Source organism: Polynucleobacter sp. MWH-CaK5 (assembly GCF_018687615.1).
Classification (GTDB): Bacteria; Pseudomonadota; Gammaproteobacteria; order Burkholderiales; family Burkholderiaceae; genus Polynucleobacter.
Genome location: NZ_CP061299.1, coordinates 1,202,749 through 1,433,434 on the forward strand (window position 1 = coordinate 1,202,749; position 230,686 = coordinate 1,433,434).

Here is a 230,686-nt window from a genome sequence, read left to right on the forward strand (position 1 = left end):
AGGCCGTGGTAGAACTTGCCAATATGTTGGAGCAAAAGCTCAAGCCTGCCGGCTTAGCTGTGGTGATGGAAGCTGATCACTTCTGCATGCAATGGCGCGGTGTTAAGGACAATGATTCGAAGATGATCAATAGTGTGATGCGTGGTCAGTTTTTAGAGAACTCTAATTTGCGCAGAGAGTTTCTATCTTTGATTGAGAAAAGATAAGTTTGCTTTGTTCAGCTTTTAGCGAGAGTTGGCCTTGATGAAGCTCAGCACATCATCGTAAAACTGCCTGATCTTTTTTGGCAAATAACCGAGTATTTTTAAGAAAATCAACTTTCACCCTTCAAAAAAATATAAGCTTGCAATTTAGCTTCTAGCAGAACTCTAACCGATAAGATCGCTGAAGTTCCGTATTTTTTTGGAGGCGGCTTTTTCAATTTAAATAGCTGATTGCGCAAATATTTCTAACATGTCTTGCGCCAGGGCGTATATCCCCAAGAGACCTAATGGCAACTGGCCCCTCTTGCACATCAAGATATTTACCATCTTGCTTAGTGATCAGTAAAACTTGAGAGCCCGTTGGGTTGTTGAAAATCTCTCCCCAACTAAAAGTAGCCTTATAACCATCTTTAGCAACAATCTCGATACGAGTGTTTCTCAAAGGGCGGGACGGAACATTTTCAAGGCCATACTTAAGCAAGAAGTCTCTGAGCAATACCCCTGACCACGCAGTACCCTGAGATTCAGAAGCATTAACAGAGCCAGAAACTTGCAAGCGCCTCTCAGCAGTGATGGTTGTTTGAGGCAACTGACTCAAAGAGTTGAGTGTGACCATGGCTGGTTTGATAGCAAAAAGACGAAATGCAAAAGCATCATTCTTACCAAAAATGATATTGCTATCAACCGGACATTCTTGAGAGAACGCCGGTCTAGCAACTATTAACAATAATAAGCAAATGAGTAATCTCATTGCGCCAATTATTTAGCAACAATCACATCTGAAGCCTTGATGATTCCCCAGGCGTCATCACCAATTTTCAATGCCAACTCATCAACCGCTTCATTGGTGATTGAGGCAGTCAAAATTTGGCTATTACCGATATCAATCTTGATGTGACTGGTTGTTTGACCTTTTTTAATGTCAACAACTTTTCCTTTAAGAGTATTACGTGCACTTAGTGAAACATTTAATTTCATAAAACCTCCTTAGTAAACATACTGTTTTGCATAAACTGCATCGTTGTAAAGCGCTTCTTTGTACTTATCCTTGCCATAGTCTCTGATAATTTTTTGCCCAACATCAGAGGCCACAAAGTTTACAAACTTGAGAGCAGTGTCACGCCCTGGCGTAGCGCCTTTAGGGGCCACCAATGCATCATAGGTATTCACTAGAAACTTATCGCCTCTGTATAAGATTTCTAAATCTGGAGCAACTGTTTTTTCTGCAACCCATGTACTGCTATCAGTCATGAAGTAAGCTTTTTCTTGATTGGCCCGCTTTAAAGATGCCGTCATAAAATCATTGGTAGAGATATACCAAGCACCAGATGGCGCAACACCAGCCGCCTTCCATATATCCATTTCTTTGACATGCGTACCTGATTTATCGCCTCGGGTGATGAAATTTGATTGTGCGGATGCAATTTTTTTATAGGCATCAGCTCCACTGCTAGCAGATTTAATCTTTGCAGGATCAGACTTTGGTCCAACAATATAAAACTCATTGGAACCAATCAGTGTGCTGTTAACAGCCCATCCATCGGCCAAAGCTTGTTTGACGGCAGCAGGTGCGTGCACCATGATCATGTCAACCTGCTTTGTTTTCAAAAGATTGAGTGAGGCACCACTGCCTGCTTTAATCCAAATCATTTTGGCATTTTCTTTTTTGCCAAACTCTTCACCCAGAAGCTTTAAAAGCCCAAGTTCCCCAGGACTTCCTGTTGCCAAACTAAATTCATTGGAACCAGTCCCATAAATTGCCTCAACTTTAGGTTTGTTTTGAGCTTGAGCAGTTGAAAACGTTAATGCCATGAGTCCCACCAAGATAAATTTCACAATTATTTGCCTTATTAAGTATTAATGAATACATCAGACAGAATCTTGGAATTCAGATAAACAATCAATATGAAGCAATCTTCATATATGGTCTAAGAACGAGAGGAAAAAAGGCTTTCAGTCGACGAGCGTCAAACTTGGCCTGCCCAGCACGATTCAAACGTACGGCCTATATCTTAGAGACGTTTTATAAGAATTTCTCAACAACTTACTCTTCCAACATACTGCGCAACATCCAGGCTGTCTTCTCATGAATATCAATTCGTTGAGTCAATAAATCAGCAGAGGGTTGATCATTGGCTTTTTCAATGATTGGGAAAAGACTTCTTGCTGTTTTGGCTGTTGCCTCTTGAGCGCGAACCAAATGACGCACCATTTCCAATGCCTTTGATTTACCTTCAACTTCTTTGATTGATGAAAGTTTTACAAATTCTTTATAAGTGCCAGGTGCAGGATGACCCAAGGCGCGAATTCTTTCTGCAATCATATCTAGCGCAGCCCACTGCTCTGTGTACTGAGTCATGAACATCGTATGCAAAGTATTGAACTGTGGGCCAGTAACGTTCCAATGGAAGTTATGAGTCATCAAATAAAGGGTGTAGCTATCAGCTAAAAATTTAGACAAACCGTCCGCAATTTTCTTTCGGTCAGCTTCGCTGATACCAATGTTAATGGTCATTGATTTTGCATCTTTACTAGAGCTTACTTTTTTCATATCAATTCCTTTATTTAGTTTGTATTACTTATTTCAGTATGCGCTTTTATCCAAGGGTTGTATCAAGAATCATCATCAATGAAAATCCTATCATCAACCCAATCGTTGCTGTCGTTTGATGACCGTTGCGATGAGTCTCAGGAATCACTTCATGAGAAACAACAAACAACATCGCTCCCGCTGACAAACCCAACCCTACTGGGTAAGCCCACGCCATACCACTGGCAATGCTGACCCCTAATAGAGCTCCAATCGGCTCCAATAACCCACTGGCAATCGCAATTAAAAGAGCGAGCTTTGGTTTAATGCCTGCGCTTCTCAAACTCATCGCAACAGCTAATCCTTCTGGGATATCTTGAATCGCGATGGCCATCGATAAAGGAATGCCCACAGATAAATCACCGGCAGACATACTGACACCCATGGCCATGCCTTCAGGTAAGTTATGTAATGCAATGGCCATAACAAACAGCATGACCTTGCCACATCGCTCGTAACCAGCGCCACAAGGACCTGTTTGATGATGTTCATGCGGCGTGAATTGATCTAAACCCAACATCAAAAAAACACCCAAGCCTATCCCGATAACAACCAAGCCAGCCCCCAAGAACTTGTTGTCAAAAATAGCATTTCCAGCTTCAATGCCTGGGATGATGAGTGAGAATGCACTGGCAGCTAACATCATTCCAGCCGCAAAACCTAACATGCTGTCTTCAAGCTTTGTGGGCAAGGACTTGATGAATAAGATGGGGATAGCGCCCAAAGCGGTAGCAGCAAAACCAATGAGACCGGCCGCTAGGGCGTAGCTGAGTGCCATGGACTGTTGGCCAGAAATAATTTCATAGGCGCTTTGGGCAATCAAGGCAACAACACCCAATACAGCAATTAGCAAAGCAATGGCAGTTAATGGGTGCTGTTTCGCATGCATTTCTGCTGCATTGAACCAGCTTGGACTGTCTAACAATTTGGTACTCATGTGAACCTCCGATGAATAAATTCATTCTACAGAGAAATAAGGGCTATTATTAATCTAATAAATCGATAATTAATATTAATTTAATTGGTTTTACAAATTAATGACTTGAGCCTAAAGTTCATCCATCGAAACGTTATGCATGGAGGTCACTATGTCTCAATTAGTCGTTAATCAAATCAAACATCACCCACTACAAAAAGGTATGGGTTTTGCCCTATTCAGCGCAGGTCTTGTGACATTGCTTGCAGACTTAGCTCATTCTTTCTAATTCACCACAACACAAAGGAGTTCAACATGGAACAAAAGAAACATTCTTCAGGGGGCCAATGCCCAGTGATGCACGGTGGCAATACAGCTACTGGTACTTCAAACATGGATTGGTGGCCCAACGCTCTCAATCTAGACATCCTGCATCAGCACGACACCAAAACCAACCCATTGGGTGAAGATTTTGATTACGCTAAAGAGTTCAAGTCTCTAGATCTTGAAGCAGTTAAAAAAGACTTGAAAGCTCTTATGACAGATAGCCAAGAATGGTGGCCAGCCGACTGGGGTCACTATGGTGGCCTTATGATTCGTATGGCTTGGCATGCTGCTGGCTCATACCGTATTGCTGATGGTCGCGGCGGTGCAGGCACAGGCAATCAACGTTTTGCGCCCTTGAACTCTTGGCCGGACAATGCCAACCTAGACAAGGCACGTCGCTTGTTATGGCCAATCAAGAAAAAGTATGGCAACAAGATTTCATGGGCTGACCTCATGATCTTGGCCGGCAATGTGGCCTATGAATCTATGGGCTTAAAAGTCTACGGCTTCGCAGGTGGTCGCGCTGATATCTGGAACCCAGAAAAAGACATTTATTGGGGTTCAGAAAAAGAATGGTTGGCTAAGAATTCTGAACGTCAAGGCTCTGATGAGGCAACTGCTTTAGACAATCCTCTTGCTGCCGTTCAAATGGGTCTTATCTACGTCAACCCAGAAGGCGTGGATGGCAAGCCTGATCCATTAAAAACAGCACGTGATGTACGTTTGACCTTTGCACGCATGGCCATGAATGATGAAGAGACTGTGGCATTGACTGCCGGTGGTCACACCGTGGGTAAATGTCACGGCAATGGCAGCGCTAAAAATCTAGGCCCTAATCCAGAAGCAGAAGACGTTGATGCACAAGGTCTTGGTTGGTTGAACAAAACCGGTCGTGGCGTGGGTCGAGATACTGTTACAAGCGGTATTGAAGGCGCATGGACCACACATCCTACAAAATGGGATAACGGATACTTTTACCTTCTCTTTACTTACGATTGGGAATTAAAGAAGAGCCCAGCTGGAGCTTGGCAGTGGGAACCAATCAACATCAAGGAAGAAGATAAACCAGTGGATGTTGAAGATCCTTCTATTCGCTATAACCCAATCATGACTGATGCAGACATGGCGATGGTGAAAGATCCGATTTATCGTGAAATTTCTGAGCGCTTTTACAAAGACCCAGACTACTTCTCAGAAGTGTTCGCGCGCGCTTGGTTCAAATTGACACACCGTGATTTGGGACCTAAGACTCGCTATTTGGGCGCAGATGTGCCTAAAGAAGATCTTATTTGGCAAGATCCAGTGCCAAAGGCCACTCATCAATTAAGTGATGCAGAAATCTCTGAATTGAAAGCCAAGATTTTAAGCAGTGGCTTGAGTATCTCTGAGTTGGTTGCAACAGCGTGGGACAGCGCCAGAACTTTCAGAGGCTCAGACATGCGTGGCGGTGCCAATGGTGCTCGCATCCGTTTGGCTCCTCAAAAGGATTGGGAAGGCAACGAACCTGCCAGACTCCAAAAAGTTCTTGCTGTACTTGAGAAAGTACAAAAGGAATTTGGTAAGCCTGTCAGCATGGCTGATTTAGTTGTTCTTGCTGGTACTGCTGCGGTTGAGAAATCAGCCCAAGCTGCAGGTGTTCAGATCACCGTGCCATTCAGCCCAGGACGTGGGGATGCCACTCAAGAAATGACAGATGCAGAGTCATTTGCAGTGCTTGAGCCAATCCATGACGGCTATCGCAATTGGGTGAAGAAGGACTATGTTGTATCTGCTGAAGAACTCATGTTGGATCGTACGCAGTTAATGGGTTTAACCGCACACGAAATGACTGTTTTGGTAGGCGGCATGCGCGTCTTAGGCACTAACCATGGTGGTTCAAAACATGGGGTGTTCACAGACAAAGTAGGCGTTCTTAGTAATGACTTTTTTGTTCATTTAACAGATATGAAATACACATGGAAACCAGTAAGTAAAAATGTGTATGAAATCCGTGATCGCAAATCAGGCGAAGTTAAGTGGACAGCAAGTCGAGTCGATCTTGTTTTTGGCTCTAACTCGATTCTTCGCTCTTATGCAGAAGTTTATGCACAAGACGATGCTAAAGAGAAATTTGTCAAAGACTTCGTCAAGGCTTGGGTCAAAGTTATGAATGCTGATCGCTTTGATTTAGCTTAACACTTATCTGAAATGAAATAAGGGTTGGAATAGTTATTCCAACCCTTATTTTTTACAAAATCGATAGGGAATTATTTTGAAGTCTTATGCAAAGACTTTGCTTTACTAGAACGACGCTTACCCACCTGCAAATGCTGTGTGGTGATGATTTCAGCAATGGCCATGAACTCATCAATTCTGGCCGTTGTTTGACGAGCCACCAAACAAATACGGCGCTTAGGCGCAGGAGGCGCTAGAGGCCTTGCCAATAAAGTTGTTCCATCTAGGATGCCACTTTTTATTGCCATTTCCGGTAGCAAAGCAACGCCCAATCCAGCCTCAACCATCTGAACTAAAGTTAATAGGCTCGTTGCTTCAACACCATAATTATTTGCAACCTCCTTTTGACGACAAGCCTTCAAACTATGATCTCTTAGGCAATGCCCTTCTTCCAACAATAGAACCTTCTCTGATAATGCAGCAGGAACTTTCACTTCAGACATCTTGAGTGCAGGTTCATCAGCATGAGCCACCAACCAAAACTCATCCGAGAATAATTCTTTGACCAGCAGACCTTCAGTTGGATAAGGCAAAGCGATCAAAGCAAAATCAAGCTGATGACTCACCACTCGTTGCAATAAGTTCGCTGTCAAATCCTCTCTTAAGGTAATTTGTAGATTTTCATATTGAAGGCGTATGGCAGGCAAAACCTTGGGTAATAAGAAAGGTGCAATGGTTGGAATGATTCCAAGCCTAATGGTTCCGGTCATAGCAAGACCTGAATTCTGACTGTATTGAACTAAATCTTCAGCACCCGCCAATAACTTGATGGCACGCTCTACCACCTCTTTGCCAATTGGAGTAACAGAAACATTCTGCCGATCGCGCTCAATCAATTGAGCACCCAATGATTGCTCAAGCTCCTTTAGGCCTGTACTAAGGGTTGATTGACTCACAAAACATAATTCAGCTGCTTTTGTGAAATTAAGATGCTGAGCAATGGCAGTTAAATATTTCAATTGTCGCAACGAAGGAAGGTTCGCCATATTTAATTTATCTCGATGACTTGAAGTCTCAAATGATAAATCAATATATTCATACAACTGATTAACACCAGGGATTTAATCAGTTATTTTGAATTAACAAACTTGAATTAGTTAGTTGAGTTGGCCTGCCCAGCACGATTCGAACGTGCGACCTACGCCTTAGAAGGGCGGTGCTCTATCCAGCTGAGCTATGGGCAGTCTTTGATAAGAGCTAGATTATAGCGGAGGTCTAAAAGACCTGGCTCATATACGATAATCATGAGAATTCATCTACTTATAAGAGTTTGGCCATGATCACCCTGTACCACAACACAAAGTGCAAAACCTCTCGTAATGCCCTAGAAATCCTTGAGAACTCTGGCGAGCCCCATCAAGTAGTTTTGTATTTGACCACTCCTCCCTCAGAAGCTGAATTGCGTCACATCGTCAAAGCCACAGGTGGCTCTGTTAGAGACATCTTGCGCCAAAAGGGAACCCCTTTTGAAGAATTAGACTTGGGTAATCCAAAGTGGAGTGATGAAGATCTCATTGGGTTCATGCTGCAACACCCGATTTTGATGAACCGCCCTATTGCTATCAATGGCAATCAAGGGGCTTTGTGCCGTCCACCTGAGAAAATTTTAGATTTTTTGAGTGAAATTGATTCAGTTAGACTCAATCGAATCAAGAATTTCCTTGATTGATTTAGCTAGATGGCTTGATCTTGATTTTTGGCATCATCAGTTTGATTGCTGACTGATCTCATCAAGGTGAGTAACTCACTTGGCAAAGTCGCAGAACCATCTTTTAAACCCATTTTTAGCTCTGGCACGTACTGGCTGATTTCTTCTGAGCCATAGAACTTCATTGACCAATTAGTGAAGCGTCGCTTTTGCAATGGATTGATATCTAGCACTTGAAGTTCTTTGTGGCGAGGGTCTGCAGAAATAGCTTTCCAGATTAGTTCAACGTGCTGAGGATAGCCTTCAATGATTTGACCAAAGATGCGGTTGTCATAGAACAGAACACCTGTGATGCCATTGCGTTTGTTTTTATGAACAGCATCTTCAAGCAAGTTCATCAAACCGAGAATACCCATGTCATTGGTAGACTGACTGACATAACTCAACTCAATAAGCTGATCAGTCGGAAAGCTGGCAAAGTTAATCTGTGAATCTTCTACAAATGACATATTTAATTATTGAAATCTTTATAAAAAATATTAGACAAAACTAATCTGTTATTAGCCTTACGTCTAGGTCAATTATTAGACAATTTTTGATTAAAGTCTTTATATAACTGTGCTGCTACGCAGCAAATCAAGCGAAGAGACATCAAACATTGATGACAATATCTAAAAGATGCTTTGAAGAATTTTTTGAGGATGGTGCATCGAGTGATGCGAATTGAAAGTGGTCGGAGTACAAGGATTCGAACCTTGGACCCCCTGGTCCCAAACCAGGTGCGCTACCAGACTGCGCCACACTCCGACTAAGACCAATATTGTAACCCATGGGCAGTTTGTTGGCAAATTCTGAGGGTTGGTTGAGCTTTAAAATTCGGCCCAAGCCATCGCAAAAACACCCCACACCCTCGCATTATCAAGGGTTTGGGGTTCAACCCTGATTGATTCAATCTATACGATTCTTTGTTTTGGGAATACCAAGCTGAACTGACTGCCTACACCAACCGTGGATTGAATCTTGAGCTCACCCTGATGGCGGATGATCACGTGGTTCACAATCGCCATGCCCAATCCAGTTCCACCAGTATCTCTGGACCTGCTGCGATCAACTCGATAAAAACGCTCCGTTAATCGAGGAATATGCTCAGCTGCAATACCTTGACCAGTATCACTGACCATCAACTCTGCATCATCGCCAACATCTTTCCAAGTGACTGTGATTGTTCCACCTTCAGGCGTGTAACGAACCGCATTAGAAAGAAGGTTGCCAAACGCTGAGTGCAACTCAAGCTCATCACCTGTGATGTTTTTGGTAGAAGAATGCTCAAATTTAAAGGTGTGTTTGCCTTTAGAAAGACCTTCAGCTTCCAACTTCAATTGCGCCATCATGTCTGACATATTGACGACCTGAGACACAGGCGGCTCTGGATTACCTTCCAACTTTGCCAAGGTCAATAAATCTTCTACGAGGGTTTTCATTTGACCGGATTGCATGGCCATCAAATCTAAGTAACGTCGTTGATCTTCTTTGCTTAAATCAAGCTCTGTTAATGTCTCTAAAAACCCCATCAAAACTGTCAGCGGGGTTTTGAGCTCATGAGAGACGTTAGCGACAAAGTCTCGGCGCATAGCATCAGTTTTCTCTAACTGAGAAACATCTTGAGAGAGGATTAACTTTTGTTTGTCGCCGTAGGGAAAAATCTGAACATCCAAGGTGAATTGCTCAAACATGCCCATGCTTGTGAGTCTGACTGGGTCACGATAATTCTGCCTGACGATGTATTGCACAAATGTTGGCTTTCTGAGGATATGAGTGATTCTTTGCATCGAATCACGATTTGCACTTAAACCAAAGTGCTCCTCTGCAATCGCGTTACACCATTCAATTTGATCATCCTCATTGAGCATCACCACACCATTAGGTGAGGCTTGAATAGCCTGAATAAATCGCTGATGTTGCTGACCAACTTCTACGACCTGATCACGCCAACCTTTGACCAATTTATGTAAACGATAGTAAATCTCACCCCAAATACCTAAAGCACCAGGGACTTCACCATAACTGGGTGACAGCAAAAGTTCAGATAATTTAGAGGCGTGCCACAACTGATGGACCAAAACCAAGACCAAACAAACAACTGCCGTGATCCAGCCTGCCCGCTCAGAAAATGCTGAACCTATGACCCCAGAAAAGGTCAAAATAATGACAGCCAAAGTGATTAAACGGGTGCGCAAAGAAAGCATGAGGTGAATCTTAACAAGCCTTGAGTGATTAGACTATTGAATGATAAAGAAAAAGATACTTTTAGCAGCCCAGGTAGTGAGACTAACTGACTGGGCTCTTGGTCAATCGATAGCCACTGCCCCGCACTGTTTCAATGAAGTTTTGACAGTTAGCAGGCGCTAAGGCCGCACGTAAACGTTTAATGTGTACGTCGACAGTTCTTTCTTCAACAAACACATGATCACCCCAAACTTTATCGAGCAATTGACCTCGAGAATGAACCCGCTCAGGATGCGTCATTAAAAAGTGAAGCAATTTGAATTCGGTTGGACCCAAATCAATCGATACTTCATCACCACCTTGAGTGGCCATGACTCGACGAGAGGATGGATCTAATTTGAGTTGATTGATTTGCACAAGATCATCAGCCAACTGCGGAGAACGTCTTCTTAATACAGCACGGACACGTGCCACCAACTCTTTTGGTGAGAATGGCTTGGTGACATAGTCATCAGCACCCGCCTCTAGACCAGCAATCTTATCCATCTCATCACTGCGCGCAGTTAACAAAATGATAGGAATGTCTTTGGTGCGTTCATTACTGCGCAATTCTTTTGCGAACTGAACTCCCGATTGTCCTGGCAACATCCAATCAAGAATCACCAAATCCGGCAAAACCTCTTTCATTAATTGAGAGGCATGCTCTGTTTGAAAAGCTCTGACTGGCAAGAAGCCAGCGTGGCTCAAGTTAACCGCAATCAACTCGGCAATCGAGGGTTCGTCTTCTACGATAAGAATGCTGCTAGACATGAATTAGCTATTGGCTTCTTTAGTTAACTCTTCATGAGGAATATGCCTCACATCAGTGCCCTTCACAATGTAGATCACAAATTCAGCGATATTTTTAGCGTGATCTCCAATGCGCTCAACTGCCTTGGCAATTGACAACATGTCTAAACCAACAGAAATGGTTCTTGGGTCTTCAGCCATATAGCTGGTGAGCTTGCGCACAAATGCACGAAACTCTTCATCAATTTGCTTGTCTTCACTGACTACCTCAGCAGCCACTTTGGTATCTAGGCGCGCAAAACAATCCAAGCTACGACGCAATAGAGAAACAGCCATCTGACCAGCCAGTCTGATCTCAGCAGTATTGATACCGTGAGAAGCGCTGTCTTCCATGATGTGCTTGGTTCTTCTAGCAATGCGGTCTGCCTCATCTCCAGCACGCTCTAAATTTGTGATGGCTTTCGAAATAGCCATGACCAAACGTAAATCGCGGGCAGTTGGTTGGCGACGAGCAATCAACTCTGTACAAGCTGAGTCAATCATGATTTCAAAATCATTGACCTCTCGCTCGCGCGAAATCACTTGATTAGCTAAGTCAGCATCTAGCTGAGCAAATGCTTTCATGGCCATTGAAACTTGTGACTCAACCAAGCCACCCATTTCAAGAAGTTTTCCAGACACTGAATTCAAATCAGCATCAAATTGTGAGGATAAATGTTTATCTGGCATATAAGTCTCCTAATTCTGTTTTAACCAAAACGACCGGTGATGTAATCTTCAGTTTCTTTGCGTTTTGGCTTGATGAATAGCTCATCCGTCTTGCCAAACTCCATCATTTCACCCAAGTACATATAGGCCGTGAAATCAGAAACACGCGCAGCTTGTTGCATATTGTGAGTCACAATTGCAATCGTATAGTCTTTTTTAAGTTCATGAACCAATTCCTCTACTTTCGCTGTGGATATTGGGTCCAAAGCTGAGGTTGGCTCATCAAGCAAAAGTATGGAAGGTTTAACGGCCACGCCTCTAGCAATACATAAACGCTGCTGCTGTCCGCCTGACAAAGATAAGCCGCTTTGAGTGAGCTTATCTTTGACTTCATTCCACAAGGCAGCCTTGGTGAGAGACCATTCAACACGCTCATCCATCTCGGCGCGCGATAAAGATTCATACAGCTTCACACCAAAAGCAATATTGTCATAAATAGACATTGGGAATGGTGTTGGCTTTTGGAAAATCATGCCGATGCGTGAACGCAACAAGTTCAAGTCTTGCTTTGGATCAAGGATGTTTTTTCCGTAGAAGTTAATTTCACCTTCAGCACGTTGACCAGGGTACAAGTCATACATGCGATTCAAAGTTCTGAGTAAGGTTGATTTACCGCAACCTGATGGCCCAATAAATGCTGTGACATGCTTTTCAGCAATATTCAAATTGATGTTCTTCAAGCCCTGAAATGAACCATAGAAGAAATCAAGGTTTTTAATTTCGAGGGCGTACTTCAATTCCACCGGGTTTGTATTAATTGCTTCAATCATTTTGCTTCCTTTGATACTTTCATCAAATATATTTATCTTTAGCCTTTGGCTTTTGCTCTAAAGACCACACGGGTCAAGATGTTCAAACCTAAAACAACAAACGTGATGAGCAATGCACCGCCCCACGCCAAATCAACCCAATTGTCATAAGGGCTCATCGCAAACTGGAAAATAACCACTGGTAAATTCGCCATTGGCGCATTCATATTGGTCGAGAAGAACTGGTTGTTTAAGGCCGTGAAGAGCAACGGTGCTGTTTCTCCACTGACGCGAGCCAACGCCAACAAGATGCCGGTGATCACACCGCTCTTAGCAGCTGCTAACGTGACTGAGAATGCGACCTTCCATTTTGGAGCACCCAATGCATAGGCTGCTTCCCTTAAATTACCAGGCACTAGCTGCAGCATATTTTCTGTGGTTCTGACCACCACAGGAATCGCAATCAAAGCCAAAGCAATCGTACCAGCCCATCCTGAGAAGTGTTTGACCTGAGCCACTAAAACAGCATAAACAAACAATCCAATCACAATCGATGGTGCAGACAACATGATGTCATTCACAAAACGAGTGATTGAAGCAATCTTACTTTTGCCACCGTATTCTGAAAGATAAATGCCTGCCATTACACCAATTGGGGTGCTGATCAAGGTACAACTGATCACGATCAACAAACTACCCACAATTGCGTTGGCAAGACCACCGCCCTCAGAACCTGGGGCTGGCGTGCTTTGAGTGAACATATTCAAGTCGATGGCCGAGAATCCCTTGATGAAGAGAACGCTCAAGATCCATAACAAGAAAATCATGCCAAGCGCCATAGCAACCATTGACAAGGTCAAGCCAAGCCAATTAGAACGGCGGCGCTTGTTATAAATAGCTTGATTAAAGTTAGAGTTATTGTTCATGTCTTTTTACCTTGAGCAGCTTCCATGCGAGCCAACATGATTTTGGCAATCGCTAGAACAACAAAAGTAATCGCAAATAAGGCGAGACCTAAAGCAAATAATGATGAGTAATGAAGTCCTGGTTCCGCTTCACCAAATTCATTGGCCAATGTTGAAGCAATCGAGTTACCAGGAGAGAACAATGAAGCACTTAATTTATGCGCATTACCAATCACGAATGTCACCGCCATGGTCTCACCCAAAGCGCGACCAAGACCCAACATGATGCCGCCAATCACACCTGTCTTTGTGTAAGGCAAAACAATCTTATTCACAACTTCCCAAGTGGTGCAACCAATGCCATACGCAGATTCCTTTAATACTGGCGGAACGATTTCAAACACGTCACGCATCACAGATGCAATAAATGGCAAAACCATCATGGCAAGAATCAATCCTGCGCAGAGAACACCAATGCCATTGAAGGCGCCTGAGAACAAATAACCTAAGACTGGAATTTGGCCAACAGTTCCCGCTAATGCAGGCTGAACATAATCTGCAAATAATGGCGCAAAGATAAATAGACCAAACATGCCATAAATGATTGAAGGCACAGCAGCTAATAACTCAACGGCTGTTCCGAGCGGCCTTCTCAGTGGCGCTGGGCATGTTTCAGTCAAGAAAACAGCCACACCAAAACTAAGAGGTACAGCGATGATCAAAGCAATCAATGCAGTAACGACCGTGCCAAAAACTGCAATCAGTCCACCGAATTGACCATTGATGATGTCCCATTCAACCGTAAAGAAAAATCCAAGGCCAAATGTGCTGAGTGCCGGCCAAGCATTCACGATCAAAGAAATGATGATGCCCACCAATGCAAAAAGCACTGATAGAGCAAAAAATAATGTCGACTTATGAAAGACAAAATCCTGAATTTTTTGTATTTTCAGAATTTTTTCTGCTTGCGGCGTCAACATGTCAGAAGACTGACTGGTTTTCATAGGCTATCCAATTAATGATTAAAGCCCGGCATCGAGATACCGGGCTTTAACTTTATAACAATTACTTGGTATTGATTTTTGTCCAAACATTCTTACGAATGAAGTCTGTTGTAGCGTCTGGCATTGGCACGTAGTCCAAGTCAGCAGCCATCTTTTTACCTTCTTTGAAAGCAAAGTCAAAGAACTTCAATACTTCTGCAGCATTTGCTTTATTGCCAGGCTCTTTGTACATCAAGATGAATGATGCACCAGTGATTGGCCATGATTTGGCACCAGGAGCATTGGTGATGAATGTACCCATGCCTGGAACCTTAGACCAATCTGTGCCAGCTGCGGCGGCGGCAAATGTTTCATCATCAGGCTTGACCGTTTGACCAGCTTGGTTCACCAAATTCAAATAAGGCATATTGTTTTTCTTGGTGTATGCATACTCAACATAACCAATTGAATTTTTAACACGGTTAACGTTTGCAGCAACACCTTCGTTACCTTTGCCACCGATTGAAGAAGCTGCTGGCCATTTAACGGCAGCACCTGCACCAACGGTCTTTTTCCAGTCAGCATTCACCTTTGCCAAATAATCAGTGAAGATCGCTGTTGTACCTGAACCATCGGCACGATGAACCACGGTGATGTTAGCATCTGGCAACTTAACGCCTGGGTTCAATGCGGCAATCTTGGCATCGCTCCATTTAGAGATGGTGCCCATGAAGATCTGAGCCAATACATCACCAGTCACTTTAATTTGACCTGGCTTGATGCCTTCAACGTTGATCACTGGAACAACACCACCAATGATCGCTGGGAATTGAACCAAACCGTCTTTTTCTAGATCTTCAAACTTAACCGGTGCATCAGATGCGCCAAAGTCCACTGTTTTTGCTTTGATCTGTTTGATACCGCCTGAAGAACCAATCGATTGATAGTTCAAACCATTTTTAGTTTTAGCTTTGTAAGCCTCAGCCCATTTTGCATAAATTGGGTAAGGGAATGTAGCGCCGGCACCAGTGATATCTGCTGCAAGAGCTGTAGTAACTGTTGATAAAGTGATTGCGCCTGCAACCAATGATTTTGTTAGTAATGCTTTCATATATATTTTCCTCATTCAATGACGCACAGCGCGTCATGAGGAACAATACCGATTAATTATGAAAGTTTTGTGACAATAAAAATATTTTTAACTTAAACCAGTCATTGATTTTTATCTATAAAAATCAATGACTTAAATATGTCTATTTTGTAGGGTTCCAGCGGTTCACCAAGGCCACCAGGCTCAACATCACGGGCACCTCAACCAAAACCCCCACTACGGTGGCTAAAGCAGCGCCAGAGTTCAAGCCAAAGAGCGATATGGCCACAGCCACAGCCAATTCAAAGAAATTAGAGGTGCCAATCAAACAGGCAGGACCAGCCACTTGATGGGGTAACTTTAGTAATTTGGCACCCCAATATGCAATAAAGAAAATGCCATAAGTTTGAATGATCAAAGGAATCGCAATCAAAATGATCACAGTGGGTTTATCAATAATGGTCTGCGCCTGAAAAGCAAATAACAAAACCACTGTAGAAATCAAACCAATGATGGAAGCAGGCTTGATACCAGCCACAAATGCAGTAATTGCATCAGATGATTTTTTTTGCAAGACACTGCGCGTGATCATGCCAGCGATTAAAGGTAAGACCACATAAAGAATCGTTGATAGAACCAAGGTTTCCCAAGGAACGGTGACATTGGTCACACCTAATAAGAACGCGGCAATCGGTGCAAAGGCCACAACCATGATCAAGTCATTGACTGAAACTTGTACCAAGGTGTAATTAGGATCCCCTTTGACCAACTGACTCCACACAAACACCATGGCCGTACAAGGGGCCACACCCAATAGAATCATTCCTGCGATGTATTCAGAAGCATCTTGCGGGCTGACCCAGCCAGAAAAAATGTATTCAAAGAAAAGAACGCCCAGAGCAGCCATCGTGAATGGTTTGATCAACCAGTTCACCACAATTGTCAACATCAAGCCTGCTGGCTTTTTGCCTACATCCTTCACTGCTGACCAATCAATCTGAACCATCATTGGATAAATCATGACCCAAATTAATACGGCCACCACCAAATTAACGCTGGCAAATTCAATCGCAGCAATGGCTTGGAATACACCCGGCATCATCACACCAAGGATCACTCCTAAAACAATGGCTAAGGCCACCCAGACTGTTAAGTAACGCTCAAATAAACCCATGGTGTTTCTTTCTTTTTAATTTAGTTCTTTTTGTTGTTTATTAATTATTTTTTGTATTTTTTATTTGTGTTGTTATTGCTTACTTAACTTCAGCAAGTTTTTTAAGTTCAGACTGAATGGTCATCGCATCCAGTTTCTCTAGAGGCATTGCTGCCAAGATATCCATGCGCTTTCTTAGACCAACCATGACTTCTTTGAATGCACGTCTCTTCTCATCATCAGTACCCTGCACTTGTGATGGGTCTGGATAGCCCCAGTGAGCTGTGGCTGGCTTACCTGGCCAGAATGGGCAAACTTCACCGGCTGCGTTATCGCACACCGTGATGATGAAATCCATTTGAGGAGCGTCTTCTTTGCCATAAACATCCCAGCTCTTTGAAGATAATTTTTCTTCTGGGTAACCCATTTCTTTGGCTAGCTCAGCTGCAAAAGGATTGACCTTGGTGCCAGGTGTTGAGCCTGCAGAGAAGCCTACAAAGCGACCACTGGCATGAGTAGAAGCAATCGCCTCACCCAGAACTGATCGAGCTGAATTGTGCGTGCACAAAAATAGGATGTTGTATTTTTTCATGATGTTTTGAGTCATTGAAGAATGCAGTTGTATTAATTGATACTTTTATCTTTTTTAGTGGGCGCGCAAACTTTTCCACCGCAGCAGTTGAATAAAAGGAAATCCATGAGACTGGCCACCTGCTCTGCATGAGGTCGGTAGATTAAATTTCTACTTTGACGCTCAACCAAAATAAGATTGGCTTGATAGAGTTCTTTGAGATGAAAGGACAAAGTAGCCGCCGGAATACCCAAGCTCTCTTTGATTTCTGAAGGAGTAACACCCTCAGCGCCCTTTTGGACAATTAGGCGGAAGATATTGAGCCTTGATTCTTGACCAAGAGCTAGGAAGGATTGAACTGCGTCTATATTTTTCATAATTCCATCATAATGGAATTATGTGACAAATTGATGACAGCAAATCCTTGAGTATCTTTGCTGCAGGGGTTTTAGCTATTAAACCGGGATGGTTTGAGCAATGCTCTTGGCCTGCTCTTGGGCTTGGTGAGCATCTTGTGCTTCGACCATCACCCTGAGTAGAGGCTCAGTGCCAGATGGGCGAATCAACACTCTGCCGCTGCCATTGAGATTCTTTTCTGCTTGAGTGATTGCCTCTTGCATCTTGGCATCAGTCTTCCAGTCATAGCCTTGTTTGTATTTCACATTGATCAAGCTTTGCGGGAACAAAGTCACCTTCTCTAAGAGTTGTGCCAAGGTTTTTTGATTTTGCTTCATGGCTGATAGCACTTGCAGTGCTGCCACAATGCCATCACCTGTGGTGTGCTTGTCTAGACAAATCAGATGCCCAGAGCCTTCACCACCTAATTGCCAATTATTTTCTTTTAGCTTCTCAAGCACGTAGCGATCACCTACTTTGGCGCGCTCGAATTGAATGCCTTCAGCCTGAATAGCTTTTTCAACGGCCATATTCGTCATCAAAGTACCAACCACGCCTTTGACTGACTCACCAGCATCTTTTCTGGCTTTGGCAATCAGATAAAGCAACTCATCACCATTGAATAATCTGCCATGAGCATCAACCAATTGCAGACGATCAGCATCACCATCCAAAGCAATGCCTAGATCTGCTTTTTCTTCTTTAACTTTTTCAATCAAGGCCTTCGGTGCAGTAGCACCGACACCATCATTGATGTTTTTACCGTTAGGATGAATACCAATCGAAACAACTTCAGCGCCTAACTCGTGGAACACGTGCGGAGCGATGTGATACGCGGCACCGTGGGCACAGTCGACCACCAACTTAAGGCCATGAAGACTCAAATGATTAGGAAATGTGCTCTTACAAAATTCAATATAACGACCAGTTGCATCGTCCAAACGTTTTGCTTTACCTAAGTGAGCTGAATCAACACAGTTCATTGCTTCATTGAGAGCAGCTTCAATTTGCAGTTCAACAGCATCATCTAATTTGTCACCATTGGCAGAAAAGAATTTAATTCCGTTGTCGTGATACGGATTGTGTGAAGCAGAGATCACAACACCTGCAGACAAACGCAAGGTGCGTGTTAAGTATGCAACCGCTGGTGTTGGCATCGGACCACACAACATCACATCCACACCAGCTGCAGAGAATCCTGCTTCTAAAGCAGCTTCCAATAAATATCCAGAAACACGGGTGTCTTTACCAATCAATACAGTGGGCTTGCCATGAGTGCCGGCATTTTTAGCCAATACTTGACCAGCCGCGTAACCCAAGCGCATCACAAAGTCAGGGACGATCGGAAACTTGCCGACTTCCCCACGAATACCATCTGTACCAAAATATTGACGTGTCATATATGCATTTTATAAGTATTCTTGGGCGACCACCCAAATTTTGACGGCATCCATGGTTTGATCAACATCATGCACCCTCAATACCTTGGCACCACGCTCTAAAGCCATCAGAGCTGCCGCCACACTCGCGGTTTGACGATGAGCCATGTCTTTGCCTGTGATGGCACCCAAACTGGATTTTCTGGAAATCCCAGCAACCACCGGTAAGCCATGTTGGCAGAATGCTTGGAAGTGAGCCAACATGGTCATGTTGTGCTCCAAGGTTTTACCAAAACCAAATCCTGGGTCAATCGCTAAACGATCGCGATCAACACCTTCATCTTCTAAAGCCACGCATCGCTCCATCAAGAAGCCATTCACCTCGGCCACCACATCTTTATAGTGTGGATCGAATTGCATGGTGCTCGGATCTTTTTGCATGTGCATGAGCATCACACCACATGAGCTCTTAGCAATTGCTTCAATCGCATGAGGTTGTCTGAATGCCCAAATATCATTAATGCAATCAATGCCAAGATTAATCGCTGCTGCCATCACCTTTGCTTTATAGGTGTCCACTGAAATCGCCACAGGCGCGTCTTTAAGAACTTCTAAGACAGGCATGACACGGTCTAATTCTTCTTGCAAAGATAAAGGTTCAGAACCAGGACGACTCGACTCACCGCCCACATCAATCATTTCTGCACCTTCAGCAATCAATCGTTCTGCTTGCTTGAGTGCTGTATCACGATTAGCAAACAACCCACCATCAGAAAAAGAGTCTGGTGTGACATTGAGGATGCCCATCACCACTGGAGCAGTGCGTTTGCGCCAGTCAAAAAGAAAACGCCCGCAGCGCCATGCCACGGGCGTTAAGTCATGCTTTGCCATTAAGCCGCCGCTGGGGCGCCCCCTTCGGCAACCACTGTTGAACCACCCGTGCCGCCGCCATTATTTGGCGCGCTTGGTGGGTACTTTGGTGGACGTGGATCTTTACCAGCCATGATGTCATTGACTTGATCTGCATCGATGGTTTCCCATTCGAGCAAAGCCTTGACCATGACTTCTACTTTGTCACGATTGTCTTCAAGAATCTTCTTGGCCACAGCGTATTGCTTGTCAAGAATCGCACGGATCTCAACGTCTACTTTTTGCTGGGTCGCTTCAGACACAGATTTAGAGCTCACCGGACCAAACATACCTTGCTGATCAGGATCCACATAAACCATCGTACCGAGTACTTCACTCATGCCGTAACGAGTGACCATGTCACGCGCCATTTTGGTGGCACGCTCAAAGTCATTCGATGCACCAGTGCTGCTGGAGTTCAAGAAAATTTCTTCAGCCAAACGACCGCCGAACAAAATTGAAATCTCTTCCAACATCTTGTCTTTGTACATGTTCACACGATCATGCTCAGGCAACTGCCAAGTCACACCCAATGCCCAACCGCGCGGCATGATGCTGACCTTATGAACAGGGTCTGCCTTTGGCAATACTTTTGCCACAACCGCATGGCCTGATTCGTGATAAGCCGTGTTACGACGCTCTTCTTCACGCATCACTGCAGACTTGCGCTCAGGACCCATGAAGATTTTGTCTTTCGCATCTTCGAAGTCTTGCATGTCAACCGTGCGCTTATTGCGACGCGCTGCAAACAAGGCTGATTCGTTCACCAAGTTGGCCAAGTCAGCACCTGAGAATCCTGGTGTGCCACGCGCTAATACTGCTGCATCAACGTCGGTGCTGATAGGCACCTTGCGCATATGCACTTTAAGAATCTGTTCGCGACCACGAATGTCAGGCAAGCCAACATACACTTGACGGTCAAAACGACCTGGACGCAATAAAGCTTTATCAAGCACGTCTGAACGGTTGGTTGCAGCAATCACGATCACGCCGCTGTTCGGCTCGAAACCATCCATCTCAACCAACATTTGGTTCAAGGTTTGTTCGCGCTCATCATTACCGCCGCCCATACCAGCACCACGATGGCGACCAACAGCGTCGATCTCATCGATGAAGACGATACAAGGGGCTTGTTTCTTAGCGTTCTCAAACATGTCGCGCACACGAGCGGCACCAACACCCACAAACATCTCAACGAAGTCTGAACCTGAGATTGCAAAGAACGGCACCTTGGCTTCACCGGCGATGGCTTTTGCTAATAATGTTTTACCTGTTCCTGGAGGACCTACCAAGAGCACGCCTCTTGGAATATGGCCACCCAGCTTTTGGAATTTAGTCGGATCTTTTAAGAAATCAACGAGCTCAAAGACTTCTTCTTTGGCTTCATCACATCCAGCCACATCAGCAAATGTGACAGCATTTGTATTTTCATCAATCAAGCGAGCTTTTGATTTACCAAATGAGAATGCTCCGCCTTTGCCACCACCTTGCATTTGGCGCATCATCAAAAACCAAAAACCAATGATCAACAATGTTGGGCCCAAGTAGTACAAAGCAGATACCAAAAGACTTTGCTCTTCTTCTGCTTTACCGGTTACTTGAACGCCGTATTTCATCAAGTCGCCAACCATCCAGATGTCTCCTGGGCTGACAACAGAATATTTCTGGCCATCCATTGGAACCACTTGGATGTTGCGACCCTGAACATCCACTCTCTTCACTTTGCCATTTTTGGCATCTTCCATGAATTGAGAATAGGTGATGTTTTCTTGAGCGCGCGGCTTATCGAATTGCTTGAAGACAGTGAACAGCACGAGGCCCACGATGAGCCACACACCAACTTTCTGCATCAAATTATTGTTCACAAAGCCTCCTTAAGGCGGATATATCTATACACAATATGATTCTACTCCCTCCCCTTTTCAAGTGCTTAATTAAAAAAGTCGCTAAATCCCATAGATTTGTTATGGTTTTAGCCTTTTTCGGGGGCTTTTTCAGGGGTTTTCTTTCAGAGGTCAAACACTCACTTAAGGTGTTTTCCTAAGAGAAACGTTTCAGCTGATTTATCTCTAGAAGCTTTGGGCTTTCTAGGGCTGACTATTTTGAAGACTTTTTTAAAGGATTCAACAATTTGACTGTAGCCACTGCCATGGAAACACTTGATCAATAAAGCCCCATTGGGTTTTAAGTGGGCTTGAGAGAACTCCAAGGCCAAATCAGCCAAATGACCCATGCGGGCAGCATCAGCCGTTGAAACGCCGGATAAATTGGGAGCCATATCGGATAAAACCAAGTCCACCCTTGGGCCATCAGCAGGATTGCCTGGCAATAAGGCTTCAAACTCCCGCAAAACTGTCTCCTCACGGAAGTCACCTTGTAAAAAGGTCACATCAGCAATGTCATCCATCGGCAGGATATCAATCGCGATGATCTTCCCAAAAGGTTTCCCATCCGGGGTGTCTGCATTCTTTTTGCCGAACTCAACCAAACGATTACGGGCGTATTGAGACCAACTGCCAGGGGTACTGCCCAAGTCCACCACCACCATGCCAGGACCAATCAAACGGTCTTGCTCATCAATTTCTTTTAACTTATAGGCTGCGCGCGCACGATACCCTTCCCTTTGCGCCATTTTGACGTAGGGGTCGTTCAGATGATCGTTCAACCAGTCTTTATTGAATTTGTTCTTTGCCACTCTGTTCCACTTCTATGTTCAATGAGTGATTCACTCATTTTTTATCATTAGCTCGCTATTTTCCGCTCTTTTTCGTCTGGCAGCCCATACTTTGCAATTTAATGCCTTATCATTGAGGTCTTCCAAAGAAATTTCTATGCCAATACTTGAATTATCCTCTGCCGAACGTTCGGCACACCGCTCAGACGCTCATGCGTTAAAACCCATTGTTTTAATTGGTGCTGATGGCTTAACGCCAGCAGTTGTCAAAGAAGTGAACAATGGCCTAAATTTCCATGGCTTGATCAAAGTTCGCGTTTTTGGCGATGATCGCGAAGCCCGTGTGGCCATCTACAACCAACTGTGTGATGAATTAAATGCAGCACCGATTCAACACATCGGTAAGTTATTGGTTCTTTTTAGACCCAAGGTAGAAAAAGAAGTCACTGAAAAGCGCCGCGGTAAATCTGGTGGCCCTAAAGTGGTGATGGTGAAAAAATTCACACGCAACCCACAACGTCGTCCAAAACCAGTGGCCACCACTGTGCTCGGCAATGAACGTGTGGCTGCCGGTGGTCAAGTGAAGCGTGCCAAGCCACGTCAGACCAGCGCTAAAAAGAAACAGCTCAGCCGTTAATTTTTAACTCTAAGCCTCCAAGCTACTAATGAATAAGCCGCTGTTATCAGCGGCTTATTTTTTACTTTGTTTTCTTACTTTGCTCTTAGTCTATCGGCTTGCTCAAGCGCCACAAGAGCACCAAGCCAATCAAAGACTGCAGCAGATACACAATGCTTGCAAAAGTATGAAGCCTGCTAAATGCTTGAGCCAATGGTGACAGCATCACCGGAAAACCATGACTCAAGGCTTCCTCACGCAAGGAGTCCATCATCGGCTCCAAAACAAATGCTGAGATGACTGAACAAACCAACATGGCCAATAAATACCAGCGGATATTTTTATAACGCCCACAACCACGCTTGACCAACAAATTAGCAAACACAATCAAGCCCACGCTGAGGATCATGCTGATAATTCCCTCAACACGGAACAAGGCACCTGCGACCATGCCAGCCACTTGAGAATCTGAGAGGGTTGCAAACAAAGTGGGAGTAACGATATAACCCACTGTGATGATGCTACCCACCCACAGAGTCAATATAAAAACAAAGACACGTTGGGCGGTGATGTGCATCTGAATGTCGCCTGAAGTTTATTTGAGATTGTCTGAGTTAAATGTATTTAACGTTCAGAATTTCAACCTCACGGCTGCCGCCTGGAGATGAGAAGGTCGCCACATCACCCTCTTCTTTACCAATCAGTGCTCTGGCAATTGGTGAGCTGATAGAAATCTTATTGGCTTCTAAATCCGCCTCGTCATCACCAACAATTTGGTAAGTGGCTTTTTTGCCATTTTCTAAATCTTCGATTTCAACAGTAGCGCCAAAAACAATGCGACCCTCAACATCCAATGTTGATGGATCAATGATCTGTGCTGCTGCTAACTTGCCTTCCAACTCTTGAATACGGCCTTCGATGAAAGCTTGCTTTTCTTTCGCAGCATCGTATTCAGCGTTTTCAGATAAATCACCCTGGGCACGAGCCTCAGAGATTGAATTGATCACAGACGGACGCTCAACGTGCTTCAAGTTTTGCAACTCTTGCTTTAATAATTCAGCGCCATGTTTTGTAATGGGAATGGTACTCATCAATCTACTTCCAAAATCTAGTTAATCTAATAACAAATGACTGGTAGTTCTCTACCAGTCATTGTTGTTTTTTGTATTTATTTTTAGTTTACTTCTAATTTATAAGATATCTTAGCCGATATCTTATAAAGAGGCGTGCAAGCCCTGCAAGTCGTAAACCTCAAGCTGATCAATCGCTTTGATACCAGCAACCGCTGCCTTAGCACCACTGATGGTGGTGTAATAAGTGATGCGATTTGCTTGCGCAGTTGTTCTGATTGATCTTGAATCAGCAATCGCTGTTCTGGTCTCATCAACTGTGGTGAACACCAACTCAATTTCACCATTTTTGATCATGTCCACAATGTGTGGACGACCATCTTTGACTTTGTTCACGCGCTTGACTGGCACACCGGCCTTTTCAATCGCATCAGCAGTGCCTTGTGTTGCCACAATTGAATAACCCATGTCGTGAAGCATTTGCGCTACTTCAACGGCCTTGGCTTTATCACTGTCTTTGACTGTCAACAACACTGTGCCTGATTTAGGCAAAGTGGTACTTGCGGCCAACTGTGACTTAAACAAGGCTTCACCAAATGTTTTACCCACACCCATGACTTCACCAGTTGAACGCATTTCTGGTCCAAGAATTGGGTCAACGCCTGGGAATTTATTGAATGGGAAAACTGCTTCCTTGACTGAGAAGTATGGAGGGATGACTTCTTCACCAATGCCCTGCTGATCCAAACTTTGACCAGCCATACAACGAGCAGCAATCTTTGCCAATTGCAAACCTGTTGCTTTTGATACATATGGCACTGTTCTAGAAGCACGTGGATTCACTTCAAGAACATAAACGATGTCTTTACCATCCACTTGCTGAATCGCGAACTGCACGTTCATCAAGCCAATCACATTGAGGCCTTTGGCCATCGCCGCAGTTTGGCGACGCATCTCATCAACGGTTTCTTTTGAGAGTGAATACGGCGGCAATGAACATGCTGAGTCACCTGAGTGAACACCGGCTTGCTCGATGTGTTCCATCACACCTCCGATGAAGACTCTCTTACCATCAGAGATACAGTCCACATCACACTCAATCGCATCGTTCAAGAATCTATCTAACAACACTGGAGAGTCATGAGAAACCTTCACGGCTTCACGCATGTAGCGCTCTAGATCACGACCATCGTGAACGATTTCCATGGCACGACCACCCAAAACATACGATGGACGAACCACCAATGGGTAACCAATCTCTTCAGCCAATTTCAAAGCCTCTGGCTCTGTGCGAGCTGTTCTATTTGGCGGTTGACGTAGACCCAAGTCTTGCAATAATTTCTGGAAACGCTCACGGTCTTCAGCAGCGTCGATCATGTCTGGGCTGGTACCGATGATAGGCACGCCATTGGCTTCCAAATCAAGCGCTAGTTTCAATGGGGTTTGACCACCATACTGAACAATCACGCCCTTTGGTTTTTCAATCGCAACGATTTCCAATACATCTTCAAGTGTCAATGGCTCAAAGTACAAGCGATCAGACGTGTCATAGTCGGTAGAAACTGTTTCTGGATTGCAGTTGACCATGATGGTTTCATAACCATCATCACGCATCGCCAAAGCGGCGTGCACGCAACAATAATCAAATTCAATACCTTGACCAATGCGGTTAGGACCACCGCCCAAAACCATGATCTTCTCTTTGGTCGTCGGCTGTGACTCACATTCACCGTGCTCTGCTTCGTAGCAAGAGTACATGTAGGCCGTGTTGGTTGAGAACTCTGCCGCACACGTATCAACGCGCTTATAAACAGGTCTTACCTTCAAGGCATGACGTGCTTCACGAACTGCTTTGGCATCTGTCTTTAAGAGTTTGGCCAAACGACGGTCTGAGAAACCTTTTTGTTTGACGAAGCGCAATTCTTGCGCGCTCAAATCTTTTAATTGGCGATCTTCTAATTTCTTTTCAATCTCGATCAACTCTGAGATTTGCGCCAAGAACCAAGGGTCAATCGCCGTGTGCATGAATGCATCATCTTTGCTCATGCCCATGCGGAATGCATCACCCAAATACCAAATACGGTCTGGGCCTGGTTCACGAATTTCTTGAGTGATCTCATCCAAGTCTGTTGATTTCTCATCCAAACCATCAACGCCAACTTCAAGACCACGCAAAGCTTTTTGGAAGGATTCTTGGAATGTTCTACCAATCGCCATCACCTCACCCACAGACTTCATCTGAGTGGTCAAGCGCTTGTCAGCGGCTGGGAATTTTTCAAAGGCAAAGCGAGGAATCTTCGTCACAACGTAATCGATTGATGGCTCAAACGATGCTGGTGTTTTGCCACCAGTGATGTCGTTTTGCAATTCATCCAATGTGAAGCCGACAGCTAATTTAGCCGCAATCTTAGCGATTGGGAAACCCGTGGCTTTTGATGCCAAAGCTGATGAGCGAGACACACGTGGGTTCATCTCAATCACGATCATGCGACCATCAACTGGGTTGATCGAGAACTGAACGTTTGAGCCACCAGTATCCACACCGATCTCACGCAACACAGCCAATGAGGCATTACGCAAAATTTGGTATTCGCGATCGGTCAATGTTTGAGCAGGTGCCACCGTGATTGAATCACCTGTGTGCACGCCCATAGGGTCTAAGTTTTCAATCGAACAAACGATGATGCAGTTGTCTTTGCGGTCACGCACCACTTCCATCTCATACTCTTTCCAACCTAAGAGTGACTCTTCAATCAAAAGTTCACGCGTTGGAGAAAGATCTAGACCACGTTTGCAAATCTCTTCAAATTCTTCGCGGTTATAAGCGATACCACCGCCTGAACCACCCATCGTGAAAGATGGACGAATGATCACAGGGTAACCAGAACTGCCAGTCTCAGCCATGATCTGTTGTTGAACAGCGTTCGCTTCTTCTAATGAATGTGCGATGCCAGACTTGGCTGAACCAAGACCAATCTTGGTCATGGCTTCTTTGAACTTTTGACGATCTTCAGCTTTATCGATGGCTTCTGGTGAAGCGCCGATGAGCTCACAACCATATTTCTTTAAAACGCCATGTCTGTGCAAATCCAAAGCACAGTTCAAAGCTGTTTGACCACCCATGGTCGGCAAAATCGCGTCTGGCTTTTCTTTAGCGATGATGCGCTCAACCACTTCCCAAGTGATCGGCTCAATGTATGTCACATCAGCCATCTCTGGATCCGTCATGATGGTCGCAGGGTTGCTGTTCACCAAAATGACTTTATAACCTTCAGAACGCAATGCTTTACAAGCTTGCGCGCCTGAGTAGTCAAACTCACACGCTTGTCCAATCACAATTGGACCTGCGCCAATAATGAGGATACTTTTTATGTCGGTACGCTTAGGCATTCGTCAATCTCACATCAATTTAATAAAGCGATCAAACAAGTACGCAATGTCATGCGGACCAGGTGATGCCTCTGGGTGACCTTGGAAACAAAAAGCTGGCTTATCAGTCCAAGCCAATCCTTGTAATGAACCATCAAACAAAGACACGTGAGTCGGTCTTACATTTGCTGGCAATGTTGCTGCATCCACAGCGAAGCCGTGGTTTTGTGACGTGATCACCACACGACCTTCATCCAAATCTTTAACAGGATGGTTGGCGCCATGATGACCGAATTTCATTTTGAGAGTTTTGGCACCTGCAGCCAAGCCCATGATTTGATGACCCAAGCAAATACCAAATGTTGGAACGCCTTTGTCAATGATGGTTTTAGCTGCTGCGATAGCGTAGTCACATGGCTCAGGATCTCCTGGACCGTTTGAGAAAAACACACCATCCGGATTCATCGCCAATACATCAGCGGCTGAAGTCTTGGCAGGCACCACGGTGATTTTGCAGCCACGCTCTGTGAGCATGCGCAAGATGTTGCGCTTCACACCAAAGTCATAAGCCACCACATGCTTGAGTGGTTTTTCTAATTTCTTAAAGCCTGGTTTACCGTGATCTGCGTTCAGACCCCACTCGCCTTCAGTCCACTCGTAGGTCGAAGGTGTGGTCACCACTTGCGCCAAATCCAAACCAGCCATTCCTGGAAAGCTCTTGGCTGCGGCCAATGCTTTTTCAGTCAAGGCTGCAATCGTGTCACCCACTTTGCCCGTCACAATGGCGCCCGGTTGAGCACCCTTGTCGCGCAGAATGCGTGTCAATTTACGCGTATCAATGCCAGCGATACCCACAACGTTTTCGCCAGCCAAATAATCACTCAAGGTTTTTTCAGAGCGGAAGTTTGAAGCGATCATTGAAAGATCTTTGATGATCAAACCAGCTGCATAGATTTTGCTAGATTCGCAATCTTGTTGATTCACACCCACGTTACCAATGTGTGGATAGGTCAAGGTCACGATTTGACGTGTGTAACTAGGATCAGTGAGGATTTCTTGATAACCAGTCAAAGCTGTATTGAAAACAACCTCACCAGCGGATTGCCCAACGGCGCCAAAGCTGTAACCTGGAAAAACGGTTCCATCGGCAAGAGCCAAAACTGCTGGGGGTAAAGAAGGAATTAGTGGCAGCAAAGGTATTCTCCAAAGCCCTGCTGCCATCCGACACATCCCTCATCCGGAAAAGACACCTCCGGTCTGAGAATTTTCGGGAGGTATATGTGTCTTTAAGCGCTAGGGCAAGTATCTAATAATTTAACTAAGAAATTATACCTTACCGGGGGTGTTTGACCCCATTTGTCGCATCTGCCACAAATGAAAATAGGGGATAAATCCCCTATTTTTCAACAACTTATATTGATTTAAGGCTTGTCTTCTCAGTAGCCCTAACAACTGTTTTAAAAGGTCTTTCTCAAGCCTATCAAGCAGCTGTGAACAATGCTTTGATATTAGCCAAAACACTTTGATCATCCAAAGTGCTCAAGTCGCCTGGATCACGGCCTTCAGCCACGGCCTGGAGAGCGCGACGCACAATCTTGCCAGAACGTGTTTTTGGCAAAGCCGCCACCACATACACGCGTGCAGGTCTTGCAACCGCACCCAACTGAGAATCCACTGTTTTCAGAATCTCAGCTTCCAAAGTGGCAGTGTTGTTTGAGTCTTTAGCAATAGCAAAGCCAATCGCTACCTGACCTTTGAGTTTGTCAGCGATACCCACCACAGCTACTTCAGCCACGTTCGGATGACTTGAAATACTTTCTTCGATCTCACGGGTTCCAAGACGATGGCCGGCCACGTTGATCACGTCATCGGTACGTCCCAAGATAAAGAAGTAACCGTCTTTGTCTTTGATGCCCCAGTCAAAGGTGGAGTAAACCATCTTGCCTGGCACAGTTTCCCAATAAGTCTTGATGAAGCGCTGATCATCACCCCAAACAGTTTGCATACATCCTGGAGGCAATGGTCCTTCGATCGCGATCACACCCTTTTGATCGGCGCCAAGTTCAGCACCTGTTGCGTCATCCAAAAGTTTCATGTTGTAACCGTAAACAGGAACGCCTGGTGAACCAAACTTGTGTGGCATCACTTCAATGCCACGCTGCAAGGCAAGCATTGGCCAACCAGTTTCAGTTTGCCAATAGTTATCAACGATTGGCTTATTGATCGCACCATGCAACCATGAAGCAGTTGGCTCATCCAATGGCTCACCTGCCAAGAACACAGAGCGCAAAGTTGATAGATCATATTTTGATAAAAATGCTGGATCTTGTTTTTTCAATACACGTGCTGCTGTTGGCGCAGAGAACATCACTGATACTTTGTACTTCTCAACCAAGTTCCACCAGATACCAGCATCAGGACGCAATGGCGTGCCTTCATACATGATGGTTGCCATGCCGTTGAGCAATGGGCCATAAATAATGTAGCTGTGTCCAACCACCCAACCAATGTCAGAAGTTGTGAACATCGCTTCACCCGGTTGACCACCATAGATGTGGCGCATCGATGAAGCCAAAGCAACTGCGTAACCACCGGTGTCACGTTGCACACCTTTAGGTTTACCAGTAGTTCCTGATGTGTACAAAATATAAGAAGGATCAGTAGCATCAACCCATTCGCATGGCACCTGAGCATCCATCACCTTGGCGCGCTCAGTCGCGTAATCCAAATCGCGGCCTGCCACTTTGTTGTATTCCACTAACTTGCGGTCAATCAATAAAACTTTTTCCGGCTTATGTGTCGACAAAGTAATCGCTTCATCCAACAATGGCTTGTATGGCACAGGCTTGCCACCACGAGCACCCGCATCAGCCAAGATCACCATCTTTGGTTTGGCATCATCTATTCTTGAAGCCAAGCTGTGAGAAGCAAAGCCACCGAACACCACAGAGTGAATGGCGCCAAGACGCGCACAAGCCAACATCGCAAAGGCAGCTTCGGCAACCATTGGCATGTAAATTAAAACGCGATCACCTTTAACCACACCATTCGCTTTAAGAATCGCAGCCATGCGATTCACTTCAGTGTGAAGCTCTTTGAATGTGTAAGTTTTTTCTTGATCTGTTTCTGTTGATACAGAAATCAAAGCTTGTTGATCGCCACGATCTTTTAGGTGACGGTCAACGGCGTTGTGGCAAAGATTGATTTTGCCGCCGACATACCACTTAGCAAATGGAGGATTGTTGTAATCCAACACTTTTTCAAAAGGCTTGTGCCATTCAACTAATTTAGCTTGTTCTGCCCAAAATCCTTCTGGGTCTTTAATTGAACGCTCGTGAAATGCCTTGTAAGCAGACATGTATCTCTCCCTGATATTTAGTCATTAATACTTTAACTGCATGAATGTGCGACTTCATGCTGACTAGCATCTGACACATCAGGGTTCACCCTAGGGAATGCCACTTCAATCAGCCCAAATGAGCCTGAGAATGCCTAGTGGGCTTTTTTCTCATTAGCAGCCACTTTGGTGTCTGCTTGAGACTTGGGCTTTGGTTTAGGCTTATTGGCGTTGCTTGCTGTTTGCTTGTTAGCCGGCTTTTTAGCTTTTGAAGTATTGGCATTCTTAGCTGTGGTTTTTGGCTTAGGTTTAGGTGCAACCTCGCGCTCCAACATCAACTTGCCAACGTTGTTTGCCAAATGCTCAGCCACATCACCCACCTTGCCGCCTCGCGGTATCAATACTGTCGAACCTGCTTTGATTCTCATTCCTTTAGGAATGTTATTGATTTGTCTCACCTGATTGGCGTCCACATCCAAACGAGTGGCCAACTGATCAACCGTCTCACGGCTGTTCACTCTGATAGCAGTCCAAGAGGATAAGCGTCCTTTGTACTGCAATAAGTTCTCTTGGAAAGATTCAGCACGTCCAAAAGGCAATAAGATTTGTGGCTCACTGGCCCCCAAAATCACTGGCTTATTGAATGATGGGTTCATGGCCTTGAACTCTTCCACCGTCATACGAGCAAACTGAGCAGCCAAATCCACATCAATGTCTTTTTCAGTTGTAACAATCACAAAGTACGGGTGATTTTCTAGAGTCGGCAGTGTCAAACCATAAGACTTAGGATTTAAGACGATGTTTTTAACTGCGAGTAATTTAGGGACGTAATTGCGCGTCTCATCCGGCATTTTTAAACTGGCGTAATCAGTTGGCAATTTTTTTGCTTGATTGCGTTTGATGGCTTTTGAAACATTACCCTCACCCCAGTTGTAAGCGGCTAAAGCCAACTCCCAGTCGCCAAACATTTTGTACAAACGTTGCAAGTAATCTAAGGCCGCATCGGTGGACTGAATCACATCGCGACGCTCATCACGAAAGATATTCTGAGTTAACTTAAAGTCTTTACCAGTGGCAGGCATGAACTGCCACATACCTGAGGCCTTTGCCCTTGAGAAAGCCTCAGGGTTGAAAGCACTTTCAATAAAGGGTAAGAGGGCCAACTCCATCGGCATGTTGCGACGCTCGACTTCTTCAACGATGTAAAAAAGATAACGTGATGATCGTGACATCATGCGATCAACATAGTCAGGACGATCGGCATACCAACGCACATGTTTGATCACCAAAGGACTGTCTGAATCTTCTAGCTCAAAGCCATCACGAATACGATCCCAAAGATCGTTATAGGGCGCATCCAATGCGCCCACAGAATCTTTATCAATATTGACTCTTGGGGCTTTGCCAGATTTGCTGTACTTGCCAGTCTTGGCAGTTTTTTTAGTTGAAGTTGAGTCACTCCACTCTTCATTCATGGTGGCGCATGCACTGAGGGCTGATGCCACCATCACGACAGCGATAAGTCGAAATAGTCGCGACAGTGAGAATGAAGTTGAGAATCTTTGCATCATGCTTTGAAGGTGTCTTTCCAAGAACGCAAATGAGCAAACACCGTCACTGGATGAGTGTCTTTGATTGCTCGATGTTGTTTCACTGATTCAATCACGCTGGATTCTTCACACCTTAAAAATGGGTTCACGCTTTTTTCATGAGCGATGGTTGTTGGCACCGTGGGCACACCTTGTTGTCGCAAGGTCTGCGCTGTTTGCTGCCAAGCTAATAGCTCTTGGTTCTTAGGCTCAACAGCCAGAGCGAATTTTATATTAGATAAGGTGTACTCGTGAGCACAATGCACCAATGTTTGATCAGGTAAGTTTTTTAACTTATTCAATGAATCCACCATTTGCGCGGGAGTTCCCTCAAACAGGCGCCCACAGCCCGTTGCAAACAATGTGTCACCACAAAAAACGTGTGGCTGTTGCCCTTCATTTAAATAAAAAGCGATATGCCCTGAGGTGTGTCCTGGCACATCTAGGACTGTGAATTCAGACGCAGGTCTTGAAATAGAAACAATATCTGACTCAATCAAATGCTCAGCGACCACTGCGATGTTTTCATGAGCTGGTCCATAAACCACTGGTTTTTCTTGACCAAGAGATTCACACCAAGTCAATAAATCAGCCACGCCACCGATGTGATCGGCGTGATGGTGGGTGATTAAAATGGCAGTCAGGGTCAAGTGATGTTCCGTGAGGTATTTAATCACCGGCGCAGCATCACCTGGATCAACAATTACGGCACAATACTTATCTGAAATCAACCAAATATAGTTATCGTCATAAGCTGCAATTGAACGCACTTGCAATAAATTGTCATCAGGCATAGAAATAACCACTTATGAGTCAACCAACTGATACTGATCATCAACAAGCCCCATGGACATCATGGGATGCTTGGCTTGGCTCGCCTCCAGGGAAATATGTCCTGAAGTGGGAACAAACTCAATTTGACCACATTGTGAGCGACATTTTTGGTTATCACGCCTTGCAAATTGGATTACCGCAATTACCTGCTTTGACTGAAAATCGGATGCCTTTGCAAATGATCTTGCGCGCACCGCACGATAAGCCCAACGATGAATCTGGTGGGCAATGGCACACGATTGAAGGCATCCCAGAAGAACTACCATTTGCCAGCCAGAGTCTTGATTTGGTGGTGCTGCCTCACGTGCTTGAGTTCGCCACCGATCCTCATGCCGTGTTACGAGAGGTTGAGCGCGTCTTGATGCCCGAAGGTCGGGTGGTGATTTCTGGTTTTAATCCAGCGAGCCTTTGGGGCTTGCGCCAATACTGCAGTCATTTGGTTGGTCAACCTTACCTTCCTAGAGAAGGACAGTTCCTCGCATTATTGAGATTGAAAGACTGGTTAAAGTTGCTTAATTTCTCAGTTGATCGCGGACGCTTTGGTTGCTACCGACTGCCCTTGAGAAGTGAATCCGGCATGCAAAAAATGGCTTTCCTTGAAAAAGCAGGTGACCGCTGGTGGCCTGTCTTAGGCTCTGTGTTCATGGTGTCAGCGATCAAACGGGTATCAACATTGACCTTGGTTGGCAGAATTGAGAAAGGTGTTGCGGCCAATCAAGCACAATTGAATCCTGTCACCCAATTAAATACATCTTCACAAAAGAATCAGTTGAAAGATCAGGCATGAGCACTCCCGCACAAAGCAAGGTTGTGATTTACACCGATGGCGCTTGCAAAGGCAATCCAGGTCCTGGCGGCTGGGGGGTGGTTTTGCGCTCAGGCGATAAAGAAAAACACCTTCATGGTGGTGAACTGATGACTACTAACAATCGCATGGAAATGACCGCGGTGATAGAGGCTTTAAAAGCCCTCAAGATGGACTGCCATGTGAGCTTGTACACGGATTCCAGGTACGTCATGCAAGGGGTCACTGAATGGATGGGTGGTTGGAAAGCCAGGGGCTGGAAAACTGCTGGAAAAGATCCGGTTAAAAATGTCGACCTATGGCAAGAGATTGATGAGTTGCTGGGAAAACACCAAATTGATTGGCATTGGGTCAAAGGCCATGCAGGACATCCTGGAAATGAGCTGGCAGATGCACTGGCCAATAAAGGCGTCGAAGAAATCCTCAAAAAAACTGCGTTCTGAATTTAAATCTGCCCGAAGACACCAAATTGAATTAACCCCTGATTAATGCGGGGCCCCCTCTTTGGGTTTTACACACAGAATGATCTCTTGACAAAACGTACGCTTTTGCGTACCATAATTAAAAGGAGTGAAATGATGACTACATTAACCGCAAGTGAAGCTCGTGCAGGCCTCTACCGTTTGATTGATCAGACGGCAGAGACACATAAGCCAGTGGTTATCTCTGGCAAGCGGGCAAATGCCGTTTTGGTTTCCGAGGAAGACTGGAGCGCTATTCAGGAGACGCTTTACTTATTGGCAATTCCGGGGATGCGTGAGTCGATTAAAGAATCAATGGCCGAGCCTATTACTAAAAGTAAAAGGGCATTGAAATGGTGACTTGGAATTTAGCCTATTCCAAGTTTGCCCTCAAAGATGCTAAAAAACTCTCTGCCGCCGGACTAAGAGATAAAGCGCAGGCTTTGCTGGGCATATTAGAGCTTGATCCTTTTCAAAATCCGCCTCCCTATGAAAAATTAGTGGGGGACTTAAAGGGTGCCTATTCACGCAGAATCAATATTCAACATCGTTTAGTTTATGAGGTTTTCCGCAAAGAAAAAACGGTTCGCGTTTTAAGAATGTGGACTCACTACGAATAAGGTGGGCATTCACTTAAAAGGGGATTGGGCATCTTTGGCCATGGTCGATTTGACCATCGGCCACGTTAAGCCTAAATGAGTGCTAATTGAGGCTGAATGTGCGAGAATTAAGCTAGAACAAATAAGGAGATAGCGGCTTTAAGTCAAAGCCCCTCAGCCATGCAGTTAATCACCAAAATTAAAGACAAAGTCATGCAGCTAGGCTGCCGTGTTGTGACTTACGCCATGAACCTCATCAAGAAGTTTGATTGGGCTAAAACATATGCGTTTGTGATCAAACATAAAAAAAGAATCATCATCATTTTGATTGTGCTTTTTGCAGCCAACTACGCTTACGACAAGTGGATGCCTAAGTCAGCGAAAAAAGCACCGCCTCAATTGGTGACCACCACTGTGGTTGAAACAGCAGACACCCCGGTGATCATCGAAGCTACCGGCACAATCATTGCAGCCAACATCGTGGACATCCGTCCCCAAACAACCAATGTGGTGAGCAAGATACACATCAAAGAAGGCCAAGCAGTAAAAGCTGGCGACTTGCTATTCACTTTGGATGACAGAGCCAGTCGTGCCAATTACGAAAAAGCCAAAGCCTTGGCGGATGACGCAAGCCGTCAATACAAACGTTCTCTAGAGTTGATTGAGAAGAAGTTCATTTCTCAAGCAGCGGCTGATACCTCCAAAGCGAACATGCAATCAGCCGTGGCAAATGCCAAAGCAGCTGAAGTGGCATTGAGCTTTGATCACATTCGCGCACCGATTGCTGGTCGTGCTGGCGTGATCAATGTCTTCCCTGGCAGTCTTGTGCAAGCTGGTACCAATATTTCAACTACCAGCAGTGCAACATCAACCACCACCACGGGTGCGATGGTGACAATCACTCAACTAGACCCTATCAATGTTCAGTTCACCATCCCTGAAAAAGAAATTCCTTTGGTCCTAGCTAGTCGCGAGGCTGGAGATGAGCTAACAGTGAGCGTGGATGTGAATGGTTCAGACAAACCAGTCGATGGCACTGTGTTTGTGGTCGACAATCAAGTAGATCCCGCCATCGGCGCCGTGAGAGTAAAAGCTCAGTTAAGCAATAAAGATGGCAGCATGATTCAAGGGCAATTTGTCAGAATCAAATTAAAAGCCAAAACATTAAAAGACTCTTTGGTCATCCCAACTCAAGCTGTGGTGACTAACACCAAGGGTGATCATTTGTACGTGGTTGAAAAAGCCAATACTGTTTCTCTTAAGCCAATCAAGGTCATTTACCAGTACCAAGGTAAGACAGTGGTCACGGGTGTGAATGCCGGCGACAAGATTGTGGTGGAAGGCAAACAAAACTTAAGACCTAATGGCGTGATCAGAGAATTATCTGGCGCTGGGAAGTAATCACTCATGAACATCTCAGAGTTATGTATACGCCGCCCGGTCATGACGGTATTGCTGTCATTGGCCACCGTTGCCGCTGGTACCGTTGCTTATTTAAAAATACCGGTCGCTGCCCTACCAAGCTTTAATACACCAGTCATTCAGGTCAGCGCCACCTTACCAGGTGCCAGCCCTGAGAACATGGCATCAGCAGTTGCCCTGCCTCTAGAAAAAGAATTCTCAACCATTGACGGTATTACCGTCATCAGCTCAACCAACACATTGGGCAGCACCAACGTCACGCTTGAGTTCAACAATAACCGTGACATTGATAAAGCAGCAGTGGATGTACAAGCTGCCCTCTTGCGTGCACAAAAGCGTTTACCGATCGAGATGACCAACCCTCCGTCGTATCGCAAGGTCAACCCTGCTGATGCACCGGTCTTGATCATGACGATGACATCTCCTTCGATGGATTTATCACAAATCAACGATTACGCAGAGAACTTGATTTCTCCAACGTTGTCGACCATTGATGGTGTTGCACAAGTCTTGGTCTACGGACAAAAAAGATATGCCGTCAGAGTTCAAGTCAATCCATCTGTATTAGCTGCCAAAAATCTCACCATTGATGACGTTGCCAAAGCCATCAACAATGCCAACTCAAATACCCCAATTGGTGTTTTAGATGGCCCTCGTCAACTACTGACCATCTACGCCAATGAACAATTGGTGAAGGCCAGTGAGTACGCTAATTTGGTGATTGCACAACGCAATGGTTTGCCGGTGCGCTTGAAAGATGTTGCACTGGTTGAAGAAAGTTATGAATCTGTCAAAACAGTCGCTGCTTATAACGGCGAGCGCTCGATTGCATTGGCGATCTTGCGTCAACCAACGGCTAACTCTGTAGAAGTAGTCGATGCGGTGCGCAAGATGGTGCCTAAGTTTGAAGCCCAGATGCCAGCCTCAATCAAAGTTAATTTATTGATTGATCGTTCAAAATCAATCAGAGAAGCCATCCATGATGTGAACCTCACTTTATTACTCACCATCGGTTTGGTGGTGATGGTGATTTTCTTATTCTTAAAGCATGCGGCTGCCACCATCATTCCAGCGCTGAGCTTACCAATTTCATTGATCGGCGCTTTCTCCATCATGTATTGGATGGGTTATAGCCTAGATAACATCTCTTTGCTGGGCATCACCATTGCCGTTGGTCTGGTGGTTGATGATGCGATCGTGGTTCTTGAAAACATCATGCGTCACATTGAAAACGGCATGCATCCTTTGAAAGCTTCTTTGCTTGGAAGCCGTGAAGTGAGCTTTACGATTCTGTCGATCTCAATCTCATTGGTCGCCGTATTCATTCCGATTTTCTTTCTACCAGGACCCCTAGGATTACTGTTCAGAGAATTCGCAGTGGTTGTGTCCTTGTCAATTTTGGTTTCAGCTGTGGTGTCATTGACTTTGGTGCCAATGCTTTGCAGTCGCTTTTTACCAAAGCATGGTCAAGAAGTCAAAGAGCGCCCTATCACCATCAAGTTTGATCACTACTTCAATCAAGTGTTGGCGATTTATGAAAAATCACTTGATTGGGCACTCACCAATCAGAAGAAAGTTTTACAAGGCGCCTTGGCGACTTTCATCGTCACCATTGGTTTATTTATCCTAAGCCCTAAAGGCTTCTTCCCAGAAGAAGACACGGGTCAGTTGTTTGTGACCACTGAAGCAACGGATGATATTTCCTTCAACGCCATGGTTGAGTTGCAAAACAAAGCCGCTGAAATTGTTCGTAACAATGAAAATATCGAAGGCCTGGTATCTATCATCGGTGGCGGCGCCAACACAGGCACTAACACGGGCAGGATGTTCGTTAACTTGAAGCCTCGTGGCGACAGAGCCCCGATGAAGAAAGTTTTAGAGAGTCTGCGCAAAGACTTGAAAGACATTCCAGGACTTGCGATTTATTTGCGCCCTATTCAGAACTTGCAATTAGGCGGCAAAGTCACGAAGAGTCGTTATCAATATATTTTGCAAAGCGTGGGCTTTGAAGGCATCAACGAGTGGTCGAACAAGGTCACTGAAAAGATGCGCTCAGATCCAGGCATCTTCCGCGACATCACAACTGATTCTCAACTAAAAGGTTTGCAAGCTCAAATTGATATTGATCGCGATAAAGCCGCAAGCGCTGGCGTGACCGTTGCTGATATTCGTAACGCTTTGTATTCAGCGTATGGTGAGAGACAGGTATCAACCATCTATACCAGCGTGAACACCTATCAAGTGATTCTGCAAGCAGCGAATGAATACAAGCAATACGAAACTGATTTAAATGGCATTTATGTGAGAGGTAGAACCAGCGATAAATTGGTTCCGCTGTCTAGTATTGCTTCATTCAGAAGAACCATTGGACCAACGGCTGTGAACCACCAAGGACAAGTGCCTGCGGTGACGATTTCATTTAACTTGGCTCCTGATGTTGCCTTGGGTGATGCCACTAAGAAGCTAGAGCAATACGTCAAAGAACTTCAATTACCGCCATCAATCATCACCAGCTACGGTGGCGATGCGGCGGTGTTCCAAAGCGGCCAATCCAGTCAGATCATTTTATTGTTAGCGGCCGTACTGGTGATTTACGTTCTCTTGGGTGTTTTGTATGAGAGCTACATCCATCCTTTGACGATTTTGGCAGGTCTACCATCTGCAGCGATCGGTGCTTTGATCTTCCTAAGAATTTTTGATTTGGAATTAACCATCATTGCGACCATTGGTATCTTGCTCTTGATTGGTCTAGTGAAAAAAAATGCGATTTTGATGATTGACTTTGCCTTGGATGCACAACGCACTCAAAACATGTCACCACGTGAAGCGATTCGCACCGCCTGTTTGTTGAGATTCAGACCTATCACCATGACCACTCTTACAGCGGTGGTAGGTGCACTACCAATCGCTCTGGGCTTAGGTGCAGGTGCTGAATTAAGACAGCCTTTGGGTATTGCGGTGGTGGGTGGCTTGATTGTGTCGCAAGCAGTGACGCTGATCATCACGCCCGTCATTTATCTTTACTTAGATAAGTACAGCGGCACGGGTCCTATGGATATCCCTGCTGAAATGCTAAAAGATTAAGTTTGAATTTTTAGGGTTTTAAATTAGAAAGAATTTATGCGTCAAATCATTCTTGATACGGAAACAACTGGTCTTAATCCACTCACTGGTGATCGAGTGATTGAGATTGGCTGCCTAGAAATGATCGATCGACGCTTGACCGGTAATAAGCTGCATCATTACATCAATCCTCAAAGAGACATTGATCCAGGTGCTGTGGCTGTTCACGGTTTAACGGTTCAGTTCTTATCAGACAAGCCAGTCTTTGCTGATGTGGCCGATGAAATCATTGCTTTCTTAAAAGATTCTGAAGTGATCATTCATAACGCCCCCTTTGACGTGGGCTTTTTGGATGCCGAATTTGGACTCTTGAAACGTGGCAAAGTAGACGATCATGTGGCAGCAGTGATTGATACCCTCAAGAATGCCCGAGAGATGTTCCCTGGCAAAAGAAATTCTTTAGATGCTCTGTGCGAACGCTTTGCTATTAGCAACGAACACCGCACCCTGCACGGCGCTCTTCTAGATGCCGAGCTATTGGCTGAGGTGTATTTGGCCATGACCCGTGGTCAAGAAGATTTGATGATTGATTTGCACGGCATGGACAGTGATGCGGCCAATGCGAAACGCAAGCCTTTGCCTACCAAGTTGGTGGTTCAGTTGGCTTCAATTGAAGAACAAGAAGCTCATCAGGCTTACCTAGAAGGTGTAGCGAAAGCAGCTAAGAAGCCGCCTGTTTGGAGTTAAATACCCACAACCAGAGCATAGTTTGAGATAGATAGATAGATAGATAGATAGATGGATGGATGGATAATAAAAAAGATCGCTGCAGCGATCTTTTTTTGTACTTTTCTTATGTGTTTTTTTATTGACTTGTTACAAAGTAATTTATATATCTACCGACTGATTACCCCATCTTAGGTGGGAAGAACTTGTACCAAAAGCCATAAGCCCAGCAAGCAACACAGAATGAAAATGCCCATTCAAGGGTAGAGAAAACCACCAACACAATTGCTGGCACTTTCCATAGATCATTGCCTGAATAAAACAAGATGGAAGCAACGGTCGCAGCAATAAACAAAAGCTTATTGGCAAACATCTTGGCACCAGCATTCTCTTTTTTGCCCGCAAGGTTCATACCCGTCATGATCTTGGTGAACAAGCGATGTGATGGACATTTATTGTGACCAAAAAAACCTCGAATAAAACCCATTAAAGCCAAGATAGGTAAAAGATATGGGAAACCCAATAAAGCTACAAGGCAAACCACAAATGTAATAAAGGCTTCAAGCCTCACAACGTTGGCGTTCACTGGTGGGATATCAAAACGTAACATGCTCACTCCTTTGATGAGATTTCATCTCATTCATTAATTTTATATTTTATATAAAGACAATGAAGTTTAAGCTTAAATAAGCTCATGGTCACTTATTTAAAATTTCTAGGTGACCATGTGCTTTTGAGATGAATTTGAGATGTTTTAGTTTGAAGCCTTGATTTGAAGCTTTGGTTTGAAGCTTGGTTTGATCTCTTACTGCAAAGCTTTTGTGATCTCTTCTTCTTTGGTCACAAAATTAATTTCAGTCACTTTTCCAGCCTTCAGTTTGATGATGGTGATTGCATCATCTTTTTGCGGAAATAGTTTTGATTGTGCTTCGTCTTTCAAGATAGCGATTGTGTAAGGTCTTTTTTGCATCTTTGGAATGGCCACCATTTTGGTGATGAAGCCAGGCATGCCACTGATATCGGCCACGTAGATGGCTTTTTTATCCGCCAGGGTTGTTGGCGGCAAAGCCTCAAGAGTTTTACTCATCAGAGCACTGGTGGATTTACCAGCAGCAAATAGAACCAAATTGGTTTGCTCATTGATCGCAACAGATTTGTCGTGCTGATCTTTCATCTCAAGAGTCAAACTATCCCCAACACGTGCTCCGCCTGCTGCTTGATTGGCCGAGGCAATCAAAGCAAATCCGCATAAAACCAAGGCCAACGCCACTAATTTTTTCAAAATAACACCTATTTTCTATTTAATAAATTTATATAAATCAATGACTTGTGTATTTAATGCCTTGACTTAAGAATCCTTAATTTAGCCTTAATTTTCGACCTCTATTGTTTGACCTATACCAAACAAAAGGATCAGACATGGCTCTTACATTAAGAACATATCATGACGCAAAGCATACCTTAATCTGCCCAGAATTTAATTCTGAGGAAGATCTTTACAAGTTCGAATGGGTAAGCAAACAACATCCAGACAGAGAAAGTCTTCAGTCTTTCATTGCAACGACCTTCTATAAAACATATGGTGCTGATGTTCATCACTTCAGCGACATCTTGGTCGGTTGTAAAGATGCTCAAGGTCAATGGTTAGCAGCTTTAGGCTTTTCAGCGATCACGGATAAAAAATGTTTTCTTGAGCAATACCTAGATGCTCCTCTAGAAATCAACATTGAAGCCCAAGTCAAAGAACACACCACTCGCCAGCAAATTGTTGAGGTTGGTAATTTGGCCGCGATCCATGCAGGCGCTGGCAGAACCTTGATCATCAACATGACCCGCTTTTTGCATGAGCAGGGATACAAGTGGGTGACATTTACGGCCACTCGCAATCTCTTGAACTCATTCAAGCGCTTAGGCATCAAGTTATTCCAATTGGCAGAAGCTGATCCAAGCCGCTTAGAAGATGGCGGTAAAAATTGGGGTACTTATTACAACACTCAACCACAAGTGATGTTTGGTGATATTGCTTCAGGCTATGAGAAGCTGGCTTAACTCAATCTCAGAAAATCAAATCATCCTGTCTTCCGGGACAGAGTCTTGGGATAAGGCCGCCCTTTTAAAGAAAGTTTCTGAAGTATCAGAAGCTCTTTTAAATAGAAAAAATCCCAAAGCACCGGCAGGAATCATTGCTGACAATTCCATGGAGTGGATTGCGATTGATTTAGCCACCCAAGAAATTGGCGTGACCTTGGTTCCGCTTCCAAGCTTCTTCACACCTAGCCAATGGCTACACGCGATTAAATCAAGTGGCATGCAGGCAATTTTTTGCCCTCAAGAAGATGTGGCAAGAAATCTTGGCTTCGTGTTTCAGAATGGCTATGTTGGCGAATTAAAGTTATTTGAAAGCATGAGCGTTCTATCAGGCATGGTAGATCAGCCAAATCTAGTGGAAGTACAAAAGATAACCTACACCTCTGGCACCACCTCAGAGCCAAAAGGTGTTTGCTTGAGCACAGACCAACAATGGTCTGTGGCCCAATCACTAGAAGAGGCGCTCCGCACCCTTGAAATTAAAAAGCATCTCAATGTCCTACCCTTATCAGTTCTTTTAGAAAATATTGCTGGCGTATACACAGCCCTGTCTTGTGGCGCTGAAAATATATGCGTGCCATTGAGCGAGGTTGGCTTGCATGGCTCAAGTAACTTCGATGCAGATGCTTGTATGGCAGCCATTGAAAAATACCAAGCAGAAAGCATCATTCTTCTGCCTCAAATGCTTCAAGCGATCGTTGCTCGCAGCACAAAGCAGGATCCTCGCTTGAAAAGCTTGAAGTTTGTGGCTGTTGGTGGCGGTAAAACGCCTGTGGCATTGATCAAGGCTGCTAAGTCGATGGGTATACCAGTTTATGAAGGTTATGGTCTATCAGAATGCGCATCAGTCCTTGCTTTAAATACACCCAAGGATGAACGTATCGGCAGTGTTGGCAAGGTTCTATCAAATCGAACCATTCGAGTTTCAAAAGATGGCGAGATTGAGGTCAAGAATTTAAACCTACCTCATTATTTAGAAAAAATGGACATGCTTGCAGCAAGCAGTGGTGAATGGTTAGCCACTGGCGACTTGGGTCATCTTGATGACGATGGCTTCTTGTATTTAGACGGTCGTAAAAAGAATGTACTGATCACCAGCTTTGGCAGAAACATATCGCCAGAATGGCCTGAGTCCTTACTATTGGGCAGTGGCTTATTTAGACAAGCGATGGTCATAGGTGATGGTCAAGCGCAACTGGGTGCTTTATTGGTCAAAGCCAAAGATGATTTATCTGATGAAGCTATTCAGACGGCAATCACATCAGTCAATCAATCTCTTCCCGACTACGCACAAATCAAACATTGGTATTCAGTTGGCGAACCGTTCACACCCGGCAACGGCCTTGCCACTGCTAATGGCAGACTGAAACGAGATCTTATCAAACACAAATTCAACAATCAAATTGAATTGTTGTACGCAAATACTTAAATACGGAGAATCAATGAAATTCTTTCATCAATTGCAAAGCTCTACAGAACAAGAAAAACAAGTTCTTTTTTCTGCCCCCATCATTGGACTTGCCTTGAAGGGTGAAATTCATAAGGAGCAGTATGTCGCTTTTTTAACTCAGGCTTATCACCACGTTAAACACACGGTGCCATTGTTGATGGCCTGCGGTTCAAGATTGGGAAATCAGCATGAGTGGCTAAGAACTGCGATTGCAGAGTACATTGAAGAAGAGCTGGGTCATGAAGAGTGGATCTTGTCTGATATTGCTGCATGCGGCGGTGATGCAGAAAAAGTGAGGCACTCTCGCCCACACATCAGCACTGAGATGATGGTGGCCTACGCTTATCACCAAATCGATCGCGGCAATCCAATTGGATTTTTTGGCATGGTGCACGTCCTTGAAGGCACTAGCACTGCCTTGGCAACCAACGCAGCCAGCTCTATCAAAGATAGCCTTGGTTTACCTCCCAATGCCTTTAGCTACCTCAACTCTCATGGCAGCTTGGACTTAGAGCACGTCAAATTCTTTGAAAGCTTGATGGATCAAGTCACAGATTCAAAAGACCAAGAAACCATCATTCATTGCGCCAAGAACTTTTACAAGCTTTATGGCGATATTTTTAGAAGTATCAACACTGCTAATACAGAAGAACTCATTTTTGATTGATGAACATGACAAATAAACCATACAAGGCAGTTTTAACAGGAGCCACTGGGGGCATCGGCAGAGCCATTGCCCTGCAATTGGCGCCGAAGTGCTCATCTTTGATTTTGATGGGCCGCGATACTGAAAAGCTAGAGGCTTTGAAGAATGAATTAGCAAATATTGCTGTGAACGTTCAAATCATTTCTGGTGATTTGTGCGATGACAGCACATCCGTTCGATTGATGGACGCCATCTCGGCTCAACAAGGGATTAATCTGTTGATCAACAATGCAGGCATCAGCCTATTTAAAAGTTTTGAGCAGCAATCAGATAAAGACATCACACAGCTGATGTTAACCAATTTGATTTCTCCGATGCTCTTGTGCAAACAGCTGCTGCCGCATTTGAAATTAGAGCCGTCACAGATCATCAATATCGGATCTATCTTCGGGTATTTAGGCTTCCCTGGTTTTTCTAGTTACTGTGCCAGCAAGTTTGGCCTGCGAGGCTTCTCCCAGTCTCTACGTCGAGAGCTATCAGACACATCTGTATCGGTCAGATATTTCGCTCCACGCGCGACCAAAACAAGTATCAATTCAGATCAAGTGATGCAAATGAACGCAGAACTTAAAACTGATTCAGATACCCCAGAGTTTGTGGCAAAGGAATTCATGAAATTCTTGGATGGCAAGGCCTGGGAAAAGAAATTAGGTTTCAAAGAATCATTTTTTGTCTTTATGAATCACTTATTTCCAGGCGCACCAGACAAAGCTATTCAAGGTCAGCTTCCAATCATCAACAAATATCTTAAAAAGTAATCATGAGGTTTATATGAACATTATTAAAAAAATACCAGCTACTCTTTTGATCAGCTTATCGCTCATCAGTTCTTTTGCCATTGCGAGCGTAGAAGAAGATGTCAGCACATTGCAAAAAGGATGGGAAAAGGTGAAGTACCAAAGCCCTGAATCAGCCCATGAGAAAGGTTTCGAGTCTTTGATCAAAGAAGCCAATCAATTGGTGGTACAGAACCCTAATCGCGCCGAGATATTGATTTGGCAAGGCATCATTGAATCTAGTTATGCTGGGGCAAAAGGTGGATTAGGTGCATTGGCTCATGTTAAAAATGCCAAGAAGACTTTTGAAAAAGCACTAGAAATTAATCCAATGGCTTTGGATGGTTCTGCTTATACAAGTTTGGGCTCTCTTTACTATCAGGTTCCAGGATGGCCGATTGGCTTTGGCGATGATAAAAAAGCTGCTGAATACCTAAAGAAAGGTTTGAGCATCAATCCCGATGGCATCGACCCTAATTACTTTTATGCTGACTTCTTGTTCAGAAGTGGCGACTATCCAGGCGCCGAGAAATCTTTGCGCAAAGCCTTACAGGCACCCGCTAGAAATGGTCGCAAAGTAGCGGATGATGGTCGTCGCAAAGAAATCAATCAATTACTTGAAAAAGTGGCTGAAAAACGAAAATAATGCGCTGGGTTAATCGATTAAACTATTCAAATTGACAGTTAATCTTTGATTAAAGGGCTTGGGCGGTGAGAATTTTATTGGTAGAAGACGATGAATTACTCGCATCAGGCTTGACCACTGCATTGACTCGCGCCAATCATCATGTAGACCATGTCATGGATGGCCAAAAAGCCATCCACGCATTGGCTGATGGTGAGTTCGATATTGCCATCCTAGATTTGGGCTTGCCAAAGATTGATGGCACAGAGGTACTCAGAACCATTCGCCAAAAAGGCAATCACATCCCTGTTCTGATCTTGTCCGCCAGAGATGCCACAAAAGATCGTATCCTGGGTTTGGATTTGGGTGCTGATGATTACCTCACCAAACCATTTGAATTGGATGAGCTACTCGCAAGACTTCGGGTTTTAGAAAGACGTCGCAGTGGCAATACAGTCAATCAAATAAAGATAGGTGATTTGATCATCGACCTCACTTCCCTATCCGTCACTTGGAAAGGCGCCTCTCTAGATTTACAGCGCCGTGAATTTGCCCTTCTAAAGAAATTAGCAGAAAGCCCACATCAGGTTTTTAACCGTTCTCAACTTGAAGAATCTCTGTACGGTTGGAATGATGGGGTTGAGAGCAACACAATTGATGTGCACATCCATAATTTACGTAAAAAGATCAGTCCGAATATCGTCAAGACACTTCGAGGCGTTGGTTACAGAATTGGCGACATAGAGGAATCATGATTTATTTTTCAATCAGAAAACGCTTACTACTTGGAATATTTTTATCCATGATCCTGATTTTGGGTGGCATGGGTCTTGCCGCTCATTTTGTGACTGAGCATGAATCAGAAGAGATTTTCAGTGCACGACTGGCCACTTCTGCCAGAGTGCTAGAGGTATTAGCTGCCAAGCAACTGGAGCACGCCACCATCACCAACCCAATCATCATTGAATTACCTAAAGAGTTAGAGCACCAGCATTCATCGATTGAAGAAATCAGTGGGCATCCTTACGAAAGTAAGATTTCTTTTCAGATTTGGCACAGCAATGGAAAGTTATTAGCCAAATCAGCCACAGCCCCTGACAAACCATTAGGCCCGTTAACTGAAGGCTTCAGTAAAAATCTGATTGGCGATGATCTATGGCAAGTATTCAATCTTAAATCGGGTGATGTATGGGTGATGGTCGCTGAAATGGATGCGGTGAGAGGTGAAATGGCTGGTGACCTGGGTGTGGCCATCATGACGCCATTGATCATTGGCTCATTGATTCTATTGATTGTGATTAATTTAATTGCCTACAGAAGTCTTCAGCCTTTGCAATCCTTGGCCAATGTGATTGCTGCTCGTGACCCGCAGTCAATCAAACCAATCAAACTATCCAAGACTCCTCTTGAATTAAAGCCCGTGATTGATGAGCTGAACCATTTGCTTGATAGGGTTCAAAAAGCCTTTAAACGTGAACAACAGTTCATTGATGCAGCTGCTCACGAAATCAGAACACCGATTGCAGCACTTCAACTTCACATTGAAAATGCCGTTAAAGCCAAGAATGATGCTGATCGAGATCAGTCCTTGCAAGAAGCTTTAAATGGTTTAAGAAGAACCACGCGCCTAACAGAGCAACTCTTGACGATGAGTCGTGTCAGTGGTGCCACCGACAAAGAGCAACTGCAAACATTGTCTCTTGATGGCATTTGTAAAGAAGTTGTTAAAAACACTAAACCACTCATCACTCAACGCGGCCAAACCATTGAGTTACAGGTTGCTGAAGATTGTTTGATACATGGTGAGCAACACAAGATTGAGCGTGTGATACAAAATCTGATTGATAACGCGTCTCAATATGGAGCAGCACAGGGACTGATTGCTGTTTCTTTAGATAAAGCAGCAGACACAGTCCGGTTGATTGTTAGCAATGATGGTGACACCATCCCTCAATCTGAGAAAACCAAAGTGTTTGATCCTTATTACAGGATCTTGGGCAGCAAATCATTTGGCAGCGGCTTAGGCCTTGCGATTGTCAAAGAAATTGTTCAGCAGCACAAAGGATCCATACGGATTGAAGATAAATCTGCAGGCAATGGTGTCCAAGTGATCATTGAATTCAAAAGCGCGATTTAATCAAACCACTTTTGAGTACCTGGCTTGTGTTTGCGCATCTCTTAAGTGTCTATCAAACACCATGGCAACGCGCCTAACCAGTAAGCGACCTTTGGTAGGCACATAGATCTTTTTACCCCGCCACTCCAAGAGCCCTGCCTCTTCAAGCTCCTTGAGCTCTGACAACTCTCTTGAGAAGTAAGTATCAAAATCAATCTGGTGATTTTTTGCAAACAATTCTGTGTCCAGCTCAAATTGGCACATCAATTCACCAATCAACTCGCGTCTGAGTAAATCATCTTGATTCAATCTCATCCCACGCAGGGTGGGCAGTTGATGATGATCCAGAGCGTGGTAATAATCCTCGAGTGTTTTGACGTTTTGTGGATAGGTGTCATCCACCTTGCCAATCGATGAAATACCAAAGGCCAATAGATCACATTCAGCTTGAGTTGAGTAGCCCTGGAAATTGCGATGTAAACGCCCTTCTTTTTGAGCAATCGCCAACTCATCATTTGGCTTTGAAAAATGATCCATGCCAATGAAAACAAATCCAGCCCCGTTGAGTTGTTCAATGGTGTTGGCCAAGATGTCTAATTTATCCTTAGCCACTGGCAATTGGTCCTCTGCAATACGGCGTTGAGGCTTGAAGATGGTGGGCAGATGCGCATAACTATAAACAGATAAGCGATCAGGACTCATCTCAATCACCGCATTGACTGTGTCCTTGAATGTCACTGGGGTTTGCTTGGGCAAACCATAAATCAAATCAACGCTGACAGAGTTAAAGCCATACTTTCTGGCCCAATCAATCACATCTTTTGTTTCTTTTATTGTTTGCACCCGATGAACCGCTTGCTGAACCTCCAAATTGAAGTCTTGCACACCCAAACTGATACGGTTAAATCCCAACTTCGCCAAGAGCTCAATGTCAGCCTCACTGACACGGCGTGGATCAATCTCAATTGAATACTCACCATCCTCTTGTAATTCAAAATGCTCTTTGGTGTGATGCATCAACTCAGTCATTTCTTCATGAGATAAAAAGGTCGGAGTTCCACCGCCCCAATGAAGTTGAGTCACTGGAATTTTTTCACTCACACCCATGGCTTGGGTGACGAGATTCATTTCTTTGGTCAAGTACTTGATGTATTTCGCACTTCGACCATGATCTTTGGTGATGATTTTGTTGCATCCACAGTAGTAGCAAATGTTCGGACAAAACGGCAAATGGAAATACAAAGAAATTGGCTTTTGATGCGTGGCACATCGTTTCAATGCATCGATATAGTCAGTCTGATTGAACTGGCCATTAAATCGATCAGCGCTTGGGTAGGATGTGTAGCGTGGCCCATTGATGTCAAAGCGTTTCAACAATTCAGGCTGAAACAGCGGCTCAGAGCCAGCTTGGGCTAAGACAGAGGGTTGCTCTAAAAAAGTCATGGGGGCTATTTTAAGCCCCCATGTTTTAGCTCCAATTGATGAAAATCAAATGGATTGGTTAAAGTTAGTTAAATTAACTAAGGATTTAATCCTTTAACCATTCACTGGCATGCTAAAGCTCGGACCTTGAGCGATGGTTTCTGGCCAACGCTGAGTCACAGCCTTCATACGAGTATAGAAACGCACACCTTCTGGACCATGCACGTGATGATCGCCGAATAGACTGCGCTTCCAACCACCGAATGAATGGAATGCCATTGGTACTGGAATAGGTACGTTCACACCCACCATACCCACCTGAATGCGGCTCACAAATTCACGAGCAGTGTTACCGTCTCTGGTGAAGATCGCTGTGCCATTACCGTATTCGTGATCATTGATCAACTGAATCGCTGTGGCAACATCATCAACACGCATCACGCTCAATACTGGGCCAAAGATTTCTTCTTTATAGATGCTCATATTAGGCTTCACGTTGTCGAATAAACAACCGCCCAAGAAGAAGCCGTTTTCACAACCAGCTACTTTTAAGTTACGGCCATCAACCACTAACTTAGCACCTTCTTTAACACCCGCGTCTACATAACCTGTGACTTTATCCAAATGAACTTTCGTCACCAATGGGCCCATTTCAGCGCCAGGAGTTAAACCATTATCAACTTTGAGTTTCTTGATACGAGTGGATAGTTTTTCAATCAAAGCATCAGCCACATTACCAACAGCCACTGCTACTGAAATCGCCATACAACGCTCACCAGCAGAACCGTAAGCAGCGCCCATCAAAGCATCCACCGCTTGATCTAAGTCAGCATCAGGCATTACCACCATGTGATTCTTGGCTCCACCCAAAGCTTGAACGCGCTTGCCATTTTTAGCAGCCGTTTCATAAATATAAGAAGCGATTGGAGTTGATCCAACAAAGCTGATGGCTTTGACATCAGGATGGTTCAACAATGCGTCTACAGCCGTTTTATCGCCCTGCACAACGTTGAATACACCTTTTGGTAAACCAGCCTCTTCCAACCACTTAGCAGCCAATAATGTGGCTGAAGGATCTCTTTCTGAAGGCTTCAGTACAAATGTGTTGCCAGCGGCGATTGCTACTGGGTACATCCACATTGGCACCATCGCTGGGAAGTTGAAAGGCGTGATACCTGCACACACACCCAATGCTTGACGCATAGTCCATGCGTCCATGCCTTTGGCGATTTGCTCGGTGTATTCACCTTTGAGAAGCTGAGGGATGCCACAAGCAAAATCCACCACTTCTAATCCACGCTGAATCTCACCTTTGGCATCATCAAATGTTTTACCGTGTTCACGAGTGATCACTTCTGCCATCTCATCGATACGAGCTTCAATGATGGCCTTGAAATTGAACATGACCTTGGCGCGACGCGTCACAGGTGTGGTTGACCAGGCTGGGAAAGCGGCTTTGGCTGCAGCCACAGCTTTGGCTACGCCATCGACTGAGGCCAACTCAACATTGGCACGAACTTGACCTGTTGCAGGCTCATACACTGGGGCAGTATTGCCACCAAAACGAATGACCTCACCATTGATATGGTGTCCGATAGTTTCTGACATTTTGTCTCCTACTTCATTTATATTCTTAGAATTACAACTTTACCAATATTCTACCCAATTGACGGTTTTTCGACTTTTTCTCAAGATTTTTGCAGCGGTATTGGCCTTAGGGCAATTATCAGCGTGCGCCATGGTGGCAGCCTATCCTTTGACGGCTGCCAGTGTTGGCACCACAGTCACCACCGGAAAGAGTTTGACGGACCATGCCGCATCTGAGGGTACAGGGCATGATTGTTCGGTGATGCGGGTATTTGAGGGTAAAAATGTCTGTGAAAAGCGCCTAAAACCCAGCGAAGTGCCAGTTCAAGACTTCAGCCGCCAACAAAGAGTAGTACCCAAGTAATTATTGAAGAGTGTCTTTTAAAGCCGGGAATACCGGCAAAGAAACTACCTCAATGCCCTCTTCGCGAAGCTCAGCAGTTTCATCCACAGTCGCATGACCACGAATACTCCTCTCAGGAGCCTCTTGGTAATGTATTTTTCTGGCCTCTTCAGCAAAGTCATGGCCAACATCTTCTGTTTTATTGATGAGCTCTCTCATCGCCTTCATGACAGTGGCCTGAACTTGAGCCTGTAAGTGGGCTTGCTCTGAGCCAGTCAAAACCATGGATTGGCCAGCAGCGCCACTCACTGCAGCTGAGTTATTGGTTTGAGATGTCGATTGATCAGCAGGCACCAACTCACGGCTGCTGCGCTTAGCGATTCGCGGGGCTGAAGGTAAACGAACAATCTCATTGCTATCGCAAACAGGGCAACTGAGTAAACCAGTTTCTTGCTGAGAAACATAATCAGCCTCAGAAGCGAACCACCCTTCAAAGTGGTGATCTAGATGGCAAGCGAGGTTATAAACTTTCATGGGATAAAGCAGACTTATGACTTATTAATATATTTGCTATTTTAATTACTTAATTGATTTCTGATTTATTTTGGATCAGCTCAGATCTCTTTGAGACGTCTGGCCAAGTGGTAAACAGAAATAATGGTTTTAACATCGGTGATTTTGCCGCTAGCGATCCACGCATGCATTTCATTCAAAGTTGCTGCAAACACATCTAAGAATTCGCCGTCATCTAAAGAGCGCTCACCCAAGGTCAAATCTTTGGCAAGATAAATATCAATGGTTTCTGTTGCATAAGAAATCACCGGATGAATTCTGCCAAGAAATTCCCAAGATTTAGCCGAGTATCCAGTTTCTTCTAAGAGTTCACGCTGGGCGCACAACAATGGATCCTCGCCAATCTCTAACTTGCCAGCAGGAATCTCAATCATTGCAGCATCCACCGGGTAACGGAACTGTCTCTCTAGCAAGATCCGTCCATCATTCAAGATAGGCATGATCGCCACTGCCCCAGGATGAATCAAATATTCGCGATAGGTTGAGTTGCCATCTGGCAGCTTAACAATGTCTTTTTTTAAGTGCAGGAATTTTCCTGAGTACACCTCTTCAGAAGAGATGCGATGCTCACGCAAGTGATCATCAGTTTCAGGTAAATCAGAGAAACTTTTTTCTGGCTTAGAGTTTGACTTAGCGCTTGAATCAGATGAGCTCATAAAACAAATGAGATAAGGTGGCGTTAGCCACGAGCATCATTGCGATGCTTCATCAGAAAACGCCAGGTGAAGCCTGGGAAAGCCGCCACAAAGAACAAGCACAAGCTGACAGCAAAGAATTCCCAACGCTTTGGAAAGGCATTACCAATCATGCTTTCCAATGAATACCCAATCAAACCAATCAGAGCGTACCAAACACCCATCTCTAATAAGCACCAGCCCACGTGTTTATCTTCAAGCGTTTTGAAAAATAAAAACTTACGGCTCACGAATGCAGCATTGGCAGCCACCAAGGCCGCCAAAATCAAGATCCAAGATTCAATGCTTAAGCTAGCAGGTGCCATGATTAACTCAATAAAGTGGTTGACATGGCACTCAAGCAAAGCGCCATCAATGTTGCTGGGAAAATACCGCACAACAGAACAAACAAGCCATTCAAAGTGAAGACTGTTTTAACAACTAAGCCGCCTTCGATTGGTGCTGTTTGAATTGGCTCATCAAAGTACATGCACTTAACAACACGCAAGTAATAAAACGCACCCACTAATGAAGCCATCACAGCGATGATCGCAAGATACAAATGCTCGCTATCAATCAAAGCTTCAAGAATCGATAACTTAGCAGCAAAGCCTACTGTTGGAGGAATGCCTGCCAAGGAGAACATCAACACCAAAGCGATGAAGGCCATCCATGGGTGACGACGGTTCAAGCCCTTGAGATCATCCAAAGTCTCGCACTCATAACCTTTGCGAGATAGCATCATCAATAGACCGAATGAACCTAAGGTGGTCAAGACATAGGTCACTGCATAGAACAAAGCAGCGCTATAAGCGTGCTCATCAAAAATCGACAACATACCTAAAATCATGAAGCCCATGTGAGAAATCGTTGAGTAAGCCAACATTCTCTTGAGATTGGCTTGTGCAATCGCAGTCAAGTTACCAATCACCAAAGACATCACAGCCAAAATCATGATCATTGGCTGCCAATCATTGGTCAATGGCAATAAGCCACCCACCAATAAGCGGAATAACAATGCGAAGGCGGCAACTTTTGGTGCGCCTGCAATCATCAATGTCACAGCTGTTGGTGCACCTTGGTACACATCAGGCACCCACATATGGAACGGTGCAACGCCTAACTTAAACGCCAAACCTGAAACAATGAATACCACTGCAAAAGCCAATACCAAACGGTTGATGCGTTGGTCACCCACTGCTTTTAAGATTTCATCAAGATCAAGGCTGCCGGTTGCGCCGTAAAGCATTGACATGCCGTATAACAAGAAACCAGATGCCAGAGCACCCAAGATAAAGTACTTCATCGCAGCTTCAGTACCCAAGGCTGAATCACGTTTCATCGCAACCAAAGCGTACGTTGGCAAAGCCAATAACTCTAGACCTAAGTAAAGGGTCAACAAGTTAGAACCTGAAATCATCACGCACTGACCCAATAAGGCTAAAAGGGTAAGAACAATGAAATCAACTCTGAATAAGCCACGATCAATCAAGTACTGTTTTGAATAAATCAAAGTCGCAAAAACAGCCAAACAAGCCACTGATTTGAGGATGCTTGATAAAGCATCCACCACGAACAAATTATTGAAGGCGTGCACAGGTTGATCAACCGCTTGCAAACCAAACGCAAAGCTCAAGCCTAGCAACAAGGCCAAACTGATTTTGTAGGCCAATTCAGTGCCACGTGGGGCATGAAAAATATCTTCGTCTGATGCCTGTGGCTCATTCATGAACACAGTCATTAATAGCAAACATGCCACCGTCAGGAGCACTAGCTCCGGCAACATCGCAATGAGATCAATCGATTGCATAAATATCTCTTTCCTCTTTCAGGATTAAAGTTTGCTAACTGCCACGTGCTTCAAAAGCTCGATAACAGAAACGTGCATCACATCAGTGAATGGTTTTGGATAAACGCCCATGCCAATTGTGAAAATGGCCAAGACACTCATGATCAAAAATTCACGCGCATTAATATCAGTCAACTCTGCAACATGTTGATTACCCACATCGCCAAAGAACACTCGCTTGGTCATCCACAATGAATAAGCAGCACCGAGGATCAAGGCAGTCGCCGCCAAGATACCAATCAAGAAGTCGTAATCAACGGCAGCCAAAATGACCATGAACTCACCCACGAAACCTGAGGTTGCTGGTAGTCCGCAGTTAGCCATGGCAAACAAAACGGCAAAGGCTGTGAACTTAGGCATGGTGTTGACCACACCACCATAATCAGCAATTTGGCGTGAGTGCATGCGGTCATAAAGAACGCCGATGCTCAAGAACATGGCAGCAGAAATAAAGCCATGAGAGATCATCTGCACAATCGCACCCTCAACACCCATTGGGTTGAAGATGAAGAATCCCAAAGTAACGAAGCCCATGTGTGCAATTGATGAATAAGCCACAAGTTTTTTCATGTCAGCCTGAACCAAGGCCACCAAACCAATATAGATAACCGCCACCAATGACAGTGCAATCACGGCAGGCGCAAGATATTGGCTTGCATCAGGTGCAATCGGTAATGAGAATCTTAAGAAGCCGTAGGCACCAAGTTTCAACATGATCGCAGCCAATACCACTGAACCACCCGTTGGTGCTTCTACGTGAGCATCTGGCAACCAAGTGTGAACTGGCCACATCGGCACCTTGACCGCAAAGGCCATGAAGAATGCGCCAAAGATCAGCACTTGCTCAACGATGTCTAGCTTGGCTTTGTGCCAAGTCAAGATATTGAATGTATCTGTCACGTTGTACAAATACAAAATGGCCACCAACGTTAAAAGTGAACCAAGCAAGGTATACAAGAAGAACTTGAAGGCTGCATAAACACGATTTGGACCGCCCCACACACCAATGATGATGTACATCGGAATCAAAGTAGCTTCAAAGAAAACATAGAACAACAAGCCGTCCAATGAGGCAAATACGCCAATCATCAAACCAGACAAAATCAAAAATGCTGCCATGTACTGTGACACGTTGACCGTGATCACTTCCCATGCAGCCACAACCACAATCACCGTGATGAAGGCTGTTAAAACAACGAACCACATTGAAATACCATCAACCCCTAAGAAGTAGTTGATGTCATAGCGTGGCACCCAAGATACTTGCTCCACAAACTGCATGGCTGCCGTGCTGGTGTCAAAGCCTGTGACCAATGGCAAGGTTGCAGCAAAGCTGATCAAAGAAGCGATCAAAGCCATGATACGAACATAGCCCTTGCTGTTGTCCGAACCAGTGAACAAAATAATCAAACCGAAAATGATCGGTAACCAGATTGAGTAAGAAAGAATCATATTGGGGCGCTCTATCTATTGTTTTATTTAATGGAGCCCAAGTGGGTATATAAAATCCAGCCGATCAAAGCAATCAAGCCAAGAATCATCGCAAAAGCATAGTGATACAAATAACCTGATTGCACCTGACGCACGTTTGCTGAGAACCAAGCAATCACTCGTGTGCTGCCATTCACTAGCAAACCGTCAATCAATCCCTGATCAGCACGCTTCCACAAACCAGTGCCCAAGAGTCTTGCACCCTTAGCAAACACCGCTTGGTTGAAGTCATCCATGTAGTACTTGTTATCAAGGATCGTTTTAACTGGCGCCAAAACACGCGCAAAGAAAGCCGGTATCTGTGGCAACCAAAGATAAAAGACCGCCGCTGAAATAACACCACCCAATGCTAAATAAAGCACTGGTGTGTGCAATGAGTGAGCCACCATGCCCAAAGGACCAGTGAAGGCAGCCGCCAATTCTTTCATGGCCACGTGTTTGGTCACATCAACAAAAATGGCATTACCAAAGAAGTCGCCAAACAACATTGGGCCAATTGTGAAGTAACCCACGATCACTGATGGGATCGCCAAGAGAACCAATGGCAATGTCACCACCCATGGAGATTCATGAGGCTTTTGACCTGGGGCTAAACCGTGATGATGACCGCCATCGTGACCATCATGATCACCATGACCATGATCGTGATGAGCTTGACCAAAACGCTCTTTACCATGGAACACCAAGAAGTACATTCTGAATGAATAGAAGGCTGTGATGAACACACCTGCCATCACAGCAAAGAAGGCGAAGTCAGAACCAGTGATGGTGCTCTTAGCAACAGCTTCAATGATTGAGTCTTTTGAGTAGAAGCCTGAGAAGAAAGGTGTACCAATCAAGGCCAATGAACCTAGTAATGACGTGAGCCAAGTGATTGGCATGTACTTCCACAAGCCACCCATGTTGCGCATGTCTTGATCGTGGTGCATGCCCATAATCACACTACCCGCTCCCAAGAACAACAAGGCTTTAAAGAAAGCATGAGTCATCAAATGAAATACAGCGATTGGGTAAGCAGACACGCCCAAGGCCACGGTCATGTAACCGAGTTGTGACAAAGTTGAATAAGCCACCACGCGCTTAATGTCGTTTTGCACAATGCCCAAGAAACCCATGAACAAAGCAGTGATTGATCCAATAATCAACACAAATGACAAAGCGGCATCAGATAGCTCAAACAATGGTGACATACGGCTCACCATGAAAATACCTGCTGTCACCATCGTGGCCGCGTGAATCAAAGCAGAAATCGGTGTCGGACCTTCCATTGAGTCTGGCAACCAAACGTGTAATGGGAATTGTGCAGACTTACCCATCGCGCCAATAAATAAACAGACGCAGGCCACCGTGACCAAATTCCAATCAGTGCCAGGTAAAACCTGTTGAACCAACAAATCCTTCTGAGCAAATACACCGTCATAACTCATGCTGCCGGTGTAAGCCAATAAAAGACCAATACCAAGAATGAAACCAAAGTCACCCACACGGTTGACCAAGAAGGCTTTCATATTGGCGAAGATCGCGGTTGGTCGCTTGTACCAGAAACCAATCAACAAATAAGAGACCAAGCCAACAGCTTCCCAGCCAAAGAACAACTGCAAGAAGTTATTGCTCATCACCAACATCAACATGGAGAAGGTGAACAAAGAAATATATGAGAAGAAACGCGCGTAACCCTCGTCTTCAGCCATGTAACCAATGGTGTAAATGTGCACCATCAATGAAACAAAGGTCACCACCACCATCATCATGGCAGTCAATGGGTCGACCAAGAAGCCAACTTCAAGACTCAACTCACCCAATTGCATCCAGGTGTAGATGGTCTCGTTGAATCGAGCACCTGCCATCACATCATTCAAGACCATGAATGAAAGGATGCATGAGATAGCCACACCCAGAATAGTCACGGTATGCGCAGCTGAGCGACCAATGAGATTGCCCAAGAATTTAGTACCAAATAAACCGGCAATCACCGCACCCACCAATGGGGCTAATGGAATGGCCAGCAATACAAGAGGGTTCAAGATTGGAGTAGTCATATGATCTGTCTTAACCCTTCAGTTGTCCGAGGTCTTCAGCATGGATTGTGTCCAGCTTACGGAACATCGTGACCAAAATTGCCAAGCCAATGGCTGCTTCAGCAGCTGCCACTGTCAAAATAAAGAATACGAATACTTGACCAGCCATATCTCCAAGATAGTGAGAGAAGGCAATGAAGTTCAAATTAACAGCCAACAACATCAATTCCAAAGACATCAACAAAACAATGATGTTCTTGCGATTCAAGAAAATGCCAACCACGCCAATGGCAAACAAAATGGCAGCCAACACTAAGTAATGAGCTAAGGTGATTGTCATGAATAAATCCTTTTTCCGAAATGTCTCATCATCACTGTCCTAAGATTCTTTATTGGCTGATGAATCAGCATTCATAGAGGTGACTATGCGCACACGATCTTCTTTTCTTGTGCGAATTTGATCAGGAATATTTTGTGTTTTGGTGTCTTTGCGACGACGCAAAGTCAAAGCCACTGAAGAAATGATCGCCACCAACAAAATAATGCCGGCGACTTCAAAACTGAATAAGTATTCGGTGTAAAGCAAGATGCCCAAAGCTTTGGTGTTATTGGCTGCCACTTCAGGATCCATGTTTCTGATTGGCTGGCTGGTACCGATAAAGCCACGAATCAACACAATCGCCATCTCAGCCACAATCACCGCACCCACCAAAGAAGCCACTGGCATGTATTGCTTGAAGCCTTTGCGCAAATGATCCAAGTCGAGGTCTAGCATCATGACCACGAATAAGAACAAGACCATCACCGCACCCACATAGACCAAGACCAACAAGATAGCTAAAAACTCAGCGTGCAAGAGCATCCAGATCGCAGCGGCTGTAAAAAAAGATAAAACCAAGAACAATGCAGCATGAACTGGATTGCGAGCAGTGATCACGCGCAAAGCAGCCATCACCAAAATGGCGGCAAAGATATAAAAGAGGATTGATTTAGGTTCTAGCATCATTTGTATTTAGCATCCGCTGTTTTATTTGCAGCGATTTCGTTTTCGTAACGATCGCCAACGGCCAACAACATGTCTTTCGTGAAATACAAGTCACCACGCTTTTCGCCGTGATACTCATGAATATGTGTTTCAACAATCGCATCCACTGGGCAAGCCTCTTCGCAAAAGCCACAGAAAATACACTTGGTTAAATCGATGTCATAACGCGTGGTTCTGCGAGTGCCATCATCACGCTGATCTGATTCAATCGTGATGGCCATGGCTGGGCACACTGCTTCACATAGTTTGCAAGCAATGCAACGCTCTTCACCATTCGGGTAGCGACGCAAAGCGTGCAAACCACGAAAACGTGGAGACATTGGAGTTTTTTCTTCAGGGTATTGCACAGTGATCTTTGGCTTGAACAAATATTTACCAGTCAAAGCCATACCTTGCAATAACTCTCTTAAGAGCAGACTGCCGAAGAATTCGCGGATACGTTGGAACATTTTTAAATCCTCGCCTTATTTCCAAATATTCCAGGGTGACAAGACCCAAGCACCGACCAACAAGATCCAGAAGATCGAGATGGGAATAAATACTTTCCAACCCAAACGCATGAGCTGGTCATAACGATAACGTGGGAATGACGCACGCAACCAAATAAAACAAGATAAGAAGAAGAATGTCTTAGCAACCAACCAGAAAATACCTGGGATGTCGCGCAGAATTGGCAAGTCAACAATCGGAGCCCAACCACCAAAGAACAAAATAGAAGTCAAAGCAGCGATCAAAATCATGTTGGCGTATTCCGCCAAGAAGAACATCGCAAAGGCCATGCCTGAGTATTCAATCATGTGACCAGCAACAATCTCAGACTCACCCTCAACAACGTCAAATGGGTGGCGGTTCAATTCAGCAACGCCTGAAATAAAGTAAATCAAGAACATTGGCAACAACGGCAACCAGTTCCAAGATAAGAAGTTCAAGCCCATGCTAGCAAAGTAACCTGTTTGCTGAGACTTCACGATGTCGCTTAAATTCAAAGTGCCAGAAACAACTAAAACAGCAGCAAGCGCAAAACCCATCGCGATTTCATATGAAACCATTTGCGCCGAGGCACGCATCGCGCCCAAGAATGCATATTTAGAGTTGGATGCCCAACCAGCCAAGATCACGCCATAAACACCAACAGATGTAATGGCCATCACGTACAACAAACCAGCGTTCACATTGGCTAACACCATGTCTGCCTGGAACGGCACCACAGCCCAAGCAGCAAATGCAGGAGCAATCACCATCACGGGAGCGACGATGTACAAGACCTTGCTGGCCTTGCTTGGAATAATCACTTCTTTGAGCAATAACTTCAGTGCATCAGCGATTGGTTGCAATAAACCCAAAGGACCCACACGATTAGGGCCTAAACGAACGTGCATCCAACCAATTAATTTACGTTCCCACAAAGTCAAATAAGCCACGCAACCAAACATCGGAAGAACGATGGTCACAATTTTGATCAAAGTCCAAACGATGGGCCAAGCCATCTCACCGAACAGAGCTAAACCGTGTGTATTGATTGTTTGAATAAAGTCGGTCATACACGCTCCACAGATAATTGACCAAACATTCCGCCCAATTGAGCACTGAATGCTGTGCCTGCAGAAAGTCTGACAACACCGCTGGTCAATGCACGCTCTTCTGTCACTGGCATATTCACTGAAGATCCAGCTTGAGTAACACGCACAACATCACCCTCTTTGAGCTGCAGTTGCATCATGAGATCAGTTGGTACACCCAACTTCAAAGCCTTCTTCGCATCTTGCGTCAACTGCAAAGCAGGCGCACGGCGCACAATCGCATCACTTGAATGAATCGTCACATCCGCCAAGCGCTCGATCGCTGGGGTGAATGTGCTTGTAATTGCAGGAGCAGCAGCTGTCTTGTTATTTAACTGTTCAGCAAAGTTTTTAGGAACCGCTTCGTCCAACACCTCATCAGAACTATTGAAATAGAAACCATCGATGTTCATCAAGTTACCTAGAACACGAAGCACCTTCCAAGCAGGACGTGCTGAACCTAAAGGCTTGACCACCGCTTGTGTGGTTTGCAAGCTACCTTCTAAATTGATGAAGCTACCAGAAGTTTCTGTGTATGGCGTGATAGGCAATAGAACATCGGCCACTTCACGAAGTTCAGCACTATCAAAAGCAGTCATGGCAATCACAGTGCCCGCTTTTGCAAGAGCTTGCTTGGCCAATTGCGGGTCAATCAAATCTGCACCTGGCTCAATATTCATGAGCAAGACTGCTTTAAGATTTTTTGCCATCAAGCCATTGATGCCTGACGCAGAAACAGCCTTAACAATGTGTGCACCCACAGCGTTACCACCCTCAGGCAAGCATCCCAAAGTAGCTTCTGTTTGGTTTGCAATGAACTGTGCGTAAGCATGCAATTGTGCGAACTGTGGATGAGCCATCGCTGCTGCGCCCAAGAACACTGCCTTACGCTCGCCACTTAATAAGCTATCTGCAATGGCTTTTGCTTGTGCACTGATGGCAGCATTACTTGGAGCACTCACGCCCTTCGCTTGTGCAACCGCTGCAGCAACACCCGCCAATTCAGCTGGCCAATTGGCCGGTGAAACTTGAGCGCTGGCAGCCACTGGCATCAACCAGTCTTCGGTGCTGGCACCTAAACGAGTGACTTTTAAGCCACGCTTGGTAGCAGCACGAACTCTAACTGCCAACAAAGGTTGATCTTTACGCAAGAAACTGCCGATGAAGAAAGCTCTTTGTAATTGGCTCACTTCAGCAATCTTCATGCCCAACCATGGCGCAGTCGGTGCACCACTCACATCTTGCGCGCGCAAACGTGTTTCAGTATTGTCAGATCCCAAACCAGTCATGAGCGTCTTTAGAAGATACAACTCTTCAACACTTGAGATTGGGTGGGCCAAAGCAGCGATGGCATCAGAGCCATGATCTTGCTTGATCGATGACAAAGAACGTGCCACATAATCTAAAGCAGACTCCCAGTCTGTTTCAATCCATTGATTATTTTGCTTGACCATTGGATTTTTCAAACGGTCTTTGCTGTTCAAGCCTTCATAGGCAAAGCGATCTTTATCGCTGATCCAGCATTCATTAATGGCTTCGTTTTCCAAAGGCACTGTGCGCAATACTTGATTGGCTTTGGTTTGCATCACCACGTTAGAACCCAAAGAATCATGCGGGCTCACAGAACGCTTACGACCTAACTCCCAAGTACGTGCTGAATAACGGAATGGCTTGCTGGTCAATGCACCCACTGGGCAAAGATCAATCATGTTGCCAGACAACTCTGAGTCAACAGTCTTACCAACGAATGAAGTGATTTCTGAATGCTCGCCGCGGTTGAGCATGCCCAACTCCATCACACCAGCAATCTCTTGACCAAAACGAACGCAACGAGTGCAGTGAATACAACGGCTCATTTCTTCCATTGAAATCAATGGGCCAACATTCTTGTGGAAGACCACGCGCTTCTCTTCATCGTAGCGCGATGTGGTTTTACCGTAACCCACTGCCAAGTCTTGCAATTGACACTCACCACCTTGATCGCAAATCGGGCAATCCAAAGGATGGTTGATCAACAAAAATTCCATCACTGATTTTTGTGCCTGCACTGCTTTTTCTGAATGCGTGAACACTTTCATGCCAGGTGTTACTGGAGTTGCGCAAGCAGGCAATGGCTTAGGAGCTTTCTCAACTTCAACCAAACACATGCGACAGTTAGCCGCGATTGACAATTTCTTGTGATAACAAAAATGAGGGATGTGCGTGCCAATTTTCTTAGCCGCATCCATCACCATAGAACCCTGTTGGATTTCTACTGTTTTGCCATCAATTTCGATTTCAACCATCTTATTTTCCTGTCGATCTCTTCGAATGCTTAAACGTATGCCGGCACAATGCAGCGCTTGTGCTCAACGTGATACGCAAACTCATCCATGTAATGCTTCAACATGCCCCGCACAGGCATTGCCGCAGCATCACCCAATGCACAAATTGTTCTACCTTGAATATTCGCAGCAACGTCATTCAAAAGATCCAAGTCTTCTGGACGACCTTCTCCATGCTCAATGCGATTAACAATGCGCCACAACCAACCGGTACCTTCACGGCATGGTGTGCACTGGCCACAAGATTCTTCGTGATAGAAATAAGATAAACGCAACAAAGACTTCACCATGCAACGCGTTTCGTCCATCACAATCACCGCACCAGAACCAAGCATTGAGCCAGCCTTAGCAATGCTGTCGTAATCCATGTCCGTTTCCATCATCATTGCGCCTGGAATAACAGGGGCTGATGAACCACCAGGGATCACTGCTTTGATTTTTTTACCGCCGCGCATACCGCCCGCCAACTCTAAAAGAGTGGCAAAGGATGTGCCCAATGGAATCTCATAGTTACCAGGACGTTCAACGTCACCAGAAATTGAGAAGATCTTTGTGCCGCCATTATTAGGCTTACCTAACTTGGCATAAGCCTCACCACCAATTTCAAAAATGAATGGCACAGCTGAGAATGTTTCAGTGTTATTGATCGTTGTTGGTTTACCGTACAAACCAAAACTTGCTGGGAAAGGTGGCTTGAAACGTGGCTGACCTTTTTTACCTTCTAAAGATTCTAAAAGCGCTGTCTCTTCACCGCAGATGTAAGCGCCCCAACCATGATGAGCATGCAATTGGAATGAGAACTCAGAGCCACAAATCTTGTTGCCCAAGAATCCAGCCGCGCGGGCTTCTTCTAAAGCTTCTTCAAAGCGAGCGTACTCGTGCCAAATTTCACCGTGAATGTAGTTGTAACCAACTGCAATACCCATGGCGTATGCAGCAATCGCCATGCCTTCAATCAAAGCATGCGGGTTGTAACGCATGATGTCGCGATCCTTGAACGTACCAGGCTCGCCTTCATCGGTATTACACACCAAGTATTTATCGCCAGGGAACTGACGTGGCATAAAACTCCACTTCAAACCCGTTGGGAAACCTGCACCACCACGGCCACGCAGACCAGAGGCTTTTACTTCAGCAATCACCGCTTCAGGCGTGATGCCTTCAGTCAAAATTCTTTTGAGCTGCGCATAACCACCGCGCGCAACGTAATCTTTTAAACGCCAGTTATTACCATCAAGACCCTTAAGGATCAAAGGCTGAATATGACGTGTGTGCAAACTGGTCATGCTGCACCTCCAGCTGCATTTACATTTGAATTCGCTTTAGCTTTTAATTCATCAATCAAAGCATCTAATTTGTCATTGCTCATGAAACTGCACATCGTTTTATTGTTCACGATTGCAACAGGCGCATCACCACAAGCCCCCATGCACTCACCCTCTTTTAAAGTGAAAGTGCCACAAGGCGTGGTCTCGTTGTAATCAATACCCAACTTCTTCTTCAAGTACTCACCTGCACGAGTGCCGCCAGATAGTTCACATGGCAAATTAGTGCAAACAGCTAATTTGAATTTACCAACAGGCTTGGTGTCGTACATGTTGTAAAACGTTGCAACTTCCTGAACAGCAATCGGTGGCATTTCTAAAATGGCAGCAATTTCTTCGATTGACTCAGGCGTGACCCAACCGTATTGATCTTGAGCAACCACCAATGCGGCCATCACAGCAGACTGTTTTTGATCAGCCGGATACTTTGCAATATTGCGATTGATTTCAGCGCGAGCTTGTGGGGAAAACATATGCTCTCTTATCCTTTTAGCGGTCAATCTCGCCGAACACAATGTCCTGCGTACCAATAATCGTTACAGCATCAGCCAACATGTGGCCTTTTGCCATTTCATCTAAAGCTGATAAATGCACAAAGCCTGGAGCGCGGATCTTCAAACGGTATGGTTTGTTAGCGCCATCAGAAATTGCATAAATACCAAACTCACCTTTTGGATGTTCAACGGCAGCGTAAGCCTCACCTGCCGGCACGTGAATGCCTTCAGTGAACAGTTTGAAGTGGTGAATCAATTCTTCCATGTTGAACTTCATGTCCACACGTTTTGGACTTGTGACTTTGTGGTTATCGCTCATTACTGGACCAGGATTAGCTCTTAACCACTTAACGCACTGCTGAATGATTTTGTTGGACTGGCGCATTTCTTCAACGCGAACCAAGTAACGATCGTAAGAGTCACCGTTAACGCCCACTGGAATATCAAAATCTAATTTGCTGTAAACCTCATACGGTTGCTTTTTACGCAAATCCCATTCAATACCTGAACCACGCAACATCGCACCAGTGAAACCAAGTTGCAAAGCACGTTCTGGTGAAACCACACCAATACCTACCAAACGTTGCTTCCAAATACGGTTGTCCGTTAAGAGAGTCTCGTACTCATCAACATACTTTGGAAATCTGGTGGTGAAATCTTCAATGAAATCCAACAAAGAACCTTGGCGGTTTTCATTCAATTTCTTCACAGCTTTTTCGCCACGAATCTTATTGGCCAAGTACTGAGGCATGGTGTCTGGCAAGTCACGGTATACACCACCTGGACGATAGTAGGCAGCATGCATACGGGCACCAGAAACGGCTTCGTACATATCAAACAAATCTTCACGTTCACGGAAGGCGTACAAGAACACCGCCATAGCGCCGACGTCTAGGCCATGACAACCAATCCACAATAAATGATTTAGCAAGCGTGTGATCTCATCAAACATCACACGGATGTATTGCGCACGCTCTGGCACTTCAATTTGCAATAGCTTTTCAATAGCCATCACATAAGCGTGCTCATTGGCCATCATTGAAACGTAGTCCAAACGATCCATGTATGGAACGTTTTGTACCCAAGTTCTGGTTTCAGCTAATTTCTCAGTAGCGCGATGCAACAAACCAATGTGTGGATCTGAGCGCTGAATCACTTCACCATCTAACTCCAAAACCAAACGCAACACACCGTGCGCGGCAGGATGCTGTGGACCAAAGTTAAGGGTGTAATTTTTAATATCAGCCATGATTAAGAACCGTAGCTTTCTTCGCGAATCACTCGAGGAGTTACCTCGCGAGGATCAATCGTGACAGGTTGATAAATAACTCTCTTTTGCTCTGGGTCGTAACGCATTTCTACGTTGCCAGAGATCGGGAAATCTTTTCTGAACGGATGACCGATGAAGCCATAGTCCGTCAAGATGCGGCGCAAATCATCGTGACCTTCAAACAAGATGCCGAACAAGTCGAATGCTTCACGCTCAAACCAGTTGGCTGAATTCCAGATCGGCGTCACAGACGCTACCAATGGAAAATGATCGACCGGCGCAAACACACGAAGACGCAAACGCCAATTGTGTTTCACTGACAATAGGTGACTCACAGCAGCAAAACGAGGGCCTTCCCATGTTGCGTTGTCGTACTCACTGTAATCAACGCCACAAAGGTCCATCAACTGATCAAAGCCTAAACTTGGCTCATCTCTCAAAGTCTTTGCTACTTCTAAATAATCTTCTGCACGTACTACCAGAGTGAGTTCACCAAGAGCCTCGTGCAAACGAGAAACTTTTTTGCCCAATACTTTTTCTAAGCGCTCTTTAAGCACGGATAGAGTGTCTGACATCTCAGGCCTTTCTCGCAATCGTGCTGGTGCGCTTGATCTTGGCTTGCAATTGAATGATGCCGTACATCAAAGCTTCAGCAGTTGGAGGACACCCAGGAACATAAACATCCACAGGAACGATGCGGTCGCAACCGCGAACCACAGAATAAGAGTAATGGTAGTAACCACCGCCGTTAGCGCATGATCCCATCGAGATCACCCAACGTGGCTCAGGCATCTGGTCATACACCTTGCGCAAAGCTGGTGCCATCTTGTTACACAAAGTACCAGCAACGATCATCAAATCAGATTGACGCGGTGATGGTCTGAACACAACACCAAAACGGTCCAAGTCATAACGTGATGCACCGGCGTGCATCATTTCAACCGCACAACAGGCCAAACCAAAAGTCATCGGCCAAAGAGAACCTGTTCTCGTCCAGTTAATGAGCTTATCAGCCGATGTTGTGACAAAACCTTCTTTTAAGATACCTTCAATAGCCATGTTTTATCGTCACTCCCAGTTAAGGGCGCCCTTCTTCCAGATGTAGGCAAAACCAATCACGAATTCCAACAAAAAAATCAGCATCGATACGTAGCCAGGCCAACCAATTTCAGACAAAGCCACGCCCCAAGGGAATAAAAATGCTGTTTCTAGATCGAATAGGATAAAAAGAATGGCGATCAAGTAGTAACGCACATCGAATTTCATGCGCGCATCTTCATATGCGTCAAATCCGCACTCGTAAGGGGAGATTTTTTCAGCGTCGGGCTTGTTCGCTCCGAGCAATTTACCTAGGCCCATGGGCACGAGACCAACACCAATCCCCACCAGGATGAATAGTAAAACGGGAAAATAAGCTTCTAAGTTCAAGAGTGTTCCAATTCGTAACTAAAACAACACTTACATATTTTCACTAACTGGTCTTGCAGCATACTGACAAACTGCAATCCCCCAAATTTGGTGCCGTCGGCGAGACTCGAACTCGCACAGCTTACGCCACTACCACCTCAAGATAGCGTGTCTACCAATTCCACCACGACGGCATACGCTAAAGCCTCTAGATTTTAGCTTATTGCCACATTTCTAGAGGCGCTTCAAACAATTAACGGGTTCTTATTTTGGAACACTTTGACCAGTTCCGGTCACAGGAGCAACTGGTGAACCTGGCGCAGCTGTTGCTGGCGCTGGAACTTCAGCAGCTGGGACTGCCACAGGAGCGCTGGTGCCTGATAAAACACCTGCGTTTTGTGACTTGGTTGAACCAAATAAGGTAATACCCAAAGTAGACAAGAAAAATATTGTGGCCAAAACAGCTGTCACACGAGACAAGAAGTTGGCTGAACCTGCAGCGCCAAACAAGCCGCCTGAAGAACCACCACCAAAGGCTGCGCCCATATCGGCGCCCTTACCCTGCTGAATGAGAACCAATGCAATCACACCCACTGCAGAAATGATTTGCAACACAACCAATATAGTCTTTAACAATTCCATCTAAGTCTCCAAAAACAAATTTATTTACATGCTTGGCATAAAGCCAAAAAATCTTTTGCATTCAACGATGCACCACCCACCAAACCACCATCAATATCTGGCATCGCCAACAAATCTTTAGCATTATCAGGCTTTAAGCTGCCGCCATACAAAATGGCCACTTTTGAGGCCGCTGTATCGTCAAATTTAGCTAACTGCAAACGCAATTCTCTGTGCACATCCTGGGCCTGGGCCGGAGTAGGCACTTTTCCAGTGCCAATCGCCCAAACAGGCTCGTATGCAATGATGCAAGCTTCAATTTGACCTTGTAGCAGGTCTAAAACAGCCTGTAATTGACGGCGCACCACAGTCAACGTTTTGCCATCATCGTACTCAGACTCGGTCTCACCCACGCAAATGATGGGGGTGATATTGGCTTGCAAACAAGCTTTAGCTTTTCTGGCCACCAGGCCATCACCTTCTTGATGATATTGACGGCGCTCAGAGTGACCAACAATCACATACTGACAGGCAAACTCTTGTAACATTTTTGCGCTGACATCACCGGTGTAAGCACCATTAGGATGATCAGAAACATCTTGGGCACCACAAGCAAGCGGTGAATTAGCCAACAACTGACTGACTTGCGATAAATAAGGGTATGGCACACACAAACCTGCGCGCATACCTTGCAGATTTTTTAAAAAATCTTGGTCACTCAATAATTCTTGAATGAGTTGCTGATTAGCAGCCATGCTGCCATTCATCTTCCAGTTACCAATGATGGTCAAGGGTCTCATTAAAGTCTCATTCAATTAAACAGTTAACACTATCTTACCAATGTGCTGACTTGATTCCATCAATTGATGGGCCTTGGCAGCACCTTCTAATTCAAACACTTCATGTATCACCGGTCTGATCTTTTTAGACTCCAGCAATGGCCAAACATGTGCTCTTAATGACCTTGCAATAGCGCCCTTGAAGTCAATAGATCTGGGCCTCAAGGTCGATCCAGTGATGGTCAAACGTCTGCGTAAAACTTGACCAACATCCACCTCGGAAATTTTACCGCCCTGACTAGCGATGATCACAATTCGACCATCATCAGACAAGCAGTTAATGTTTCTTCCTAAGTAAGGACCTGCAACCATATCTAAAACAACGTTGGCACCTTTGCCATTTGTAAAAGATTTAACTTCTTCAACAAAGTCTTGGGTGCGATAGTTCACCGCTAATACAGCACCAAGCTCTTTACAAGCTTTGGCTTTCTCATCACTGCCCACAGTCACAAGCACATCGTGACCCAAAGCGGTCACCAACTGTATGGCTGTAACCCCAATGCCACTGCTGCCACCATGAACCAAGAGAGTTTCTTTGCCTCGACCATCCAAACCCAAACGACCACGATCAAAGACATTGCTCCAAACCGTGAAAAATGTTTCTGGAATACTCGCTGCCTCAACATCTGACAAACCTTTGGGTGCTGGCAAGCATTGCGCTAACGGAGCGATGCAATATTCAGCATAGGCACCACCAACCACCAAGGCACAAACTCGACTACCCACTTCAAAACTAAAAAAATTATCAGGGTGAGCCATGTCACCGCCGATGATTTCACCTGCTAATTCCAAACCAGGTAAATCTGTACCGCCTGGAGGGACAGGATAAAAACCTTGACGCTGGAGAACATCAGGACGGTTGACCCCTGCAGCTCTGACTCTGATTAGAACTTCACCAGAACCAGGAAGCGGTAAGACCAAATCAGGTCTCACCACCGCCTTTAAAACTTCAGGGCCACCATATTGGCTGATTTCAACAGCACGCATGCCGTCTTAGCTCACTTACTTTAAATGAGCTTATTGCTGTTGTTCAGCTTGGTCTGCAGGTGCAGCATCAGCTTGAGGAGCAGCGCCGTTCAAAGGAGCAATGCTTGTTCCTTCGTCCGCACACGCAGCCTTCAATGACAAACGCAAACGTCCACGCTCATCAGCAGCCAACAACTTCACGCGCACAACTTGACCTTCTTGCAAGTAGTCTTTCACATCTTTCACACGCTCATTGGCGATTTCTGAAATATGCAACAAACCATCTTTACCTGGAAGAATATTGATCAAAGCACCGAACTCTAGCAACTTCACTACTGGACCTTCGTAGATCTTACCTACTTCAGCTTCAGCTGTGATGCCTTCAATACGACGCTTGGCTTCTTCCATGCCTTCAGCACTTGTTGAAGCAATAGTTACAACACCATCATCAGTGATATCAATGCTAGTACCAGTTTCTTTTGTCAAAGCCTGGATTGTTGCGCCACCCTTACCGATCACTTCACGGATCTTGTCTGGATGAATCTTGATTGTCACCATGCGTGGAGCGTGCTCAGATAACTCTGTGCGAACACCACTCATAGATTCTTGCATCTTGCTCAAAATGTGCAAACGGCCTTCTTTAGCTTGAGCTAAAGCAACCTGCATGATCTCTTTTGTAATACCTTGTACTTTGATATCCATCTGCAATGCAGTGATACCGTTTGATGTACCAGCTACTTTAAAGTCCATGTCGCCCAAGTGATCTTCATCACCCAAGATGTCTGTCAAAACAGCGAAACGATTGCCATCCAAAATCAAGCCCATCGCAACACCAGCCACGTGGGCTTTAACAGGAACACCAGCATCCATCATCGCTAAACAGCCGCCACAAACAGAAGCCATTGAAGATGAACCGTTTGATTCAGTGATTTCTGAAACAACGCGCAAGCTATAAGCAAACTCTTCTGCGCTTGGCAATACTGGAATCAAAGCACGCTTAGCTAAACGACCGTGACCGATTTCGCGGCGCTTTGGACTGCCTACACGACCTGTTTCGCCAGTAGCAAACGGAGGCATGTTGTAGTGGAACATGAAACGATCACGTTGCTCACCTTCTAAGGCATCAATGATTTGCTCATCGCGTGCTGTACCCAAAGTTGCAACCACCAAACCTTGTGTCTCACCACGAGTGAACAATGCTGAACCATGAGTGCGTGGCAATACGCCTGTGCGAATCTCAATTGGACGAACAGTGCGTGTATCACGACCGTCAATGCGTGGCTCACCGTTCAATACTTGACTACGAACAATCTTTGCTTCGATGTCAAACATGATGTTGCCAGCTTCAACTTCATCAAATTCACCATCTTCAGCCAACTTGGCCATCACATCTTTTGTCACTTCTTTCAACTTAGTTGAACGAGCTTGCTTTTGACGAATTTGATACGCTTCACGCAAACCAGCTTCAGCCAAGGCAGTGACTTTAGCAATCATGGGCTCGTTCTTAGGAGCTGCTTGCCAATCCCACTCAGGCTTACCGCCTTCGCGCACTAAATCATTGATCGCATTGATCGCTGTTTGCATTTGCTCATGACCATAAACAACCGCGCCCAACATGATCTCTTCAGACAATTGATACGCTTCAGATTCAACCATCAACACAGCAGATTGAGTACCAGCAACGATCAAATCTAATTGGCTAGTTGCTTGCTCAGTGCGTGTTGGGTTCAACATGTATTGACCATCTTTGTAACCCACGCGAGCGGCGCCCACTGGGCCATTGAATGGAATGCCTGAAACAGCCAAAGCTGCTGAAGCACCAATCAATGCAGGAATGTCTGCTGGTACGTCTGGGTTGATCGATACCACATGAATCACCACTTGCACTTCGTTCAAGAAACCTTCTGGGAACAAAGGACGCAATGGACGATCGATCAAACGAGAAATCAGTGTTTCGCCTTCTGAAGGACGACCTTCACGACGGAAGAAGCCACCAGGAATCTTACCTGCAGCGTATGTCTTCTCTAAATAATCAACTGTGAGCGGGAAGAAGTTTTGACCTGGCTTGGCATTTTTTGCACCAACCACTGTTGCCAAAATAACTGTGTCATCCACATCAACTAAAACTGCACCACCTGCTTGGCGAGCGATCTCACCAGTTTCCATACGAACAGTGTGTGAACCCCATTGAAAACTTTTTACTACTTTATTAAACATCGTCATTTATGTATATCTCCAATCAACATTTGCCATAGAAAATCAGCGCTATGGCAGCACTGGAGCAATTAGGGGCTTTGCGGAGTAAGGATGCCATTCCAAAGAAAGGCTTAGAGAGAAGAGTTAACCTGTCTTTGGAATGACACGGGTCCTGTACTACGAGCAGCCACCGACCGCTCAAAACGATAATGCCTGCCTAAGTCAAACTGAGGCAGGCATTGTCGGAATTACTTACGTAGACCGAGCTTATCAATCAAAGCGCGATAACGATCAAAATCTTTTGACTTCAAATAGTCGAGCAAACGACGGCGACGGCTAACCATCTTCAACAAGCCACGACGGCTGTGGTGATCTTTAGCATTTGCTTTGAAGTGAGGTGTTAAATCATTGATGCGAGCAGTTAACAAAGCAACTTGAACTTCAGGACTGCCAGTGTCATTTGCTGCACGTGCGTTATCTTTAACAATAACGGCTTTATCAGCTGTAAGAATAGCCATTTTTAAACTCCATACTTGCGAACAAACGAGCTTGAGATTCAATAAATATTGGTCTCTGACCCGATATGTCGTGCGAATTGTTGAAAAAACCCAGAAGCTTTTGGTTCTTTTATTACTTATTAAAGAAATCAAAGACTTCGGCACTTTTTGGGAAATTCCCAGAAAGTGCCGAAATTATAGCCTATTTGACCTTAAACAGCCATCTGAGCGTTCAATTTCTGTTGAGCGGGGTCGTATAACTTGTTCAAAGCTGCCAAATAAGCCTTGGCTGAAGCGGCCACAATGTCCGGATCTGTGCCAACGCCATTAACAATCCGGCCACCCTTGGCAAGACGCACCGTGACTTCACCCTGAGACTCAGTGCCAGTCGTGATCGCATTGACCGAGTACAACAATTGCTCAGCACCACTTTTGACCTTTGATTCGATCGCATTCAAGGTTGCATCGACCGGGCCATTGCCTTCAGCTTCGGATGCGAACTCTTCTTTGCCAGATTTGAAAATAACCTTGGCAAATGGACGCTCCCCAGTCTCAGACCTTTGTGACATTGAGATAAAACGATAGTGGTCACTAGCCTCTTCAGCATTATTGCCCACAATTGCAGTGATATCTTCATCAAAAATCTCGGCTTTTTGGTCAGCCAAGGTCTTGAATCGAGAGAAGGCATCGTTCATTTCTGCCTCAGACTCCAACTCGATACCCAATTCTTGCAAACGCTGTTTAAATGCATTTCGGCCAGACAATTTACCCAAAACGATCTTATTGGCTGCCCAACCCACATCTTCTGCGCGCATGATCTCGTAGGTATCACGAGCCTTCAAAACGCCATCTTGGTGAATACCTGAGGCATGAGCAAAGGCATTGGCTCCAACCACCGCTTTATTCGGTTGCACCACAAAACCGGTGATTTGAGAAACCATCTTAGAGGCTGGCACGATTTGAGTCGTATCAATGCCCACTGACAAATCATAGTAATCTTTGCGGGTCTTGATCGCCATCACAACTTCTTCTAAAGAAGTGTTACCGGCGCGCTCACCCAAACCATTGATGGTGCATTCAATTTGACGAGCTCCACCAATCTTCACACCTGCCAATGAGTTAGCAACGCCCATGCCCAAGTCATTGTGGCAATGCACAGACCAAATGGCTTTATCCGAATTCGGGATGCGCTCACGCAAAGTCTTGATGAAGTTGCCATAAAGCTCAGGAACTGCATAACCCACTGTGTCAGGAACGTTGATGGTTGTAGCACCTTCTTTGATCACGGCTTCAAGCACGCGGCACAAGAAATCGACTTCAGAGCGATAACCGTCTTCTGGTGAAAACTCAATATCGTTGGTGTGATTACGCGCAAAGCGCACAGCAGCCTTGGCTTGTTCAAACACTTGATCGGGCGTCATGCGCAACTTCTTTTCCATGTGCAATGGCGATGTCGCAATGAATGTATGAATACGCTTAGAGTTAGCACCCTTCAAGGCATCAGCAGCTCGGCCGATGTCCTTTTCATTGGCGCGGGCCAAAGAGCAAACAGTTGAATCCTTGATGACTTGAGCAATCGCATTGATCGCCGCAAAGTCTCCATCAGAACTCGCCGCAAAGCCTGCCTCGATCACGTCCACACGAAGACGCTCAAGCTGTCTTGCAATTCTGACCTTTTCATCTTTGGTCATTGAAGCACCAGGTGACTGCTCACCATCTCTCAAAGTGGTATCAAAAATAATCAATTTATCTGTCATGACTTGCTCCCGAACTTACAAAATTTACTAAATAAAAAACCCCAGTAGGACTGGGGTTCGTGTTGTTTGCTTTGACTCTAAGTGTTTAAGCGTGCACCGACCCCAGGTTTTGACCTAGTCCTAAAAGTAGCAGCAGTGACAAGCTTGTATTCATAAACTCTAATATACACAAAAAATGAATTAATTGTCAGAAAGCATATCTGAAGCTTTTTTCTTGCGCAAGACAATTTTTTGCCATACCCAAAAAACATAGCCCGAGATGGCATAAGCCACAAATAAACCAAACAATGCAACCGGTGGATCGCTTGATACCAAAACAAAGCCCAAGATCACCAAAATCATGACACCAAAGGGAGCTCTGTAGCGCACATCCAATGCTTTACCACTATAGAACATGGCATTTGAAACCATCGTGATACCCGCATAAATGGTCAAAGCAAACATCACCCATGGCAATGCCAACTCCTGAACATGTAATTTATTGTCCACAGCCAACCAAACAAAACCTGCAATCAAGGAAGCGGCGGCAGGACTTGGTAAACCTTGGAAAAAGCGCTTATCAACCACAGCGATATTGGTATTAAATCGTGCCAAGCGCAAGGCAGCTCCTGCACAGAAAACAAATGCAGCCAACCAGCCCCACTTACCCAAATCCTTCAAAACCCACTCATAAGCAATCAATGCGGGTGCGACACCAAAAGAAACCATGTCAGTGAGTGAGTCGTACTGCTCACCAAAAGCACTTTGGGTATTGGTCATGCGAGCCACGCGGCCGTCCATGCCATCCATCACCAAAGCCACAAAAATCGCAATCGCAGCAAATTCAAAACGTTGGTTCATGGCCTGCACAATGGCAAAGAAACCGCAAAATAAATTAGCGGTTGTGAAAGCATTGGGCAATAAATAGATGCCACGGTTACGTGGTCGACCTAGGTTCTCTTGATCAGCACCGGACCAATCATTGCGACGCAAAGGCGTCACATTGCTAGGTAAATTTTTAGTTAATCTTGGTTTTCTACGTCGAAATGTCGTCATAGACTACTTTTTAGTCCAATCCAGGCAATTTGGCTAGTACCGTGCTGGTTGCAGATACTTTATCGCCAACACTCACCAATGGCTCGGCTGTCAGAGGCAAATACACATCAACTCTTGAGCCAAAACGAATAAAACCATAACGCTCGCCCTTTTTAAGCTTATCGCCTAAATGAGCGTAACAAAGAATTCTGCGGGCAATTAAGCCGGCCACTTGAACCAATGTGATGGTTTGACCATTTGCATCAATCACCACAGCATTGCGTTCATTTTCTGTGGATGCTTTATCTAAATCAGCATTCACAAACTTACCTGGGAAATACTCAATGCGCTTGATCGTGCCATTCACAGACGAACGATTAGAGTGCACATTGAAGACGTTCATGAAAACACTGATTTTGAGTGCTTCACGATTAGCGTATGGATCAAATGATTTTTCAACAATGATGACTCGACCATCCGCTGGGGACAATACGGCATCTTTGGTCAAAGGAATCAGACGACCTGGATCTCTGAAAAACTGAACAACAAAAATAAAAATAATCCAGAAAGGCCAAGACCATGCCCACCCTGCGGTGGAATGAATCACGAACAATACAAAACCCGCGATGGCCACGTGTGGCCAACCTTCTTTTGCAATGATTGGGTGCGGGTAATGAACTGCCATGCTGTCTCTCTTTCTGGATCTTTCTATTTATTTAACAACTACTCTTAGTTCTTGCTTTGATCAACTAGCTTGTTCTTAGCAATCCAAGGCATCATTGCGCGCAACTTAGCACCAACCACTTCGATGTCATGCTCAGCGTTCAAGCGACGACGAGAAATCAATGTAGGAGCACCTGCTTTGTTTTCCAAGATGAAGCTCTTTGCATATTCACCAGTTTGAATGTCTTTCAAGCACTGACGCATTGCATTCTTAGTATCTTCAGTCACAACGCGTGGACCAGTTACATACTCACCGTACTCAGCGTTGTTTGAGATTGAGTAGTTCATGTTGGCGATACCACCTTCGTAGATCAAGTCAACGATCAACTTCAACTCGTGCAAGCACTCGAAGTAAGCCATTTCAGGAGCGTAACCAGCTTCAACCAAAGTTTCAAAACCAGCTTTGATCAATTCAACTGCGCCACCACAAAGAACAGCCTGCTCACCGAACAAGTCAGTTTCAGTTTCTTCACGGAAGTTTGTTTCGATGATGCCAGCACGGCCACCACCGTTGGCTGTTGCATATGACAAAGCTACATCACGTGCAGAACCGGTTGTGTTTTGATGAACAGCGATCAAATGAGGAACGCCACCACCTTGTGAATATGTACCACGCACAGTGTGACCAGGTGCCTTAGGAGCAATCATGATCACGTCCACGTCTGCACGAGGAATCACTTGACCGTAGTGAACGTTGAAGCCGTGAGCAAATGCCAATGCAGCGCCTGCCTTGATATTTGGAGCAACTTCTTTGTTGTACACCTCAGCGATTTGCTCGTCTGGCAACAACATCATCACAACATCTGCGCCTTTAACAGCTTCAGCCACTTCTTTAACTTGCAAACCTGCGTTCGCAGCTTTATTCCAAGAAGCGCCACCTTTGCGTAAACCAACAGTTACTTTCACACCAGAATCATTCAAGTTCTGAGCGTGGGCATGGCCCTGTGAACCGTAACCAATGATTGTTACTTGCTTACCCTTGATCAAAGATAAGTCTGCGTCTTTATCGTAAAAAACTTTCATGCTATTTCCTATGTAATTTCAGTTTGTTGTTTGTTAAAAAGTTATACCTTCAAGATACGCTCACCGCGACCAACGCCAGAGCAACCAGTTCGGACTGTTTCCAAAATAGCGCTGCGGTCTGTGGCCTCAATGAATGCATCTAATTTACTGCTGTCTCCAGTCAGCTCGATGGTGTAAGACTTATCGCTGACATCAATGATACGACCGCGGAAAATGTCCGTAATGCGTTTCATCTCTTCGCGCTCCTTACCAACAGCTCTGACCTTGATCAACATGAGCTCACGCTCAATGTGAGGACCATCAGTCAAATCAATCACCTTCACCACCTCAACGAGGCGATTCAAGTGCTTGGTAATTTGCTCAATGACGTCTTCAGAGCCCACTGTCACAATCGTCATACGTGACAAAGATGGATCTTCTGTAGGAGCCACTGTTAATGTTTCAATGTTGTATCCGCGAGCAGAAAATAAACCAACCACGCGTGACAACGCGCCCGGCTCGTTCTCTAAAAGAATAGAAATAATATGGCGCATCAGAGTTCCTCGCTTCCTAAAAGCATTTCAGTAATGCCTTTACCAGCCTGAACCATCGGCCAAACGTTTTCTGTTGGGTCTGTTTGGAAATCCATGAACACAGTTCGATCTTTCATTTTGAATGCTTCACGAAGCGCTGGCTCAACATCAGATTTCTTCTCAATGCGCATACCCACGTGACCATAGGACTCAGCCAACTTCACGAAGTCAGGCAATGAATCCATATAAGAACTTGAGTAACGCTTGTTATAAGTTAACTCTTGCCATTGACGAACCATGCCCAAATAGCGATTGTTCAAAGAAACAATCTTGATAGGCGTGTCGTATTGCTTGCAAGTTGATAACTCTTGAATACACATCTGAATAGAACCTTCACCAGTGATGGTGACCACTTCATTGTCAGGGAATGCTTTTTTGATACCCATGGCGTATGGCAAGCCAACACCCATGGTACCAAGACCACCGGAGTTGATCCAACGACGTGGCTTATCAAATTTGTAGAATTGCGCAGCCCACATTTGATGCTGACCAACGTCTGAACAAACGAAGGCATCACCTTTGGTGAGTTCCCAAATTTTTTCAACCACGTACTGTGGTTTCACAATTTCAGAATCACGGTCAAAGCTCAAGCAATCTTTTTTGCGCCACTCATTGATCTGTGACCACCAAGCATCCAACTTAGCTTTGTTCTTCAATGGACCAGCGGCCTTGATCATGGCAGACATCTCAACCAATACTTCTTTGAGATCGCCCACGATAGGCACATCCACCTTCACGCGCTTTGAAATCACTGAAGGGTCGATGTCGATGTGAATGATTTTTCTAGGTACGCTGCAAAAGTGTGCAGGGTTACCAATCACGCGGTCATCAAAACGAGCGCCGATCGCGATCAATACATCGCAATGTTGCATCGTCATGTTAGCTTCATACGTACCGTGCATACCCAACATACCCAAGAAACGTGGGTCTGTGCCAGGGAATCCACCCAAGCCCATCAAGGTATTGGTCACTGGATAACCAAGCAAGTCAGCAAATTGCTTCAGCTCAGGTGCTGCATCTGAAAGAATCACACCACCACCTGTGTAGATGTATGGACGCTCAGCTTCTAGCAACAAACTAATCGCTTTGCGAATCTGACCACTGTGACCTTTATTCACAGGGTTGTACGAACGCATGTTCAATTCATCTGGATAGTTAAAGCGTGCTTTTTGGAAAGACACGTCTTTGGGAATATCCACCACCACCGGACCTGGGCGACCAGTTCTGGCAATGTGAAAAGCTTTTTTCAAAGTCAAAGCAAGATCCGCAGGATCTTTGACCAAGAAATTATGTTTAACGATTGGACGAGTGATACCAACGGTGTCGCACTCTTGGAACGCATCTTCACCGATCGCAGCCGTAGGCACGTTACCAGTGATGATCACCATTGGGATTGAATCCATGTACGCTGTCGCAATGCCTGTCACAGCATTGGTCACACCAGGACCTGAGGTCACCAATGCAACACCGACATTACCTGTGGCGCGCGCATAGCCATCAGCAGCGTGAACAGCTGCTTGCTCATGACGCACCAAGATATGTTCAAACTTATCTTGTTTGAAGATCTCGTCGTAAATAAATAAAACTGAACCGCCTGGGTAACCCCAGACATATTCCACACCTTCAGCATGAAGGGCATGGACCAAAATTTCGGCGCCAATCATTTCTGGGCCGTCTTGGTTTTGTGTGTTGCTAGCAGGGTTCAAAAGTTCCGCGCTGTTGTTATTTGCATTCATTTTCTATAGTCCTTTGCAATTTTCGGCAAAAAATTGTTTGGGCTACTCTGGCTCCGTGCTTGTGGCTCGGGTTCGAGTGGCGGTCGCTTAAATCCGGGAAAAAACCATCTTATGAAAGGTCCGGCAAGTCGAACCTAGGATTTTAGCCTATAACTCCTTATTAGGGGTGGGTTTGTGAAGCGTTGTCTAATAGGGGTTATGGCTTCTGCAAAAGAACTGTCCGACTTCCTCAAGGGAGTTGAGGCGAAATCCTTCAAACGTACCGTGTTTTCAACGCGGGACGAGGAAGCAGCGCTGGACATTGTGCAAGACAGCATGATGAAACTGGCTGAGAAGTATGGCGACCGCGATGCTGCAGAACTGCCCTTGATCTTCACCCGAATTCTTCAAAATACAACCCTGGACTGGTTCAGGCGTCAAAAAACCCAAAATACCTGGGTCAGCCTCTTCTCATCCATGAGGGGTGGCAATAAAGATAATTTGGATGACTCTGATTACTCCGACCCTCTGGAGTTCCTTGATTCTTCAGAAGAAAATCTTGGTTTTGAGGACGGCGCGACGATTTTGGAGCGTCAACAAATGATCAAAATCATCGAAACTGAGATTTCAAAACTACCTTCACGTCAACGAGAAGCCTTCCTCATGCGTTATTGGGATGATCTGGGCATTTCTGAAACAGCCAAATTAATGGCTTGCTCAGAGGGTAGCGTGAAGACACACTGCTCTCGAGCATGCTCTTATTTGGCGAAAGCCCTTAAAAAACAAGGATTTAAATTGTGAGTAAGCACTATCAAACCCCTCAAATCGATAGCAATCAAGAGTTGCAAGTGGCTTTGCTCACCCGTGATTTACTCAATGAAGCCGCTGCGGAGCTGCCAGCCCATATCAAAAATCGCCTTGAAAATGCCAGAAAACTTGCTGTGGCAGCCAAATTAGAGGAACGCAAACCTTTCTGGTCTCATAACTGGGTCAGAGAAGGCTTTAAAAACTCAAACTCAACTGGTTCAGATTGGCGCAACCGTGCATGGGGTGCGTTTGGCGCTGCCCCAATCTTGGCTTTGGCCTTTGGCATTGTCTTGATTTCAAATTGGCAACAAGATGAACGCATCCTTGATATTGCAAAAGTGGATAGCGCTATTTTGGTCGACGTTGTACCGCCACATGCCTACAAAGATGATGGCTTCGTTCGATACTTGATCACCAATGGCAAAGATTTGGCTGTTGAAGAAGATGAGGAAGAAGAAAAGATCTGATCATGTCTTTTTCATCATTCTTTCGCTCCTTCACAAACATGAAATGCCAAAATCGGTATATCTGTTTAAGTCGTTGCTTGATTTCTCACATCACTGTTTTCCTGGCAATTCTTTTGCTCTACCCTGTGGTGGCAAACGCTCAGAACTGGTCCGCACTCAATGATGATCAGCGCCTGATCTTAGCTCCACTCGAAGAAGATTGGTCCAGCCTAACAGCACCTCGTCAAAAAAAATGGGTGGAAGTGGCGAATCGCTACCCATCCATGTCAGACACTGAGCAAAGCACTCTGCAATCGCGCATGGCCCAATGGGCTGAGTTATCCACCAAACAACGTCAAAGAGCTCGGGATAATTATTTGCGCACTCTTAAGATTTCTCCAGAGAAAAAAGCAGCTGCTTGGGAAAGTTACCAACAACTATCTGATGAAGATAAAAAGTTGTTGGCGCAAAAAAGAGCACAAACAAGTAAACCAAGCGCAGTCACCTCACCAACGCTAAAATAGCGTTTGTGAAAGAATCCAATCAGTTCATCCCTCTTCCCGCCAGTTACCTAAGGTCGCTACCAGCACCAACCATCAAGCGTCGTATTGCTTTGAATCTTTATGAGATGTTGGTTTTGTTTGGTGTACTGGCTTTCACATTTCTAGTGCCGCATTTGATCATTGGGGTTTTGTTTGAGATCACGGCTCCATCAGCCATCTTGATGGCTCATGTGTACCTGGTGTTGGCTTTTTATTTCATGTGGTACTGGACCAAAACAGGGCAAACACTTGCCATGCAAACTTGGCGCATTCAGTTGGTCAATGATGATGGCGCGATCATGAAACGTTCGCAAGCATTGATGCGTTTTGCCATTGGCTCACTCTGGTTGATACCAGCAGCTCTACTGCTCTTCATTAATATCAAAATGAACCGATCCATGAGCATGGGCACATCTGTTTCAATTATTTTCTTTTCAATCACTTTATTTTTGTGGCCCCTATCGGCCATCTTAGATAGAAAGAATCGCCAATCGATTCCTGACCGCTGGTCAGGCACACGTCTGGTTCAATTACCCAGCACGATTCCTCATCCAGTCAGCAGTAGTAAAGAATGATTGCATCAAGCGTTCAAACAGAATGCCATTGATGCCAACTTCTTTCATTGCTTGACGCATGCACTGCAACCACTGATCTCTTTCAGAAATACCAATTGAGAATGGCAAATGTCTGGCCTTGAGTCTTGGGTGTCCGTATTGCTGAACAAATAAATCTGGGCCACCCATCCAGCCACTCAAGAACATGAATAACTTTTCTCTGGATGAAGTTGAATCAGCAGGATGCATGAGTCGTATCCCCTGATAACTTTCTTCTAGATCCATCAGATCGTAAAAACGATCGACCAATTCACGCAGCTTCTCAGCTCCGCCAATCAATTCATAAGTGGTTTGTTCTTGTGACATATCTCTATTTTATTCTTGATTAAAGACTTCTGAGCACTTCTGAGGCCGATGTATGAGAAATCTTTCTCTGTAACCACAGACCACCCAAGACGCAAGCAGAAACACCAAACACAACACCATACACAATCACGATCCATGGGATTGGTAAATTGAATTCAAAGACATGTGTGGCCAAAGCCCAACCCACGCCAATGGCGCCCAAGGAAGCCAATAGCCCTGAAATAAAACCAATCACGGTCAACTCGGTATAAAAAGCACGCCTGATTTGAGCCTGACTGGCCCCCAAGGTTTTGAGTAAGCCCGCATCCTTGAGGCGCTCATCTTGAGTCGACGCTAAAGCTGCAGCCAAGACCAAGATGCCAGCAATCACTGTGAAGCCAAAGAGCAACTCGACAGCCGCTGACAATTTATTCAAGACATCTTGTACTTGATTTAAAGCGGACTCCACATCAACAACCGTCACATTCGGAAATTGAGCCACCACAGAAATATCCAAAGGCAACACTTGCGGCACCAAAGGTCCTTGCTTATAAGCCGTGATCCAGGTTTGAGGCATTTCACTGAGAAGATGCGGCGGCAAGATCGCAAAGAAGTTCACGCGCATGCTGCCCCAATCAAGCTCTCTGATGGATGTGATGTTTGCCTTAACAGGTATGCCTGCGATATCGAACACCAAGCTGTCACCTAATTTTAAAGACAGTGTTTTAGCCAAACCTTTTTCAATCGATACTTCTGGCACTCGAGTGTTGCCATGCCAGGTTCCTGCGGTCACTTTATTTTTATCTGGCAACTCTGAGCTATATGAAAGATTGAACTCTCTATCCACCAATCGTTGCGCACGCGAATCTTCAAAATCTTGCGGCAATACCACTTGGTCGTTGATGTGCGTTAAACGACCTCGCACCATCGGATACAAAACAATTTTCTTAATATCCGCGCTCAATAATTTCTGCTCAATGGCCGCTTTTTGTTCTGGCTGAATGTTGATCAAAAATCTATTGGGTGCATCCGGCGGAGAACTGCCCTTCCATGCACTCATCAAATCTTGCCTGACCACAGCTAAAAGTAATAGCGCCATGATGGCAATGGCCAATGATGCTATTTGCAAACCAGTGAATAAAGAGCGTCTGGATAAAGACTGCCAAACAAAACGTTGCACCACGTGCTGACCTAACCATGAATGCTCTGCCATCTTGGCAGTTAATTTGATCAACAACCAAGAGACCAAAATAAAGACGCCGGCTGCCAATGAAAAACCGCCCAAAGTTAAAACAGCTAATTTGACATCTTTAGCAACACTCAAGAGCAACACGAAGAAACTGATCAATCCAAAAAACATCAGAAGCCATGACGCTGGATGCCTGACTGAAATATCTCGACGAATGACTTTGAGTGGTGAGATATCACTCAAATAAAGCAATGGTGGCCAAACAAATCCGATCAACAAAACCACTGCTACCAGTAAAGACCAGATCAATGGCCAGATGGATGCTGATGGAAGATCAGCCACCAATAAATCACCTAAGAAGAAAAGCAGGCCTTGATGACCAATCCATCCCAAGAAAGCCCCCATGGCACCACCCAAGAGTGCAATCACCATGCTGGCCTTGAAGTGCTCGAGTAATACCTGACGCTTGTTAGCGCCTAAGCATTTCCAAATCGCCGTTGGGTTGGCCTGTTTGCTGGTATAGCGCTTAGCAGCTAAAGCCATGGCCACTGCAGCGACCATGGCCGTCAAAATCGCCACCAGTGATAAAAACTTTTCAGCTCGATCAAGCGTTGCTCTCATCAAGGGTTGACTGTTATCAACCCCTTCAATTTTGATGCCCCTTAATTGCTTGGCATCAATTTCTTTTTGAGCCCACAATAAAAATTCATTGATGGCTGACTCTTGTCCGGCAATTAAAAATCGATAGGTCACTCGACTACCAAAGCCAATCAACTGAGTTTTACTTAACTCATCACCCCGCATCATGACCCGTGGTGCAAAGTTTAAAAAGCCAGCACCTTTATCAAGCTCTTGAGTCAACAAAGCCTCAATCACAAAACTGGTCGACCCCAAAGTGATGCGGTCACCTAATTTGCCAGACAGGCCCGCTAAAAGAGCAGGCTCAACCCACACTGAACCTTGTGATGGTGTTGCGCGTGTGTTTGCGCCCTTAATGTCTAGAGCATCTTTAGAGATCTTGAGGCTACCCCTTAAAGGATATGTCTCTGTAACGGCTTTTAAAGCCACTAGACGGGCATTTGATCCAAGCGATGACATGGTGGGGAAGACTGTGGTGTTAGCCACCAGCAATCCCTTTTTAACGGCCTCTTGTTGAAAAAGAATCGGCAAGGGTTGATCGCTCTGAATCAAGGCATCGGATGCAATCAATTGCTTGGCATCTCTCTCAAACGCTCTTTGCATACGATCTGCCAAATAAGCCACACTGCTCAAAGACGCCACGGAAACAACCAAGGCAGCCAAGAGCCAAGCAAATTCAATAGATCTAAAAGAACGGGGGAGATTCATCGCTACTCAATATCAGTCAATTAGTGATTCAGGCACTAGGATAGTGGTAGTTCACTAAAAGTGTGCAAGCTTGCATTACCCCAGATTGATCAAGGTCATCTAATCAGCAGGAAGCCTCAATAATGGTGCTTGCTGGTGCTTATTGGTTCTTAATTTAATGTGAGGCCTTGCTTGGCAACAACATCTCGGTAGATCTCGTATTCGGCTTTGATTTCTGCAGCGAACTGCTCTGGATTATTGGCAACAATCAGTGATCCAGTGTCTTCAATGCGTTTTCTTACTGAGGCATCTTGCAAAACCTTTAATACTCCTGCATGAATCTTTTCCACAGCTTCTTTTGACATCCCAGCCGGTCCAATGAGACCATAATAAGCCATGCGATTCACAGGGGCCAAACCTACCTCCGCAAAAGTAGGTACATGAGGCAAGCTACTCAAGCGTTTTGGAGCAGCAACAACCAATGGCAGCAAACGACCGTCTTTGATGAAGGGGTAAGCAGATGGCAAATTATCAAAAATGATAGGCACCTTTCCTGAGACCGTATCAACCAAAGCAGGTCCAGCCCCACGATAGGGAATATGGTTTATTTGAGCGCCAGTCAAACTTTTAAATAATTCCGTCTGCAAATGCCCAATACCGCCAGACCCTGAAGTTGAATAACTGTACTTACCAGGATTCTTTTTAATGAGCTCTAAAAATGATTTGTAGTCTTTGGCAGTGAATTTTGAATGGACAGCAATCACGTTAGGCGTGGCCGCAATATTAGTGATTGCCTGAAAATCTTTGATTGGGTCGTAACCAATTTTTTTATTAACAGCTGGATTCGAAGCGGTGGTTGAGACTGTTGCCATACCAATCACATAACCATCTTTAGAGCCTCTCATGATGTCTAATGCGCCGATGGATCCACCAGCCCCTGCTTTGTTTTCAACAATCACAGGCTGGCCAAGAACTTTGCTCAAAGGATCAGCAATGGCGCGCGCGATGATATCTGTACTACCGCCAGGAGCAAAAGGCACGATCAAACGAATCTGTTTTTGCGGGAATGACTGAGCATGAGCCATGAATGGCATGAAAACACTCACAAGCGCAATGATAAAAACAGAACGTAGCAAACCAACTCTCCCTCAAAGACATGCTCAAACAATTTCCTGACGCATGCCCCAAACCAATTGAATGCATTTTTTAAATCAATGCTTATCAATACTTAATTCAATACTTAATATTCGGGAGATATTTAAACACAGTTACAGGGGCATTCAAAGCCAAATCAACATCGCCACAAAGGACCCCAACAATTGATGAAAAAGATACTTTGTAGGTGTTTTGTAGGTATTTTTTAGGTGCTATGTTTTGAAGCCTGGCCTGGGCTCTTAATTTGAGAAAATAACCCGGCTTGAATGAAAAAGGGCCTAGCTTTACACTAGGCCCTTCTGTTTTGGTGCGGCTGGCAGGAATTGAACCCACGACCCCTTGGTTCGTAGCCAAGTACTCTATCCAACTGAGCTACAGCCGCATTAAGACCGACATTATGCCATGGAAATCAAAAACTACATAACTCCTGCTGGTCACCAGCGCATGAAAGATGAACTTTTGCATCTTCTGGATGAAGAGCGCCCTGAAATCGTCAAAATTGTTTCATGGGCAGCATCGAATGGCGATCGCTCTGAAAATGGTGATTATCAGTACGGTAAAAAGCGTTTACGTGAAATCGATCGTCGTATTTATTTTCTGACCAAGCGCTTAGAAGATGTCTTGGTAGTCGATCCTGAAGCCAGAGATAAAACCGATCAAATCTTCTTTGGGGCGACCGTCTGTTATGCAGATGAAACTGGCCAAGAAACCACCATTGCGATCGTGGGCGTTGATGAAGTCGACATGGAGAAAAATCATGTCAGTTGGATTTCACCAATTGCCAAAGCTTTTATCAAAGCAAGAGAAGGCGACACAGTCAATTTACAAACCCCTGAGGGTTTGAAAGAACTTGATATCTTAAAAGTTACTTACCAAAAACTCGGGTGATTTTTAGAACGTCTTGATTCTGTCTTAAGCGACGCATGACCTTGGCCAAGTGATAGCGGCTCTCCACCTGAATCACAAAGCGAATACCCACAGCAGATTCACTGAATCGATCATCCATTGCCACGTGAGCAATGTTGGCATCAGCTGATGTCAATGTGCCGGCAATGCGTGCCAAGACACCTTTGGCATTTTTGACATCCACACGAATGGCCACATCAAAACTTCTTTGAATATCTTCCGCCCAAATAACATCGACCCAATGATCTGGATCGCGGTGATGCAATCGTTGAGCTTGACGACATTCATGCGTATGAATCTGTAGACCTTCGCCCTTACCAAGATAACCCAAGATATTGTCCCCTGGGATCGCATGACAACAAGCTGGGAAAGACACTGACTCACCGCCGTTGCCGTCAATCATGATGGCTTGCTTGTGTTCAGGAACATCATCAGATGAAGTCTCCCACTCAGCAGTGTCCAAACGCATTTGCTCAGAATGGCCGCGGCTTTCACGAATGATCAGTTCAATTCTCTTTGCCATGACTGCAGGAACACGATGGCCCATGGCAATATCAGCACACAATTCTTCGCGACCTTTGCTACCAGTCCAATGTAATAACTTTTCCCAAATGTCATCCGTGACCAAAGCAGCATCACTGCCTTGCTGACGCAGTGCTTGAGACAACAAGCGCTCACCCAACTGAATCGCTTCTGAGTAGCGTCTGGTTTTAAGGTAATGACGAATAGCTGCACGTGCTTTGCCAGTTTTAACAAATGTGAGCCAAACAGGATTCGGCTGTGAATTTGGTGCAGAACTTATTTCGATGATGTCGCCGTTCTTCAACTCTGTTCTTAATGGCAACTGCACGCCGTTTACTTTGGCGCCCACACACTCATTACCTAAGTCACTGTGCACAGCATAGGCGAAATCCAATGCCGTGGCGCCTCTTGGTAAGGCTCTGATTTGCCCTTTAGGCGTGAACACGTAAACCGCGTCTGGGAATAAATCGATTTTGACGTGCTCCAGGAATTCTTGAGAGTCGCCACTGTTATCTTGAATATCCACCAATGATTGCAACCATTGATGCGCTCTGGTTTGCATTTCAGTGAGATGGTCATCACCATCCTTGTATGCCCAATGCGCAGCAACGCCCTCTTCCGCGACGCGATGCATGTCTTGGGTGCGAATCTGAAACTCAACAGGCATACCAAAAGGACCCACCAAGGTGGTGTGCAGCGATTGATAGCCATTCAGCTTAGGAATGGCAATGTAATCCTTGAATTTACCTGGCATTGGCTTATACAAGGCGTGCAATACGCCCAGCGCTCGGTAACACTCATCAATTGATTTAACTGTCACGCGGAAAGCGTAAACATCCAATACTTGAGAGAAGCTTAAATGTTTTTGACGCATCTTCATATAGATGCTGTACAAAGTTTTTTCTCTGCCACGCAAATCAGCCTCAAGCCCTGACTTGGTCAAAGTCATGCGCGCGGCGTCCAAAATCTTGACCACCATTTCTTTGCGATTGCCTCGGGCTTTTTTGATCGCCTTATCCAAAGTGGCATATCTGAATGGTGATGAATGTCTAAAGCTTAAATCTTGTAACTCTCTGTAAACCAAATTCAAACCAAGGCGATGAGCAATGGGCGAATATATTTCTGCAGTTTCAAGGGCGACTCTTTTGCGCTTGGCCAAAGTGGTTGCATCGAGGGTGCGCATATTGTGCAAACGATCTGCCAATTTCACCAAAATCACTCGAACGTCTCTGGCCATGGCCATGAACATTTTTCTAAAGCTCTCAGCCTGCGCTTCTGCCTGACTTTGGAACTCAAGCTTGTCTAATTTAGTTAAGCCTTCCACCAATTCAGCGACTTTGCCACCGAAGATTTCTACCAATTCTTGGCGAGTACTACCCGTATCTTCAATCACATCATGCAATAAGGCGGCCATGATTGATGCGCCATCCAAACGCCAACTGGCGCACAGTTCAGCAACCGCCAAAGGATGAGTGATGTAAGGCTCGCCACTTTGGCGATATTGACCTAGATGAGCAGAGTCTGCGTATTGAAATGCTTTTTTGACCAAAGCAATTTCATCAGGTTTTAAATGAGAGATTTTTTCGATGAGGCCAGCAAGAGAAACAACTTGTGGCTTTGGGGGGTGAGCCGGCTGGGACGTGGGTCCGAATAAATGCCGGCTTGACTGCTCCAGGATGGCGGCTAGGATGCCTTGGGCATCTGGGTTTGGCGCCACCGTGTCACCTCTTATAGAGGTACTTTAACCAACATGTCTCGATCTGTAACGCCAGCAGCCACTTCACGCAAAGCAATCACGGTTGGCTTGTCTTTAGCGTTCACTCTAGGAGCATGACCTTGCGCTAATTGACGAGCGCGATAGGTAGCAGCTAGAACCAATTCAAATCGATTTGGGATGGTTTTCAAACAATCTTCTACAGTAATACGGGCCATGTGTTTAACTCAAAAAGTGCTAGGAATACCTAAAGGATAACTCACTTGGGCAAAAGTGGTGGAAAGTTCACTTTTGATTGTTTGAGGCGCCAAGCTCTTGGGCCAATTTTTGATGTCTGACCAACTGAGAATTCTTGCGCAAGCGACTTGCTAAAACCACATGGTTTAACTCAGCCAATGCTGTTTCAAAATCATCATTGATCACCAAGTAATTGGCTTCAGCCACATGAGTTAACTCTTCTTTGGCAGCAGCCACTCGTTTTTGAATCGTCTCATCATCATCTTGAGCACGGTGTTTCAAACGATCTTCTAGCGCCTGTATTGATGGCGGCAAAATAAAAATCCAAATCGCTTCAGGAATGATGGCTTGTACTTGACGGGCTCCTTGCCAATCAATCTCCAAAATGACATCTCTGCCATTTTTCATTTGAGACTCAATCCAAGATTTGGATGTGCCGTAGTAGTTGCCGTGCACTTTGGCCCACTCTAAAAAATCACCCGCTGCTTTACGCTCTAAAAACTCGGCCTCACTCAGGAAGTTGTATTCACGACCATTCACTTCACCAGGTCTTGGTGCGCGCGTGGTGAAAGAAACCGATAGGCCAATATCTTTATCTTGCTTGAGCAAAGCATTGACCAAAGAGGATTTGCCTGCACCAGAAGGAGCAACCACCATCAACATGCTACCGGTATAAGTCATGAGACATCCTCTAAACCATTACTAAAATTACTCAAGATTCTGCACCTGCTCACGCATTTGCTCAATCAATAACTTAACTTCAATCGATGCATTGCTGCTCTCTTGAGACACTGACTTTGATCCCAGGGTATTGGCTTCACGATTCAATTCTTGCATCAAGAAGTCCAAACGCTTGCCAACCGGTCCACCCTTCTTAAGGGCTGACTCAACCGCGTCCAAATGTGTTTTAAGACGCTCAAGCTCTTCAGCCACATCAATGCGAACGCCATACAAAATAACTTCTTGTTTGATGCGTTCTGATACATCGTTTTTTGCCACAGCCTGACCTTGCGCATCAATGCCTGTGAGTATTTCAGTCAAGCGCTCAGTGAGCTTGGCTTGATGAGCGGCGATGATTTGCGGAATCAAGGGCTTTAATTGCTCAACAATCGCACGAATGCCATTCACGCGCTCCATCAAGATCTCAAGCAAAGCTTTACCCTCGCCCTGACGACTACTCTTAAGAGCAGTCAGAGCCTCTGTGGCAGCTTCCAAAGTCAGTTTGCGCCAGAGCTCGTCATCCACAATCTTTTCGTTGATCACGCCTGGCCAGCGCAAAATTTCACCCATGCGCATATTTCCCGCATTCGGCATTTCTTTCAAAACAGCCGCTTCTAGCGCTTTGAGACTTTTCAGACTGTCTGAATTTAATAAATCTGTGGATTGAGTGGAGGCTTCTGTTTCACGGTGGACATTGATGCGGAACTCCACCTTGCCACGACCCAACTGTTTCGTGACCAGCTCTCGCAAAGACATTTCTGCAGAACGGCACTCTTCAGGTGAACGTATGTTCAAATCTAGGAAACGACTATTTACTGAACGGCATTCAACCGCTACAGTTGCATAGACTCCGCCACCCAGGTCTAATTGTCTGGAGGCACTACCAAAACCGGTCATACTTTCTATCATTCATCCATTGTAAAGTCCTAACATGACAATATCCAAACGCCCTAGTAATCGCCAAGCCGAAAATCTTCGCCCAATCGCCATCATCCGAGGCTTTACCAAGCACGCAGAAGGCTCTGTATTGGTGAAATTTGGCGATACACACGTGCTTTGCACGGCGTCCATCCTTGAAAAAGTGCCTCCTCACCAAAAAGGCAGTGGCGAGGGTTGGGTCACCGCGGAATATGGCATGTTGCCTAGAGCCACCCATACCAGGGGGGATCGTGAAGCTGCCAAGGGCAAGCAAAGTGGTAGAACCCAAGAAATTCAGCGCCTGATTGGCCGCTCGATGCGCAGCGTGTTTGACCTTAAATTGCTGGGTGAAAGAACCATTCATTTGGATTGCGATGTCCTTCAAGCCGATGGTGGCACAAGAACAGCTGCGATCACCGGGGCTTTTGTGGCTGCCCGTGATGCCGTCAATCAACTATTAGAAAAGAAACTCATTACCCAAGATCCGATCAAAGATCATGTGGCGGCTATTTCAGTGGGTATTTATCAAGGTACTCCTGTGCTTGATTTGGACTATGCCGAAGACTCTGCCTGCGACACAGACATGAACGTTGTGATGACGGCTCAAGGTGGCATCATCGAAGTTCAGGGAACCGCCGAAGGTCCAGCGTTTTCTAGAAAAGAACTCGATCAACTCTTGAACTTGGCTGAGAGTGGCATCAAAGAATTGGTGAAACTTCAAAAAGAAGCTTTAGCAAAAAAATAATGTCTTCGAAGAAAATTGTCTTAGCTTCCAACAATTCTGGAAAAGTTAGAGAATTTAACGCTTTACTCAGCCCCCTTGGCTTTGAAGTAACGCCACAGGGTTTGCTGGGCATCCCATCCTGCGAAGAACCCTTTCCAAGCTTTGTTGAAAATGCCATTGCTAAAGCCAGACATGCCAGCAAGCTGAGTGGCTTACCCGCTCTTGCAGATGACTCTGGCATTTGCGTTGATGCACTCGGTGGCTTGCCAGGAGTCTTATCAGCCAGATTCGCTTTGAGTGATCAAAAGAAAGATCCCTCAGATGCTGATAACAATGCGCTCTTAATTAAAAAATTAAGTGGCATCACAGAACGAAGTGCTCACTTCACTTGCACCTTGGTGTTCCTCAATTCAGCCGATGATCCAGAGCCCTTGATCGCGGTTGGTCACTGGCATGGTGAAATCCTGGAAACTCCACAAGGTGAACATGGCTTTGGCTACGATCCTTTGTTCTTCATTCCAACGCTTGGTAAAACAGCCGCTGAATTAAGTGCTGAAGAGAAAAATCAAATCAGTCATCGTGGCCAAGCACTGAACATCTTGGTTCAAGCATTGAACAAAAAGTTAAACAAAAAAATCGGTCTGTCACTCTGACACTGCAAGATGCTGACATCATTGCCCCCTTTATCTCTTTACGTTCACATCCCCTGGTGCATTAAAAAATGTCCCTACTGTGACTTCAACTCTCATCAAATCAAAGACGTCAAAGAAGCTAAAGATGTAAAGGTCAACGTCATTGAGATTCATCAGACCGACCAGGCCAACGAATCAAATGAAGCCAAGCAAGGCTTTGATGAAAAAAGATATCTTGAGGCTCTGCGTTTAGATTTACAGAGCACGCTTCCCAAAGTTTGGGGTCGCAGAATACATTCGATTTTCATCGGTGGCGGCACCCCCAGCCTTCTCTCTTCAGCTGGATTAGATCAACTGTTGTCCGATATACGCGCCCTACTCCCAGTAAACGCTGACGCTGAAATCACGATGGAAGCGAACCCAGGTACTTTTGAAATCGAAAAATTCAAAAGCTATTCTCAAAGTGGCATCAATCGTATTTCACTTGGCATCCAAAGCTTCAATGATGAAAAGCTCAAAGCATTGGGCCGCATCCATGACTCAGCTCAAGCCAAGGCCGCCATTCATGCAGCCATGGAACTCTTTGATCAGGTCAATCTTGATTTGATGTATGCCCTGCCCAATCAAACCTTGGATGAGGCCATTCAGGATCTAGAGCAAGCCTTGGCATTTAAAACACAGCATCTGTCTCTTTATCACCTAACGCTTGAGCCCAATACATTGTTCGCGAAATATCCGCCGGCCATCCCTGATGATGACAGTGCGTTTGAGATGCTCGATGCCTTGATGGAAAAGCTAAATGGTGCTGGGTATGAGCGCTATGAAATTTCTGCGTATGCCAAAAATGGCAATCGTTGCCAACATAATATGAATTACTGGAAGTTTGGTGATTACATTGGTATTGGAGCTGGGGCTCACGGAAAGATTTCTGCTCACAATCAAATCGCCCGACAAACCAATGAGCGTCACCCAGACACTTACATGCAAAAGATATTCAATCAAGGTCATGCACTGATTGAAGAGCGCATCTTAGGTAAAGATGATTTACCTTTTGAATACATGCTCAATACCTTGAGGTTGATCGATGGTGTACCAACCCATGAGTTCAAAGAAAGAACCGGTTTAGAAATCAGCGCCATCAATGGCCCAATTCAACAGGCCTTGAAAAAAGGTTTGTTAGATGAAGACCCCACCACTTTGAAAGCATCAGAGCTGGGCATTCAGTATCTGAATGACTTGCAGATGTTGTTTTTGAAGTAAAGAATCAATAGATGTAAAAATGACATAAAAAAAGCCCCCTGGCTTTTCAACTAGGGGGCTTTAGGGTCTGGCGGAAGCTGTGACTTAACCTAGGCCGGTATGGCATTAGAGTCCTTTAGACCCACTTGCACCAACGAAGACATCCCAACCTATTGTCTTAAATAAAGAAATATTCATCACTTAAGTGATGAATGCCTTAAAAAGGCTTGAAGTCATACATTGGAATCTAAAGCGATCTACCTCATTCCCGAGGTGGATTTTGGTAACTATCTTTGGTAACAATGGAGAATCAAATGACAATCAAGCTGGACTATCAAACAGTCAAAAATATCAGAACACCCGGTCGCTATACCGATGCACTAGTAAAGGGTCTGCATATATGGGTAAAGCCCAACCTTAATAAGTATTGGATCTTCCGATACACGCATATGGGAAAACAGCAAAATATCAGTCTTGGCGCCTTCCCTACACTAACCATAGCTGAAGCGCGAATTAAGGCTCAGCAAGCTCGAGATGAGCTTAACGAGGGTAAGAATCCACTAGCAGCTAAAACTGCTGCGAAAACTCAGCGTAATGCACAAGAAGCCAAGAAGATCCTTTTTAAAGACTTTGCAGCTAGCTGCATTCAAACCAAACGATCTGAGTGGTCAAACCAAAAACATGGAGACCAATGGGTCTTCACTCTTGAAGAGTACGCATATCCCATTATTGGCAATAAGGCTCTTGATGAAATCACAATGGAAGACATACTGGAGATTCTGGAGCCAATATGGACAACTAAGACTGAAACAGCATCTAGGCTTAGAGGTAGGCTTGAGTGGATCTTAGCCTCTGCTACTACACGCAAATTACGAACAGGTATAAACCCAGCACTTTGGCGTGGGTTCTTGCAAACGATTCTTCCGGCGCCCAATAAGATTAAAAAGGTGGAGCATCACAAAGCACTACCCTATCGACAAGTTGCTGCCCTAATCGCTGACTTACGTGAGATGGCAACGATAGCTGCACTTGCCTTGGAATTCACAATCCTTAATGCATCTCGAACGGGAGAGGTTATAGGTGGTCTACAAAGCGAACTTCACGATGATGTGTGGATCATTCCGGGCTCACGTATGAAAGCCAAGAAAGAGCATCGAGTACCACTATGCAAGCGATCGCTTGAAATATTAGAAATTGCACGAGTAATGGATCCCAATAGCAAGTACCTATTTTCCAAAAATGGAAAGAGACTCTCCAATATGGCAATGCCCATGATGATTCGTAGAGCAAAGGTAGATGCAACGGTACACGGATTTAGATCAACCTTTAGGGACTGGGTTTCAGAGGAAACCACACACTCCTCAGAAGTGGCTGAAATGGCATTAGCTCACACCATTACCAATACTGTTGAGCGGTCATATCGAAGAAAAGACTTGCTAGAGAAACGGAGACTGTTATTAAATGATTGGGAAGACTATTGCAACACAGTCCATGAAAATGTTATCGAATTGAAGGCTGCTTAAACGGCGAGCTAAGGAGAAAATATGATTGATCAAACTATAGAATATGAGCGTATAAATAAGGCTCAATTAGTCGACTTAGTTAAGGAATTGCAACTTTCATCACAAAAGATGGAGAGAAAGCTTCAGAAGTTAAAAAATCAAAACAAAACTCTGCAATCTGAATTAGATGAAATCCACGCAAAGAATGCGAGGAGCAAAAGTAAACGCACAGAAAATAGGAACGTATTAGAGGCTCAAAATATTGAATACCTAGAGAGAGCGTTGAGCGTATTCGAGGATTTCCTAGGTAGGCCGTTTAAGTCACAAGACTTTACGAAGTTTAGACGTTACCTATTAAAAATTTATCCAACACCAGCCTATATCCAAGAGCCCAGACTAACTAAAGCGCAGAAAAAATTAAGTCCAGCCCTGCAAAAGGAAGAGCTAGAAATGAAAAGAAGAACGGAATGGTCAGAAAGCAGGCTTAGAAAGTTCTTTAAAGACAGAACTGGAGAGAGTGCTTCAACAAAAAAGACATGACATATGTCATGAATTTTATATAACCGCATAAGTAAATAACCTTCTCCTACCCAACTAAAAAGGAGAAGGTGGAAATGAAATCAAGTATCAAACTACTACGTATTAGCGACGTAGCGAATAAAACAACCCTCGCTAAAAGCACACTTTGGAGCAAGATATCCAAGGGGCAATTTCCAAAACCAATAAAGATTTCTCCAGCGATTAGCGTTTGGAAAGAATCTGATGTGGATGATTGGATCGAAAGTTTTTACAGTCAAACCGTTGTAAAGGAGGCTGTATGAAATTAGATCAAATGCCACAAGAGCTTCGAGCGATTAAAAATTGGGTTCTAGTGAAGTTGGCACCAAGAAATGATGGCAATTATGACAAGGTCCCGGTAGGTATTCGTAAGGGTCAAACTTATGAATTAGCGTGGGGTAATCCTTCAAACCGCTCATCCTTTGAAACGGTTAAGGCACTACTACAAAAGGAGTTGGCACTAGGCTCCTCTGAGCGACGTTTCCATGGTATAGGCTTCGTTCTAAACGATACCGATTACATGTGCGTCGACCTAGATAAGGCGTTCATCGGCGACTCTTTAAAGCCCTTTGCCAAGGATATTCTCGCTAGCCTTCATGGCTTTGTTGAAAAGTCAGTTAGCCATACTGGCTTACACATATTCATCAAAAAACATGGCTGGGATATTGGCACCAAAAGGGGCAAGTTTGCTGACGGCTCCGGAATTGATGTCCTTTGCAGTGGAACTTTTGTCATGGTTACAGGGGATACCATTGATGATGCTAGCTACACTATTAGCGAAACTCAAGACTTTTCCGAGCTGCATAAGTGGCGAAAACTACTAAATGGCTCAGAAAACGCCAACACCTTCACAAACCAAGAGATTACTTTTGATCACAATATCCCCGTGGCCGGTTGGTGTGTGGAACGAATTAGAAAAGAGCTATTACCCAGATTAGAGGATTTTGCTGATCGGGATAACTGGCGAGACGTCTGCTTTGCTCTGCATCACCAAACACAAGGTAGCCCCGAAGGGCTGAAACTATTTCATGAATATAGCGAGCGCATTCCAGAGATGTATAACCCAGATGAGGTTGAGGCACTGTGGAAAAGCACCAAGCTAAACCCTAATCGCCTAAATAAGACATTTCGATGGCTTTTACATTTGGTGAGGCAAGAAATCATTCAAAATCAAAATCACATCATGGGTGATTTAGATAACGCTCGATATTTCAAAGCCATGTTTGAGGGCGAGTTTCTCTTTTGCCACTCCAATCGAAAATGGTTACGATTTAATGGCATGCGTTGGGAATGGTGTCAAAAAGATGAGCAGATGGGTGCCGCAAAGTTAGTGGCCGAGCAGATTATGGAAAAAGCTGGTGAGTTGTTTAAGCTAGATCCAAGGGGAGCTATATCTAGGGCATGGCAGTCGCATGCCAAAACTATCCGCAACAATGGCCGAATTATTGCCATGCTTGATCTTGCTGCCAGTGAGCCAGGGATGAGTATTAGTTCTATTAGTGAGCTAGATAACCAGCCAATGCTTTTAGGTGTTGAAAATGGTGTTCTTGATCTAAAAAACATGAAGCTTCTGCCAGCTGACCCTAAGTTGCTCATTAGCAGACAAGCTCGCGCTGACTATAACCGTGCGGCTACATGCCCTCTTTGGCTCAAGTTCCTTGATGAGATCTTCTTGGGTGACCAAGATGTCGTTAGGTATATCCAAAAAGCCCTGGGCTACTCGTTAACAGGGGATGTATCTGAGGAATTGCTGCACTTTTGCTACGGACACGGTAAAAATGGCAAATCAGTTATGGCCAACGTCATCGTGAAAATCATGGGTGACTATGTTCAAACGGCCAACTTTGATTTGTTAGCCATGAAAGACTCAACTGCAAGTAATGATGTTGCCAGATTGGTTGGAGCACGCTTGGTGATGGCTAATGAAACACGGGAAAACCAACGTCTTGACGACCAAAAACTTAAAGCCTTGGTATCTACTGAAAAGCTCACTGCCCGCTTTATGTATGCCGAATATTTTGAGTTCTGGCCACAATTCAAGATATGGCTCAGAGGCAATTACAAGCCGATTATTACCGATAGCAGTAACGGTGCATGGCGGCGCATGAGATTGGTTCCCTTTGAATATCATGTCCCCGAGGAAAAAACTGACTTCAAAATTGAAGAAAAACTATTAGCTGAAAAGGAAGGGATTTTGGCTTGGATGGTTGATGGCTGCCACCTTTGGCAACAGGAACGATTGGTAGCACCTAAGCGTATAGCCGATGCTAGTCGTATTTACCAAGAAGAGTCAGACATGTTGGGTGAATTTTTGGAAGATTGTTGCGAGGTAGGGGCAGACAAGACTGAGAGCCAAAAAGCAGTATATGGCTCATACAAACTATGGACTTTAAAAAATGGTACGCACGCAGTTACACAAAAGTCATTTACCCGTCAATTAGGCAGCCGTGGGGTCGATACAAAGCGAGTAAAGGAGCAAGGTGATACCAAACGGTATTACGTTGGTCTAACCCTCACTGAAGCAGCCCAAGGCCGCTGGAAGCAGCATGACTTTGAATAACCAATAACTTTGGCGGTGACGATAGTGACGATTTAATACCTAATTCCCAAAAGTCTTCCAAATGCTTTTCTCATAAGGAACTTTTAGGAAACGACTCTTATTTCGACACCATCGACACCATCGACACCATCGACACCAACAAATCTAAATTAAATGAATAGGAATCAAAATAATGAAAGCAACAAAAAACCAGCTACTTAAAGAAATTAAACAACTAGAACGTAAATACGAATCCTTCGTCTGGTATGCAAGAAAGTCACCGACCGATATAGAAACTATTGAGGGTGTTCGACTAGAAGCTAATCGCCTAGAGAGGGAATATCCTGACGAGATACTTTCTCTATGTTCACCAGCAACAGGAAATTGGACTCATGGGTTCAACAGCGGAATGTTGGCAGCAACTAGATTGGTAATAGATGCTTTAGATAATGGTATTGAAGAGGCCTACGAATTTTTCCCGGACTTAAATACCTAGTATGGCTAAGCGCGCGAGGGAGTGAGCTTGACCTTCAAGGTCATTTTCACCCCTCTGTCTCAATTGTTAACAATCAAGCACATAGCAAACCCAACGATGTTCTCAAAAGTTAATTGGGTATGTTTGTCGATTTTCAAAAATAAAAAATTGCCAGAAAACACATCAACAAATAATGGTCAAAAACTGGCGAAAATTCATAAAAAAGGCACATAAAAATGCAACAAAAACGAACTAAAAAACGTAACCGACTCACAACCAACGCCGAAATTGCTGAGCTTGCTTATGCAATGCATATCGCAGCTAATCGGCTAAGGCTAACAATCTCGGAGGTCAATATTCCTGCTGCTTATCGAATCCAGATAGCAAGGCATGTTCATTGGTTAATTAACCAAGCAAAGTCTCTGGCAAAGGAAATGACTGGAAACAACTTAGATGCGTTTAACACTAAAGAGTCGACGGAGAAAATTTGTGAGCAGCTTGGTGTATTTGACTAAAGTCCAGTGAGCTTGCTTCCCTTGGTACCATCCAGGGGAGGTAGGCCCCAAAGAGAAAAATTGGGGGTCGCTTAAATAGAGAGGCGGGGGTCTACCCTACCCCCAAACCTTATACTTTTTCATGTCGGTAGGCTTCTGATTTAGTTAATTGGTAACTTCTTTGGTAACAACTAAATTATTCCGCATAGAACGCAAGCCTCTATTAGGTGTATGGCGGACGCTATCTCCGAACATAATTAACAATCATGCCCTTAGGCACAAACTTGCTGTAAAAGTTTTAAGCTCATACAGCAAGTTTATTTGCAAATATAAACTCAATCGAATGCGTATCTAACTGAAAATACCTTTTCCTTAATTCTCACCACAACTATTGCTTTTGTGCCAGCAACCACTCCAAGATCACCTGAATATTGAAAATAATCTGATGCATTTTTCAACTCATACTCTTTGCTAGCTCCGCTTTTTAATAAGGTAACCTTAGCAGTCCCACCTTTTATATCTAACGGCTTGCCATGATCCCGCAAAAAGACCTTCATATCTTCTTTTTTTAAGACAAATTCGATGTCTATATCTTTTGTAGTAGTTACTTTGCCGCCTTGCATAGGATTGACATCGTGATTCTTAGACGCAAAGGCTGCAGATGACACGCACAAAAACAAACCCATTAACAATTTAATTAATTTCATGATTAGTAAACCTCTCCTTTATTTAAATTTAACTTCAACTTATCCACTTCACTTCTTCCGTACAACCAAAATATCGCAGGGGTCAAAAAAGTATCCAACAATGTTGAACTTATTAATCCCGAGAAAATAACAACCGCAACGGGATGTAAAACCTCTGTGCCTGGACGCTCTGCCTCAAATAACAATGGCGCAAGAGCAAAAGCCGTTACAAGAGCTGTCATTAAAACTGGAGATAAGCGCTCGAGGGAACCTCTTACTATCATTTCTTTTGTGAAGCCCTCGCCTTCAGATCTCATTAAATTCAAATAGTGGCTAATTTTTAGAATTCCATTTCTTACCGAAACGCCTGCAAGGGTAATAAACCCGATTAAAGCCGCAATCGACAAGGGTTGTCCTGATAACCATAATCCAACCACCCCACCAATCAAAGCCAGAGGGATATTAAACATGATCATTAGCGATAGCTTTGTAGATTGGTATTTACTAAAAAGAACTACAAACATCATCAATAGCGAGCCAATAGATAACAGTGCAATCAAACGTGATGCTTTCTCTTGAGCAATAAACTGGCCCCCAATCGTAACAAAGTATCCCGTTGGCAAATTCATATCGTTTATAGAAGATCTAATATCTTCAACAACAGATGAAAGAGGTCTTCCAGAGGCATTGGCAGAGATAACGATACGGCGCTTTCCATCATCACGGCTTATTTGATTAGGCCCGTCACTATCCTCAATTGTGGCTACTCTTGATAAAGGAATTTTTCCGTTCGGTGTATCAATCAATATACCTGCTAAACCATCAACGCTTCGTGAAGATTCTGGCAACTTCATGACCAGGGCAAATCTTCTATTACCCTCAACAACTTGTGAAATATTTTCACCCTCGATCAAGGACTGTAATGATTTCATTAATTGAGCTGTTGAAACCCCGTACTGCGAAGCCAAATTGTAATTAATGTTAACTTTGAATTGAGGTGCTAGAACTTGCTTTTCAATTTCTAAATCAGCAAGACCTTCTACTCCAGCAATCTTGTCCCTCAACGTGTTTGCTTGGCTCCTTAAAACATCCAAGTCATCCCCAAAGATCTTTATAGCTATTTGAGAGCGAACACCAGACAACATGTGATCAATTCGGTGTGAAATTGGTTGCCCTATCGCAATAGCTGCCGGAATATTGACTAACCGACTTCTGATATCGTTTTGAATGTCAACCATTGATCTGGTTAACTCTTTTGAAGGCTTTATTCCAACATCAAGCTCACTGACATGAACTCCCTCTGCATGCTCATCAAGCTCAGCGCGCCCACTTCTACGTCCAACATATGTAACTTCAGGAACCTGGCTAACTAAAAGTTCGGATTGTTGAGCAATCAATGATGATTCAGTCAAAGATGCACCAGGGTTTAATCTCATACCTATTAATAAGGTACCTTCATTAAACGGAGGAAGAAACGAAGTTGGCATTAATCCAATCCCGACAATTGAAAGAAAGACAGCTACTAGCGATAATTTAATTGCTTTTTTAGGAGCATCTAAAAACCTATTTAGGTGAAACTCGTATTTGGTCTTTAGCCACTGAAGAACTTTTGTGTCACCATGACCTAAATTTTTCATTGCTGGCAACAAGTAATAACTCATCACAGGTGTTACGGACACGGAAACGATCAATGAGGCTAAAGTTGAAACAATGAATGCAATTCCCAAGGGAGTAAAGAGCTTCCCCTCAATACCAGATAATGCAAATAATGGAATAAAGACTAAAATAATGATTCCCGTTGCATAGATGATTCCTGTCCGTACCTCAAGAGATGCCAGTCGAACCACATCTATCAGTTTCAACCTTTCAGATTCAGGCTTTTCAGAGTTCAACCTTAAACGTCGAATAATGTTTTCAACGTCAACTACCGCATCATCTACAAGCCCACCAATAGCAATGGCTAAACCACCCAATGTCATAGTATTAATTGACAATCCAAAATACTTAAAGACCAAAGCAGTTATTAATATTGAGATCGGTATTGCTGTTAACGATATAAGAACGGGTCTAAAAGTTCCAAGAAAGAAATAAAGAATTACGGCAACAAAAAATGAAGCTCCAATTAATTTGACCTCTAGGGTATTAATTGATGACTCAATAAATGTCGCTTGGCGAAAAGTGATTCGAGGCTCATCCATCCCAGTAGGTAGGCTAGCTTTTAGCTCAAATAATGCAGATTCAATATTTTTAGTTAAGGTGACTGTATCTGCAGATGGCTGCTTTTGAATACCCAAGATAACAGCAGGTTTACCCTTGTATCCAGCATCGCCCCTTTTTACTGCAGGAGCAAAAGTTACATCCGCTATCTGCCTAAGCAAGATTGATTGATTATTTTTTACAGCAACAGATAAATTCTTTAGGTCTTCTAAGCTTGTTGTTCTACCCAAATTTCGAATCAAGTATTCTTTATTATTTGATTCAATAAATCCACCTGAAGTATTAGATGAATGTCCATTTAGTGCATTTTCTAGCTGTCCCAATGAAATCCCCAGCTCAGCCATTGAACGAGTATTGGGCTGAACTTGAAATTGTCGAACTTGGCCGCCAATTGGAATAACCTGAGCTACACCAGGAATAGCCATAATTCTTGGCCTTAAAACCCAATCGGCATATTCCCTTACCTGCATTGAAGAAATTTTTTCTTCCTCGACAGGTATAGCTATCTGCATAATTTCACCCATGATTGAGCTAATTGGCCCCATACGCGGGACCAGCCCAGTAGGTAAAGCACTTTCCATCGATCCAAGACGCTCCCCGACAAGCTGCCTCGCCAAATATATATTGGTTGACCAGTCGAAAGTGATATAGATGAAAGATAATCCAGCACTTGAAACAGACCTAACTGATTCAACCCCCGGCAATCCATTCATCACCGTTTCTAATGGGTAAGTGATTAATTGCTCCACCTCCTCAGAGGCCATACCGCCAGCCTCAGTCATTACTGTGACCGTTGGCTTATTGAGGTCTGGAAAGACATCAACAGATGACTGTTTTAGGGTAAATGCGCCATAAACAACCATTATCAAACCAACTAGTAGAACAATAATTCTGTTTTTAAGGCTGAAATTTAATAACCAGGTAAACATGAGCAGCCTCTAGCGAATTTGATTAAGTAAGGTGGTTGATTTAGTCACTACTCGATCTTTATCCGAAACTCCAGAGATAACAACCAAGTGCTTTCCATCTAAAGGCTCATACAAGACAGGCTTTGGCTCAAATAATTCTGGTGATTTTTTTATCCAAACAATATTTTGATTTGAAGAATTTTTTACCAGAGCAGAAGCAGAAATTTTCCAGCCTTTTACTTGATTTTTTGTATTGACCAATACCCTTAGAGATTGCCCCACTGGCACCCCTGAAATTTCCTCGCTGCTAACCGAGAACATAATCGGCAATGCTTGCTCACGAAGAGCTTGACCACCACCAAGATATTCAAGTTGAATAGTCTTGTCATTAACAGTAACTGTTCCACCAGCTATGTCATTAACCAGTCCAGCGTCATAAGCAAGTGCTTCAATTAAAAGTTTCTTTGGATTAACAACTTCAAAAATTAATTGGCGAGCCTCTACAACTTGACCAGAAACAATACCCATTGTGGAGATTATTCCACTGACTGGGGCTCTTAATTCTTCATTCGCAATAGCAGCTTCAGCCTCCTCAATCATTTTCTTAGGCACAGTATCAGAAAGCTCACGAAGTCTTTTTAAACGACTCTCCGCTAAAGATCTTGAACCATTTGGTCCTGACTCTGGCGTTACATATGCAAGAATCTCGCCTTTCTTCACTTTTTGACCTGGTAAAGGAAATCCTTTAGGTCCGGGAGTTACTCGCCCAGCAACTATGGCTTGAACCTTGCCGCCATAATTGGGATCCATGATCACCTTACCTGCCAAGTCATAAGTTTTAGAAAAGCTTCCTGATTCTATTTGCTCAGTTTCAATAAAAAGCTGACGCTGGGCCTGTTTTGGCAAAAATACATCACCATTTACTTGCCTCTTAGGACCATCAAAATGCTCAACAGCTGCTGGTGAATCACCATGGTCATGTCCTGGACCAGCATAGGATGGAAAAGAAATTGAAATAAAAAACGATAAAAATCCGATGCGCGCGACTTGTGCTCCCTTTTTCATTTCCGCTCCTTAATGAAGTTAATTAGCTTTTTATAAGCAGTGATCAATCTTTGCTTTTCTCTAAAGCCGATAAAAAGCATTGCGATAAGAGTCATCGAGGATATTAGCCAAAGAGACCAATACCACCATCTAAAAATCTTTAAACCATCGTGATCTGTCGGGTCATATGTGGTGATCAAAATGTCATCAACATCCTTATCTTTTACAGATAAAGTTATAGATAGAGATTTTTTTCCTACCGGACTGGAAAGATTTCCTTGATATGTGTCATTCACAGCTTTAACCAATTTAATGGCTTGATCATCGACGTTAAGTGTTAATTCGGCTTCTGAAACTTTTCTGTTTGTCAGATAGTCGTCAATAAAAATGACAATATTCTTTCCATCAATGGTGCCGACAACCTCATATAACTCAGATTCCATATAAAATTTTGGTTTCTTAATGGTTGAGTGAACTGCGGTTTTTTCCTCCCCATGATCATGCCCTGGACCCGCATAAGCTAGTGATCCAACAGTAAAAAAGAGCAGTGATGAACAGAGTCGTATTAAGTTTTTAGTAATGATATTCATGATCAAGCCTTTACTCTGGTAGCAGGCCAAGCGCCTGCCTTAAATTTGAAACAGAAATGGCGTAATTGATTTTGGCAATCACCGCTTGTTTGTTAGCATCAACAGCTTCTAATTCAATTCTCAATCTAGTTGGCAAATCAGTCTCCCCATATCGAAATGATTTATCAAAAAATTGACGTGTTTCATTTGCAAGAGTTGATCTTTTATTGGCCGCATCAAGCTTTATCTGTGCTGATTTAACCAAGGTTACGTTTGACTCCACATTACTTAATGCAGACTCCCTTTCGTATGCAAGCTTAATTTCTGAGTCAACCATTTCAGCAGTTGCAGATGCCAATCGATCTGCATTTACAGCAGAAGATCCAAACGGGATTTTTATTCCGACAGTGATTGATTGTTGATATGGAGAACCATAAACCTCTCGACCTTTTGAGCTCAAAATTTGCAACTCAGGAGATGTGCGTGTTTTTGATTGAACCAATTCGACCGCTCTTTTCGCCACATCCAATTGATCAATAAGGGCTATAACAATTGGCAAACTAGCATCTAAACTGGAAAAGTTTTCCGGAACCTTGGGGAGTGGCTCCGTATTTTTTAAAACAATATCCAATTTAATTTTTTGAAACTTTTCGGTACCAAGTAGTGTTTTTATCCTTTGTTCAGCATTAATTAAATTAGCCGTTGCTTCCGCTAAATTTAACTCTGCAGTTGCCAATGCCCCATTTGCCTGATGCAAGTCTGCCCTGGCTAAATCCCCAGCTTTAAATCTTTTTTCCACATCAATTGCTAAAGTTTTTGTGTTTTCAAATCTACTATGAGCCAAATCATTCTCTAATTTGGTTTTTTGATAACTCCAATACGCATCTCTTACTTCAGCAGCAACTTTTAATTGACTTAAATAATATTGAGACATCAATTTTTTATATTCAGCGTTTGCCAAATTAACTGAGCTTGATCTCTCATTCCACAACCAAAGGGGAAACCCTAGGCCAATAACAGTTTCACTCATGCCTAAATTATTATTTGCTTTGTCCGTTTTTTGAGAAAATTCAATTGAAGCTGGACTTGCCAAAAAACTACTGGCAACTTTCTGCTTCGCGATTGCTGAATCAATCTTGTATTGAAAAGTTTTGGATTCTGGCTGGCGCTCCCAGGCAGAATTGTAGAATGCTTTTAGGTCAAAACGATTTAATCCACCCACATCTGCATAAGCAAACGCTGAGATTTGTGAAAAAAATAGACCGGCTATTAAATACGCGCAACTTCTAAATACGCTTGAGTACTCTCGCAACATAAAAACTCCATTTGATTATTCAAAATAGAGTTAGCGAGGCCTTAAAAGATAAGATTTACCCTCGCTAACTTAGGCGAGGGTTAACCAATTTGGTTTTTCAGGAGGGTCGAGTGAAATAGCTCTTAAGTAGCTAGAGCGATATTCTGGATAGATAAACTCAGGCACATTAATTACATAATCAGCTGTGTGCGATATTAAAAATGAATGCGCAAGATGGCAAACATTGCAGTCTGAGTCAGTTGATTTACTTAAGTTTGAAGCTTCCTTACTCTTGCTGTCATGATCATAGTGCGCAAGTTGAGTGCCAGTCACTGGTTCTTGATGACAGTAACTGGTAATTGCTGCAAACGATGTCTGAATTGACAACGCTAGCACGACTAGCGATATCGCAATGTTTCCCATAATGTAATTACAACACATTTCTAGTTTTTTTGTTCGAAGCATTCCCACATATCTAAAATGGCTTTAATTTCAGAAATCTTCACCTTTAAAGGCTCGGGTCTAAAAGCCTTATTAATCTCTGTTAAGAAATGTGTAACAGATTAGCACTTCTTTAAAGAGTTCAAATCTTTAAAAATCGGCTGAAAGTGGTTTTGATATTTTGATGGCCTGGGGCGGCATCGAACCACCGACACAAGGATTTTCAAACCTGGCAGCTTTTTTGTCGCGCCAGGAGTCCAAAAGCCATTCGCCCAGAAGTTTTGGTAACGATTTTGGTAAAAAGGGCTAGAGATCACCTCTAGCCCTTTTAATACCTATTGACTTGGCGGAAGCTGTGAGATTCGAACTCACGGAGGACTCGCATCCTCGGCAGTTTTCAAGACTGCTGCATTCAACCACTCTGCCAAGCTTCCAAAACAGCGGTGATTATAAGGTATCTGAAACCAAGCGCCATTTTTTTTCATTTTACGGGTTCCAAAACTTGTTAAAATTCATAAATGTCTAAATTAATTAGTGCTGTAGACCTTGCTCTGGATACCGCCTACCAACAAATCACTGATGCCGAATGGCAGCAATTGTTTGAGTTGGCAGCCAGCCGTGGTGTTTTTGAAAAACGCGATGCGATCTTCTCAGGTTCTGCAGTTAATCAATCAGAGGGCCGTTCTGCCCTTCATCCAGCCCTTAGAAATCTATCTGACCAGCCAATGATGGTGGATGGCGAAGATGTCATGCCCCAAGTCAAAGCAGTATGGCAAAGGATGGAAGGGTTTTGTAATCAGTTGATCGGCATCACCGATGTGATTTGCATCGGTATTGGCGGCTCAGATTGGGGTCCACGCTTGGTGTGCGACGCCCTGTATCAAGTCAATCCAAATATGGGTAAAGCGATTCGTTTGCATTTTGTGGCAAACGTCGACAGCGCTGAATTGGCCACCACCCTGGCAAAAGCTCAGCCACGGAGCACCAGAGTTCTGATCACATCCAAAACTTTCACCACCCTTGAGACCATGAGAAATGCTCAAACGGTCATCAATTGGTTGAAGCTGCATCAAGTCACCCCGTCACAACTCAAAAAGTGCTTGATTGGTATTACTGCTAATCCAGAAGCTGCTGAAGCTTTCGGCATTGCTCCAGAGAATATTTATCCATTTTGGGATTGGGTCGGTGGTCGCTTTTCAGTATGGTCAGCCGTTGGCTTTCCGATTGCCATCAAGTTTGGCTTTGCCACCTACAAACAATTTTTAGCTGGTGCTTTTGCAATGGACCAGCATTTTGTGAATGCTCCTGCAAAAGAAAACATGCCTCTGACTTTGGCATTGACTTTGATTCACAATCAACGCAAACATGGCATCACCGCTAAAGCGATTGTGCCGTACGCACACGCGCTTAGATTTTTACCCGAGTGGCTACAGCAATTAGAAATGGAAAGTCATGGCAAGAGCGTGACTGTCGATGGCAAATCATGTGACCCAACATCACCGGTGGTGTTCGGCAGTGCTGGCAGCAACTCTCAGCACAGCTATTTCCAGATGCTTCACCAAGGAACACAAATCATTCCAGTGGACTTCATCGCAATCAAACAAGCAATGAGCGATTTACCTGAAGCCAAAGAACATCATCAGTCTTTGATTGCCAATTGCTTGGCTCAAGCTCAAGCTTTGGCCAATGGGTCTGAAGAAGAGTTTGCTTATGACTCTTGCCCTGGTGGTCGCCCAAGCAACTTGATTTGGCTACCAAAACTCGATGCTTATTACTTAGGTGCTTTGTTAGCGCTCTATGAACATCGTGCACTTTGCTTAGGTGCCATTTGGGGTCTCAATAGCTTTGATCAACCAGGGGTTGAACTAGGTAAAAAATTAGCCAAACCGATTCAAGCTGCACTCAAAGGTGAAAATCCATCATTGGATGGTATTGATGAAATCACGGCTGCGCGCATCAAGTGGCTCAACTCTTAACACCCAACTCCTAACTCAGTAGAGAGCTCATGGAACTATCTCCTTCAATTTTTAAAGCCTATGACATTCGTGGTGTCATTGATAAAACTTTAGATCCAAGCGTTGCCAAACTAATTGGTCAATCGTTTGGTAGTGCCATGCGCGAGATTGGTGAAACAGTTTGCGTGGTGGGTCGTGATGGTCGCTTGTCTGGCCCAGCATTGATGGCAGGCCTCACAGAAGGTCTTTTATCTGTTGGTGTGGATGTGATTGATTTAGGTGTTGTGGCAACACCCATGGTTTACTTTGGCACCAACATCAAGATCAATGGTCAGCAAGCCAAGTCTGGAATCATGATCACAGGTAGTCACAATCCACCGGACTACAACGGCTTCAAAATGGTTTTAGGTAGTTCTGCCATTTATGGTGAACAAATACAGGCCTTGCGTGAGCGCATCATTGCCAAGCAGTTTGCAACCGGCTTGGGCAAGCGTTCTGAATACGATATCTTTCCTGAGTACTTAGCGCGCATTGTTGGCGATGTGAAACTCAAGAGAAAAATCAAGATTGCAGTTGATTGCGGCAATGGTGTTGGCGGCGCATTCGCTGGAAAACTATTCAGAGCGCTTGGTTGTGAGGTTGAAGAACTGTTTTGCGAAGTTGATGGCACTTTCCCAAATCATCACCCTGATCCAGCCCATTTGGAAAACCTACAAGATTTGATTAAAAATCTGAAAAACACCGATAACGAAATTGGTCTTGCCTTTGATGGTGATGCTGATCGTTTAGGGGTTGTGACAAAAAGTGGTGAAGTAATCTTCCCGGATCGTCAGATGATGTTATTTGCCAAAGATGTTCTTGGTCGCAATCCTGGCGCACAAATTATTTACGACGTGAAATGCACGCGCAACCTAGCCACTTACATCAAGCAAGCTGGTGGTGAACCATTGATGTGGAAAACAGGTCATTCACTCGTTAAAGCAAAACTAAAAGAAACGGGTGCGCCTCTTGCAGGTGAAATGAGTGGTCACATTTTCTTCAAAGACCGCTGGTATGGCTTTGATGATGGCCTTTACACAGGCGCTCGTCTTCTAGAGATTCTGAGTGGCGAAAAGGATCTCAATGCCACCTTAGAGGGACTGCCTAATGCGATCTGTACACCTGAGCTGCAAATGCCTTGCGCTGAAGGTGAGCCATTTGTCTTGCTCGATAAGATCAAGGAAAAAGTGGCTGAAGGCAAATCTATGGCCACCAACACATTGTTCCCAAGCTCTGAATCCATCAACACCATTGATGGCGTGAGAGTTGAATACGCAGATGGCTTTGGTTTGGCTCGTCCATCCAATACCACCCCGATCGTGGTGATGCGTTTTGAAGCGGATAGTCAGGTAGCCATTGAAAGAATCCAAGCGGAGTTCAAGCAAGTGTTCTTGGGCATCAAGTCAGATGTAAAGATGCCTTTTTAAACAGCTTTCACGGTTTCAATAAGTCAAAAGGCAGCCTCGGCTGCCTTTTTTATTACCAAACTACTTCTATCACCCCAATTATTAAATGGTGATCTTCTTAATTTCTTTGATTTTGTTCTTGTCATCAACCAAGATAACTTTCGGGATAAATGTTTTGGCATCTGCCTCAGACATTGGGCCATAAGTACAAATGATCAATAAATCACCCACATGAGCCTTGCGCGCGGCAGCGCCATTCAAAGAGATCGCACCAGAGCCACGAGCTGCTTTAATGATGTAAGTGGAGAAGCGCTCGCCATTATTGATGTTATAGAGCTCAATGCGCTCGAATTCACGCATATCAGACGCGTCCAATAGATCTTCATCGATACCGCATGAACCTTCGTACTCTAAATCGGCCTCAGTCACCGTTACACGGTGTAATTTGGCTCGCAACATCACTCTTTGCATAATTTTTCCTCCGGGTGCGGATTCTACCTTGTGGAATGGCTATTCGCTGTAAAATTTAGCAGGTATGATGATTAAATCAAATTTTTAGGGGTTTTTATGGCTGATAACAATCAAAACGGCTGCTTAACTGTTGGCGAAGGCGTTAAATTAACTGGCAATTTTGTAGTTCCTGATATTGCTTCTATTTCAGGAACCATCGAAGGCGAACTCACTGCTCGCGAAATTTTGGTTGGCAGCACGGGTGTTATCAAGGGCAAAGTAACGGCTGAAGTGGTGGATGTTCGTGGTGAAATCCACGACAACCTTACAGCCAATAAGTCATTATTCATTCGCTCAACTGGCAAGGTGATTGGCACGGTTCAATACACTGAAATTGAGATTGAAAAAGGTGGTGATTTACAAGGTAACCTTTTGAAATCCTCTAACGGCTATAGCGCTTCTTAAGCATTTTCAAGGATATGACTATGTTTGGTAGAAAAACAGAGAATGAAAATTCAGAATTGACATCAGAAGAATTTGAGTCAAATGAAGCTCTTGAAGAGAATGAAAATTTTGAAACCGCATCTCAAAATTCAAGCATAACTCTAAAACCATCCATCATCAGTGAAGGCTTTGAATTCACAGGTGACATGAAGTCTGGCGGAGCAATCACGGTGGATGGCACATTCAAGGGCAATCTGTCAGTTCAAACATTATTGATTGGCGCTGGTGGCTTTGTGGATGGCACTGTCACTGCTGATAGCATCAACGTCAAAGGCAAGCTAGCTGGCACAGTGAGCTGCCGTGACTTGGTGGTCGGTGGGCGTGCAACGGTTGATGGTGCACTAAGCTACTCAAGTATTACGATTCAACGAGGTGGCACAATCAAGGGCGATTTAAAGCGCAAGTGATTGGCACTTCAATAAGTAAAAAAGCTCACTGATGTGAGCTTTTTTTATTGGGGCCTTAGATCTGCGTTTTTCTAATTTTTTATATTTCAGCTTTTGTTTTTTATTTATTTCTTAACGACGCTCTTGCACCGCCCGAATAACGTCCGACGCTTGATTGGCTGATTTTTTATCAACCCCCTGAATCACCAAGCCAATCACACGAGCACCATGCTCAATGCCGATGGAGCCATAAGTCACATCGCCGCGCACTTGAGCAGTTTGATGAAACTCAACACGCTCAGTTGCATAGATATTGCCTTCTACCTTGCCAGCAATCATGACGCGATAAGCAAAGATATCGCCGATCACTTCGCCGTCTTCGCCGACAGCCACAGTCACTTTAGAATTTTCTTCACTTTCAATATTGCCAACCACTTTGCCATCGATGCGCAGGCTCTCACCAACGACCATGCGGCCATAGATTTCTGATGTTTTACCAATTAACGTATCAAAACGTTCATTGGTAGGAAGCAACAAGGATGTTTTGCGTTTGCCGAACATATTTATCTCCGTTATGTACTCATTCTAAATCTTTTTATACCCATCGGATCCATTTTGAGACCTTGAATCAGTCACTTTCAGGTTCGCTTCAGAAAATTGCCTTAATATTCATACATGAACAAAGAATTATTCGATTATCCAAAGCAAGACGGCTCTGGTGCAACCTGCATCGCGCAAGCATGGGCCAAAGTACCTAGAGCACTGCCTGGGGAAGAAAAAGCGCAAGTTATTCAAAAGATTAAGTCTGAACTCATCAAGCAAAACGCAGTGCTTGTGGCGCATTACTATGTTGACGGAGATATTCAAGACCTTGCCTGGGAGACTGGTGGCTTTGTTGCCGACTCATTAGAAATGGCTCGTTTTGGTAAAAACCACGCGGCAAAAAAATTGATTGTTGCGGGCGTTAAGTTCATGGGCGAAAGCGCCAAGATTTTGAGCCCAGAAAAAACAGTGTTGATGCCTGATTTAGATGCCACCTGCTCCCTTGATTTGGGTTGCCCAGCAGAAGACTTCAATCAGTTCTGCGATGCACATCCCGATCGTGAAGTGGTGGTTTATGCCAACACAAGTGCAGCCGTAAAAGCCAGGGCTGACTGGATGGTGACCAGCTCTTGCGCCCTAGCGATTGTTCATGAACTGCACAAGCAGGGCAAAAAGATATTGTGGGCCCCTGATCGCCACTTGGGTCGCTATATACAAGATCAAACCGGAGCTGATATGTTGCTTTGGGAAGGCCATTGCATCGTGCATGATGAGTTCAAAGCAATCGAGCTTGAAACCCTCATCAAGAAACATCCGGATGCCATGGTCTTGGTTCACCCAGAATCTCCAGCCCATGTGGTTGATTTAGCGGATGTGGTTGGATCCACTTCTGCGATGATCAAAGCAGTGGTTGAAGGCAGCGCCAAAGAATACATCGTTGCTACAGACAAAGGTATTCTGCATCGCATGCGTCAGTTGGCCCCTGAGAAAATCTTGATCGAAGCTCCTACCGCAGGCAACAGCGCCACTTGCAAGAGTTGCGCTCACTGCCCTTGGATGGCCATGAATGGTCTTGAGGGCATTCTGAGTTGCCTAACAAATCAGTCTGGTGAAATTTTGATTGATGAAAGCATTCGAGCTGATGCTCAAGTTTGTATTGAGAAAATGTTGTCTTTCACAACAAACCACCCCGAGTTGTTAGCAAAAGCCCAACATGGCTTTGTTAAAAATATCGGCGCAGCTTAATCACTTTTTTCTTATTTTCATTTAGTCTTTTTTGATTCATCTTTTTAAAGATATTTTTATGTTTGATCACAACGAATCACTCGAACAAGCTCGCGAACGCAATATCAATGATGCGCTCCTAGAAGATATTGGTACTGGTGATTGGACAGCGATGCTGGTTCCTGATTCTGGTGTCGTTCACGCCAACTTGGTTGTTCGTCAGGAAGCTGTTCTTTGTGGAAGAGCATGGTTTGAAGGATCTTTAAAAAAGCTTGATCGCGCGGCCACCATTACTTGGAAATATGCCGAGGGTGACTTGATGAAAGCCGACACCACTGTTTGCGAAATCACCGCCAAACCAAGAGCTCTTTTATCAGCAGAGCGCCCTGCCATTAATTTTTTACAGACCCTCTCTTGGACTGCTTCAATCACTAGAGAGCACGTGAAAGCCATCGAGGGTGCAAGTCCTAACAGCCATGGCTGTGCTGTTTTAGATACCAGAAAAACAATTCCTGGATTACGCCAAGCTCAAAAATATGCAGTGACTGTGGGTGGTGGCAAAAATCAACGTTTGGCTTTGTGGCACGGCATCTTGATCAAAGAAAATCACATCGCTGCAGCTGGTGGCATCAGCGCAGCCATGAAAGCAGCGCAAGCTCTGAACTCAGGCGTTGATATCCAAGTTGAAGTTGAAAATATGACAGAACTTCAAGAGGCATTATCAGCAGGAGCTAAAAGTATTTTGATTGATAACTTCAGCCTTGATCAAATGAGAGAAGCTGTGGCTTTTACCAAGGGCACCGCTTTATTGGAAGCATCGGGTGGCGTGAGCCTTGATCAATTGAAAGCGATCGCAGCAACGGGTGTAGATCGTATTTCTATTGGCAAATTGACCAAAGACGTCATCGCTGTCGACTTCTCTTTGAGAATTCAGTAGTTTTAGCTGGCACCAATCAGCTTATTGCTGGCACCAACCAAGGCTTATGACTGTCTATTGATGGGCGTGAGGATGGTTGGATAAGAAACAGTCCAGCTCTGTGGGTAATCACGGCTGTAATGCAAACCACGACTCTCTTTGCGCATCAATGCAGAGCGCACAATCAGTTCAGCGCAACTCAATAAGTTTCTTAATTCCAATAAATCTCGGGTTACTCTGAAGTTCGCGTAATACTCTTGCACTTCACTTTGAAGTAATTCAATGCGGTGCAACGCTCTTTCTAAGCGACGATTGGTTCTGACGATGCCCACGTAGTTCCACATCAAAAGACGCAGCTCATCCCAGTTGTGGGCAATGACCACTGTTTCATCAGCATCTTCTACTCGACTTTCATCCCAATCAGGAACTTCTGGCATTTTTTTAAGTGGATGTTCTTTGATTTCTGCTGCCGCTGACTTGCCAATCACCACACACTCTAATAAAGAATTACTCGCAAGACGATTAGCGCCATGCAGCCCTGTGTATGTTGCTTCTCCTACGGCATACAATCCCGGCAAATCAGTTCTACCTTCTAAGTCAGTGACAACACCACCACAGGTGTAATGCGCAGCAGGCACCACTGGAATAGCCTGCTTGGCAATATCAATGCCCAATGCAGCACAACGAGCGTAGATCGTTGGGAAATGCTCTTTCAAAAAGGCCTCGCCCAAGTGAGTGGCATCCAACAAAACATAATCCAAGCCCAAGCGCTTCATTTCAAAGTCAATCGCACGAGCCACAATGTCTCTTGGGGCAAGTTCAGCACGCTCATCATGATTTGGCATGAAGCGAGTGCCATCCGGAAGTTTTAATTGCGCACCCTCACCTCGCAAAGCTTCAGTGATCAAAAAGGTTCTGTCTTGTGGGTGATACAAGCATGTGGGATGGAACTGTACAAATTCCATATTGCCAACGCGACATCCTGCGCGCCAAGCCATGGCAATACCATCACCGGTCGCAGTTTCTGGATTGCTGGTGTAGCGATAAACCTTACCCACCCCACCAGTGGCCAAAACCACAGCAGATGCAGGGATGGCGTCAATTTTTCCAGTAGAGATATTGAGGGCATAAACACCATAACAGCGCTCAGATTTTTTTAATTGTTTGTCCTTGAGGTGTCGATTGGTGATCAAGTCCAAAGCCATCCAACGCTCTAATAATTGAATGTTTGGATGTGCTCGCGCCTTATCCAACAAGACCTCATGAATTGCTTTACCTGTGGCATCCGCAGCATGCGCAATGCGACGATGACTGTGACCACCCTCTCGGGTCAAATGAAGGCCTTTAGGGCCCTGTGGATCGGTTGTAAAAGGCACGCCCTGATCCACCAGCCAATCGATGGCGTCGGAGCTTCTTTCAGCAATATATCTAGCGGTAGATTCAACCACCAAACCAGCACCCGCTTCAACCGTGTCTCTCACATGGGCATCAACGCTGTCTTGCTGGTCTAAAACTCCAACGATGCCACCCTGGGCCCAAGCAGTGGCAGATTCTGATAAACCTCGCTTGGCCATGATGATCACTTGGCGAGACTCAGCCAACTCCAAGGCAACGGTTAAGCCTGCCAAACCAGCGCCAATGATGACGACTGGTAAAGAATCGGAGGCAGATGTTTTAGGCATGATCAATGGTAACTTGAATAATCAATGTGCGCTGATGAGATTTCTCATGAGTGAGCGAGGTGCCATCAAGAAAGCTTGCTGGCATGCTCCCTAGTCTCATGGAACACAATTTGAGGCCAACGCTCTTGAGTAACCCTCAAGTTAACAGCAGAGTTCGCCAAATAAGCCAAATTATCTGCAGCATCTAAAGCCAGTTGATGACCTGCTGATGAATTTTGAAAATCACTCATCATTTTTTTATCTTCACAAGTCACCCAACGTGCGCAGTTGATGCTGGCTGTATCAAAAACAGCATCAACGCCATATTCATTCATTAAGCGACTGGCGACCACTTCGAACTGCAGTGCACCCACAGCACCAAGAATCAGATCACTGCTGTTCAATGGCTTGAATACCTGCACAGCACCCTCTTCGCCCAATTGCTGAAGACCCTTTTGCAGCTGTTTGATCTTCATTGGATTACGAATGCGGGCAACTCTGAAAAAGTCTGGCGCAAAGTATGGAATACCGGTGTATTGCAAAACTTCACCTTCAGAAAAGCTATCGCCAATTTGCATATTGCCGTGATTCGGTAAACCAATGATGTCACCAGCGTAGGCCTCTTCCACCTGCTCACGACTAGAGGCCATGAAAGTCACGACATTCGATACTTTCACTTCACGGTTGATGCGCAGGTGATTGATTTTCATACCGCGTTCAAACTTACCTGAACAAACGCGTAAGAATGCGATGCGGTCTCGATGAGCAGGATCCATGTTGGCCTGAATCTTGAACACAAAGCCACTAAACTTATCTTCTCTTGGATCAACAGATCTGACCGTTGCACTGCGCTCTCTCGGGCCTGGGGCCCAATCAAGCAGTGCGTTGAGGATTTCTCGAACACCAAAGTTATTGATGGCTGAACCAAAGAATACGGGGGTCTGTAAACCACCCAAGAAACGCTCTAAATCAAATGGATGCGATGCACCTTGCACCAACTCGACTTCCATTTTGAGTTGAGCCATTTCATCAGGGAACATTTCATGAAGCTTTGGATTATCAATCCCCTTCATCACTTGGAATTCTTGGTCGGCACGATCGTTACCAGCCGCAAACAACAGAATTTCATCATTGATGAGGTGATAAACACCACGGAAATTTTTGCCCATGCCGATTGGCCACGTGACTGGCGCACACTCAATCTTCAAGACAGATTCAAGTTCATCCAGCAATTCCATAGGATCTCTGGTTTCGCGGTCCATCTTGTTCACGAACGTGATGATGGGAGTATTTCTCATGCGACAAACATTCAATAACTTGATGGTTTGCTCTTCAACACCCTTGGCCGCATCGATCACCATCAATGCAGAGTCCACAGCAGTTAAAACGCGATAAGTATCTTCAGAAAAGTCTTGGTGACCTGGGGTATCCAAAAGATTGACCACATGGTCACGGTATTCAAACTGCATCACCGAGCTGGCCACAGAAATGCCGCGCTGCTTTTCAATTTCCATCCAGTCAGAAGTGGCATGTCTGCCGCTTTTACGAGCTTTAACAGTTCCTGCCAATTGGATGGCACCAGAGAACATCAAGAGTTTCTCTGTCAGGGTTGTTTTACCGGCATCAGGGTGAGAAATAATGCCAAAAGTCCTGCGTCTTGCGACTTCGCGGACAATATCGTTACTGTAATTCATAGGCTTTTCAATCAAATAGCCCTATAGTTTAGTTTAGAGCGCCAAAACTGGCATTAATTGAACATCAACAAGGATTTACAACGGTTTAAAAACCGCTAAGACGCCATGATCGACCCATCATCAAAAAAAGATGTTTCTTCACAAAAACATGAGATCAGACCGACTCAATCCATTGAACTTTTAAAAGAATTGCACATCCTCACTCGCGATGGCAAGCTCAATCAAGACACACGCAGGAAACTCAAGCAGGTATATCACTTGGTTCAATTCATCGAACCACTGCTCCAAGAAGTCTTGAACCGAAAAGATCATTTGAGCATCGTTGATCACGGGGCTGGTAAGTCTTATTTGGGTTTTATTCTGAACGATCTCTTTTGCAAGTTACAAGAGAAGCCATCAACGATCTACGGCATTGAAGTACGCGAAGAATTGGTCAAGAAATCTCAAGACTTGGCCAATCGCCTGAACTTCTCAAATATGAAATTTCTGCACTTAAGCGCGGAAGAGTCCCTGGATTCAGACCTTCTGCCCAATGAAATCGATGTGGTCACAGCCTTGCATGCCTGTAATACAGCGACCGATGATGCGATTCGCTTTGCCTTTGCCAAAAAAGCCAAGCATGTTGTTTTGGTTCCTTGCTGTCAGGCCGAGTTAGCAGCGGCTTTGAGAAAGACCAAAGCCCAATCGCTTAAAAACGAATTATCGGAAATGTGGCGCCACCCGATTCATACCCGGGAATTTGGTAGCCACATCACCAACGTTTTGCGCTGCCTTCAATTAGAGTCTCATGGCTATGATGTGACCGTGACCGAATTGGTGGGCTGGGAACATTCCATGAAAAATGAGCTGATCATTGCAACTCAGAAGAACTTGCCTGGTCAAAAAGCCCAAGAAAGAAAGACAAAGTTACTGGCTGAAATAGGCTTGAGCAGTCTTGAGGAACGCTTTGCATAGGCAAGGATGGTTTTAGGAAATAAAAAAGGCTGCCTAGGCAGCCTTTTTTAATCTCAAAAGAGAAATTACTTGCGCTTGTTTACAGCGTCTTTGAAAGCTTTACCAGCTGTGAACTTAACAGTCTTAGCAGCTGCAATCTTGATTGCTTCGCCAGTCTTTGGGTTACGGCCAACACGTGCAGCACGCTTGCCTGAACCGAATGTACCGAAACCGATCAATTGAACCTTGTCACCTTTAGTAACAGCTTTGATGATTGTGTCGATTGATGTGTTCAAAACACGCTCAGCAGATGCCTTAGAAATGTCTGCGTCTTTTGCAATTTTTTCTACTAATTCAGCTTTATTCATTTTTAACCTTTCAACTTAGAAACTGGGAGTATGTACATTCAGTTATATTTTTTTAATTAAAAACTTATTCCTGATGCACTGCCGACATTAAATCACATAATCACTGTGGGAGCTAGTATTTAAAACCTTCTTTAGGGTTTAACCTATATTCCACAGTGGGTTACAGGCTTATACCAGATTATTTCCCAATGAATTCAAGGCTTGCACCTTTTTAAAGCGTGAGCGCTTCTAGACCACCCATGTATGGTTGCAAAGCTTTTGGTATTTTGATGCTGCCATCGGCTTGCTGATAATTCTCTAGGATCGCAACACCAGTTCGCCCTACAGCTAAACCAGAACCATTCAAGGTGTGCACCAACTCAGGTTTATCTTGGCCTGTTTTAAAGCGAGCTTGCATGCGTCTAGATTGAAAATCACCCATGTTTGAGCAAGAGCTGATTTCACGATAAGTATTTTGTGCTGGCAACCAAACCTCTAAGTCATAGGTTTTAACGCTGCCAAAGCCCATATCACCAGTGCATAGGAGAACCTTTCTGTAAGGCAGCTCTAGTTTTTGCAAGATAGCTTCTGCATGAGATGTTAATTCTTCCAAAGCTGCCATAGAGGCTTCTGGCTTGGTGATTTGCACCAATTCAACTTTTTCAAATTGATGTTGGCGAATCATACCGCGCGTATCACGCCCATAACTACCTGCTTCAGATCTAAAGCAAGGAGTGTGAGCCACAAATTTCTTTGGCAACTGTTCAGCCGGCGTGATGGTGTCACGCATCAAATTAGTGACAGGAACTTCTGCAGTTGGAATGAGATAAAAATTCTCATAAACAGCTTCAACTGATTCATCTTGATCGTCACCACCTACTTTTCGTGGCACTTTGAATAAATCAGCTTCAAATTTTGGTAATTGACCAGTGCCCTTCATGGATTCAGCATTCACGATAAAAGGTACAGCCACTTCGTGATAACCAATTTGGATGTGGTTATCCAACATGAATTGAGCCAAAGCTCTGTGCAAACGAGCAATCTGGCCATGCATCACGGCAAAGCGTGAACCCGTCAACTTTGCGGCACTGTCAAAGTCCAGACCCAATGGGGTCGCCAAATCAACGTGATCTTTAACCGGAAAATCAAAACTTGGAATATTGCCCCAACGCAAAACTTCCTGATTGGCAGACTCGTCTTTGCCAGATGGCACAGATTCGTGAGGAATATTAGGAATATTCAATAAAAAGTTATTAAGTTGAGACTGAACAACTGTGAGCTTTTCTGTGAGAGCCTGTAATTCTTGGTTAACGGCGGTAGATTCAGCCATTTCAGCGCTGGCATCTTCACCCTTGCCTTTTTTCATGCCAACAGCTTTGGCCAATTGATTGCGCTTGGCTTGCAATTCTTCTGAACGACTTTGTACTTGCTTACGATCAGACTCTAAAGAAACAAAAGTGTCTTTATCAAGAACAAATTTCCGTTCTGCCAAACGTGAGGCAACGGTATCAAGGTCTTTGCGTAACAGCTGAATATCGATCATGAGTTTCTCAATGCTATTTTTATATTTACTGCTTAATTTGGTACCTAGTGTGGCACTTAGTTTTTACTGAACATTCAGAACGTCTGCGCCAGCAGGCGGTGAAAATTTAAATGTATTTGGCGACAAATTAATGTTTGTACGAATTTTACTCAGATTAATCAGAACAATCGTACCAAAGTTGTCATGCAACTCTAAGCCAGCAGGAAGACCATTGGACATTCCAACACCGATTCGGCTGTAAGGCATGTCTCCTGAACCACCCGTGGCTTTGGGTTTTAATTCCACCCAAAACATGCCGCCCTTTTCGCCACCAGGAATCAAGTCAAAATATTCTTCTGCCATGGCACCGCCAAAGAGGATGGCCGCAGGACTGGCACTCAATCCTTTGCTTGCAGGACGCACGGTCAACTGATTGAGGTCTTTATCCCAGAGCAACAACTTCTGACCGTCGGTAATCACTTTTTGCTCAAAAGGCTTGATGGTCTCCCAAACAAATTTACCTGGTCTTTGAAAAACAAAACGCCCTTGGCTCTTGCGCAGAACTTTGGGTTGAGCTTCACCCTGCTTAGCAGCCCTGATCTGTTGCTGAGTGAATTCACCTTCAGCATTATTAACAGTTGAAATAAATTGTTTGAATTGCTTAATGCCTTCATCTGCAAACGCGGCAGGCGAAGTCAAACAGGAAGCACCCAAGAGGGCTGCAAAAGCCAAGTGTTTAAAGTTGATAAAACTCATCTTCATTTTAGGTATTTGATTGAGCTTTAATTAATTGTCACTTGGGGCGCGAACCAAGATTTCTCGATTGCCATTGCTGCCCATTTTGGAAACAAGTCCTGCGCGTTCCATGTCTTCTAGCAATCTGGCTGCGCGGTTGTAACCAATGCGCAAATGACGCTGCACCAAAGAAATAGAGGCTCGTTTGTTTTCTAGAATGATGGCGACAGCTTGATCGTAAAGAGGGTCAGCCTCTCCACTGGCAGATGCCTCGCCTGAACCAGAGTCCATTTCTGTCTGAGGCTCTAAGATTGAATCAATGTAATTAGATTCGCCATTTTTCTCTTTTAGCCAAGTCACCACACGATGCACTTCATCATCGGTCACAAAAGCACCGTGAACACGTATTGGCAAACCAGTACCAGGTGCCATGTACAACATATCACCCATGCCCAATAAACTCTCAGCGCCCTGCTGATCAAGAATGGTGCGGCTATCAATGCGGCTGCTGACTTGGAATGAGATACGCGTTGGCACGTTGGCCTTGATCAAGCCAGTGATCACATCAACGCTTGGACGCTGTGTGGCCAAGACCAAATGAATGCCTGCGGCACGTGCTTTTTGCGCGATACGAGCAATCAACTCTTCAATCTTCTTGCCAACCACCATCATCAAGTCAGCCAACTCATCGATCACGATCACGATCACTGGTGCCTTATGTAAAGGCTCAGGATCATCTGGTGTCAAACTGAATGGGTTGTAAAGGTACTCGCCTTTTTCTTCAGCATCAGCGATTTTTTTATTAAAGCCAGCCAAATTACGAACGCCGAATTTACTCATCAACTTGTATCGGCGATCCATTTCAATCACGGCCCAATTGAGAGCGTTATAGGCTTGCTTCATGTCTGTGACTACTGGACACAATAAATGAGGGATGCCCTCATAAACTGCCATCTCAAGCATCTTCGGATCAATCATGATCAAGCGAACTTCATCCGCTTTTGCTTTATATAGCAAAGACAGAATCATCGAATTGATACCCACTGATTTACCTGAACCGGTGGTACCAGCAACCAAGCAATGTGGCATCTTTGCCAAATCGGCAATCACTGGAGCACCGCCAATGTCTTTACCCAAAGACAAGGTCAAGAGTGAGGCGCTGTCGTTATAAACGCGAGAGCTCAGAATTTCTGTGAGGTGCACGGCTTGGCGATTAGGATTCGGTAATTCCAAGCCCATGCAAGTCTTACCTGGAATTGTTTCAACCACACGAACACTCAACACACCTAAAGCGCGTGATAAATCTTTTTGCAGATTAACAATCTGACTACCCTTAACACCCATCGCTGGCTCGATCTCGTAACGAGTGACCACAGGGCCTGGGTGAGCAGAAATTACTTTGACTTCGATGTTGAATTCTTTTAGCTTGCGCTCAATCAAACGTGATGTGAACTCAAGGGTATCCGCAGAAATAGTTTCTTTAACGGGCGGAACAGGATCTAACAATGAGAGTGGCGGTAATTCAGAATCGGTGATTTCAGCAAACAAAGGTTGTTGCTTTTCACGCTCAACTCTTTCACTCTTGACCACACTCAATGGTGCTCTATAAATAGGCACAGGAGGTAATTCCTCAATCTTCACGCGTTCTTCTTCAACGATCTCTTCGCGCACCTCAGCAGCTTGCTCTCCAATGCGGCGATCTTCTTCAGATTCGCGACGCTCGCGAATACGCATCCATGAGACTTCCAAAAATCTGCCAAGCTGTTCTGCCAAGGTCAACCAAGAAAATCTCAAGAACAATGAAACGCCAATCGCAAGAATCACCAATAAAACCAAAGTGGCGCCCGTGAAACCAATCGCCATTTGCAAAGGATCGCCCAAGAGTTCACCCAACACACCTCCAGGTGGTCGCGGCAAATCCATGGTCATGCTGTGCATGCGAATTGATTCAAGCGCCATGCTTGAAATCATGGTCAAGCCAAAGCCCAAGAATCTAGGTAAAAATGGCTCAGGCTCTAATTGCTGGCCAGGTAATTTGGCCGCGGTGAGCTCTTGCCAACCGCGAATCGCGCGTCTGAGCAACAAAATGACCCACCAGTAGGCTGATGCGCCAAAAACGTAAAACAAGATATCGGCTAACCAAGCGCCCAAACGACCACCAATATTGGCAATATTGGCGACCTGATTGGCGTGCGACCAAGCTGGGTCGCCTTTGCTGTAACTTGCCAATACTGCAAACAAGGCCAAAGTCAGGGCCATGAAGGCAATCCATTTGACTTCACGCATGAGGCGGGTCAAACGGGTTTCAGGCCCGCTATTAGCTGGAGGTGGGTTTTGAGAGGATGCAATTCTAGCCATGTTCTTCCGATTGTAATCAACAAGAAACAATCAAAGTCTTATAATTGAGCTATGACGACAAAAAATCTTAAACACGCAAAAGTACTCATCCTAGGTTCAGGCCCTGCGGGCTACACAGCTGCCGTTTATGCGGCACGTGCCAACCTAGACCCTGTTTTGATCACGGGCATCGCCCAAGGCGGTCAATTAATGACCACCACAGAGGTGGAAAACTGGCCAGCTGACCCTAATGGCGTCCAAGGTCCAGAGCTCATGCAGCGCTTTTTAGAGCACGCAGAGCGCTTTAAGACCGAAATCATTTTTGACCATATCCATACAGCTGCTTTGACGGAAAAGCCGATTCGCCTAGAAGGTGACTCAGGTACTTACACCTGCGATTCTTTGATCATTTCCACAGGCGCTTCAGCCCAGTACTTGGGTATGCCTAGTGAAGAAGCTTTCATGGGCAAAGGCGTGTCTGCCTGCGCTACTTGTGACGGTTTCTTCTACAGAAACCAAGACGTTTGCGTGATTGGCGGAGGTAACAGTGCCGTTGAAGAGGCTCTTTATTTATCTGGTATCGCCAATAAAGTGACGGTGATCCATCGTCGCGACAAATTCCGTGCTGAGCCAATCTTGATTGACCGCCTCATGGCTAAAGTGGCTGAAGGCAAAGTTGCCATTGAATGGAACAGTCATTTGGATGAAGTGTTGGGTGACAACACTGGTGTGACAGCTGTTCGCGTTGCCAATGCGGAAGGCGCCAAAAAAGAGATCCCATTAAAAGGTGTATTTGTGGCCATCGGTCACAAACCAAACACTGATTTATTTGTAGGTCAGTTAGATATGGAAAACGGCTACTTAAAGACCAAGAGTGGTTTGGCAGGCAATGCAACGGCCACCAACATCCCTGGTGTTTTTGCAGCTGGTGACGTACAAGACCATATCTACCGTCAAGCCATTACCAGCGCTGGAACAGGCTGCATGGCTGCATTAGATGCTCAACGTTATTTAGAGACTTTGTAAATACTCAATAGGTTGGTTTATCCCAATAAATAAAGCCCAGAAATTCTGGGCTTTATTTATTTCTTCTGCGTATTTTTACTGAATTTGCTAGGTCGATAAAAGCAATTAAGAAGTTTTAATTAAACAGCTGATTCGTTTGTTTCTCCGGTACGGATGCGAATCACTTGTTCAATTGAAGTTACAAATATTTTACCGTCACCAATTTTGCCAGTGTGAGCTGATTTAACAATGGCATCAATCACAGCTTCAACATGTTCATCAGCGACCACAACTTCAACTTTGATTTTTGGTAAGAAATCAACCACATACTCAGCGCCTCGATAGAGTTCGGTATGCCCTTTTTGACGGCCAAAGCCCTTGACTTCAGTCACTGTCAAACCAGTCACTCCTAATTCAGCCAAGCCTTCGCGAACTTCATCCAATTTAAACGGTTTAATGATTGCCGTAACTTGTTTCATATTCATCTCCTATTAAATTTGATGATACCTAAATTTCTTTTAAGTCATTAAAATATCAAGCACGGAACTTATTCGTGATGGGGTAACGCCAGTCTCGACCAAAAGCTCTTTGAGTGATCCTCACGCCAATCGGCGCTTGGCGACGTTTGTATTCATTAATTTTGATCAAGCGTGTGACTTTTTCCACATCCTCAGATTTAAATCCGCGATCGATGATGGATTGAATCGATTCGTCTTGCTCCATATAAAGACCAAGGATGGCATCCAGCACTTCATATTCAGGCAAGCTGTCTTGATCTTTTTGATCTGGTCTTAATTCCGCAGAAGGGGCCCTGGTCAAAATACGTTCAGGAATCACTGCTTCAATTCCGTTTCTGTAATGGCACAAGCGATAAACCAAAGTTTTAGCAACGTCTTTGATCACTGCAAAGCCACCAGCCATATCACCATAGAGCGTGCAATAACCGACTGCCATTTCACTCTTATTGCCAGTGGTCAAAACAATTCGACCAGTTTTATTAGACAAAGCCATTAGCAAGGTACCACGCACCCGTGCTTGTATATTTTCTTCGGTTGCATCAATGGGTAAACCTTCAAACTCGGAGGCCAATGAAGCATCAAAAGCATCCACCATTGGTGCAATGTTGATTTCATCGTATTGCACGCCTAAATTATCGGCCATTTGCTTGGCATCAATCCAAGATATATCGGCGGTATAACGGGAAGGCATCATCACTGCACGAACCTTATCGGCGCCCAGTGCATCAACAGCGATTGCTAAGACCAAAGCTGAATCAACACCCCCAGATAAACCAATGATGGCGCCTGGGAATCCGTTTTTAGTCAAATAATCTTTCACACCCAATACCAAAGCGTCATAGACTTGCGCCTCAATTGAAGTCTTCCCACTGATGGTATTTTTTACCAAATCCTTGATGACTGAATCTTGTTTAAATTCAATGAATGCCAAGCACTCTTTAAAGTGAGGAAGACTCAAAGCAATGTCCCCTGATTTATTCAAGGCAAAAGAAGCCCCATCAAAAACCAATTCATCTTGCCCGCCAACGGCATTTAAATAAACCAGAGGCAAGCCTGTTTCTAAAACAATTGACTTGATCACATCTTGACGTAGATCTTGTTTTTCCAAGTGATAAGGAGATGCATTGGAAACAATCAAGAGTTCTGCCCCCGCATGCTTGGCTTGAGCTGCAGGACCAGTGTGCCATGCATCCTCACAAATCAGAACACCTACTTTTGTACCATCAATATCTATCACGCAAGCATCTGAACCTGGCTCAAAATATCTCACCTCATCAAAAACTTCATGATTTGGTAACTTTTGTTTAGCATAAGAGGCAATCACTTTTCCCCCAAGCAAAATACTGGCCATATTCTGCAAACCAGCAGATGTTCTTTGGGGGTGTCCTACCAATACTCTCAAATTTGGATAGATGAGCAAATCTTTGGCCAATTGATTCAGCTGCTGATCAACTGCTTGGATGAAAGCATCTCTGAGTAATAAATCCTCAGGGGGATAACCCGTGAGAGATAACTCAGGTGTTACTAGTAATTTAGCGCCCTTGGTAGCAGAGTTTTTTGCCGCATCAAGGATCAACTGCGCATTCTTGGCTAAATCACCAAGAACCGGGTTTGACTGAGAGAGGGCAATAAAAAACGGAGACATGAGAAACATTATCCCATTGCCTCCGCTGAGTGTCAGAAGACTGCTTATTTAGTCTTGTTGTATCTCTCAATACCTTCCAATATTTCTTGCTTAGCTGATTCTGGACCTTCCCAGCCTTTGATTTTCACCCACTTACCTTTTTCAAGGTCTTTGTAGTGCTCAAAAAAGTGTTGAATTTGATTCAAACGCAACTCGTTCATATCTTCTGGCTTTTGCCAATGAGTATAGATAGGCAAAATTTTGTCTTCAGGGACTGCCAATAGCTTCGCATCGCCACCCGCTTCATCATCCATCTTCAACACGCCAATTGGTCGGCAACTGACAACCACACCTGGAATCAATGGAAATGGAGTAATTACCAATACGTCGACTGGGTCGCCATCATCAGAGATTGTTTTAGGAATATATCCATAATTACATGGATAGTGCATTGCTGTGCCCATAAAGCGGTCTACGAAAATTGCGCCAGATTCTTTATCAACTTCATATTTAATTGGATCTGCATTCATTGGAATTTCAATGATCACATTAAAAAAATCAGGGGCTTTTAAACCTGGGGTGACTTTATCTAAACTCATTCTTTCTCCGTTGGATCAATAATTACTTCCGAATCTTAACAAACCTTACTATCAACAAGCTGACAACAGCAGGAATCGATTCAATTCACTTCAAATTTCAGTCATATATAGGGTTTACAACTAGGTATCAGCTATTGCTTATAAAAATCCCAGCAATTAGCATCATTGAGGGCGTGCCCCTTCAAAAGGAGTTAATAAAAATGAATAATATTCAACTCGGACTATATTTAGTTCTGGCCTGCGGACTAGCTGCAGTTGTATATGGCTTCGTTGCAAGAAGCTGGATTCTTTCTCAGGATGCTGGCAATGCCAGGATGCAAGAAATTGCTGGCGCCATTCAGCAAGGCGCGCAAGCCTACCTGACAAGACAATATAAAACCATTGCAATAGTAGGTGTGGTTTTAGCAATATTCATCGCAGTTTTTTTAGATCAAAATACCGCAATAGGCTTTGCCATTGGTGCGATTCTCTCTGGAGCCTGCGGCTTTATTGGCATGAACGTATCTGTTAAAGCCAATGTTAGAACTGCACAAGCCGCTACCAAAGGCATGAACGAAGCACTGAATGTTGCTTTTAAAGGTGGGGCAATCACAGGGATGTTGGTAGTTGGCTTAGGCCTTCTTGGCGTCACTCTTTTCTATATCTGGTTAACCAGTCAAAACACCACGTCAAGCTTAGATGTATTGTTAAAACCATTAATGGGATTGGCATTTGGCTCTTCACTGATATCAATTTTTGCAAGATTAGGAGGAGGCATTTTCACCAAGGGTGCAGACGTAGGTGCCGACCTAGTTGGTAAGGTAGAAGCAGGTATTCCGGAAGATGATCCTCGTAATCCAGCGGTTATTGCCGACAATGTGGGTGACAACGTCGGTGACTGTGCAGGTATGGCAGCTGATCTATTTGAAACTTATGCTGTGACCATCATCGCCACGATGGTACTTGGTGCATTGATGATTAAATCAGCTGCTGTTGAAGCAGTGATTTATCCCTTGGTTCTAGGTGGCGTATCAATCATTGCATCTATTATTGGTTGTAGCTTTGTTAAAGCCACACCTGGTATGAAAAACGTTATGCCAGCACTATACAAAGGTTTATTTATTGCCGGCGCTCTTTCACTTATTGCCTTTTATTTTGTCACAACATGGTTAATACCCGATGATGTTTTAGGGGCTGCTGGCAGTCAAATGCGTTTATTTGGAGCAACAGTTGTTGGTCTTTTACTAACAGGTGTATTGGTTTGGATAACTGAATATTACACAGGCACAAACTTCAAACCAGTTCAACACATTGCTGAAGCATCCACCAAAGGTCATGGCACAAATATTATTGCTGGTCTTGGTATTTCGATGAAATCAACAGCATGGCCAGTTTTATTTATTTGCTCAGCGATATACATAGCTTATGCATTAGCTGGTATCTACGGTATTGCAGTGGCTGCAACAGCGATGCTTTCAATGGCTGGCATTGTTGTGGCTTTAGATGCTTATGGCCCGATCACAGACAATGCTGGTGGTATTGCAGAGATGGCTGACTTACCAGACTCTGTGCGTGATATCACTGACCCATTGGATGCTGTTGGTAATACAACCAAAGCCGTGACCAAGGGTTATGCAATTGGTTCTGCTGGTTTAGCCGCTTTGGTTTTATTTGCTGACTATACGCACGCATTAGAAACCGCAGGTCATCACATCACATTCGACTTATCAAACCACATGGTGATCATTGGGCTGTTCCTTGGTGGCTTAATTCCGTATCTATTTGGTGCTATGGCCATGGAAGCTGTGGGTCGAAGTGCTGGTGCAGTGGTTGAAGAAGTGCGTCGCCAATTCAGAGAAATCCCAGGCATCATGGATGGTAGTGGCAAACCTGAATACGGCAAAGCCGTCGATATGCTGACCACTGCTGCGATCAAAGAAATGATCGTCCCATCACTTTTACCTGTAGTGGCTCCTATTTTGGTTGGTCTATTACTGGGACCAGCGGCACTGGGCGGTCTATTGATGGGCACCATCATCACTGGTTTGTTTGTGGCTATTTCAATGTGCACTGGTGGTGGAGCTTGGGATAACGCTAAAAAATATATTGAAGATGGTCATTTTGGTGGGAAAGGATCAGAGGCTCATAAATCAGCTGTGACTGGTGACACCGTTGGTGACCCTTACAAAGATACAGCTGGCCCAGCCATTAATCCACTTATCAAGATCATTAACATTGTGGCTCTGTTAATCGTGCCATTACTTCCAATAATGAAATAATTAATCAACAAAATCAGAACTTAACGGGGGCTTGCCCCCGTTTTTTATTCCGCGACGCAACAATTAATCATGAAGTGTGGCATAATCTATTTCGTAGTATGAAACATCGCCCCCAGCCAGAGTTCTGAATTTAAGAACATCATGCCTTTTTGTTTGTCTGTTGGTCGATGCCTTAATTGACCAAACCACAGAAAGGACATCCCTCCGAAGGGATGTGCGTGACTATGACTATTAGTTTTAAAGAACTGGGCTTAGCCCAACCCCTACTTCAAGCAACTGAAGCTCTTGGCTATACACAGGCTACTCCTGTACAAGAAAAAGTGATCCCTGCTGCCTTAATCGGTGGTGACTGGATGGTAAGTAGCCAAACAGGTAGCGGAAAAACAGCTGCTTTCTTATTGCCTTTATTGAATCAATTACTAGCGGCCAATCCAAATGGCAAACCTGTTCCAGGTCGTGCTGAGCCACAAGTATTGGTTTTATGCCCAACACGCGAACTTGCACAGCAAGTCACTGCAGACGCCATCAATTTGGTGAAGTTTGCTCGCGGTATCCGCATTGCAACCATCATGGGTGGTATGCCTTACGGTAAACAAATTTCTCAAATCAAAGGTGCCAATCTAGTTGTTGCTACACCTGGTCGTCTTTTGGACTTGAGCAACAGCCGCGCAATTCGCTTAGATAAAGTGAAATGCATGATTGTTGACGAAGCAGATCGCATGTTGGATCTTGGTTTCCAAGACGACATCGAAGCCATTCATCAATTGTGTTCAGATCGTGGTCAAACATTGATGTTCTCAGCAACATTTGCTCCGCGCATCATGCAATTGGCCACAAGCCTCATGAATAATCCTGGTCGTATTGAATTGGCCAGCGCTCATGACAAACATGAAAACATTTCTCAAACATTGCATTGGGCGGATAGCGTTGCTCACAAGCACAAGTTGTTAAGTCACTGGTTATCAGATCCAACCATGGAACAAGCTGTTGTATTTGCCAGCACTCAAGTAGACAGTGAATCAATTGCTGATTCATTGCGCGCTGATGGACACGAAGCAACAGCACTTCACGGTGCGATGCCTCAAGCAGTTCGTAATCGTCGCTTGCAATCATTGCGCAAAGGTCAAACTCGTATCTTGGTAGCAACTGATGTGGCTGCCCGTGGTATTGATGTGCCAACGATTACACACGTGATTAACTTTGGCTTACCAATGAAAGCTGAAGATTATGTTCATCGTATCGGTCGTACAGGCCGTGCGGGACGCAGTGGTGTTGCTATCACTTTGGCTGAACATCGCGATCGCTCAAAAATTCGTGCGATTGAACAGTACACACAACAGCCATTACAAGCTGAAGTGATTCCTGGACTTGAGCCACAAGAAAAATCACGCAAGCCATCACACCGTCCAGGTGCTGGTCGCCCAGGCAGATCTTTTGGTGGTAAAGGTGCTAGCAATGCTTCAAATCGCCAAGGACAAAGTTTCGGTCAAGGTCAGGGCGAAGGTAAAACATTCAAGCAGAATCATTTTGCCAAGCCAGCTGGTCCTAAGTTTGCAGGTTCAGGCAAGCCTTCTTCAGGTCCTAAATTTGGTGGCGGTAAACCAACAGGTCAAAAGCGCTCATTTGCTTAAATGAAAAAGCTTCGCCAGTCTTGGTTGAATCTTGATCACACGGTGCTGCATGCAGCACCGTTGGTCTGGCAAGACTGGTTGAGCAACTCTCATTCCCTCACACAACTCATTGCAGAAAAAACCCAATCAACAGTCACTGTTGAGGTTTTAAGCGATTGCAGGCAATGCTTGCTAGATGATGAAGTAGCTCTATTTGGAAATTTCATTCGCCGCTGTCGTATCCGAGAAGTGTATCTATGCGTCAATGATGTTCCAGTTGTTTTTGCTCGCAGCGTTTTACCCACTAGCAGTTCTACAGGTGTCAATCGTGATGTCTTGCAGCTTGGCAGCAAGCCATTAGGCGAAGTGCTGTTTAAAAAAGGCAAAGCGCCGATTCTGTTGCGAGAAATCACCGAGATACCTGGCTTAGGCTGGGGAAGAAGAAGCCTCTATCAACTCAGAGGCCACCCCATTCTGATCAGTGAATTCTTCTTGCCTGAGTTACTTGATCAAATGAAATAAACAAGTAATCAAGTAATCAAGTAAAAAGAAAATAAATAAAAAAAGAGCAAATAAAAAAGCTGCCAAGGTCTCCCAAGGCAGCTTTTTTAAAAACTTATTTTGATTACAGAACGTAACCGATGTGCGCAGCAGCCAAAGCGAACAAAATTGCCAAACATGTAGCGGCAGCTAACATCACAATCAAAGTGATGATTTTCTTATTGATATCCTCTTTACTTTCGGTGTGCCATTCGTTCATTTAAAGCTCCCTCATCAAAATATTAGCTATAAACCGTATTATCCATGAAAAATCCTTCTTATTTGATATTTATCAAATTTCGTATCTCTTTGATGACTTCTAATGGTGTCAAGCCAATTGGTCCAACACCTTGATTTAAAAGACTGTCTGCCGCAGCAGCATGAAGCTCTACCGCCAGGCAACTGGCCTCAAATGGGTTGATCTGATGCTTAATCCCCTGGCTCACGATGGCCGCAATCACCCCAGTCAACACATCCCCCATGCCAGCAACCCCCATCCCAGGGTGACCCTTAAGACACATCTGAGTGGGTTCATTGAATTGAGGAGATTTGATCAAAGTATGTTGACCTTTGAGAACCACGATGGCCCCCGTCAATGCGACGAGTTGATCAATTGCCAATGGTCGATTAATTTGTACTTGCTCAGCGGTGGTGTTGAGTAATTTGGCTGCCTCACCTGGGTGAGGTGTTATCACCGTGCTCAACGTGGGGCGACTCTTAAGTTGCTTCATGAGTTCAGCATCACCCGCGATTAAATTAAGACCATCAGCATCAATGATCAACAAAGCAGAAGACTGCAAGGCATCACTCAATAAATCGCGAGCTTGCGCGCTTTGGCCTAAACCTGGACCAATCGCCAACACATCGGCTTGGGCCTGCGCCATCATTTCTCTTGATGCATGACACAACATCAATTCAGGTTGCTCTGAAAGCACGGCTATAGCGTGCTCATCCAAAAAGCCAATCATCACCCAGCCAGCACCGGCATGCAGCGCCGCACGCCCAGACAACAAAATAGACCCGGCCATGCCAGGGGCACCACCAATGATCAAGACCTTACCGGCATGGCCTTTGTGCTCATGGGGTTGCCGAATCAGGCGGCTGCGTAGATGCAGAGAATTGAGTTCTTGAGGATTCATGTATTTTTGATTAAGTCTATACTCAAGACTACAACAAAAAAGGGGATCAAGAATGAATTTGCATTTGTACTACTGCCCAGGAACCTGCTCTTTCGTTCCTCACGTGATGCTTGAATTGGTCAAAGAAAGCAAAGGTCAAGATTTCTCATCGACCATGATCACTTTGCGCACCGGCGAACATCTAAAACCTGAGTACCAAGCAATCAATCCAAGAAGCCAAGTGCCTGCATTGATTGTGGATGGTCAATTAGTGACCCAAGTAGTAGCAATCACAAACTTCTTGAACGAAGCATTCCCAGAAGCCAAGATATTCCCAGCTGATCCAATGGAGAAGGCGCAAGCTTTGTCCATGTTTGTTTGGATGAATAACACGGTTCACCCAACTTTCACGCGAGTGTTCAGATCTGAGCGCTTTGGTGATGAAGCAGGTAAAGACGGTGTTAAAGCGATGGCATTGGAAATGTTCAAAACGCAATTGATTGAAATTGATAAATTAGTAGCAGATGGTCGCTCATTCATTTGCGGCAATCAATTGAGCCCAGCAGATCTTTATGCTGTTGCCTTCATTCGCTGGGCAGGTATGGCTGGCATCAACCCAGCTAACTACCCTCAGTATCAACGTTATGCCGCAGCAATTGCCGCTTTACCAGTGGTAGCTCGGATCATGACCAAAGAAGGTATTAACTTAAACACTTACGTTGGTAAGTAAGCTAGCAAATCACTAAATAACTAAATAAGTTAGTTCGAAAGTTTTTAAGTCATACATCTAGGCCCAAATTCTGAGTAATCAGGGTTTGGGCCTAGACCATTTCCTAAGTAGTAAAGCATTACCCACCACACTCACACTTGATGCTGCCATCGCAGCTCCCGCGATCATAGGAGTCAAATATCCTAGCGCAGCCAGTGGAATACCAATCAAGTTATAAACAAAAGCCCAGAATAAGTTTTGCTTTATTTTCTGCCAGGTTTTGGTGGATATCTGAATCGCATCAGGCACCAGAGCAGGATCACCACGCATGAGAGTGATACTCGCGGCATGCATAGCAATATCCGTTCCAGTAGATACGGCAATGCCAACATCAGCAACCGCCAGGGCAGGCGCATCGTTCACCCCATCACCCACCATGGCTACATAACTGCGCCCATTGCTCGCCTTTAAAGATTCAATGATGGCGGCTTTTTCTGCAGGCAATACTTGTGCATACACTTCATCGATGCCAATGGTCTTAGCAAGTAAATCAGCGACCAGTTGGTTATCACCAGAAATCATCACCGTTTTAATATTCATTGATTTGAGGCGTTGAATCGCTTCACTCACACCTGGCTTTAATTCATCCCCAAACGAATAAAGTGCCAAAATCAAATGATTGGATGCATCCGTCACATCGACCAAACAAGAAACACTGTGACCAAGATTTAATTCATTGATTGCAACCACCTGCATTTGCTCAGAAGCATGCTCCTTGATTGCATGAAAGCTCACAAAGGCGATGGTTTTACCTTGATAAGAACCAGTCAAGCATTGACCTTCAATGCCCTTACCCACGTTGGCAAGAACTGCGCCATAGCCTTCTGCATTCACCTGATGCTGCTCACCAAACTGAATCATGGCTTTTGCCAAAGGATGTTCACTACCCATTTGCAAACCCAAGGCCAAGGCATGGATTTGCTGATCTTCTGCAGTACTGAAGTTATGGAAATTTTTAACGCTCGGTTTACCCAGCGTTAATGTGCCAGTTTTATCAAAGGCCACAGTGTTGATGCGGTGAGCTAACTCAAGGGCCTCTGCATCTTTGATCAAAATGCCAAACTTTGCAGCCACTCCAGTACCGGCCATGATAGCCACGGGTGTTGCTAAACCTAAAGCACAAGGACAAGCAATCACCAAAATTGCTACTGAATACAACAGAGCATTCTGAAAATCACCCAAGATCAGCGCATGAACTGAAAAGTTAAGCACGGCAATCAAAACCACCGTCGGCACAAACCAAGCGCTGACCTGATCCACCAATCGTTGGATGGGCGCTTTTTCAGCTTGGGCATTTTCAACCAAAGTAATCATCTTGGCTAAGACGCTTGACTCACCAATGCCAGTTGCCTGAATGATCAATCGCCCAGAGCCGTTCAATGAGCCACCAATCACAGTTGAATCTTTTTCTTTTTCAAGCAACTTCGATTCACCAGTCAACATCGATTCATCAATTTCACTGAGACCCTCGATCACCAAGCCATCGACCGGAATGCGCTCACCAGGCAAAACCAAGACCCAATCACCGGGCAATATTTGTGCAATGGGTAAATGCTCGTAATCCAATTGGTTTAAATCACGCTGACGCAAGAGCTTGGCTTGATCAGGCCACAAAGATTGCAGAGCCGTGATGGCCGCAGTGGTTTCTTTTTTAGCTCTGGCCTCTAGCCACTTGCCCAACATCACCAAAGAAATCACCACGGCAGAACTTTCAAAATAAAGTTCATGCGGCTCATAACTTCGACCCCAGTCTGATAAGTACCAGGTGTAAATACTCAAACCATAAGCAGCTGTCGTGCCAAGCGCGACCAACAAGTCCATATTGCCTGAGCCCATGCGCAATGCTTTAAAGCCAGCCACATAAAAACGAGAGCCCAAAACAAACTGCACAGGACTGGCTAACAAGAACTGCACCCACGCTGGTAACATCCAATGAATCCCAAAGGGCATGAGTAACATCGGAGCAATCAATGGCAGAGACAGTGCGATGGCCAACATAACAGCGCCCTTACCATGCAAATCAATGATCTTGCTTAGTTTGGTGTTTGTTGAGTTTGGATTTATTGTTTGGCGACTAAAGACACTCGCCTCAAATCCTGCTTTTTCAACTGCAGTGATCAAAAGACTGGTGATGATTTGAGGTTCTTGATTGACCCTGATCTGAGCTTTTTCAGTTGCCAAATTAACGCTGGCAGCATCAACCCCAGCAACTTTCGATAATGATTTTTCAAGCCTAGCCACACATGAGGCGCATGTCATGCCGCGTATGTTTAAGGTGACTAATTGACTCATAAGCTCCATAATGGAATAAGTTAAGATTCACATAGATTGTCCTCCTTATATTAGGAAACTACAAAAAATATGACATTCATTTTTACCGTTAAAGGCATGAACTGCGGTCATTGCACACAGGCCATCACAAAAGCCATTACTGAACTCGACCCTCAAGCAACGGTTGATACAGACATCCCTAAACAAACAGTAGCAGTGACAAGCAACCTCGAGCGTGCAACTTTGAGCGAAGCCATTGTTGATGCTGGTTACGATATTGTGGCGGTCGCCTAATGGATATTGCAAACATCATTCAGACAGTCGCTATTTATGCGATACCGGTTATTTTTGCGATCACCTTGCATGAAGCGGCACACGGTTATGCCGCCAAGAAACTCGGCGATAACACAGCCTATGCTTTAGGGAGGGTCACACTCAACCCCATCAAACACATTGATCCAATGGGCACGATCGCCGTGCCTCTATTACTTTACTTTGCCACAGCTGGAACTTTCTTATTTGGTTACGCCAAACCAGTTCCAGTGCGCTTTGGTAATTTAAGACATCCTAAGAAAGACATGATTTGGGTGGCTCTGGCAGGCCCAGGATCGAATTTGATTCAGGCCATTTTTTGGGCCATCATGTATTTGCTCTTGGTCAAGGTATCACTCACCGAGCGTTTCTTTCTAGAAATGTGTCAAGCGGGTGTATTGGTCAACGTGGTAATGTTTGCCTTTAACTTGTTCCCTCTTCCACCACTAGACGGTGGAAGAATTTTAGTAGGCGTGTTACCTTGGAAACAGGCTGCGATGGTTTCAAGAATTGAACCTTGGGGCTTTTTCATTGTTTTAGGCCTGGTGGTCACTGGCGTGATCAGCAGTCTTTGGATGCGGCCAGTGATGTCTGCAACTTACTGGCTCTTAGATACTTTACTTGTTCCACTTCGTTTCATTTTTTAATAACTCAGGAGATATCCATGAAACAACCGATCTTAGTAGCAGGTGTATTGCTCTCACTATTAGCACCCGGCATGGCTCATGCTCAATTTGCTAAAACTGAAGATGCCATCAAGTACCGTGCGGCAACCTTTACGGTGATGGGCAACCATTTCTCCAGAATTGGTGCTGTTGTTAAAGGTGAAAAGCCATTTGATAAAAAAGAAGTTGCTGCAAACGCAGCAGTAGTCGCTAGCTTGGCTCACCTTCCATGGCAAGCATTTGGCCCAGGCACAGAAGGCGGTAAATCATTGCCTGAAATCTGGAAAGAAATGGACAAGTTCAAAGCTGGTAGCGAGAAAATGCAAAAAGCTGTGGCTGAATTAAACACAGCAGCTCAGTCCGGCAATCTAGATATGATTAAAAAAGCGTTTGGTGAAGCAGGTAAATCTTGTAAAGCCTGTCACGATAACTATCGTAAGAAGTAATACATGATCAAAGCGATGGCGATCAAAATGGCCATCGCTTTGACTCTCACCTTTGAGTCGTCCTGAATCAAAGGCACCATAGCAGCATCTCCCAATTCTTTATCACCCGTGATCATCGCAGAAGTCAGATTGATTCTCTTGGCATATTTGTAATACAGAATCGCACTAACGTGCACCCCCACCAAAGCCAGCAGCACCCATTCATTCCAACGATGAAATGAAGTCAAAAGCTCTACCCACGCAGAAGCTACATATTTAGCGAGCGGTCCATCAAAGGCAATGTCATCAGTTGCAAATAAGCCTGCCAAGGCTTGAGCCAAAAATAAAGCAAGCAATACAAGAACAGAAACCGCTCCCATTGGGCTGTGGCCAGGTGTTTCAGATGGATTCTTGAGATAGGACAAGATGGCTTTAGGAGACTTGATAAATTGTCCAAACCGCGCATGATGCGTGCCCACAAAACCCCAAACGAGTCTGAAGGCAATCAAAGCTAAAACAAGATAACCAAAACGGCCGTGCCAAATCATGGCATTACCGCCTAATTTGACAGACACAAAACTACCGATCACTGCCATAACTAACAGCCAGTGAAATAATCTTAGAGGTAGATCCCAAATACGAATTTTCATGTGTGTATCAATTTAGTTTACGATGTCATTATGCGTAAATACATTTATCTTTTCTTTATCTCAATCACGAGCGTTTTCATTTTAAGCGCTTGCGCCAATCAAGCGGTTTATCGTCAATCAAGCAGCCCTTTAAAAAGCGTCAGTGCTGTTGACTTGAATCGCTACCTTGGCACTTGGTATGAAATCTACCGCCTGCCCAATTGGTTCGAGGGTACTGACTGCGTGACTGTCTCTGCTCAATATGCCATGAGAGATGACGGCAATGTCAGCGTTCTTAATACCTGCCTTAAAAAGGACGGCTCTAAGGTAGCCAATGGTATCGCTAAGGTAGTTCCAGGCTCCAATAACTCTCAACTCAAAGTGTCTTTCTTCAGACCTTTTTATGGGGATTACTGGGTAATTGATCTGGCAGAAGATTATTCTTGGGTGTTGGTCGGTGAACCAGCAGGCAAGTATTTTTGGATTTTGGCCAGACAAAAACAACTGGATCCAAAGTTAGAAGAAGCGCTTTTGGTCAAAGCTGAGAAATTAGGCTATCAACGCAAAGATCTGATCAAGCCAAGCAATAGCCTTTAAATACTCTAGAGTGAGTCTTTAATATCTCGATAGAACATCATTGCTGGTGCGCTCTTGGCCATCAGCAAACAACTTGTAACAAAGACCGCCACCGGTTTGATTGCGAACCTTCTTCGCCTCTTCTTGCATTCTGTACATGGTGTTAAAACAATCCATGCGTGACTCAAATTGATACGTTTTAATTTCAGCCGGCTTATTCTTTTTGAGTAATGTGAACTCCAGGGTCCAATGAGTGTCCCCCATTATTTTGGACGCCTCGTCCTTATGACCTAATTGGCAGGCTGATAAGAAGATGGCACTCAGTAGTAATAGTTTTTTCATTCAGTGCCTCATTCAGTGATTCATTGCCCCATTTTTACTTGGTCGAAGTCTTGCTTATTTGGCACTAAGTAAGCACCAATCAACATACCAAACGCGCTAGCCACCAAACCCAATAAATGTGGCTCAACCAACAATTCAGCGTTCGTGAACTCTAATAGTAACCATACACCCAAACCAAAGGTGATAGCAAGAGCTGCGCCTAAATTGCTCGCTTTTTTCCAGAACAACCCTGCTGCTAAAGGCACAAAAGCACCGGCCAAAGTGATGCGGTAAGCATGCTCAACCATGGTGTGAATCGATGCATCCGTATAAATCGCATAAAACGTCACAATGCACGCAAAACAAGCCACGGTTAGTTTGGTTGCCCATAAAAATTGCTTGTCACTCATGTGCGGCACTACTGACTTCAGAATGTTTTCTGAAAAAGTCACTGAAGGCGCCAACAAAGTTCCTGATGCTGTACTCATGATCACTGATAGCAGTGCACCAAAGAAAATGACTTGAATGAGGAAGGGCATTTTTTCCAAAATGAACATTGGCAAAATCAACTGAGAATCTTTACCAAGATATCTTGCGACCAAATCAGGATCAATCATCGTGGCTGAGTAAGCCAAGAACAATGGCACGGCAGCGAAGAAGAAATATGAGTGCCACCCAATGTGGTTCCCCACACCGCAACACGTTCATTTTTAGATGAGTTGACTCTGGCAAATACATCTTGCTGGGGTATTGAACCTAAAGCCATCGTACACAATGCGGCAATCCAAGCAATCATGTCGACCCACTCCAATCTTGGCAAGAACTCAAACTTGCCTGCGGCGGCTGCACTGCTGATCACCTTATCAAAGCCACCCGCCATATCTCCAGCCATCCAAGAGACCGCCAGTAAGCCAATCACGATCACAATCATTTGCACAAAGGTGGTGATGGCCACCGACCACATGCCACCGAATAAGGTGTACAACAAAACCACGGCTGCACCAATCAACATCCCTTGTGTTTGAGAAACCGCGTCGTATGACAATACATTGAACACAAGACCTAAAGCAGTGACCTGTGCTGCGACCCAGCCCAAATAAGAAATAACAATGCACAGTGACAGAATCATTTCTGTTTGTTTGTTGTATCTGATTCTGAAAAAGTCACCCAAGGTGAGCAAGTTCATGCGGTAAAGGGGTCTGGCAAAAATCAAACCAAAAATAACCAAGCAGATAGATGCGCCCAAAGGATCAGAGATCAATCCGCGAAAGCCACCCTCTAAAAATGTGGCAGAAATACCTAGAACAGTTTCAGCACCAAACCAAGTGGCAAAGACCATGGCAAGCACCATGGGCAAAGGTAAGTTACGTCCAGCTGTGATGTAGTCCTTGGCGTTGTGGACTTTTCTGGCACTTAAGAGACCAATCGCAATTGATGCCAATAAATAAATTGCAACCAACCAAAGCAACATAGTTAACCTTTGTATTGAAACTGATTAATTCGCGAATTATAGAGGAGCATTCCTTGAATTTGATAAATAAAAAGCCATGCATCTGCATGGCTTTTTAAGATCTAAAACACCGGCAAATCAAGACTTTGCTGACTTCCTTGCAGTCTTTGTAGCCGTCTTTCTAACGACCTTTTTAGCAGCCGTTTTAACTGCTTTCTTAGCAACTGGTTTTTTGCCCGCAGGAGGCGATAACTTTTTACCAGCGTCATGAGCCATTTTTTCTAAATTAGCGAAGCCATGTTCTGCAGCTTCCGCAGCTTGCTTGGCCATCTTCCGACCTTCTTTTAAGACCTTATGACCAGCATCCGACACATCACGCACAATATCCGTGAACTTGTCTGAACCTGCTGGCAAGTTCTTGCTGGCAGTTTTTAACCAATCTTCCATGGCTGAGCGAGCTTTATTGAGATGCTTTTCAACCTCATCGGCCGCTTCATCTTCCATGGATTTCAAAAGACCTTTGATTTTCTTTTGATAACTTGTCATGCGAGCCATGGCATCTTCAGAAAACTGCTCCTGCAAAGCCTTTAGCTTGGCCACATCATTGGTAGCTGCTTGCTTGGCATAAGACTTGGCATGCTCCATGCTTGCCTTGATTTCAGTGACCTGATGTTCGCCAAGCTCTTTGGCAGTCTCTAACAGTCGATGAGATAGAGAAAAAAGTTCTTTGGCACGCTCTTGTTGCCACTTCATGAATTCATGTTGTCCTGACATCGCGATCTCCTATGGATAGTTGATCTTTCATCCTATACCTAATTGGAGGTTTTGCCAACACTGTCACTTATTGAGAAATATCCTTGAACCATCGACTCAGTCTCAGTTTTTCAATCAATTCTTCTGAGCGCTGACCCAATGTTCTTCTAAAGTAAGCCTGTGATTGCTTTCGATAAACAAAGACCACGGCCACGCCTGCAATACCAGCGGCCAGAAACAGTAAATAAACCAAATCTCCAAACTGAGGCTTGAGGACATAACCAATCAAGGCTGGAATAGCAAAAGCAACCGCCATCAAACCAACATCCAGAATGACGACCGTTAACTCAAAGAATGTGAAGATCAAAAGACAAAGCCCGGTCAGCAAAGTCTTTTTATTCATGAAACTGATAAACCTGAACCTACCGTGAAAGTGCCGATGGTTTTGGAATTTGAAAACCCTGCTGTTTGCAAAACTGATAAAACTTCCTGCTCTGCTTCAGGAGCGCAAGAAATAAGCAAGCCACCACTGGTTTGCGGATCTGTGAGTAGATTTTTTTGCCAAGCAGCCATATCGCTGGCCAACTCAACCTCATGACCATAAGCAGCCCAATTACGAGTCGATGCTCCGGTGAAGATATCTTTTTGCACAAGTGTGGCAGCCTCTTCAATCACCGGAATATCTTTCCAGTTGATTTGAGCTTGTAATTTTGATCCGCGTGATATTTCTAAAAGATGTCCCGCCAAACCAAAGCCAGTCACATCTGTCAATGCATGAACACCCGCGGCTTCTGCCAAGCTGGCACCGGGCTTATTCAATTGCGTGGTCAGTTGAATCATCTGCTGATAACCAGCGCCAGACAAAACTTCTTTTTTAAGTGCAGCCGATAAGATGCCAACGCCCAAAGGCTTGCTTAAAATAATCTTGTCACCTGCTTGGGCGGCATTGTTTCTTTTGAGCTTCTTGGGATCAACAATGCCAACCACCACCAAGCCATAAATAGGCTCCACAGTATCAATTGAGTGACCACCCGCGATCATGATGCCAGCCTCTTTACAGACAGACTCGCCACCCGATGTGATTTTCTGAATCACATCCATCGGCAATACATTGATAGGCATACCAAGTAATGCAAGTGCAAAGATAGGCTGCGCACCCATGGCATAAATATCTGAAATGGCATTTGTGGCTGCAATTCTGCCGAATTCATATGGGTCATCAACAATGGGCATGAAGAAATCAGTGGTTGCCACAATCGCTTGATGCTCATTGATTTGATAAACAGCAGCATCTTCATTGTTATCAGAACCAACCAACAACTCTGCTGGAATACTTCCTACTGGTGAAGCCTTCAAAATCTCTTTCAAAACGCCAGGGGCTATTTTGCAACCACAGCCCCCACCATGAGAAAGTGAAGTGAGGCGTCCGTTATAAGTCGTATTCATAGGTTAAGAAGATTCTAAATAAAAATAAATGGATGCAAATGACGTTTAGAAACGATTTTCAACAATCATTTCTGATTGTGGAATAAAGCCAGGTTTTGGCCAGGCAGGTTTGACGGCCTTACCAATTGGCAACATCGCAGCCAAAGCAAAGTCTTTTGGCAAATGAATCAATTCAGCAACCTTCTTAAAATCAAAGCCAACCATTGGGCAAGAGTCATACCCCATGCCTTTAGCCGCCAACATCATGGTTTGCAGCAAAATGCCAGCAGATCTCATGGCCTCATCACGCTGTAACTGCTCATCGGCTGAGTAAAAAGGATTGATCCATGGCACCAAGATATCTTGTGCTTCCTTAGGTGCATTGACCCAATATCTGGCAGGATCTTTGCTCCACGCTTTGATATCCACAGCAATCACAAACAGTAATGATGCATCCGTGACTTGAGCTTGATCATGAGCAGCAGCGCGTAGCTGAACTCTTAGAGCTTTATCAGTGACATTCACCAAACGCCAGTGTTGGATATTGAATGAAGATGGGGCTTGCATCGCCAATTCGATCAATTGCTGAGTTTCTTCTTTGCTGAATTGATGAGCTGGATCAAAGTGCTTGATCGCTCTTCTTTGGCGGATAGCATCTAGTGTGTTCATATGTGTCTCTTATTAGTTATTGGTTAAAACTACTGATAGGTGAATTATGTCTTAAAAGGAAGGCCTACAAAAAAATCAAAACCCCCATCATTGCTGATGAGGGTTCGTTACGACTGGTGGGCCCTCGCGGACTTGAACCGCGGACCAAAGGATTATGAGTCCTCTGCTCTAACCAACTGAGCTAAGGGCCCTTATGGATTAATCTTCCTCTAAGAAGCTCTTAAGCTTGTCGCTTCTGCTTGGATGACGCATTTTGTTTTAGCTTGTTTAAATTTAATAAACGCTATTGTAATGATGAGTAATGGTAATTAATTTTTAATAAATTTGATTGAATCAACATCAATTTCTACAGAATGTAAAAATTCTTTTTCAACTTCACCAGTTATCTCAACTTTAGTTTTTTCATCAAACGATTGCGTTGGCATTCTTTTTTTATCTATCTCAATTCTAATTTCACCAGTGGAATCTTTGAATATGTATTTCTCATTACCAACTTTTTTAATGATGTATCCATTCAAAACAGCAAGCTGATCATCTTTGCCATTTTTAATAACATCAACAACTGTTTTTAATGTTGGGAATGATGATGCCCCCACGTAATCAGCCACAGCATTTAAGCTATAACCAACCACTAAGCTAAACAATAATGTTAAAGAAAAAATGATTTTTTTCATAATTACCTCCATCTCCTTACATTTTAGCATCACTTAAAAATATTAAAATCGTGTGTTTAGTTAAACCTAGCATCTAAAAGGCATTTCAGCTATGCCTCTCATCCCCACAGTAAAAAAAATAAAAACTTTATGAAAACCACCTAAAACCGTGTGATTTTGGTTCAAACGATTGGTTATTAATTTGATGAATAAAAAAAACCCCACAGATTAGTGTGAGGCGTACGAGGAGTACTTAAAAAAGTTGAAAAAGAGAATATTGCCCACACAGCGTACTCCTCTTTGAATTAAAAAGATATAGATTTATCAAAGGCTAATAAATTCAATGAGTTAATCAATAGCTATCAATGGTTAAAAATCAAGTGGGGTTGGCGAAAAGTAGTTAGTGTTTGAAAAACTGTGTAGCTACTTTTGATGGATGACAGACTGAATTGTCTGCTGTGCCCTCTGTATCTTCTGTCTGTTTCGTTCTGCTTTCAACTGCTTGCTGACATTATCCTTCTGCGTTTGTAATGATTTGATACGCTGTTGTTGCGGAGTGAGTGGTTTGATAGTTTTGAATTCAAAGAAACGCATACAGTTATTTAAGCTGTATGCGTTTAACACTTCTCACTTCCTAAAACTTTTTCTAACACTACCACTAGCTTGTTCAAGCTGTTGATCAAGTTCTCCAAGTTCAACAGCTTGCTTGACTAGTTCAAGCGCTTTAATTAAATCATCAGCACTAGTCACTTCAATACTGTGTTTGCCTTTTGCCAGCTCTAATACTCTAGTACCGTATTTGATAGCAACGCAAACCTTACCTTGTTCATTCTTAAACCACCATTCGCGTAAGCGTTTAGGCATTTCAACTTGTTTGCGTAATCCACTTTCTTTGTCAGTAAAGCTACGGAACTTTTTGACTACAAACTGCGTGCCTTCAATTTGACTTTTAGCTAGCTGTATCTGTTCCCAAACCTTACTTGCTAGCTTTTGTCTGCGTATTACTACTGTAGGTGTATGTGTAGGCTTTTTTACAGCTACTAGCTTTAGTGCGTCTAATGTACTCATCTACCACTCCTTTTAGGTTATTAGGTATAGGTTTATGTAAAAGCAGACTTTTTAACCACTAAAAAAACCTGCTTTTTGTTAAACCCTATATCTACAGTAGCTTCAGAGCCCTATTTGGACTACCTCTACAGCCTATTACCTAATAAATAGTCAGAAATTAATATGTTTTATTTGGTTTAGATAAATAAATGTACAAATGAGGCATAAAAGTTGGCACGCTGATTGTTATTGTGCTGTTAATCCGTTCTGATGTGAGACGGTACGCAAACGAATTACTCATTATTCGCTTTTTCACACTACCTAGCTTTTAGCTAGATGCTTAAACGACATCCCTTTGTGATAGTACCGTTTGTGAAGATGTAATAGTTGGTAGCTTAGTAATAAGTGAATGTAGGCAAATACGAATGTATAGGCTGAAAGTGAGTGGGACTGCCACAATTAAACCCACAAACACTCCACAAAGCTACTGATATACGCTGTGGAAGTGTTGCGTTAGACGAACACTTAAAAGGTGATAGCAAAACCTACCTTATCTTGTTAATTCAAGTTGTGTGTATATCAGTTGTTAATCCTCAGTAAAGATTAGCTATAAGCCACGCTTAACTTAACAAGCGTGGCTTGTGCTTCCTAGTAAAGATATAAAAATCAATCATTAAAGAAAGAAAAAAATGTGCTGAATAAAAGCGATAGCTTTTATGAAAGCACAGCAAGCAACGCAGTTGATTGCTATTAAGTATTACTTAAGTGATGCTTAAAAATTAGGTAGTAGGTCAAAAATCACCACTTCAAAACGATAAGTACTTCAGCAAAACAAATAGCAACACATCAAATCAGCTGTATAAGCTGAAATTTCAAGCAATACGCTATGTGAGTACTACTTAAGCACACAAACAGCTTATAGACGGTATTAGATAGGGGTTTATTAAAAAGCAGACTTTTTAACCAAAGAAAATTGCTAGTTTCTTTGTTCTTTGAGCTAAGTCTTTGAATTTTGGAAGAGATTTACAAAGACATAAAGAGGTAGGAATAAGACATAAAAGAAAACACAATAACAACAACAAATTATTTGATGAGGGACTAAAAATGGCACAAGCAAAAACACTGACACAAAATGAAATTGATCAAGTACTGCGTTATATCGCAACCAAACACAGATACGCTATTAGGAATAGAACATTACTGCTAACAAGTTTTTATAGTGGTATGAGAGTAGGTGAGATAGCTAGCTTAACTATTAGTGATGTACAAAATGAAGACGGTACTATTAAAAATGAAATAAGACTAAGTGCCAGTCAAACAAAGGGTAATGTAGGCAGAGTGGTATTTGTAAATGAAAAGCTACGGACAGAACTAGACAATTACTTACGCAACAGACGAATTAAAGATAAACATCAGCCACTGTTTTATACAGAAAAGAGAGAAGGCTTTAATGCCAATACACTGACACAGTGGTTCTTTTGGTTATACAAGAAGGCAGGCATTAGCTCTGCGTCATCACACAGCGGACGACGAACATTCATTACGAACTTAGCTAACAAAGGTGTAGGTGTTAGAGTGCTAGCAAGTTTGGCTGGACATAAATCAATCAATACAACAATGATTTATATAGACACTAATGATGAGATTAAAAGGCGTGCTGTTGAATTGGTTTAATAGCCTTCAAAGCCAATACAGATAAGGCTTTAGAGGTAGCAAGGTATAGGGTTTATTAAAAAGCAGGTTTTTTATATAGTTAAAAAGTCTGCTTTTACCTAAACCTACACTTTCTTTCCTTTTCTTTCTGCCTTTTCAGTTTCCCTTAACAACTCAAGCTGTTCGCGTTCTTCTTCAGTCATTTCAGATTCAAATCGTTTCAATAACTGTTCTTCTATATCACGCACCTCTTTATCTCTACCACCTCTAACGCTAATAGAGTTTGGAGTAAATCCAGCTCTTGCTACAGCAATTTTTCCAGCACTATCTTTGTCTTGTAATCCTGTAGCACCAAAGTATCCTTTTAAATATGCCTTTGTTGCCTTAGCTTGTTCTTTTTCTAATTGCTTTAGATGAATATCAAAAATGTCTTCTTCTAATTCTGCTAGTGCTTGCTTATAGATATCAATACGCACTTCACGCTTATCTTTCCAACCTATCTTTAGCTTTTCTTCTTCTGTCTTAGGTGGCTTATGCTGTTTGCGTAGTTCTTGTTGTTGATCCCACGCATCCACCAATGCTTGCTGTTGTTTAGCATTCAGTAGCGTTTTATTTTTCTTTGCTTCAACTTCCTTACCTTCTTCCAACTGTTTAATAGCTTCCTTCAGTCGTTCTGGTAAGTGCGTGTCGTTGAGTTTTGGCATACAACACTTTACTTTTCACCAAATGCGGCAGCATAACATTGGAGTTTTAAGGCAGCATCGTAATCAAACATATTCTTAAATTCTTTAAGAGCTTGAGAGTTAGCAGTTAAATCAGCTGCCAATTCAATACATTTACGATATCTATACTCACCATAGACAATAGGCGATAAGAATATTGATGCCACAATTAAGACAATACCTACTACAACAATCTTTGAACAGTTTGATTTGTTTTCCATATTAATCTTTCATATACGCCCACACTAAAGCACCAACCCAACCAAAAAAAGTCCATCCCAAAAATATATTCAATACAAGTATCGCAACTTTATTTTTACGGTTATGTGAATAAGCAACTGCGGTTGGAAAAAAATATATAACTATCAATATTAGTAGCACTAACATCCCAATTACAATATCTTCCATCTCTTTCATCCTTTTATTATATTTTCCTAATATAACTTTACACGAAGAGCTATCCAAGCATCTCAGCTTTTAGCATTGGAGTTATTTTGCTGTAGTGTTTCTCAATCATTAGTACGCTAGTACCCATTTGTCTAGCTAGCGTGTGTATATCAATTCCTTTAGCCAATGACCTTGTAGCGTAGGTATGACGCAGACTGTATAGAGTTCTTCGCTGCCCACCGCTATCAAACATCAGCTTACTGTGCTTCATTAAGTTTCTAAATATGTTTTCCATATTGCTTAACTGTTCGCCTGTGAGCATTCTAAATATCAGCTTGTCTAACTTATCATCAATCAATTCATCCAATGTTGTGTAAGGCAATTCTTGCCAACGCATCAGTCTTTCTAATACAGCTATTACTTCATTCTTAGCAATCAAGTAGCGAGGACCAGTTTTTCCACTGACCCATATACGCAAATACTTCTTCTCACCTACCCAATGCCACTGTAAATGCTTCCAACGCAAAGGCAATGCTTCTGTTCCGTGTCTAACACCAGTATTAACAAGAAACTCAATGTATGCGTAGCAAAGTATTCTCATCTGTCGTGTTCTATCTGCGTATGACATCGCAATCCACTTAGGTATAAAAGCAAGCAAGTCATCTAACTCTCTATCGCTAAAGGCTGGGCGAGGCTTACTCTTTTCGCCTTTACTATCCAACATAGGTACGACAGCAGTACTAGCTATGATGCCTTTTTCTTTTGCTAAGTTAATGACACGAATATAAGCAGAAGAATGATTACGCTTGGTACTAGCCATTGGTATTTTGCCCATCACAGCAACTCGCCAACTTTCAAAGTCTCTGATTAGCTCTGTTGTTATTTTTTCAATTGTGTAAGAGCCAAAGAAGGGAATGAGATATTTGTTGATAGCAAAGGTGTAATCTCTGTATGTTCTCTTACCACTACCACTCGCTAATGCTTGAGCCATATTCGCCAACTCAATCACAGCAATCTGTTTAAATGTTTTTGTGATTGGCGTCAGCCCTATATCACTTTTAACCATTGCTGTTTGATAGATACGCTCTGCGTTTTCTTTAGCTTGCTCTAAGTCTGCTGTGTTTGTAGATTGCGAATGCCACTTGCCGTTAGTCAATCTAAAACGCATCTGCCAACTAGATGAGCTGGAACGCTTGTACAGCTTGGCTTTTCCGCCTACTGCTGTTATTTTTTTATCAGCGTTATCGTCAGCGTTGTGCTGTTGTGTAAAAAGTTCTTTGAGTAATGACATACACGCTAGTGTGCTGTCATTTTATTTTTCTCGCGACTGTAAATGCCAACTGCTGTAGTCAAAAAGCCACAGAGTAAAAAGAAAGTAGATGTAAAAAGAGCTGATAAATTTTGCTATGCTTATACCAATGTCGCAAAACTGTATCAGCTCTCAATTTTAATTTTATGAGTCCTCTGCTCTAACCAACTGAGCTAAGGGCCCTTATGGATTAATCTTCCTCTAAGAAGCTCTTAAGTTTGTCGCTTCTACTTGGATGACGCATTTTACGCAAAGCTTTTGCTTCAATTTGACGTATACGCTCACGCGTTACGTCAAACTGCTTACCAACTTCTTCCAAAGTATGGTCAGTGCTCATCTCAATACCAAAACGCATTCTCAATACTTTTGCTTCACGTGGTGTCAATGAATCAAGGATGTCTTTAACCACATCACGCATTGAGTCATGCAAAGCAGCTTCTTGCGGAGCTAAAGTGTTTGTGTCTTCGATGAAGTCGCCCAAGTTTGAATCAGCATCATCACCAATTGGAGTTTCCATTGAGATAGGCTCTTTAGCGATCTTCATGATCTTGCGAATCTTGTCTTCTGGAATCTCCATCTTCAGCGCCAATGTTGCAGCATCAGGCTCGACACCTGTTTCTTGCAAAATTTGACGGCTGATACGGTTCATCTTGTTGATGGTTTCAATCATGTGAACAGGGATACGGATTGTGCGGGCCTGGTCAGCGATTGAACGCGTGATAGCCTGACGAATCCACCATGTTGCGTATGTTGAGAACTTATAACCACGACGGTATTCAAACTTATCAACCGCTTTCATCAAACCAATGTTGCCCTCTTGGATCAAGTCCAAGAACTGCAAACCACGGTTGGTGTACTTCTTAGCAATTGAAATCACCAAACGCAAGTTAGCAACAGTCATTTCACGTTTAGCAGCACGAGCACGTTTTTCGCCCTCATTCATCTTCTTGTTCACTTCTTTTAATTCTGGAAGTGGCAAGACAACGTTATTTTGAATATCAATTAACTTTTGTTGGATTTCTTGAATTGCAGGAATATTTCTTTCAAGGATCGCTGCGTAAGACTTGGCATCTTTCAACAAAATTGAAGACCACTTCAAGTTCAATGCTTGTTTTGGTAGAGCTGCTAGAACTTCACCACGTGGCACACCCACTTTATCAACAAGAACTCGAACCAAGCCGCGCTCTAATGCCCACACTTGATCAACTTGCTTGCGCATCGTGTCGCATAGTTTTTCTACAGACTTGGCCGTTAAACGAAAGCCCATCAATTCATTACGAATCGCTTCTTGTGCTTTTTTGTAGGCTGGAGAGTTGTAGCCCTCTTTCTCATGCGCTTTGCGCATCTTCTCGAATTGATTGCGGATCACCACAAACTTAACGAGAGAAAGTTGCTTTAACTCTTCAAGCTGCTTAGCAGACGCAGTATTACCACCGCCGCCACCGCCGCCTTCGTCTTCACCCTCTTCACCTTCTTCATCTTCAAGAGGCTCTTCTTCTTCAACGGCAGTCATTGGAATGTCTTCTGCGTTTGGATCCACCAAACCATCGACAAACTCATCAATCTCCATCGTACCTTCTTCAATCTTCTTGACGTTGTCCAAAATCTCAACAATCGTCACAGGGCATGCTGACAATGCCATCACCATTTCTTTAAGACCGGCTTCGATCTTCTTGGCAATAACAATCTCGCCTTCACGAGTCAAAAGATCAACCGTGCCCATTTCACGCATGTACATACGGACTGGATCGGTTGTTCTACCAAACTCAGAGTCAACGGTTGATAAAGCTGCTTCAGCTTCTTCTTCAGCTTCTTCTTCGGTTGTGGCAGAAGGTGCGTTCTCATTCAACAACAATGTTTCTGCATCAGGCGCTTGTTCGTAAACAGTGATGCTGATGTCGCTCAACAAGCTGATCAATGTTTCTAATGAATCAGAATCAGAAATCTCATCTGACATCACGTCATTGATTTCGCCATGCGTTAAGTAACCGCGTGACTTACCCATCTTGATCAAATGCTTCAATCGGGCGCGACGCAACTCTTGCTGTTCTTCACTACCTAATTTCTGAGCATTGAACTCTTGCAACAATGCTTTTTCTTTAGCTTTACGATCACGTGCTTTTTGACGATCTGTGCGGTTATCCACATTTGGATCAACCGGCTCTACTGGCTTCGGTTTACGTCCACGTGTTTTTTTAATTGGCTCGCCGTTCTCATCTAGAGCTGCGGCTAAGACCGCCTCTTTTTCTTTTGCTTTATCGGCAGCGATTTTCTGTTTTTCTGCTTTAGCCAATTCTTTAGCCAAGGCTTTGGCTAATTTAGCTTCTTCTTTTAATTCTTTTGCTGTTTTTACTGCTGGCTTGGCAGGCTTCGCAGCTTTCGCTGGAACCTTGGCAATGACTTTTTTAGCTACAGGCTTTGCTGGAGCTTTTTTAGGTGCTGGCTTAGCAACTGCTTTGACAGGTTTTTTAGCAACAGGCTTAGCGGCAGCTTTCTTGGCCACTGGTTTGGCTACAGGTTTTTTAGCAACTGGCTTGGCCGCTGCTTTGACAGGTTTTTTAGCAACAGGTTTCGCAGCAGGCTTCTTGGCCACTGGTTTGGCTGCAGGTTTTTTAGCTACTGGCTTGGCCACTGCTTTTTTAGGAGCTGGCTTAGCAACTTTTGCAGCTGGCTTCTTAGCCACTGGTTTTGCGCTTACTTTTTTAGGAGCTGCCTTAGAAATGACTTTTTTGGCTTTAGATGCTGGCATAATGTTAGTACTCACTCACTTTAATAGACTAAGAAGTTACAGAACTGCTAACTTATTGAATTTCATTAGAAATTCGGAAACCTTGTATTATAGTCGGTGAGATGGAGTTTTTCCAGATTATTTGAGTTTTGTCATTAATTGACGGTAACGCTCAACATCGCCTTCCTGGGTTTGACCAGCCGCTATTCTGGCAGCGATTTCGGTCATTTGATCTTTTAAATCAATGTGTTCCAGTTTCTTGAGGGTGCTATAAAAGTCTTCTTTGGCAATATCTTCGGTTAAATCACTTTGCATGATTCTTTCTCGAAGGATGGCATAAGACTTGGCCAAAGGCGCCCGATCCAATTGTTCCTGAAAAACCGCAAAACCGACATTGGATGGCATTTGCTCACACTGGAAAATCAAATCAGCCATCAATGCCATGGCCTTTTCTGATCTTTTTTCAGCAGCCGCCAAAATAAGACGCTTTGCTTCAGGTTCAAGTGTTCTGGCAAAGAATGGGAATTGCAAAAGAATTCTTAAGATTTGCTCTGCCAAATCGGTTGGCGCTGTGGGTGGCGGCCCAGATGAAACTGGTGCTTTTTTGGTCCATGGTTTTTTGCCATTCGCACCAGCGCCACTCATGTATTTATCTGATCCATTATTCGTGACAGGCGTCATTGGCTTTTGCTCAACCACTGGCTTGAATCCACAAAATGATTCAAGCTCTGCCGGAGTAATGCCAACTCTTTGCGCCAACTCACGAATCAATTGCGCTCTTAATGCGATCGCAGGCATCGATAACAAGAGAGGCTTTGCTGCGTGTTGAGTTTGTGCTCTGCCTTCAGGCGTATTCCAATCATGACCTTCATTGGCCACTTGAATCAAAAACGAAGACAAAGGCATCGCTTGGCGAATCGCTTCTTCAAACGCTGGCGCACCACGCTCTCTAACAAAACTATCAGGATCGTGTTCTGTTGGCAAAAATAAGAATTTGATTTCTTTGTCGTCCGCCATCATTGGCAAACAAGCTTCCAGCGCTCTCTTCGCTGCACGCTGACCTGCAGCATCACCGTCGAATGAAAAAATGATGCGATCAGTTTGACGCATCAACGCTCTGACGTGATTGGCGGTACACGCTGTACCCAAAGTGGCCACACCATTAGCAAAGCCCAATTGAGCAAGCGCCACCACATCCATGTAGCCTTCACAAACGATCACATATCCTTTATCTCTGATGGCTTGTCTTGCTTCAAACAAACCATACAAAGTATTGCCTTTAGAGAACAGTGGTGTTTCCGGTGAATTTAAATACTTAGGTTCGCCAGCATCTAAGATTCGGCCACCGAATGCAATCACCTGACCCTTAGGATTGCGAATTGGGAACATGATGCGATCACGAAAGCGATCGTATCGTTTTGATTCAGACTGAATAATCAAGCCAGCTTCAACCAAAACATTCGCAATCGAGTCTTGCGTATAAGAACCAAACACTGCTTCTAAACCTTGCCAGGCTTCTGGTGCGTAACCCAAGTTAAATCGCTTAGCGATTTCACCACTCAAGCCACGACCTTTTAAGTAATCAATCGCGCGTGTGTTTTGTTTTAACTGTTGCTTGTACCAATCAGCCGCTGGTGACATGACTTCACTCAGAGCAATCGCTTGCTGTTGCTTCGCAAGATCTTGTGGTCTGCGCTCTTCACGAGGCACAGTCAAGCCAGCCGATCTTGCCAACTCTTCAATGGCATCTACATACGTTAGACCTGAATGCTCCATGAGAAAACTGATCGCAGAGCCATGCGCTCCACAACCAAAGCAATGATAAAACTGTTTGGTTGGTGACACGCTGAAGGATGGAGACTTCTCGTTATGAAAGGGGCACAAACCTTGAAAGTTGGCGCCCGCTTTTTTCAATGTCACATGACGCCCAACAACCTCGACGATATCGATGCGATTTAATAAATCAGCAATGAAAGATTGAGGAATCATGTTGGCAGTCTATGACAATTCTTTATTTTGTTAAAGCAGCTTTCACTTGAGCAGAGACAACACCCATATCCGCTTTACCAGCCAATTGTGATTTAACAAGACCCATGACCTTGCCCATATCTTGTGGTCCAGTTGCGCCAACTTCTGTCACTGCTTTTGCAACCACTGCCGCCACTTCAGCTTCAGACATTTGCTCTGGCATGTAAGTCTGCAAAACAATCAGCTCAGCATTCTCAATCGCTACCAAGTCATCACGATTGGCTGCCTGAAATTGAGAAATAGAATCTTTGCGTTGCTTGATCAACTTTTCAATGATGGCAACCACTGCGCCGTCATCCAATTCAATGCGCTCATCCACTTCTTTTTGCTTCATGGCAGCCAACAATAAACGGATGGTTCCCAAGCGAGCAGTGTCTTTTGCACGCATGGCGTTTTTCATATCTTCTGTGATTTGGTCTTTTAAGCTCATCTTTACTCCTCAAATGAAAAAACCCACTGCGGGATAACCGTCAGTGGGTTTGTCTTATCCCAAGGCTAGAAATCCAGCCTGAGAAAAAATTAATACATTTTCTTAGGCAACATCTGGCTGCGAATACGCTTGTAATGGCGTTTAGCAGCAGCAGCTTTCAAGCGCTTGCGCTCAGCTGTTGGCTTTTCGTAGAACTCACGAGCACGTAACTCAGTCAAAAGACCGTTCTTCTCGATGGTGCGCTTGAAACGGCGCAGTGCTACTTCAAAAGGTTCGTTTTCGCGTAAGCGGATTGTTGTCATGCTGTAGTTCTCTAAATAGGATCTGAAAAAAAAGTCAGAAAAAACTGTAAAACGAGATTGTAGCACGGCAAAATACAGTCATGCGAGTACTTGGTATAGAAACTTCTTGTGATGAAACAGGTGTGGCAATTGTCGATACAGCCCCCTGGGAGGCCGGGAAGCCTGCTGGGATGGGCTTATTAGGCCAAGCCCTGTACTCTCAAATAGCCATGCACATTGATTATGGCGGCGTGGTACCAGAATTGGCCTCCAGAGACCACATCAAAAGAATATTACCCCTTATAAATCAAGTACTTAAAGAAACACCTGGGGGCTTAGAAGACATTGATGCGATCGCTTTTACCCAAGGCCCAGGCTTGGCTGGGGCTCTTTTGGTGGGAGCATCCGTGGCAAAAGGCATGGCTCTGGCCCTGAATAAGCCCGTTTTGGGCATTCACCACCTAGAAGGCCATCTTTTATCGCCATTATTGGCTGATGACGCCAATATTCAGTTCCCATTTGTGGCCCTCTTGGTCTCAGGTGGGCACACACAGCTCATGAAAGTCACTGGGGTTGGCGAATACACAATCCTTGGAGAAACTTTGGATGATGCTGCCGGTGAGGCGTTTGATAAAACTGCCAAGATGTTAGGCTTGAGCTATCCGGGAGGACCAGCTGTTTCAAATTTAGCTAAAACTGGCAATCCAAGCACCCATCAATTCCCTAGACCCATGAAACATTCTGGTGATTTGGATTTTTCATTTGCTGGTTTAAAAACATCGGTACTGACCCAAGTTAAAAAAGTCACTGCTGCCAACAATGGTCACTTGAGTGACTCCGCCAAAGCGGATGTCGCCAGAGGATTTGTTGATGCCATCGTTGAGGTGTTGGTCAGTAAATCTATCAATGCCTTAAAGCAAAGTGGTTTAACAACCTTGGTTGTGGCTGGTGGTGTTGGCGCCAACGAACAACTCAGAGAATCATTGGGGCAGTCTTGCGCCAAAGAAGGTTTCTCAGTTCATTACCCACCGATGCATTTGTGTACCGACAATGGCGCGATGATTGCTTTTGCTGGGGCTATGCGCCTAAAGAAAAATTCCCAACTTGCTACCAAAGATTGGGGATTTGATGTGAGACCTAGATGGCCTCTAGATGAATTAGAGTAAAACTCTAAAAGAGTTAGTCTGACTGAATCAGTGCATACGCACTGTGATTGTGAATCGATTCAAAGTTTTCAGCTTCAACAACAAACAATTTGATTCTTGCATCCGCTTTTAATCGACCAGCCACATCACGCACCAAATCTTCTACAAACTTTGGATTGTCATAAGCTCTTTCGGTCACATACTTTTCGTCAGGGCGCTTTAACAAGCCCCACAACTCACATGAAGCCTCTGCTTCAGCGATTCTGACCAAATCTTCAATACTCAAATCAATGTCTTTTTGCAAAGTCACATTCATCGTGACATGTGAGCGTTGATTGTGAGCACCGTACTCAGAAATCTCTTTTGAGCATGGGCACAAGCTTGTGACAGGCACAACAGCTTGAAGCTTTAAATCTACCTCTACTTGGCCATTCACATTTTTAGCGTTGGCTACCCACGTCACATCGTAATCAAGCAAGCTCTGCACACCAGAGATAGGCGCTGTCTTGTTGATGAAGTGAGTGTACTTAAGTGAAATCTGACCAGCCTGAGCTTCTAGCAATGGCAACATTTTGCCAATCATCGAACGCATCTCATGAGCATTCAAAGGCGCATGACTGTCTTGTAGCAAAGCGATAAAGCGGGACATGTGTGTGCCCTTTTTATCCGCTGGCAATAAAACATCTAAATCAATCATGGCAACGCTTGGTTGCACGCCTGATTCGGTTGTTACCTGAATAGGATGGCGCACGCCACGAATTCCAACGCGATTAATCACGATGTTGCGATGGTCTACAGACGACTGAACATCGGCCATGGCCGATGTTTTTAGGAAAGATGTGTTGATGTCATTCATGGTCATATTGTCCTGCAATTTTACGCAGCTTGCTGTTTTGCTGGAATTCCCAGCTTTTCTGCAATGGCTTTGCGGATACCCGCTGCATCCAGACCACATTCTTTCATCAGCAAGGCATGGTCCCCATGATCAACGAATCGATCAGGCAAACCAAGCACCAAAGTGGCCACTTTAATGCCCGCAACTGACAAAGCTTCAAGGCAAGCACTGCCTGCTCCACCACCCACAGCACCTTCTTCTAGGGTGACAATCAAGTCGTGCTCTTGGGCCATCTTGCACACAAGATCAACATCCAATGGTTTGATGAATCGCATATTCACAACGGTGGCATCAAAGTCAGGCGCAACTTCTAGCGCTGGGTACAACAAAGTACCAAATGCAAGAATCGCCACTTTTTTACCTTGAAGACCTGAAGTGCTCCGTCTGATTTCAGCTTTACCAAGCGGTAACTCTTTGAGCTCTTTGCTCACGACCGCACCAACTCCAGCGCCGCGCGGATAACGCACAGCCGATGGATGATTTTGTTTAAAGGCAGTGGTCAATAAATCACGGCACTCTGCTTCGTCTGCAGGAGCCATCAACAACATGTTTGGAATACAGCGCAAATAAGGGATGTCATAAGCGCCAGCATGTGTGGCACCGTCTGCACCCACCAAACCTGATCGATCCATCGCAAAGACAACTGGCAGATCTTGCAAAGCCACATCATGGATCAACTGATCGTAACCACGTTGCAAGAATGTTGAGTAAATCGCAACAACTGGTTTCATGCCTTCACAAGCCAAACCACCAGCAAAGGTCACCGCGTGTTGTTCAGCAATACCCACATCAAAATAACGATCAGGGAAACGTGCCTCAAAATCAACCAGACCAGATCCTTCGCGCATCGCTGGCGTGACAGCTACCAGGCGCTTGTCTGCCTCAGCCATATCGCACACCCAGTCACCAAACACTTGTGTGAATGTTTTTTTACTTGGGGTGTTTGGTTTTGCAGGTGCAATTCCTTGTGCAGGATCAAACTTGCCTGGTCCGTGATAAAGAATAGGATCAGCTTCTGCTAATTTGTACCCTTGTCCTTTTTTGGTGACCACGTGCAAAAACTGTGGGCCTTCACCATCAAGAGCCAAACGTCTGACGTTTTGTAGGGTTGGCACCAAAGAGTCAAGATCATGACCATCAATTGGACCAATGTAATTAAAACCAAACTCTTCAAAAATAGTTCCAGGCACAACCATGCCCTTAGCGTGCTCTTCTAATCTTTTTGCAAATTCTCGCAAAGGAGGTGCCATCGACAAAACACTGTCCAAACCTTTTTTAGTGGCAGCGTAAAAACGACCACTCATCAAGCGCGCCAAATAACGATTCAAGGCACCTACTGCTGGAGAAATCGACATATCGTTGTCGTTAAGAATCACGACCAAAGGCAAGTCCTTGTGTATACCGCCGTTGTTCAATGCTTCAAAGGCCATACCAGCACTCATCGCGCCATCACCAATCACCGCCACAGCCACGCGCTTTTCGCCTTGGGCACGAGCACCCAGTGCCATACCAATCGCTGCAGAGATACTGGTTGAAGAATGCGCTGTACCAAAAGTATCGTATTCACTCTCAGAACGACGCGGGAAACCTGAGATACCACCATACTGTCTGAGCGTGCCCATGCGCTCACGACGACCGGTCAAAATTTTATGCGGATAACTTTGATGACCCACATCCCAAATCAAACGGTCATAAGGGGTTTGAAAAACGTAATGCAAGGCCACTGTTAATTCAACAGTACCCAAATTAGACGATAGATGTCCACCTGTCTTCGCGACAGAATCCACCAAGAACTCGCGCAACTCTGCCGCAAGCTTTGGTAATTGATCACGATTTAATTCTCGTAAATCTTTTGGATCATCAATTGTTTTAAGTAAATCAGTCATAAATTATTTTAATTACAGCTTTCACAACAGCTATCAGCTATCTCTGTTTACTACTTTACTAGCAATAGCTCTTAACAAATCAGCATTTTCGCCCCAAACGCTCAGACTATCGAGGGCTTCTTGATGCAATTGTCTTGCAAATTCTCTTGCGCCCTCTAAACCCATCAAAGAAACAAATGTTGGTTTATTGGCAGCGGCATCTTTTCCGGCAGTTTTGCCCAAAGTTTGACTGTCTGAACTCGCATCCAAAACATCATCCACCACCTGAAATGCCAAACCTAAGGCACTGGCAAAAACATCCAAGGATTTCTTTTCTTGCTCATTCAAATCAATCGCAATCGCACCGATTTGCACAGCCGTCCTTAACAGGGCTCCCGTTTTTAAACGGTGCATCTGCTCGAGTTCGTTTTGCGTTAACTGTTTGCCAACACTTGCCAAATCAATCGCTTGACCACCTGCCATGCCAGCCATACCGCCGGCCATGCTCAGGCTTGTGATCACTTGCACTTTCTGTGCATCATTGAGTGCGCTTTGCGCAATCAACTGAAATGCCATAGTTTGTAGGGCATCGCCCACCAACAAGGCACTGGCTTCATCAAACGCTTTATGAACGGTTGGTCTGCCACGACGCAGATCATCGTTATCCATGCAAGGCAAATCATCATGAACCAATGAATATGTGTGAAACAACTCCAGAGCCACTGCACAAGCATCAACTCCAGCCACCTGGTCCAACTCTTTGCCAGCAAGACTGGCTGTTGCGTAAGTCAATAAAGGGCGAACTCGTTTACCACCACCTGTGGCGGCGTAGTGCATGGCAGTTTTCAAGCCTGATGCAACTGACGCTTGATCATCAAAATATCTGAGGATGGCCTGATCCACACGCTCCGTTGAACGTTGTAGCCAGACAGAAGTTGTATCACTCAGCTTCAAACTATTCCTTAACCCTGAACCATCTTCACTTGTTGCTCAACCTGCTCTAAAACATGCTGGCAATGCTTCAATAATTCAGCGCCACGCTTATAGGCCGTCAAGGTATCTTCAAGACTTAACTTGCCAGACTCCATGGTCGCGATCAAACCTTCGAGCTCAGAAACAGCATCCTCATAACGAAGATCAGGGCTCAAAGAAGTGGGGGAAGCAGAAGCAGCTTCAGCGCCAGTCTTTTTAGGCATAAAAATCCCTTTTATTTGATAAAAAACAATTCACTGACCGATTTTAAGGCTTTAGGGACGGTTATAATCTTTTTCCCTATCCAATATCGACCCGTCGATGGTTGGATTGGTTATTCCGCTTAGCTTCGGCTGACTTTTTTCGGGGGTGGGAAGAATGACTAATCTAGCTAGCGCGCAGCATCTTGCGCAGTCCAAGCTACAACTGCCAGTATCGGCTTACTTTGATGCAGAGCTGTATCAAAGAGAAATTGACCTGCTTTTTAAGCAGGGGCCTGGTTACGTCGGTCATGAGCTCATGGTCCCAGAGATTGGCGACTATCAAACTTTAAGCGCTGAGAATGAAGGTCGTGTATTGATCCGCAACGATCAAGGGATTGAACTGCTCTCAAATGTGTGTCGCCACCGTCAGGCCATCATGCTCAACGGACGAGGCCATGTAGACAACATTGTTTGCCCATTACACCGCTGGACCTATAAAACGGATGGCACCTTATTGGGTGCACCGCATTTTGATGATCAGCCTTGCTTGAATTTAGGTAAGAGTCCTTTGCAAAATTGGCAAGGTCTCTTATTTGAGGGCCCAAGAGATGTTCATAAAGATTTAATGAACATGGGTATTTCAAAAGATCTAGATTTTTCTGGATACATGTTGGATCACGTTGAAGTTCATGAATGCAACTACAACTGGAAAACATTCATCGAGGTCTACCTCGAGGACTATCACGTAGAGCCATTCCATCCTGGCTTGGGTAAGTTCGTTTCTTGCGAAGATTTATCTTGGCAATTTGGGGATTGGTACAGCGTACAAACAGTTGGCATTAAAAATCAATTGAAGCACGCAGGCTCACCAACCTATCAACGTTGGCACGAGGCAGTACTAAAAGCTCACCCAGAAAAAATGCCAAAACATGGCGCCATTTGGTTAACTTACTACCCGAACATCATGGTGGAGTGGTACCCAGGTGTTTTATGTGTGTCCACACTGCAGCCCATGGGCCCGAATAAAACCAGAAACATTGTTGAGTTTTATTACCCAGAAGAACTAGCTCTATTTGAACGTGAGTTCATTGAAGCAGAGAGGGCTGCTTACATGGAAACATGCATTGAAGATGACGAAATTGCAGAACGCATGGACCAAGGTAGAAAAGCCCTTCTTGATCGCGGCGTGAACGAAGTGGGCCCATATCAAAGCCCGATGGAAGATGGCATGCAACACTTCCACGAGTGGTACAGAAAAGCGATGTCCTATAAGTAAAGAAGTAACAAAACAAAGGATTGATGATGCTATTGATTGAAGCTGCAGAATTAAACAGTGACTTGGAATCAGGCAAAGCATTTTTATTGTTTGATTGCCGCTCCGATCTAGTCAACCCTAAAGCAGGATATGAATCTTATTTAGATGGACACATTCCATCTGCTATCTTCGTTGATGTTGATCATGATTTAGCTTCTGAGAAAAATGGTCAGAATGGCAGACATCCTTTACCAACGATTGAGCAATGGCTCAAAACATGTGCCAGTCTTGGCATCACAAAAGATAGCAACATCGTCATTTATGACAATCAGTCTTGTATGTACGCCGTCAGAATGTGGTGGATGTTAAGAGCCACAGGTCACAACAATGTTCGATTACTGAATGGTGGCTATGCCACTTGGTTGGCCGCTGGTTTTGCAACTGAAAAAACAGAAAACCAAAGACTCAATACTTCTGCTTCATCGAACACCAGTCAAGCAGCTGCCTATAAGGATGCGCTTTTAGCTTCAGACATTCTTAATAATTTATCCAGCAAAAAATTCGTGGTTCTGGATGCACGCTCAGCCGATCGCTTTCGTGGTGAAAATGAAACGCTGGATCCTGTGGGTGGTCACATACCTGGTGCGATCAATCGTTTCTTCAAAAACAACTTGGATGCCAATGGCCAATTTAAATCGGCCGACGTCTTAGCAAAAGAATTTAAAGAAGTTTTGGGTAACACTCCCAGTGAATCCATCATTCACCAATGCGGCTCAGGCATCACGGCTTGTCACAACATGTTTGCGATGGAATTGGCTGGTCTGAAATCATCCATGATTTATCCAGGCAGCTGGAGCGAGTGGTGTGCAGACCCTGCTCGCCCTATTGAAAAATAAATCGCTTGGGTTTTTAGCTCAGCAGTGACAAAAGAGTCCTAGTGACTATGACCCAAGTGGCTGAGTTCTGAAATAAACAAAACCAAAATAACGCCAAGAACAATCAAAACGATTTGCTCAAGCGATTCCTTGAGCTTTGGTCGTCTGTGCATCTGCGGCATCAAATCGCTCACAGCGATGTAAATAAAACTACTAGAAGCCAAAACGATGACGTATGGGATCAAGGCTTCTGCACTGTCTAAAAAGAAGTAGCCAAGCACGCCACCAATCACAGCCATCATGCTAGAAATGAAGTTATAGAGCAAAGCTTTTGCTTTACTAAAACCGGCATTCAACAAAATAATGAAATCACCCACTTCTTGCGGAATTTCATGCAAGGCAATCGCAACAGCCGTCAAAATACCAATTTGTGGATCCACTAAAAATGCAGCGGCAATCAAAATACCATCGGCAAAATTGTGTAAACCATCGCCCAATAAAATAACCCAACCACTCTTGCCAGCGGACTCCGCATCATGGCCATGATGGTGACCATGTCCATCGTGCTCGTGATGATGGCTGTGTCTTAAAAGAGCAGCCTTCTCCAAAATAAAGAAACCCAGCAATCCTGCGAGCAAGGCAATAAATAAAGAAGCAATATCAGCGCCAGGCGTTGTAAAAGCTTCCGGCAAAGAATGTAATAAAGCGGTCGCTAATAAAACACCGACCGACAAACTCACCATCTTGTTGACCATTCTTGATAGAACAGTCAAAGACAAACTGGCTGCAGCAGCAATACTCAATATCCCAGCCACCGTGGTGGCCAGGATGATCCAAACTAAAGTCATACAACCCCTTGTTGCTTGAACCACGCCAAGGTCTTGTCCCAACCATCTTTTGCTGGGCCTTCACGATAAGTGGCTCGGTAATCAGCGTGGAAAGCGTGCGGTGCGTCTGGATAAATTTCAAAACGAGATGCTTGTGCAGCCTTGTTATCTTTTGCAGCAGCCAAAGCTTGCTTCATTTGATCAACGCTCTCAAGAGAAATACCAGTGTCTGCGCCACCGTATAAACCTAGAACAGGCGCCTTCATTTGTGCAGCAAGGTCTACTGGGTGCAATGGGTTATTAGGTGTCTTGTCTCCAATCACACGACCATACCAAGCCACACCCGCACGCATTTGCGGAATTTGCGCACAAGCTAACCAAGTGATGCGGCCACCCCAACAAAAACCAGTGATACCCACACGTTTAACATCACCACCGTTTTTGCCAGCCCAATCAATACCAGCTTGAACATCAGCCATCACTTGCTCATCTGGCGTCTTACCAACGATCTCTTTCAAAATTTCAGCCATGGTGCCTAAAGTATTAGGATCCCCTGCTCTCACAAACAACTCAGGAGCAATGGCCATGTAACCCATCTTGGCAAATCTTCTTGCTACGTCGGCAATGTACTCATGAACGCCAAAAATCTCACTGATCACAAAAACCACAGGCAAACCATTTTTAGGCGCCTTCTTTGGTCTTGCTACATAGGCAGGAACATCAAATCCTTTAGAAGAAAAAGTGACCTCTTGCGCATCAATGCCGTCAAAGTTTGTTTGAATGGCCTGCGCCAAAACTGGTTCAGCAGCAGCAACATATCCCAAACCAACAGATGCAACAGCGCCCGCTTTTAAAAAACTGCGGCGATCGGTGCCCGTGTTATTCAATAGTGACTCAGCTTCTTTGATTAGATTCTTATCCACAGCATTCTCCTATAAATGTTTTAGTCGTTTTAGCGATCATTTTAATGATCAGTGGGCTTCTTCCCAATTAGAACCAACTCCAACTTCAACCAATAAGGGCACTTTCAATGAAGCAACACCCGTCATCAGTTTTGGTAAATTTTCTTTCACCAACTCTAGCTCAGACTCAGGCACCTCAAGCACCAATTCGTCATGAACTTGTAAAAGCATACATGTTTGCATGTGATTTTGCTCTATCCAATCCTGAACCGCAATCATTGCCAATTTAATCAAATCTGCCGCCGTTCCTTGCATCGGGGCATTGATCGCAGCTCTTTCAGCACCCTGGCGACGCATACCATTGGCACTTCTAATTTCAGGCAACCACAAACGACGGCCAAAAACCGTTTCAACATATCCATTTTCTTTGGCAATAACCCTGGTACTGGCCATGTAATCGGCCACGCCTGGGTACCTAGCAAAATAGGTGTCGATGTATTGCTGAGCGGCTGAGCGTTCAATGCCCAAATTGCCCGCTAAACCAAAAGCGCTCATGCCATAGATCAAACCAAAATTAATCACCTTGGCATAACGTCTTTGCTCTGAACTCACTTGATCAAGCGCCACATGGAACATTTCAGCGGCGGTGGCTTTATGAATATCTTCACCTGCTGCAAAAGCTTTTAACAAGCTCTCATCTTCAGCAATATGAGCCATGATGCGCAATTCAATTTGAGAGTAGTCTGCAGAAACCATGACTGATCCAGGTTTAGCAATAAAGGCTTCGCGAATCTTTCTACCTTCTTCAGTTCTCACTGGAATGTTTTGTAAATTTGGCTCGCTTGATGCCAAGCGCCCAGTAACGGCCACTGCCTGAGAGTAGTTGGTATGAACCCTGCCCGTTTTAGGATTGACCATTCTTGGCAATTTTTCAATATATGTTGATTGCAACTTGGCCAAGCTTCTGTAGTCCAAGATTCTGGCGGGCAAGGGATAGTTTTCCGCCAACTTCTGCAATACTTCTTCATCGGTAGATGGCGCACCAGAAGGTGTTTTCTTAACAACCGGTAGTTCAAGCTTGCCAAACAATATTTCAGCGATTTGCTTGGGCGACTGAATGTTGAAAGGCTGGCCAGCGAGTTCATGAATTTGTTTTTCTAATTCAAGCAAACGTTGTCCAACGATTTGACCCTGAGCGGCCAGCTTGGCACTGTCAATCAAAATACCGTTGCGCTCCATCACTGCCAAAGCCAACATCGCAGGCATTTCAATTTCGCGATAAATGCGCAATAACTTTTCATCGGCCTCAATGGCTGGATACATCGCGTGATGAAGTCTTAAAGTGATATCAGCATCTTCAGCCGCATATTGCGTGGCAGTTTCAAGATTGACTTGATCAAAAGTGATTTGATGAACACCTTTGCCACAAACTTCTTCATAGGCAATGGTTTTCTCACCCAAGTGACGCATCGCCAAGCTATCCATGTCATGACTTCTGTGCGACTCCAAAACATAAGACTGCAAGAGCGTGTCGTGCTGAATGCCACGAAGCTTGATGCCACAACCGTCAAAAATATGAATGTCATATTTCAAGTTTTGGCCAAGCTTGGCATGCTCATCACTTTCCAACCACGGCTTCAGTTTTTCAAGCACTGATTGCTTATTCAACTGATCTTCATTGGTGGTGTGAGCCAAAGGAATGTAACAAGCTTCCCCAGGCGAAACCGCCAATGAAATACCCACGAGATCAACTCTGAGAGCATCCAAACCGGTTGTTTCTGTATCAACACAGGTTAATGAGGCTGAATTGATTTTCTTTAACCAAACCTCGAGCTCAGCATCAGTGGTCACACATGAATAATGACGCTCGATTTTTTCAGTCGGCAGCTCAGCGACAAAGCCCAGCAAATCTCCACCTGACAACTCTTTTGTAACAGCAGGTTTTTCATCTTTTGCTTCTTGTGTTGATCCTTGATTTGCCCCTTGAGTTGCTGATGAAGCGGAGTTAGATCCACGATCCAACTCTCTTAGTAAAGATTTAAACCCAAATTGCGTGAACAATTCTCTGAGGGTTTCTTTGTCTTCTGACTTGGCATGAAGCTCATGTAAACCAATTAAATGTTCTTTGAGGTCACAGTCAATTTTGACGGTGACCAATTCTCTGGCTTTAGGTAACCACTCGAGGCTGGCACGTAAATTTTCTCCAACAACGCCCTTCACCTCAGCAGATCGTTTCATCAACTCATCCAAGGTGCCAAACTCATTCAACCATTTGACAGCGGTCTTAGGGCCGGCTTTAGGCACACCAGGAACGTTGTCCACGGTATCACCCATGATGGATAGGTAATCAACAATTCTTTCAGGTGGAACACCAAATTTATTTAATACGCCAGCAGTATCCAAACGCTCTTCTGTCATGGTGTTGATCAAACTGATGCCAGGTTCCACCAATTGCGCCAAATCTTTATCACCCGTTGAAATGAGCACATTCCAATCAGCCGCCTTGGCTTGCTTGGCCAAAGTTCCAATCACATCATCAGCCTCAATACCTGGCACAACTAATACGGGCCAACCCATGGCGCGCACCACTTGATGGATTGCATCAATTTGCATCGCCAGATCTTCTGGCATAGATGAACGGTTGGCCTTGTACTCTGGGTACATCTCATCGCGGAATGTTTTTCCTTTGGCATCGAATACACAAGCGATGTGATCGGCATCCAATTCTGTTCTGGCGCGCCTCATCATATTGACCATGCCTTGAATAGCGCCCGTTGGAAAACCTTGCGCATTGCGCAAATCTGGCATGGCATGAAAAGCACGGTAAAGGTAGCTAGAACCGTCAACTAGCAAAAGGCGATGTGTAGACATCCCACAATCGTACAATTGATGCATGATGACACCGACTTTTTCTCAAATGAACCCCTCAAAAAACACGTCTTTTAAGCTTGTTTTAAGTGGTCTTACTACAGCATTAATCCTTGTATCTCAAGGACTTATGGCACAGAGCTCGCAAGGTTTGAGCGCGGAAGAGTTGCAAAGAATCAATCAGCAGCCAATTGCCCCAAAAATCAAAAATAATGCTGAAACTGGTAAATCGGCTGAAAAAAAGCCTACTTTTCAGCATCAAGAGGCAGACGGAACAAGCATCAAGGAATACAAAGAAGGTGGCAAAGCAACTGAAGTAGTGGTTGAAAGCTCCTTTGGAACTCGCTACGAACTCAGCACTCCTGATGATGCGGCATCACCAAAAATCAGAGATCAGAACGTGAATCGTGTGCCAACGATTCGAATGCCCTTTTAATACTTATGGCGGTCTTCACCTCAGTCACTCTCGATGAAGTCAATGCTTGGTTGCAAAAGAACTACCAAGTAGGCATCGCTTCAGAACTAAAAGGTATTAGCAGCGGTATCGAGAATTCTAATTTCTTCTTGACCACGCAAATCGGTGGCACTCAACAAGAATTTGTTTTGACTTTGTTCGAACGTTTATCAAAAGAACAATTGCCCTACTATTTGGAGTTGATGGAGCATTTGTCAAAAAAAGGCATCAAGGTTCCAGCTCCTATTAGAAACAATGCTCATCAGATCGTTGGCGACTTAAATGGCAAACCTGCCACCATCGTTTCAAAGCTTTCTGGAAAATCATTTTTAAATCCTTCAGTGCGCCATTGCGAATTGGTGGGCGAGGCATTAGCCAAAATGCATTTAGCAGGTCAAGACTTTCAGTTATCACAAGCCAACCTGCGCAGCATTGATTGGTGGAAAAGCACCGTGCCTTTGGTCATCCCTCATCTGAATCCAGCTCAAGATCAACTGATTCAGTCAGAGCTTGCAGCACAAATCAATTTCTTCAATAGTGCCGAATACCAATCACTGCCCTCAGGGCCAAGTCACTGTGATTTATTCAGAGACAATGTGTTGTTTGACAACGCATCTGGGCAAGATGAACTCGGTGGATTTTTTGACTTCTATTTCGCCGGCAACGATAAATGGTTGTTTGATTTGGCGGTCACCATCAATGACTGGTGCATCGATTTAGCCACTGGTCAAATTGACCCAGCAAGATACGCTGGCATGATTGAAAAATATCAAGCGGTTCGATCTTTTGAGCCAGCAGAAATCAATTCTTGGAACATGATGTTGCGCGCAGCTGCTCTGCGCTTTTGGGTGTCACGCCTTTGGGACTATCACCTCCCCCGAGAGGCAAAAATGTTGACACCACATGACCCTACTCATTTTGAGAGAATTCTGATCTCACGTCGTGAGGTAAGCTCTAATATTCTGAACAACTCTGATAAACATGCAACTAAATAAAGCACCATCCGGCGACGGTTACGTTTGGGTAAGACAAGGCTTCTGGCTTTTTAAGAAAAACCCACTGGCATTTCTGATGCTGGTATTTCTATACGTCTTCATTGCTCAGTTCGCAATCCTGATTCCTGTGTTCGGAGTTTTTGCAGTCTTGCTTTTGACGCCAGCCCTCACCGTTGGCTTCATGACAGCCTGTCAAATGGTGATTCGTGGAGAGAGAGTGATGCCCACCGTCTACCTCGCAGGCTTCAGAGGCACTGACTCAATCACCAAAAAGAATTTATTGGTATTGGGCACAGTCTATGCCTTTGCCATTTTGATTTTAAGTTTGATTGCCAGTGCTTTTATTGATTTCAAGCAATTGGTCACACTCTTAACGCAACAACAACCTCCAACCATCAGAGATGTTCAAGGTTTGTACACAGGCCTCACCATTGGTCTTTTACTTTATTTGCCAGTGGCCATGGTGATGTGGTTCGCACCCATCTTGGTTGCTTGGGAAAAAATGTCAGTGGCTCAAGCACTCTTCTCAAGCTGGGTGGCTTGCTGGACCAATAAATCTGCCTTTATTTTTTACTTGATGATTTGGGCGGTCCTGATTGTTGCTGTGCCATTTTTCTTGGAAGCACTTCTTGACAGCATTGGTCTTCGAACCGCCATCCCATTCATCATCCCGCCTTATTCAATGGCAGCTCTGACAGTTATGTACTGCTCATTCTTTGCCACCTGGAAAGCCTGCTTCAACAAAGAATGATCAATCAATGGCGGTTAATTTAGCAATCGCTAATTGCAACCATTTAGGGCCGTGGCGATTGAAGTTCACATTGGCCTTGGCTTGATCAGCTTGACCTTCGATGGCCAAAATTCTTCCCTCACCAAATTTTGTGTGAAACACGCTTTGCCCAACTCTGAAGCCATGTCCATTGTCTTTTTGCGGCAAGCTGCTGACCGGTACAGTGATGGCACTGTTTCTAGAAGACCTTGGAATCGTCGCTGCAGGCCCACCCCAATCACTGCCTTCAGACCATGACGGCATTCTGGTGGTCGTCGTACTGCTGCCCCAACGTGCATCTTTGTTTTTAGGCGTCAAATGCTTCAAAGACTCTGCTGGTAATTCATCCAAAAATCTTGAAGGCAAGTTATATCTCACCTGACCATGCAGCAGTCTTGATTGTGTGTGAGATAAAAATAATCTTTCCTTGGCTCTGGTGATCGCCACGTACATCAAGCGTCGCTCTTCCTCAAGACCATCATCTTCATTGATGCTGTTTTCATGAGGGAACAAACCTTCTTCCAAACCAGTGATAAAGACGTTGGTGAACTCAAGACCTTTGGCAGCATGCACGGTCATCAACTGAACAGCGTCCTGACCTGCTTGCGCTTGGTTATCTCCTGCTTCTAGTGAAGCATGCGCCAAGAAGCCAGCCAAAGGCGACATCTCAGTGATCACTTCATTCTGATCTGTACCAGCCACCGTATCTTGGGCAAAGCCTTCTTCAGCGATGAACGCTGTGGCAGCGTTGACCAATTCTTGCAAGTTCTCTACACGGTCTTGACCTTCACGCTCTGTCAAATAGTGCTGAATCAAACCGCTGTGCTGAATCACGTAATCAACAGTCTCAGGCAGTGTGTTGTGACGCGTGGCATCACGCATGTGATCAATCAAGCGCACAAACGCTGAAATGGATGTTCCTGCTTTACCCTCCAAATAAGGGGCTGCAGCATAGAAAGAACAATTATTTAATTTGGCACTGTCTTGCAAGGTTTCAATACTTTTCGCTCCGATGCCACGAGTTGGAAAGTTCACCACTCGCGCAAAGGAAGTATCGTCATTCGGGTTTTCTAATAAACGTAAATAAGCCAGCGCATGTTTGATCTCAGCACGTTCAAAGAATCGCAAACCGCCATACACACGATAAGGAATGCCCGCAGAAAATAGTCCATGCTCGATGATGCGTGACTGAGCATTGCTGCGATACAGAATAGCGATCTCTGTGCGCATGCTGCCCGTGTTGATCAAGCTCTTGATTTCATCAACCATCCACGCAGCTTCAGTGCCATCAGTGGCAGCTTCGTAGACTCTCACAGGCTCACCGTGACCTGCATCTGTTCTAAGGTTCTTACCAAGACGCTCAGTGTTATTGGCAATCAGATGATTGGCAGCATCCAGGATGTGTCCGTATGAACGATAGTTCTGCTCAAGCTTTACCAAGTAAGGCTTGTAGTGACGCTCAAACAATTTCATGTTCTCAACATCAGCACCCCTGAAGGCATAAATACTTTGATCATCATCACCGACCGCAAACACGGAGCTTGGTGATGATGTGCCGTGACCGGATAAAAGTTTTAGCCATGCGTATTGCAAAGCATTGGTGTCTTGAAACTCATCAACCAAGATATGACGGAATCTTTCTTGGTAATGCTCACGTATCGGTTGGTGATGTTTTAAAAGCTCATAGCTGCGCAGTAACAATTCTGCAAAATCAACCACGCCTTCACGCTGACACTGCTCTTCGTAAGCCTGATACAACTCAACCATCGTGTTTTGGAATGAATCGCCACGGTCCATGTCTTTGGCGCGCATGCCTTTTTCTTTGGCATGGGCAATAAAGTACTGCAGCTGCTTGGGCGGATACTTTTCATCATCAATTTTGAGTGACTTTAAAAGCCTTTTGATGGCTGACAACTGATCTTGGGTGTCCAAAATCTGGAATGTGGATGGCAAGCCGGCGTCTTTGTGGTGAGCTCTCAATAAACGATTACAAAGGCCGTGGAAGGTGCCAACCCACATACCCCGGGTATTGATCGGCATCATGGCAGAAAGACGCGTCAACATCTCTTTGGCGGCCTTATTGGTGAAGGTCACCGCCAAGATACCTACTGGAGATGCCTGACCTGTTTGAATCAACCAAGCGATTCTGGTGGTCAATACCTTGGTCTTACCGCTGCCAGCACCAGCTAAAATCATGGCTGATTGACTATTACCTGCCTCATTAACCGGCGGCAAAGTCACAGCTTCTAGCTGTTCTGGATTTAAATTATTAAGAATATTCGTCACATGCGCCTTTACGTTCAACAAAAAATTATAATTCGGGCTTATGTCTAAAAATCTTTCTGACCTCGCTAAATCTTTCGAACCCTCCCAAATCGAGGCCCAATGGGGTCCTGAGTGGGAAAAAAGGGGTATTGCCACCGCCACTTTGGACGACAAAAAGGATAGTTTTTGTATCCAATTGCCGCCACCGAACGTCACGGGCACCCTACACATGGGTCACGCCTTCAACCAAACCATCATGGATGGCCTGGCAAGACATGCTCGCATGCAGGGGAAAAACACCCTTTGGGTACCCGGCACTGACCACGCAGGTATTGCGACACAAATTGTGGTCGAAAGACAATTGGACGCTCAAAAGGTTTCAAGACATGATTTGGGCCGTGAAAAATTCTTAGAAAAAGTGTGGGCCTGGAAAGAGCAATCAGGATCGACCATCACCAATCAAATTAGACGCTTGGGTGCTTCGATTGATTGGAGCCGCGAATACTTCACGATGGACGACAAAATGTCCCAAGCAGTGGTTGAAGTATTTGTCAGCTTGTACGAACAAGGTTTGATTTATCGCGGTAAACGTTTGGTGAACTGGGACCCTATTTTGGGCACAGCAGTTTCTGACCTAGAAGTTGAGAGCGAAGAAGAACAAGGCTCAATGTGGCACATTCGTTACCCACTATCGAATGGTCAAGGACATCTCACAGTTGCCACCACCCGTCCAGAAACCATGTTGGGCGACGTAGCAGTGATGATTCATCCGGAAGATGAACGCTACAAGCATTTGATTGGTCAAACAGTTAACTTACCTCTATCAGACAGACAGATCCCGATCATTGCTGATGATTATGTCGATAAAGAATTTGGTACTGGGGTAGTTAAAGTAACACCAGCGCATGACTTCAATGACTACGCTGTTGGCTTGCGTCATCAATTAGAGATGATCAATATTTTGACCTTGGATGCCAAGATCAATGAACACGCACCTAAAAAATATCAAGGTCTTGACCGCTTTGAAGCGCGCAAGTTGATCGTTGCTGATCTTGAAGGTTTAGGTTTATTAGAAAAAGTTCAACCTCACACCTTGATGGTGCCGCGTGGCGATCGCACCAAGTCTGTGATTGAACCAATGCTCACCGATCAGTGGTTTGTGGCGATGTCTAAACCGACTGAACATAATCTGTATCGCCCAGGCAAATCAATTGCTGAGGCGGCGCTTGATGCAGTCAAGTGTGGTGATGTGAAGTTTGTTCCAGAAAATTGGACCACCACCTACAACCAGTGGTTAGAAGGTATTCAGGATTGGTGTATCTCACGTCAACTCTGGTGGGGTCATCAAATCCCAGCTTGGTATCAAGAAGACGGCAAGATTGTTGTTGCTCGCACAGAAGCAGAAGCTATCGCAAAAGCAAAAGCCAATGGCTACACAGGTGCTCTGCGTCGCGACGAAGACGTTTTGGACACATGGTTCAGCTCTGCCTTGGTGCCATTCTCATCATTGGGTTGGCCAAACAAAACGCCTGAGCTCGCTCACTTCTTGCCATCATCAGCATTGGTGACTGGCTTTGACATCATTTTCTTCTGGGTGGCTCGCATGGTCATGATGACTTGTCACTTCACTGGCAAGATCCCATTTGAAACTGTTTACGTTCACGGCTTGGTGCGCGACGCCGAAGGTCAAAAGATGAGTAAGTCCAAAGGCAATACTTTGGATCCAATTGATCTGATAGACGGCATTGATTTAGACACCTTGTTGGCAAAACGCACAACTGGTTTGATGAATCCTAAGCAAGCCGAAAGCATCACCAAGAAAACCAAAAAAGAATTCCCAGACGGCATCCCTGCCTTTGGTACAGATGCTTTGAGATTCACATTCGCATCGATGGCAACACTTGGCAGAAATATCAATTTCGATCAAAAGCGTTGCGAGGGTTACAGAAACTTCTGTAACAAGCTATGGAATGCCACCCGCTTCGTATTGATGAACTGCCCAGGCACACCTGAAGACAATGGCATTGCACAGTGCGTTGGCGAATGTGGTCCAGACGGTTATTTAGATTTCTCACCAGCGGACAAGTGGATCGTGTCCTTGTTGCAAAGAGTTGAGGAAGACATTGATAAAGGCTTTAAAGATTATCGTTTTGACAATATCTCAACATCCATCTATCAGTTTGTTTGGGATGAATATTGCGATTGGTACTTAGAACTTGCCAAAGTTCAATTACAAAACGGTACGCCAGCGCAACAACGCGCGACCCGCAGAACTCTTTTGCGCGTGCTAGAAACCATTTTGCGCTTGGCACACCCAGTGATCCCATTCATTACTGAAGAGTTGTGGCAAATTGTTGGTCCAATGTCTGGCAAGGATCTTGAGAAACAAGAAAAGCAAACGATTGCATTACAAGCTTACCCAGTTGCTCAGCCAGAGAAGATCTGTGCCAAGAGCGAAGCTTGGGTTGCTGAAGTCAAGGCTTTGGTAGACGCTTGTCGCAACCTCAGAGGTGAAATGCAAATCTCTCCAGCGCTGCGCGTGCCTTTGTATATCAAAGGTGATTCTGAGTTCTTGAAAATGGCAGCACCTTACATTCAGGCATTGGCAAAATTATCAGAAGTAAAAATTTATGAAGATGACGCCAGCCTAGAAAAAGATGGCGCAGGCGCACCAGTGTCGATCGTGGGCAATACCAAAATATTGCTCAAAGTTGAAATTGATGCAGCCGCTGAGAAGGCTCGATTGAGTAAAGAAATTGAGCGCATCAGTGCTGAAATCAATAAAGCCAATTCAAAATTGAACAATGAAAGCTTTGTGGCAAGAGCGCCTGAAGCCGTCGTGATTCAAGAGAAACAGCGTTTGGCTGATTTTGAGTCTTTATTAGAAAAACTGAACAGTCAATTAAGTCGTTTACCATCCTGATATGAATACAACCATCACCAAAGCAGTTTTCCCTGTTGCAGGCCTTGGCACCCGCTTCTTACCAGCGACCAAAGCCAGTCCTAAAGAAATGTTGAACGTGGTTGATAAACCATTGATTCAGTACGCGGTTGAAGAAGCCATGGCTGCCGGCATCACTGAAATGATTTTCGTCACAGGTCGCAGCAAACGAGCGATTGAAGATCACTTCGACAAAGCTTATGAACTTGAAGCTGAATTAGAAGCTAAAAATAAACAAGATTTGCTGACCTTGGTTCGCAGCATCAAACCAAGCCACGTGGATTGCGTGTACGTCAGACAGCCCGAAGCTCTTGGTTTGGGCCACGCTGTTTTGTGCGCTGAAAAATTAATCCGTGACGAAGCGTTTGCCGTGATCTTGGCGGATGACCTCTTGGATGGCAAAGTGCCCGTGATGAAGCAGATGGTAGACAAATACCAACACTATCGCAGCTCTATCTTGGGCGTTGAAAAAATTTCACCTGAGCAAAGCAAGTCTTATGGCGTGATTGACGGCAAATTATTTGATGAGCGCATTTATAAGCTGAGTGGCATTGTTGAAAAGCCAGCCCCAGCGGATGCTCCATCCAACATGGGTGTTGTGGGTCGCTATATTTTGTCTTCAAGAATATTTGATCACATCAAAACGATCAAACCAGGTGCCGGTGGCGAATTACAGTTAACCGATGCGATTCAATCACTGCTCAGTCAAGAGCAAGTATTGGCTTATGAATATGAAGGTGTGCGCTATGACTGTGGCAGCAAACTAGGCTATTTAAAAGCCACTGTGGACTTTGCTTTGCGTCACCCTGAAGTCAAGGACGGATTTAGCGAGTTTCTTAAAACTCGCTAATTGATTTAATTTATTTATTTGATTTGCTTGATCAGATCGATCGAGCAATCTTTAGCGGCGCTTGAGATAAAAGACAAAAGCGTCTGCTAATTTCTCAGTGAGCAGCAACTCATTACCGGTGTGCTTGGCAAAGGTTGGAAAATCTTGTTCAGCACCTGCATCAGTTGCTGTCACCTTAAGAACTTCCCCACTTTGCATTTCTGCCAATGCTTTCTTGGCTCGCAAAATAGGCAGTGGGCAATTCAGCCCACTGGCATCCACTTCTTTATCTACCTGCTGACTCATAAACGCTCTGATACCCAAGCTTGAACGCTCTTTAGAGCCACTGTGAGGCCTTTTGGATCGGTTCCACCAGCCATCGCCATATCAGGCTTACCACCGCCTTTACCACCCACCTGTTGAGCCACATGGTTCACCAAATCACCCGCTTTGACCTTGGCAATCGTGTCAGCAGTCACACCAGCAGCCAATTGAACTTTCCCATCTTGAACAGAAGCCAAAACAATGGCGGCTGATTTCAATTTATTCTTCAACTGATCCAAGGTTTCTCGCAAAACTTTGGCGTCTGCACCCTCAAGAAGAGCCGCCAAGATTTTCACGCCATTGACCTCAACAGCTTGTGACATCAATTCATCACCTTGGCTAGCAGCCAACTTAGAACCCAAACGCTCTAATTCTTTTTCCAAAGAACGTGCGTGCTCTTGAAGTTGTGTGATTCTCTGAGCCAAATCACTCGGGGTTGCTTTCAAGCTCGCAGCCAACTGATTGATCTGAGTGTCTAGTTTTTGCAAATAAGTCAAAGCACGATCACCGGTGATGGCCTCAACTCGGCGAATACCAGCAGCAACGCCACTCTCTGACAATATTTTAAAAATACCAATATCACCGGTTCTCTGAACGTGCGTACCGCCACACAACTCTTTGGATGAACCGATTTCTAAAACGCGCACAGACTCGCCGTATTTCTCTCCAAACAACATCATGGCGCCCGTTTTCTGCGCATCATCCAAGCTCATCACTTTGGCTGAGGTGGCAGCGTTTGCCAAAATTTCAGCATTCACCAACTGCTCTACCTGAGCAATCTGTTCTGGAGTCATAGGAGCAGTGTGCGTGAAGTCAAAACGTGTTTTATCAGCATCAACCAATGAACCCTTTTGCTGCACATGAGCACCCAATACTTCACGCAATGCTTTGTGCATTAAATGAGTGGCACTGTGATGACGAATCGTTCTTGCACGTCTTTCAGCATCCACTTTGGCATTGAGCTGATCGCCCACTTTGATCTCACCTTCAAGCACTTGACCATGATGACCAAATACATCGGCCTGAATCTTGAGCGTGTCTTCAACTTCAAACAAGCTGGATTGATTGCGTAACTCACCGACATCACCGACTTGGCCACCAGATTCAGCATAGAAAGGTGTGTTGTCTAAAACCAAAACAGCACTGTCGCCTGCCTTGATTGAATTCACTTGTGAGCCATCAACATAAAGTGCCAATACTTTGGCTGAGTCTTTATTCAAAGTGTCATAACCGTGGAACACGGTTGGCGCCCCACTGTATTCAAGACCTTGAGCCATTTTGAATTTGCCTGCAGCACGTGCTTGATCACGTTGACGATTCATGGCCACTTCAAAGCCAGCTTCATCAACTGTCACACCACGCTCACGACAGACGTCGGCCGTTAAATCAAGCGGGAAACCAAATGTATCGTGCAACTTGAACGCGGTTTCACCATCAATCACTTTTGAAGTATTGGCCAAAGCAGCTTCAAGAATTTCCATACCGTTAGAAATGGTTTGGAAGAATCTTTCTTCTTCTTGCTTCAACACTTCAGTTACTTTGGCTTCATTGGCCTTGAGTTCTGGGTAAGCCTCGCCCATTTCTTTAACCAAAGCACTGACAAGCTTGTGGAAGAATGGGGCACGAGCACCCAATTTGTAACCGTGACGAATCGCACGACGAGTGATACGACGCAAAACGTAACCACGTCCTGCATTGCCCGGAATCACACCATCTGCAACTGTGAAAGAACATGCGCGAATGTGGTCTGCAATCACTTTGAGTGATGGGCTGTTGGCATCACAGTTGCCAGCACCGGCACCATCAACCGCTGCTTTTGCAGCGTTAAGCAAATTAACAAATAAATCGATTTCGTAATTTGAGTGAACATGTTGCAACACTGCAGCAATACGCTCAAGCCCCATACCAGTATCAACACTTGGCTTAGGCAGTGGATGCATCACACCATCTTCATCGCGGTTGAATTGCATGAAAACGTTGTTCCAGATTTCGATGTAGCGATCGCCATCTTCATCAGGACTGCCAGGAGGACCGCCAGCAATGTGGTCACCGTGGTCATAAAAGATTTCTGTACAAGGACCGCAAGGACCCGTGTCACCCATCATCCAGAAGTTATCTGAAGCGTAACGGCCACCTTTGTTGTCGCCAATGCGAATGATTCTTTCAGCCGGTACACCAATTTCTTTTTGCCAAATGTCATATGCCTCATCATCTTCGGCATAAACAGTCACCCATAACTTTTCAGCTGGTAAGTTGTAAACGGTGGTCAACAATTCCCAAGCGTAGCTAATGGCATCTTTTTTGAAATAATCACCAAAAGAGAAGTTACCCAACATCTCAAAGAAGGTGTGGTGACGCGCGGTGTAACCCACATTGTCTAAGTCATTGTGCTTACCACCCGCACGAATACATTTCTGCGCTGTGGTCGCTCTGTTGTAAGGGCGCTTATCAAAGCCCAAGAAAACATCTTTGAATTGATTCATGCCCGCATTGGTGAACAACAAGGTTGGATCATCACCAGGAACGACCGGACTGGAAGAGACCACCTGGTGGCCCTTGGATTCAAAGAACTTTAAGAAATTTTGGCGTATTTGAGTAACTTTCATGAGCGTAATTATGACTCAGACAACGCTCATTGGTACAAACCCCAAGCCAAAAAACGGGAATCTTAGCTTTAAGAAAGCTTACAATTGCGTCTTTAACACTTGCATACAAAATAAAGAGGGCCTAACGATGCATATTCGCAGTCAAAAAGACTTCGCCTCAGGAATCATGTTTGTACTTATTGGACTGGGTTTTGCCTATGTTGCAACCACTTATCCGATGGGTACCCCCGCCAAGATGGGTCCTGGTTACTTTCCTTTTTGGCTAGGTATCGTCCTAGCCATGATTGGTGCGATTGTCACCATGACTTCTATGTCTAAAAAAGGTGAATCAGACAAACTCGCTAAATGGGACTGGGTCTCGGTTTTGTGGGTCACTGGATCAGTGGTTTTATTCGGTCTTATCTTGAAGCCAATGGGCTTGGTTGTTTCATTGGCACTTTTGGTCTTCATCTCAGCCATGGCCAGCCATGAATTCCATTGGAAAGGCACTGTAGTAAATATAGTGATCATGAATTTAATTGCCTACGTTGCCTTTATCTGGGGACTGAAACTTCAGTTCCAAGTTTGGCCAAGCTTTTTAACTCCTTAAATCTCGGAGAAGATACATCATGGAATTATTAGACAATCTCTCGCTTGGCTTTGCGACTGCTTTTACCCTGCAAAACTTGCTTTACTGTTTCATTGGTTGCTTACTTGGCACAATGATTGGTGTTCTTCCAGGCCTAGGACCAATCGCTACGATTGCGATGCTCTTACCTGCAACTTATGCATTGCCTCCAATTGCAGCCCTCATCATGTTGGCTGGTATTTACTACGGCGCCCAGTACGGTGGCTCAACCACAGCAATCTTGGTCAACATCCCAGGAGAATCATCCTCAGTAGTGACTGCGATTGACGGCTATCAAATGGCTCGTCGCGGTCGTGCTGGCGTGGCTCTATTCACAGCCGGCTTTGGATCTTTCTTCGCTGGTTGCGTAGCAACTTTGGTTCTTGCTGCATTTGCTGCACCATTGGCAGAAGTTGCCTTTAAGTTTGGTCCTGCAGAGTATTTCTCTCTGATGGTTCTAGGTTTGATTGGCGCCGTGGTTTTGGCTTCAGGCTCATTAGTTAAAGCGATTGGCATGATTGTGCTTGGCTTGTTGCTTGGCTTGATTGGTACAGACGTTAACTCTGGCGCCGCCCGTTATTCATTTGATATCCCTGAATTAACAGACGGTATTGGTTTTGTGGCGATTGCAATGGGTGTGTTTGGTTTCGCTGAAATCATGAATAACCTTGAGCAAAAAGAGAAGCGTGAAACTTTCTTGGATAAAGTGACATCACTTTGGCCTGGCAAGGAAGACTTCAAGCGCATGATTCCGTCGATTCTTCGCGGAACAGGCATTGGCTCTATCTTGGGCGTTCTACCTGGAGGAGGTGCAGCACTAGCTGCTTTTGCCGCCTACTCAGTCGAAAAGAAAACATCGAAACACAGCGCAGAATTTGGTAAAGGCGCTATTGAAGGTGTGGCTGGTCCTGAAAGTGCTAACAATGCCGCATCACAAACATCATTCATTCCTTTGTTAACACTTGGTATTCCACCAAACGCTGTGATGGCTTTGATGGTGGGTGCGATGACGATTCATAACATTCAGCCAGGTCCACAGGTGATGACTTCTAACCCAGCTTTGTTCTGGGGTTTGATTGCATCGATGTGGATTGGTAACTTGATGTTGATCATTTTGAACCTGCCATTGATTGGTGTGTGGGTCAAAATGTTGACGATTCCTTATCGCCACCTCTATCCAGCTATCTTGGTTTTCTGCTGTATCGGCGTGTACACCGTTAACAACACCAACTTTGATATTTTCATGACAGCCATTTTCGGTATTGCTGGCTACTTGTTCTTCAAATTGGGTTGCGAAGCACCTCCATTGCTTCTTGGCTTTGTTCTAGGACCGATGATGGAAGAGAACTTCCGTCGCGCCCTACTCCTTGCCAGAGGTGATTTCACGGTCTTCTTGACGCGTCCACTATCTCTTGGTCTATTGATTGCTGCAGCCGCATTGGTTGTTATTGTGACTCTTCCAGCAGTGAAAAAAACCAGAGAAGAGGCTTTCGTCGAAGAATAAATTTACAATGTGGGTATGTCTGAAAAGAAGAACCCAATTCCTTCTAAATTCGAGACCCTAGAGGTCTCGAATTTTTTGCGTCAAATCATTGATGCCGATCTTGCCCAAGGCAAGCACTCTAAGCGCTTAGAGGCCTCTGGCAAGCCACTCCCAAGCGTTATCACCAGGTTCCCACCTGAGCCAAATGGTTACCTGCACATCGGTCATGCCAAGAGCATTTGCTTGAACTTTGGCCTTGCCAGAGATTATGCACACGCTTTGAACGGCGCCCGCTGCAACATGCGCTTTGATGACACCAATCCAAGTAAAGAAGAGACTGAATACGTTGATAGCATCATTGATGCCGTCCGTTGGTTAGGCTTTGATTGGATCCATGAAGGTGTTGAGCATCAACACTATGCCAGCGACTATTTTGACCAATTGTATGAATTTGCAGAAAAGTTAATTGAGGCTAATAAAGCTTATGTTGACAGTCAATCTGCTGATGAAATTCATAAAAATCGCGGTAACTTTACCCAGCTGGGCACAAACAGCCCATTTAGAAACCGCAGTGCGGAAGAGAATTTGGCTTTATTCAGAGAGATGAAGTCTGGCAAATACCCAGATGGCGCTCATGTATTGAGACTCAAAATTGACATGAGTCATCCAAACATTGTTTTACGTGACCCAGTGGTGTATCGCATTCGTCACGCCCACCATCATCGCACCGGTGATAAGTGGTGCATCTACCCACTTTATGACTTCACTCATTGCATCTCTGATGCTTTAGAAAACATCACTCACTCCATCTGTACTTTGGAGTTTGAGAACAATCGCCCACTCTATGACTGGGTATTAGAAGCACTCAAAGAAGTGGGTGTCTTCAAAGATCCTTTACCAAAGCAATATGAGTTCGCGCGTTTAAATTTAACGTATGCCATCACCAGCAAGCGCAAGCTATTGCAGTTGGTTGAAGAAAAACGTGTGGATGGTTGGGATGATCCGCGCATGCCAACCTTGGTGGGTATCAGACGTCGTGGCTTCACCCCTGAAAGTATTCGTTTGTTCTGCGAGCGCATTGGCGTATCCAAAGCAGATAGCTGGATCGATATGTCTGTGCTTGAGCAAGCCTTGCGTGATGATCTAGACGCTAAGGCAGAGCGCGCTTTTGTGGTGTTAAAGCCTTTGAAACTCATCATTGATAACTTTGATGCTAACCACAGCGAACCTTGCTCTGCGCCCAAACATCCTCACCATGAGGATTGGGGTCGCCGCGAATTCAATCTAAGCAAAGAGCTTTGGATTGAAGAAGATGACTTCATGATCGAACCAGTCAAAGGTTTCTTCAGACTCTATCCACCTGCGAATGGTGAAGCAGGCAGTCGTGTGCGCCTGCGTCATGGCTTTGTGATTGAGTGCACAGGCTACGACACCGATGCCAGCGGCAAAGTGATCGCAGTTCATGCCAATTACTTCCCTGATAGCAAGAGCGGCACGCCTGAGTCGAATAATTACAAGGTGAAGGGCAATCTTCACTGGGTCAGCGCCAAAGAAGGTATCAAGGCTGAGATCCGCGTTTACGATCGTTTATTCACCGACCCACATCCAGACAGTGGTGATAAGAACTTCTTGGACGCCATCAATCAGGATTCAAAACAAATTTTGCATGCTTACTTAGAGCCAAGCCTAAAAGATGCAAAAGCTGAACAGCGCTTTCAGTTTGAACGTCATGGTTATTTTGTGGCGGATCGAATTGATCACACAGCATCCAAGCCAGTGTTTAACTTGTGTGTGGGCTTGAAAGATATTTGGAAGTAAATCTTAAAGAGAATTTAAACAGTCTTCCACAGTCGGGTAGCGAAGTTTAAATCTGAGTTCTTTCAAGCGCTTATTCTGAATGCGTCGCGACTCACTCATGAACGACAGCATCATAGGATCTAACTGTGCGCTCAAGTCCTGCCTCGATGCTCTTGGAGGTTTTGGTAAATCCATCTTTTCAGCAATCAAGTCAAAGTAATCAGCCATCTTTAATTGACCGTCATCACAGGCATTGATGACGCGCTGAGATTTACCTCTCCACAAAACATAAGTGATCAATCTGGCTAAGTCATCAGCATTGACGTGATTCGTATAAACATCCTCATCAGCATTCAGTACAGGAGTTCCCCGCCCCAATCTTTCGACGGGGAGTCGATCACCGGCATAAATGCCAGGAACTCTCAAAATATGTGTCTGAACCCCTGACATGCCCCACGCCCTGATTTGCTGCTCGGCAGAGACCCTTCTTTGAGCCCGAGCCGTGCTTGGGTTCAGGGTTTTGGTTTCATCAATCAAAGCCCCCTGACAGTCTCCATAGACGCCCGTGGTGCTGATATAAATCAGTTGCCTGATAAATCCTGCCCCGTGAGATAAAATTGACAGCAAGTTACTTGTACGACGATCTTGAAGGCCTTGAGTAGCCGGCGGGGCCAAATGGATCACTTGGGCAGCCAAGTGAGGTAAACGCCATAGAGTCTCTGGCTGGTCAAGATTCCCATAGATAGGAATTGCCCCAGCCTGCCTCAATGCCGACATCCTGCTGGTTGAAGAAGTCAGAGCAAACACTCGGTATTTCCTCACCAATAGCGGCAGCAAGCGCATACCGACGTCGCCACAACCAACGATAAGAATTCTAGGTTTACCAATACGTTGCATAAACTCAATCGTAATGCTTTAAAAAAGGAATGTCAGTGTCTTACCAAATAACCATTAAAACCAGCGGAAAAACATTTAGTGCCAACGGCGATGAAACTGTTTTAGAAGCCGCGATGCGTCAAGGCATCAATTTACCTTATGGTTGCAAAAATGGTGCCTGCGGCTCTTGCAAGGGCAAGATTGAATCTGGTCAGGTTTCACATGGCCAACACCAAGAAAAGGCTTTGACAGCTGAAGAGGCTTTCAATGGCTGCGCCCTATTTTGCTGCGCCAAAGCAGAGTCCGATTTGGTGATTGATGTGAAAGAAGTGCCATTGAATGGCGATGTCACGATCAAGAAGATTCCTTGTCGCGTGGCCAGCCTAGAGCAAGCAGCGGACGATGTGGTGATTGTGAAACTACAACTACCTGCTACCGAGAAGTTTCAGTTTTTAGCAGGTCAATACATTGAGTTTTTATTGAAAGACAAACGTCGCGCTTACTCAATTGCAAGTGCTCCGCATGAAGAAGGTCCTCTAGAGCTGCACATCAGACACATGCCTGGTGGCTCATTCACCGACTTTGTATTTGGCAAAACTGAGAACGGCACGACCCTCAAAGAAAAAGATATTTTGCGTTTTGAAGGCCCTATGGGCAGCTTCTTCTTGCGCGAAGACTCTGACAAGCCAATCATCTTTATTGCCTCAGGCACGGGCTTTGCCCCAATCAGAGGCATCATCGAGCACATGCGTCATGCAGGCATCACTCGTCCAGTAAAGCTTTACTGGGGCGGTCGTCGACCAAAAGATTTTTATCGTGATGCCTTGTGCCAATCATGGGCGAAAGAAATCCCTAATTTCTCATACATTCCGGTTGCTTCAGACGCTACCCCAGAAGATCAATGGACAGGTCGAACAGGCTTTGTTCACGTGGCAGCAATGGAAGATAATCCAGACATGTCGGGCTACCAAGTGTATGCCTGTGGCGCACCGATTGTGGTTGAATCCGCTAAAAACGATTTCGTTGCAAAATGTCACTTACCAGCTGATGAGTTTTACGCAGACGCATTCACATCTGCAGCTGATTTAGCCAAGAAAAATGCCACTGCTTGAACTTTGATAAATACGAAATTTTTGATCAACCCTGAAACAGATAAATAAAGACATGACTATTGATACCCATTCAGTGATGTACATCACCAAACGTCCAGACTTGGTTTTCACCGAAGGTCAGGGTTCTTGGTTGGTTGATCAGAACGGTAAAAAATATTTAGACTTTTTACAAGGTTGGGCTGTTAACTGCTTGGGTCATTCAAACCCAGGCATGATTGAGGCGATTGAAAAGCAAGCTAAAAAGGTCATCAACCCAAGCCCTGCTTTTTATAACGAGCCGATGATTGCGCTGTCTAATTTACTGACTGCCAATAGTTGCTTTGACAAAGTATTTTTTGCCAACAGCGGCGCTGAAGCCAACGAAGGTGCTATCAAGCTAGCTCGTAAATGGGGTAAGCTTCATAAAAACAATGCATTTGAAATCATCACTTTCAATCATGGGTTTCACGGCAGAACCTTGGCCACGATGAGCGCTTCTGGTAAAGAAGGCTGGGACACGATGTTTGCTCCTCAAGTTCCTGGTTTTCCAAAAGCAGAATTGAACGACATTGAATCAGTCAAAAAACTGATCAACGATAAAACTGTGGCCATCATGCTTGAGCCCGTTCAAGGTGAAGGTGGCGTTATTCCAGCGGATCATCAGTTCATGCGTGATCTTCGCGAAATCACCAAGCAAAATAAAATCTTATTGATCGTTGACGAAGTTCAAGCTGGTTGCGGCAGAACAGGCAAACTATTTGCCCATCAGCTTTACAACATCAACCCTGACATCATGACGCTAGGCAAAGGCATTGGTGGCGGCGTGCCATTGGCCGCACTTCTAGCCACCGATGAAGTTGCTTGCTTTGAACCAGGCGATCAAGGTGGCACTTATAACGGCAATCCTTTGATGACTGCGGTAGGATTTAGCGTCATCTCTCAGTTATTGGCCCCAGGATTCTTGGATGAAGTACTTGCCAAAGGTGAGTACCTAAGAGAATTATTACTAGATCTGAGCAAAGAACTCGGTCTTGATGGTGAGCGCGGCGAAGGCTTATTGAGAGCGCTCAAATTGAATCGTGACATCGGACCTGAAATCGTTGAACGCGCTCGCAATCTTGAGCCGATTGGTCTTCTATTGAATTCACCTCGCCCAAATTTAATTCGCTTCATGCCAGCGCTGAATATCAGCCGTGAAGAATTAAAACAAATGGTAGACCTCTTAAGAGGCGTGATCCAATCAATTAAGTAAGTAGATCAGGGGCGGCAGTACTAAAGGCAGTCTTATCCAGCCTAAGGTAGCCTTAAAGCCCCTTGGGCAAAGGGAATGCCGTGTTCTCAACAATCCCTTCTAAAGGTCTCACACTCTTAGGCCCCAACTCTTTGATGCGATCAATGATTGATTGAGCCAAGCTCTCTGGTGCAGACGCACCTGCAGTCAGACCAATTCTCTTTTTACCTACAAACCATTCAGGATTTAACTGACTAGGATGGTCCACCATGTAGGAAACAACTCCAAGCTTTTCAGACAATTCTCTCAAGCGATTGGAGTTAGAGCTATTGGGGCTACCAACCACAATCACCAGTTCAACTTGTGGAGCCATGAACTTCACAGCATCTTGACGATTTTGAGTGGCGTAGCAAATGTCTTGTTTTTTCGGTTGCTGAATATGTGGGTACTTCGCTTTTAATGCGTCCACAATTTCTTTGGTTTCATCAACCGACAAAGTTGTTTGAGTCACATAAGCAACAGGACTATCCGACGGAATCGTCAAAGCTTGAACATCATGAATGTTTTCCACCAGTTGAATGCCTTCCGGCGCCTGGCCCATGGTGCCTTCAACTTCAGGATGACCACGATGACCAATCATGACGATCGTCATGCCCTCTTTGCGCATTTTTATAACTTCAACGTGCACCTTTGTCACCAAAGGACAGGTCGCATCAAATATCTTCAAGCCACGCTCTTCTGCCTCTTGTCTCACCGCTGGCGAAACACCGTGCGCGCTGAAGATCAAAGTATTACCAGGCGGAACCTCATGAAGCTCATCGACAAAGATGGCGCCACGAGCTCGCAAATCATTCACGACATAGGCGTTATGAACAATTTCATGGCGCACATAAATAGGCGCCCCAAACTTTGTCAAAGCCTGCTCAACAATTGTGATGGCACGATCAACTCCCGCACAAAAGCCCCTGGGTTGAGCCAGCAAAATTTCGCCGTCATTCAACACATCAGAACTTGTTTGAGCAGGCGTCGTCATTTAAAGAATCGCGATGATTTCTGCTTCGAACAAAATTGTTTTGCCCGACAAAGGATGGTTAAAGTCAAAAGTTGCAGAATCACCATCAATTGCCAAAAGCGTTCCAGAGTAAGTTGCACCATTGGGTGCGTTGAACTCAATCATGTCGCCAGGCAAATACTCTTCTTCAGGAGAAGAGTTCTCGCGCAAAGTTGCCAAAGAGATTGTTCTGATCAAATCCGGGTTCTTCTCGCCAAAGGCAACTTCAGGAGCCATGGTGAAGGTTTTACGCTCATTCAGGAGCATGCCGACCAATGCTTGTTCGAGCGTGGGCGAGAATTGCCCAGTGCCCATCATCAAAGTGGCAGGCTTGTCCTCGAAAGTGTTCACGACGTCTCCACCCTCGGGCAAAGAAATCCTGTAGTTCAAGGTCAAGAACGAATTGGCGGTAACTTCGGCTCCGCTAGCCATATTAGATTCAGTCATGGCAACATTTTAACTAGCCCTGAGAAATCTGCTCAAACATCGATTAAAAATTGGCCAAAGCAGTCTCAACCACGAGAAAAACTTCTTTTGAGTGGGCCAAGCTCCATGAATGACGCTGAGCTACTCTCCATCATCCTCAGAACAGGCAACCAAGGAGAAAACTCCTTGAATCTATCCCATCGACTCATCCAGGAATTTGGTTCGCTCTCAGCCATCCTCAACGCAAGCTTCAAAGACTTTGAAGCTTATAAAGGTATTGGCATTTCTAAATGGTCACAACTACAAGTCATTCACGAACTGGTGCAGCGCAGCTACAAAGAGAAGATCAAACAACAAAGTATTTTGACTTCGACCGATTTGGTTAAAAGCTATTTGATTGGATTGATTGGTCAGAGGGAGTATGAGGTCTTTGTCTGTCTTTATTTGGATATCCATTTAAGGCTGATTGATACCCATGAAATCTTTCGAGGGTCCATCTCAGAAACAGCGGTTCATGTTCGTGAAATTGCCAAAGAATGTTTACTGAGAAACGCGAGTAATTTGATCATTGCCCACAATCATCCCAGCGGAAGCTTAAAGCCCAGTCAAGAGGACATCACTTTGACCATTGTTTTGCATGAAGCCTTGCAACTGATTGAGGTTAATCTGCTCGATCACTGCATTGTGACAAAAAGAGGAGCCTCATCTTTCTTAGAGCTTAAGATAATGCCATTTAAAGATAGTAAACACTAACTTAATGGTCTATTTTGAGTGGAATTTAGGCCAAATCAGAGACTTTTTTTGATCGGATTCAGAATGCCTTTGAGTAAATAGTGGAATAGTTTCTCGCCACCTGCTACAATCTCTTTTTTTCGCAATTCAAGGAGTGTGTCATGGCAAAAGTATGCCAAGTCACCGGGAAAAAGCCGATGGTCGGCAACAATGTTTCCCATGCAAACAATAAGACAAAACGTCGCTTTTTGCCTAATCTGCAAAATCGTCGTTTTTGGGTTGAATCTGAAAACCGTTGGGTAAGCTTACGCATTACCAACGCCGGTCTTCGCATGATCGATAAAGTAGGCATCGACGCTGTATTGGTTGATTTGCGTACTCGCGGTGAAATCTAAGGAGCGGCAAAATGGCTAAAGGTGGACGCGAAAAAATCAAATTAGAATCGACTGCAGGTACTGGTCACTTCTACACAACAACTAAGAACAAACGTACCATGCCTGAGAAAATGGAGATCATGAAGTTTGATCCTAAAGCTCGCAAGCATGTGTCTTACAAAGAAACAAAGATTAAATAAATCTCGGCTTCATCAGCTGATCAGATTTACTTGATCAAATAAAAAACCCGCTCTAGAGCGGGTTTTTTGTTGTCTATCTTTTGCTTATTTTTACTAGCTAGCTATTGATTGATACTAACCAGCCATCTTTCAAACCATCAGGTGGCTATTTAAAGCCACCTGAGAGCTTTATACCGTGTATCTACGCAGACGCAATGAGAACTCTTGCAAGCCCGCCATGCCGCTTGTTTCAGCCTTATGGCACCACTGCTGCAACTGAGCAATCAATTGTTCTTTGGTCACGTGTGAACGCTGCCAAAGACTGGCTAATTCACGACGCATCTCAACCATCAACTTCACTGACTTGTTCGTTGCCATGAGCTTCTCAAGGTTCGCAAGCTCAGCTTCAGTTAACTTGGCTTCATCTTTGTACAACCAAAGACGTTGATCACCAAACTGAGCCGCCAATTCTTTCATGTGCGCAACTTCAGCATCGAATGTTTGACGCAAAGTTTTTGAATAACGCGCCATCACTTCATATCGGTTAGCGATCACTGCTTGCAAAGTCTTTTCTGAAGCCTGCTCAAGTTCAGCCAATACTGGCTTAGGTGGCAATTTTTTAACTTTGGCTAAACCAGCCATTTCTAATGCACGGATGTAAACCCAACCAATATCAAACTCATACCATTTGTTAGAAAGCTTGGCGCTGGTTGCATAGGTGTGATGATTGTTGTGCAACTCTTCACCACCAATCAAAATGCCCCAAGGCATTAAGTTAGTAGAAGCGTCTTCGCAATCGTAATTGCGATAGCCCCAGTAGTGACCCATGCCATTGATGATGCCCGCTGCTGTGATTGGGATCCACAACATTTGAACAGCCCAGACAGTGGCGCCCAGCGCTCCAAACAGAATCACATCAATGATCAACATCAATGCAACACCTTGCCATTGATATTTTGAGTAAAGATTTTTTTCCATCCAGTCATCAGGTGTACCGTGACCAAACTTCTCAATGGTTTCTTTGTTCTTAGCTTCAGCGCGATACAACTCAGCGCCTCTCGATAAAACAGTACCAATACCTAATACTTGAGGGCTGTGAGGATCATCAACGGTTTCGCACTTAGCGTGGTGCTTGCGATGAATCGCCGCCCACTCTTTGGTCACCATACCGGTGGTTAACCACAACCAAAAACGGAAGAAATGAGATGGGATGGCGTGTAACTCTAAGGCGCGATGAGCCTGACAACGATGCAAAAAGATTGTCACGCTGGCAATGGTGATGTGAGTCAACAACAGTGTGATCAACAAAATCTGCCACCAAGACCAATTCAGGTAGCCATTTGCAATCCAATTCAACACAAAATCTCTAGTTTGTTCTAACCAAGCCATGCGGCCATCCTCTCAATATGCTTAAGAGAGATATTTTATCAAGCTTTCAGTATATTCACACTGCAAACTTGAAACAGATTTAATCTAAATCATGTTTTTTAGATAATAAATCGAATTAGTTAGTGAAATTTAGCTACTTTTAGTTAAGTTGTGGCTTTTCGTTCCAAAATGGCGCCAAAAAACGCGTCTGTGCCATGAATGTGAGGAAATAACTGCCACCAAGAGCTGTTTTTGCTAGCCCCAATCGGCAAATCACCCATCATCGGGAAGCTGTCTCTTAAGACTTCTTTAGGGTCTTTTAGCTCAAATTGAGGGTTATTGGCCAAAAAGGCTTCAACAACCCCTTGATTTTCTTGATAAATCAAGCTGCAGGTTGCATACACCAAGCGACCGCCTGGCTTTAACAATCTGGCCGCTGAAGTCAGGATAGATAGCTGCTTTTGCGTCAATTCAGCCACGCTTTGCGGGGACTGACGCCACTTCAGATCTGGATTGCGACGCAAAGTACCCAGGCCGCTACAAGGGGCATCGACCAACACTCTGTCAATCTTGCCAGCCAAACGCTTCACCTTGGCATCGTTCTCATTGTCGATCCACACAGGATGAACGTTGGACAAGCCACTCTTGGCCAAACGAGGCTTCAAGTTAGCCAAACGTTTCTCAGAAACATCAAAAGCGTACAAACGGCCGCTGGACTTCATCATGGCGCCCAAAGACAAGGTCTTGCCACCTGCTCCAGCACAAAAATCCACCACCATCTCGCCGCGCTTAGGCTCTAAAAGCATGCCCAATAATTGGCTGCCCTCATCTTGCACTTCAGCAAAGCCATTTTTAAAGAATTCTTGGGTCTGAAGAGCAGGCTTACCCTTCAATCTAACGCCGTTTGGGGCGTACGGGGTGGGTTCTGCCGCATAACGCCCACCAAGGTCGTTTAAAACGCCTAGAAGGTCTTCTCTTTGAGTTTTGATGGTGTTAACGCGTAAATCTAAAGAAGCGGCCTTGAGCATCGCTTCAGCCAGTGGCAAGCACTCATCTTTAGGAACAGATGAGCCTAAGGCATTCCAGATCCACTCAGGCAAATTAACTCGGGTTAATGGAGCCAAGGTATTTCTATCAATAGTGCCAAAGCGTTGCAGCCAATCGATTTCATTCGGATGCACCACAAAAGCCAAGTCAGCCAATGCGCTTTCAGAACGATTACCTGATCCAAGACCACTTTCAATCATCGTGACCAACAAAGCCAAAAGGGCTAAACGCCTGGCCAATGGGCCTGCGCCACTTTCGGCAAATTGGGAAATTTCAGTTTTTCTGCGCAAGAATGCAAATGAGGCCTCAGCAATCAATGCACGATCTCTATTGCCTAAGCGCGGGTTAGAGCGAAAGTATCTACTCACCACCATATCAGCTGGGTGAGCAAATTTCATCAACTCAGTGATAACGATGCCTAAGTGCTCAACGTGTTGCGGGAGTGCTTTTGCCCTTGCTGCAATGGCTTTTTGATCAGTAGTCATTAATTATTTATCCGTAGAGGTGAGCATTTGAAGCTCTGGAGGGCTCACTAAAACTCGATTGTCGCTAATAGTTAAGCGATTATCAATGAACCAGCGCACAGCGCGAGGATAAATAACATGCTCTTGCTTTAAAACTCGCTTAGCCAAAAGATCCGGGGTGTCACCCGCAAGCACTGGAACACTTGCCTGAATCACCATAGGACCATGGTCCAAGGCCTCAGTCACAAAATGAACTGTGGCCCCATGTTCCTTCACACCGGCCTCTAATGCCTGCTCATGGGTGTGCAAACCCGGGAACAATGGCAACAAAGAGGGGTGGATATTTAACAAGCGGCCTTCGTAATGCCTCACAAAGCCACCCGTCAAAATCCTCATAAATCCAGCCAAAACCACCAAATCTGGGGAATATGAGTCAATCAACTTGATTAATTCAGCATCAAAGCTGGCTCGGTCTTTAAACAAAGAATGGTCTAAAACCGCCGTCTGAATACCCTGAGACTTAGCAAAATCAAGGCCTCCAGCATTTGGGCGATTAGAAATAACAGCTGCAATTTTGGCTGGCCAAGCCTCTTTTTGAGTAGCGTGAACAATGGCCTCCATATTGGAGCCACGACCAGAAATAAGAATAACAATTGAAGTCATGCCCGCCAATATAATTCATACCTTAACGTGAAGGTAATTAGAGGCATCCCTCCCGCATCAGATTGGACCCCCTGCGCCCTGACCATCGGTAATTTTGATGGCGTGCATCGGGGGCATCAGGCATTGCTCAAAAAATTGGTGGCCAAAGCAAAAGCTCTCAAAGTGCAATCTTGTGTGATGACGTTTGAACCACACCCAATCGAATACTTTGCACCTGAAAAAGCACCCGCAAGAATTTTGGGCTTGAGAGACAAATTAGAAGCTTTGGCAGAAATCGGCATTGATCAAATATTGGTGATTCATTTCAATCAAGCATTTGCTAATTTGAGTCCTGAAGCCTTCGTTAAAGATATCTTGGTTGATGGCTTAAAAGTGAAATCAATTTTGATTGGCGATGACTTTCATTACGGTGCGAAGCGCGCTGGCAATTTTTCTGATTTACAAATCGCCGGTCAACAATTTGGATTCTCAGTGGAGCGCATGGAAACCTTGGTCGAAGATCAAGAAAGAATTTCCAGCTCAGCCATCAGAGTGGCGCTTCAGAATGGACAGATGGATCGAGCCCAACAATTACTGGGTCGCCCTTACATGTTGAGTGGTCATGTACTGCATGGCCAAAAGCTTGGAAGAACACTGGGCTTTCCAACCTTGAACTTGGCTGTAGCCAACAGACTCCATAAAAGAAAGCCAGCAGCCCAAGGCATTTTTATCGCACAAGTGCACGGCTTAAGCGACAATCCATTACCTGCTGTTGCAAGCCTAGGGCAAAGACCCACGGTGGATGATTCAGGAAGGTATTTATTAGAAGTTCACATCTTTAATTTCCAACAAAATGTTTATGGAAAATTAGTGCGCGTTGAGCTTCTCAAGAAATTAAGAAATGAAGAAAAATATAACGATTTAGAAACACTTACAACCGCCATCAATAACGATGCAGTAGCAGCAAAAAATTACTTTGAAATAAATGACCATGTCTGATAAAAAAAATTCTTACCCCGTCAACTTACTCGACACGACATTTCCGATGCGTGGCGATTTGCCTAAACGCGAACCTATTTGGGTAAAAGAATGGCAAGAGAAAAAAATCTATCAAAAAATTCGTGAAGCGAAAGCCGGCAAGAAAACATTCATCTTGCACGATGGTCCTCCGTACGCCAACGGCGACATTCACATCGGACATGCTGTTAATAAAATTCTGAAAGACATGATTGTCAAAGCCAAGGGCTTTGCTGGCTACGACGCTAAATATGTTCCTGGTTGGGATTGCCATGGCATGCCCATTGAAATTCAAATTGAAAAGCAATTTGGTAAACACTTACCAACGGCAGAGGTTCAAGAAAAAGCCAGAGCCTATGCAAAAGTTCAAATCGCAAAACAAAAGCAAGACTTTGAGCGTTTAGGCGTTCTTGGTGATTGGCAAAACCCATACCTCACGATGGACTTCAAGAATGAAGCCGATGAAATTCGTGCCCTTGGAAAAATCCTTGAAGACGGTTATGTCTATCGCGGTTTAAAACCAGTGAACTGGTGCTTTGATTGTGGATCTGCTTTGGCTGAAGCTGAAGTTGAGTATCAAGACAAAGAAGACCTGGCAGTGGATGTTGGCTTTGCATTCCTCCAAGATCAATTACCAGCAATTGCCAAAGCGTTCTCATTGAACCAACTGCCAAAATCAGAAGGCATGGCAGTGATCTGGACCACCACACCTTGGACCATCCCATCCAACCAAGCGCTGAATGTGCATCCCGAGATTGACTATGCTTTGGTTGATACAGCAAGAGGTTTATTGATTCTTGCCAAAGATCGCACCGAAGCTTGTTTAAAAGAATATGAGCTTGAAGGGCAAGTGATTGCCACTTGCAAAGGTCAAGCACTGGCAGGTCTAGAGTTTCATCACCCATTGAGCAAAGCGCATGAAGGCTTTGACCGTCGCTCACCGATTTACTTGGCTGAATACGTGACGATTGATAGCGGCACTGGCATGGTTCACTGTGCGCCAGCTTATGGTGAGGAAGACTTTAAATCTTGCAAAACGCATGGTTTGAAAGATCAAGATATTTTGAACCCAGTGATGGGTGATGGTGTTTATGCATCTTGGTTACCGTTGTTTGCAGGACTCACCATTTGGAAAGCGAACCCACAAATTGTTGAAGCACTTCAACAAGCAGGTTCACTTCTAAAGTCAGCAAAACTCAAGCATTCCTACATGCACTGCTGGAGACACAAAACACCTGTTGTGTACCGAGCAACGGCACAATGGTTTGCGAGCATGGATAAAAAAGTTGCCTCGGGCAAGAGTTTGAGAGAAACAGCTCTAGAGGGCATTGAAACCACTGAGTTCTACCCAGCATGGGGCAAACAACGCTTGCGCAACATGATTGCCAATCGACCAGATTGGACACTTTCAAGACAGCGTCAATGGGGTGTGCCAATGGCCTTCCTCATTCACAAGGAAAGCGGTGAACTTCATCCGCGCACACCTGAGCTATTAGAAATCATTGCCAAGCGTGTTGAAAAAGAAGGTATTGAAGCTTGGCAATCGATTGATCTCAAAGAACTTATCGGTGATGAAGCCGCAATGTATGAAAAGAACAAAGACACTTTGGATGTTTGGTTCGATTCAGGCACCACTCACTGGCATGTGATCCGTGGCTCACACGCGGCCACATTTGCAGATGCTTCTAGAGATAATCCCAATGAACGCTGGGCTGATTTGTATCTTGAAGGATCGGATCAACACCGCGGCTGGTTCCATTCATCCCTACTCACAGGCGCCATGCTTGATGGCAAACCACCCTACAAAGCTCTCTTGACTCATGGCTTCACGGTTGACGGTCAAGGTAGAAAAATGAGTAAGTCTGTGGGTAACGTGATTGCCCCTCAAGAAGTTGCAGACAAAATGGGCGCTGAGATCATTCGTTTATGGGTAGCCTCTACAGACTACTCAGGTGAAATGACCATTTCCGATGAAATCTTGAAGCGTGTGGTTGAAAGCTATCGCCGCATTCGCAATACCTTGAGATTTTTATTGGCCAATCTTTCAGATTTCGACATTGACCAACACCGCATGGATCCAAAGGATTGGCTAGAGCTTGATCGCTATGCGCTAGCAGTCACTGAAGAAATGCAAAAAGAATTGACGGCTCACTACGATCGTTACGAGTTCCATCCAGCAGTATCTAGACTGATGACCTTCTGCTCAGAAGACATGGGCGGCTTCTACCTAGACATCATCAAGGATCGCCTCTACACACTGGCTGCTGATGCTCCAGCACGTCGCTCTGCTCAAAACGCGCTCTTCCACATCACACAATCGTTCTTGCGTTTGAGTGCACCATTCTTATCGTTCACAGCTGAAGAAGTTTGGGGTATTTTTGCTCACAAGACCAAGAGCAAAGACACGATCTTTACTGAAGAGTTTTACCAGTTACCATCAATCAATGATGCGAGCGCTCTGATTGCTAAATGGGATCGCATTCGTTCAATGCGTTCAGACATCACCAAAGCGATTGAGTTTGAGCGTGAGGCTGGCAATGTTGGCTCTTCATTACAAGCTGAACTTCAAATTGAAGCACCTACTACTGATGCAGCGCTCTTGAAATCACTTGGCGACGATTTAAAGTTCATCACCATCACTTCAAGTGTGAATGTGACAGAAAATTCTTCTCTTGAAGAAATCAAAGTAACGGTTAAATCATCAAACCATCAAAAATGCGGTCGATGCTGGCATTACAGAGAGGATGTTGGGCATGACGCCGAGCACCCTACTTTGTGTGGCCGCTGCACCAGCAACTTATTTGGCGACGGCGAAAAGCGCCATATCGCCTAAAAGTATCCAAGGAGAATTATTTGGCACGCTCTAGCAAATCATCTGGCAACCAACAAAGCTTCTTGCTCTGGATGGGAGCGGCTGCACTTATTTTGATTCTTGATCAATTGACCAAGGTCATCGCCAAAAGCAGTCTGATTGAAGGCATCTCTCAACCAGTGACCAGCTTTCTCAATTGGACCTTGGTTTACAACCCTGGCGCAGCATTTTCATTTTTGGCTCAAGCGGGTGGTTGGCAGCGTTGGTTTTTCACAGGCATCGGCCTGATCGCTGCAGCTGTGATGATTTGGTTGATTAAAAAAAATACCAGTCAAACTCTTTTTTGCCTGGCTATGAGCTTGGTACTAAGCGGCGCGATTGGCAACGTGATTGATCGCATCTTGTATGGCGCTGTTGTTGATTTTGTTGATCTTCATTACGCTGGCTGGCACTGGCCTGCATTCAATATTGCCGATAGCGCCATCACCATTGGTGTGATTCTGTTAATCTTAGATGAAATCAAGCGCGTCAATAAATAACCCAAGGTAAATAGCTCATGCATTCACTTCAAGGCAAACATATCCTTCTGACCATGTCAGGTGGTATTGCTGCATTCAAAGTGGCAGAGTTAGTACGCTCACTCATACAAGAAGGCGCCACAGTGCAAGTCATCATGAGTGATGCTGCAACCAAATTCATGACGCCTGTGACCATGCAAGCGCTCACTGGCAATCACGTCTTCACAGATCAATGGGATGCGCGTATTTCTAACAACATGGCGCACATCGAGCTTTCTAGAAAAGCCGATGTGATTGTGGCCGTTCCCGCAAGCGCAGACTTGTTGGCCAAGATTTCACATGGCTTAGCCAATGATCTCGTCAGCGCCACTTGTTTAGCGAAAGAGTGCCCATTGATTGTGGTGCCTGCGATGAACAAACAAATGTGGGAAAACGCAGCCACTCAAAGAAACATGCAACAACTAGAAGCAGACGGCATCACTGTGCTTGGCCCAACTAGTGGCACACAAGCTTGTGGTGAAAATGGCATGGGTCGCATGTTGGAAGCCGCTGAGATCTTGGAAGGCATCATCGCGTTTTTCCAAAAAAAAGTATTAGCAGGTAAAAAGGTATTAATCACCGCTGGCCCTACATATGAGGCCATTGATCCCGTCAGAGGCATCACCAATCGAAGTTCTGGAAAGATGGGCTTTTCATTGGCTAAAGCTGCTGTAGAGGCTGGCGCTGAAGTTCAATTGATTGCAGGACCTTGTCATCTGCTAACACCTCTTGAATACACTGGAAAAATCAAACGCACCGATGTGATCAGTGCAAAAGATATGCACGCTGCAGTGATGAATCATCTTGATTGTGATGTTTTCTTTGCAGTTGCTGCTGTTGCGGATTGGTCTGTGAAGAATGAATCTGCACAGAAAATTAAAAAATCTGATCAATCCAATCCAGCGCTGGAGTTTGAATTAAATCCTGATATCTTGGCTGAAGTTGCCAAGAAGGCTTCAGGCAAGAAGCCCTACTGTGTTGGCTTTGCAGCCGAAACCAATGATCTAGAGAAGCATGCGCAAGAAAAGCGCATCAAGAAAAATATTCCAATGCTTTTAGGCAATCTTGGCCCGGACACTTTTGGTCTTGATGACAACCAATTATTGATTGTTGAAGAAAAAGGCATGACTAAAACCAACAAGCAGAGCAAAACTGCTTTGTCTCGAGAAATTATTCAACTCATTTCCACAAAAATTTAAGTCAATAAGCTATGAAAAAACTACAAGTCAAAATTCTTGATGAACGCATGAGAAACAATCTGCCGCAATACGCTACCAGCGGCAGTGCTGGCCTTGACTTAAGAGCTTGCTTAGACGAAGCCATCGTCATCGAGCCTGGTCAAACAGTATTGGTACCAACAGGTTTATCTATTTTCTTGGATGACCCTGGCTACGCCGCTTTGATCTTGCCTAGATCTGGATTAGGTCACAAACACGGCATCGTATTGGGCAATCTTGTGGGTTTGATTGACTCAGACTACCAAGGACAACTGATGGTGAGCACTTGGAATCGCGGTCGAACTGCTTTCAAGCTTGAGCCAATGGAGCGTCTTGCACAGCTAGTGATTGTTCCAGTAGCACAAGTTGAATGGGCTGAAGTCACAGAATTCAGCGCCAGCGACAGAGGCGCAGGCGGATTTGGAAGTACTGGCAGAGTTTAATCAAGAATATTAATTAAGCCCTGCGTTTTCCTTAAATTTCTTGAACCTCACGGCCTGCTGCAGCTTTTTTAACGGCAGGTCTAACAGGCGCATCAAAATCAAGAATGATCTTCTCATCGGCATCCATGTCAACCACCACATGACCGCCATGAACCAACTTACCAAATAGCAATTCATCAGCAAGCGCTTTGCGCACCAAGTCTTGAATGAGTCGTTGCATTGGTCTTGCACCCATCAATGGGTCAAAGCCATGCTTGGCCAAATAAGTTCTGAGATTCTCAGTGAAGCTTGCGTCCACTTTCTTCTCATGCAATTGCTCTTCAAGTTGCATCAAGAACTTATCAACCACGCGCATGATGATGTTCTCATCCAAAGCCTTGAAGCCAACGATCGCATCTAAACGATTGCGGAATTCTGGTGTGAAGGTGCGCTTGATGTCACCCATTTCATCACCTGCTTGACGCACGGTTGTGAATCCAATGGTGGACTTCTGCATTGCTTCTGCACCAGCATTGGTGGTCATGATGATGATGACATTTCTGAAATCTGCTTTGCGACCATTGTTATCAGTCAAAGTACCGTGATCCATCACTTGCAACAGGATATTGAAAATATCTGGGTGAGCTTTTTCAATCTCATCAAGCAATAAGACGCAATGTGGCTTCTTATTCACTGCCTCAGTCAACAAACCGCCCTGATCAAAGCCAACATATCCTGGAGGCGCACCAATCATGCGACTTACTGCATGGCGCTCCATGTACTCAGACATGTCAAAACGAACCAGCTCAATGCCCATGATGAAGGCCAATTGCTTGGCTACTTCAGTCTTACCAACACCGGTTGGGCCAGAGAACAAGAAAGAACCAATTGGTTTGTCATCTTTACCTAAACCAGCTCTCGACATTTTGATGGCTGATGCCAACGCCTCGATGGCAGGCTCTTGACCAAACACAACACTCTTCAAGTCACGATCCAGAGTTTGCAACTTACTGCGATCGTCGACCGATACTGACTGTGGCGGAATACGTGCAATCTTTGCCACGATGTCTTCAACCTCTTGGCGACCAATCGTTTTCTTCTGTTTTGATTTTGGCAAAATGCGTTGCGCAGCACCTGCCTCATCGATCACATCAATCGCTTTGTCTGGAAGATGTCTGTCATTGATGTAACGTGCTGACAACTCTGCTGCAGCTGTCAGAGCCGCTTGAGCATACTTAACGCCGTGATGCTCTTCGAACTTTGACTTAAGACCGCGCAAAATTTGAACTGTTTGATCAACAGATGGCTCTAAAACATCGACCTTTTGGAAACGTCTTGAAAGCGCTGCATCTTTTTCGAAAATGCCGCGGTATTCGTTAAAAGTGGTGGCGCCAATACATTTCATTTGGCCGCTAGACAAAGCTGGTTTCAATAGATTGCTGGCATCCAATGTTCCGCCTGATGCTGCACCAGCACCAATCAGCGTATGAATTTCATCGATGAACAAAATCGCATCAGGATTGTCTTTAAGGTTCTTTAAAACACCTTTTAGACGTTGCTCAAAGTCACCGCGGTACTTTGTACCCGCTAGCAAAGCACCCATATCCAATGAATACACCGTCGCTTTGGCCAAAACCTCTGGCACATCATTCTGCGTGATTCTCCAAGCCAAGCCTTCAGCAATGGCTGTTTTACCCACACCAGCCTCACCCACCAATAGAGGGTTGTTTTTTCTACGACGACATAAAACCTGAATCACTCGTTCAACTTCGCCTTCGCGACCGATCAATGGATCGATGCGCCCCTGCTTAGCCAACACGTTCAGATTTTGCGTGTATTGCTCTAGTGGGCTGTCTTTGCCAGCTCCACTGGCATCTTCACCCTCAGCACTAGGCTCGCTCGCCTTTGGAGCATCTACCTGATCTTTTCTGATGCCATGACTGATGTAGTTAACGATATCAAGGCGTGTCACACCTTGCTGCTGAAGATAATAAACAGCGTGAGAATCTTTTTCACCAAAAATAGCCACCAACACATTGGCGCCCGTCACTTCTTTTTTGCCATTAGATGTTGATTGCACGTGCATGATGGCGCGCTGAATCACTCTTTGGAAGCCCAAGGTTGGCTGAGTATCCACATCATCTGACCCAGGCACGATTGGCGTGTTGTCATTGATGAAGTTTTTTAGATTACTTTTCAGATCATCAATATTGACCGCGCAAGCTTTCAATACGTCCGCAGCTGTGGCGTTGTCTAGCAAGCCACACAGCAAATGTTCAACTGTTATGAATTCATGTCTTGACGCTCTAGCGTCCACAAATGCCATATGTAAGGTAACTTCTAACTCTTGAGCAATCATGCTTCCTCCATAGTGCACTGCAATGGGTGCCCAGACTCTCGGGCTCTATCTACAACTTGTTGAACTTTGGTTAAAGCGACATCTTTAGTATATACACCACAAACCCCTTTTCCTTCTAGGTGTACTTGCAACATGATGCGTGTAGCGCGTTCTTGGTCATGGTGAAAATATTCTTGAATCACCATCACCACAAATTCCATCGGCGTGAAGTCATCATTCAATAAAACAACTCGGAACATCTTAGGTGGTTGAACACGCTCAGACTGGCGATCCATCACCGTGGTGTGATCCTCCTGAAAAGCAGGGAAATCTATCGGGTTGGCTGTTTTAGGTTTTCGACTCATATACCCTATTCTAAACATAAGTTTCAAATTGGGGGGAAGCCCTATTTTTGCTATTTTTACAAATAAAAATTTGCATTAAATCCAGGCATTTATTGAAGATTTAATGAAAGTTTAATTTTGATGAATCTCATTAAAGTATGATGAAACCATCGAATCAATTTTTCAGGATTTTTCTGGCAATGCTTCACAAAATCATCACCGCTGTTTTTGCCTGCTTTATTTTTAGCTCAACTGCGAGTTCAACTGCAATGGCCCAGCAAGGCCCTACGATTGATCTGTACGCGGGTCTGTACAAAATACAAGCAGAAGTGGCAAAAACAGAAAAGGCCCGTCAATTAGGCCTTATGCATCGCACCTACATGCCTGCTGATGACGGCATGCTGTTTATTTTTGAGCAAAGTGCCACACATTGCTTTTGGATGAGGAACACAAAAATTCCTTTGGCCATCGCTTTCATTGCAGATGACGGAAAGATTGTGAATATTCTAGAAATGAAAGCAATGACTGAAGATAATCATTGCCCAACAAAACCCGTTCGCTTTGCTTTAGAAATGAACCAGGGCTGGTTCAGCAAGAAAGGGGTTCTTCCTGGGCACACCATCACTGGTCTACCCAAGAATTAATCAGTTAATTAATGATTAACCGAAGTGACAAACGTAATGAACTGGCTGTTCAGCGCGGATCACAAAGTAACCACCCGCTTCAACTGTCCATGATTGACCAGCAGCAAAGGCTTGCTCTGCAGCACCGTTGATGCTCACATGAGCAGTGCCATCAACCACTTCCATCACTTCTTTGGTTGTTAAGTCAAAGCGCAATGTGCTTGGCAAAATCACGCCAACAGACTTGCGCTCGCCACTTGGCAATGTCACTGTGTGAGAAACACATTTACCGTCAAAAAAAACGTTGGCTTTTTTGTTAACTGTTACTTGATCGAATTGCATGTCTTACCCTTTAATCTTGTTAGCTATTAAGAACCACGCTTGCGACGTGCATTGGCAGCAATGCGCATGCGCAAGGCATTTAATTTAATGAATCCACCGGCATCGGCCTGGTTGTAAGCACCACCATCATCGTCAAACGTAGCAATGTTTTGATCAAACAAAGTGTTAACGGAATCACGCGCAACCACGGTGACAGAACCTTTGTACAACTTCACGCGCACAAAGCCACTTACGCTTTGTTGAGTGTGGTCAATCAATGTCTGAATCGCCACACGCTCTGGCGCCCACCAATATCCGTTGTAAATCATGCTGGCATAACGCGGCATCAAATCATCTTTCAAATGAGCCACTTCACGATCCAAGGTGATGCTCTCGATACCTCTGTGAGCCTTCAAAAGAATCGTGCCGCCAGGAGTTTCGTAGCAACCACGGCTCTTCATGCCCACATAACGATTCTCAACAAGGTCCAAACGTCCTACGCCATGCTTGCCACCAATTTTGTTTAGTTCTGCCAGCATTTCATGGGCTTTGTAACGTTTTCCGTTAATGGCCATTGCATCACCACGTTCAAACTCAATATCTAGGTACTCAGGAGCATCTGGGGCTTGCTCTGGTGAGACTGTCCAACGCCACATAGATTCTTCAGCTTCAGCTTTAGGATCTTCAAGATGACGACCTTCGTAGCTGATGTGCAACAAGTTGGCATCCATTGAATATGGCGCGCCACCTTGCTTGTGTTTCATTTCCACTGGAATGCCATGTTGCTCGGCATAGGCCAATAATTTTTCACGTGACAACAAATCCCATTCACGCCATGGAGCAATCACTTTGATCGACGGCTCTAGTGAGTAGTAGCCAAGCTCAAAACGAACCTGGTCATTGCCCTTGCCTGTAGCGCCATGTGACACAGAATCAGCACCAGTTTGACGTGCAATTTCAATTTGACGTTTGGCGATCAATGGGCGAGCAATGGATGTGCCCAATAAATATTCGCCTTCATAAATGGTGTTGGCGCGGAACATTGGGAAAACAAAATCTCTCACAAACTCTTCGCGCAAATCATCAATGAAAATATTTTCAGGCTTGATACCGAATTTAAGAGCCTTTGCTCTTGCTGGCTCAAGCTCTTCACCCTGGCCCAAATCGGCTGTGAAAGTCACGATTTCACATTGGTAGGTATCTTGCAACCATTTCAAAATAACGCTGGTATCTAAGCCACCAGAATAAGCTAGAACAACTTTTTTAATATCTGACATATCTATCTAATTAATTAAAGTTTAAGTAAAAATTACAACTTGCCGCAAAGCAAAAATTCCATCAAAGCTTTTTGGACATGCAGACGATTTTCTGCCTCATCCCAAACAACGCTTTGAGGACCATCAATCACTGAGGCAGAAACCTCTTCACCTCTGTGAGCAGGCAAACAATGCATGAACAATGCATCTGAATTGGCAGTAGCCATTAGCTCATCATTGACCATCCAACCTTTGAAAGCTTTTAAACGAATTTGATTTTCGGCTTCGTACCCCATGCTGGTCCAAACATCGGTGGTCACCAAGTCAGCGCCACGACAAGCATCAATAGGGTTTTCGAAAATCGTTAAATGTTTTTTAGCATTTGGACTCAACATTTTTTGGTCCAACTGATAAGTCGAAGGAGCAGAAAAGTGCACCTTGAAATCTAAAATTTCAGCCGCCTGAATCCATGTGTAAGCCATGTTATTGGCATCACCCACCCATGCAACTGTTTTACCCTTGATGCTGTTACGGTGCTCTACATACGTGAAGATGTCAGCCAATACTTGGCAAGGGTGGTATTCATTGGTCAAGCCATTGATCACTGGCACACGTGAATTCGCCGCAAAACGTTCGATGATGTCTTGGCCAAATGTTCTGATCATGATGATGTCAGTCATCCGTGAGATCACTTGAGCAGCGTCCTCAACTGGCTCACCGCGGCCCAATTGGGTATCTTTGGTATTTAAAAACACAGCATGGCCACCCAGCTGGTGAATACCTGCTTCAAAAGACAATCTGGTGCGCGTGGAGTTTTTCTCAAAAATCATGGCCAAGGTTCGGTCATGAAGAGGGTGCCAGGTTTCGTATCTTTTAAATTTAGCTTTTAAAAAAGCTGATCTTTCTAAAAGATAAGCGTACTCATCCGCACTGAAATCAGTGAACTGTAAATAATGTCTAACAGCAAGATTTGACGCCATAAATTTCAAATGCCTGTTTACTCAGTAATTGATTCACGCTAATGCTGAACTGCTAAAATAGTCGGGTTTTCCCCAACCAATTATTCATTTATACCGCATACCCATCGTGACGACCAAACAATTCTTCATTCAAGGTCTCACTCATGATGGCAAGCCATTTAGACCCAGCGACTGGGCTGAAAGACTTTGCGGTGTCATGGCTCAATTTCGACCAGAAAATGATCCAAGCGACCCTCGCTTCACCTATTCACCATTTGTTAAACCCGTGATCATCGCAGGAACAAAGTGTGTGGTTGTAGACGAGCGCTTAAGGGATATCGAGCCAAAAGCCATGGATTTCGTGAAAAACTTTGCCAAAGATAACAATCTTCCGATTGTTGAGGCCTGCGAAATCCCAATAAAATCAAACAACTAGAAACAAAAAACCCGCTCCGGATGAGGGAACGGGCTTTTTTAAAACTGACCTAAATTAGGCAGTCATGCCCTTAACAGCTGCAGATAAGCGTGATTTTGTACGCGCAGCAGTGTTTTTATGCACTACTTTTTTGTCTGCAATCTTGTCGATAGTTGCCTGTGCAGCTTGGAAAACCTTGGCTGCAGCAGCTTTATCACCAGCATCTACGGCTTTACGTACAGACTTGATAGCTGTGCGAAGACGTGAACGCAAGCTGGTGTTGTGTTCATTTTGAGAAACTGCCTGGCGGGCACGTTTACGAGCTTGGGCGGTATTTGCCATGTTTATAACCTTTAGGGGTATTGCCAAAAGAAAAAGATTATAACTTATCCTGAGGAAGGCTACCACCCCTTCCAGAAATCTGTAAAACTACGCCTGTGAACTTATTATCTGCCGCCGCCAAAATCAGTAGCTTTACCATGCTATCCCGCATCACGGGATTGCTCCGAGAAACCCTCATTGCTAGGACTTACGGGGCTTCGGAGTGGACGGACGCCTTCAATGTGGCCTTCAGAATCCCCAATTTATTGAGGCGTTTATTCGCTGAAGGGGCGTTTTCTCAGGCATTTGTGCCAGTTTTAAGCGAAACCAGCACCAAAGAGGGTCAGGAAGGCACCTCATTAATGGTCAGTGCGATTGCCACCCTCTTATTTTGGGCATTGGTGGCCACAGTTCTTTTAGGCGTGATCGGCGCCCCATGGATTATCTTTTTGGTGGCCTCAGGCCTGCGTGAGACCGGAGCCCATGAGGCCAGTTTGACCCTGACTCGGATCATGTTCCCCTATATTGGCTTGATTTCGATGGTGTCCTTATCTGCTGGCATCTTAAATACTTATAAGAAATTTGCTGTTCCAGCCTTCACCCCCGTTTTGTTGAATTTATCCATGATCTTTTCATCATGGTTACTGTCCCCCTACTTTGAGACCCCTATTTACGCCCTAGGGGTTGGCGTGATTCTTGGCGGCATCACTCAATTAGCGATTCAGATACCTGCTCTTAAAAAAATTGGCATGCTGCCTAGCATTGGATTGAGCCTTGGCAGAATCAAGAGCGCCTGGAATCACCCTGGAGCAAAAAAAGTATTGCGCTTGATGTTGCCCGCATTGTTTGGCGTCTCAGTGGCTCAGCTCTCACTCATCATCAATACCAATATTGCGTCACATCTTGCCGTGGGCAGTGTGTCTTGGCTTTCATACGCTGATCGCTTGATGGAGTTTCCAACCGCTTTATTGGGTGTTGCGATTGGCACAGTCTTATTGCCCAGTCTTTCAAAAGCCAATGCGCTTGAAGATAAAACGCAAATGACTCAATTAGTTGACTGGGGTCTGAAGTTAACGTTTGTCTTGGCAGCGCCTGCTGCTTTGGCATTATTCATATTTGGTCAGCCATTGGCGGCAGTGTTGTATCACTATGGTCAGTTCACAGCCGTAGACGTGACGATGACTCAACATGCATTAGCTGCGTATGGTGTTGGTTTGATTGGTTTGATCTTGATAAAAATTCTGGCGCCCGCCTATTACTCAAGACAAGACATCAAAACACCTGTGAAAATTGCCATCATTGTTTTGGTATTAACTCAATTGGCCAACATTGTTTTAGTACCATGGCTCAATCATGCAGGCCTGGCGCTTTCAATTGGTCTAGGCGCATGCCTCAATGCATTCCTTTTGTGGCGCGGCCTTCATCAGCAAGGTTTGCTAGCGAAGAATGCCGGGTGGCTTAAATTTTTATTCAAACTCAGCATTGGCTTGGTGGCGATTGGTATTATTTTTTACTACGGCGCTCACCAACATGACTGGTTAGAATTAAAAAATACACCATTCATCAGAATTGTTTGGCTAGGTTTATGGCTGACGCTGGCTGGCGCCGTTTACTTGGGCACACTATGGCTAACAGGTTTCAGGGTTAAAGATTTTTTATACAAAGCAACATAAAACAGATTTTTTGAACTATGCCAACACAACAACTTGATTACTTTGCTTCATTGGTTTCAGAGGATGATCACTTCCCTTTGACAGAAGCGGCGATTGCGATTGCTCAACACGCATACCCAGATTTGGTGGTTCAGCATGTGTTTGATGAATTAGATTTATTGGGCGACAAACTCAAGCAACGCACCACTCATGAAATGGCTGGGATTCAAAAGTTACAAATCTTAAAAAACTTCTTTTTCAAAGAACTGGGATTTGGTCCGAATCGCAATGACTACTACGATCCAAATAATTCTTATTTGCACAGTGTTCTAGAAACAAGACGAGGCATTCCAATTTCCTTGGCTTTGATTTTCATGGAGCTTGGCCAGCAAATTGGTCTGAACATCAAAGGCGTTTCTTTCCCAAACCATTTCATGGTTCGCTTATCTCTGCCGCAGGGTGAAGTGATCCTTGATCCTTTGACCGGAACCTCTTTGTCTAAAGAAGAGCTTCAGCAAATGTTGGACCCGTACTTGGACGCCCAAGGATATCGTGGCGAATACCAACTACCTTTGAGTGCTTTTTTAAGATCATCAAGCTCCAGAGAAATCTTGTCTCGCTTTTTGCGCAATCTAAAAGCCATCTACACACAACAAGAGAGATGGGAACGATTATTGGGTGTGCAGCAGCGCTTGGTTATTTTGCTTCCAGATGCACTAGAAGAAATCAGAGACCGTGGCATTGCATTGGCACAACTGGACTACATCAGACCCGCCATTGAAGACATGCAAAAGTATTTGGATGGCACAGAGGAAGCCAGTGACTTAGATGAAATCCGAGCGCAGATCATTGAGCTCGAAGAACAATACCGTCACCATTAAGCGAAGCTGATTGCTTTATGAGAAAAGTCATAGCCGCGCTGCCGGACACGCTGATCAGTCAAATTGCAGCAGGCGAAGTGGTCGAAAGACCAGCCTCAGTGGTCAAAGAAGTTCTTGAGAACGCGATTGATGCTGGCGCTCAAGCCATCACGATTCGATTAGAAGAAGGTGGCTGCCAAAGAATCTCGATCCAAGATGATGGCTTGGGCATTGCTCACACAGAACTCCATCTTGCGATTCAACGCCACGCCACCAGCAAAATCACTTCCCTTGCAGATCTTGAATCAGTCGCATCCCTTGGTTTCAGAGGTGAAGCACTCGCATCGATTGCATCGGTATCAAGATTCAGTATCACCACACGAACCAGTGAAGATGATCATGCCTGGCAAATCCAGGTCAATGGTGGTCAAACCATGGGGGACGCAGCCCCTTCTTCTGGCCCGATTGGCACAACCGTTGACGTTCAAGATTTGTACTTCAACACTCCAGCGAGAAGAAAGTTTTTAAAAAGTAGCGCCACTGAATTAGGCCACTGTTTAGAACTGATTCGCAGAATCGCTTTATCTCGCCCAGATATTGGTTTTGCTATTTGGCACAACGGCAAGGTAATCGAGCGTTGGGCATCATGCAATATCGAACAACGCGTGGATGCGATCCTTGGCCAAGAATTTCAGAGCTCTAAGATTGCGCTTGAACATATCTCAGGCCCTTTAACGGTCAGAGGCTTTATTAGCAAACCAACCTCCAGTCGTGCAAGAGCAGATCAACAGTACAGCTTCGTTAATGGCCGCTTTATCAGAGATAAAGTGATTCAGCATGCTATTCGCAGCGCCTATCAAGATGTTTTGCATGGTGATCGCCAACCAATGGTGGTTCTCTCATTAGAGATTGATCCTCAATTGGTGGATGTGAACGTTCATCCAGCCAAAACAGAAGTCAGATTCAGAGAAGGCGGCGCCGTTCATCAGTTCATCTACAAAGCAATCCAACATGCTCTTGGCACTGCTGCTGGTCAATCAATAGACTCATCCCCCCAATACGCTCCAAGCTATGGCTTTGCTCAAACATCTGGGACAGGCTCGCCAAGTTATACAAGCTATGCGAATTCTGCAAGTTCTATAAGTTCTTTCAGCAATCAGAACCTGCCCCTCAGTCAAAGTAGTCTCAGTCAAAGTAGCAAAAGTGAGATTGATAACTTTTTTATTCAACTGAATAATCGCCCCGCAGATCATCTGGCTCCAACCGAAAACAATGACTTGCCCTTGGGTCATGCATTGGCTCAAATCCATGGCATTTATATCTTGGCTCAAAACAAATTTGGCTTGGTCTTGGTTGATATGCATGCGGCCCATGAGAGAGTCTTGTACGAGAAACTCAAAGAAGATTTGGCATCAGGCATCAAAGTTCAGCAACTCTTGGTCCCTGTTGTGATGCACGCCTCAGAATTAGAAGTGGGTAAGGCACAAGAACATCGCGCCATCCTGAATCAATTAGGCTTTGATGTGGCCACTCTGTCACCCACTCAGTTGGCGATCAGAACCATTCCAACACTTTTGCAAAAGGCGGAGCCGATTGGCTTGGTCAGAAACCTTTTAAATGATTTGGACTCAACAGGCTCTCAAGCAGTGGTCGACGCCGCTCAGCACGAACGCCTGGCAACGCAAGCTTGTCATGCAGCGGTCAGAGCACACCGCACACTGACCCTGACCGAAATGGATGCCCTGCTGCGTCAGATGGAACAAACGGAAAGAGCTGATCAGTGCAATCATGGACGCCCCACTTGGATACAGTTGAGTATTCAAGATTTGGATAAATTATTTCTGCGTGGTCGTTGATCGTGACACCTGATCAACCAGTCATCGCCATTGTTGGTCCAACAGCCAGCGGCAAAAGTGCGATTGCCATGCAAATTGCTAGAACAGCAAAATCACTTGGTAAAACTGTTGAAATTATCAGCATGGATTCAGCGCTTGTTTACCGAGGCATGGACATTGGTACTGCCAAACCAAGCAAAGCTGAAATGCAAGAAGTGCGCCATCATGGCATCGACATTGCCGAGCCAGAAGATCCGTACTCAGCAGCAAAATTTGCACATGATGCCAAGCAGTGGCTCAAAGAGATACGCGAAAGAAACAACATCCCATTGATTGTGGGTGGCACGATGCTGTACTGGCGTGCGCTTGCTCATGGCTTATCCAATATGCCTCCAGCTTCCCCTGAAATTCGCGCAGAGATTGAGTTGCGTGCAGCCAAACTTGGTTGGCCAGCGATTCATGATGAATTAAGAGAAGTTGACCCAGAAACTGCTGCACGACTCGAGAAAAATGACACTCAGCGTGTACAGCGAGCCCTTGAGATTTATTTACAAAGTGGCAAGCCAATGTCTGAGTGGCTTCAGGAGCAACCGAAAGACAGTGGCCGAGGTGAGACGGATAACGGTGCCAATGGCGACACCCCACTCAAGCTTCGTTTAATTTCAATTGAACCGAGTGATCGTTCAGTTCTGCATGACCGCATTGCAAAGCGCTTTGAGATCATGATGGCCGAAGGTTTTTTAGATGAGATGAAAGCTCTTCATCAAAATCCACGCTTACATCCAGACTTACCGTCCATGAGAGCCGTGGGATATCGTCAAGCTTGGGATTATTTGGATGGCAACATCACTCTTCAAGAACTTCAAGATCAAGCGATTGCTGCCACAAGACAATTGGCTAAACGTCAATTGACTTGGTTGAGAGGCATTCAAACGAAGGAAGTGGTTGACTCTTTAGACAGTAGCCAGATGAAGCGATGTGAGCAAGATGTTCTTGCTCACTATCAAATGATTTAATTTAAATCTTGAATTAAATAACGATGGTTTGATGTGCGCCAGCAGGTCTTTCAACGATCTCGCCTAATTCATAGACCGTCTCACCTGTTGACTCAAGTTGCGCTTTGGCAGCTTTTGCATCAGAAGCATTCAAAATCACCACCATGCCAACGCCGCAGTTGAACACGCGGTGCATCTCGGCGTCTTCAACGCCACCATTTTTTTGCAACCACTGGAACAGCTGTGGCAACTGCCATGCATCACGATGCAAAACAGCTTGAGTGTTTTCAGGTAATACACGCGGCACGTTTTCAACCAAACCGCCACCAGTGATGTGAGCCATGCCCTTCACTTTGATTTTTGCAATCAAAGCCAACATTGATTTAACGTAAATACGGGTTGGGGCCATCACAACATCCGTCATACTTTGACCATGGAAATCATCACTGGCTTTAGCGCCTGCGCGATCAATGATTTTTCTGATCAAAGAATATCCATTGGAGTGAGCACCGCTTGATGCCAAACCTAAAATCACATCGCCTGCCTGAATACTTCTACCATCAATCATGGCTGACTTCTCAACCGCGCCAACAGCAAAGCCTGCCAAGTCATATTCACCTTCTGGGTACATGCCAGGCATTTCAGCTGTCTCGCCACCGATCAATGCGCAACCGGCCAATTCGCAACCTTGAGCAATACCACCCACGACGGTTGCAGCTGTATCAACAGACAACTTACCGCAAGCAAAATAATCTAAGAAAAATAGTGGCTCAGCGCCCTGTACCAAAATGTCATTCACGCTCATGGCCACCAAGTCTTGACCAACCGTGTCGTGACGATTCCAGTCAAAAGCCAACTTTAACTTTGTGCCAACGCCATCAGTGCCAGAAACCAAGACCGGCTCTTTGTAGCGCTTAGGCACCTCAAAAAGCGCTCCAAAGCCACCAATACCCGCCAAAACGCCTTCGCGCATGGTTTTCTTTGCCATCGGCTTGATACGCTCAACCAGCGCGTCACCAGCCTCCATATCAACACCGGCGTCGCGGTAAGAAAGACCTTGAGATTTAGAAGAATTTTGATCAGACATGGCTATAAATGTATTTGAATCAGTAGAATCTTAGAATTCTAGTGGATACGCTAAACCTATGGCTTCTTTATTAACAATTTTCCTGGCTGCATTTATCCTGGCTTATGTCTTAAGGCCTTTATACAAGAGCCTTGTAGGCTTAGGAACGCATAAAACTGTCTCCGCATTTTTGACCGTTTTAATCGGGTTTTTAGGTGTTTTTGGCCTAATGGTGCTTTTTTTGAGTGTTTTACAAAAAGAATTGCCCGCCTTAAGGCAGCAACTACCGACTTGGCTGGCGCAAATTCAAAATCTCATTCAACCATGGTTGGATAGTCTTGCACTTAGCTTCGATCTACAAAAAATTCAAGAAACGATTCAAACTAAAGTCAGCGCTCACCTATCAAATAATGCCGATACATTGATCAGCGATGGCTTATCAACGGTTTTAAATTCTGGACAAACCATCATCGGCAGCATCGTTGGTCTTGTCTTGATTATTTTTGTGGTTTTTTACTTGATCATTCAGTGGGAAGATTTTTTCAAAAAAATGAGCCCCATGATTCCTCCAAGATGGCTTGGTCAAACCAAACAAATCTTGTCAGAGATTGATGAGCTGCTATCTCAATACCTGAGAGGCCAACTCTTGGTGATTGCGGTGCTGTCAGTCTACTACTCGATCGGTCTTTCATTATTGGGTATGACCGGCGCGATTGCACTGGGACTATTCACAGGGTTGGCAATTTTCATTCCGTATATCGGTTACGGCGTTGCTTTGATCTTGGCCCTTCTATCCGCTCTATTACAAGCAGAAACTGGGGTCAGTATTTTGGCGGTGTTGGCGATTTACATTGTTGGTCAAACAATCGAAAGCTTCTTCCTAACACCTAAATTGGTGGGAGAAAAAATTGGCCTGCATCCAGTCTTGGTAGTTTTTGCCTTGATTCTTTTTGGTGGCTGGTTCGGTTTCTTCGGAGTCCTCTTGGCCCTTCCAATGAGTGCGATTGTGTTGGTGTTAGGACGTCACCTGATGACCTTCTATAAAAACTCTTCTTGGTACAGAGGTTAGCTCTAGTGTCTCAATCGCCCTCTCTACCTCGCCAAATAGCACTGGATCTTGGTCACACACCAAAGCCCACGCTGGATAATTTCATTGCCACGGGCAATGAAAATCTGATCGCTGTTTTAAAAGATATTCAAAGTAACTGGCAGCAAGCCCCATCAGAACAAAAGGTATTAAGCACTGACTCAAAGATGATTCATCTTTGGGGCGCTAGTGGCTCCGGTCGCACTCACCTTCTATCCGCACTCCAGCTACAGGCAGCTGAATTGGGTATCAACGCCTATCTGCTCAATCACGACAGCAGCATGGATGAATGGCGAGCCTGCGCAGATGTCTTAATTGAAAACAATCAAGCGCCAGGTTTACTGTGCGTTGACGACATTGACCATTTGAGTGAATTTGCTCAAGGCGCCTTATTCAGACTTCACAACCTGATTCGTGAAGCAAGTCATCAACACTTGATCACCACCAGTCTTGCACCATCTTCGAATTTACAAATAAGAGAAGATTTAAAAACACGCTTGGTCTGGGGTTTGGTGTTTCAGATGCACGCCCTGTCTGATGCCGAAAAATTACAAGCACTCCAACAAGCTGCCACCGAACGCGGCTTACAAATCTCTAGCGAGGTTGCCCCTTGGCTGTTGAAGCACTTTCATCGTGACATGCCAAGCTTGATGTCTTTATTAGAGGCCTTGGACAATTACTCGCTTGAAACCAAAAGAGCGATCACTCTTCCATTATTAAAAGAAATGCTTGCTCAAAAAAATTGAGCATAATGTTACCTAGATGACACAAATTGCCTTATTTGACTTAGACCACACCTTATTACCCATTGATAGCGATCATGAATGGGGAAGATTTTTAGCAAAAATTGGGGTCGTTGATTCTGAGTATTACGCCTTGCAAAATGAACGTTTTTACGCTGACTACAAAGCTGGTCGCTTAGATATCTATGCTTTTCTTGAGTTTGCTCTAAAGCCTTTATCAGAACACTCAAGAGCGCAATTAAATGAATGGCATCTTCAGTTCATGGAAGAAGTGATTCAACCTCAACTCAAACCAAGCGCCTTTGATTTGGTGAAACGTCATCAAGATGCTGGCGACTTGTGTTGCGTTGTCACTGCCACCAATAGCTTTGTGACCAGACCCATTGTTGCTGCATTTCAGATTGATCACTTGATTGCCACCGAGCCAGAAGTGATTGGCGATCCATTGACCGGTAACTTTTCAGGAAAAGTGTCAGGTCTTCCTAACTTCAAAGAAGGCAAAGTCACTCGCTTGGAAGCATGGCTAAAAGATCAACAGCTGTCTTTGAGCTCTGTGAAAAGCAGCTACTTTTATTCAGACTCAATCAATGATTTGCCTTTGCTAGAAAAAGCATCTCACCCAGTGGCAACCAATCCGGATGCCAGACTGCGAGAGCTTGCAGTAAAAAATCAGTGGCCCATTTTGGAATTATTTGCATGATTCGTCGATTCATCAATAAATTACTAAAAAAGCCAACAGGTCAAAAGAAGTTGATCCATGGTCATGCTCTGACCGCCCAAAAAATCAGCAAGCGAACTCACCGAATCAATCCCGATTTGCTTTCAAAGAATGCTGTGAAAGTCACTCACGTTCTTCAAGACGCTGGTTATGACGCCTACATCGTGGGTGGTGCTGTGCGTGACTTGCTCCTTGGAATTGCACCCAAAGATTTTGATGTGGCAACCAACGCCACACCTGATCAAGTTCAAAAACTATTCCGTCGCTCAAGATTGATTGGTCGACGCTTTCAAATTGTGCACGTTACCTTCTACGGCAAAGAGCGCCCAGAGATCATCGAAGTTTCTACATTCAGAGCTCACGCTCAGGCAGATCAAGCCGATGTAGCGGCCAGTGGCAGAATTCTTCGTGACAACGTTTGGGGTGATCAGGCAGAAGATGCCACACGCAGAGATTTCTCGATCAACGCGATGTACTACGATCCACAAACCGAAGTTGTCTTGGATTACCACAATGGCATGAAAGATTTAAACGCCAAAATTATCAGAATGATTGGCGAACCAAGTCAGCGATACCGTGAAGATCCGGTTCGCATGCTAAGAGCCATTCGATTCGCCGCCAAAACTGGCTTTGTGATTGAAAAAGACACCCTGGCCCCTCTTAAAGAGTTGGGCGATCTGATTCAGGATGTGCCAAGCTCACGCTTATTTGATGAGATTCTTAAGCTACTCATGTCAGGCCACGCTTGGGCCTCTATTGAGGGTTTAGAAAAAGTTGGCTTGCATCACAAAATACTTCCCCTCATCGAAGTCATCTTGAGTGACGACGATAGAACTGCCTTCGTTAAGAAGTCCCTAGAAAATACGGATGAAAGAATCAAATCTGGCAAACCAGTTTCTGCCGGCTTCTTGTTTGCAACACTTCTTTGGCATGACGTACAAGAAGCCTGGGCAAATTTTGAAAGCTCTTCGATGCCAGCTGTTCCAGCATTGCATGCTGCAATTGACCAGGTTTTTGAACGTCAAAAAGAATTCTTAGGCATGCAAAGACGTCACGAGGCTGATATGCGTGAAATCTGGACCATGCAACCTCGTCTAGAAAAGCGCGTCGGTCGATATCCTTACCGCTTGGTTGAAAGTCCAAAATTCAAGGCTGCCTACGATTTCCTCTTGTTACGCTGCCAAACTCAAGAAATAGATGCTGAAATCGGCCAGTGGTGGACTGATTTCTGGCAAGGCGACGATCTGTCTCGGGCAGATCTGATGCTACAGGTTAAAAATACCCCAGGAGCGGCTGGAAGCTCATCCACCCCTAAAAAAAGGCGTCGCAGAACGCGCTCAAAAGCTGCAAAACCAGCCGTCGAGCAAACTAATTAAAAAAACGATACAGTACAGTTATATTAATAAGGGAGTTCCGATGGCATTGGCCTTCATTGGTCTTGGTGGCAACATTGGTGATACGCAGCAACTCATCAAAGACGCCATAGTATGTTTAGCTCAACATCCTGAGCTACGGATACTCACGCGCAGCTGCATGTACCAAAGTGCTCCAGTTGGTGCCGAAGGCCCTGATTTCATCAACGCCGTAATCTCTCTAGAAACTCAATTAGCTCCCGAAGATCTATTGGCTATTTGCCAAAACGTTGAAAACACCTTTGGTCGAGAGCGCCCTTACATCAATGCGCCTCGCACACTTGATTTAGATGTTTTGGCTTACGATGATCTATCGATCCAAAACGAAAGATTAACGATTCCTCACCCACGAATGATTGAACGATCATTCGTTCTTTTCCCACTTCTAGAAATCGCTCCGGATATTGACTTGCCAGGATTTGGTAAATTAACGAAATACATACCAAATGTTGAGCACCAAAGAATTAACAGGGTGCAGGGGTGCAATTGCCCTAGTCAGCATATTTAAAGGGCAAGATACACATGAGTTATTTACAAGAATCAGCCACCACGCGTGGACTTGTGACCATTTCTAAACTTCAAGAGATGCGTCAATCAGGCGAAAAAATCGCGGTTTTGACCGCTTACGATGCAAGCTTTGCCGCCCTCATGGATCAAGCTGGTGTTGATGTGATTTTGATTGGTGACTCCTTAGGCAATATTGTTCAAGGTGAAACCAGCACTCTGCCAGTCACGATTGAGCACATGGTTTATCACACCAGCTGTGTGGCCAAAGGACAAGCATCTGCTTTCCTAATTGCCGATATGCCGTTTGGATCTTATTCAACACCTGAGCAAGCCATGCAGAACGCGGCGCAATTGATGAGAGCTGGTGCCCACATGGTGAAGTTAGAAGGTGGAGCTTGGCTTGCAGAAACTGTGAAGTTTTTAGTTGAACGAAGTGTGCCTGTTTGCGCACACTTGGGCCTACTGCCGCAATCGGTTCACACTTTGGGTGGTTTCAAAGTTCAGGGCAAATCAATCGAATCAGCACAAACTTTGATCAATGATGCCAAAGCCTTGCAAGAAGCTGGGGCGCAACTGTTAGTTTTAGAAGCCATTCCATCAGAGCTTGGCAAAAAAGTGACTGAATCAATTCAAATACCAACGATTGGGATTGGTGCAGGGCCTGATTGTTCTGGTCAAGTATTGGTGATGCACGACATGTTGGGTGCATTCCCAGGCAGAAGTCCTAAATTTGTTAAAAACTTCTTAAGTGGCCAAAGCTCGATTGAAGAAGCATTCAAATGCTACGTCCAAGAAGTCAAAACCGGGAAATTTCCCGGTCCTGAGCACTGCTTTAAATCTGCTTAATTAAAAAAGTCTTTCACTCGGTCGACCCAACCCTTTTGTTGAGGGTTGTGTTTGGCACCACCTGATTTCAGACTTTCATCTAATTGCTTCAAGATATCTTTTTGCTCTTGATTGAGTTTCACTGGTGTTTCTACTTGAACATGGATGTACAAGTCACCAGGCAAAGATGTTCTCAAGCTCTTGATACCTTTTGATCTCAATCTGAATGTCTTGCCACTCTGAGTTCCTTCTGGAACATCAAAGCTGGCTTTGCCAGAAAGTGTTGGCACTTGAATTTCACCGCCCAAAGCTGCATCGATGAATGAGATTGGCATTTGGCAATGTAAGTCATCGCCATCACGCTCAAACACTGAATGCTCTTTGATATGAACTTCAACGTACAAATCGCCGCTTGGTCCACCATTCACACCAGGCTCACCATTACCAGCTGAACGAATTCTCATACCGTCATCAATACCCGCAGGGATTTTGACTTCGAGTGTTTTTTGAGATTTTGTTTTGCCAGCACCATGACATTTTTTACATGGCTTAGGTATGTGCTTGCCCGATCCATTGCATCGTGGGCAAGTCTGCTGCATAGAAAAGAAGCCTTGAGAAACTCTGACTTGGCCAGCGCCATGACAAGTTCCACATGTTTCAACTTTTGTACCGGGTTCAGCACCCTCACCGCCGCAATGTTCGCAGTTAGACCAACTTGGGACTCTGATCTGTGTCTCGTGACCATGAGCCGCCTCTTCAAGCGTGATCTCCATGCTGTAGCGAAGATCGGCACCACGATAGACCTGAGGTCCACCACGGCCACCGCGAGCACCAGCAGCGCCACCACCGAAGATATCTCCGAAGATGTCGCCAAAGGCGTCTGAAAAGCCACCAAAACCTTGACCACCACCCATGCCACCCATATTAGGGTCGACACCAGCATGACCATATTGATCATAGGCAGCGCGCTTCTGAGGATCAGATAGCATCTCATAAGCCTCTTTGGCTTCTTTGAATTTATCCTCAGCTTCTTTGCTATCAGGATTGCGGTCTGGGTGAAACTTCATAGCCAACTTACGATAAGATTTTTTGATCTCATCATCCGTGGCATTCCGAGCTACACCCAGAATCTCATAAAAATCGCGCTTGTTAGCCAAAACTATTCCTTACTTCTTGTCGTTTACTTCCTTGAATTCTGCATCAACGACATTGTCGTCCTTAGGTTTAGCATTATCACCGCCAGCTTGGGCTGCTTGGTTTTTTTCAGCCATCGCAGCATACACTTTTTCACCTAACTTCTGACTAACCTTGCCCAACTCTTCAGTTTTCGCAGTAATGGCATCTTTATCAGTGCCCTTGCCTGCTTCTTCCAAGTCTTTCATGGCCGCTTCAATTTTTTCTTTTTCATCAGCCTCTAAAGAAGCACCGTGCTCTTCAAGGGCTTTCTTGGTTGAATGAACCAAAGCTTCCGCTGTATTTTTGGCATCCACCATTTCACGCAACTTCTTGTCTTCTTCTGCATTTTCTTCGGCATCTTTGACCATGCGCTGAATTTCATCTTCAGATAAACCAGAGTTAGCTTTAATGGTGATTTTGTTTTCTTTACCAGTTGCTTTGTCTTTGGCGCCCACATGCAAAATACCGTTAGCGTCAATGTCAAAAGATACTTCAATCTGTGGTGTGCCACGTGAGGCTGGAGCAATACCTTCAAGATTGAATTCACCCAACACTTTGTTAGCTGAAGCCATCTCACGCTCACCCTGGAACACCTTGATGGTCACTGCAGGCTGATTATCTTCTGCTGTTGAGAACACTTGAGCATGCTTGGTTGGGATCGTGGTGTTTTTTGTGATCATTTTCGTCATCACGCCACCCAATGTTTCGATACCCAATGACAAAGGTGTCACGTCTAACAACAACACATCGGTACGATCGCCTGATAAAACTGCTCCCTGAATCGCAGCGCCTACAGCAACCGCTTCATCTGGGTTCACATCTTTACGTGGCTCTTGACCGAAAAATTCTTTTACTTTCTCTTGAACCTTAGGCATGCGAGTCATACCGCCTACCAAGATCACATCATGAATATCGCCCACAGAAACGCCAGCATCTTTGATGGCTGTGCGGCAAGGATCAATCGTGCGAGAAATCAAGTCATCAACCAAAGACTCTAATTTTGCGCGAGTCATTTTGATGTTCAAATGCTTAGGGCCTGATGCATCAGCCGTAATGTATGGCAAGTTAATGTCTGATTGAGCGCTTGATGACAATTCAATTTTCGCCTTCTCAGCAGCTTCTTTCAAACGCTGCAAAGCTAACACGTCTTTTGAAAGATCCACGCCTTGTTCTTTTTTGAACTCATCAATGATGTAATCAATGATGCGTTGGTCAAAGTCTTCACCACCCAAGAATGTGTCACCGTTCGTTGACAACACTTCAAATTGCTTTTCGCCATCCACATCAGCAATCTCAATGATTGATACGTCAAACGTACCACCACCCAAGTCATAAACCGCAATCTTGCGATCGCCTTTTTCTTGCTTGTCCAAACCAAAAGCAAGTGCTGCTGCAGTTGGTTCGTTGATGATGCGCTTAACATCTAAGCCAGCAATACGGCCAGCATCTTTGGTTGCTTGACGTTGGCTGTCATTGAAATATGCAGGCACAGTGATCACTGCTTCAGTGACTTCTTCACCCAAGTAATCTTCAGCCGTCTTCTTCATTTTGCGAAGAACTTCAGCAGAGATTTGTGGAGGGGCCATTTTTTTACCGCGCACCTCAACCCATGCATCGCCGTTATCAGCTTTTGCAATGGTGTAAGGCATCAAATTGATGTCTTTTTGAACTTCTTTCTCTTCAAACTTGCGGCCAATCAAACGCTTCACCGCATACAGTGTGTTGCGAGGGTTAGTCACGGATTGGCGCTTAGCAGGAGCACCCACCAAGATTTCGCCATCTTCCATATAAGCAATGATGGAAGGGGTTGTACGAGCACCTTCTGCGTTCTCAATCACTTTAGGGGTATTACCCTCCAAAATTGAAACGCAAGAATTTGTTGTTCCTAAGTCAATACCGATGATCTTTGCCATGCTTAACTCCTAAAAATTGTTTTATGTATGTAATTTGGGGATGAATGATCTGATTTCAAGGCCTGGTTTGTTTGGCCTTACTTGGGTTGACTAACAGTCACCAAAGCAGGTCTTAAAACGCGGTCTGCAATCAAATAGCCTTTTTGCAAGACAGTCACAACAGTATTGGCCTCTTGTTCATGAGGAACCATTGCAATCGCTTGGTGGCGATGAGGATCAAATTTCTCGCCAACAGGGTTGATCTCTAAAACTCTGCCTTTTTCCAAAGCAGAAACTAATTGCTTGAGGGTTAACTCGATGCCCTCTTTCATTTTGGCAGAGTCTGCACCACTGTCTGTTAAGGCAGCATTCAAGCTATCCAAAACGGGCAATAAATTCTCAGCAAACCCTTCAATGGCAAATTTATGGGCCTTGGCCACATCTTCCATTGAACGTCTGCGGGCATTTTCTACTTCAGCCTTGGCACGCAAGAACTGGTCCTGAAACTCTTTGATTTGAGCTTCCAAAGCCAAAATGGTTTCTTCAGGCGTCAAAGGGGCTTTGGCTGCATCAGCAGCACCAGATACGTCTGATTCTTTCGCAGCCTGATTCAACTCATTGATTTCATGAGTATTTTCTTGTGAAGTTGAAGGTGCTTCTTGGTTTTTATCTTGGCTCATAGGTCATTTATTCGTGTAATAAATGACCATATAGGGCCTAAAAATCAGATTTCAAGGCCCTATCTTCACTTTATCTTTACTTTATTTTTGCTTTATCTTGGCTTTAACTTGGCTTTAACTTTATTTTTTATCAGCCAACGCCGCCGCTCTTTGCATGCTCAAAGCCAAAGCTTGCTCTGACTCTGGCACTTGTGGCCAACCACCCAAATGTTCATTGGCTATTTCTGACAAACCAGAAATCCATGCTGGGCTGTTATTCAAACAAGCAATGTAGTGATACTCACCGCCACCGGCTGTCAAAAATTCATCGCGCACTTCCATGGCGATCTCTTCCAATGTTTCCAAACAATCAGCCGGGAAACCTGGGCAAAAAATATCCAAGCGACGAGTTTTTTGATGACCCAATGATTCAACTGTTGGTGCCGTGTATGGTTTTAACCACTCAGCTTTACCGAAACGAGATTGGAATGTCACCATCGCCTCTTCAGCAGTTAAACCCAAAGCCTCGCGAAGTAAACGACCGGTCTTATGGCATTCACAGTGATAAGGGTCACCCTTATCCAAAGTTCTCTTAGGCACACCATGGAATGAAAACAACAATTTATCGCCAGCAGCAAAGTCAGGGCGACCATGAGCTTGCCAATAAGTTTCAACCTGTTCTTTGAGTGCGTTGATGTAGCCTGGGTGATCGTGATAGTGCTTGATCAAACGAAGCTCTGGCTGATTGCGCCAGCCACTCACAATTCTAAAAACTTCATCAAAGGTAGAAGCGGTGGTCGTTGCTGAGTACTGAGGGTACAAAGGCAAGATCAACAATCTTTCCATGCCTTGCGCTTCAAGTTTCTTTAAAACAGATTCCATGCTTGGGTTGCCATAACGCATGGCAAGATCAACTAAAACATCTTTGCCTTGTGCAATGAACTTTTGCTCCAAAGCTTTGGCAGTATTTTTTGAGTGCACCAATAATGGCGCCCCACCATCAGGACCAGGCATCCAAACGCTGGCATATTTTTTTGCTGATGCGCCTGAGCGAATCGGCAAAATAATCAGATTGAGAATGCACCACCAAATAACTTTAGGTATTTCAACCACGCGTGGATCAGATAAAAATTGCTTGAGATACGGCTTCACAGCTGCAGCAGTTGGAGCATCTGGCGTACCTAGGTTAATCAACAAAACTGCTGTGCGTTGCGCTTGGCGACTAATGGCCATAAAACTTCCTCACTTATTAAAAATGCCGCTACTCAAAGCGCTTGATAGTAATTTTGACGTGATATCAACAATCGGTATCACTCTCTCATATGCCATACGGGTTGGGCCAATCACTCCCAAGGTACCAACAATTCTTCCATCCACACTGTACGGTGCCGTGATCACTGCCATGTCTTCCATGGGCACCAACTCACTTTCACCACCGATGAATACTTGAACACCTTCAGCTCGAGAAGAAACATCCAATAGCTGAAGCAACTCGGTTTTCTCTTCAAACATACCAAACAATTGTTTCAACTTAACCATGTCAGAAGAAAGATCACCAACGTTCAACAAACGTCTTTCGCCTGAGATGATCATGTTTGAATCTGGCTTGGCATTTTCTGCGCCCACCTTTAAAGCGGCTTCCATCAAAGACGAGATGCCTGAGCGGATACCTTCTAACTCTTGGCGCAATTTTTCTTTGACTGCAAAGAAGCTCAGCCCCGCAAATTGACTGTTCAAATAATTACTGGCTTCAATCAATTCAGATGGGCCGTAGTCTCGCTCGGTCAGAATAATTCTGTTTTGCACATCACCTTCAGGCGTCACCAAAATTAAAAGCACACGCTTCTCTGACAACCTCAAAAACTCAACCTGCTTAAAAACTTCTGAACGTCTTGGGGTCATCACGACCCCGGCAAAATTAGATAAGTTAGATAAAACCTGGGCTGCTGCTGCCACCACTCTTTGCGGAGCGTCTGCCTGAATAGCATCTTGTGCTTCGTGAGCCATGATTTCTTCGACTGGCTTGACGGTGAGCATCGTGTCAACAAACAGTCGATAACCCTTGGGCGTTGGAATGCGCCCAGCAGAAGTGTGCGGACTGGCCACAAAACCCATATCTTCCAGGTCAGCCATGACATTGCGTATCGTCGCAGCAGACAAGTCCAAGCCTGAAAATTTAGACAAAGCGCGAGAGCCAACGGGCTGGCCGTCGGCAATATAGTGCTCAATCAGGGTTTTTAGTAGGCTTTTTGAACGGTCATCCATCATTTAGCAATTGTAGGGCTATTGGGGCTATGGTTTAATCATCAACATGTCAAATCTTAAGACAAAAAGCGCTCAAAGACATTTTAAAAAAATCGCCTTGGTAGGCAAATACCAGGCGGATGGCTTTGCGCACATGCTTTTAAACCTCTCCAACATCCTTAAAAACTTAGGGTGCGAGGTCTTTTTAGAGGCAGAAACAGCTCAAAACACCACGATTACTCAGATTCCGAGTATTGCAGCCAAAGAATTTAAGTCGAATATTGATTTGGTGATTGTCTTGGGTGGCGATGGCACGATGCTTGGCATCGCAAGACAAATTGCAGGTCAAGATGTTCCTTTGATTGGTATCAATATGGGTACCCTTGGTTACATGACTGACATTCCACTCCAAGATGTGGAATTGGTTTTAACCGAAATGTTCAAAGGTCACAATGAATCTGATATCAGGTATTTGCTTGAGGCTGAAGTTTTCAGAAACGATCAAGTCATAGGTTCAGGCTCTGCCTTGAATGATGTTGTTGTGAATCGTTCTGGTATCTCAGGCATGCTTGAACTCACTGTTCGAGTGAATGGTCAGTTCATGTACAACCAACGATCTGATGGTTTGATTGTGGCAACACCCACCGGCTCAACAGCCTATGCGATGTCTGCAGGCGGTCCAATTCTTCACCCATCAGTGGCAGGCGTGGTGCTAGCACCTATTGCTCCTCACGCTCTCTCTAACCGCCCGATTGTTTTGCCAAGTGACTCATTGATTGAAATTGAATTAATTGGTGGCAAAGATGTCAGCGTTAACTTTGACATGCAATCACTCACGCAACTACAGGTGGGCGATCAAATCAGAATCAAGCAATCTCAAAAAACAATCACGCTGCTTCATCCAATTGATCACAGCGATTACAGGGCTCTTCGACAGAAGTTGCACTGGAACGAACACCCTTCTTCTTTCTAACCATGTTACGCAGCTTATATATTCGCGACTTTGTGATTGTCGATGAACTAGACATCGATTTAGAAAGTGGCTTCACCGTTCTTACTGGCGAGACTGGTGCAGGCAAATCTATTTTGCTCGACGCACTTTCTTTGGCCATGGGAGAACGAGCAGATCCAAGCCAAATCAGAGAAGGTAAAAATCGTGCAGAGATATCTGCAATTTTTTCCTTGAGCGACCCTCTTAAAAAAATCATTTCCGCTTGGCTAGAAGAGCAAGACTTCGCCACCGAAGATGATGGTTCAACCATCATTCTCAAAAGAGTGATTGATACTTCTGGGCGCAGCAAAGCTTTCATCAATGGTGGCACAGCGACATTGAGTCAACTCAAAGAACTTTCAAGCTTCTTGGTTGATATCCACGGACAGCACGCACATCAATTACTTCTTAAGTCTGGCGCCCAAAGAGATCTTTTAGACAATCAAGCCAACCTTGATGGGTTGGTTGCAGAAGTCAAACAACTGTATCAAGCCTGGCAAACAGCCAAGAAGCAATTAGAACTTGCAAAGAATGCTGGTGAGAACTTACAAAAAGAACAAGAACGTTTGGCATGGCAGCTTGAAGAACTCGATGCACTAGCACCACAAGCTGGTGAATGGGCAGAGATTGAGCAAGATCATGCGCGCTTAGCGAATGCAGCAAAACTCATTGAAGGCTCGCAAAACGCTATTCAAGCGCTGCAAGACCAAGAAGGCAATGCTGAAGAGCTACTCTCGAAGGCATTTAATGAGATTACCGATTTAGCCAAACTGGATAGCAATTTAGAAGATGCAAAAATTGCCATTGAATCCGCTCAAATACAAATTGGTGAAGCAAGTCACAGTCTGAATCGCTATTTACAAAAAATAGATGTCGATCCTGAGCGCTTAGCAACTGTTGAAGAGCGATTAAAAGCACTTCACAGCGCTGCTAAAAAATTCAAAGTGATGCCCAATGATCTTCCAGAAAAATGGGCAGAGATTCAGGAACAGGTCACTGCGATTAAAAACTCACAAGACTTAGGTGCACTTGAGCAAAATCTCAGCAAAACTTTAGCGGCTTACTTAAAGAGCGCTAAAAAGTTAAGCCAAGAAAGAATCGCGGCAGCAAAAACATTAGAAACTCTAGTAACAGCAGCCATGCAAGACTTGGCCATGGCAGGTGGTGTATTTGCAATCCAAATTGAAGCTCTCGAAGAAGGCAATGCTCATGGTTTAGAGCAAGTTGAATTCTTGGTGGCTGGTCACCCAGGCGCAACACCTAAGCCATTGGCAAAAGTAGCCTCTGGTGGCGAGTTGGCTCGAATCAGTTTGGCCATCAGTGTGATCACTTCTGAAGCAAGCCAAATCCCCACTTTGATTTTTGACGAAGTAGATTCAGGGATTGGTGGGGCCGTTGCAGAAACAGTTGGAAAGCGTTTAAAAGAATTAGGACAAGCGCATCAAGTCTTGTGTGTGACCCACCTACCTCAAGTGGCTGCAGAAGGTCATCAACATTGGAAGGTTGCAAAGCAAAGCCAAGACAATGTGACCATCTCAAGCATGCAAATCTTGAGCAGACAAGAACGCGTTGAAGAAATTGCCAGGATGCTGGGTGGCACTGAAATCACAGACACCACCAGACGTCACGCCCGAGAATTACTCGGCAGGTAACACTCTCTCCCAAAGCGCCTTAACGGTCGCGCGCGCCTCAAGCAAAGCGGCATCCATCTCTTCTTGAGAGACCCTGGTTTTATCAGCCCCATCCAATCTGATTCGATGCTGGTATTCACGATAAAGGCGATAAGCATTCGCAGCCTTCAATGCTTGATCACTTGGAATCAAACCTTCCTCACTGGCCAAAGATAACAAGGCGATATTTCCCAAGTTACCCAAAAGTATTGGGTGACCTTGGCTGAAACGCAAGACCAAATACTGAACAATGAATTCAATATCAACCATGCCACCACTGTCATGCTTGATATCAAATAAGCCTGAGTCATTGGGGTGGCCTTCGCTGACCTTTTGGCGCATCTCTAGAATTTCTCGCTTGAGTAAAGCTTCATTTCTTTCCTGAGCCAATACTTCTGATCTGATTTTTTCAAACTTCTCACCAATCGCCACATCACCGGCACAAAAACGTGCGCGAGTTAAAGCCTGATGTTCCCAAAGCCATGCAGAGTTATCACCCTCTCGCAATTGATAACGCCTGAATGAATCAATACTGGTCACCAACAATCCTGCTGCACCATTGGGTCTTAAACGAGTATCGATTTCAAAAAGAATGCCTGCCGAAGTAGACGCCGTGAGCCATGCGATCAAGCGTCTTGCAAACAAAGCGTAGATCTCCCCTGCCATCTGATCAGATTCCGGAGCATCGTACAAAAAGACAATGTCTAAATCTGATGCATAGCCCAGCTCTTTACCACCAAGCTTGCCGTAGGCAATCACTGCAAAGGAAGGCGGGATCACTTCATTTAACTGGAACTTCTTGGCCACCATTGGCCAAACTCTTTCCAGAGTCAAACCAAGAATCAAATCAGCCAAGGCAGACAATCGATCACTTACTTTTTCAATCGGTAATGGTTCATCTCGCCCAATACCCAATTCTGCTAACAAGGTCAGGAATGTCTCGGTGTGATGAACTTGCCTCAGAATATCCATGGCTTGCTCTGCTTGGTCCCCATTGTCCATCGCATCATCGAGCAAAATATTGACGTCAGCTTTGAGCTTTGTCCAATAAACGGCAGGATGGTCCTCTGGGGTGTACTGACCTTGACCAGTCAATAAGTCATCCAATAAGTGTGGGTGCTGAATCAAATAATCAGTGCCCCACTTAGAAGCTGAAATCAATGAGATCAGCCTACTCAAAATATGAGGGTACTCACTCAATAACGCAAGATACGATGCACGCCTAGAGATTGAATCCAATAAATTCATCATTCTCACCATGACCTCATCCGATCTTGATAAGGCCCAACCCTGCTGCTCGACATAACTCATCGCTGCAGACATTGATTGCGTGAACTTTCTTCTCGATGAGTCAGATAATGAGCGCCAACGCGCACTGCCCCACCACTCATTCCATTTCTCAGTCAAAGCCAAATACTCAGCAGGTGGCGTCCACACCGCGAGATTGGCGCCATCTTCATCAACTTCTGCTTGATGCTTTTTCAACACAAAAGCATCGGCAAATAATTTGGCCACATTGTCTCGGTGTTGTGCCAATTGCTTTTTGAACTCATCCAAGGTGGCATGACCCATCGCCAAACCCAATCTTTGCTGAGAAGCATCATCTCCAGGCAGGTGATGCGTTTGAGCATCTTCCCAATACTGCAGGCGGTGCTCCAACTTTCTAAGATAGGTATAAGCATTGGTCAGCTGATCAAGCTCCACTTGACCAATCAACTGACGCTCAAAAACAGCTTTCAAAACTTCTAAAGTCGGACGAATTCTCAAACCTGGGTCTTGACCGCCGCGCACCAACTGAAACATTTGCGCCATGAATTCAATTTCACGAATTCCACCACGCCCCAACTTCACATCCGCGGCCCTTTCTGGATGCAACAGACTGCGCTTTTCAGCTTCCTGCTGAATTTGCCCATGCAGCTCTCTGATCGCAGCAATCACGCCAAAATCAAGATAGCGTCTGTAGACAAAAGGTCTGACTAAGTCTTGCAAACCTTTTTGGCATCTTTCATAAGCAGACATATCAGGCAAGGGATAAATCATCCGTCCCTTGATCCATGCATACCTCTCCCATTCACGACCTTGAACACAGAAGTATTCTTCGAGCATTCCCAAGCTACAAACCAGAGGACCAGAATCGCCATTGGGTCTTAGGCGCATATCCACTCTGAATATAAAACCTTCGGATCTCAGCTCACTCAACAAGGCAATCAGGCGTTTACCAACCCGGGTGTACCACTCTTGATGAGAAATACTTCTTGAACCGCCCTGAGTTTCACCCTCCTCCTCATACAAGAAGACCAAATCAATGTCAGATGAGACATTGAGTTCACGCCCACCAAGCTTACCCATGCCAACAATCATCATGGGCGAGTAATCTCCATGATGATTGAGCGGCTCACCAACCATTGGCTTGATATCTTGTCGGATCGCTTCGATTGCCACGGCAGTGACCTTTTCAGCAAAGCAACTCATGGCCTGCGTCACTTCTTGAACATCCGCTGCGCCATTAAAATCTCGGGCAGCGATCAGCAACATGAACTTCTGGCGTGCGAGACGTAAATTAGCCGCTAAATCATCAATACTTTGCACTTGATCTGCCTGACTTGGCAGCGCAGCCCTTAACAAACCATCAATCACAGCTTCGCTCACAGGGCTTGCAGCCATTTCGCCAATTTCCAAAGACCACTCTGGGCGGGCAGTAAGCCAACGCACGGCATAGGCTGAATGGTCTAAAAGTAAGGAAAGTTTTGAGTGAATTGTTGTCATAGGTATCATGTTATCGCTATCAATACCTGCTCGGCTACAGCATAATTATAAAAATGTCATGGTTATCCAATTTCAACCCCCTAGGAAGCATCCGTCAGCTTAAAGTTGACGAGTACAGACTTGCCATTTGGAAAAAAAGAGCTCAATGGCTACTTTTGTTGATTGCCCTGCTTTTTGTTTCTGCCCAACTGCTGACGCGCTTTTATATCTGGCCACAAGTTGAAAAAAATAAAGCTTCTTTTGAGCAGGTAATCAGTCAAACGCTGGGCGTTCATTTAAAAATAGAAAAAATTGAAACTGGCTGGGATTTTCTTTGGCCAGCATTCAAAATTGACAATATCAAGGTTTATGAGCTTGATGATTCCAATACGCCCAAACTAAGCATCCCTCAAGTAACGGGAAAGTTATCTTGGGAGACTCTATGGAAACTAGAACCTCATTTTCATGAACTGAGCTTCGATGATGCTTCGATTGAGATACAAAGAGATTCAAAAGGTAACTGGAATATTGCTGGCATCAAACTGGATCAATCAAGTGCTGGTTATAAATTTGGTAATTGGTTATTTGAACAAGACAGCATTGAAATTAAGAATGCCAAAATTAATTGGCTTGATCAGCGCTTTCAAAGCAGTCAATATTCTCTAGAAATAGAATCCCTGGAATTAAAGAATGCTTGGTTCAAGCATTCCATTGATCTAAATATCAAAACACCATGGCATTCAAATACCGCATCCATCAAGGCGGATTTCAGACACAGTATTTTTGGTAATGCCGGCAACTGGAAAGACTGGGTTGGCAGACTTGAGTGGCAAATCAACGAACTGAACATCGCCAAGGTCAATCAATTATTTGATAGTCCAATCGATGTTATTTCTGGCCAACTCAACTCTCAAGGACGTACCTACATCGATGATGGCGCACTGGATGGCGGCTCAACAAAACTTGCTGCACAAAATCTTCACATTGAATGGCCGCGCCTTGGTGCACCGCTGAAAATTGCAAAAGTTGACGTAGAACTCGAGCAAAAGACTTCTGGCAAAAAAATGTCTGTCAGCGCTCCTTTACTCAAGTGGCAAGTGAATGAGAAATCTGCCTCAAAGGAACTTAACGGCATCAGCATTTACTGGGATATGGCCGCCAATATCGATGCGATCACTCACGCTGGAGTTAAAGCGGATGAGATTGATATTAATCTGGTTGAGCAACTAGCGAAACAATTCCCCCTTCCAAAAGACATCACTGAATTCATCAAGCAATATCAACCTTCAGGGATGCTAAAGAATTTAGATGCCAATTGGCATGCGGAGGCGAGCAAGCTGCCGTTCAATATCAAAATTCCAGGATTCAATGAATCTCATTACAAACTCTCATTTGATTTTGAAAAAGCCTATCTCAAGCCTGAGAAAAAAGGCCTGCTCTCAATAGCCAATCTAACTGGCAGACTCTATGCAACCGAGCTTGGCGGTGAGCTTGCCCTGGATAGTGAAGATACATTCATCACCCTTCCTCAGATTTTAGAAAACGACAATCTGGCCCTGGACTTGATCGAGGGAAAAATCAAATGGCTTAAAAAAGATGCTGGCCTTGAATATCAAGTCAGCAAGCTAAAACTAAAGAACGATTCAGCCAATTTGATCTTTGATGCCAACTACAAAGCTAAAACCGCCAAAACTCCCGCTGATCTTTACGTCAAAGCAGACATTCTGGAAGCAAGCGTCAAAAACTTAACCAGATACTTCCCACTGGAGATGTCAAAGACTGCAAGAACCTACTTGAATGCAGCGCTGAAAGAGGGTCGCGTACGCAATGGTCAAATCCACATTCATGGTGATCCACTGCACATTCCATTTGACACCAAATTCCCCGGTATTTTTGAGCTCAACTTACCGATTGAGCAAGTTCAATACTCACCGGCTCCCACTGCTGATAAAAAGCAGGGGCAATGGTCAGACTTTTCAGATGTACACGGTACTGTTTTATTCAAAGGCCCACAACTTCAGCTTGATTTGAAAAGAGCTTCTTTTGAAAGTGTTCAGCTAACTGATATTGAAGGTGTTGTTGAAAATATTGTTAGCCCAACTGCCACATTAAAAATCAACGGCGTTGCCAAAGGCGCGAGTCAAGAATTACTCAAGTACTACGTTGACAGTCCCTCAGGAAAAAGCATTGAAGCCATCAGTAAAAAAATTGAGATCTCAGGCAATGCTCAATTAAAAATAAACATTGATATGCCGCTCAATGACACCAAAGAAACAAAATTACAAGGTGAAGTGAAGCTCGATCGAAATCAGGCCAGAATTAACCAAAGACTAGATGTGCAAGAAATATCAGGCGATATTTTATTTTCTGAAGAAAACATCATTGGCCGAAATCTAAGAGCGCAATTGCTGGGTGGTGAGCTTTTGATCGATAACGCGAACAAATTACCTTGGCAAACATCATCAGACATGAAGGTTTCAGGCAAGGTTGATATCGATCAATTAATCCAGGCTTTAAACACTTCAAGCTCATCTGAAGTTAAAAAAATACAAGCGCAGTTGAATGGTTTGATTTCTTACGACGGAAAGCTTGCCATTCGCTCGAAGGGCTATCAGCTAGATTTGAGTCTAAAGCTCGATCAACTCAACTCTCAATTCCCAGCCCCATTCAATAAAAAATCTGGTCAAGCGCTAACTGGTCAATTTAATTTAAGTAATTTAAGTGAGAGCTCAGATAAGGCGACCTCAGGTCAATTAAAGCTAGGCAAAATCATTGATGCCAAGTTTCTCTCTAGCGCCAATCAAAAAGTTCGCCTTGGCCTTGGCATCAACGCCCCTGGATACATCCCACAACAAGGTTTTTCAAGCACCATTGTTTTAGACCAGCTGGATGTGTCAGCTTGGCAAAACTGGCTCGATAAAAACTTCCCTGAATCACCTAAACAAGCAAATGCCAATGCTTCGACCGGTTCAGATTTTGATATTGACACTGTTTCAGCAAAAATTAAAAACCTTAAATTGGCTGATAGATCATTCAAAGATGTTGCCATCCAAGCCACTCACGACAAAGACCAATGGCATGCCAGCATTCAATCACCAGTTGCCAAAGGTTTGGTGCAGTGGAAATCAGCGCGCGCCGGCTTCCCTCAAGGAAAGCTAACAGCACGCCTTCAGCAGTTAGTGATTGAAAATACCGAGTCTGGCGACACCCTCACCAAGGGTGTCAATAAACGCATTCAAAAGATTCCGGCTTTAGACATTCAATCTGATGAGCTTATTTTTAATAATAAGTCTTATGGAAAAATGGAATTACTTGCCAGCAATGATAAAAATGACTGGAAGATTGAAAAGTTATTTTTGAAAACAGCTGATGCACAAATCAATGCAACCGGCAGATGGATTCTTCCCAAAGAAACCAAGCAGTTGAATGCTGGAAAAACAGAATTGAATTTTGATTTAGATATCAATAATGCTGGCAAGCTTTTATCGAAACTGGGCTATCCAAAAACGATTGATGATGGCTCGGGCAAGCTGGTTGGACAAATTCATTGGGCCAATGCCCCTTACAAATTTGATATCAAGTCTTTGAATGCGGAACTATCTCTAGATCTGATCAAAGGAACTGTTTTGCAAGTCGATCCAGGTGTTGCACGATTGCTTGGCGTTCTCAGTTTTCAAGGCTTAAGCAGAATTGCCACATTGGATATTGGTGGAGTACTCAAACCAATTGTGACCCAAGGCACTCCTTTTGACAGAATCACTTCAACTGGCTCCATTAATAATGGCATTGCCAACATCAAAGATTTGAGTATGCGCGGGCCTCAAGGAAATATTCGCTTAACTGGCAAAGCTGATTTGATTCAAGAAAACCAAGACATCAGGATCACGGTTGTTCCTAACTTTAATGCTGGCTCCGCTTCTTTGGCTTATACATTCATTAACCCAATCATTGGTCTTAGCACCATGGTTGGTCAATACTTGATTGCAGACGAAGTTAGCAAGCTGTTCCAATTAGATTATCTTGTTCAAGGCACTTGGGCAAACCCGCAAATTATTGCGCTTGATAACAAGGGTAAGCCACTGGATGAGAAGCAACTAAAAGAGATTCGGGATAAATCTTTACTGAAGCAACAAACTCCCACCAAAAAGTAGATCAGAGTTAATATCAAGTTAATGAATCCAAATCAATTAACTGTTGCCGCAATTCAAATGACTTCAACTGCTTCTGTTGAGGAAAATTTACAAACGGCTCAAAAATTAATCCAAGCAGCAAAACAAGCTGGCGCTGATGTCATGGTCTTGCCGGAGTATTTTTGTTTGATGGGGCACACAGATCAAGACAAGGTCACCATCAGAGAAGATTTTGGTCAAGGCCACATGCAAGATGCTTTGAGCCTAATGGCGAAACAGAACCAAATTCATCTGATTGCCGGAACCATTCCCTTAACTGCTCAAACCAAGCATCAAGTTAAAAATACAAGCTTGGTTTTTGATCCAGAGGGTCAGGTTATCAGCAGGTATGACAAGATTCATTTGTTTGGCTTCAAGCAAGGCGCTGAAGAATACCAAGAGTCAAAAACGATTGAGCCTGGTTCACTACCTTGCAATTTCAGCATTCAAAAGAATGGTGTTGATTGGAAATTCGGCGTGACTATTTGTTACGACATTCGCTTTCCGGAGTTGTATAGGCAAATTGGCCCTGTTGATTGCCACATTATTTCAGCCGCCTTTACTCACACCACCGGCAAAGCTCATTGGGAGATCCTCCTAAGAGCAAGGGCCATTGAAAACCAATCTTACGTGTTAGCGAGCGCTCAAAGCGGCCAGCACACGAATGGCCGAAGGACATGGGGTCAAAGCATGCTGATCGATCCTTGGGGCGAGATTCAGTCGGAACTCAAAGAAGGTGAAGGATTTACCCTGGGTATTTTGGATAAGAGCAGAATTAATGAAATTCGAGCAAAATTACCCTCACTACAACATCGCACCATCTAAAGAAAATAATGAATTCAACTCTTGCACTAGAAAACCCTCTTCATCTCAGTCGAGCTGATGCTTTAAATATTGCAAAAGA

221 protein-coding genes, 6 tRNA genes and 1 pseudogene (2 of these 228 running past the window's edge) are annotated in these 230,686 nt (G+C 44.6%); 88 read left to right on the forward strand and 140 right to left on the reverse strand.

From position 1 onward, the window contains the following. On the forward strand, nt 1-206 hold the 3' end of the coding sequence (folE, locus tag GQ367_RS06050) for a GTP cyclohydrolase I (RefSeq protein WP_215289910.1). Its footprint begins 493 nt before the window's first position; only the last 206 of its 699 coding nucleotides appear in the window; the start codon falls outside the window, past its left edge; the stop codon is at nt 204-206. A 211-nt stretch (nt 207-417) separates the two neighbouring features. Here the strand turns inward: folE and GQ367_RS06055 are convergent, their stop codons facing one another. The 5 genes from GQ367_RS06055 to GQ367_RS06075 form a co-directional block, all read right to left on the reverse strand. Then, the gene (locus GQ367_RS06055; RefSeq protein WP_215289911.1) at nt 418-954 is read right to left on the reverse strand and encodes a molybdopterin-dependent oxidoreductase; all 537 of its coding nucleotides are present in this window, start codon (nt 952-954) and stop codon (nt 418-420) included. A gap of 8 nt (nt 955-962) precedes the next feature. Next, complete coding sequence (locus GQ367_RS06060; RefSeq protein WP_215289912.1) at nt 963-1,181, reverse strand: molybdopterin-binding protein; 219 nt, start codon at nt 1,179-1,181, stop codon at nt 963-965. Nucleotides 1,182-1,190: 9 nt separating this feature from the next. Further along, complete coding sequence (locus GQ367_RS06065) at nt 1,191-2,015, reverse strand: substrate-binding domain-containing protein (protein WP_215289913.1); 825 nt, start codon at nt 2,013-2,015, stop codon at nt 1,191-1,193. A 232-nt stretch (nt 2,016-2,247) separates the two neighbouring features. Beyond that, nucleotides 2,248-2,754 carry a Dps family protein gene (locus tag GQ367_RS06070; RefSeq protein WP_251370135.1) on the reverse strand — a complete coding sequence of 169 codons (507 nt, stop codon included), beginning with the start codon at nt 2,752-2,754 and terminating at the stop codon, nt 2,248-2,250. Nucleotides 2,755-2,800: 46 nt separating this feature from the next. Beyond that, nucleotides 2,801-3,730, reverse strand: coding sequence for a ZIP family metal transporter (locus GQ367_RS06075; protein ID WP_215289915.1), 930 nt, complete (start codon nt 3,728-3,730; stop codon nt 2,801-2,803). 294 nt (nt 3,731-4,024) lie between these two features. Here GQ367_RS06075 and katG point away from each other — a divergent pair, with 294 nt between their 5' ends. Further along, nucleotides 4,025-6,211: a catalase/peroxidase HPI gene (katG, locus tag GQ367_RS06080; protein WP_215289917.1), complete on the forward strand. Its 2,187-nt coding sequence runs from the start codon at nt 4,025-4,027 to the stop codon at nt 6,209-6,211. Between the two features lie 71 nt (nt 6,212-6,282). On the opposite strand, the gene GQ367_RS06085 is transcribed toward katG, so the two are convergent. Together GQ367_RS06085 and GQ367_RS06090 are read right to left on the reverse strand one after the other, a co-directional pair. Continuing rightward, nucleotides 6,283-7,236 (reverse strand): hydrogen peroxide-inducible genes activator, encoded by a 954-nt coding sequence (locus GQ367_RS06085; protein ID WP_215289919.1) that lies wholly within the window; start codon nt 7,234-7,236, stop codon nt 6,283-6,285. Nucleotides 7,237-7,357: 121 nt separating this feature from the next. Next, nucleotides 7,358-7,434: transfer RNA gene (locus tag GQ367_RS06090), tRNA-Arg, on the reverse strand. Between the two features lie 92 nt (nt 7,435-7,526). Here GQ367_RS06090 and arsC point away from each other — a divergent pair. Next, a complete protein-coding gene (gene arsC, locus GQ367_RS06095) occupies nt 7,527-7,919 on the forward strand; it encodes an arsenate reductase (glutaredoxin) (protein WP_215289921.1) in 393 nt (130 codons plus the stop codon). Between the two features lie 5 nt (nt 7,920-7,924). Here the strand turns inward: arsC and GQ367_RS06100 are convergent, their stop codons facing one another. The 16 genes from GQ367_RS06100 to GQ367_RS06175 all read right to left on the reverse strand — a co-directional run bounded on the left by GQ367_RS06100 (nt 7,925) and on the right by GQ367_RS06175 (nt 22,511). Continuing rightward, nucleotides 7,925-8,407 (reverse strand): BLUF domain-containing protein, encoded by a 483-nt coding sequence (locus tag GQ367_RS06100; RefSeq protein WP_215289923.1) that lies wholly within the window; start codon nt 8,405-8,407, stop codon nt 7,925-7,927. A 221-nt stretch (nt 8,408-8,628) separates the two neighbouring features. Continuing rightward, a tRNA-Pro gene (locus GQ367_RS06105) sits at nt 8,629-8,705 on the reverse strand. 146 nt (nt 8,706-8,851) lie between these two features. Continuing rightward, a complete protein-coding gene (gene phoR / locus GQ367_RS06110; RefSeq protein WP_215289925.1) occupies nt 8,852-10,144 on the reverse strand; it encodes a phosphate regulon sensor histidine kinase PhoR in 1,293 nt (430 codons plus the stop codon). Nucleotides 10,145-10,226: 82 nt separating this feature from the next. Continuing rightward, nucleotides 10,227-10,934, reverse strand: a complete 708-nt coding sequence (phoB, locus tag GQ367_RS06115; RefSeq protein WP_215289928.1) for a phosphate regulon transcriptional regulator PhoB — start codon at nt 10,932-10,934, stop codon at nt 10,227-10,229. A gap of 3 nt (nt 10,935-10,937) precedes the next feature. After that, the gene (phoU, locus tag GQ367_RS06120) at nt 10,938-11,642 is read right to left on the reverse strand and encodes a phosphate signaling complex protein PhoU (RefSeq protein ID WP_215289950.1); all 705 of its coding nucleotides are present in this window, start codon (nt 11,640-11,642) and stop codon (nt 10,938-10,940) included. 20 nt (nt 11,643-11,662) lie between these two features. Further along, entirely contained in the window at nt 11,663-12,451 is a 789-nt protein-coding gene (gene pstB / locus GQ367_RS06125; protein ID WP_215289952.1) for a phosphate ABC transporter ATP-binding protein PstB, read from the reverse strand. A gap of 38 nt (nt 12,452-12,489) precedes the next feature. Beyond that, the gene (pstA, locus tag GQ367_RS06130) at nt 12,490-13,356 is read right to left on the reverse strand and encodes a phosphate ABC transporter permease PstA (RefSeq protein WP_215289954.1); all 867 of its coding nucleotides are present in this window, start codon (nt 13,354-13,356) and stop codon (nt 12,490-12,492) included. Next, complete coding sequence (pstC, locus tag GQ367_RS06135) at nt 13,353-14,339, reverse strand: phosphate ABC transporter permease subunit PstC (RefSeq protein ID WP_215289956.1); 987 nt, start codon at nt 14,337-14,339, stop codon at nt 13,353-13,355. Before pstC ends, pstA begins: the two co-directional genes overlap by 4 nt. A gap of 61 nt (nt 14,340-14,400) precedes the next feature. Continuing rightward, entirely contained in the window at nt 14,401-15,429 is a 1,029-nt protein-coding gene (gene pstS / locus GQ367_RS06140) for a phosphate ABC transporter substrate-binding protein PstS (protein WP_251370136.1), read from the reverse strand. Between the two features lie 142 nt (nt 15,430-15,571). After that, a complete protein-coding gene (gene arsB, locus GQ367_RS06145; protein WP_215289960.1) occupies nt 15,572-16,582 on the reverse strand; it encodes an ACR3 family arsenite efflux transporter in 1,011 nt (336 codons plus the stop codon). Nucleotides 16,583-16,661: 79 nt separating this feature from the next. Continuing rightward, nucleotides 16,662-17,168: an arsenate reductase ArsC gene (locus tag GQ367_RS06150; RefSeq protein WP_215289961.1), complete on the reverse strand. Its 507-nt coding sequence runs from the start codon at nt 17,166-17,168 to the stop codon at nt 16,662-16,664. A gap of 17 nt (nt 17,169-17,185) precedes the next feature. Next, nucleotides 17,186-17,509, reverse strand: coding sequence for a helix-turn-helix transcriptional regulator (locus tag GQ367_RS06155; protein ID WP_215289963.1), 324 nt, complete (start codon nt 17,507-17,509; stop codon nt 17,186-17,188). A 78-nt stretch (nt 17,510-17,587) separates the two neighbouring features. After that, nucleotides 17,588-18,928 (reverse strand): phosphoglucosamine mutase, encoded by a 1,341-nt coding sequence (glmM, locus tag GQ367_RS06160; RefSeq protein WP_215289965.1) that lies wholly within the window; start codon nt 18,926-18,928, stop codon nt 17,588-17,590. Nucleotides 18,929-18,937: 9 nt separating this feature from the next. Further along, complete coding sequence (gene folP / locus GQ367_RS06165) at nt 18,938-19,798, reverse strand: dihydropteroate synthase (RefSeq protein WP_215289967.1); 861 nt, start codon at nt 19,796-19,798, stop codon at nt 18,938-18,940. Beyond that, nucleotides 19,798-21,681: an ATP-dependent zinc metalloprotease FtsH gene (gene ftsH, locus GQ367_RS06170; protein ID WP_215289969.1), complete on the reverse strand. Its 1,884-nt coding sequence runs from the start codon at nt 21,679-21,681 to the stop codon at nt 19,798-19,800. The genes folP and ftsH overlap by 1 nt, the downstream gene beginning before the upstream one ends. Nucleotides 21,682-21,839: 158 nt before the next feature. Further along, a complete protein-coding gene (locus GQ367_RS06175; RefSeq protein ID WP_215289971.1) occupies nt 21,840-22,511 on the reverse strand; it encodes an RlmE family RNA methyltransferase in 672 nt (223 codons plus the stop codon). Nucleotides 22,512-22,647: 136 nt separating this feature from the next. Here GQ367_RS06175 and GQ367_RS06180 point away from each other — a divergent pair, with 136 nt between their 5' ends. Next, nucleotides 22,648-23,127 (forward strand): YhbY family RNA-binding protein, encoded by a 480-nt coding sequence (locus tag GQ367_RS06180; RefSeq protein ID WP_089516269.1) that lies wholly within the window; start codon nt 22,648-22,650, stop codon nt 23,125-23,127. Nucleotides 23,128-23,212: 85 nt separating this feature from the next. Here the strand turns inward: GQ367_RS06180 and GQ367_RS06185 are convergent, their stop codons facing one another. The 7 genes from GQ367_RS06185 to gloB all read right to left on the reverse strand — a co-directional run bounded on the left by GQ367_RS06185 (nt 23,213) and on the right by gloB (nt 33,265). Further along, on the reverse strand, nt 23,213-23,683 hold the full coding sequence (locus GQ367_RS06185) for a DUF4149 domain-containing protein (protein ID WP_215289973.1): 471 nt from the start codon (nt 23,681-23,683) through the stop codon (nt 23,213-23,215). Nucleotides 23,684-23,720: 37 nt separating this feature from the next. Next, nucleotides 23,721-24,197 carry a transcription elongation factor GreA gene (gene greA / locus GQ367_RS06190; RefSeq protein ID WP_215289975.1) on the reverse strand — a complete coding sequence of 159 codons (477 nt, stop codon included), beginning with the start codon at nt 24,195-24,197 and terminating at the stop codon, nt 23,721-23,723. 123 nt (nt 24,198-24,320) lie between these two features. Then, nucleotides 24,321-27,566, reverse strand: coding sequence for a carbamoyl-phosphate synthase large subunit (gene carB / locus GQ367_RS06195; protein WP_215289982.1), 3,246 nt, complete (start codon nt 27,564-27,566; stop codon nt 24,321-24,323). A gap of 9 nt (nt 27,567-27,575) precedes the next feature. After that, nucleotides 27,576-28,766, reverse strand: coding sequence for a glutamine-hydrolyzing carbamoyl-phosphate synthase small subunit (gene carA, locus GQ367_RS06200; RefSeq protein ID WP_215289983.1), 1,191 nt, complete (start codon nt 28,764-28,766; stop codon nt 27,576-27,578). 259 nt (nt 28,767-29,025) lie between these two features. Then, nucleotides 29,026-30,903 (reverse strand): propionate--CoA ligase, encoded by a 1,878-nt coding sequence (locus GQ367_RS06205; RefSeq protein ID WP_215289985.1) that lies wholly within the window; start codon nt 30,901-30,903, stop codon nt 29,026-29,028. Nucleotides 30,904-31,037: 134 nt separating this feature from the next. Further along, on the reverse strand, nt 31,038-32,453 hold the full coding sequence (locus GQ367_RS06210; protein ID WP_251370137.1) for a transglycosylase SLT domain-containing protein: 1,416 nt from the start codon (nt 32,451-32,453) through the stop codon (nt 31,038-31,040). Further along, nucleotides 32,450-33,265, reverse strand: coding sequence for a hydroxyacylglutathione hydrolase (gene gloB, locus GQ367_RS06215; RefSeq protein WP_215289987.1), 816 nt, complete (start codon nt 33,263-33,265; stop codon nt 32,450-32,452). The genes GQ367_RS06210 and gloB overlap by 4 nt, the downstream gene beginning before the upstream one ends. A 14-nt stretch (nt 33,266-33,279) precedes the next feature. On the opposite strand from gloB, the gene GQ367_RS06220 reads away from it, so the two are divergent. The 7 genes from GQ367_RS06220 to dnaQ all read left to right on the forward strand — a co-directional run bounded on the left by GQ367_RS06220 (nt 33,280) and on the right by dnaQ (nt 40,402). Continuing rightward, nucleotides 33,280-34,092: a class I SAM-dependent methyltransferase gene (locus GQ367_RS06220; RefSeq protein WP_215289989.1), complete on the forward strand. Its 813-nt coding sequence runs from the start codon at nt 33,280-33,282 to the stop codon at nt 34,090-34,092. Continuing rightward, nucleotides 34,089-34,553 (forward strand): ribonuclease HI, encoded by a 465-nt coding sequence (rnhA, locus tag GQ367_RS06225; protein WP_215289991.1) that lies wholly within the window; start codon nt 34,089-34,091, stop codon nt 34,551-34,553. Before GQ367_RS06220 ends, rnhA begins: the two co-directional genes overlap by 4 nt. A 135-nt stretch (nt 34,554-34,688) precedes the next feature. Continuing rightward, nucleotides 34,689-34,931 (forward strand): type II toxin-antitoxin system Phd/YefM family antitoxin, encoded by a 243-nt coding sequence (locus GQ367_RS06230; protein ID WP_215289993.1) that lies wholly within the window; start codon nt 34,689-34,691, stop codon nt 34,929-34,931. Further along, a complete protein-coding gene (locus tag GQ367_RS06235) occupies nt 34,925-35,191 on the forward strand; it encodes a Txe/YoeB family addiction module toxin (RefSeq protein ID WP_251370138.1) in 267 nt (88 codons plus the stop codon). The genes GQ367_RS06230 and GQ367_RS06235 overlap by 7 nt, the downstream gene beginning before the upstream one ends. A gap of 159 nt (nt 35,192-35,350) precedes the next feature. Then, entirely contained in the window at nt 35,351-36,571 is a 1,221-nt protein-coding gene (locus GQ367_RS06240; RefSeq protein ID WP_215289997.1) for an efflux RND transporter periplasmic adaptor subunit, read from the forward strand. 6 nt (nt 36,572-36,577) lie between these two features. After that, nucleotides 36,578-39,676 carry an efflux RND transporter permease subunit gene (locus tag GQ367_RS06245; protein WP_215289999.1) on the forward strand — a complete coding sequence of 1,033 codons (3,099 nt, stop codon included), beginning with the start codon at nt 36,578-36,580 and terminating at the stop codon, nt 39,674-39,676. Between the two features lie 36 nt (nt 39,677-39,712). Continuing rightward, a complete protein-coding gene (gene dnaQ, locus GQ367_RS06250) occupies nt 39,713-40,402 on the forward strand; it encodes a DNA polymerase III subunit epsilon (RefSeq protein WP_215290001.1) in 690 nt (229 codons plus the stop codon). Between the two features lie 160 nt (nt 40,403-40,562). On the opposite strand, the gene GQ367_RS06255 is transcribed toward dnaQ, so the two are convergent. Next, nucleotides 40,563-40,991, reverse strand: a complete 429-nt coding sequence (locus tag GQ367_RS06255; RefSeq protein WP_215290003.1) for a DUF4395 family protein — start codon at nt 40,989-40,991, stop codon at nt 40,563-40,565. A 195-nt stretch (nt 40,992-41,186) separates the two neighbouring features. Beyond that, nucleotides 41,187-41,663: a hypothetical protein gene (locus tag GQ367_RS06260; RefSeq protein ID WP_215290005.1), complete on the reverse strand. Its 477-nt coding sequence runs from the start codon at nt 41,661-41,663 to the stop codon at nt 41,187-41,189. A 137-nt stretch (nt 41,664-41,800) separates the two neighbouring features. Here GQ367_RS06260 and GQ367_RS06265 point away from each other — a divergent pair, with 137 nt between their 5' ends. The 7 genes from GQ367_RS06265 to GQ367_RS06295 all read left to right on the forward strand — a co-directional run bounded on the left by GQ367_RS06265 (nt 41,801) and on the right by GQ367_RS06295 (nt 48,163). Next, complete coding sequence (locus GQ367_RS06265; protein ID WP_215290007.1) at nt 41,801-42,430, forward strand: thermostable hemolysin; 630 nt, start codon at nt 41,801-41,803, stop codon at nt 42,428-42,430. Then, nucleotides 42,414-43,898, forward strand: a complete 1,485-nt coding sequence (locus GQ367_RS06270) for an AMP-binding protein (protein ID WP_215290008.1) — start codon at nt 42,414-42,416, stop codon at nt 43,896-43,898. Before GQ367_RS06265 ends, GQ367_RS06270 begins: the two co-directional genes overlap by 17 nt. A 13-nt stretch (nt 43,899-43,911) precedes the next feature. Next, nucleotides 43,912-44,586 carry a TenA family transcriptional regulator gene (locus GQ367_RS06275; protein ID WP_215290009.1) on the forward strand — a complete coding sequence of 225 codons (675 nt, stop codon included), beginning with the start codon at nt 43,912-43,914 and terminating at the stop codon, nt 44,584-44,586. A gap of 5 nt (nt 44,587-44,591) precedes the next feature. Next, complete coding sequence (locus GQ367_RS06280; RefSeq protein ID WP_251370139.1) at nt 44,592-45,383, forward strand: SDR family oxidoreductase; 792 nt, start codon at nt 44,592-44,594, stop codon at nt 45,381-45,383. A gap of 13 nt (nt 45,384-45,396) precedes the next feature. Continuing rightward, nucleotides 45,397-46,047 carry a tetratricopeptide repeat protein gene (locus GQ367_RS06285; protein ID WP_215290013.1) on the forward strand — a complete coding sequence of 217 codons (651 nt, stop codon included), beginning with the start codon at nt 45,397-45,399 and terminating at the stop codon, nt 46,045-46,047. Between the two features lie 65 nt (nt 46,048-46,112). Next, entirely contained in the window at nt 46,113-46,781 is a 669-nt protein-coding gene (locus tag GQ367_RS06290; protein WP_215290015.1) for a response regulator transcription factor, read from the forward strand. Then, complete coding sequence (locus tag GQ367_RS06295) at nt 46,778-48,163, forward strand: ATP-binding protein (RefSeq protein ID WP_215290017.1); 1,386 nt, start codon at nt 46,778-46,780, stop codon at nt 48,161-48,163. Before GQ367_RS06290 ends, GQ367_RS06295 begins: the two co-directional genes overlap by 4 nt. Here the strand turns inward: GQ367_RS06295 and hemN are convergent, their stop codons facing one another. After that, the gene (hemN, locus tag GQ367_RS06300; RefSeq protein ID WP_215290018.1) at nt 48,164-49,585 is read right to left on the reverse strand and encodes an oxygen-independent coproporphyrinogen III oxidase; all 1,422 of its coding nucleotides are present in this window, start codon (nt 49,583-49,585) and stop codon (nt 48,164-48,166) included. 93 nt (nt 49,586-49,678) lie between these two features. Then, a complete protein-coding gene (locus GQ367_RS06305) occupies nt 49,679-51,172 on the reverse strand; it encodes a CoA-acylating methylmalonate-semialdehyde dehydrogenase (RefSeq protein ID WP_215290020.1) in 1,494 nt (497 codons plus the stop codon). Between the two features lie 100 nt (nt 51,173-51,272). Here GQ367_RS06305 and GQ367_RS06310 point away from each other — a divergent pair, with 100 nt between their 5' ends. Further along, the gene (locus GQ367_RS06310) at nt 51,273-51,515 is read left to right on the forward strand and encodes a hypothetical protein (RefSeq protein WP_215290022.1); all 243 of its coding nucleotides are present in this window, start codon (nt 51,273-51,275) and stop codon (nt 51,513-51,515) included. Here the strand turns inward: GQ367_RS06310 and GQ367_RS06315 are convergent, their stop codons facing one another. From GQ367_RS06315 to GQ367_RS06455, 29 genes are all read right to left on the reverse strand, one after another. Continuing rightward, nucleotides 51,516-52,028 (reverse strand): DUF1178 family protein, encoded by a 513-nt coding sequence (locus tag GQ367_RS06315; protein WP_215290024.1) that lies wholly within the window; start codon nt 52,026-52,028, stop codon nt 51,516-51,518. 80 nt (nt 52,029-52,108) lie between these two features. Continuing rightward, a complete protein-coding gene (locus GQ367_RS06320) occupies nt 52,109-52,723 on the reverse strand; it encodes an NUDIX domain-containing protein (protein WP_215290026.1) in 615 nt (204 codons plus the stop codon). A 23-nt stretch (nt 52,724-52,746) separates the two neighbouring features. Continuing rightward, nucleotides 52,747-53,067, reverse strand: a complete 321-nt coding sequence (locus tag GQ367_RS06325; protein WP_215290028.1) for a DUF2818 family protein — start codon at nt 53,065-53,067, stop codon at nt 52,747-52,749. A gap of 2 nt (nt 53,068-53,069) precedes the next feature. After that, nucleotides 53,070-54,551: an NADH-quinone oxidoreductase subunit NuoN gene (gene nuoN / locus GQ367_RS06330; protein WP_215290030.1), complete on the reverse strand. Its 1,482-nt coding sequence runs from the start codon at nt 54,549-54,551 to the stop codon at nt 53,070-53,072. A 24-nt stretch (nt 54,552-54,575) separates the two neighbouring features. Further along, nucleotides 54,576-56,042 (reverse strand): NADH-quinone oxidoreductase subunit M, encoded by a 1,467-nt coding sequence (locus tag GQ367_RS06335; RefSeq protein WP_215290031.1) that lies wholly within the window; start codon nt 56,040-56,042, stop codon nt 54,576-54,578. 23 nt (nt 56,043-56,065) lie between these two features. After that, on the reverse strand, nt 56,066-58,120 hold the full coding sequence (gene nuoL / locus GQ367_RS06340) for an NADH-quinone oxidoreductase subunit L (RefSeq protein ID WP_215290033.1): 2,055 nt from the start codon (nt 58,118-58,120) through the stop codon (nt 56,066-56,068). Between the two features lie 10 nt (nt 58,121-58,130). After that, nucleotides 58,131-58,439, reverse strand: a complete 309-nt coding sequence (gene nuoK / locus GQ367_RS06345) for an NADH-quinone oxidoreductase subunit NuoK (RefSeq protein WP_089516340.1) — start codon at nt 58,437-58,439, stop codon at nt 58,131-58,133. A gap of 39 nt (nt 58,440-58,478) precedes the next feature. Continuing rightward, on the reverse strand, nt 58,479-59,105 hold the full coding sequence (locus tag GQ367_RS06350; protein ID WP_251370140.1) for an NADH-quinone oxidoreductase subunit J: 627 nt from the start codon (nt 59,103-59,105) through the stop codon (nt 58,479-58,481). Beyond that, nucleotides 59,102-59,593: an NADH-quinone oxidoreductase subunit NuoI gene (gene nuoI, locus GQ367_RS06355; RefSeq protein ID WP_215290035.1), complete on the reverse strand. Its 492-nt coding sequence runs from the start codon at nt 59,591-59,593 to the stop codon at nt 59,102-59,104. Before nuoI ends, GQ367_RS06350 begins: the two co-directional genes overlap by 4 nt. Before the next feature lie 15 nt (nt 59,594-59,608). Next, on the reverse strand, nt 59,609-60,685 hold the full coding sequence (nuoH, locus tag GQ367_RS06360; RefSeq protein WP_215290037.1) for an NADH-quinone oxidoreductase subunit NuoH: 1,077 nt from the start codon (nt 60,683-60,685) through the stop codon (nt 59,609-59,611). Beyond that, on the reverse strand, nt 60,682-62,988 hold the full coding sequence (gene nuoG, locus GQ367_RS06365; RefSeq protein ID WP_215290039.1) for an NADH-quinone oxidoreductase subunit NuoG: 2,307 nt from the start codon (nt 62,986-62,988) through the stop codon (nt 60,682-60,684). Before nuoG ends, nuoH begins: the two co-directional genes overlap by 4 nt. A 29-nt stretch (nt 62,989-63,017) precedes the next feature. Beyond that, the gene (gene nuoF, locus GQ367_RS06370; protein ID WP_215290041.1) at nt 63,018-64,313 is read right to left on the reverse strand and encodes an NADH-quinone oxidoreductase subunit NuoF; all 1,296 of its coding nucleotides are present in this window, start codon (nt 64,311-64,313) and stop codon (nt 63,018-63,020) included. Then, nucleotides 64,310-64,825: an NADH-quinone oxidoreductase subunit NuoE gene (gene nuoE, locus GQ367_RS06375; RefSeq protein WP_215290044.1), complete on the reverse strand. Its 516-nt coding sequence runs from the start codon at nt 64,823-64,825 to the stop codon at nt 64,310-64,312. The genes nuoF and nuoE overlap by 4 nt, the downstream gene beginning before the upstream one ends. A gap of 16 nt (nt 64,826-64,841) precedes the next feature. Further along, nucleotides 64,842-66,095, reverse strand: coding sequence for an NADH-quinone oxidoreductase subunit D (locus GQ367_RS06380; protein ID WP_215290045.1), 1,254 nt, complete (start codon nt 66,093-66,095; stop codon nt 64,842-64,844). Between the two features lie 2 nt (nt 66,096-66,097). Beyond that, nucleotides 66,098-66,691 carry an NADH-quinone oxidoreductase subunit C gene (locus GQ367_RS06385; RefSeq protein ID WP_215290048.1) on the reverse strand — a complete coding sequence of 198 codons (594 nt, stop codon included), beginning with the start codon at nt 66,689-66,691 and terminating at the stop codon, nt 66,098-66,100. Between the two features lies 1 nt (nt 66,692). Further along, nucleotides 66,693-67,175: an NADH-quinone oxidoreductase subunit B family protein gene (locus GQ367_RS06390; protein ID WP_089516355.1), complete on the reverse strand. Its 483-nt coding sequence runs from the start codon at nt 67,173-67,175 to the stop codon at nt 66,693-66,695. Between the two features lie 9 nt (nt 67,176-67,184). Beyond that, on the reverse strand, nt 67,185-67,544 hold the full coding sequence (locus tag GQ367_RS06395) for an NADH-quinone oxidoreductase subunit A (protein ID WP_215290050.1): 360 nt from the start codon (nt 67,542-67,544) through the stop codon (nt 67,185-67,187). Between the two features lie 88 nt (nt 67,545-67,632). After that, nucleotides 67,633-67,717: transfer RNA gene (locus GQ367_RS06400), tRNA-Leu, on the reverse strand. A gap of 70 nt (nt 67,718-67,787) precedes the next feature. Beyond that, nucleotides 67,788-68,165, reverse strand: a complete 378-nt coding sequence (gene secG / locus GQ367_RS06405) for a preprotein translocase subunit SecG (RefSeq protein ID WP_215290052.1) — start codon at nt 68,163-68,165, stop codon at nt 67,788-67,790. Nucleotides 68,166-68,185: 20 nt separating this feature from the next. Next, nucleotides 68,186-68,944, reverse strand: coding sequence for a triose-phosphate isomerase (gene tpiA / locus GQ367_RS06410; RefSeq protein WP_215290054.1), 759 nt, complete (start codon nt 68,942-68,944; stop codon nt 68,186-68,188). A gap of 15 nt (nt 68,945-68,959) precedes the next feature. Beyond that, the gene (locus tag GQ367_RS06415; RefSeq protein ID WP_215290056.1) at nt 68,960-69,970 is read right to left on the reverse strand and encodes an NAD(P)H-quinone oxidoreductase; all 1,011 of its coding nucleotides are present in this window, start codon (nt 69,968-69,970) and stop codon (nt 68,960-68,962) included. Nucleotides 69,971-70,000: 30 nt separating this feature from the next. Continuing rightward, nucleotides 70,001-72,172 carry a polyribonucleotide nucleotidyltransferase gene (pnp, locus tag GQ367_RS06420; RefSeq protein WP_215290058.1) on the reverse strand — a complete coding sequence of 724 codons (2,172 nt, stop codon included), beginning with the start codon at nt 72,170-72,172 and terminating at the stop codon, nt 70,001-70,003. Nucleotides 72,173-72,393: 221 nt separating this feature from the next. Beyond that, nucleotides 72,394-72,663, reverse strand: coding sequence for a 30S ribosomal protein S15 (gene rpsO, locus GQ367_RS06425; protein ID WP_215290060.1), 270 nt, complete (start codon nt 72,661-72,663; stop codon nt 72,394-72,396). A 191-nt stretch (nt 72,664-72,854) separates the two neighbouring features. Then, nucleotides 72,855-74,399, reverse strand: coding sequence for a 2-isopropylmalate synthase (locus tag GQ367_RS06430; protein ID WP_215290062.1), 1,545 nt, complete (start codon nt 74,397-74,399; stop codon nt 72,855-72,857). Nucleotides 74,400-74,579: 180 nt separating this feature from the next. After that, the gene (gene pssA / locus GQ367_RS06435) at nt 74,580-75,434 is read right to left on the reverse strand and encodes a CDP-diacylglycerol--serine O-phosphatidyltransferase (RefSeq protein ID WP_215290063.1); all 855 of its coding nucleotides are present in this window, start codon (nt 75,432-75,434) and stop codon (nt 74,580-74,582) included. A gap of 10 nt (nt 75,435-75,444) precedes the next feature. After that, nucleotides 75,445-76,098 (reverse strand): phosphatidylserine decarboxylase, encoded by a 654-nt coding sequence (locus GQ367_RS06440; protein WP_215290065.1) that lies wholly within the window; start codon nt 76,096-76,098, stop codon nt 75,445-75,447. A gap of 44 nt (nt 76,099-76,142) precedes the next feature. Then, nucleotides 76,143-77,159 carry a ketol-acid reductoisomerase gene (gene ilvC / locus GQ367_RS06445; protein ID WP_215290067.1) on the reverse strand — a complete coding sequence of 339 codons (1,017 nt, stop codon included), beginning with the start codon at nt 77,157-77,159 and terminating at the stop codon, nt 76,143-76,145. 41 nt (nt 77,160-77,200) lie between these two features. Next, the gene (ilvN, locus tag GQ367_RS06450; RefSeq protein WP_089516373.1) at nt 77,201-77,692 is read right to left on the reverse strand and encodes an acetolactate synthase small subunit; all 492 of its coding nucleotides are present in this window, start codon (nt 77,690-77,692) and stop codon (nt 77,201-77,203) included. Further along, complete coding sequence (locus GQ367_RS06455; protein ID WP_215290069.1) at nt 77,692-79,467, reverse strand: acetolactate synthase 3 catalytic subunit; 1,776 nt, start codon at nt 79,465-79,467, stop codon at nt 77,692-77,694. The genes ilvN and GQ367_RS06455 overlap by 1 nt, the downstream gene beginning before the upstream one ends. A gap of 198 nt (nt 79,468-79,665) precedes the next feature. On the opposite strand from GQ367_RS06455, the gene GQ367_RS06460 reads away from it, so the two are divergent. Genes GQ367_RS06460 through GQ367_RS06475 form a run of 4 tightly spaced genes read left to right on the forward strand, consistent with a single transcriptional unit; the run spans nt 79,666 to nt 81,816 of the window. Beyond that, complete coding sequence (locus GQ367_RS06460) at nt 79,666-80,247, forward strand: RNA polymerase sigma factor (RefSeq protein WP_215290071.1); 582 nt, start codon at nt 79,666-79,668, stop codon at nt 80,245-80,247. Then, on the forward strand, nt 80,244-80,720 hold the full coding sequence (locus GQ367_RS06465; RefSeq protein ID WP_215290073.1) for a DUF3619 family protein: 477 nt from the start codon (nt 80,244-80,246) through the stop codon (nt 80,718-80,720). Before GQ367_RS06460 ends, GQ367_RS06465 begins: the two co-directional genes overlap by 4 nt. Nucleotides 80,721-80,722: 2 nt before the next feature. Then, nucleotides 80,723-81,223: a DUF3106 domain-containing protein gene (locus GQ367_RS06470; RefSeq protein ID WP_215290075.1), complete on the forward strand. Its 501-nt coding sequence runs from the start codon at nt 80,723-80,725 to the stop codon at nt 81,221-81,223. Nucleotides 81,224-81,228: 5 nt separating this feature from the next. Further along, nucleotides 81,229-81,816 carry an RDD family protein gene (locus GQ367_RS06475; protein WP_251370141.1) on the forward strand — a complete coding sequence of 196 codons (588 nt, stop codon included), beginning with the start codon at nt 81,229-81,231 and terminating at the stop codon, nt 81,814-81,816. Here the strand turns inward: GQ367_RS06475 and GQ367_RS06480 are convergent. The 5 genes from GQ367_RS06480 to GQ367_RS06500 form a co-directional block, all read right to left on the reverse strand. Next, the gene (locus GQ367_RS06480; RefSeq protein ID WP_215290077.1) at nt 81,772-82,161 is read right to left on the reverse strand and encodes a group II truncated hemoglobin; all 390 of its coding nucleotides are present in this window, start codon (nt 82,159-82,161) and stop codon (nt 81,772-81,774) included. The two genes, GQ367_RS06475 and GQ367_RS06480, sit on opposite strands and share 45 nt — an antisense overlap. Before the next feature lie 19 nt (nt 82,162-82,180). Beyond that, on the reverse strand, nt 82,181-84,676 hold the full coding sequence (locus tag GQ367_RS06485; protein WP_215290079.1) for an ABC transporter permease: 2,496 nt from the start codon (nt 84,674-84,676) through the stop codon (nt 82,181-82,183). 149 nt (nt 84,677-84,825) lie between these two features. Further along, nucleotides 84,826-85,749, reverse strand: coding sequence for a tripartite tricarboxylate transporter substrate binding protein BugE (locus tag GQ367_RS06490; RefSeq protein WP_215291912.1), 924 nt, complete (start codon nt 85,747-85,749; stop codon nt 84,826-84,828). Between the two features lie 139 nt (nt 85,750-85,888). Further along, on the reverse strand, nt 85,889-86,143 hold the full coding sequence (locus GQ367_RS06495) for a hypothetical protein (protein ID WP_215290081.1): 255 nt from the start codon (nt 86,141-86,143) through the stop codon (nt 85,889-85,891). Next, nucleotides 86,116-86,192, reverse strand: a tRNA-Arg gene (locus GQ367_RS06500). Before GQ367_RS06500 ends, GQ367_RS06495 begins: the two co-directional genes overlap by 28 nt. A gap of 20 nt (nt 86,193-86,212) precedes the next feature. Between GQ367_RS06500 and greB the strand changes: the two genes are divergently transcribed. Next, nucleotides 86,213-86,698, forward strand: a complete 486-nt coding sequence (gene greB / locus GQ367_RS06505; protein WP_215290083.1) for a transcription elongation factor GreB — start codon at nt 86,213-86,215, stop codon at nt 86,696-86,698. On the opposite strand, the gene GQ367_RS06510 is transcribed toward greB, so the two are convergent. The 4 genes from GQ367_RS06510 to GQ367_RS06525 all read right to left on the reverse strand — a co-directional run bounded on the left by GQ367_RS06510 (nt 86,676) and on the right by GQ367_RS06525 (nt 90,818). Further along, the gene (locus GQ367_RS06510; RefSeq protein WP_215291913.1) at nt 86,676-88,970 is read right to left on the reverse strand and encodes a bifunctional (p)ppGpp synthetase/guanosine-3',5'-bis(diphosphate) 3'-pyrophosphohydrolase; all 2,295 of its coding nucleotides are present in this window, start codon (nt 88,968-88,970) and stop codon (nt 86,676-86,678) included. The genes greB and GQ367_RS06510 overlap by 23 nt on opposite strands. Next, nucleotides 88,967-89,170, reverse strand: coding sequence for a DNA-directed RNA polymerase subunit omega (rpoZ, locus tag GQ367_RS06515; protein ID WP_088813555.1), 204 nt, complete (start codon nt 89,168-89,170; stop codon nt 88,967-88,969). The genes GQ367_RS06510 and rpoZ overlap by 4 nt, the downstream gene beginning before the upstream one ends. A gap of 67 nt (nt 89,171-89,237) precedes the next feature. Continuing rightward, entirely contained in the window at nt 89,238-89,870 is a 633-nt protein-coding gene (gmk, locus tag GQ367_RS06520) for a guanylate kinase (RefSeq protein WP_215290085.1), read from the reverse strand. A gap of 27 nt (nt 89,871-89,897) precedes the next feature. Further along, nucleotides 89,898-90,818 (reverse strand): YicC/YloC family endoribonuclease, encoded by a 921-nt coding sequence (locus GQ367_RS06525; RefSeq protein WP_215290086.1) that lies wholly within the window; start codon nt 90,816-90,818, stop codon nt 89,898-89,900. A gap of 22 nt (nt 90,819-90,840) precedes the next feature. On the opposite strand from GQ367_RS06525, the gene rph reads away from it, so the two are divergent. The 9 genes from rph (at nt 90,841) to GQ367_RS06570 (ending at nt 99,011) form a co-directional block, all read left to right on the forward strand. Continuing rightward, on the forward strand, nt 90,841-91,572 hold the full coding sequence (gene rph / locus GQ367_RS06530) for a ribonuclease PH (protein ID WP_215290088.1): 732 nt from the start codon (nt 90,841-90,843) through the stop codon (nt 91,570-91,572). After that, complete coding sequence (gene rdgB, locus GQ367_RS06535) at nt 91,572-92,204, forward strand: RdgB/HAM1 family non-canonical purine NTP pyrophosphatase (protein ID WP_215290090.1); 633 nt, start codon at nt 91,572-91,574, stop codon at nt 92,202-92,204. The genes rph and rdgB overlap by 1 nt, the downstream gene beginning before the upstream one ends. A gap of 9 nt (nt 92,205-92,213) precedes the next feature. Next, nucleotides 92,214-93,443, forward strand: coding sequence for a radical SAM family heme chaperone HemW (gene hemW, locus GQ367_RS06540; protein ID WP_215290092.1), 1,230 nt, complete (start codon nt 92,214-92,216; stop codon nt 93,441-93,443). A 293-nt stretch (nt 93,444-93,736) separates the two neighbouring features. Next, nucleotides 93,737-94,945: a site-specific integrase gene (locus GQ367_RS06545; protein ID WP_215290094.1), complete on the forward strand. Its 1,209-nt coding sequence runs from the start codon at nt 93,737-93,739 to the stop codon at nt 94,943-94,945. A 21-nt stretch (nt 94,946-94,966) separates the two neighbouring features. Then, entirely contained in the window at nt 94,967-95,464 is a 498-nt protein-coding gene (locus GQ367_RS06550) for a hypothetical protein (RefSeq protein ID WP_215290096.1), read from the forward strand. 74 nt (nt 95,465-95,538) lie between these two features. Continuing rightward, on the forward strand, nt 95,539-95,745 hold the full coding sequence (locus GQ367_RS08680) for an AlpA family transcriptional regulator (protein WP_215290097.1): 207 nt from the start codon (nt 95,539-95,541) through the stop codon (nt 95,743-95,745). Next, nucleotides 95,742-98,042, forward strand: a complete 2,301-nt coding sequence (locus GQ367_RS06560; protein WP_215290099.1) for a phage/plasmid primase, P4 family — start codon at nt 95,742-95,744, stop codon at nt 98,040-98,042. Before GQ367_RS08680 ends, GQ367_RS06560 begins: the two co-directional genes overlap by 4 nt. A gap of 172 nt (nt 98,043-98,214) precedes the next feature. After that, complete coding sequence (locus GQ367_RS06565) at nt 98,215-98,517, forward strand: hypothetical protein (RefSeq protein WP_215290101.1); 303 nt, start codon at nt 98,215-98,217, stop codon at nt 98,515-98,517. Between the two features lie 215 nt (nt 98,518-98,732). Continuing rightward, the gene (locus tag GQ367_RS06570) at nt 98,733-99,011 is read left to right on the forward strand and encodes a hypothetical protein (protein WP_215290103.1); all 279 of its coding nucleotides are present in this window, start codon (nt 98,733-98,735) and stop codon (nt 99,009-99,011) included. 314 nt (nt 99,012-99,325) lie between these two features. On the opposite strand, the gene GQ367_RS06575 is transcribed toward GQ367_RS06570, so the two are convergent. From GQ367_RS06575 to GQ367_RS06605, 7 genes are all read right to left on the reverse strand, one after another. Then, nucleotides 99,326-99,697 (reverse strand): hypothetical protein, encoded by a 372-nt coding sequence (locus GQ367_RS06575; RefSeq protein ID WP_089515298.1) that lies wholly within the window; start codon nt 99,695-99,697, stop codon nt 99,326-99,328. 2 nt (nt 99,698-99,699) lie between these two features. Further along, nucleotides 99,700-102,822 carry an efflux RND transporter permease subunit gene (locus GQ367_RS06580; protein ID WP_215290105.1) on the reverse strand — a complete coding sequence of 1,041 codons (3,123 nt, stop codon included), beginning with the start codon at nt 102,820-102,822 and terminating at the stop codon, nt 99,700-99,702. A 9-nt stretch (nt 102,823-102,831) separates the two neighbouring features. Then, a complete protein-coding gene (locus tag GQ367_RS06585; protein WP_215290106.1) occupies nt 102,832-103,866 on the reverse strand; it encodes an HlyD family secretion protein in 1,035 nt (344 codons plus the stop codon). Further along, nucleotides 103,863-104,435, reverse strand: a complete 573-nt coding sequence (locus tag GQ367_RS06590; protein ID WP_215290108.1) for a hypothetical protein — start codon at nt 104,433-104,435, stop codon at nt 103,863-103,865. Before GQ367_RS06590 ends, GQ367_RS06585 begins: the two co-directional genes overlap by 4 nt. Nucleotides 104,436-104,445: 10 nt before the next feature. Then, nucleotides 104,446-105,729, reverse strand: coding sequence for a TolC family protein (locus GQ367_RS06595; RefSeq protein ID WP_215290110.1), 1,284 nt, complete (start codon nt 105,727-105,729; stop codon nt 104,446-104,448). Between the two features lie 69 nt (nt 105,730-105,798). Beyond that, nucleotides 105,799-106,104, reverse strand: a complete 306-nt coding sequence (locus GQ367_RS06600; RefSeq protein ID WP_215290112.1) for a hypothetical protein — start codon at nt 106,102-106,104, stop codon at nt 105,799-105,801. 389 nt (nt 106,105-106,493) lie between these two features. Then, a tRNA-Ser gene (locus GQ367_RS06605) sits at nt 106,494-106,583 on the reverse strand. A gap of 84 nt (nt 106,584-106,667) precedes the next feature. Here GQ367_RS06605 and pgi point away from each other — a divergent pair. Next, nucleotides 106,668-108,125, forward strand: a complete 1,458-nt coding sequence (gene pgi, locus GQ367_RS06610) for a glucose-6-phosphate isomerase (RefSeq protein ID WP_215290113.1) — start codon at nt 106,668-106,670, stop codon at nt 108,123-108,125. A gap of 29 nt (nt 108,126-108,154) precedes the next feature. Further along, a complete protein-coding gene (locus GQ367_RS06615) occupies nt 108,155-109,570 on the forward strand; it encodes a phosphomannomutase/phosphoglucomutase (RefSeq protein WP_215290115.1) in 1,416 nt (471 codons plus the stop codon). A gap of 81 nt (nt 109,571-109,651) precedes the next feature. On the opposite strand, the gene panD is transcribed toward GQ367_RS06615, so the two are convergent. Then, nucleotides 109,652-110,020: an aspartate 1-decarboxylase gene (gene panD, locus GQ367_RS06620; RefSeq protein ID WP_215290117.1), complete on the reverse strand. Its 369-nt coding sequence runs from the start codon at nt 110,018-110,020 to the stop codon at nt 109,652-109,654. A gap of 96 nt (nt 110,021-110,116) precedes the next feature. On the opposite strand from panD, the gene GQ367_RS06625 reads away from it, so the two are divergent. Both GQ367_RS06625 and GQ367_RS06630 read left to right on the forward strand, forming a co-directional pair. After that, nucleotides 110,117-110,464 carry a polymer-forming cytoskeletal protein gene (locus GQ367_RS06625; RefSeq protein WP_215290119.1) on the forward strand — a complete coding sequence of 116 codons (348 nt, stop codon included), beginning with the start codon at nt 110,117-110,119 and terminating at the stop codon, nt 110,462-110,464. 20 nt (nt 110,465-110,484) lie between these two features. Next, nucleotides 110,485-110,910 carry a polymer-forming cytoskeletal protein gene (locus GQ367_RS06630; RefSeq protein ID WP_215290121.1) on the forward strand — a complete coding sequence of 142 codons (426 nt, stop codon included), beginning with the start codon at nt 110,485-110,487 and terminating at the stop codon, nt 110,908-110,910. 111 nt (nt 110,911-111,021) lie between these two features. Here GQ367_RS06630 and GQ367_RS06635 read toward each other — a convergent pair whose 3' ends face one another. Next, the gene (locus tag GQ367_RS06635; RefSeq protein WP_215290123.1) at nt 111,022-111,450 is read right to left on the reverse strand and encodes a polymer-forming cytoskeletal protein; all 429 of its coding nucleotides are present in this window, start codon (nt 111,448-111,450) and stop codon (nt 111,022-111,024) included. Between the two features lie 114 nt (nt 111,451-111,564). Here GQ367_RS06635 and nadA point away from each other — a divergent pair, with 114 nt between their 5' ends. Next, entirely contained in the window at nt 111,565-112,677 is a 1,113-nt protein-coding gene (nadA, locus tag GQ367_RS06640; protein WP_215290125.1) for a quinolinate synthase NadA, read from the forward strand. 58 nt (nt 112,678-112,735) lie between these two features. Further along, nucleotides 112,736-113,593 (forward strand): carboxylating nicotinate-nucleotide diphosphorylase, encoded by an 858-nt coding sequence (nadC, locus tag GQ367_RS06645; protein WP_215290128.1) that lies wholly within the window; start codon nt 112,736-112,738, stop codon nt 113,591-113,593. Between the two features lie 44 nt (nt 113,594-113,637). On the opposite strand, the gene nadB is transcribed toward nadC, so the two are convergent. Beyond that, entirely contained in the window at nt 113,638-115,254 is a 1,617-nt protein-coding gene (gene nadB, locus GQ367_RS06650) for an L-aspartate oxidase (protein WP_215290129.1), read from the reverse strand. Between the two features lie 65 nt (nt 115,255-115,319). After that, nucleotides 115,320-116,927 carry a peptide chain release factor 3 gene (locus GQ367_RS06655; protein WP_089516397.1) on the reverse strand — a complete coding sequence of 536 codons (1,608 nt, stop codon included), beginning with the start codon at nt 116,925-116,927 and terminating at the stop codon, nt 115,320-115,322. A 105-nt stretch (nt 116,928-117,032) separates the two neighbouring features. Here GQ367_RS06655 and GQ367_RS06660 point away from each other — a divergent pair, with 105 nt between their 5' ends. Then, nucleotides 117,033-117,881 (forward strand): SAM-dependent methyltransferase, encoded by an 849-nt coding sequence (locus GQ367_RS06660; RefSeq protein ID WP_215290131.1) that lies wholly within the window; start codon nt 117,033-117,035, stop codon nt 117,879-117,881. 65 nt (nt 117,882-117,946) lie between these two features. Here the strand turns inward: GQ367_RS06660 and GQ367_RS06665 are convergent, their stop codons facing one another. The 4 genes from GQ367_RS06665 to GQ367_RS06680 all read right to left on the reverse strand — a co-directional run bounded on the left by GQ367_RS06665 (nt 117,947) and on the right by GQ367_RS06680 (nt 122,822). Further along, entirely contained in the window at nt 117,947-118,228 is a 282-nt protein-coding gene (locus GQ367_RS06665; RefSeq protein ID WP_089516399.1) for an HU family DNA-binding protein, read from the reverse strand. A gap of 211 nt (nt 118,229-118,439) precedes the next feature. Continuing rightward, complete coding sequence (serS, locus tag GQ367_RS06670; protein ID WP_215290133.1) at nt 118,440-119,750, reverse strand: serine--tRNA ligase; 1,311 nt, start codon at nt 119,748-119,750, stop codon at nt 118,440-118,442. Nucleotides 119,751-119,813: 63 nt separating this feature from the next. Beyond that, the gene (locus GQ367_RS06675; RefSeq protein WP_215290135.1) at nt 119,814-120,485 is read right to left on the reverse strand and encodes an outer membrane lipoprotein carrier protein LolA; all 672 of its coding nucleotides are present in this window, start codon (nt 120,483-120,485) and stop codon (nt 119,814-119,816) included. Nucleotides 120,486-120,515: 30 nt separating this feature from the next. After that, on the reverse strand, nt 120,516-122,822 hold the full coding sequence (locus tag GQ367_RS06680) for a DNA translocase FtsK (RefSeq protein ID WP_215290137.1): 2,307 nt from the start codon (nt 122,820-122,822) through the stop codon (nt 120,516-120,518). A 51-nt stretch (nt 122,823-122,873) separates the two neighbouring features. On the opposite strand from GQ367_RS06680, the gene trxB reads away from it, so the two are divergent. Next, nucleotides 122,874-123,827, forward strand: coding sequence for a thioredoxin-disulfide reductase (gene trxB, locus GQ367_RS06685; protein ID WP_215290139.1), 954 nt, complete (start codon nt 122,874-122,876; stop codon nt 123,825-123,827). A gap of 119 nt (nt 123,828-123,946) precedes the next feature. Here trxB and GQ367_RS06690 read toward each other — a convergent pair whose 3' ends face one another. Genes GQ367_RS06690 through ppa form a run of 3 tightly spaced genes read right to left on the reverse strand, consistent with a single transcriptional unit; the run spans nt 123,947 to nt 126,547 of the window. Further along, nucleotides 123,947-124,285, reverse strand: a complete 339-nt coding sequence (locus GQ367_RS06690; RefSeq protein ID WP_215290141.1) for a P-II family nitrogen regulator — start codon at nt 124,283-124,285, stop codon at nt 123,947-123,949. Between the two features lie 55 nt (nt 124,286-124,340). Continuing rightward, nucleotides 124,341-125,969: an NAD+ synthase gene (locus GQ367_RS06695; protein WP_215290142.1), complete on the reverse strand. Its 1,629-nt coding sequence runs from the start codon at nt 125,967-125,969 to the stop codon at nt 124,341-124,343. Between the two features lie 44 nt (nt 125,970-126,013). Next, on the reverse strand, nt 126,014-126,547 hold the full coding sequence (gene ppa / locus GQ367_RS06700; RefSeq protein WP_215290144.1) for an inorganic diphosphatase: 534 nt from the start codon (nt 126,545-126,547) through the stop codon (nt 126,014-126,016). A 200-nt stretch (nt 126,548-126,747) separates the two neighbouring features. On the opposite strand from ppa, the gene GQ367_RS06705 reads away from it, so the two are divergent. The 3 genes from GQ367_RS06705 (at nt 126,748) to GQ367_RS06715 (ending at nt 130,937) form a co-directional block, all read left to right on the forward strand. Then, nucleotides 126,748-128,805, forward strand: a complete 2,058-nt coding sequence (locus GQ367_RS06705; protein WP_215290146.1) for a sodium-translocating pyrophosphatase — start codon at nt 126,748-126,750, stop codon at nt 128,803-128,805. A gap of 224 nt (nt 128,806-129,029) precedes the next feature. Continuing rightward, entirely contained in the window at nt 129,030-130,436 is a 1,407-nt protein-coding gene (locus tag GQ367_RS06710) for a DEAD/DEAH box helicase (RefSeq protein WP_251370143.1), read from the forward strand. After that, nucleotides 130,437-130,937: a chorismate lyase gene (locus GQ367_RS06715; protein ID WP_215290148.1), complete on the forward strand. Its 501-nt coding sequence runs from the start codon at nt 130,437-130,439 to the stop codon at nt 130,935-130,937. It abuts the gene before it with no gap. A gap of 103 nt (nt 130,938-131,040) precedes the next feature. Here the strand turns inward: GQ367_RS06715 and GQ367_RS08645 are convergent, their stop codons facing one another. Both GQ367_RS08645 and GQ367_RS06720 read right to left on the reverse strand, forming a co-directional pair. Beyond that, nucleotides 131,041-131,175 (reverse strand): hypothetical protein, encoded by a 135-nt coding sequence (locus tag GQ367_RS08645; RefSeq protein ID WP_256441553.1) that lies wholly within the window; start codon nt 131,173-131,175, stop codon nt 131,041-131,043. A gap of 58 nt (nt 131,176-131,233) precedes the next feature. Next, nucleotides 131,234-132,094 carry an NAD(P)H-hydrate dehydratase gene (locus GQ367_RS06720; RefSeq protein WP_215290150.1) on the reverse strand — a complete coding sequence of 287 codons (861 nt, stop codon included), beginning with the start codon at nt 132,092-132,094 and terminating at the stop codon, nt 131,234-131,236. Nucleotides 132,095-132,146: 52 nt separating this feature from the next. On the opposite strand from GQ367_RS06720, the gene GQ367_RS06725 reads away from it, so the two are divergent. Next, a complete protein-coding gene (locus GQ367_RS06725; RefSeq protein ID WP_215290152.1) occupies nt 132,147-132,803 on the forward strand; it encodes a glutathione S-transferase family protein in 657 nt (218 codons plus the stop codon). A gap of 78 nt (nt 132,804-132,881) precedes the next feature. On the opposite strand, the gene GQ367_RS06730 is transcribed toward GQ367_RS06725, so the two are convergent. Continuing rightward, a complete protein-coding gene (locus GQ367_RS06730) occupies nt 132,882-135,134 on the reverse strand; it encodes a cation-translocating P-type ATPase (protein ID WP_251370144.1) in 2,253 nt (750 codons plus the stop codon). 69 nt (nt 135,135-135,203) lie between these two features. On the opposite strand from GQ367_RS06730, the gene GQ367_RS06735 reads away from it, so the two are divergent. The 3 genes from GQ367_RS06735 to GQ367_RS06745 are packed head-to-tail and all read left to right on the forward strand — an operon-like array spanning nt 135,204 to nt 136,536. Further along, nucleotides 135,204-135,407 (forward strand): heavy-metal-associated domain-containing protein, encoded by a 204-nt coding sequence (locus GQ367_RS06735; protein WP_215290156.1) that lies wholly within the window; start codon nt 135,204-135,206, stop codon nt 135,405-135,407. Then, a complete protein-coding gene (locus GQ367_RS06740; protein WP_215290158.1) occupies nt 135,407-136,072 on the forward strand; it encodes a site-2 protease family protein in 666 nt (221 codons plus the stop codon). The genes GQ367_RS06735 and GQ367_RS06740 overlap by 1 nt, the downstream gene beginning before the upstream one ends. Nucleotides 136,073-136,089: 17 nt before the next feature. Next, nucleotides 136,090-136,536, forward strand: a complete 447-nt coding sequence (locus tag GQ367_RS06745) for a cytochrome c (protein ID WP_215290160.1) — start codon at nt 136,090-136,092, stop codon at nt 136,534-136,536. Here GQ367_RS06745 and GQ367_RS06750 read toward each other — a convergent pair. Then, a complete protein-coding gene (locus GQ367_RS06750) occupies nt 136,521-137,111 on the reverse strand; it encodes a cytochrome b/b6 domain-containing protein (protein ID WP_251370145.1) in 591 nt (196 codons plus the stop codon). The genes GQ367_RS06745 and GQ367_RS06750 overlap by 16 nt on opposite strands. Nucleotides 137,112-137,195: 84 nt before the next feature. On the opposite strand from GQ367_RS06750, the gene GQ367_RS06755 reads away from it, so the two are divergent. Next, nucleotides 137,196-137,741: a lipocalin family protein gene (locus GQ367_RS06755; protein ID WP_215290164.1), complete on the forward strand. Its 546-nt coding sequence runs from the start codon at nt 137,196-137,198 to the stop codon at nt 137,739-137,741. Between the two features lie 18 nt (nt 137,742-137,759). On the opposite strand, the gene GQ367_RS06760 is transcribed toward GQ367_RS06755, so the two are convergent. The 9 genes and pseudogenes from GQ367_RS06760 to GQ367_RS06800 form a co-directional block, all read right to left on the reverse strand. Further along, a complete protein-coding gene (locus GQ367_RS06760; RefSeq protein WP_215290167.1) occupies nt 137,760-138,062 on the reverse strand; it encodes a hypothetical protein in 303 nt (100 codons plus the stop codon). A 20-nt stretch (nt 138,063-138,082) separates the two neighbouring features. Then, nucleotides 138,083-139,512 (reverse strand): annotated as a pseudogene (locus GQ367_RS06765) (sodium:solute symporter family protein). Nucleotides 139,513-139,629: 117 nt separating this feature from the next. Next, nucleotides 139,630-140,265 (reverse strand): phasin family protein, encoded by a 636-nt coding sequence (locus GQ367_RS06770; protein ID WP_215290169.1) that lies wholly within the window; start codon nt 140,263-140,265, stop codon nt 139,630-139,632. A 67-nt stretch (nt 140,266-140,332) separates the two neighbouring features. Next, complete coding sequence (locus GQ367_RS06775) at nt 140,333-140,647, reverse strand: hypothetical protein (protein ID WP_215290171.1); 315 nt, start codon at nt 140,645-140,647, stop codon at nt 140,333-140,335. Further along, nucleotides 140,644-141,690 (reverse strand): selenide, water dikinase SelD, encoded by a 1,047-nt coding sequence (selD, locus tag GQ367_RS06780; protein ID WP_215290172.1) that lies wholly within the window; start codon nt 141,688-141,690, stop codon nt 140,644-140,646. The genes GQ367_RS06775 and selD overlap by 4 nt, the downstream gene beginning before the upstream one ends. Nucleotides 141,691-141,735: 45 nt before the next feature. Then, a complete protein-coding gene (locus GQ367_RS06785; protein WP_215290175.1) occupies nt 141,736-142,338 on the reverse strand; it encodes a nitroreductase family protein in 603 nt (200 codons plus the stop codon). 114 nt (nt 142,339-142,452) lie between these two features. Further along, nucleotides 142,453-142,529 (reverse strand) — tRNA-Ile (locus GQ367_RS06790). 117 nt (nt 142,530-142,646) lie between these two features. Then, on the reverse strand, nt 142,647-143,012 hold the full coding sequence (locus GQ367_RS06795) for a YgiW/YdeI family stress tolerance OB fold protein (RefSeq protein ID WP_215290182.1): 366 nt from the start codon (nt 143,010-143,012) through the stop codon (nt 142,647-142,649). Between the two features lie 606 nt (nt 143,013-143,618). Next, nucleotides 143,619-144,059 carry a DUF6641 family protein gene (locus tag GQ367_RS06800; protein WP_215290184.1) on the reverse strand — a complete coding sequence of 147 codons (441 nt, stop codon included), beginning with the start codon at nt 144,057-144,059 and terminating at the stop codon, nt 143,619-143,621. Nucleotides 144,060-145,142: 1,083 nt separating this feature from the next. Between GQ367_RS06800 and GQ367_RS06805 the strand changes: the two genes are divergently transcribed. Further along, complete coding sequence (locus tag GQ367_RS06805) at nt 145,143-145,712, forward strand: site-specific integrase (protein WP_215291915.1); 570 nt, start codon at nt 145,143-145,145, stop codon at nt 145,710-145,712. 104 nt (nt 145,713-145,816) lie between these two features. Here the strand turns inward: GQ367_RS06805 and GQ367_RS06810 are convergent, their stop codons facing one another. The 8 genes from GQ367_RS06810 to rpsU all read right to left on the reverse strand — a co-directional run bounded on the left by GQ367_RS06810 (nt 145,817) and on the right by rpsU (nt 153,597). Further along, a complete protein-coding gene (locus tag GQ367_RS06810) occupies nt 145,817-146,395 on the reverse strand; it encodes a 2-hydroxyacyl-CoA dehydratase family protein (protein ID WP_215290186.1) in 579 nt (192 codons plus the stop codon). A gap of 8 nt (nt 146,396-146,403) precedes the next feature. Next, the gene (locus GQ367_RS06815; RefSeq protein WP_215290188.1) at nt 146,404-146,634 is read right to left on the reverse strand and encodes a hypothetical protein; all 231 of its coding nucleotides are present in this window, start codon (nt 146,632-146,634) and stop codon (nt 146,404-146,406) included. Nucleotide 146,635: 1 nt separating this feature from the next. Then, a complete protein-coding gene (locus tag GQ367_RS06820; RefSeq protein ID WP_215290190.1) occupies nt 146,636-146,821 on the reverse strand; it encodes a superinfection immunity protein in 186 nt (61 codons plus the stop codon). A 49-nt stretch (nt 146,822-146,870) separates the two neighbouring features. Beyond that, nucleotides 146,871-148,091, reverse strand: coding sequence for a tyrosine-type recombinase/integrase (locus GQ367_RS06825; protein WP_215290192.1), 1,221 nt, complete (start codon nt 148,089-148,091; stop codon nt 146,871-146,873). Between the two features lie 208 nt (nt 148,092-148,299). Next, complete coding sequence (gene rpoD / locus GQ367_RS06830) at nt 148,300-150,858, reverse strand: RNA polymerase sigma factor RpoD (RefSeq protein ID WP_215290194.1); 2,559 nt, start codon at nt 150,856-150,858, stop codon at nt 148,300-148,302. A 117-nt stretch (nt 150,859-150,975) separates the two neighbouring features. Further along, complete coding sequence (gene dnaG, locus GQ367_RS06835; protein ID WP_215290196.1) at nt 150,976-152,826, reverse strand: DNA primase; 1,851 nt, start codon at nt 152,824-152,826, stop codon at nt 150,976-150,978. A 22-nt stretch (nt 152,827-152,848) separates the two neighbouring features. Beyond that, nucleotides 152,849-153,295 carry a GatB/YqeY domain-containing protein gene (locus GQ367_RS06840; RefSeq protein ID WP_215290198.1) on the reverse strand — a complete coding sequence of 149 codons (447 nt, stop codon included), beginning with the start codon at nt 153,293-153,295 and terminating at the stop codon, nt 152,849-152,851. An 89-nt stretch (nt 153,296-153,384) separates the two neighbouring features. Next, the gene (gene rpsU / locus GQ367_RS06845; RefSeq protein WP_088813122.1) at nt 153,385-153,597 is read right to left on the reverse strand and encodes a 30S ribosomal protein S21; all 213 of its coding nucleotides are present in this window, start codon (nt 153,595-153,597) and stop codon (nt 153,385-153,387) included. A gap of 80 nt (nt 153,598-153,677) precedes the next feature. On the opposite strand from rpsU, the gene tsaD reads away from it, so the two are divergent. Continuing rightward, nucleotides 153,678-154,742 (forward strand): tRNA (adenosine(37)-N6)-threonylcarbamoyltransferase complex transferase subunit TsaD, encoded by a 1,065-nt coding sequence (gene tsaD, locus GQ367_RS06850; protein WP_215290200.1) that lies wholly within the window; start codon nt 153,678-153,680, stop codon nt 154,740-154,742. A gap of 13 nt (nt 154,743-154,755) precedes the next feature. Here tsaD and folE2 read toward each other — a convergent pair whose 3' ends face one another. Genes folE2 through xseB form a run of 4 tightly spaced genes read right to left on the reverse strand, consistent with a single transcriptional unit; the run spans nt 154,756 to nt 158,677 of the window. Continuing rightward, on the reverse strand, nt 154,756-155,577 hold the full coding sequence (gene folE2, locus GQ367_RS06855; protein WP_215291916.1) for a GTP cyclohydrolase FolE2: 822 nt from the start codon (nt 155,575-155,577) through the stop codon (nt 154,756-154,758). A gap of 20 nt (nt 155,578-155,597) precedes the next feature. Further along, entirely contained in the window at nt 155,598-157,502 is a 1,905-nt protein-coding gene (gene dxs / locus GQ367_RS06860; RefSeq protein ID WP_215290202.1) for a 1-deoxy-D-xylulose-5-phosphate synthase, read from the reverse strand. 33 nt (nt 157,503-157,535) lie between these two features. Next, the gene (locus GQ367_RS06865) at nt 157,536-158,435 is read right to left on the reverse strand and encodes a polyprenyl synthetase family protein (protein ID WP_251370146.1); all 900 of its coding nucleotides are present in this window, start codon (nt 158,433-158,435) and stop codon (nt 157,536-157,538) included. Nucleotides 158,436-158,443: 8 nt separating this feature from the next. Continuing rightward, nucleotides 158,444-158,677 (reverse strand): exodeoxyribonuclease VII small subunit, encoded by a 234-nt coding sequence (gene xseB, locus GQ367_RS06870; protein WP_215290204.1) that lies wholly within the window; start codon nt 158,675-158,677, stop codon nt 158,444-158,446. Between the two features lie 154 nt (nt 158,678-158,831). On the opposite strand from xseB, the gene GQ367_RS06875 reads away from it, so the two are divergent. Further along, nucleotides 158,832-159,932 (forward strand): aromatic ring-hydroxylating dioxygenase subunit alpha, encoded by a 1,101-nt coding sequence (locus GQ367_RS06875; RefSeq protein WP_215290206.1) that lies wholly within the window; start codon nt 158,832-158,834, stop codon nt 159,930-159,932. Nucleotides 159,933-159,955: 23 nt separating this feature from the next. Then, nucleotides 159,956-160,807: a sulfurtransferase gene (locus tag GQ367_RS06880; RefSeq protein WP_215290208.1), complete on the forward strand. Its 852-nt coding sequence runs from the start codon at nt 159,956-159,958 to the stop codon at nt 160,805-160,807. A 38-nt stretch (nt 160,808-160,845) separates the two neighbouring features. Here the strand turns inward: GQ367_RS06880 and GQ367_RS06885 are convergent, their stop codons facing one another. Genes GQ367_RS06885 through polA form a run of 3 tightly spaced genes read right to left on the reverse strand, consistent with a single transcriptional unit; the run spans nt 160,846 to nt 165,410 of the window. Then, a complete protein-coding gene (locus GQ367_RS06885) occupies nt 160,846-161,634 on the reverse strand; it encodes a ZIP family metal transporter (protein WP_215290210.1) in 789 nt (262 codons plus the stop codon). After that, nucleotides 161,631-162,536, reverse strand: coding sequence for a dienelactone hydrolase family protein (locus GQ367_RS06890; RefSeq protein ID WP_215290212.1), 906 nt, complete (start codon nt 162,534-162,536; stop codon nt 161,631-161,633). The genes GQ367_RS06885 and GQ367_RS06890 overlap by 4 nt, the downstream gene beginning before the upstream one ends. Nucleotides 162,537-162,584: 48 nt before the next feature. After that, on the reverse strand, nt 162,585-165,410 hold the full coding sequence (gene polA, locus GQ367_RS06895; RefSeq protein WP_251370147.1) for a DNA polymerase I: 2,826 nt from the start codon (nt 165,408-165,410) through the stop codon (nt 162,585-162,587). A 103-nt stretch (nt 165,411-165,513) separates the two neighbouring features. Between polA and GQ367_RS06900 the strand changes: the two genes are divergently transcribed. From GQ367_RS06900 to GQ367_RS06910, 3 genes are read left to right on the forward strand one after another with little or no spacing between them, the layout of a single operon-like run. Then, complete coding sequence (locus tag GQ367_RS06900) at nt 165,514-165,819, forward strand: hypothetical protein (protein ID WP_215290218.1); 306 nt, start codon at nt 165,514-165,516, stop codon at nt 165,817-165,819. 5 nt (nt 165,820-165,824) lie between these two features. Continuing rightward, entirely contained in the window at nt 165,825-166,832 is a 1,008-nt protein-coding gene (locus GQ367_RS06905) for a homoserine kinase (protein WP_215290220.1), read from the forward strand. Further along, nucleotides 166,819-167,583 carry a BPSS1780 family membrane protein gene (locus GQ367_RS06910; protein WP_215290222.1) on the forward strand — a complete coding sequence of 255 codons (765 nt, stop codon included), beginning with the start codon at nt 166,819-166,821 and terminating at the stop codon, nt 167,581-167,583. Before GQ367_RS06905 ends, GQ367_RS06910 begins: the two co-directional genes overlap by 14 nt. On the opposite strand, the gene GQ367_RS06915 is transcribed toward GQ367_RS06910, so the two are convergent. Beyond that, entirely contained in the window at nt 167,584-169,887 is a 2,304-nt protein-coding gene (locus GQ367_RS06915; protein WP_215290224.1) for a UvrD-helicase domain-containing protein, read from the reverse strand. It lies immediately after the preceding gene. A gap of 40 nt (nt 169,888-169,927) precedes the next feature. On the opposite strand from GQ367_RS06915, the gene GQ367_RS06920 reads away from it, so the two are divergent. Further along, a complete protein-coding gene (locus tag GQ367_RS06920) occupies nt 169,928-172,789 on the forward strand; it encodes a valine--tRNA ligase (protein ID WP_215290231.1) in 2,862 nt (953 codons plus the stop codon). Between the two features lies 1 nt (nt 172,790). Next, nucleotides 172,791-173,657: a UTP--glucose-1-phosphate uridylyltransferase GalU gene (gene galU, locus GQ367_RS06925; RefSeq protein ID WP_215290233.1), complete on the forward strand. Its 867-nt coding sequence runs from the start codon at nt 172,791-172,793 to the stop codon at nt 173,655-173,657. Nucleotides 173,658-173,708: 51 nt separating this feature from the next. Here the strand turns inward: galU and GQ367_RS06930 are convergent, their stop codons facing one another. Both GQ367_RS06930 and alaS read right to left on the reverse strand, forming a co-directional pair. After that, nucleotides 173,709-173,942, reverse strand: coding sequence for a sulfurtransferase TusA family protein (locus GQ367_RS06930; RefSeq protein ID WP_089514647.1), 234 nt, complete (start codon nt 173,940-173,942; stop codon nt 173,709-173,711). Continuing rightward, nucleotides 173,939-176,566, reverse strand: coding sequence for an alanine--tRNA ligase (alaS, locus tag GQ367_RS06935; RefSeq protein ID WP_215290235.1), 2,628 nt, complete (start codon nt 176,564-176,566; stop codon nt 173,939-173,941). The genes GQ367_RS06930 and alaS overlap by 4 nt, the downstream gene beginning before the upstream one ends. A gap of 127 nt (nt 176,567-176,693) precedes the next feature. Here alaS and GQ367_RS06940 point away from each other — a divergent pair, with 127 nt between their 5' ends. The 3 genes from GQ367_RS06940 to GQ367_RS06950 are packed head-to-tail and all read left to right on the forward strand — an operon-like array spanning nt 176,694 to nt 180,474. Beyond that, nucleotides 176,694-177,155 (forward strand): tripartite tricarboxylate transporter TctB family protein, encoded by a 462-nt coding sequence (locus GQ367_RS06940; RefSeq protein ID WP_215290237.1) that lies wholly within the window; start codon nt 176,694-176,696, stop codon nt 177,153-177,155. 19 nt (nt 177,156-177,174) lie between these two features. After that, a complete protein-coding gene (locus tag GQ367_RS06945) occupies nt 177,175-178,677 on the forward strand; it encodes a tripartite tricarboxylate transporter permease (protein WP_215290239.1) in 1,503 nt (500 codons plus the stop codon). Nucleotides 178,678-178,692: 15 nt separating this feature from the next. Further along, complete coding sequence (locus tag GQ367_RS06950; protein ID WP_215290241.1) at nt 178,693-180,474, forward strand: glutamine--tRNA ligase/YqeY domain fusion protein; 1,782 nt, start codon at nt 178,693-178,695, stop codon at nt 180,472-180,474. A gap of 3 nt (nt 180,475-180,477) precedes the next feature. On the opposite strand, the gene GQ367_RS06955 is transcribed toward GQ367_RS06950, so the two are convergent. After that, the gene (locus GQ367_RS06955) at nt 180,478-181,350 is read right to left on the reverse strand and encodes an SDR family oxidoreductase (protein ID WP_215290243.1); all 873 of its coding nucleotides are present in this window, start codon (nt 181,348-181,350) and stop codon (nt 180,478-180,480) included. 35 nt (nt 181,351-181,385) lie between these two features. On the opposite strand from GQ367_RS06955, the gene GQ367_RS06960 reads away from it, so the two are divergent. Beyond that, the gene (locus tag GQ367_RS06960) at nt 181,386-182,441 is read left to right on the forward strand and encodes a CDP-6-deoxy-delta-3,4-glucoseen reductase (RefSeq protein WP_215290244.1); all 1,056 of its coding nucleotides are present in this window, start codon (nt 181,386-181,388) and stop codon (nt 182,439-182,441) included. A gap of 52 nt (nt 182,442-182,493) precedes the next feature. Next, nucleotides 182,494-183,672 (forward strand): acetylornithine transaminase, encoded by a 1,179-nt coding sequence (locus GQ367_RS06965; protein ID WP_215290246.1) that lies wholly within the window; start codon nt 182,494-182,496, stop codon nt 183,670-183,672. Between the two features lie 52 nt (nt 183,673-183,724). Here the strand turns inward: GQ367_RS06965 and ispH are convergent, their stop codons facing one another. After that, nucleotides 183,725-184,684 (reverse strand): 4-hydroxy-3-methylbut-2-enyl diphosphate reductase, encoded by a 960-nt coding sequence (gene ispH, locus GQ367_RS06970; protein WP_215290248.1) that lies wholly within the window; start codon nt 184,682-184,684, stop codon nt 183,725-183,727. Next, on the reverse strand, nt 184,685-185,149 hold the full coding sequence (locus GQ367_RS06975; RefSeq protein ID WP_215290249.1) for a peptidylprolyl isomerase: 465 nt from the start codon (nt 185,147-185,149) through the stop codon (nt 184,685-184,687). 87 nt (nt 185,150-185,236) lie between these two features. On the opposite strand from GQ367_RS06975, the gene radC reads away from it, so the two are divergent. From radC to rpmG, 3 genes are all read left to right on the forward strand, one after another. After that, on the forward strand, nt 185,237-185,881 hold the full coding sequence (radC, locus tag GQ367_RS06980) for a DNA repair protein RadC (RefSeq protein WP_251370148.1): 645 nt from the start codon (nt 185,237-185,239) through the stop codon (nt 185,879-185,881). A gap of 140 nt (nt 185,882-186,021) precedes the next feature. Further along, nucleotides 186,022-186,255 (forward strand): 50S ribosomal protein L28, encoded by a 234-nt coding sequence (rpmB, locus tag GQ367_RS06985; RefSeq protein WP_089514656.1) that lies wholly within the window; start codon nt 186,022-186,024, stop codon nt 186,253-186,255. Nucleotides 186,256-186,266: 11 nt separating this feature from the next. After that, a complete protein-coding gene (rpmG, locus tag GQ367_RS06990; protein ID WP_089514657.1) occupies nt 186,267-186,434 on the forward strand; it encodes a 50S ribosomal protein L33 in 168 nt (55 codons plus the stop codon). A 168-nt stretch (nt 186,435-186,602) separates the two neighbouring features. Here the strand turns inward: rpmG and GQ367_RS06995 are convergent, their stop codons facing one another. The 3 genes from GQ367_RS06995 to purN all read right to left on the reverse strand — a co-directional run bounded on the left by GQ367_RS06995 (nt 186,603) and on the right by purN (nt 189,955). Beyond that, nucleotides 186,603-187,802, reverse strand: a complete 1,200-nt coding sequence (locus GQ367_RS06995) for a fatty acid desaturase (protein ID WP_215290250.1) — start codon at nt 187,800-187,802, stop codon at nt 186,603-186,605. Between the two features lie 143 nt (nt 187,803-187,945). Continuing rightward, on the reverse strand, nt 187,946-189,313 hold the full coding sequence (locus GQ367_RS07000) for an RsmB/NOP family class I SAM-dependent RNA methyltransferase (RefSeq protein WP_215290251.1): 1,368 nt from the start codon (nt 189,311-189,313) through the stop codon (nt 187,946-187,948). 3 nt (nt 189,314-189,316) lie between these two features. Further along, the gene (gene purN, locus GQ367_RS07005; RefSeq protein WP_215290252.1) at nt 189,317-189,955 is read right to left on the reverse strand and encodes a phosphoribosylglycinamide formyltransferase; all 639 of its coding nucleotides are present in this window, start codon (nt 189,953-189,955) and stop codon (nt 189,317-189,319) included. Nucleotides 189,956-189,982: 27 nt separating this feature from the next. On the opposite strand from purN, the gene GQ367_RS07010 reads away from it, so the two are divergent. The 5 genes from GQ367_RS07010 (at nt 189,983) to dut (ending at nt 195,980) form a co-directional block, all read left to right on the forward strand. Beyond that, complete coding sequence (locus GQ367_RS07010; RefSeq protein WP_215290253.1) at nt 189,983-190,933, forward strand: bifunctional riboflavin kinase/FAD synthetase; 951 nt, start codon at nt 189,983-189,985, stop codon at nt 190,931-190,933. Continuing rightward, nucleotides 190,926-193,784: an isoleucine--tRNA ligase gene (gene ileS, locus GQ367_RS07015; protein ID WP_215290255.1), complete on the forward strand. Its 2,859-nt coding sequence runs from the start codon at nt 190,926-190,928 to the stop codon at nt 193,782-193,784. The genes GQ367_RS07010 and ileS overlap by 8 nt, the downstream gene beginning before the upstream one ends. Before the next feature lie 71 nt (nt 193,785-193,855). Further along, on the forward strand, nt 193,856-194,302 hold the full coding sequence (gene lspA / locus GQ367_RS07020; RefSeq protein WP_371818558.1) for a signal peptidase II: 447 nt from the start codon (nt 193,856-193,858) through the stop codon (nt 194,300-194,302). Nucleotides 194,303-194,319: 17 nt separating this feature from the next. Then, nucleotides 194,320-195,519 (forward strand): bifunctional phosphopantothenoylcysteine decarboxylase/phosphopantothenate--cysteine ligase CoaBC, encoded by a 1,200-nt coding sequence (gene coaBC, locus GQ367_RS07025; RefSeq protein WP_215290259.1) that lies wholly within the window; start codon nt 194,320-194,322, stop codon nt 195,517-195,519. Nucleotides 195,520-195,530: 11 nt separating this feature from the next. Further along, nucleotides 195,531-195,980 carry a dUTP diphosphatase gene (dut, locus tag GQ367_RS07030; protein ID WP_215290261.1) on the forward strand — a complete coding sequence of 150 codons (450 nt, stop codon included), beginning with the start codon at nt 195,531-195,533 and terminating at the stop codon, nt 195,978-195,980. 31 nt (nt 195,981-196,011) lie between these two features. On the opposite strand, the gene clpA is transcribed toward dut, so the two are convergent. After that, entirely contained in the window at nt 196,012-198,318 is a 2,307-nt protein-coding gene (gene clpA / locus GQ367_RS07035) for an ATP-dependent Clp protease ATP-binding subunit ClpA (RefSeq protein WP_215290263.1), read from the reverse strand. Continuing rightward, complete coding sequence (gene clpS / locus GQ367_RS07040; protein ID WP_251370235.1) at nt 198,315-198,593, reverse strand: ATP-dependent Clp protease adapter ClpS; 279 nt, start codon at nt 198,591-198,593, stop codon at nt 198,315-198,317. The genes clpA and clpS overlap by 4 nt, the downstream gene beginning before the upstream one ends. Before the next feature lie 248 nt (nt 198,594-198,841). Between clpS and GQ367_RS07045 the strand changes: the two genes are divergently transcribed. Continuing rightward, nucleotides 198,842-199,285 carry a DUF192 domain-containing protein gene (locus tag GQ367_RS07045; RefSeq protein WP_215290267.1) on the forward strand — a complete coding sequence of 148 codons (444 nt, stop codon included), beginning with the start codon at nt 198,842-198,844 and terminating at the stop codon, nt 199,283-199,285. 15 nt (nt 199,286-199,300) lie between these two features. Here GQ367_RS07045 and GQ367_RS07050 read toward each other — a convergent pair whose 3' ends face one another. From GQ367_RS07050 to argF, 3 genes are read right to left on the reverse strand one after another with little or no spacing between them, the layout of a single operon-like run. Then, a complete protein-coding gene (locus tag GQ367_RS07050) occupies nt 199,301-199,606 on the reverse strand; it encodes a pyrimidine/purine nucleoside phosphorylase (protein ID WP_215290269.1) in 306 nt (101 codons plus the stop codon). Between the two features lie 26 nt (nt 199,607-199,632). Then, nucleotides 199,633-200,862, reverse strand: coding sequence for an argininosuccinate synthase (locus tag GQ367_RS07055; RefSeq protein WP_215290271.1), 1,230 nt, complete (start codon nt 200,860-200,862; stop codon nt 199,633-199,635). 32 nt (nt 200,863-200,894) lie between these two features. Then, the gene (gene argF / locus GQ367_RS07060) at nt 200,895-201,821 is read right to left on the reverse strand and encodes an ornithine carbamoyltransferase (RefSeq protein WP_215290273.1); all 927 of its coding nucleotides are present in this window, start codon (nt 201,819-201,821) and stop codon (nt 200,895-200,897) included. 106 nt (nt 201,822-201,927) lie between these two features. Here argF and GQ367_RS07065 point away from each other — a divergent pair, with 106 nt between their 5' ends. Continuing rightward, on the forward strand, nt 201,928-202,236 hold the full coding sequence (locus GQ367_RS07065) for a DUF3579 domain-containing protein (RefSeq protein ID WP_215290275.1): 309 nt from the start codon (nt 201,928-201,930) through the stop codon (nt 202,234-202,236). A 54-nt stretch (nt 202,237-202,290) separates the two neighbouring features. On the opposite strand, the gene rpsT is transcribed toward GQ367_RS07065, so the two are convergent. Next, nucleotides 202,291-202,557, reverse strand: coding sequence for a 30S ribosomal protein S20 (rpsT, locus tag GQ367_RS07070; RefSeq protein WP_089514673.1), 267 nt, complete (start codon nt 202,555-202,557; stop codon nt 202,291-202,293). 95 nt (nt 202,558-202,652) lie between these two features. Here rpsT and murJ point away from each other — a divergent pair, with 95 nt between their 5' ends. Genes murJ through miaA form a run of 4 tightly spaced genes read left to right on the forward strand, consistent with a single transcriptional unit; the run spans nt 202,653 to nt 207,899 of the window. Beyond that, on the forward strand, nt 202,653-204,209 hold the full coding sequence (gene murJ / locus GQ367_RS07075) for a murein biosynthesis integral membrane protein MurJ (RefSeq protein ID WP_215290277.1): 1,557 nt from the start codon (nt 202,653-202,655) through the stop codon (nt 204,207-204,209). A gap of 17 nt (nt 204,210-204,226) precedes the next feature. After that, nucleotides 204,227-205,069, forward strand: coding sequence for a SirB1 family protein (locus GQ367_RS07080; protein ID WP_215290279.1), 843 nt, complete (start codon nt 204,227-204,229; stop codon nt 205,067-205,069). A 17-nt stretch (nt 205,070-205,086) separates the two neighbouring features. Next, nucleotides 205,087-206,904 (forward strand): DNA mismatch repair endonuclease MutL, encoded by a 1,818-nt coding sequence (gene mutL / locus GQ367_RS07085; RefSeq protein ID WP_215290280.1) that lies wholly within the window; start codon nt 205,087-205,089, stop codon nt 206,902-206,904. A gap of 2 nt (nt 206,905-206,906) precedes the next feature. After that, a complete protein-coding gene (miaA, locus tag GQ367_RS07090; RefSeq protein WP_251370149.1) occupies nt 206,907-207,899 on the forward strand; it encodes a tRNA (adenosine(37)-N6)-dimethylallyltransferase MiaA in 993 nt (330 codons plus the stop codon). Nucleotides 207,900-207,912: 13 nt separating this feature from the next. On the opposite strand, the gene purM is transcribed toward miaA, so the two are convergent. Beyond that, nucleotides 207,913-208,965, reverse strand: coding sequence for a phosphoribosylformylglycinamidine cyclo-ligase (purM, locus tag GQ367_RS07095; RefSeq protein WP_215290282.1), 1,053 nt, complete (start codon nt 208,963-208,965; stop codon nt 207,913-207,915). A 58-nt stretch (nt 208,966-209,023) separates the two neighbouring features. Here purM and GQ367_RS07100 point away from each other — a divergent pair, with 58 nt between their 5' ends. The 6 genes from GQ367_RS07100 to panB are packed head-to-tail and all read left to right on the forward strand — an operon-like array spanning nt 209,024 to nt 214,257. Beyond that, the gene (locus GQ367_RS07100) at nt 209,024-210,013 is read left to right on the forward strand and encodes an AI-2E family transporter (protein WP_215290283.1); all 990 of its coding nucleotides are present in this window, start codon (nt 209,024-209,026) and stop codon (nt 210,011-210,013) included. A gap of 5 nt (nt 210,014-210,018) precedes the next feature. Then, a complete protein-coding gene (hda, locus tag GQ367_RS07105; protein WP_215290284.1) occupies nt 210,019-210,777 on the forward strand; it encodes a DnaA regulatory inactivator Hda in 759 nt (252 codons plus the stop codon). Between the two features lie 16 nt (nt 210,778-210,793). Continuing rightward, complete coding sequence (locus GQ367_RS07110) at nt 210,794-211,474, forward strand: HAD family phosphatase (protein WP_215290285.1); 681 nt, start codon at nt 210,794-210,796, stop codon at nt 211,472-211,474. Beyond that, nucleotides 211,471-212,868: a polynucleotide adenylyltransferase PcnB gene (gene pcnB, locus GQ367_RS07115; protein ID WP_215290286.1), complete on the forward strand. Its 1,398-nt coding sequence runs from the start codon at nt 211,471-211,473 to the stop codon at nt 212,866-212,868. The genes GQ367_RS07110 and pcnB overlap by 4 nt, the downstream gene beginning before the upstream one ends. 40 nt (nt 212,869-212,908) lie before the next feature. Further along, complete coding sequence (gene folK / locus GQ367_RS07120; RefSeq protein ID WP_215290287.1) at nt 212,909-213,412, forward strand: 2-amino-4-hydroxy-6-hydroxymethyldihydropteridine diphosphokinase; 504 nt, start codon at nt 212,909-212,911, stop codon at nt 213,410-213,412. Nucleotides 213,413-213,426: 14 nt separating this feature from the next. Further along, the gene (gene panB, locus GQ367_RS07125) at nt 213,427-214,257 is read left to right on the forward strand and encodes a 3-methyl-2-oxobutanoate hydroxymethyltransferase (protein WP_215290288.1); all 831 of its coding nucleotides are present in this window, start codon (nt 213,427-213,429) and stop codon (nt 214,255-214,257) included. Here panB and dnaJ read toward each other — a convergent pair. The 5 genes from dnaJ to hrcA form a co-directional block, all read right to left on the reverse strand. Continuing rightward, the gene (gene dnaJ, locus GQ367_RS07130; protein ID WP_215290289.1) at nt 214,254-215,393 is read right to left on the reverse strand and encodes a molecular chaperone DnaJ; all 1,140 of its coding nucleotides are present in this window, start codon (nt 215,391-215,393) and stop codon (nt 214,254-214,256) included. The genes panB and dnaJ overlap by 4 nt on opposite strands. Nucleotides 215,394-215,402: 9 nt before the next feature. Next, entirely contained in the window at nt 215,403-217,325 is a 1,923-nt protein-coding gene (gene dnaK / locus GQ367_RS07135; RefSeq protein WP_215290290.1) for a molecular chaperone DnaK, read from the reverse strand. A gap of 77 nt (nt 217,326-217,402) precedes the next feature. After that, the gene (grpE, locus tag GQ367_RS07140) at nt 217,403-217,984 is read right to left on the reverse strand and encodes a nucleotide exchange factor GrpE (protein WP_215290291.1); all 582 of its coding nucleotides are present in this window, start codon (nt 217,982-217,984) and stop codon (nt 217,403-217,405) included. A gap of 120 nt (nt 217,985-218,104) precedes the next feature. Further along, entirely contained in the window at nt 218,105-219,196 is a 1,092-nt protein-coding gene (gene hemH / locus GQ367_RS07145) for a ferrochelatase (protein ID WP_215290292.1), read from the reverse strand. A 9-nt stretch (nt 219,197-219,205) separates the two neighbouring features. Continuing rightward, on the reverse strand, nt 219,206-220,228 hold the full coding sequence (gene hrcA / locus GQ367_RS07150; protein WP_215291920.1) for a heat-inducible transcriptional repressor HrcA: 1,023 nt from the start codon (nt 220,226-220,228) through the stop codon (nt 219,206-219,208). 46 nt (nt 220,229-220,274) lie between these two features. Here hrcA and GQ367_RS07155 point away from each other — a divergent pair, with 46 nt between their 5' ends. Both GQ367_RS07155 and recN read left to right on the forward strand, forming a co-directional pair. Beyond that, entirely contained in the window at nt 220,275-221,180 is a 906-nt protein-coding gene (locus GQ367_RS07155) for an NAD kinase (RefSeq protein ID WP_215290293.1), read from the forward strand. A gap of 2 nt (nt 221,181-221,182) precedes the next feature. Next, nucleotides 221,183-222,850, forward strand: a complete 1,668-nt coding sequence (gene recN / locus GQ367_RS07160; RefSeq protein WP_215290294.1) for a DNA repair protein RecN — start codon at nt 221,183-221,185, stop codon at nt 222,848-222,850. Here recN and glnE read toward each other — a convergent pair. Further along, nucleotides 222,836-225,634 (reverse strand): bifunctional [glutamate--ammonia ligase]-adenylyl-L-tyrosine phosphorylase/[glutamate--ammonia-ligase] adenylyltransferase, encoded by a 2,799-nt coding sequence (gene glnE, locus GQ367_RS07165; protein ID WP_215290295.1) that lies wholly within the window; start codon nt 225,632-225,634, stop codon nt 222,836-222,838. The genes recN and glnE overlap by 15 nt on opposite strands. Nucleotides 225,635-225,687: 53 nt before the next feature. On the opposite strand from glnE, the gene GQ367_RS07170 reads away from it, so the two are divergent. The 3 genes in view from GQ367_RS07170 to tldD are tightly spaced (at most 21 nt apart) and all read left to right on the forward strand, a layout consistent with a single transcriptional unit that may run on beyond the window. Further along, nucleotides 225,688-229,764 carry a YhdP family protein gene (locus tag GQ367_RS07170; RefSeq protein ID WP_215290296.1) on the forward strand — a complete coding sequence of 1,359 codons (4,077 nt, stop codon included), beginning with the start codon at nt 225,688-225,690 and terminating at the stop codon, nt 229,762-229,764. A gap of 21 nt (nt 229,765-229,785) precedes the next feature. Then, a complete protein-coding gene (locus GQ367_RS07175; protein WP_215290297.1) occupies nt 229,786-230,607 on the forward strand; it encodes a carbon-nitrogen hydrolase family protein in 822 nt (273 codons plus the stop codon). Nucleotides 230,608-230,615: 8 nt separating this feature from the next. Beyond that, a protein-coding gene (gene tldD, locus GQ367_RS07180) for a metalloprotease TldD (RefSeq protein ID WP_215290298.1) crosses the window boundary here: on the forward strand, nt 230,616-230,686 show its 5' portion. Its footprint extends 1,411 nt past the window's final position; 71 of the gene's 1,482 nt are visible here — the first part of the coding sequence; it begins with the start codon at nt 230,616-230,618; its stop codon lies beyond the right edge, outside the window.

Coding starts and splice junctions, on each gene's coding strand:
- GQ367_RS06055 (WP_215289911.1), bottom strand. CDS start 954: ATGAGATTACTCATTTGCTTATTATTGTTAATAGTTGCTAGACCGGCG.
- GQ367_RS06060 (WP_215289912.1), bottom strand. CDS start 1,181: ATGAAATTAAATGTTTCACTAAGTGCACGTAATACTCTTAAAGGAAAA.
- GQ367_RS06065 (WP_215289913.1), bottom strand. CDS start 2,015: ATGGCATTAACGTTTTCAACTGCTCAAGCTCAAAACAAACCTAAAGTT.
- GQ367_RS06070 (WP_251370135.1), bottom strand. CDS start 2,754: ATGAAAAAAGTAAGCTCTAGTAAAGATGCAAAATCAATGACCATTAAC.
- GQ367_RS06075 (WP_215289915.1), bottom strand. CDS start 3,730: ATGAGTACCAAATTGTTAGACAGTCCAAGCTGGTTCAATGCAGCAGAA.
- katG (WP_215289917.1), top strand. CDS start 4,025: ATGGAACAAAAGAAACATTCTTCAGGGGGCCAATGCCCAGTGATGCAC.
- GQ367_RS06085 (WP_215289919.1), bottom strand. CDS start 7,236: ATGGCGAACCTTCCTTCGTTGCGACAATTGAAATATTTAACTGCCATT.
- arsC (WP_215289921.1), top strand. CDS start 7,527: ATGATCACCCTGTACCACAACACAAAGTGCAAAACCTCTCGTAATGCC.
- GQ367_RS06100 (WP_215289923.1), bottom strand. CDS start 8,407: ATGTCATTTGTAGAAGATTCACAGATTAACTTTGCCAGCTTTCCGACT.
- phoR (WP_215289925.1), bottom strand. CDS start 10,144: ATGCTTTCTTTGCGCACCCGTTTAATCACTTTGGCTGTCATTATTTTG.
- phoB (WP_215289928.1), bottom strand. CDS start 10,934: ATGTCTAGCAGCATTCTTATCGTAGAAGACGAACCCTCGATTGCCGAG.
- phoU (WP_215289950.1), bottom strand. CDS start 11,642: ATGCCAGATAAACATTTATCCTCACAATTTGATGCTGATTTGAATTCA.
- pstB (WP_215289952.1), bottom strand. CDS start 12,451: ATGATTGAAGCAATTAATACAAACCCGGTGGAATTGAAGTACGCCCTC.
- pstA (WP_215289954.1), bottom strand. CDS start 13,356: ATGAACAATAACTCTAACTTTAATCAAGCTATTTATAACAAGCGCCGC.
- pstC (WP_215289956.1), bottom strand. CDS start 14,339: ATGAAAACCAGTCAGTCTTCTGACATGTTGACGCCGCAAGCAGAAAAA.
- pstS (WP_251370136.1), bottom strand. CDS start 15,429: ATGAAAGCATTACTAACAAAATCATTGGTTGCAGGCGCAATCACTTTA.
- arsB (WP_215289960.1), bottom strand. CDS start 16,582: ATGGGTTTATTTGAGCGTTACTTAACAGTCTGGGTGGCCTTAGCCATT.
- GQ367_RS06150 (WP_215289961.1), bottom strand. CDS start 17,168: ATGACTCAAAACATCATGAAAAAATACAACATCCTATTTTTGTGCACG.
- GQ367_RS06155 (WP_215289963.1), bottom strand. CDS start 17,509: ATGAAAAATATAGACGCAGTTCAATCCTTCCTAGCTCTTGGTCAAGAA.
- glmM (WP_215289965.1), bottom strand. CDS start 18,928: ATGACACGTCAATATTTTGGTACAGATGGTATTCGTGGGGAAGTCGGC.
- folP (WP_215289967.1), bottom strand. CDS start 19,798: ATGGCAAAGCATGACTTAACGCCCGTGGCATGGCGCTGCGGGCGTTTT.
- GQ367_RS06180 (WP_089516269.1), top strand. CDS start 22,648: ATGCCAATACTTGAATTATCCTCTGCCGAACGTTCGGCACACCGCTCA.
- GQ367_RS06185 (WP_215289973.1), bottom strand. CDS start 23,683: ATGCACATCACCGCCCAACGTGTCTTTGTTTTTATATTGACTCTGTGG.
- greA (WP_215289975.1), bottom strand. CDS start 24,197: ATGAGTACCATTCCCATTACAAAACATGGCGCTGAATTATTAAAGCAA.
- carB (WP_215289982.1), bottom strand. CDS start 27,566: ATGCCTAAGCGTACCGACATAAAAAGTATCCTCATTATTGGCGCAGGT.
- carA (WP_215289983.1), bottom strand. CDS start 28,766: ATGGCAGCAGGGCTTTGGAGAATACCTTTGCTGCCACTAATTCCTTCT.
- GQ367_RS06205 (WP_215289985.1), bottom strand. CDS start 30,903: ATGTCTGCTTACAAGGCATTTCACGAGCGTTCAATTAAAGACCCAGAA.
- GQ367_RS06210 (WP_251370137.1), bottom strand. CDS start 32,453: ATGATGCAAAGATTCTCAACTTCATTCTCACTGTCGCGACTATTTCGA.
- gloB (WP_215289987.1), bottom strand. CDS start 33,265: ATGCCTGATGACAATTTATTGCAAGTGCGTTCAATTGCAGCTTATGAC.
- GQ367_RS06220 (WP_215289989.1), top strand. CDS start 33,280: ATGAGTCAACCAACTGATACTGATCATCAACAAGCCCCATGGACATCA.
- rnhA (WP_215289991.1), top strand. CDS start 34,089: ATGAGCACTCCCGCACAAAGCAAGGTTGTGATTTACACCGATGGCGCT.
- GQ367_RS06230 (WP_215289993.1), top strand. CDS start 34,689: ATGACTACATTAACCGCAAGTGAAGCTCGTGCAGGCCTCTACCGTTTG.
- GQ367_RS06235 (WP_251370138.1), top strand. CDS start 34,925: ATGGTGACTTGGAATTTAGCCTATTCCAAGTTTGCCCTCAAAGATGCT.
- GQ367_RS06240 (WP_215289997.1), top strand. CDS start 35,351: ATGCAGTTAATCACCAAAATTAAAGACAAAGTCATGCAGCTAGGCTGC.
- GQ367_RS06245 (WP_215289999.1), top strand. CDS start 36,578: ATGAACATCTCAGAGTTATGTATACGCCGCCCGGTCATGACGGTATTG.
- dnaQ (WP_215290001.1), top strand. CDS start 39,713: ATGCGTCAAATCATTCTTGATACGGAAACAACTGGTCTTAATCCACTC.
- GQ367_RS06255 (WP_215290003.1), bottom strand. CDS start 40,991: ATGTTACGTTTTGATATCCCACCAGTGAACGCCAACGTTGTGAGGCTT.
- GQ367_RS06265 (WP_215290007.1), top strand. CDS start 41,801: ATGGCTCTTACATTAAGAACATATCATGACGCAAAGCATACCTTAATC.
- GQ367_RS06270 (WP_215290008.1), top strand. CDS start 42,414: ATGAGAAGCTGGCTTAACTCAATCTCAGAAAATCAAATCATCCTGTCT.
- GQ367_RS06275 (WP_215290009.1), top strand. CDS start 43,912: ATGAAATTCTTTCATCAATTGCAAAGCTCTACAGAACAAGAAAAACAA.
- GQ367_RS06280 (WP_251370139.1), top strand. CDS start 44,592: ATGACAAATAAACCATACAAGGCAGTTTTAACAGGAGCCACTGGGGGC.
- GQ367_RS06285 (WP_215290013.1), top strand. CDS start 45,397: ATGAACATTATTAAAAAAATACCAGCTACTCTTTTGATCAGCTTATCG.
- GQ367_RS06295 (WP_215290017.1), top strand. CDS start 46,778: ATGATTTATTTTTCAATCAGAAAACGCTTACTACTTGGAATATTTTTA.
- hemN (WP_215290018.1), bottom strand. CDS start 49,585: ATGACTTTTTTAGAGCAACCCTCTGTCTTAGCCCAAGCTGGCTCTGAG.
- GQ367_RS06305 (WP_215290020.1), bottom strand. CDS start 51,172: ATGTCAGAAACTATCGGACACCATATCAATGGTGAGGTCATTCGTTTT.
- GQ367_RS06315 (WP_215290024.1), bottom strand. CDS start 52,028: ATGAAAGTTTATAACCTCGCTTGCCATCTAGATCACCACTTTGAAGGG.
- GQ367_RS06320 (WP_215290026.1), bottom strand. CDS start 52,723: ATGAGCTCATCTGATTCAAGCGCTAAGTCAAACTCTAAGCCAGAAAAA.
- GQ367_RS06325 (WP_215290028.1), bottom strand. CDS start 53,067: ATGGCACCTGCTAGCTTAAGCATTGAATCTTGGATCTTGATTTTGGCG.
- nuoN (WP_215290030.1), bottom strand. CDS start 54,551: ATGCAATCGATTGATCTCATTGCGATGTTGCCGGAGCTAGTGCTCCTG.
- GQ367_RS06335 (WP_215290031.1), bottom strand. CDS start 56,042: ATGATTCTTTCTTACTCAATCTGGTTACCGATCATTTTCGGTTTGATT.
- nuoL (WP_215290033.1), bottom strand. CDS start 58,120: ATGACTACTCCAATCTTGAACCCTCTTGTATTGCTGGCCATTCCATTA.
- nuoK (WP_089516340.1), bottom strand. CDS start 58,439: ATGACAATCACCTTAGCTCATTACTTAGTGTTGGCTGCCATTTTGTTT.
- GQ367_RS06350 (WP_251370140.1), bottom strand. CDS start 59,105: ATGATGCTAGAACCTAAATCAATCCTCTTTTATATCTTTGCCGCCATT.
- nuoI (WP_215290035.1), bottom strand. CDS start 59,593: ATGTTCCAACGTATCCGCGAATTCTTCGGCAGTCTGCTCTTAAGAGAG.
- nuoH (WP_215290037.1), bottom strand. CDS start 60,685: ATGACCGACTTTATTCAAACAATCAATACACACGGTTTAGCTCTGTTC.
- nuoG (WP_215290039.1), bottom strand. CDS start 62,988: ATGGTTGAAATCGAAATTGATGGCAAAACAGTAGAAATCCAACAGGGT.
- nuoF (WP_215290041.1), bottom strand. CDS start 64,313: ATGACCAGTTTGCACACACGTCATATTCAGCCTTTGATCCTTAAGGGT.
- nuoE (WP_215290044.1), bottom strand. CDS start 64,825: ATGTTTTCCCCACAAGCTCGCGCTGAAATCAATCGCAATATTGCAAAG.
- GQ367_RS06380 (WP_215290045.1), bottom strand. CDS start 66,095: ATGGCTGATATTAAAAATTACACCCTTAACTTTGGTCCACAGCATCCT.
- GQ367_RS06385 (WP_215290048.1), bottom strand. CDS start 66,691: ATGTCAGACACTCTATCCGTGCTTAAAGAGCGCTTAGAAAAAGTATTG.
- GQ367_RS06390 (WP_089516355.1), bottom strand. CDS start 67,175: ATGGCTATTGAAGGTATCTTAAAAGAAGGTTTTGTCACAACATCGGCT.
- secG (WP_215290052.1), bottom strand. CDS start 68,165: ATGGAATTGTTAAAGACTATATTGGTTGTGTTGCAAATCATTTCTGCA.
- tpiA (WP_215290054.1), bottom strand. CDS start 68,944: ATGAGACCCTTGACCATCATTGGTAACTGGAAGATGAATGGCAGCATG.
- GQ367_RS06415 (WP_215290056.1), bottom strand. CDS start 69,970: ATGCGTGCTGTTGAAATCAGCCAATATGGTGGCCCTGAAGTTTTAAAG.
- pnp (WP_215290058.1), bottom strand. CDS start 72,172: ATGACGATGTTTAATAAAGTAGTAAAAAGTTTTCAATGGGGTTCACAC.
- rpsO (WP_215290060.1), bottom strand. CDS start 72,663: ATGGCTATTCTTACAGCTGATAAAGCCGTTATTGTTAAAGATAACGCA.
- GQ367_RS06430 (WP_215290062.1), bottom strand. CDS start 74,399: ATGACAGATAAATTGATTATTTTTGATACCACTTTGAGAGATGGTGAG.
- pssA (WP_215290063.1), bottom strand. CDS start 75,434: ATGACGACATTTCGACGTAGAAAACCAAGATTAACTAAAAATTTACCT.
- GQ367_RS06440 (WP_215290065.1), bottom strand. CDS start 76,098: ATGGCAGTTCATTACCCGCACCCAATCATTGCAAAAGAAGGTTGGCCA.
- ilvC (WP_215290067.1), bottom strand. CDS start 77,159: ATGAAAGTTTTTTACGATAAAGACGCAGACTTATCTTTGATCAAGGGT.
- ilvN (WP_089516373.1), bottom strand. CDS start 77,692: ATGCGCCATATTATTTCTATTCTTTTAGAGAACGAGCCGGGCGCGTTG.
- GQ367_RS06455 (WP_215290069.1), bottom strand. CDS start 79,467: ATGAATGCAAATAACAACAGCGCGGAACTTTTGAACCCTGCTAGCAAC.
- GQ367_RS06460 (WP_215290071.1), top strand. CDS start 79,666: ATGGCTTCTGCAAAAGAACTGTCCGACTTCCTCAAGGGAGTTGAGGCG.
- GQ367_RS06470 (WP_215290075.1), top strand. CDS start 80,723: ATGTCTTTTTCATCATTCTTTCGCTCCTTCACAAACATGAAATGCCAA.
- GQ367_RS06480 (WP_215290077.1), bottom strand. CDS start 82,161: ATGTCACAAGAACAAACCACTTATGAATTGATTGGCGGAGCTGAGAAG.
- GQ367_RS06485 (WP_215290079.1), bottom strand. CDS start 84,676: ATGAATCTCCCCCGTTCTTTTAGATCTATTGAATTTGCTTGGCTCTTG.
- GQ367_RS06490 (WP_215291912.1), bottom strand. CDS start 85,749: ATGCCATTCATGGCTCATGCTCAGTCATTCCCGCAAAAACAGATTCGT.
- greB (WP_215290083.1), top strand. CDS start 86,213: ATGGAAATCAAAAACTACATAACTCCTGCTGGTCACCAGCGCATGAAA.
- rpoZ (WP_088813555.1), bottom strand. CDS start 89,170: ATGGCCCGTATTACTGTAGAAGATTGTTTGAAAACCATCCCAAATCGA.
- gmk (WP_215290085.1), bottom strand. CDS start 89,870: ATGACTTATACCGGTAGCATGTTGATGGTGGTTGCTCCTTCTGGTGCA.
- GQ367_RS06525 (WP_215290086.1), bottom strand. CDS start 90,818: ATGATAGAAAGTATGACCGGTTTTGGTAGTGCCTCCAGACAATTAGAC.
- rph (WP_215290088.1), top strand. CDS start 90,841: ATGACAATATCCAAACGCCCTAGTAATCGCCAAGCCGAAAATCTTCGC.
- rdgB (WP_215290090.1), top strand. CDS start 91,572: ATGTCTTCGAAGAAAATTGTCTTAGCTTCCAACAATTCTGGAAAAGTT.
- hemW (WP_215290092.1), top strand. CDS start 92,214: ATGCTGACATCATTGCCCCCTTTATCTCTTTACGTTCACATCCCCTGG.
- GQ367_RS06545 (WP_215290094.1), top strand. CDS start 93,737: ATGACAATCAAGCTGGACTATCAAACAGTCAAAAATATCAGAACACCC.
- GQ367_RS06550 (WP_215290096.1), top strand. CDS start 94,967: ATGATTGATCAAACTATAGAATATGAGCGTATAAATAAGGCTCAATTA.
- GQ367_RS08680 (WP_215290097.1), top strand. CDS start 95,539: ATGAAATCAAGTATCAAACTACTACGTATTAGCGACGTAGCGAATAAA.
- GQ367_RS06560 (WP_215290099.1), top strand. CDS start 95,742: ATGAAATTAGATCAAATGCCACAAGAGCTTCGAGCGATTAAAAATTGG.
- GQ367_RS06565 (WP_215290101.1), top strand. CDS start 98,215: ATGAAAGCAACAAAAAACCAGCTACTTAAAGAAATTAAACAACTAGAA.
- GQ367_RS06570 (WP_215290103.1), top strand. CDS start 98,733: ATGCAACAAAAACGAACTAAAAAACGTAACCGACTCACAACCAACGCC.
- GQ367_RS06575 (WP_089515298.1), bottom strand. CDS start 99,697: ATGAAATTAATTAAATTGTTAATGGGTTTGTTTTTGTGCGTGTCATCT.
- GQ367_RS06580 (WP_215290105.1), bottom strand. CDS start 102,822: ATGTTTACCTGGTTATTAAATTTCAGCCTTAAAAACAGAATTATTGTT.
- GQ367_RS06585 (WP_215290106.1), bottom strand. CDS start 103,866: ATGAAAAAGGGAGCACAAGTCGCGCGCATCGGATTTTTATCGTTTTTT.
- GQ367_RS06590 (WP_215290108.1), bottom strand. CDS start 104,435: ATGAATATCATTACTAAAAACTTAATACGACTCTGTTCATCACTGCTC.
- GQ367_RS06595 (WP_215290110.1), bottom strand. CDS start 105,729: ATGTTGCGAGAGTACTCAAGCGTATTTAGAAGTTGCGCGTATTTAATA.
- pgi (WP_215290113.1), top strand. CDS start 106,668: ATGTCTAAATTAATTAGTGCTGTAGACCTTGCTCTGGATACCGCCTAC.
- GQ367_RS06615 (WP_215290115.1), top strand. CDS start 108,155: ATGGAACTATCTCCTTCAATTTTTAAAGCCTATGACATTCGTGGTGTC.
- panD (WP_215290117.1), bottom strand. CDS start 110,020: ATGCAAAGAGTGATGTTGCGAGCCAAATTACACCGTGTAACGGTGACT.
- GQ367_RS06625 (WP_215290119.1), top strand. CDS start 110,117: ATGGCTGATAACAATCAAAACGGCTGCTTAACTGTTGGCGAAGGCGTT.
- GQ367_RS06630 (WP_215290121.1), top strand. CDS start 110,485: ATGTTTGGTAGAAAAACAGAGAATGAAAATTCAGAATTGACATCAGAA.
- GQ367_RS06635 (WP_215290123.1), bottom strand. CDS start 111,450: ATGTTCGGCAAACGCAAAACATCCTTGTTGCTTCCTACCAATGAACGT.
- nadA (WP_215290125.1), top strand. CDS start 111,565: ATGAACAAAGAATTATTCGATTATCCAAAGCAAGACGGCTCTGGTGCA.
- nadC (WP_215290128.1), top strand. CDS start 112,736: ATGTTTGATCACAACGAATCACTCGAACAAGCTCGCGAACGCAATATC.
- nadB (WP_215290129.1), bottom strand. CDS start 115,254: ATGCCTAAAACATCTGCCTCCGATTCTTTACCAGTCGTCATCATTGGC.
- GQ367_RS06655 (WP_089516397.1), bottom strand. CDS start 116,927: ATGAATTACAGTAACGATATTGTCCGCGAAGTCGCAAGACGCAGGACT.
- GQ367_RS06660 (WP_215290131.1), top strand. CDS start 117,033: ATGATCGACCCATCATCAAAAAAAGATGTTTCTTCACAAAAACATGAG.
- GQ367_RS06665 (WP_089516399.1), bottom strand. CDS start 118,228: ATGAATAAAGCTGAATTAGTAGAAAAAATTGCAAAAGACGCAGACATT.
- serS (WP_215290133.1), bottom strand. CDS start 119,750: ATGATCGATATTCAGCTGTTACGCAAAGACCTTGATACCGTTGCCTCA.
- GQ367_RS06675 (WP_215290135.1), bottom strand. CDS start 120,485: ATGAGTTTTATCAACTTTAAACACTTGGCTTTTGCAGCCCTCTTGGGT.
- GQ367_RS06680 (WP_215290137.1), bottom strand. CDS start 122,822: ATGGCTAGAATTGCATCCTCTCAAAACCCACCTCCAGCTAATAGCGGG.
- trxB (WP_215290139.1), top strand. CDS start 122,874: ATGACGACAAAAAATCTTAAACACGCAAAAGTACTCATCCTAGGTTCA.
- GQ367_RS06690 (WP_215290141.1), bottom strand. CDS start 124,285: ATGAAACAAGTTACGGCAATCATTAAACCGTTTAAATTGGATGAAGTT.
- GQ367_RS06695 (WP_215290142.1), bottom strand. CDS start 125,969: ATGTCTCCGTTTTTTATTGCCCTCTCTCAGTCAAACCCGGTTCTTGGT.
- ppa (WP_215290144.1), bottom strand. CDS start 126,547: ATGAGTTTAGATAAAGTCACCCCAGGTTTAAAAGCCCCTGATTTTTTT.
- GQ367_RS06705 (WP_215290146.1), top strand. CDS start 126,748: ATGAATAATATTCAACTCGGACTATATTTAGTTCTGGCCTGCGGACTA.
- GQ367_RS06710 (WP_251370143.1), top strand. CDS start 129,030: ATGACTATTAGTTTTAAAGAACTGGGCTTAGCCCAACCCCTACTTCAA.
- GQ367_RS06715 (WP_215290148.1), top strand. CDS start 130,437: ATGAAAAAGCTTCGCCAGTCTTGGTTGAATCTTGATCACACGGTGCTG.
- GQ367_RS08645 (WP_256441553.1), bottom strand. CDS start 131,175: ATGAACGAATGGCACACCGAAAGTAAAGAGGATATCAATAAGAAAATC.
- GQ367_RS06720 (WP_215290150.1), bottom strand. CDS start 132,094: ATGAATCCTCAAGAACTCAATTCTCTGCATCTACGCAGCCGCCTGATT.
- GQ367_RS06725 (WP_215290152.1), top strand. CDS start 132,147: ATGAATTTGCATTTGTACTACTGCCCAGGAACCTGCTCTTTCGTTCCT.
- GQ367_RS06730 (WP_251370144.1), bottom strand. CDS start 135,134: ATGAGTCAATTAGTCACCTTAAACATACGCGGCATGACATGCGCCTCA.
- GQ367_RS06735 (WP_215290156.1), top strand. CDS start 135,204: ATGACATTCATTTTTACCGTTAAAGGCATGAACTGCGGTCATTGCACA.
- GQ367_RS06740 (WP_215290158.1), top strand. CDS start 135,407: ATGGATATTGCAAACATCATTCAGACAGTCGCTATTTATGCGATACCG.
- GQ367_RS06745 (WP_215290160.1), top strand. CDS start 136,090: ATGAAACAACCGATCTTAGTAGCAGGTGTATTGCTCTCACTATTAGCA.
- GQ367_RS06750 (WP_251370145.1), bottom strand. CDS start 137,111: ATGGCAGTGATCGGTAGTTTTGTGTCTGTCAAATTAGGCGGTAATGCC.
- GQ367_RS06755 (WP_215290164.1), top strand. CDS start 137,196: ATGCGTAAATACATTTATCTTTTCTTTATCTCAATCACGAGCGTTTTC.
- GQ367_RS06760 (WP_215290167.1), bottom strand. CDS start 138,062: ATGAAAAAACTATTACTACTGAGTGCCATCTTCTTATCAGCCTGCCAA.
- GQ367_RS06770 (WP_215290169.1), bottom strand. CDS start 140,265: ATGTCAGGACAACATGAATTCATGAAGTGGCAACAAGAGCGTGCCAAA.
- GQ367_RS06775 (WP_215290171.1), bottom strand. CDS start 140,647: ATGAATAAAAAGACTTTGCTGACCGGGCTTTGTCTTTTGATCTTCACA.
- selD (WP_215290172.1), bottom strand. CDS start 141,690: ATGAATACGACTTATAACGGACGCCTCACTTCACTTTCTCATGGTGGG.
- GQ367_RS06785 (WP_215290175.1), bottom strand. CDS start 142,338: ATGAACACACTAGATGCTATCCGCCAAAGAAGAGCGATCAAGCACTTT.
- GQ367_RS06795 (WP_215290182.1), bottom strand. CDS start 143,012: ATGAAAAAAATCATTTTTTCTTTAACATTATTGTTTAGCTTAGTGGTT.
- GQ367_RS06800 (WP_215290184.1), bottom strand. CDS start 144,059: ATGAGTACATTAGACGCACTAAAGCTAGTAGCTGTAAAAAAGCCTACA.
- GQ367_RS06805 (WP_215291915.1), top strand. CDS start 145,143: ATGGCACAAGCAAAAACACTGACACAAAATGAAATTGATCAAGTACTG.
- GQ367_RS06810 (WP_215290186.1), bottom strand. CDS start 146,395: ATGCCAAAACTCAACGACACGCACTTACCAGAACGACTGAAGGAAGCT.
- GQ367_RS06815 (WP_215290188.1), bottom strand. CDS start 146,634: ATGGAAAACAAATCAAACTGTTCAAAGATTGTTGTAGTAGGTATTGTC.
- GQ367_RS06820 (WP_215290190.1), bottom strand. CDS start 146,821: ATGGAAGATATTGTAATTGGGATGTTAGTGCTACTAATATTGATAGTT.
- GQ367_RS06825 (WP_215290192.1), bottom strand. CDS start 148,091: ATGTCATTACTCAAAGAACTTTTTACACAACAGCACAACGCTGACGAT.
- rpoD (WP_215290194.1), bottom strand. CDS start 150,858: ATGCCAGCATCTAAAGCCAAAAAAGTCATTTCTAAGGCAGCTCCTAAA.
- dnaG (WP_215290196.1), bottom strand. CDS start 152,826: ATGATTCCTCAATCTTTCATTGCTGATTTATTAAATCGCATCGATATC.
- GQ367_RS06840 (WP_215290198.1), bottom strand. CDS start 153,295: ATGAGCTTAAAAGACCAAATCACAGAAGATATGAAAAACGCCATGCGT.
- rpsU (WP_088813122.1), bottom strand. CDS start 153,597: ATGACAACAATCCGCTTACGCGAAAACGAACCTTTTGAAGTAGCACTG.
- tsaD (WP_215290200.1), top strand. CDS start 153,678: ATGCGAGTACTTGGTATAGAAACTTCTTGTGATGAAACAGGTGTGGCA.
- folE2 (WP_215291916.1), bottom strand. CDS start 155,577: ATGAATGACATCAACACATCTTTCCTAAAAACATCGGCCATGGCCGAT.
- dxs (WP_215290202.1), bottom strand. CDS start 157,502: ATGACTGATTTACTTAAAACAATTGATGATCCAAAAGATTTACGAGAA.
- xseB (WP_215290204.1), bottom strand. CDS start 158,677: ATGCCTAAAAAGACTGGCGCTGAAGCTGCTTCTGCTTCCCCCACTTCT.
- GQ367_RS06875 (WP_215290206.1), top strand. CDS start 158,832: ATGACTAATCTAGCTAGCGCGCAGCATCTTGCGCAGTCCAAGCTACAA.
- GQ367_RS06880 (WP_215290208.1), top strand. CDS start 159,956: ATGATGCTATTGATTGAAGCTGCAGAATTAAACAGTGACTTGGAATCA.
- GQ367_RS06885 (WP_215290210.1), bottom strand. CDS start 161,634: ATGACTTTAGTTTGGATCATCCTGGCCACCACGGTGGCTGGGATATTG.
- polA (WP_251370147.1), bottom strand. CDS start 165,410: ATGCATCAATTGTACGATTGTGGGATGTCTACACATCGCCTTTTGCTA.
- GQ367_RS06900 (WP_215290218.1), top strand. CDS start 165,514: ATGGCACAGAGCTCGCAAGGTTTGAGCGCGGAAGAGTTGCAAAGAATC.
- GQ367_RS06905 (WP_215290220.1), top strand. CDS start 165,825: ATGGCGGTCTTCACCTCAGTCACTCTCGATGAAGTCAATGCTTGGTTG.
- GQ367_RS06910 (WP_215290222.1), top strand. CDS start 166,819: ATGCAACTAAATAAAGCACCATCCGGCGACGGTTACGTTTGGGTAAGA.
- GQ367_RS06920 (WP_215290231.1), top strand. CDS start 169,928: ATGTCTAAAAATCTTTCTGACCTCGCTAAATCTTTCGAACCCTCCCAA.
- galU (WP_215290233.1), top strand. CDS start 172,791: ATGAATACAACCATCACCAAAGCAGTTTTCCCTGTTGCAGGCCTTGGC.
- GQ367_RS06930 (WP_089514647.1), bottom strand. CDS start 173,942: ATGAGTCAGCAGGTAGATAAAGAAGTGGATGCCAGTGGGCTGAATTGC.
- alaS (WP_215290235.1), bottom strand. CDS start 176,566: ATGAAAGTTACTCAAATACGCCAAAATTTCTTAAAGTTCTTTGAATCC.
- GQ367_RS06940 (WP_215290237.1), top strand. CDS start 176,694: ATGCATATTCGCAGTCAAAAAGACTTCGCCTCAGGAATCATGTTTGTA.
- GQ367_RS06945 (WP_215290239.1), top strand. CDS start 177,175: ATGGAATTATTAGACAATCTCTCGCTTGGCTTTGCGACTGCTTTTACC.
- GQ367_RS06950 (WP_215290241.1), top strand. CDS start 178,693: ATGTCTGAAAAGAAGAACCCAATTCCTTCTAAATTCGAGACCCTAGAG.
- GQ367_RS06955 (WP_215290243.1), bottom strand. CDS start 181,350: ATGCAACGTATTGGTAAACCTAGAATTCTTATCGTTGGTTGTGGCGAC.
- GQ367_RS06965 (WP_215290246.1), top strand. CDS start 182,494: ATGACTATTGATACCCATTCAGTGATGTACATCACCAAACGTCCAGAC.
- ispH (WP_215290248.1), bottom strand. CDS start 184,684: ATGACGACGCCTGCTCAAACAAGTTCTGATGTGTTGAATGACGGCGAA.
- GQ367_RS06975 (WP_215290249.1), bottom strand. CDS start 185,149: ATGACTGAATCTAATATGGCTAGCGGAGCCGAAGTTACCGCCAATTCG.
- rpmB (WP_089514656.1), top strand. CDS start 186,022: ATGGCAAAAGTATGCCAAGTCACCGGGAAAAAGCCGATGGTCGGCAAC.
- rpmG (WP_089514657.1), top strand. CDS start 186,267: ATGGCTAAAGGTGGACGCGAAAAAATCAAATTAGAATCGACTGCAGGT.
- GQ367_RS06995 (WP_215290250.1), bottom strand. CDS start 187,802: ATGGCTTGGTTAGAACAAACTAGAGATTTTGTGTTGAATTGGATTGCA.
- GQ367_RS07000 (WP_215290251.1), bottom strand. CDS start 189,313: ATGACTACTGATCAAAAAGCCATTGCAGCAAGGGCAAAAGCACTCCCG.
- purN (WP_215290252.1), bottom strand. CDS start 189,955: ATGACTTCAATTGTTATTCTTATTTCTGGTCGTGGCTCCAATATGGAG.
- ileS (WP_215290255.1), top strand. CDS start 190,926: ATGTCTGATAAAAAAAATTCTTACCCCGTCAACTTACTCGACACGACA.
- lspA (WP_371818558.1), top strand. CDS start 193,856: ATGGGAGCGGCTGCACTTATTTTGATTCTTGATCAATTGACCAAGGTC.
- coaBC (WP_215290259.1), top strand. CDS start 194,320: ATGCATTCACTTCAAGGCAAACATATCCTTCTGACCATGTCAGGTGGT.
- dut (WP_215290261.1), top strand. CDS start 195,531: ATGAAAAAACTACAAGTCAAAATTCTTGATGAACGCATGAGAAACAAT.
- clpA (WP_215290263.1), bottom strand. CDS start 198,318: ATGATTGCTCAAGAGTTAGAAGTTACCTTACATATGGCATTTGTGGAC.
- clpS (WP_251370235.1), bottom strand. CDS start 198,593: ATGGATCGCCAGTCTGAGCGTGTTCAACCACCTAAGATGTTCCGAGTT.
- GQ367_RS07045 (WP_215290267.1), top strand. CDS start 198,842: ATGCTTCACAAAATCATCACCGCTGTTTTTGCCTGCTTTATTTTTAGC.
- GQ367_RS07050 (WP_215290269.1), bottom strand. CDS start 199,606: ATGCAATTCGATCAAGTAACAGTTAACAAAAAAGCCAACGTTTTTTTT.
- GQ367_RS07055 (WP_215290271.1), bottom strand. CDS start 200,862: ATGTCAGATATTAAAAAAGTTGTTCTAGCTTATTCTGGTGGCTTAGAT.
- argF (WP_215290273.1), bottom strand. CDS start 201,821: ATGGCGTCAAATCTTGCTGTTAGACATTATTTACAGTTCACTGATTTC.
- rpsT (WP_089514673.1), bottom strand. CDS start 202,557: ATGGCAAATACCGCCCAAGCTCGTAAACGTGCCCGCCAGGCAGTTTCT.
- GQ367_RS07080 (WP_215290279.1), top strand. CDS start 204,227: ATGCCAACACAACAACTTGATTACTTTGCTTCATTGGTTTCAGAGGAT.
- mutL (WP_215290280.1), top strand. CDS start 205,087: ATGAGAAAAGTCATAGCCGCGCTGCCGGACACGCTGATCAGTCAAATT.
- purM (WP_215290282.1), bottom strand. CDS start 208,965: ATGTCTGATCAAAATTCTTCTAAATCTCAAGGTCTTTCTTACCGCGAC.
- GQ367_RS07100 (WP_215290283.1), top strand. CDS start 209,024: ATGGCTTCTTTATTAACAATTTTCCTGGCTGCATTTATCCTGGCTTAT.
- GQ367_RS07110 (WP_215290285.1), top strand. CDS start 210,794: ATGACACAAATTGCCTTATTTGACTTAGACCACACCTTATTACCCATT.
- pcnB (WP_215290286.1), top strand. CDS start 211,471: ATGATTCGTCGATTCATCAATAAATTACTAAAAAAGCCAACAGGTCAA.
- folK (WP_215290287.1), top strand. CDS start 212,909: ATGGCATTGGCCTTCATTGGTCTTGGTGGCAACATTGGTGATACGCAG.
- panB (WP_215290288.1), top strand. CDS start 213,427: ATGAGTTATTTACAAGAATCAGCCACCACGCGTGGACTTGTGACCATT.
- dnaK (WP_215290290.1), bottom strand. CDS start 217,325: ATGGCAAAGATCATCGGTATTGACTTAGGAACAACAAATTCTTGCGTT.
- grpE (WP_215290291.1), bottom strand. CDS start 217,984: ATGAGCCAAGATAAAAACCAAGAAGCACCTTCAACTTCACAAGAAAAT.
- hemH (WP_215290292.1), bottom strand. CDS start 219,196: ATGGCCATTAGTCGCCAAGCGCAACGCACAGCAGTTTTGTTGATTAAC.
- hrcA (WP_215291920.1), bottom strand. CDS start 220,228: ATGGATGACCGTTCAAAAAGCCTACTAAAAACCCTGATTGAGCACTAT.
- GQ367_RS07155 (WP_215290293.1), top strand. CDS start 220,275: ATGTCAAATCTTAAGACAAAAAGCGCTCAAAGACATTTTAAAAAAATC.
- recN (WP_215290294.1), top strand. CDS start 221,183: ATGTTACGCAGCTTATATATTCGCGACTTTGTGATTGTCGATGAACTA.
- glnE (WP_215290295.1), bottom strand. CDS start 225,634: ATGACAACAATTCACTCAAAACTTTCCTTACTTTTAGACCATTCAGCC.
- GQ367_RS07170 (WP_215290296.1), top strand. CDS start 225,688: ATGTCATGGTTATCCAATTTCAACCCCCTAGGAAGCATCCGTCAGCTT.
- GQ367_RS07175 (WP_215290297.1), top strand. CDS start 229,786: ATGAATCCAAATCAATTAACTGTTGCCGCAATTCAAATGACTTCAACT.